Below are 230,686 nucleotides of genomic sequence, written 5' to 3'. Positions count from 1 at the left end.
CCAATGTGGGTGAGTTAATGTTGAAATACGGCGGTGGTGGTCATCAGGCTGCGGGGACTTGCCAGATCCCACAAAATGAAGCGCTCACTACTTTACAAGCGTTAATTAAACAAATTAATGCTGATGGCTAAACGGGTTACAAACTGAGCTGCAACAACGCTGGTTCTTCCTCTGGGTTGTGTCAGCGTTTAAGTGCTCATCAAGGGTGATACAAAAAACGTGGTTTTGTATCGCCCGTTTTACAAGCGATTGTCCCTTGCTTACCTGATCCCTGATTGGGATATCCTGCGCCTCTAAGGTGTCGCTTATTGTCATAACTCCCTATTTTTCAAGGTAATATATGACTGCTATTGTCGGATTAAAACAATTATTGGCCGGATTGAAACCTCAGCTCATGGCTGATGAATGGGTGTTTTGTACGGTGACGCAACCTTTAGCCCTTTTCTTGACGCTCGAACCCCTTGCGACCTTTTTGGAACCTGAAGGCTTAACCTTAGTGTTAAAAAAAACGACGGCAGATCAAGCCGGTTTAGCCTACAGCGGTAGTTTTAAACAAATTACTTTAACGGTGCATTCCAGTTTAGACGCGGTGGGGCTTACCGCTGCCGTTGCCGCCAAATTAACCGAAAAAGGCATTAGCGCTAATGTTATGGCGGCTTATTACCATGATCATATATTTGTGCCAACCAGCAAAGCGACAGCGGCTTTAGCGGCTTTAAACGAATTAACGGTTTAAGCTGGCGGTTTGCATAAAATGACTTATGCTTGAGATCCCTCAACACCGTTTTTGACTTCGGGCTGCTTGCTCAGGTTGAGGGGGTAACGCCCGATCACTGTCGTTAACAAGGAGCATCGGTATGACGTTATCCCAGCTTACAGAGTTGCTCGGGTGGGCAGCTTTGCTGAATTTGGCCTATTTAACCTTCGTTTCATTGATGCTGATGTTAGGTCGCAATTTTGCCATCGCCCTACATCAAAAGTTCTTTGATTTAGATGCCGCCGCTTTACAACTCAAATTTTATGCTTTTTTAAGCCACTATAAGGTGATAACACTGACGTTTTTCGTTGCACCTTATCTGGCGTTAAAAATTATGGGCTTTTAGGGGGCAACAAGCATTCGTTGCAGCTTAATAATGAATACATCGCAAGGTGTATCGGCTGATTGCAGCAACATAATGTGATGATCAGCCGCTGTGTCACTTTGCTAAAAGCGGCAGCCTTGGCATACTGCAGTCATAATCCTACTGAACGAATATCAGATCCTATGTCCTTTATCTGTGAACACAACGATGCCTTTGCTGAAATCGCAAAACAAAAAATTATTGAATTTAACGCGCTGCATTGGGATGCCAGTCAGCGGCAACCGCTGGGTTTAAAGCAGGTTGGCCGTAACGGCGAGTTATTAGCGGCGTTAGCCGGTCGTACTTTTGGCAATTGGTTTTATTTAGAGTCGTTTTGGTTAGATGCTTCGCTGCGACAACAAGGGATCGGGCGAGCGATGTTGGCTGAGGCCGAAGCGATTGCTAAAGCGCGAGGCTGTCGTTATGTGATTTTAGATACGCTAAACTTTCAGGCGCGCCCGTTTTATCAGCGCCAAGGTTATCGCGTAGAGTGGACCCAAGCAGATTATCCGTTTGCCGGTGGCGAGAAATACTTTATGACAAAAACCTTGTAGTTAAAGTGAGATGCCCGCCACGCCAGCATTAAGCCATCGCTAAGGGCATTAGAGCGCTTCAACATAACGATACAAGGATTTTAATAAGGCGATTTTTTTCTCATCGCCACTGTGTAACTCGACAAAATGTTCTAAGGCCAACGTAAACTGTTCAAAGGTTAAGTTGGGGTTATCTTCACCATGTAACAGCTTATCTGAGCAATATCGACGCCATTTTTGTTGCTCGGCTTCGGTTAAGGTCAACGGATAATTACGAGCACGATATAAAAATAATAAACGATTAAGGCGATCTTCAGAAAATATGGGCGGATTGGCTGCTAACGCCTCAGCTGACATCTGTTGTAATTGCTGCATTTTTTGTTTGTCAGCATCACTAATAAAGCCACTATACAATTGATAATCAGGGTTAGTCTCTGCAGCATACTCATGAGGTAATTGATACAAATCCACCACAGTTTGTTGCACTTGTTTATGCTGTCTGATCCAGTCTAAATTCGCTAAACAGGCGGCACGGTCGATGCCCAGCTCCGTGGCACGTTCTACCGTGAGTGTTTTGGCATTAGCTAACACAGGGCATTTGTTTAAATGCACTAATTTTAAGCCCAGCCGTTGTTCACCCTCAGCCAGATCAATGGTTTTTTTATACAGTTTTTCTTGCAGTGTGGCTAAATCGTCTGTTAGCAAAAGGCGAGGATCGTGCTGTAAGTTAAAACAAATAACCGCGTTTTTATTGGTAGGGTGAAAGGCAAGCGGCACAATCCAACTAACACAGCCTTGCGTGGCTGGAAATTTTGATGACACATGCACCAGGGGGGTTAAAGCTGCAACATCAATCAACTCTGCTACTTTTTGCTTTTTGCGCAATTCATAGAGGTACTGAAACAACTTGGGTTGTTGTTGTTTAATCAGTTTGGCTAAACCAATGGTGGCATATACGTCAGAGAGGGCATCATGCGCATTAGCATGGCTTAAGTTATTGGCTTTACTTAATTCTTCTAATTTAAAGCTGGGGCTACCGTCTGCTTTTTGTGGCCAAACAATGCCGTCTGGGCGTAAAGCATAACAGGCGCGCACCACATCAATTAAATCCCAACGGCTATTGCCTTGCTGCCATTCACGGCCATAAGGCTCAAAGAAATTACGATACAAACTGTAACGTGTTACTTCATCGTCAAAGCGCAGGCTGTTGTAGCCTAACACGCAGGTATTGGCTTGGCTAAAACGCGCTAAGATCTGCTGCATAAAGGCATTTTCGGGTAAGCCTTTTTGATTACACAGTTGTGGGGTCAGGCCTGTGATTAACGCGGCAGCCGGGTGCGGTAAATAATCAGGCGCCAACTGGCAATACCACATGTCCGGTTTAGCGATTTCATCTAAGGCTAAATCTGTACGAATACCAGCAAACTGCGAGGGGCGATCGCGCTTGGGATCGGCGCCCCAGGTTTCATAATCATAAAAGTAAAAACTTGGCGAATCAGTCATGCCAGACCTTTTTTATCAGAGCAGCGTAGCTGCAACTTAAGATGGTGTGATCATACCGTAAAATGTCTCGCTTCGCTAAAAGCTGCAGCAGTTAATTTCTTTAAAATCAGGTTGAATGTCGAAATCTCTGTTATGCTTATAATATCTAAATGCTTGATTTATGGTGGTAGGTTCCGGTTTTATTAACAACTGTTGTTATTGAAGATCGGTTCTGTAAGTTCAACTCGCGGTTATGATCTTTTACGGTATCTGACCCTTTGCAAAGGCTAACAATAGGTTATGAGAAAAAATTTACCAGTAACAAATCAACGGCAACGCTTTGCCCTTGAACAGCGGTTAATTTCAGTAACAGATACCCGTGGTGTCATTGTTGACTGCAATGATGCTTTTATGAAGATCAGTGGCTTTTCTCGTGAAGAGTTGATTGGCCAACCGCATAATTTAGTGCGCCATCCTGATATGCCTCCCGAAGCGTATGCCAATATGTGGTCATACTTAAAAAAAGGCCAACCTTGGATGGGGCTGGTTAAAAACCGTTGTAAAAACGGTGATTATTATTGGGTTGATGCTTATGTCATGCCGATCACGGAAAAAGGCAATGTGGTGGGTTATGAGTCGGTTCGATGCTGTCCAAGAGAAGAGGACGTGGTTCGTGCCGAGAAATTATACAAGCAGATCAGCCAAGGAAAAAAAACACTCAGTTTACCCAGTATTCCTTTGATGGTATTAGTCGCCACGTTGATCGTCAGCGCCGCTACATTGTGGTTAGCGGATTTAGCGCTTGCCCAATGGGTGTTAATAGCTGGCTTACTGGTTCTTGCCGCCACTTATCAGCAACAACGCGCTAAGTTATTAAGTGATTTAAAAACCTTATTAGCGGGTCGTTTTACCGATCCTTTAGCTGCGTCAAGTTATACCGATGATCGCTCAGAAATAGGGTTATTAAAAGTCAGTATTTTAAGCGATAGGGCGCATTTGGCCTCGATGATTACCCGTATTGAAAGTGCGGCAAAAGATGTATCACGTGATTCAAGCCGTGGTTTGGTCCTCACGCGTGAAGCAAATGTCGAAATTGATCGCCAGCAAGCAGAAACGCTGCAGGTGGCTTCGGCGATGAATGAGATGACCACCACGATAGCAGAAGTGGCGCATCATGTTACGGATACCGCTTTGCAGGCCGACAAAGCGAATAAACTTTCAAGCAAAGGTAATGAAATTGCTGATCGCACCCGTCAATCGATAGAGAAACTGCGGGAAACCGTCGCGACTATTGGCCATTCGGTTACCGAAGTGGCCGATCAAACCGGTAAGATTGTGCAAGCGGCGCAAATGATTGAACAAATTGCCGATCAAACGAATTTATTGGCTTTAAATGCGGCCATTGAAGCGGCCAGAGCCGGTGAGCAGGGTCGTGGTTTTGCGGTGGTAGCAGATGAAGTACGAAATTTAGCACGGCGCACTCAACAGTCTACGCAAGAGATCTATGGTATTGTGACGGAGTTGACCGCGCGTGCAGAGAATGCCGTGCAAGTGGCCAAGCAGGGCGCGATTGACGCCGATGCCGGTGTGCATAAAGTGCAAGAAAGTAGCGATATGCTTAATGGTATTAATGCAGCGGTCAGTGATATTGCTCAAATGTCGACTCAAATGGCCACCGCGGTAGAAGAGCAGGCGCATGTCGCTGACGATATTAATCGGCAGATCGTCAATATCTCGGTTTTAGCAGAGACAAGTACTAAAGCCGCCATTGAAGCCTCCGTAACGTTAGAGCAACTGAATACGGTGTCTGATGATTTAGCGGAAATGGTGCATCGCTTTAAACGTTAGTATTTTATTAACATAGGGCTTTAACACCTTGATAGGTTAAAGCCCGAAAAGTATTGAATTATTTACAACGTAATGATTGACGGTAATGCTTTTCCGGTGCATCTTAGTTCTTGTTATTAAAAATATATATCATGTTTTTAACTTTTCCTCTGAGTATTTAGAGGTGTTGATTTAGGCTGAAGGCTCGAGATGTTTAATTCTTTACGTAGTCAGTTAACCTTATTGCTGGTTGCTTTACTGGTATTGCTTGCAGTGGTCACCGGCTACGCTACCCTCAGCACGATGCGCCAAGATAGCGAAGAACAAGCCCGTCAAATTCTCAAGGTTTCTACTAATGTGTTTCGGCAAACACTGCAGGTTAGAAGCGATCAGTTAACGGATAGTGTCCGCATTTTAGCGGCTGATTTTGGTTTTCGCCAAGCCGTTGCTACGGCTGAGCAAGGCACCATTCAAAGTGTTTTAGAAAATCATGGCGGCAGAGTTAATGCCAATTTAGCGGTATTATTTGCCCTTGATGGTCGCATGCTAGCCTCAACGTTGCCGATCACCAATCTTGACCCCTTACAGCAAAGCTTTCAAGCCGCCCGCTCACAGCAGGGCGCCTTTGCCGATATCATCAGTTTGGACAACGAAGCCTATCAAATTGTATTAGTGCCGGTTCGAGCCCCGCAAGTGGTGGCTTGGGTTGGCATGGGGTTTACTGTCGATGAGCAACTTGCACAGCAAATTCAGAATATCACCGGCTTAGATGTTAGTTTCTCTCAGTTATCTGGCGCTAACCGTAACATGTTAACAACGACCTTAGTGCCGGGGGCACAGCAACAATTTTCAGCTATGCTGCAAAACGTGCTGCTGGGTGAGTCGCAAATTTTAATGGATGAGAGTGAAAACTACATTTCGCAAGCCTTTGCTTTAGATCAAGACAATCAGTTATGGGCTTGGCTGCATTTACCGAATGAGCGTTGGTTAAGCAATTATCAGCAGTTACGTAGTCAATTAGTGCAAATTTTTAGTCTGGGTTTGGCTTTAGCTTTAGTCGTGGCGTTCTTTTACACTCGTAGTGTTACACGCCCTTTAGAACAGTTGGTGCAGTTTGCTAGCGCGATAGGCAAGGGCTCTACAGTTGCAGCGCCGGAAGTAAAACTCGCTGAAATTGGCATGTTAGCCAATACGTTAACCAGAATGCGTACGGGTATTTATCAGCGAGAAACGCAATTAAAAGAACAAGCAGAGCGAGATAGCTTAACGGGTTTAGGTAATCGTTTGGCGGTGGAGAAACATTTGCCGCGCTTGTTTGCGATGGGGGATGGCCAGTTACTGCAAATTAATATCGCTAAATTTAAGCATGTGAATGATAGTTTTGGTTTTAGCAACGGCGATGTGTTGTTACAGCAATTGGCTTCTCGTTTGGTATTAAATAATGACATTACCTTCTCTGCACGCTTAGGCGCCGATGAGTTTTTAATTGTCTTACCCGAGAGCATCAGTGATATCGCGCGTGATGTACTGTTAAAACAATTAAGCCAACCCTTTGATATCGCCGGCTCGGCGATTTCTTTGCAATTGATAGCAGGTAGCTATTTATATCGTCAAGGCGAGGATGATGTGAACAAGGTGCTGCGCCGCTTAGATATTGCCTTAAACTCTGCCAAAAATAAGGGTTTGGCGCTGGCGCTGTATCAAAGTGGCCAAGATGAAAGTCATCAGCGTGAACTGACGATTATCCGTGATTTACCGATAGCCTTAACCAGTGGTCAGATGCATATCGTGTATCAACCCAAAGTGGATATTATGGCGCAGTATTGTAATAGTGCTGAAGCCCTGATCCGCTGGCAACATCCACAACTAGGTTTTATTTCGCCCGTCGAGTTTATTTTGTTGGCTGAACGCTCGGGTAATATTAATTTGATTTCAAATTGGATGCTGCAATCGGTGATCAAGCAGTTGGCAGCCTGGCAAGAAAGCCATCCGGATTTGACGGTTGCGGTTAACTTGTCGGCTAATGATTTATTAGATGAACATTTACCGCAGACGATTGTCGAGTGGCTAGAAGAGTGGCAAGTACCGGTTTCAGCATTAAGTTTAGAAGTGACCGAAAGCGCGGTTATGCAAGACACGGTAAAAGTCATTAATAATTTACAGCAACTGAAAACATCGGGTATTCGCTTAGCCATTGATGATTTTGGTACGGGCCAATCGTCATTAGCTTATTTAAAATCCTTACCGGTGCATGAGCTAAAAATAGACCGTGCTTTTATTAAAGATATTGAAAACAATTTCCAAGATGCGTTGATTGTCAAAGCCGCCACTCAGCTGGCAATAGGCTTAGGCTTGAAAGTCACAGCAGAGGGGCTAGAGAATCGTAGTGGTTTAGCCAGCGTGCTGCAAGCCGGTTGTCAGAATGTGCAGGGCTATTACTTTTCTAAACCCCTTTCTGCTGAAGATTTCAGTCTTTGGTTAATATCGTTTTCAAGTCAAGGTGGTACGTTTTTTAATGAGGCTTAACTGGCTATTGCTGTCGTTTAGCCTGGTTTAAACCCCAAGCGGATCGTGCCACTTCGCTAGGCTTTGTTCTATAAACTGTTGTAAACGCACCGCGGCTGGCGGTAAGCGTTTGTTGGCATGGCGTACTAAATACCAATGGCTACTCAATGGAAAGCCTTGTACCGGTAAAATAACTAACCGATCATGAGGCAGCTGCAATGTATGGGCGGACAATACGGCTAAGCCTAAACCGGCACTGACACTTAAGCGGATCGCCTCGTTGGTTTCTATCTGCATACTGTGCGCTAATTCAATCGCTTGGCTACTTAGCCAAGTATCAAAAATCATCCGTGTGGCAGAGCCCGGCTCTCGTAATAAGAAGCGTTCTGTTTTTAATTGTTGAAAACTCAGTTTGCTTTGTTTAGCTGCCCAATGTGTTAAAGGCGCGACTAAATACAGTGGGTTTCGCACAACCGGTTTAGCATGCACATGGTCGCCACTGGGTGGGTGGCTAAACAAATAGAGGTGATCTTGTTGTTGTTCAAACCGCTCTAAGATGCGTGCACGATTACCAATATGCAAGGTCACTTGAACTGCCGGATAATCTTGATAAAACGCCGCTAATAGCTCGGGTAATAAATATTGGGCGGTGTTCACTACCGCCAGTGAGATACTACCGATGCTACCACTTTGTTGTTGGCTTAATTGAAAACGGAGTTCTGATAGCCGTTCATCAATATCCTGAGCTGCTTGGTACAGTAATTCACCTGCGGCGGTGAGCTGTAACTTTTGTTGTTGATAATCGACCAGCGGCGTGCCGACCGCATCGCTGAGTTTTTTTAGTTGCAACGATACGGTGGGCTGTGTTAGATGCAGCGCTCGTGAAGCCGCGGTTATGCTGCCATGCTGCACTACTTGGCGAAAAACCTGTAATAAACGAAAGGTGAGTAAACGCTGATCCATAGATAATTATCTATATTTATTTGCTTTATTATTAATTAGCATAAAAAGCTAGGCTTAGGCAAGATAGCGCCCAAAATGAAAGGAGCTAAAAATGCCAGATATCGTCATCATGTTTTTTGCATTGGGTCTGATTGCAGGCTTGGTTAAGTCTGATTTAAAAGTACCCGTGCCGATTTATGAAACCTTATCGATTTTATTAATGCTGACCATTGGTTTAAAAGGTGGTATGGCATTACATGGCGAACCACTACTGCCATTACTGCCTGAATTAGGCAGCATTATTTTAGCCGGTGCCGTGTTGCCCTTGGTGCTCTATCCGGTGTTACGTAAGTTAGTAAAATTAGAAAGCGCGGATGCAGCCAGTATTGCGGCGCATTATGGCTCAGTCAGTGCTGGTACTTTTGCGGTGGTGCTCGCGGTGGTCAGCGCCAGTGGCTTAGCGATGTCTCCACAAACAACCTTGTATTTGGTGTTATTAGAGTTGCCAGCCATTGTGATGATGCTGTGGTTGTACCGTTATCTTAATGGTAGCAAAGCCAGCGGCTTAGCGATTTTACATGAAGCGTTAACCAGCCGTGGCGTACTTTTGCTCACCGGTGGCTTGGTGATTGGCGCCTTATATGGTCAGTCAGGTCTGGCGGATATTTCAGTCGTCTTGGTGGGCGGTTTTAAAACTTTACTTGCGTTATTCTTACTTGAAATGGGCTTATGTACCGCTAAAGTATTTCAACCTCTGCCATGGCGGCAATGGCGCTTAATGATTTTCGCAATCGTTACGCCCATGGTGTTAGCCAGCTTTGGTTTATTGTTAGCGGCCTTGCTCAGTTTACCCGCAGGCAGTGCGTTGGTGTTAGCGACCTTAATGGCCAGTGCGTCTTACATTGCCGCACCCGCGGCTATTCGTGCGGCGATTCCGCAAGCCGATATAGGCCTTGCGTTACTTGCCTCGTTGGGCATTACCTTTCCGTTTAATATCCTCGTCGGTATTCCGCTTTATCAAAGCTGGTTAGCTTAAAACTTTAACGTGCTGCGGGTGTAGTGCCGAGCTAAACCCGCGCTATTCGCGTTAGGTGCCACAAAAGGTTTGTTTAACACATTGCGCGGCGCTCGCCGGTTGTTGATAAGGCGCATTTTCTGGCGTAGCGCTAAAAGGATCTTGCCACAGCTTATGCAGGGTATTAAACAAGGTTAAATCACCGGTATCACTAATCTCATCAATCACCTGTTGAATAAGATGATTACGTGGGATCAGTACGGGGTTTGCTTTGGCCATAATGGCATGAGCAGCAACCTGCTGACTTGCTAAACGCTGTTGCCAGCGTGCTCGCCATTGTTGTAAGGGCGCTAAAGCGATCTTTTGCTGTAAGTAAGGTGTATCAGCGTTTAATAAATCCCGAAAAGACAAGGTAAAATCAGCCGCAGCATCTTGTAATAAGTTTAGAAAATCTTCAATTAACGAACGATCCTCCGCAACCGGGTGGGCAATACCCAGTTTGGCAGCAAAACGGCTGAGCCATTGTTGTTGGTAAATATCAGGAAATTGATTTAACTCGGCCATGGCTAACTCAATGGCCGCGGCTTGATCCGGCGCCAGTAAGCCAAGCAGTGCTTCGGCCAGACGAGCAAGGTTCCACTGCGCCACTGCAGGCTGATTTTTATAAGCATAGCGACCTTGTTGGTCAATATAACTAAACACTTGCTGCGCGTTGTAGGCTTCCATAAAAGCGCAAGGGCCGTAATCGATAGTTTCAGCTGACAACAGCATATTGTCAGTATTCATCACCCCATGAATAAAACCTAAGCTCATCCACTGCGCCACCAAGGCCGCTTGGCCAGCAATCACGGTGTGTAACAAACCACGATAAGGGTTTTCTGTGTGAGTTAATGTTGGGTAATGGCGTGCAATCACATAATCGGCCAAGGCTTTTACCACCGAGCTATCGCTTTGGCTTGCAGCAAACTGCAGGGTACCGATACGAATATGGCTACTGGCCACTCGAGTTAAAATAGCGCCCGCTAAACCTTCATCTCGAAAAACCACCTCACCGGTACTGACTGCAGCAAGGGCGCGTGTAGTCGGAACACCTAGTGCATGCATGGCTTCGCTGATCAGGTATTCGCGGATCACGGGGCCAATGGGGGAGCGACCATCACCGCGACGCGAGTAGGGGGTTTGCCCCGCGCCTTTTAATTGTAAATCAAGCCGTTTGCCTTGGCTGTCTCGTACTTCAGCCAATAAAATGGCACGGCCATCACCGAGTCGTGGCACATAATGAGCAAATTGATGACCAGCATAAGCTTGCGCTAAAGGCGCTGTCCATGCGGGCAGTTGGTTACCACTGAACAGATCCAAGCCCGCGGTGCTGTGCCAATACGCTTCAGGTAAGGCTAGCTCTGCAGCTAATGCTTGATTAAAGGCGATAAATTGTGGCGCTTTTACCGGTGTCGGCTGGCAATCTGCATAACAGATAGGCGGTAACTGGCGATAACTGTGTTCAGGCTGAAATGACGACATAAACGACTCACTGTTGAGCACGCCGCGAAGCAGCGTGTGCGACTAATGGTTGAGTAGTTTACTCGGGTATTACGCTAGACACAACGCTCGCCGGCAGCAGACGCTACCGCGAGTCGCGGCTGAGAAAGTGCTTAGACTTTATTACTGGCATTGGGATCGCGATAGCGACTGACCGCTGCATTGGATGCTGCGAGCATTTTTCGGCCTTTAGCAGAAGATTGCGTCAGTAAAATAAACAGCAAATCGATCACTAACTCTTGGGCGTTACGTGACAAGATTGACGACAGACGCACCGCGCTTTCGTTGGCCATGGTTTTCAGGTTAACGGCCGATAATTTGGCAATGGTGTTGGGCGCAAAGCCGGTTAAGCTGAGGAGCTTTAATTTATGACTGCGCGCATAGTGGGCAATCGCCACCATTTCTGGCGTTTCGCCCGATTCACTGAGCATAAACAGCACGTCCTTACTGCCAAAATGGGCTAACTCAGCTAACTGTATATGGTTATCACTCTCTGCCGTCGCGTTCATGCCGAGTTTACGCAGCTTAAGACAAAAATCTTGTGCCACTAAAAAGGATGCGCCTTTACCGGTCAGCATGATTCGCCGCGCTTGCAATAAGATACGGCATACCTGTTCCATCAGTGGTTGTTCATTTGCACTAAGTGTGTGGGTTAACACCGCAATTTTACCGGCTAATAACTTGCGGGCCATCTCTGAATAGGAGTCATCTAAAGCAATATCACCGTGTAATTTATCATCTTGCGGCTCAGGAAAGTTAAGCACGGTATCATTAACCGCAAACTTAAAATCGGGATAGCCTTTATAACCGAGTTTTTGGCTAAAACGTACTACGGTGGCCTGGCTGACCCCCACTTGTTGTGCTAATTCTTGCGAGGATAATTGACGAATAAGTTGCGGATTTGCCATCACAAAATCGGCAATTGCTTGTTCTGTTTTGCGTAAGCGTCCTTGCACTAGCGCAATACGTTGTAATACGGCCATAACGTCTCTGTGTTTACCAATATGGTGTGCAGTATAAGCTGACTCGCTGCTTGAAAACTAGCTTAGCTTAGCGGCGAATAATTTAAAGGATTGCTGATTTGCCACGCTACGCTTACAATTGCCGATCGCGTAAGTTGCTAATAAAGGAAGCGTTACACCGTGTTAAACAAAAACTTTTTAACCAATTTTTTAGCTTGTGTCTTGGTGTTGAGCGGTTGGCTACTCGAGCATGCCTTGTTACTCAATATGGGGTTATTTGCGTTGGCTGGCGCCATTACCAATACCTTGGCCATTCATATGCTGTTTGAACGCGTGCCGTTTTTATATGGATCGGGCGTGATCCCACTGCGTTTTAATGAGTTTAAAACGGGTATTCGCCAGTTAGTCATGACACAGTTTTTTAGCCGTGAACATATGCAGCGTTTTTTAACGGCCAAAGAGCAGCAGCAGGCTTTTGATTTTGCCCCCATTATTGAGCAAACTGATTTATCGGCTACCTTTACCGGTTTGTTAAAGGTGGTGGAGCAATCTTCATTAGGCGGCATGTTGGCAATGTTTGGTGGCAGTGCGGTGTTGCAACCATTACAAGAGCCATTTTTAACGAAGCTGAAGCAATCGTTAATTGATATCACGCAAACTGCAGAATTTCATCAGCAAGTGCAAGCCCAGTTATTACAGGCCGATCAGTTGCATCAACTGGCCGAACAAGTTGAGCACATCGTGCAACAGCGCTTAGATGAGTTAACCCCGGCATTAGTAAAAGACATTATCCAACAAATGATCCGCGAGCATCTCGGATGGTTAGTGGTGTGGGGCGGTGTTTTCGGTGGTTTGTTAGGTTTACTGGCAGGCGTGTTAGTGTAAATATTTTGCTTTTATTTACCAGAAGCGTTATCAATAAAGCCATGGTTGAAGTTCTCGGCTAGGTCGCACAAATTACCGTTAGCATGAGAGAGTTTATTTTCTATAACAGGATTGGCTTATGAAATTATCGTTATCAACAATCTGCTATACGACAGCGTTGGCAACATTGAGCTTCAGTGCTGCGTTATGCGCCCAGCAACATACTATGCCCATGTTAAAAGGCAATGAAATAGTATGGTTACTCACCGCACAACAACAATTAGTGCAGGTCAATGCTCAAGCGCCGCAAACGGTATTAAAGCAACAGCCGCTTAAAGGTATTAATGCTGGTGAGCAGATCGTCGGTATTGATTATCGTGTCGCTTATGGCGTGTTGTTTGCGCTATCTGATCAAGGGCAACTTTATACCGTTAATACCACATCGGGACAGGCGACCGCAGTCGGTAATAAGCTGCCTGCAGGCACGTTAAAATCGGCACAATTTGGTTTTGATTTTAACCCTGCAGCTGATCGGATCCGAGTGGTAAATGCGTTAGGCCAAAATTTACGTCTCCATCCTGAAACGGGGGCTTTAGCCGCTACAGATCCTGATCTTGCTTACGCTGCAGTGGATAGCCACGCAGGGAAGGTACCCAATATTGTTGCTGCAGCTTATACTTATGATCAGCAGGATGCGAAAGTTACCAGCAACTATGCCATTGATATTAGGGCCGGTAACTTGGTTACCCAGGGTACCTTAGCGGGTGTAACGCCCAGCATTTCACCTAATACCGGGCAATTATTTACCGTTGGAAAATTAGGTATTCCTGACTTACAACAGGTCTCTTTTGATATTTCTGATATCAACAATATTGGCTTAGTTGCGCTCACTACTAATAGTCAACCGAGTACCATGCTTTATCAAATTGATTTAGCTTCAGGTCAAATGCACTTGATAGGGCAACTCATTGATGGCAGTGCCATTGTAGGAATGGCCATTGAACCCTAAAAGGAGGCTCTACCTTGTTACTGCATTCATTCTTTTACAAAGTGCGCTCGTTCAGGCTGCGAGCTTAAACGTTAGCGTTAAAGATGCTCAAGGGCGAGTGGTAAACGATGCGGTGGTATTTCTAGAATCGACTGCAGCGGCGGCTTTAGTTAAAGCAGGGCCGCTGGCGCAAATTAAACAGCGCGATAAAGTATTTACGCCAGAGCTCACGGTGATTACTAAAGGTACGGCGGTGAGCTTCCCGAATGAAGATACTGTGCGTCACCATGTCTATTCATTTTCGCCAGTAAAACAATTTGAAATCAAACTTTATGTTGGCACCCCAGCAGAGCCCGTGGTGTTTGAACAGAGCGGGGTTGCTGTGCTGGGGTGTAATATTCATGATCATATGATTGCGTGGATCGTGGCGTTAGATACGCCCTATTATGCTATCACCGATGAGAATGGCCGGGCCACGTTAAAGGATGTTCCTACAGCTGAGTATCAATTGCGCATTTGGCATAAAGATCTTATAGATGAAACGCATATTGTAAAACTACCCTTGACACTGACAGAGAACATGGCGGAGCAGCAGATAACCTTAATGCAATTAGCGCCGATGTTTTAACCATTTTAACCTAAGGGTGCGTTAGCTCCACAAGTCGGCAATCGGTGTGTTTGGGGTGTAGCGGGTGGCGAGCTGTGCCTGAAATAATTCAGCGCAGGCTAAAGCATCTGTGACCGCATGATGCGGTAGATAGGGCGGTAAGCCGTAGCGTTGCCGACTGGCCGATAAGCGGATTGAAGTGCGGGGCGTTTTACGAAATTGCTGCCATAAGCTCAACGGTTTAGCGCGATGCACTTTCGCTTCTAAGGCCATCGTATCAATCACCGGGAACTGTAATGGCTCACCTAAGCGAACCTGCAAAGCGGCGGTTAAAAAGCGCCGCTCAATATCGGCACAATGTACTAATAAAATTTTACCGGCAATGGCCGCTAAAAACTCGGGTAATATCTCAATCAGATCGGGTGCCGTTTGTAGCGCACTGTCGGTAATGCGATGAACGCGCACTGAGCTATTAGTTAGCTCAAAACGCGGTTTTACCAGCCATTGCTGTGCCGCTGAATTTAAAATACGCTGCCCCTGCACCGGCACTAAGCCAATACTTACAATACCATGCTGGCTGGGATCTAAACCGGTGGTTTCCAGATCTAATGCCATGATGGGTGTTTCGCTCACCGGCGTATCGGGGCTGACTACACCTTGTTGATAATATTGGCGCAATAATAAATGCCGGCTACTTTGGGCCAATTCCTTAAAACGTTGCTGCCAATTTAGGCGAGTGGAGTTGGGCTGAGTTGATCCAAGATAGAACATGGTTAGGCCTGAAAATGAAATTTAAGAAACTTCTGCGCATTAGCCAGCACTTGAAAGGCCGCTTTTAAATGCTTACGCTCAAATTCAGACAGTTGTTCTGGCAGGACATTATTATCGGGGTTTTGCTGTTGTTGTAACATGGCTGCCTGATGGCGAATGCGCGTCATCGCAATCACTTCATAGGCATCCCGTAAATCGTCAGCCCGACCTTTGGGTAAGATATTCAATTTACTTAATCGTGCTAAACGTTGGTAACTACTCGGGTTATCAAAGCCAAGCGATAAGGCATACACTCGTAATAAATCGGCTAACGGCGCGGTACCGCGGCGTTTAATATTCAACGATTTATTATGCTTACCATCTTCATCCATCACAAAATCTTGAAAAAAGCCCAGTGGCGGCGTGCGCAGCAGCGCATTGCGCGCCATTGAGGCCAAAAAGGTTTTATGCAAAGGCGCTTGTTGGGCAATTTGTTGATTTAATTGCGTGGCCCATTGGTTTTCCCCCCAAACGCCGTCTAAATCAAAGAAGATATTACTGTGTAGCAGTTTTTCGGGTGCGGGTTTTAAGATCCAGTCACTAAAATACTGTTGCCACACCTTTAAAGGCTGCCGCCAACGAGGATTAGTGGCCATAATATTGCCACTACATAAAGGATAACCACACTGATCCAACCCCTGACAAACAAAGTTGGCCAAAGCTGCAAAATAAGCATCATGTTGCTCGGCAACATAGCGGTCATCTAAGATAAGTGCGTTATCTTGATCGGTGACGATCAGTTGTTCATCCCGCGCCATTGAGCCTAAAGCGACAAAGCAATAGGGTATAGGTGGTGGGCCAAGTTGTTGTTCGGCTAATTCTAGCAGTCGCTGTTTAAAACTACGGCCAATGGTGGCCATGGCGCTGCCAATCATTTGCGAATTCGCATCTTCATTGACCATTCGCACAAAGCAGGCTTGAACCGCAGGGCGCAACTGCGCTAATTCTGCAACAGTTTGCTGCTGATAAATACTGCTGACGATATACAAGCTGTTGTTTGATTCGTGTCGAATAATATCGGCAATTGCGATCACACCCAGCGCTTTATGTTGTTGCAACACCGGTAAATGATGCAGATTATGCCGCAGCATAATCATCATCGCCTCAAATACAAACTGCTCGGCTTGAACAGTGACCAGTTCTCGCGTCATGATTTGCTGAACGTTAATATCACTTTGCAAACCCGCGGCAACTAAACGATTACGAATATCGCGATCGGTAATTAAACCGCAAATATGTTCAGGCTTTGCAGGATCGGTTAATAATAAACACGATACGCTCGCCTCGCGCATTAAGGCCGCCGCTTCATACACTGTGGCATCCGCTGACAACATGACCGGCTCACGATTAACTAACTCGCAGACCTGGGCACTCATTAGCTGATGATCCGCTGCTTTGGCCAAGCGAGGCGTTGCGCGGCGCATTGCATCACCGACTTCGACATAATCAGCGAAAAATTCGTTATTATCGAACAATTGCTCAAAGGCCACTGCGGGCACTAAATAAATTAATGTATCTTCCAGCGCACGGGCAGGGAAGCGCACTTTTTTACCACGCAACAAGCCCTGTTCACCAAACAAACCGCCTTCAGCCAGGCGATTATATAAATCGCCATTACGCCGAAAGGTTTCAACCACACCTGAGCGGATCACATACAAGGCATCTAACGGAGCATTGTAGGTAAGGATCTCGCTACCGGCGCGATAATAGGCCACATCAATCTGTTGTGCCAAAGTGGTTTGCTCTGGCAACGACAGCTCTTGAAATGGCGAGTGTCGTTGCAAGAAACTTAATACCTCGAGTTGTTCAATTTCTAATTGATCGCTGCTCATAGGGTCGCTTAATCCGGTCTGGGTTCAGACATCAAACCTTTGATAATAGCGATAGACGCTGCCAAAAGCACCAAGGTAAACGGCAAGCCGGTTGAGACCGCCATGGCCTGCAAGGCTGTTAAGCCACCTCCCAGTAATAGCACTACAGCAACTAACCCTTCAAAAGTACACCAGAACACACGTTGTACCGTTGGCGCATTTACTTTGCCGCCGGCGGCAATGGTATCGATAACCAGTGAGCCTGAATCTGAAGAGGTTACAAAAAACACCACAACCAAAATAATGGCGATAAACGAGCTGATTTGCGCTAGCGGTAACGCATCAAGCATGGCGAATAATTGCAGTGGTAAAGCCGCTTCTACCGCCGCCTGATAACCTTCTTGCACCACTTGGCTAATGGCGGTACTACCAAATACGGTCATCCAGAATACACAGGCTAATGACGGGATTAACAGTACTGAAATTAAAAATTCGCGTACGCTACGACCACGAGAAACCCGTGCGATAAACATACCAACAAACGGTGACCAGCTGATCCACCATGCCCAGTAAAAGGTCGTCCAGCCTTGTGAATAATTGGTATCTTCGCGACCAATCGGATTAGACAGTGCGGGTAAATGTTCTAGGTAGCTAATCAGGTTGGTGGTAAAACCGGAGAAGATCGCTAACGTCGGGCCAACAATAATGACGAAGAGCAGCAGTAATGCGGCTAATACCATATTAATTTCCGACAGTCGTTTAACACCGGCTTCTAAGCCAGCAACCACTGAGAATAAGGCGATCGCGGTAATACCAATAATCAACAGTACTTGGGTAGTAGTACCACCTGGAATATCAAATAAATAGGTTAAACCGGCACTGGCTTGTGATGCACCAAAACCCAGCGAGGTGGCTAAACCAAATAGGGTAGCAAACACCGCGAGGATATCGATAATATGCCCAGGCCAGCCCCAAACGCGTTCCCCTAAGATAGGGTAAAACACTGAGCGAATGGTCAGAGGTAAGCCTTTATTAAAACTAAATAAAGCTAAACCTAAGGCTAAAATGGCATAAATTGCCCATGGATGCAGCGCCCAGTGAAAAATCGTTGCTGCCATCGCAAGTTCTGCTGCAGCGGCGCTGTCACCCGCGGCACCGCCTAACGGCGCCCAGTCGGTGCGTACACCGTCGGTAAATTGTGTGCCCTGCATTGCTGTACCAAAATGCGTTAGTGGCTCAGAAACACCATAAAACATTAAGCCAATACCCATACCGGCGGCAAACAGCATGGAAAACCAACCCATATAGCTAAAATCAGGTGTGGCTTCAGTACCGCCTAAACGGACTTTGCCCAAGGGGCTAACAATAAGCGCCAAACAAATCAGCACAAAAATATTGGCTGCCGATAGGAAAAACCAGTCGAGGTTTGAGGTTAAGGTATTACGCAAAGTGGTAAAGGCTGGGCCAGCTTCTTCCCGAAAAACCAGGGTTAAAATGACAAAAGCAATAATCGCCAAAGCGGAAATTAAAAAAACGCGGTTGTGAATATCCAGACCAAAGGGACCAATTTTCACGACAACATTGTCTTGACCAATTTGGTAATCGGTATCAATCGGATTGACGGCCCCATCGGGGATCATCGGATCTTTTTGTTGTGTCATACATTAAATCCTTTGCTTAGAAATAATAACCAATATTGATGTTGAAACGGCGCTCGGTATCATCGCTGTTACCTGCAGCACTGCCGCCAACAAAGGGTTGGTTGCGGGCATGCACTAAATCGAAATAAGTGAAGAGACCGCCTGCAGCAACAGAGAAACCGGCGACATTCATCATGGTATCGGCGGTACCGTCCGATTTGTCGTATACCAAGCCGTAGTTGTTATAAAATTGCAGACCCGTTACTGGGCCCCATTGCACGGGCAGGCTGTAAGCAATATTGGCTGTTATTGATTTGGCTTCAGCGGCAATACTGTCGTAGAAGGCATAAGCGCCAACGGCGATCCGTGTGGTGTCATCTAAGTTGTAGTTGTACTCGGTGTGCTGTAGCTGTAAGTTCCAGCGACCATAATGGCTGTTTAGGTGTAAACCGAAGGCATTGTAGTCACCCGCACGTTGCCGACCGTCATGTAAGCCACCGGCTAAAGCCGAGATCCCCAGTTCGGTTTTTACACCGGCAAATTCGGTGTGATAAGCAAAGCGACCACTTAAGGTGTTGTATTCGCCAATCGCATAACTGGGATCGGCATAAATCCCTTCGTTGCCCACACGGCCACCCACGATGTCATAAGAATAACGATCTGCACGGTCTTCGACATAACCATCTACGCCGCCGAGCTCATCATTTTTGAAGAAACCCACATCTAACTGCCAGTTGTCGGCAATTTGTCGCTTAAACAGGATCCCTAAGTCAAAATCATCTTCTAAACCTAGGTAGTAATTGGTGCTAAAGAAGTAGTTATGCGAGTTATAAGGCCAGTTGCCGAACGGTACTTGAATAATACCGGCTTGAGTTTGCCAATTTTCAGATAATTGATAGCCAACATAGGCGTATTTAATGGCTGTCATGTAATCAAAGAAACGGATTTCGGCATCCAGTGTGACATCGCCCACGCTGCCATGCAGGTTTAAGCGAAAAATATCAAAATCAAAATCACCGCCACGGTTCTTATTACCATCGCTATAAGAGGTATGACTAAAGTTGGTACGAATAGCACCCCCCACGCGAATACCGTCTGCTTTCTCTTCTGCCGGCTCAGTGGCCGCTATTTCAACTTCTTTAACAACGGTGACGGTTTTAGCGTCAGCTGTTGTCGCTTCTTGTTGCGCTAAACGGGCTTCAAGACGGGCGATTTGTGCTTTTAATAATTCGAGTTGGGCTTTGACATCTTGTTGCTCATCAGCAACAACGGTAGCAGGGGTTAAGGCGGCAGTAATAAAGAGTGCCAACAGTGATTTTTTGATCATAAGAAGTGCCTGTTTTAGATGGGTCTATTAAACAAGCGATGTAGTATAGCACAATTTAAAGACACCCCCAAACTGGCTTAAATTTAAGCTATTAATTTTAAATAACTATTTTGTAGTGAATGCAAGGCCTTTTATACGGCGGTCTCGCTGCAGTTTGCTGCAGCATGATCTTGCCAGACAAGAGAGTTATTTCAGCTCAGCAATATTCAGCTATATTTAATCAGATGATTGTTATTTGGCAGCGGTGGCGTTTATCACTTGGTGAAGAGATTGCGCTCGCTGTTGCCTAACCACGGCGTTTAGATTATGCAAAACCTTATTGACCAACGCAGTTTATTTAGATTGCTCTTTAGCATCTTCGTGCTGTTAATGTTCCCTTTTTTAGCCATGCAAGTTACTGCAGAAGTCTATTGGAGCCTCACTGACTTTATACTGGCGGCAGCGTTATTGTTTGTCTTCGGTTTTACTATTTTGGTTATTAGGCGCAAAGTAACTGGCAGAAGAACGCGGCTGAGCTTACTGCTACTTTGTGTCGCGTTATTTTGTTTGGTGTGGGCACAGCTGGCAGTTGGGCTGTTTTAAATAAGACTTACCCATATTAGGCCTTATTTAATACGTTAATTTAACGTTATAGGTGATGTATTTAATGCACTTTGCTGAATTTTTCTTGATTGTAGGTTATGCCATCGAAGCGGTGGGAGTGTTTGTGATTGTCGCCGGTATGGTGATTTCATCTGTCAGTTATCTGCGTAATTTTCGAAAGATGGCTGAGGGTGAAGCTTATTTGGCCTATCGTCGACAATTGGGGCGTTCAATTATTTTGGGCTTAGAGTTTTTGATTGCAGGCGATATTGTCAGAACGGTGGTGGCGGCCGAAACATTAGAAAACGTGGGTTTGTTGGGCTTGATTATTTTGATCCGGGCCTTTTTAACCATGAGCTTGCATGTTGAAGTGGAAGGGCGTTGGCCTTGGCAAAATCATACTGAAAAAACCGTTGCTAAAAAGCCTAGCAAAGACGAAAACCCTGGCTAGGGTAAAGTGTTATGCAGTAGCGGCAGGTGCGCGAACAAGATTTATTAACAATAATAATATGGCATACCCGGTGTGGTTGCCGTGGTGATGGAGAATTGACATGGTTGAGGTAAGTATATTTGCCGTATTAGTGGCAGCAATCAGTAGTTTTGTGCTGGGTGGCTTGTGGTATTCCCCCTTACTGTTTGGTAAGGCTTGGCTGAAAGAAAGTGGCGCACCGACAACACCGGGTCACCCCGCTAAGGTATTTGGTATCAGTTTTATCTGCAGTTTGCTGGCAGCTTATGCCTTTGCAGTGTTAATGGGGTCGTCTGCAGATCTGGCCACGGCCTTGCACATGGGGTTATTAGTTGGCGTGTGTTTTGTCGCCACCAGTTTTGGCATTAATTATCAGTTTGTGCAGCGTAGTGGTCGTTTGTGGTTAATTGATGGTGGCTATCATATCTGTCAGTTTCTGTTGTACGGTTTGGTGTTCGGTTTGTGGCCTTAATGTCTGAGTATTAGGGTCTACAAAAAGAACAGGCACCGCGTGGGTGCCTGTTTAGTTCTTTTAAAAGCGAATTATTTCAGATCAAACCGATCGGCATTCATCACTTTTACCCAGGCGTTAATAAAGTCTTTCACAAACTTTTCCTGGTTATCGTCTTGCGCATACACTTCGGCATAAGCACGTAAAATAGAGTTTGAACCGAAGACTAAATCGACTCGTGTCGCTGTCCATTTTACTGTGCCGGTATCACGGTCAACAATGTTGTAACTATTGCGGCCCGTTGGTTTCCAGCTGTATTGCATGTCGGTTAAGTTAACAAAGAAATCATTACTTAACACCCCCTCACGGTCAGTAAAGACACCATGTTTGCTGCCAGCATAGTTGGTGCCAAGTACCCGCATACCACCGATTAACGCGGTCATTTCTGGTGCTGTTAAGCCTAATAGCTGCGTTTTATCCAACATCATTTCTTCTGGCTGTACCGCATAATCTTTTTTCAGGTAGTTGCGGTAAGCATCATGTAAGGGTTCTAACACCTCAAACGCTTCGATGTCCGTTTGTTGTTGTGTCGCATCGCCACGACCTCCAGCAAAGGGCACGCTAACATTCACGCCTGCCGCTTTGGCGGCTTGTTCAATAGCGGCGGTACCCCCTAACACAACAAGATCAGCGATACTGACGTTTTTAGCAAAATCCGCTTTAATCTTGTCATACACCGCCAAAACTTTTTGTAAACGAGCAGGCTCGTTACCTTCCCAATCTTTTTGAGGCGCCAGACGAATACGCGCGCCATTAGCACCGCCACGGTAATCAGAGCCACGGAATGTACGGGCGCTATCCCAAGCGGTTGCTACTAACTCACCAATAGTTAAACCACTGGCTAAGATTTTTGCTTTTAATGCTGTCACATCAGCATCGGTAAGTTGATAATCGGCAGCGGGGATCGGATCTTGCCAGATTAACTCTTCTGCTGGCACATCTGGGCCAAGGTAACGGCTACGAGGGCCTAAATCACGGTGCGTTAATTTAAACCAGGCCCGAGCGAATACGTCATCAAAATAAGCTGGATCTTTATAAAAACGCTCAGAGATTTTGCGATATTCTGGATCCATTTTTAGTGCCATATCGGCATCGGTCATCATCGGGTTACAACGAATTGACGGATCTTCTACATCAACCGGCTTATCTTCTTCTTTAATGCTTACCGGCTCCCACTGACTGGCACCGGCTGGACTTTTGGTCAGTTGCCAATCGTGTTCTAGCAGTAAATAGAAGTAACCGTTATCCCATTGGGTAGGGTTGGTAGTCCACGCGCCTTCAATACCACTGGTCATGGTATCGCGACCTATGCCACGGGTTTTGTGGTTAACCCAGCCAAAGCCTTGCTCTTCAATCGGCGCGCCTTCTGGTGCCGGGCCTAGATTGCTCTCTTTGTTGTTACCATGCGCTTTACCCACGGTATGGCCACCTGCCGTTAAAGCAACGGTTTCTTCGTCATTCATGGCCATGCGTTGAAAAGTCACGCGCATATCATGCGCGGTTTTAAGCGGATCGGATTTGCCATCAACCCCTTCCGGATTGACATAAATGAGACCCATCATCACTGCAGCGAGTGGGTTTTCTAAATCGCGCTCACCAGAGTAACGAGTACCTGGGCTACCAGATGGGGCTAACCATTGTTTTTCTGAGCCCCAGTAGGTGTCTTTTTCTGGATGCCAAATATCTTCCCGGCCCCCAGCAAAGCCAAAGGTTTTTAAGCCCATTGATTCATAAGCCATGTTGCCGGCCAAGATCATTAAATCGGCCCAAGAGAGTTTATTGCCGTATTTCTTTTTAATGGGCCACAGTAAGCGACGGGCTTTATCTAAGTTGCCATTGTCTGGCCAGCTGTTTAGTGGCGCAAAACGTAAATTGCCGGTACCGGCACCGCCACGGCCATCGGCAATACGGTAGCTACCAGCACTGTGCCAAGCCATTCGAATAAATAAACCACCATAATGACCCCAGTCAGCCGGCCACCAAGATTGGCTGTCGGTCATTAAGGCTTTCAGATCGGTTTTAACTGCGTCTAAATCTAAAGTTTTAAAGGCTTCGGCGTAGTTAAAATCAGCACCCAGTGGATTGGTTTTCTGATCATGCTGGTGCAAGATGTCTAAATTAAGGGAGTTTGGCCACCAGGCCATAGTGCTGTTGGCATTGGCCGTGTTCGCGCCGTGCGCGATAGGGCATTTGCCAGAGGAATTGTTCGTACTCATTGATCACTCCTTATTGAGGTCGTTGCAAAAACGTTTACGGCTAAGCCGTTTGTAACTGCATTGACTATAGACCCCTAACAAATTTTTTTAAAGTGACTTATTCCGAACAGTCTAATAGCTTTTTTGAATTAGGAAATGAATTAGTGGTTAAAATAAATGGCTAAAAGTGGCAGCTTAATGCGGTTGCCACTCTACACCGTAATGCGTAAATATCTCGGCATCGCGGTTATACCAGCGCCGAAACGGTTCAATATCAAAACCGTGTAATTGCGCCAGCCACGCATAACGTATAGCGGTTTTTAATAAATCAGGGTATTGCCAGATCCGGCCATAGGCAACCACTGCTAGCTCAGGTTGCTCGCCCAAAATATCAATGGCTTGCATCACTTTGTGTAAATAACGCAATTCTTCGGTAAACTCGGGAGTAATGCTGCTGTTATCGTGTTTGCTGCTCATTATGCCAGATCCTTTTTCCTACAATAATCCTATATCGGCCAGCCAGGAGTAAGGTTTAGCGGGATCCGTTACTATGACAACACTTATCACGCTAAGTGAATAAATTATTTGAATTTTATTATTGGTAAGTGGGTACAAGGCCATACCACAGTCAGCAGCGTTAAAGTTTAATCAGCGCTTGTATTCAGTGTCTGTTGTCACCATTAACAAGCTAGCCTACTTGCTGACTTACCCGAGGAATGTATGACTGTTGCCAGCAAAGGCGTTGCCACACGTGCTGTATTACCGTGGATCGGCCGCTTTTTATTACCTTATCGCGGCCGTGTGGTCGCAGCCATTGTGTTTCTGTTGATTGGTTCTTTAGCCTGGCTGGGTTTAGGGCAGGGCGTGCGACTGATGGTCGACGAAGGCTTTGTTACCGGAGATTTAGCGCGTTTAAATCAACTCACTGCCCTAGTGCTTGGCATCACCTTACTCGCCTCGGTTGCGGTATTTTTACGCTTCTATTTTATGAGCTGGCTGGGTGAGCGCGTCAGTGCCGATATTCGCAATGCGGTGTATCACAATATGCTAAGGCTCTCACCGGCGTTTTACAGTGAAACGCGCACCGGCGAAGTCATTTCCCGTTTTACCGCCGATACCACCTTGTTACAAAGCGTGGTCGGTTCCAGCCTTTCGATGGCACTGCGCTCTGCGGTGACGGCCATCGGCGGTTTAATTATGATGGCTTTTACCAGCTTTAAATTAACCGCCTTAGTATTTATCGCGGTGCCCTTAGTACTGTTACCTATTTTAGTGTTAGGCAAAAAGGTACGGCAACTGGCGCGAGACAGCCAAGACAAATTAGCCGTTATTGGTGCTCATGTGGATCAAAGTCTGCACGAAATTCATACCGTACAAGCCTATGGTCACGAAGCACGCGATGAAACCGTGTTTAAAGCAAAAATCGAGCAGGTGCTCGCTGCCGCGCGCGGCCGTATTTTTTATCGCGCGTTGTTAATTGGTACGGTGATGCTGCTGAGCATTGGCGCTATCACCATTGTCGGTTATGTCGGCGCTTTAGATGTGGTGAGCGGTAAGGTCAGCCCTGGGCAATTAACCGCCTTCTTGTTTTATGCCGTAATGGTGGCCGGCGGCATGGCGACGATTAGCGAAGTGATTGGTGAGGTACAGCGCGCCGCAGGTGCGGCTGAACGTTTAATTGAATTAGCGGAAATGCCAGTGACGATTGGTGCGCCAGTGCAACCGCTAACGCTTACCGCTCCGGTGCGCGGTGAGCTGCAATTTAAGCAGGTTGCTTTTGCTTATCCGCAAGTCCCTGAACAAACCGTGTTGTCACAACTGGATCTGCACATTCAACCCGGTGAGCGTTTAGCCCTTGTTGGCCCCAGTGGCGCCGGTAAAAGTACTTTATTTCAATTGTTACAACGCTTTTATGATGTCACCGAAGGCAGCATAGCGTTAGATGGCCAAGCCATTACACAGCTTGACCCTCAGCAGTTACGCGCACAATTTGCACTGGTACCGCAAGATGCCGTAATATTTGCCGATTCTGTTGTCGAAAACGTGCGCTATGGTCGGCCAGAGGCCAGCTTGGCTGACGTTAAAGCGGCCTGCCAAGCCGCGCGTGCCGATGAATTTATTCAGCAGTTTAGTGCCGGTTACGAAACACAACTGGGTGAGCGCGGTGTGCGCTTATCGGGTGGTCAAAAACAACGTATTGCCATTGCCCGCGCCATTTTAGCGGATCGGCCGATTTTGCTATTAGACGAAGCCACCAGCGCTTTAGATGCCAGCAGCGAACACGCTGTTAAGCAAGCGTTAGAGCAAGCGATGCAAGGTCGCACCACCTTGATCATTGCCCATCGACTGAGCACGGTACTGACTGCCGATCGCATTTTAGTGTTAGATAAAGGTCGCGTAATTGCCAGCGGTAAGCATGACGAGCTTTTACAAAGTTGTGCGCTGTATCAAGAATTGGCGCAACTGCAATTTTTAACGGAATAAGCTTTCACCAAAGCTGATTAGTTTGCCAGAGCGCTGGCAAGGTGCGGTGAGCTTCACAAACCCCAATAACAAGCAAAGAGTGCGCAATGTTACTACCTATTCTCGCCATCAGTGTTGGCGCTTCCTTTGGCGCGGTGTTGCGCTGGTTACTTGGCTCAGCGCTGAATCAACATTGGCATGTGTTACCACTGGGTACCTTGACCGCCAATTTACTGGGCGGCTTTTTAGTCGGGGTGGCGGTGCCATGGTTGGCGCAACACTCTAGCTTAGCGCCAGAGTGGCGTTTATTGATTATCACCGGCTTTTTAGGTGGCTTAACGACGTTTTCCACCTTTTCTGCGGAAGTGATTGAAATGCTGCTAGAGCAAAAAATGGCACACGCTGCTGCCACTGCAGGCCTCCATCTTTTCGGTTCTTTACTATTAACCGGGGTGGGTTTTGCCATTGCTCGTGTTTTGTTACAGCCTAGCGCGACAATTTAAGCTATTTGGGTTAACGCTTCGCCAGCGCGACAGGCTTCTGATCACCGCAGTTTGCTTATAATGATACTGATATGTACGCCAACGCTACACTGTGCAAATTTACAGTGTGGCGTTATACTGCCTGCTCGTTATGATATCGCAACCATCGTTATTGCCTTTGCAAACAGTTAACTGACTGTTTTAGCAAATGCAGTCAAGTTTTCAGGAACGAAACAATGACCCTCACCCCCGGCTTTATTGCTGCCCATAGCCATCGCTTAGAAGCCTTAACTGATCTTGTGGTGCAGTTAGTGGCGCAATATCCGATAGCCCCTTTAGAAGAAGAAGTGGTATTGGTGCAATCTAATGGTATTGCCCAGTGGTTAAAACAAGCACTGGCCAGTCATACCGGTATTGCCACTATGCTGGAGGTGACTTTGCCTGCCCGTTTAGTGTGGCGTGCCTATAGGGCCGTGCTTGGCCAAGCGATCCCCAGGCAATCACCGTTTGATAAAAGCCGTTTACGCTGGCGCTTATTGCGTTTACTACCTGCGTTGATGCAGCAACATGCCGAGTTTGCCGCGCTGCAAAGTTATGTGGCAGAAGATGCCGATCAACGTAAGCTATTTCAGTTAAGTGACAAGCTCGCTGATTTGTTCGATCAGTATCAAGTGTATCGGGCTGATTGGCTGGACGCTTGGGCTAACGGTCAGGCAACAATTTGGCATCGTGGTAAAGCCGAGCCTTTAGCCGCCGATCAGCAATGGCAGGCTCTGTTGTGGCGAGCCTTGGTGCAAGATATTGGCGCCGAGCAAATTTGTAGTAACCGCGCTACTTTGCATCAGCGCTTTTTGACAGAAGCCGCTATCCTCACCGCCGCGGATCGCAAACCGGCCGCCTTACCGCCGCGCATTGTGGTGTTTGGTATTTCTTCCTTACCGCGGCAAACCTTAGAAGTGCTACACGCCCTTAAAGGGCTGTGTCAGGTGGTGCTGTGCGTTCATAACCCGTGTAAATACCACTGGGCCGATATTGTGGATGGCCGTGAGTTGTTAAATCAAGCAGCGAAGCCTCGCTTTAAAGAAAAACAACCCTTAACGGCAGTCGCGCAAGCCGAGTTACATCAATTTGCTCAACCCTTGCTGGCGTCTTGGGGCAAACAGGGGCGTGATTATATTCGTTTACTGGATGAGTTTGATGAAACGCGGGCTAAGGCTGAGCGTTTTGCCGATCTGCATTTTGATTTATTTGATGAAGATGAAAACGACACGCTATTAGCACATTTACAAAGTGATATTTTGAATTTACGGCCTTTAGCAGAAAGTCAGCAAGGGCGGCAGCGCCAAGCAACTGATCAGTCATTACTTTTTCAATCTTGTCATAGCCCACAGCGCGAAGTGGAAGTGTTGCATGATCAATTACTTGCCGCCTTTGCCGCCGACCCAAGCTTGCAACCGCGCGATATTATGGTGATGGTACCGGATATCAACCATTATGCGCCCTATATTGATGCCGTGTTCGGTCAACTAGCGCGCGAGGATAAACGTTTTATTCCTTATACCATTGCCGATCAAGGGTTACGGCAGCGTAACCCGATGTTGCAAGCCCTTGAATTGGTGCTCAGTGCGCCACAACAGCGTTTTACCCAAAGCGATGTATTCGATTTACTTTATGTGCCGGCAATTCAACAGCGTTTTGCGATCAACCAAGCGCAGGTAGTGCAACTGCAGCAATGGAGCCAAGCAGCCGGTGCTCGCTGGGGCTTAGATGCGAAGCAGCGCCAAGCCTTGGGTTTAGACTATTCCTTTAATGCCAATAGTTGGCAATTTGCGTTAGATCGTATGTTGTATGGCTATGCCGCTGGCAACCAAGTTGAGCAACCGTGGCAGCAGATTGAACCCTATGCTGAAGTCGCCGGTATTGCTGCGCAAGCGGTGGGGGCACTTGCCAATGTACTGCAGCTATTACAGCATTATTGGCAAGCCTTGGCACAAAGCCAAACACCGGCACAGTGGCATCAATTATTACAAAACTTGCTGGATGAACTGTTTTTAGCCAAGTCAGATGAGGAGTATTTACTGCTTGGTCGGTTACGCGATACTCTTGATGAGTGGTTAAGCAGTACTGATGAAGCCGAGTTTCACGGCGAGCTGCGTTATAACATCGTGTTGGATGTTTGGTTAAGTGCGGTGGATGAGCCTAATTTACAACAGCGCTTTATGGCCGGCAGTGTCAACTTTGCCACCTTAATGCCGATGCGGGCTATTCCGTTTAAACGTATTTGTTTGCTGGGAATGAATGATCAAGATTACCCACGAACCAGCAGTAAAACCGATTTTGATTTAATGAGTTATTACACGCGGCCCGGTGATCGCTCGCGCCGTGAAGATGACCGTTATTTATTTTTAGAGGCCATGCTCTCGGCGCGTGAGCAATTTTATATCAGCTGGGTTGGGCAAAGTGCGCAAGATAATAGCCATTTGCCGCCATCGGTATTAGTGGGGCAATTACAAGAACACCTGAATGCGGTATGGGGTGCAGACTGCGCTGCGGCCTTAACGCTTAACCATCGCTTACAACCTTTTGCCAGTAGCTATTTTCAAGCTGAGGCGGATGCCCGCTATTTTAGTTATGCCAAAGAGTGGTTGCCGTTACATCAGCATAATACAACTGCGGCTGCCGCTACGCTGACACCTTTACCGGCGTATCAAGCTGAAGCGGCGTTTAGTTTAGCTGACTTACGCATATTACTGCGTGAACCGGCACAAATGTTAGCCCGCAGACGGCTTGGGGTTTATCTTGAGCGTGTTGAGCAAGCCGCCACCGATGTTGAGCAATTTACTGCCGATAATTTAGTGGCTTGGCAACAACGCGATCTGTTGTTACAGCAACTATTGCAAGCCGAAACCAATAGCATGAGCATCGCGCCGACACTGTTGTTGCAGCAGAGTATTACTCGGCTAAGGCAGCGCGGTCATCTGCCTTATGGCCATGCGGCTGATCCGGTTTTAGCCGACAGCGAGGCGGCAGTACTGACGATATATGAATACTTTTGCAAGTTACGCGATACCAAAAAGCCGTTTAGTGCAGAGCGATTTAGCTTATCTTTCGAAGGTTACCAGTTAGAAGATGAGCTAAACAGCCTGTATCACGTTGCCGATGGGCAGTTGCTGCAAATCGAATTAAACGTGAGCAAAGTGGCTAATTTTAAAGCGCGCAGTCACGAACTGGTTTGGCGTAACGTTATCGTGGCTTATTTAAAGCATCTTTTTGCCAGTGCCGCGTTACCAAATCAGTTACTCAGTACGGTTATTATTGGTGAAGGCAGCATGTTAACCCTGTCGCCCATGGCGGCAGATGAGGCGACAAGTCAGCTGGCTAATTTATTTAAACTCTTAACCGAGGCGTTGTCTCAGCCATTACCGGTTGCGTTAAGTTTGGCCGAAGCCTGGTGGAAAAAATCAGATAAAGACCAAGAATTGACTGAACAAGACTTAAGCAAATTATACCTAGGTGATGACTTTATTGCCGGTGAACAAAGCAAGTTAGGGTATTTAGCGCGTTTTTACACCGATGCCCAGAGCCTGCTTGCCGCGAACTTCGTCAGTTATTGTCAGCAATTTTACCAGCCGATGTTTGCCTTATTACAACAAGGCAGCGCCACAAAACTGGATACGGCTCAGGATGCAGGAGATGAGGCATGAGCGTCACGTTAAGCAGTCCTTTGCAATTGCCTTTAGCGGGCAGTGCTTTAATTGAAGCCAGTGCCGGTACGGGCAAAACCTTTACCATTGCGGCCTTGTATGTGCGCTTTATTTTGGCGCATATTCCCACAATTTTGGCACCCGCTCGTCGCGCTTTACCTTTATTACCAGCAGATATTTTGGTGGTGACGTTTACTAAAGCGGCCACAGCTGAGCTGAAAGATCGTATTCGCCAGCGTTTAGTCGAAGCCGCGGTGTTGTTTCGAGACACTGAAACACCGGCTGGCGCCGATCCTTTTTTGGCGGCGCTAAAAGCCGAGTTTGCCGTTGAGCACTGGCCACAATGTGCTTATGCGTTGCAAATGGCCAGCGAAGCGATGGATGAAGCCAGTGTTAAAACGATCCACAGCTGGTGTCAAAATGTGCTGCGTGAGCATGCTTTTAGCAGTGGCAGTTTATTTAGCCAGCAATTAGTCACTGATCTCAGTCAATTTAAGCTAGAAGCCGTACGTGATTATTGGCGTAACTTTTGTTACCCCTTAAATGCGCAGCAATTGCAGGCGGTGCGTGCTGTTTGTCAAAGCCCAGAAGACTTGTTAGAGCGGATTAACGGTTTATGGGAGCATGCCAAGCCAAGCCTAACGCCCCTTGATTTGGCCGAGATGATCAACGCGCAACAGCAGCAGTATCAGCAGCAGATCTTAGCGGCGCAGCAAGATTGGCAAACGCGCTTACCACGTTATATCGATTGGGTTGATTTGGCCTGCAACAACAAATGGCTGGATAAACCACGCACTTATAATAGTAATAAGGTACGCAAAGACTTTTCGGCATTAAATCAATGGTTAGCCACTGCCGATGAGCAGGTACTGCAAGATTTTCCTGATTTAAAAGACGCGCTACTAAAAAACTACGGTAGCGATTTTCAGAGTAATTACACTGGCCCAGCTTTAGAGGAAGATTTTCCGGCGCAGTTATTGGCTCTGAATAGCTTGTTTAACCAAGGCCCGGATTTAACCCTGAGTTTATTAAGCCATGCCGTCAGTTGGTGTAAAGCGCGGTTTCAACAGCAGTTAGCGCGGGATGCGTTAATGGGTTTTGACGATATTATTGAACAAACGGCGCGCGCGGTCACGTCGGCGAGCGGTGCACAATTAACCGAGGTACTTCGACAGCAATATCCGGTAGCGCTGATTGATGAATTTCAAGATACCGATCCGGCGCAGTACAGCATCTTTAATGCGGTGTATCAGTTAGCCAACGATCGGCAAGATCTTGCGGTATTTTTAATTGGCGATCCAAAACAAGCCATATACGCCTTTCGTGGCGCCGATATTTTTACCTATCTGCAAGCCCGACGCGACACCGCAGGGCGTCATTACACCTTAGCAACGAATTTTCGCTCTAGCCAAGCATTAGTCAGTGCCACCAATGCCATCTTTATGCCAGCAGAGCAGGCCGCTGGCGAAAAAGCTTTTTTGTTTAATAGCGCGCAAGGTAATCAAGTGCCCTTTGTTGAGGTTGCGGCCAAAGGCGTTAAAGCGCAATTACTGATTGATGGCAAGGTACCAAGCCAAGCGTTAACACTTTGGCAGTGCAGTGCCTCGATGCTAGACAGCAGTATGGATGACAGTAAACCACTGAGCATTGAACGCTATCGGCAAAGTCAGGCTGAGCACTTTAGTGATTATATCGTGCAGCTGTTATTGCAAGCGGCGGCGGGCAAAACCGGTTTTCAGCAGGGCGACGAGCCGTTGGTGCCGCTGCAAAGTAATGATATTGCTATTTTAGTCAGTACCCACAAGGAAGGGCATTTAATGCAACAAGCACTGCGCCAACGTGGGCTGGCCAGTGTCTATTTATCTGATCGGCAATCGGTGTTTGATACCGAAGTGGCGCGCGATCTGCTAACGGTACTGCACGCCTGTGCTGAGCCTGGCGATCGCCGTGCGCTGTTAGCAGCTCTTTATACCGCGTTGTTGCAATTGCCGTTAACTGAGCTCGACCGCTTACAGCATGATGACCAGTATTGGGATCAGCGGGTCGGGCAATTTTACCAATTTGCCGCTACCTGGCAGCAGCAAGGTGTGCTGGCGATGATCCGTCAGTTATTACAGCAATTTGCTATTGCCGAGCGCTTATTAGCTGACAGTGCCCGCAACAGCGGTATCGCTGGCGAGCGTTATCTAACCGATTTGCTGCACTTGGCTGAAGTGTTACAACAAGCTGCGGCGAAATTGGATGGGCCCTTGGCATTGATCCGCTTTTTACACGAGCACATTTATCAGCGTGACAGTTTGCAACAAGCGGCCGATGAGCAAATTGTTAGGTTAGAGAGCGATGCTGAGCTGATTCAAATTGTCACGATCCATAAATCAAAAGGCTTAGAATATCCGCTGGTGTTTTTACCTTTTATCAGCAGTTGTAGACCCATTAAAGCCGATGACAAGGTGTTTAATTTTCATGATGAACACGGTCAGTTACAGCAAGTATTGCAAGCAGACGAGTTGATGCTGGCTCGCGCCGATAAAGAGCGTTTAGGCGAAGATATCCGTAAGCTTTATGTGGCACTCACCCGTGCCAAGCATGCCTGCTGGGTGAGTTTAGCGCCAGTGGGAAGCAGTAACAATCGGGTTTGGCAAAAAACCGCCTGGGCACATTTAGCCGGCTTGGCTAACAACGCCTTACCTGATGAGTGGCTTAAGCAAGCACAGCAGGTGTGGCAACACCCGGCGATTGCTATTACGCCTTTGCCGCAAGCTAGTAGCAACGTGTTCTATCAGGTAGCGCCAAGCTCCGAGCCCGCCGCCGCTGCGCAAGCACGGCATATGCCAGCCGATCATCGGTTTGATTTATGGTGGGTGGCCAGTTATTCCGCGTTAAAATACGGTGCAATGCGCCAGCCGGACAGTCCGAGTGAGCATAATCTGTTGGATGAGCAAGACGATGCACGGGATGAATTGGCTTATGCCTTAGCGCAAGATACTGCAAGTCGTGCACCGAACCATGACACTGCCGTAAGCAAGCAAGCTATGGCGCTGAGCCTACACGATTTACCCCGCGGCGCAGGGCCCGGCACCTTTTTACATAACCTATTGCAAGATGCAGCCGATGAAGGCTTTGCTAGCGTGGCGCATGACGCTGCTGTTCGCGCCGTTATTTTGGCTCGGCGCTGTCGTCATGGCAGTTGGCTGGCACGGCGGGAGCAGCTCGATAGCTGGCTGATGGCCTATTTGCAATCACGTTTTACGCTCGCCGATGGCACTCAGCTGTGTTTAGCCGATCTTAAGCACTATAAGGCTGAACCCGAGTTCTGGTTTGCGGTTAATGGTATCAGTACGCTGCAGCTCGATCAGTTGGTCTGTCAGCATGTGCTGCCAGGTTATGCCCGGCCGGGTTTACAAGCGAATTATTTGAATGGCATGCTCAAAGGCTTCATCGATTTAGTGTTTGAGCATAATGGACGTTATTATGTTATTGATTACAAGTCGAATTATTTAGGGCCAGATAACAGTGCTTACACGCCAAGTGCGATGCGCGATAAAATATTAAGTAGTCGTTACGACTTACAATATGTGTTGTACACGCTGGCATTGCATAAGCTGCTAAAAGTGCGGTTAAAAGAGCAGTATTGTTATGAGCAGCATATGGGCGGCGTAGCCTATTTATTTTTGCGCGGCCAAACATCTAACGGCTGTGCCGCCTTTACCGATCTGCCACCGGCCTCGCTAATTACAGCGCTGGAGCACTATTTACACCAAGGTTCACCGCAGGGTGACTCGGCTAAAACCGTCAGTAAGGAGCCGCAAGATGTCGAATAACCTGGTGAGCAATGCCGCCGAGAGCGCCTTACTTAAACAGATCAACAGCCCGCAATTATTGCAGTTATTGGTGGATTGGCAGCGAGTGGGTTGGTTAACTGCGCTCGATTTAGCCTTTGCTCGTTTTATTCAGCAGCATACGGCGGTTGCAAGCCCAGCTGAGTGTGACACAGCTAACCGCACTGCCACGGACCTGTCTAACAATATCAGTATGCTACTTGCCGCTTTGCTTTCGCATCAAGTGGGGCGTGGTCATGTCTGTTTATCGCTTAGGGCGTTATTAGCCGAGCCAGAGCGGTTGTTGAATATCTCTGTGGAGAGTGCTTTATTAGCGCCAACTAGCGCTTCGTTTACGCCGCTATCAGCGGTGTCCTCTGCATTACTCGCGCCAAACCTTGGCAACGAGCAGGAAGCTTCATTAGTGACGCCTACAGCGTTATTAGCAGGTTTAACACTTACCGAGCTGCAGCAGGCCTTAGCGCACAGTGCCGCGGTGCAAGGTTCGAGTGAACAGCAGGAAGCACATCCTTTAGTGCTAGTGGGTGAGACACTCTATCTTTACCGTTATTGGCAATATGAGCGGCAGTTAGCGGCTGATTTACAGCGTTTAATGCAGCCGGTTGCCAAAGCATTACCGCCGGTGGCGCAGCTTAATAGCTGGTTAAGTGAATTATTTGATACCCCACAAACCACCGCTGCCATTAACTGGCAGAAACTGGCCTGTGTGAACACGCTGCGCAGTCATTTTAGTGTGATCACGGGCGGGCCTGGTACCGGAAAAACCTATACGGTGGTGCGCTTATTAGCCTTATTGCAACGGCTGCATTTGGCAGACTCGGCCGATGCTCAGGTTCGGCCGTTGGTGATTAAATTGGCAGCGCCTACCGGTAAAGCGGCGGCACGTTTAAAAGAGTCGATCCAAGCGGCTACCGAGCAATTACGGCAGTTACCGGCCAGTTGGCACAGTGCGCTTCAGCAGATTAGCGCTGACAGTTCGACTTTACATAAATTACTTGGGGTGCAAGCAGGTACACGGCAATTTCGTCACCACCGCGCCAAACCTTTAGCCTTAGATGTATTGATTATTGATGAAGCCTCGATGGTGGATATTGAATTGATGCATGCCACCTTAGCGGCTTTACCGCCCGGTGCGAAATTAGTATTGCTGGGCGATAAGGATCAGCTGGCCTCGGTGGAAGCGGGCGCCATTTTAGGGCAGTTATGTGCTGGCGCTGAGCAGGGCGGTTATAGCCGTGAAACCTTAGCCTTCTTGCAAAGTTTTACTCAAAGTCTCTTACCGGAATTTATGCATGATGCTGAAGCACCGCGGCATTTACAACATGTGATCATGTTGCGCGTCAGTCGACGTTTTGATGATAGCAGTGGTATTGGCGCACTGGCTCGTGTTGTTAATCACGGTCGCAGTAACGAGGTATCGGCATTATTTAATCCGGACAGTGGTTTTACCGATCTGCATTTATTACAGCCAACACAGCCAGATCCAGAAGGTCAGCAAGCGCTGTTAGCGTCTCTGCAGCAACTTTGTCAGCAAGGTTTTGCCGGTTATTTGCAGCAAATTTCAGCTCGGCCTGCGCCTGGCGCGAGTGCTGAGCAGTTTGAGCGGTGGGCACGCTCGGTGCTCAAGGCTTATCAAGGCTTTCAACTGTTAACGCCCGTACGCGATGGCCCTTTTGGTGTCAGCGGTTTAAATGCGTTAGTGCAGCAAAGCCTTAGCTTTGTATCACGTAGCGCCTCGGCACAAGGGCGGCAAGATAGCTGGTATGAAGGGCGGCCGGTGATGATCACGGCGAATGACTACAACTTGAATTTGCGTAATGGCGATATTGGTATCGTGCTGCGATCCGCCGATACAGAGCAGAAACGGGTGGTGTTTGTGGACAGTGATAATCAACTTCGTTGGATCTTACCCAGCCGTTTAGCCGAGGTGACGACTGTTTTTGCCATGACGGTGCATAAGTCACAAGGCTCAGAGTTTACGCATACGGTGTTAGTACTGCCGGATCGTGATAACCCGGTGTTAAGCCGTGAACTGTTATATACCGGCTTAACCCGCGCTGCTCAGCAACTGACCTTAGTGGTGCCGTCATGGTCCGTGCTAACACAAGCGGTGGATCGGCCAACGATCCGGGCAGGGCAATTGCACTTATCTTTTAGCCCATAGCCCATGCCGTTAATATTACGGTCAATCTCCCCCTGATAACGCGGCATAAGCTGCGCTATTCAGGGGGGAATGGTACTTGCCATCCTCGCGATATTTATGCATCATAAGTTATTGAATGCTATGGATTGGCTCTTATGTTGACTTTAACGGATTTATCCTACGCTAAACTCAAAACCTATCAGCGATTACATCGTGATCATTTCCCTGAAAATTTAGCGTTGCGGGTGCATCGGGCGCTGAGTTGGCTAGCCCGCGCCGAAGCCGCCAGAGCGGCGCAAGATAGCGACAGTGCCTTTATCTTTTATTGGATCAGCTTTAATGCCGCCTATGCCAATGATTTTGGTCAAGCCGACCGGTTACCGGAGCAAGAACATTTTCAGCAGTTTTTAGCTAAGATCTGCGCTTATGATACCGGTGAACACTTGTATGAGCTGATTTGGCAGCAATTTTCATCCAGTATTCGGCTGTTAATCAGTAATCATTTTGTCTATGCACCGTATTGGGAGTTTCAGCGCGGTCGTATCAGTGAGGCTGAGTGGTTAAAACGTTTTGCGCAGTCTAAAGAGCAAACCCACAACGCCTTAGCCAACAAGAATGTGCCGCTGGCGCTATCGCATATTTTTAATCGTTTATACACCTTACGTAATCAACTTATGCATGGCGGCTCGACGTGGAATAGCCAGGTAAATCGTCAACAAGTGAACGATGCCAGTAATTTACTGAGTAAACTGGTACCGCTGATTATTGGTTTGATGATGAATGCGCCCGATCAATTATGGGGTGAGGCGATTTACCCGGTGATTAACCCGTCTTAGCTTACCACCGGCAACTGTAACCAGTTGGTGGTGTACGCCGGAGACAAATGTTGCCGTTTCATCGCCCAGCTTTGCTTCACGCCTTGGCTGGCAAACCAGATCTTACCTTTACCCGACTGATTATACCGATCGAGCGTTTGCATTAAGCTGGGATCGGCATGATAACTGGCGGTGGGTTCAAATAAGCTGGGTTGATATACGCCCTCATCATAAAAGTCACTTAACATTACGCCGGCTTTGGCATAGCGATAGCCATCGCGCCAGATCTGCTGTAATAAGCGGTTAGCTAAGGGCAGAAAATCACGGGTATCAGCACTAGGCGCGCCCAACGTGGCATTGGCGCTGTTGGCATAATAAGGCTCTTGTGGTTTGCTAAATGGGCTGGTGCGTAAAAATACCGTCAGTTGTCGAGCATGTTGCCGCTCTTTGCGCAGTTTTTGACAGGCCCGTGCCACATACTCGGCAATGGCTTCTTGCAATAATGGCTGCGCGGTAATGCGCTCACCAAAAGAGCGCGAACTAACAATCTCTTTTTTAGTGGGGGGCTGTTCTTCTAACGGGATACACGACTCACCATTCAGCTCGCGTACGGTGCGTTCGACCACCACCGAAAATTGCTGGCGAATAAAGCTGGGATTGGCATCGGCTAACTGTAAAGCGGTGTGGATCCCCAGTGCTTGTAAACGGATCGATAACTGGCGCCCAATGCCCCAGACTTCACCAACAGGTAATAAGGCCAGCAGCTTACGTTGGCGCGTGACGGCGGTGAGGTCAACCACACCCTGGGTTTTTGGCCAAGTTTTTGCGGCATGATTGGCTAATTTGGCTAACGTTTTACTCGGCGCAATACCGACACATACGGAAATGCCTTGCCACTGGGCAATACGCTGCCGAATGATTTGGCCATACTGCGTTAACTCGGTATGCGGTAAGAGGCTCAGATCTAAAAAGGCTTCATCGATACTGTACACCTCAACGGCGGGGGCCATTAATTCTAAGGTGGTCATCACCCGGGCAGACAAGTCGGCATACAATGCATAATTCGATGAAAAGGTGACAATACGGTGCTGTTTAATTAACTCGTTAATTTGAAACAACGGCACGCCCATTTTTATGCCCAGCGCTTTCGCTTCTTTAGAGCGCGCCACGACACAGCCGTCGTTATTCGATAACACCACCACCGGGCGGTGTGCTAAGTCAGGCCGAAACAGTTTTTCACAACTGGCATAAAAGTTATTGCAATCGACCAGCGCAAAACAAGATGCTTTCATTTACGATTAAACCGACGAATGGCATTGGTTACCACGCCAAAGATCTGTAACTCATCGGCGTTTTTAATGTGCACTGGCTGGTAGCGTGGATTCTCTGGCAGCAGCATCAAATTCATTTTGCAGCTTAAACGCTTCACGGTAAATTCGCCGTTGATTGAGGCCACCACTATGTCTCCGTGTTCGGCGGTCAGCGCGCGATCAACCACCAAAACATCATCTTCAAAAATGCCCGCTTCAATCATCGAATCACCCGATACGCGCACAAAAAATGTGGCGGTGGGGTGATGAATACACAACTGGTTTAAATCGATACTTTGCTCGATATAATCTTGCGCGGGTGAAGGGAAGCCCGCAGGCACCTTGCTGCTAAAGAAAGGCAACCGAATGGGTGCGCCGGCTTGCGCCTGACCGAGAAACTGAACAGACATGGCATTACCTCGAATACTGTTTATCTATACAGTGTAGTATGCCTTGCTTCAGGTTGCACAACAAGTGCTAACTTATGCCCGAGAAGCAACCAAAAAGCGCTTGGCTGCGTATAGCCTACTATACAGATTGCAAGAGTAAGGTACTTATGTCGGCAGGTAGTTCAAAGGTGCCCGCGCACCGCATATCCCGTTTTGGTAGTTTAGCCTCACTGGCCGGTCGCGTGGCCGGTGGCATGCTGGCTGAAGGGGCACGACAATTAGCCAAAGGCCAAGTGCCGTCTAAAAAAGACTTGTTACTTACCCCAGGCAATGCCAAACGCGTCGCCGATCAATTGGCGCATTTGCGCGGTGCGGCGATGAAAGTCGGTCAGTTATTGTCGATGGACAGCGGTGATATGCTGCCACCGGCCTTAGCTGAGATCTTAGCGCGCTTGCGTGCCAGCGGTAACCCCATGCCCGTTAAGCAGTTAGCACAGGTGTTACGCAACGAATGGGGTGAGCAATGGCAGCGTCATTTCAGTGATTTTACCTTTACGCCTTTAGCCGCCGCCTCGATAGGTCAGGTGCATCAGGCTTATCATGACAATGGCCAGCGCCTTGCGGTAAAAATTCAATATCCGGGGATTAAAGCCAGTATCGACAGCGATGTTGATAACGTGGCGACCTTATTACGCATTAGCGGGCTGGTGCCCAAAAGTGTCGATTATCGTGGGCTCTTAACCGAAGCAAAAGCACAATTACACAGCGAAGCCGATTACTTGCAAGAAGCCACCTACTTGCGTCAGTATCGCCAAGCCTTGGGGCACAGCCCACACTTTGTGGTACCCGAAGTGTTCTCAGAATTAACCACCGAAAACATTTTGGTAATGAGTTTTGTGGAAGGCAGTGCGTTAGAGGCATTAAGCAGCCATGATCAAGCCGAGCGCGATCGGGTGATGGGCTTGTTGTTTGAACTGCTGTTTCGTGAATTATTTGAATTTAAATTGGTGCAAACCGATCCGAACTTTGCCAATTATTTATACAACACGAAAACCCAACAGCTGGTGTTGTTAGATTTTGGCGCTTGTAGGCATTACAGCAGCCGCTTTAGTAACGGTTATCGTCAATTATTTGCTGCGGCCTTAACAGAAGATCACGCGGCGATGGCCGCTGCGTTAACGCAGATTGGCTTTTTTAGCCAACAAATTTTACCCGCACAAAAACAAGCGGTACTTGCTTTAGTGAATTTAGCGGCCGAGCCTTTAAAGCACGATAGCGCCTTTGATTTTGGGCAAACGGATTTAGCGCTGAGAATCCGTGAAGCGGGCACCGCCTTAAGTATGCAGCAAGATTACTGGCATACACCGCCGGCAGATGCGATATTTTTACATCGTAAAATAGGCGGTTTGTATTTGTTGGCGGCGCGGCTAAAAGCGCGCGTTAATGTACGGGCTTTATTAGCCCCGTATTTAAGCAACGAGGCTTAAAAACAACGCGCTTAACGTACTAGATGCCATTGTGTTTGCCGACCGGCTAAATAGATCACGCGCCGACCATCGAAATAGGCGCTTTGTTCTAGCTTGACCTGCAACAGTTGGTTTTGCCACTCGGGTACCGCTTTTTTGATGTTACCTTCAATGGCATAAGCGGTATTACTGTAAAGTGGCCAATCGCCATGGATCTCGGTAGGGCCTTGATTATCCCACATACCAATAGTCGGGCCTGGGGCATGGCCGGTAAAGCCAATCGGGTGGGTGTAAGTGCTGCTGATGATACCTGCTGCTTGGCTTTTTTGTTGTACGGCGGCTAACACCTGATTACCGGTACGACCCACCACAAATTGCTCAGTTAACAGATCTTGCCAACGATTACCGGTGGCCAAAGCGGCACGAATACCGGCTGGCGCTTGCTCCTCATCGGCTTTAAGCACATAAGCCATCTCTTGGGTATCAGTACATAGGGTTAGATAACAAATGCCAACATCGGTATGCAAAATATCACCGCGTTGGATCACGCCACTTTGACCACAATTTGCAGCATCAGCCGCACAAGCAGTGCCGGCACGTTGTAAGCTGACATAGGGCATAAACCACACCGGCAGTTGCAACTGAGCAAAACGTTCACGGATATACCATGCCACATCATCGGTATGGGTTACACCGGGGGTAATTACCTTACTGCTAAAGGCTTCGGCAATCACACCGCGAGCAAGGCTAACACTGTGTGGATAGACGCTCAGCTCGGCTGCTGTGCGCTGTTCAAACCAACGTACCACCAGCTTTTCAGCGGAGATTAAACGCGATTGATACGCTGGCGGCAGCACGGCTTGTAAACGGCTATGTAAAGCTGACGATAAACCATCGGCGACCGGCCAATCTTTAGACACATTAATGCCGATACGCTTCGGGTTTTTACTGACAATTAACTCTCCCAAGGCCTGCCATTGTTCATCTAAACTGCCGCCTTGCCAGGCTGAGTTGTAAGGTGCACCTAACGGGTAACGATTCACCGTGAGTTTTTCGATAGTACCGTCGGCTAAACGATGAAACACCAGCATAGTGGTGCGTCGAGCAGCAAAAGTGGGTTGTGGCACTAAGGTGAAATACACCGGATCTTCAGCGTTTTCTCGGTTAATCACTAACCACATATCCAAATCTTGCTCGGCCATTAAGGCGGGTAAAAGCTTATCTATACGCTCACTGAGTAGCGCATTTTCAGGTGCAATACGCTGGCGTGGGCTAAGTACCGCAAAGTCAGCAGCGCTATTCAGCACCCGGCCTTGGCTGGCCGGCGTGGCGGCTGTTAGCGTAGTGCTTAAAACAACACTGCCAAGCAAGGCAGTGACTAACGCAGAACGAACCAAATAAGAAGAGACAGACATCATAAGATGATCCTTTTTTCAGCTGAGTGTTGGCACAAAGCAGGTTAAAGCACGTAAGGTATGCGCTTATCCTAACTGAAAACGTCAACAAGCCCTAGAATGAGTTATCTCAGAAATAGCGGGGCTCATCGCGAAATAAACAAAAGGAGTATTTATGCAAACAACGCCAACAGAGCATAGCACAACCTATGTGGGCATTGATGGCTGCAAAAGCGGTTGGTTTGTAGCGATATTGCAGGGCGAGCAGCTTCGTTTTCAGCTGTGTCAGACCTTAGCTGAAGTGGATGCCCGTTTGCCTCGGCACAGTATTGTGTTTATTGATATGCCCATTGGCTTTATTGAACCCGGTGAAGCGCAGCGCCAATGCGATCGCTTAGCCCGACAGGCTTTACCCGGACGGCGCGGTAGCGTTTTTCCGGTGCCTTGTCGTCAGGCGGTGTATGCGGATGATTATTCTACCGCCTGTGGCATTAATGCGGCTGAGATCGGTAAACGTTTTCCCATTCAAACCTGGCACATAGTGCCGAAAATGCGTGAAGTTCATCAATTATTGCAAATGCAACCAGGCTGTCATGGCCGCTATTACGAATCGCATCCGGAATTGGTGTTTGCCGGCTTTGCTCAAGCGCCGATGGCAGAATTGAAAAGCACTGTCGCTGGGCAACAAGCACGCTTAGCGGTGATCGCGGCACAAGTACCGCACTGGCTGCCCGTTATTGAGCAGGCATTAAGCGAAACCTTAAAAAAACACGCGAAACCTGATGATATTATCGATGCGTTTGTCTTGTTACTGGCGGCGAGTCAGCCTAAACACTGGCAATTTCTGCCGGCAGTGGCCGATCCTGACAGTGAAGGGCTGAATCGACAAATTGTTTATGCACCTTGGCTAAATTAATTCATAGATTTAACGATGTGGTAAAAAGAAAGCGGAAAAACTATGCTATCGTTAGAAGAGAATAAATAACGCTTTGCCAAATGAGCAGAATGCGTGCAAGCAGGGGTTGCAGTAATGAGTAATGTTTTAAATTCAGTTAATCAGCGTACTAACTTAGCTGGGCAAAACCGCTTTGAGTTACTGCTATTTCGGTTAAACGGTAAGCAGTTATTTGGTATAAACGTATTTAAAGTACGCGAAGTGATCCAAGCTCCCGAATTATCAGAAATGCCCGGCTCACATGCTTGTGTTAAAGGCATTGCTCAGCTGCGGGGGGATTCCGTTATTGTGGTGGATTTATCCCAAGCCACAACCGGTGTGCCGATTGCCGATATGTCTAAAGCCTTTGTTATCGTGACTGAGTACAACCGCCATGTACAAGGGTTTCTCGTGTCGGGTGTGGATCGGATCGTTAATCTAAACTGGGATCAAATTAAACCGCCACCACAAGGTGCAGGCCGGGGTCATTACCTGACGGCGGTGACTGAAATAGAAAAGCAGTTAATTCAAATTATTGATGTTGAAAAAGTCTTTTCTGAAATCATTCCAATGGAAGAAGAGGTCAGCGAGCAAGTTAAAGCGCAGTCACATAAACTAGACCTGAGCAAAATCGTGGTACTGGTAGCCGACGATTCGGCGGTAGCGCGTAACCAAGTAAAACGGGCGTTAAATAGCGTGAATATTCATGCAGAATTAGTTAAAGATGGCCAAGAAGCGCTCGATTGGTTACATAAGCGAGCGGAAAGTGCTGGGGCGAATTTGATTCACGAAGTACCGTTATTGATTTCGGATATCGAAATGCCTCGGATGGACGGTTATACCTTAGCCGCCGAAATTAAAGCCGATGCCAAGCTAAAAGACATCCACATTATTCTTCACTCGTCACTGAGCGGTGTGTTCAACGAAGCTATGGTAAAAAAAGTTGGGGCAGAGCAATTTATTGCTAAATTCCACCCCGATGAATTGCTCTCTGCCGTCAATTATTGGTTAGAGCAATCATCTTAAGCTTTGTTGCACTACAGCACGTTAAAAGTAGAGTACCCGTGTGATACCCAGCAGTTTAGCGTTGCCGCTAAGAGGCTTAGCGTTTTGGTATTAAGGATCACTGGCCAGTTAACGTGCTTCATTTGTCTCCAGCATACTGGCCTGTTGTTGTAATAAAGCAAACAACGCTTTTGCTGTCATCGGTTTATAAAACAAAAAACCTTGAATGAAATCACACTCTAAGCTTTTACAAAACTGCAGCATCTCATCGGTTTCAACGCCTTCTGCCGTAATTTGCATATCTAAAGTTTTAGCGATTTGGGCAATGGCCTGTGTTACCGAGCGATCACGTTTTGAGGTTAAAACGTTTTGAATAAAAGACTTATCAATTTTAAGCTTATGAAATTCAAATTGGCTTAAGGTTTTTAATGACGAAAAACCGGTACCAAAATCATCAATAGCAAAACGACATTGAGCCGCAATTAATTGTTGCAAGGTTTCAGCGTGACGCTCGTCATTATCTAGCATCAAGCTTTCGGTCACTTCCAGCTCTAAGTCAGCGCTGGTGAGATCATAACGTTCAAGTAACGCCATAAAAGTTGCGTAGAACTGATAATGTTCAATCAGTTGTACTGCAGACACATTAACACAAGCATATAACGGCAAGGCTAATTGGCGCCATTGAGCGACCTGTTGGCACACTTGCTCTAGCACCCAGTTACCGAGTTTAACGATCTGGCCACTTTGTTCGGCAATTGGAATAAACTCTGCTGGAGAGATCCAACCTAAGGCGGGGTTGTGCCAGCGCAATAAGGCTTCAGCGCAGACGATCTGGCCACTATGACTATCGACAATCGGTTGAAAATACACCGCCAGTTCATTATTGCTAATGGCACTACGCATCGCGACTTCGATTTGTGACGAGCGCAGCACACCATGTTTCAACTGTTCATTAAAAACCACATAGCTGTTTTTCCCAGAAGCCTTGGCGTGGTGTACCGCGCTATCCGCATCGCGTAACAATTGAATGGCATCGCTAGCACCGGCGCTTAAAGACACCCCGATACAAACCGAGGTTAAAATGGATTTATCAGTAAAATCAAATTCATGACTGAACAACTGTTGAATACTTTCAATGTAATCGTCCACAATATACCGCTCAGTAATACCCTTGAACAGCACAATAAATTTGTCGCCAGACAAGCGGCCGATTAAGTGGGCGTGGGGTAATCCAGTGGTTAAACGCGCGGCAATGTCTTTTAATAATTGATCGCCAATATTGTAGCCGTGAGCATCGTTAATAGCATGAAAGTTATCAATATCAAGTACTAATACCGCGATATGAGACGCGGTTGCAGTTTGTGTTGTAAGCTGTGTTTCTAATTGTGTAAGCACATACTCTTTATTCACTAAACCGGTTAAGCGGTCATGACTATTGTTGTACGATAACTGTTCAAGAGAGTTGCGTTCTGCAGTGATATCATGCCGATAAATCACGATATAACACAAATTATCTTGCTCATCACAAATGGCAGACATGGATACTTGCTCCCATGTTGTTGCATAACCATGTTGTTGCGTTTTGTAATCAAACTGCCACTGCTTTTGCTTTTTTAAAGCTGATAAAATAGTGGTTTTATTGTGTTCGCCTATTTGTTGTTCGTCTAACAGAGGATCATAGTGATTGAGCTTAAGAGATTGCGCAGCATTAACGTTGTTTTTAGCATGATGATTAGCATAACAAACCCGCCCATGCTGATCGGTGATCACCACAGATAACGCAATATCATCGACAATTTTGGCAATCAAGCCCACGGGCATAGCCTGGGTAACCCCAACGCCATCATACTCAAGGCAATGGCTTTGTTTGCTACAAATTAAGGGGTGATCGCTAAGTTGGAATAACATGGCCTACCTCTTAACAACGTTAATTGTTTTAAGACAATTAACAATAATTTGTTGGCTTCAAAAGGTTTTCTAAGTACTTCGCTGACACCGAGTTGCCTGGCTTGTTGTTCAACCTGCTTATCAACACTGCCACTGAGCAAAATAACCGGCAATGTGTTATCCGAGTACTCTTTTCGGATCGTACTGAGTAATTCTAACCCGGTCATATTCGGCATCAGTAAATCGGTTATCACCAAATCAATATGTTGCAGCTGCAGCACGTTAAGCGCTTCAATGCCGTCGTTGGCTGTTACCGTTTGGCAATTGAGCGTACTAATTAACGTGCTTAACGAATCACGCATCGTTTTAGAATCATCAACAATTAACACACACTCATTGTTAATCATGCCGTTAGGTAACATTGCCATGTCGATTATCCTTTTCGAGGGAGTACGTTTAAATGGTAGTTGGCTAATACCTCAGTTTGTTTTCATTAATATTTCAGTGTTGCGTCAAAAAACAGAAAATAAACCACAAAAGTTTATTTCTTAATTATTTCAATAATATTTCATTTTATGTCTTCTGCATGTGTTGCCAGTGATTTTAACAAGGCAAGAGAACTCGCGCCTGATAGCATGCTCGGCACAAAGTCACCATGACCCGAAAAACGTAACATGCGTTCCCGATTGAATTTACTTTGGCCAACATAGGCCATATCCCAACCCGAAAAATCACGCTCAGCGATCTCGCGATGAGACGTAATATAAATGGCATTGTGTCGGGGATCTTTAGCGATCACTGATAGGGTTTCACACACCTCAGAACGCAGGCCCTCTAGGGCTTGTAGGAAATATTGACCATTAAAAGCTAAGATGCCAGACAATTGTTTATTAGCGTTATTTTTGCGTGATGACAGCAGAATTTGCTCAATATCTTTTGCAGTTAATGACGCATTAACCTCACTGTAATAAATGGTTTGAACGAGAAACATATAAACTCCTATTGCGCATTGAAAGAGCGGTTTGCTCTTCACTAACGCTAGCTTATGAATGATGTTTCATCGAATTTTCATGTTAGAAATTATTTCAATATTTCAGAAATAAACCAGTTAACCTACCAATTGTAGACTACAGTTAATAAGAGTTTGTTAAAGAACTTCCCATTATCCAAGAAGGAAGCTGCGTGAATATTTCAAACTGGTTCAAAAGTGTAGAGGGAAAAATTTCACTGGTCAGCGTGCTGATAAGTGCAGGATTATTATTGGCTCATTTCAACATTAGTGCCGCGATAGTGGCGATGTTAGGGTGTTTAGGGAGTAGTTTCTATTCTGCGCGTTCGCTAAGTTCAGACAATAATAGCGAATTACAGCAAGCCAAACAAAATCTTGCCAGCGAGCAACAAAAGCAGCAGCAAATGCTGGCGCAATTATCCAGCGAACTCACCCCGCCATTACAAGAAAGTGCATTAAGTTTGCAGCAAGTGTTATCCACTCAACAAGATGCGGTTGAAACATTAACCACCGCATTTTCGCAATTCTCTTCATTATCAGAGCAACAGCAACAGGTCATCGAAGATTTAGTCACCTTTGGCGCTAATCACGAAAAATCTTATATAGAAAAGATCCATGATTTTGCCCTTGATATTGGCAGTACTTTTGATGTGTTTGCTGAAGTGGCTGATTTTACGGCTAGTTCAACCGCAGCACTGACCGAAAAAGTCAGCGATATTTCCGCACATATGCCGCAAGTGCTGCGCGCCTTGCAAGACATCGACCAAATTGCATCACAAACCAATTTGCTGGCGCTGAATGCCGCGATTGAAGCGGCAAGAGCGGGAGATGCTGGGCGCGGCTTTGCGGTGGTTGCCGATGAAGTTCGGGCGTTATCAAGCCGTTCTGCTGCTTTTAGCGAGTCAATTCAAGGGCAGCTGAAATCGATCACCAAACAAATTCAAGTGATCAATGAATCGGTACAAACCATGGCTAATCAAGATTTGTCTTTTGTACCGAAAGCGAAAAAAGATGTGCGTAAGGTACTGGATGAAATCCTAGAAAAATCCAGTAAAGACGAAAAGAATGTGGCCCAGCTAGCGACACTGGCCGCAGAGTTACAACTGGCGATTAACGAAGCCATTCGCGGTTTGCAATTTGGTGATATTAACGGCCAACACATTACCTATATTATTGAAATATTAGGTTTTATATCAGAGCACTTTAAATTCAACGACAGTGAGCATCTTCAAAGTGTCTTGACAGAATGCCAGCATTACTTTGCCGACGTCCGTGAGAAACGCAAGAGTATTTACAATCCCGTTTCTGCCACGTCAATGGACAGTGGCTCGATTGACTTGTTTTAACCTATGGCGCAACGCCAGTATAAATAGCATGAGGTTTGCTGCAGATGAGTAAAGCGATTTTAATTGTGGACGATTCAGCGTCAATCAGACAAATGGTTGAAACGACGCTTAAATCAAAAGGCTATAACACGACACTGGCTAAAGACGGTCAAGATGCGTTAGAGCAATGCCAGGTCAAACGTTTTGATTTTGTATTAACCGATCAAAACATGCCGCGTATGGATGGCCTGACGTTAATTTCGTCGTTACGTAAATTAGCGGCCTACCGCACGGTGCCATTGATCATGTTAACCACCGAGGCCAGTGATGAAATGAAAGCAAAAGGGCGTGCTGCCGGAGCGACCGGTTGGATGGTTAAACCCTTCGATCCGGCTAAATTGCTAGAAGTGGTTGCCAAAGTATTGGCTTAACACAGGAGTTGTCATGAGTGTGGATATGAGTCAATTTCATCAAGTGTTTTTTGACGAGAGTCAGGAACATTTAGATGAAATGGAACAATTATTAATGGCAATCGATATCACGGCAGTGGATGACGAGCAATTAAACTCGATTTTCCGTGCAGCACACTCTATTAAAGGCGGCAGTGGTATTTTCGGTTTTGATCATCTGGCGCAAGTCACCCACATTATGGAGAGCTTACTTGATTTAGCGCGTAAACATTTATTACAACTAGACCGCGAGTTAGTGGATGAATTCTTAATTACCAGTGATGTGTTAAAAGCCATCTTGGCGGCATACCGCTCTGATGCGCCGCAAGATACCGCATTAATTTCACAAACCAAATTGAAGTTACAAAGCTTATTAGATAAACATGATAGCGTTATTGCGAAACAAGAAGCGGAACAGGGCTTTGGTTTATTTGAGCAAGCTGCCAACAACAAAGCAGATGAGGATTTTGGTTTTTTCACCGATGTTCCAAGCAAACCTGCGGATGAAGAGGACAGTTTCGGCTTTTTCGATAGCCCTGCACCACTGAACGTTTCGCAGGATGACGGCTTTGGTTTATTTGAGCCCGTCACTGACAATAGCCCCGTACCAACCACCGATGTTAATCCAAAAACGCCCGATATTGAACCGATGAACAAAGCTCGGCCTCCTACTGCTGCAGCAAAATCCGTGGAAAGTGCCACCATTCGGGTTGATACCGGCAAGGTGGATAACTTGGTGAATATGGTCGGTGAGTTGGTGATTACCCAATCAATGTTGTCTTTGGTTGGGGCGCAGCTAGAAGGGCCGCTGGCAGAAAAGTTGCAATCGGCATTATTAGAATTAGATCGAAATACCCGCGAGATCCAAGATGCGGTGATGTCGATCCGGATGTTGCCGATCTCCTTTGTATTTAACCGATTTCCTCGCTTAGTGCGTGATTTATCCACCAAGTTAGGTAAAGAAATTGATTTATTGATTGAGGGTGGTAATACGGAAATTGATAAAAGCCTGATTGAAAAACTGGCCGATCCGCTTACCCACTTAGTGCGCAACAGCATCGATCACGGTGTTGAACTGCCTTCAAAACGGCTGGCGGCGGGCAAAAATCCAAGCGGTCGTGTGATTTTAAAAGCGCAGCATCGTGGCGGTAATATTCAAATCAGTATTATTGATGATGGCGCAGGCTTAAATCGCGAACGAATTTTACAAAAAGCGGCAGATAACCACATTGAGATCCCTGCAAATCCGACGGATCAAGATATCTGGCAGTTGGTGTTTGCCCCAGGTTTTTCCACTGCCGAAGCCGTAACGGATGTCTCTGGACGTGGTGTCGGTATGGATGTGGTGAAACGTAATATTACCGATCTAGGCGGCAGTGTCGAAATTGACTCGCGCGATGGCCTTGGTGCCAGTTTTCATATCTATTTACCGCTGACCCTAGCGATCCTAGATGGTATGGGGGTGTCGGTCGGGGGGAGTGTCTTTATTATTCCGCTAGTGAATATTATCGAATCGATTCAACCCAAACCCGAGCAAATTAAAACGGTGCAAGGCAGTGCGTTATTAAAAGTACGCGGGGAGTATTGGCCGCTGTTAAATTTATATGAAGTGATGGGGGTGCAACCACATTTCACGACTCCAGCAGAAGGCATCATTGTGTTGGTTGAAAGTAATCAACATCGGTTTGGTCTATTTGTCGATGCACTAGAAGGGCAGCAACAAGCCGTTATTAAAAGCTTAGAAAAACACTACAAAAAGGTCAATGGCTTAGCCGGAGCCACGATCATGGGCGACGGCAGTGTCGCGCTTATCTTAGATATCGAGTCATTGGCTCGGTTAGTTAGCCACACCAGTGCTAAGGAAATGGTATGAATCACGCGACAAAAGACAATGCCAAAGGCGTGAACTCAGATTCAGAAATGTTTGAGTTTCTTAGCTTTGTGCTCGGTAACGAACACTATGCGCTCGATATTATGAAGGTGAAAGAAATTCGTGGTTACGAGGCCGTGACCAAAATTGCCAATGCCCCCCCTTATATTAAAGGGGTGTTGAATTTACGTGGCGATGTGGTGCCGATCGTCGATTTGCGCATCAAATTTGCCATCGGTGAAGCGAAATACGATGAGTTTACCATTGTCATTATGCTGAATGTATTAGGGCGTATTGTCGGCATCGTGGTGGATGCCGTGTCTGACGTCGTGCGTTTAGCCGCTACCGAAATCATGCCACCACCGGAGTTTGGTGTCGCCTTCGACAGTAAGTACCTGCAAGGTCTGGCGACTGTTGAAGAGCGGATGCTTATTTTAGTCAATATTGAAGCGTTAATCGGCAGTGATGAGCTTGGCCTGGTTGATGCTAACTCTACAACGTCACAGGGGTAACTGCATGAAATATTTAAATTGGTTTAACAATAATACTGAGTTAACCGCTGAACGTGATCGTTATTATCAAACGCTGGAAAATAGCGCTAATGCTTTTATGATTGCCGATAACGATCTGAATATTATTTACGTTAATAAATCGGTGGTGTCATTATTAACCGATGCTGAGGCCGATATTCGCAAAGAGCTACCGCAGTTTTCTGTGAAAAATTTAGTGGGTACCAATATTGATAACTTTCATAAAAACCCCGCGCATCAGCGTAATATGTTATCGCGTTTATCACAAACCCATACTTCGCAAATTAAAATTGGTCGCCGCACCTTTAAATTGTTTTTAAGCCCGATCATCGATAATCAAAATCGTCACTTAGGTACCTCAGTAGAATGGATTGATTTTACCCAAACGCTGATTAATGAGGTAAATGCTAAGCGTATGATGACTGCGCTGCATGGCACCACCACCAATATTATGATTGCCGATGCCGAACGTAAAATTATTTATATGAACACCTCGGTTGAAGCGATGTTGCGCCGGCAAGAAAGTGAATTACGTAAAGCCTTACCGCATTTTGCTGTAGATAAAGTGATCGGCAGCTCTATTGATATCTTTCATAAAAACCCCGCTCACCAAATGAATTTACTGGATAAATTAACCGGTACGCATGAAGCACAAATTAAAGTTGGGCGTTTGCATTTTAAATTAGTTGCTAATCCTATTTTTGATGGCGAAACGCGTTTAGGAACCAGCGTCGAATGGTTAGATCGTACAGCCGAAGTTGAAGCGGAAATTGAAGTTTCGTCCTTAGTGGAAGCTGCAGGTAAAGGTAATTTTACTAAACGTATTGTTGTTGAAGGTAAAGAGGGCTTTATTTTAAGTTTAGCCGAGCGCTTAAATGCTTTGATGGAGGTGTCGGGTACCAGCTTACAAGAACTGGCGGACATGTTAAATGCATTAGCCGATGGTGATTTAACCAATCGTATCGAAACCGATTACAGTGGTACTTTCGGTGAGTTAAAAGACTTCTCTAACAGTACGGCTGAAAAGCTTTCGCAGATGATCAGTGAGATTGCTGAAGCTGCCGATACGATTAAAACAGCCAGTGAAGAAATAGCTACCGGCAATGCTGACTTGTCGAGCCGTACCGAAGAGCAGGCTGCCAGTTTAGAACAAACCGCATCCAGTATTGAACAGTTAAATAGCACGGTACGGTTAAACTCAGAAAACGCCAATCAAGCCAGTACCTTGGCTTCGAGTGCAACCAAGGTAGCCTCTGAGGGTGGCGATCTGATTGATCAAGTCACTAAAACCATGGCGCAAATCAAAGAATCGTCAGAGAAAATAGCCGATATTATCGGCGTGATTGATGGCATTGCTTTTCAAACTAATATTTTGGCATTGAACGCGGCGGTAGAAGCCGCAAGAGCCGGCGAGCAAGGCCGAGGTTTTGCCGTGGTGGCCTCTGAGGTGAGAACCTTAGCGCAGCGTTCGGCCAATGCGGCCAAAGACATTAAAGGTTTAATATCCGACTCTGTCAGTAAAATTGCTAATGGTAATGCGCTGGTCGATAAATCCGGTGCCACCATGAAAGAAATTGTGGTGTCGATCAAGCGGGTGAACGACATTATGTCAGAAATTGCTGCCGCATCAGCAGAGCAAGCGGCCGGAATTGATGAAGTCAGTAAGGCCGTTTCGCAAATGGATGAAGTAACACAGCAAAATGCCGCTTTAGTAGAAGAAGCTGCGGCAGCTGCTGAGAGCATGAGCTCACAAGCCTCGCAATTAAGCTTAAATGTGGCGTCATTTAAAATTTTAGGCGCGCCTGAGCCCAGAGCCATTGGTTTAACAGCAAAGGCGGCACCGAAAAAACAGCTGGCAGCACCTTTAAAAAAAGCGACTAAGTCGCCGGTAAAAGTGGCAAAATCGGAGCCGAAAGCGTTAAAAGCTAAGCCGTCGGATGAAGATGAATGGAATGAATTTTAACTATGGTTAATGAGGCAAGGGAATTTAGTTTTGACGCGGCAGATTTTGAAGCTATTCGTCGCACCTTGTATCAGCTGGCTGGCATTAAGTTAAGCGACTCAAAACAACCCATGGTGTATAGCCGTTTGAGTCGCCGCTTACGGGCCTTAAAAATGGCCTCATTTCGCAGTTACTTGCGTTATTTAGCCGAGCACAAGGCCGAAACTGAAAACTTTATTAATGCCTTAACGACCAATTTAACGGCGTTTTTTCGTGAGCCGCATCATTTTGATATGTTAGAGCAGTACCTAAGACGGCACCCTGAAGTGAAAAACATTTGGTGTGCCGCCAGCAGTACCGGTGAAGAACCTTATTCTATTGCTATGACAGTGGCAAAAGTGAAGCAACGATTTAATACGGGGATAAGCATTATCGCCTCCGACATCGATAGTAAAGTGCTAGCTCAGGCCAAAACGGCTATTTACACCGAGGATAAAGTTGAGCGCGTGCCATTAGAGTACAAAAAGCAATTTTTTCAACGGGGCAGTGGCAGTAATGCGGGCTTAGTCAGGGTAGTACCCGAGCTAGCGAAAACGGTACTGTTTCGGCAAATTAATTTATTAGACAAACAATGGCCAGTACGAGGACCTCTCGACATTATTTTTTGCCGTAATGTAATGATTTATTTTGATAAACCTACCCAAGAGCAGTTATTGGCTCGGATGATTTCGTTATTGTCACCCACTGGATTGTACTTTGCTGGGCATTCAGAAAATTTTAGTCATTTAAAGGATTTGGTGCATCCTGTGGGCAAAACCACCTATCGTGCTGCACAGGAAACCATGGCATGACGTCGCAACGCGAAGAATTAGTTGATGGCATTAACAGTTATTTTGACACGCAGTTTAAGCGCGAGGCGGTAAAAATACTGCCAGGTGAGTACTTTGCTACACGCAAAGATCCCGTGATTGTGACGGTATTAGGTTCTTGCGTGGCGGCATGCTTACGCGATCCGGTGGCAAGAGTGTCGGGGATGAATCATTTTTTATTACCAACCGATACTAATATTAGCGCACAAGGTATCGCTGATTCAGCGCGTTATGGCAATTTTGCGATGGAGAAGTTAATTAACGAAATGTTGAAGCTAGGTGCGCAGCGTGAAAGGTTACAAGCCAAGGTGTTTGGTGGGGGCAATGTGCTAAAAGGTTTGACCATCAATAATGTGGGGGAACGTAACGCCGAGTTTATTTTAGATTATCTGGCGATTGAAAATATCACGCTGTTAAATGCGGATTTACTCGATTGTTATCCACGCAAAGTTTATTTTTTCCCAGAAAGTGGCAAGGTTTCAGTTAGAAAGATTAAATCATTAAACAACACCACTATTTTGGATCGGGAAAGTTTATATCGCTCGAAGTTACGTGAAATTGTTAGAGCAGGTGATGTTGAGTTATTTGAGGAGTGAGCATGGCGATAAAAGTACTGATTGTCGATGATTCTGCGCTGATCAGGCAGTTACTTTCCGCTATTGTGCAAACCCAACCCGATATGGTGGTAGTGGGCGCGGCAGCCGATGCTTATGCGGCCAGAGATATGGTGAATCAATTTGCCCCGGATGTGATCACGCTAGATATTGAAATGCCGAAAATGGACGGCTTAACCTTTTTAGATAAATTAATGCGCGCCAGGCCAACACCGGTGCTCATGGTGTCAACGCTCACGCGAGAAGGCGCCGATGCCACCTTGCGGGCTATTGAGTTAGGTGCAATTGATTACATCGCTAAGCCTTCCGTCGGCATTGCCGAAGGCATGCAGCAATACAGTGGCATGATTTTAGAAAAAATCAGAATGGTTGCTGCGGCTAAGGTGAAACAAACAAAAACACGCAGCGGCACAAGTAAACCGCAACATCTGAGCTACAGCAGTACTGAAAAAATTATTGCCATAGGCGCCTCAACGGGCGGCACCGAAGCCATTAAAGAGGTGTTAATTGATTTACCCTCAAACTCGCCGGGTATTGTGATCACCCAACATATGCCGCCGGGATTTACCCGAACCTTTGCCGAACGTTTAAATAAACTGTGTCAAATCAATGTGAAAGAAGCTGTGAATGGCGAACGTGTTTTGCCAGGGCATGCTTATATTGCTCCAGGCGATTTGCATATGTTAATTGAACGCAGCGGTGCTGATTACCGCATTAAACTTGATGATGGTGAGCGGGTTACTGGTCATAAGCCTTCGGTTGATGTCATGTTTGGCTCGTTAGCGCGCAGCGCGGGGGCAAACGTGTTGGCGGTGATTTTGACCGGCATGGGTAAAGATGGCGCCAAAGGGATGCTGTCATTATTTCAGCAAGGTGCCTTTACTGTAGCACAAGATGAAGCGAGTTGCGTGGTATTTGGCATGCCAGGTGAAGCAATAAAGGTTGGGGGTGTCAAAGTGATCAGCCCTTTAGCTGATGTCGCCGAGGTGGTGGTTAGCCAAATTAAACGTATGGGCAGTGGCAACCGTTTATAGCGCCACAGACACGCGCTGTTACCGTGTAACAATGTACAGCAAAAGGATTACACCATGAAAGCAAAGCATTTGTTATTAACTGATGATGATTATCAGTTTGGTATTGCCTTGCAGGCCTATTTAGACGCTTTGGGTTACCGTGTAACGTATTGTCAAAACGCGGCGGATACCTTAAGCATGCTCGATAATATTAAACCTGATCTTTTAGTGTTAGATCTGAGCTTACCCGATGAAGATGGCTTATGTTTATTACGAAAATTGCGTTACAGCCAACAATTACCGGTGATTATCATCAGTGGTCGAACTGATATAGACGATAGGGTGGCCAGTTTAGAGTTAGGTGCAGACGATTATTTAGTTAAGCCGTTCTCGCCTCGTGAATTAAGTTTGCGTATTGAGCGGCGTTTAGCACTGACTGCACAACATCAAAACCCGGTAAAAGCGACAGTTTTACAATTTGGTGATTGGCGTTTAGATATTGAAGCGCACGATTTACAGGATCAAGAAGGTAAAGTGCAACCGCTAACGCCGAGTGAGTTTCAGATCCTGAAGTTACTCGCCAGCAATCCGAACAAGGTGTATTCCAGGCAGCAATTACTCGACAGTTGTTTAAAACTTGAAACGGCAGAGTCGGAGCGGGCGGTGGATATTAGTATCAGCCGGCTTCGTAAAAAAATTGAACAAGACAGTCGCACGCCGAAGCTATTAATTACGGTGCGTAATTTTGGCTACAAGTTAGTGGTTTAACTGGCAACACTACGCTGGAAGCGTACCCATTTTAAAGGGTTTATTATGTTTAAACGCATTAGTTTGAAAGCCTATCTCTCTATTTTGTGGCTCAGTATCAGTGGCATAACCTTTTGTTTTATTGCGCTGACCATGATTTCAGTGAACAACAGTTCATTACAACAAGTACAACAGAACTTACATGAAAATATGGCCAGTCAAATTCAACAAAAAATTGGCTTGATGCTACGCAATTCTGAATCGGTACTCGAGTTTAACCAACAAGAAATTAAAGTGATCTTAGCCCAAGCCACTCGTTCTGACTTAACCGCATTAACTGAGCTTTTTTTCAATCAAATACAGTCTTTTGAATATATCGATGGCATTTTTTTTGGTACGCCAGACGGCCTGTTTACCGGTTACAGCAGAATAGGTATTGATGATATTCAATTAATGCAAGTTACACCGGATAGCAAGGGCGCTATAGAGTTTTACGATACGCACAACAGCGGCAAAATAAACAATCTGATGACGCGACGTAACGAGTTTATGACAACAAAGCGGCCTTGGTATTTAGATGCTTTAAACAGTGATAGCCCGGTGTGGGGCAAGATGTTTGTCTACCATGCTTACGATCGTTATGCTTTACCGTTAAGTACGAAGATTTATGATAAAGAGCAGCAATTAGTGGGGGTGTTTGGTCTTAATTTGTTCGTCGATTTTATTGATGACATGTTAAAGCAATTATTATTGCATGCTAGTGATCGCGCCGTCATTATTGATTCTGCTGGGCATATTATTAGTCATTCTTCATTAACGGCGCTGCGCACCACTGAATTATCTTTTACTCAGGATAAATTTTTAAGTCGCGTTAATGAGGCTTACCAACAACACCGCCAACAAGCGTTAAATCTGGCTAACCAGACTGATTATTTTACGATAGAGTACGATCAACAAGCCTATTCGATTAGCATTAATACCATTAATATAAACGACGATTATCGCTGGATTGTTATTAATGCCTTTGATAACAGCGAGTATTTAGTGCCATTAAAAGCACAGCATCGTAAAGCGCTATTCGGTTTGGTTATCTTGTTTTTACTCTCCTCTGCACTTATTTTATTAACGATCCAACGTTTAGCTAAAGCCTTTGCTCGAGTGAATAACTATATTAGTCAGGTGGCCGTGCGCAATGAACAGGGATTGCTGGCGCTGTCTATACCCAAAGTGATACCTCATTCTAGTTTGATTGAAATTAAAGTGATCGAACTTGCCTTTGCCAAGCTAACGCAACGTTTGGCGCAATCTTTACAGCAACAAAATACGGATATTGATGAAATTAATCGTTTGGCCAAAGTAGTCCAAAGCACCTCGGATATGGTGGTGCTGTGCAATAAAAATGGACAAATTGAATGGGTAAATGCCAGTTTTGAACGTTGTACCGGATATTCGTTATCCGCTTGTAAAGGCCAACATCCTGGTTTGTTGTTGCAGGGTGTTGATACGGATAAACAGGTCATTAAACAAATCTCCGCTGCGTTACATGCCAAGGAGGTGTTTAGAGGCCGTTTAGTCAATTATACCGCCGATAACAAACCTTATTGGGTAGAATTAACCATTCATCCGCTGCTGGATGCGCAAGGGAATATTAAAGAATACTTTTCATTACAACGTGATATTACCCAGCAAGTTAATTTTGAAAACGAATTAAGTATCTGGAAGCAAATCTTTCATAGCGCGCGTTGGGGCATTGCCATTTCGCGTGGTGAAACCGGCATTATTGGCGAGCATAATCCGCATTTTGCTTATATGTTGGGCTATAAAATTGGCGAGCTGAAAGGCCATGTGCTTAAAAATATTTATAGCGAGGAAGAGCATGAGAAAATACCACGTTTTATTAAACGTGTGGCACTAGAGGGCTTTGTATCCTTTGAATCCGTTATGGTTAAAAAAGACGGCACGCATATCCCGGTTATCGTCAACGTCTCCCAAGTTAATAACAAAGAGGGTAGCGAATGTTTTCGTGTAGCCAATATTCAAGATTTGACCGAGATCCGCGCTTTAGAAAAACAGTTACGTGAATCGAATAAACTTGAAGCGCTAGGTGCGTTAACCCGTGGCGTAGTGCATGATTTTAATAATATTTTGGCAGCATCCATTGTTAATGCAGATATGTGCCAACTATTACTGGAGAAGTCGGGCATTAAAACGGATCCCAAAGTACATGACGCTTTAGATAATATTGTGGCGGCCTCTGAACGTGCTGCAGAATTAATCAACCAGATCTTGTTATTCTCACGTAATGAGCAGGAAGAAAAAAGTACGGTATCACTGATCAAGGTACTTAAAGGCGTAGAAACACTCATTTCAGCTAATCTTGCCAGTAATATCGAGTTATCCATCAGTAATCATACCGGTGATGGTATGTTGAATTTGCGCGGTAATCGCTCGCAGTTACATCAGCTGTTTATCAATTTACTCAGTAATAGCATTGATGCGATTAAACATGGCGGTAAAGCGAAAGGTCATTTAAATATCAAACTGTACATTGTTGATCACACCGATTTCTTTGCCCTGTCGAGCTTCGACTTTTGGGTGAAAATAAGGGTTACCGATGATGGCTGTGGCATCAGTAAAGCTGTTATGGATAATATGTTTGAACCGCTATTTACGACTAAGGCCGAAGGCAAGGGTACGGGGCTTGGGCTGTCATTAGTACAAAATATTGTAAGTAATCATCAAGGTTTTGTGCGCTGTGAATCTGAAGTCGGTGTGGGTTCAGAGTTTACTGTTTATTTACCCTACGAGCGTTTTAATCAGTTAAATAATGACGCGCTTGCGACTACCGATCGAGAAAACCATCAAAGCCGGACGGGGTTAACGGTGTTAGTGGACGATAATGCGGATTTTCTGATCACGCTTGGTCAGTTATTAGAGCGCCAGCAAATTGATAATAAAGGCTTTACCTCGCCTTCGATTGCTTTGGCCTTTTTTAAACGACATGCCGCTGATATTTCATTAGCCTTTATTGATTACAGCATGCCCGAAATGAATGGTATCGATTTAGCCAATGAGTTGCGTTTACACAATGCAAATAGTTTTATTGTGCTGGTTTCTGGTAGTTATCCTGATCAGCTATCTGAAGCGATGGATCAAGGCATTATAAATAGCTTTATTATGAAACCATTATCCTTTAATCGGGTATTAAATGCGGTAGAAGAAAGCCTGAGTTGGAAGCAAAAGCAGGCCGACATGCCGCAACAACCGAAAACATAGCGCTGGTACTTTTCGTTAAATTTAAGGGGGCTTAGCGAAAGTGTAGGCTGATCACACCGACTTACCCTAAGCCTGACCGACAAGGGGAGCGGCGCTTTTATTGGTTTAACGCTGCTGTTGTTGCGCGGTATTTTCTTTAAATTTAACGCGCAAACTGCCTTTGCTTCATCCTGTAACTTCAGTCTCTCTTAAGTAAGCTGCTCTAAGCTGCGCGGTATTCGGTGCTCAGCAGCTGCCCGATGCTGTGTTTTACCATAACGGCTAGGTGTTAGCTGAGCCATCAGCTTAGCTCGGTGTTTCAGCGCCGAAAAACATGGCAAGGTTTTAAGAGGGGTCAATATGGCTGAAGCGGCATTAACGATAAATCATACAACTTTTAGTTTACGGGCACTACAACATGCTTGGCATCCGTTATGGTTTGCCGTATTAATGGCCATGGGCATGACCTTACTGTTAAACGCGCCTTTTTTATCCGCATTACAAGCCAAGGTGCCAGGCCAATATCTGTTACAAGCATTTTTACTTAGTATGTTGCTGTTACTTAATTTGTTGTTATTGGTTTTGTTGAGTGTTAATCGATTACAAAAGCCTATTTCAATCGCTCTGTTTGCTTTAGGGGCCATCAGTCTTTACTTTATCGATAATTTTGGCATCGTTATCGATAAAGCCATGTTACAAAATGCTATCGAAACCGATGCAGCCGAAGCACAAGGGATCTTGTCATTAAACCTGTACTGGCAGGTGATCACTATTATGTTGTTTCCGCTTCTGGCCAGCGCCTTAATTAAAATACGGCGATTGCCCCGTATGCAATGGCTTAAGCATTGGCTGCTGTGTTTAGTGTTAATGATGTTGGCTTTAAGCAGTATCGTGGTGGTGGAATATGCACAGCTCGCGCCTTTTTTTCGCAATAACCGTGAAGTTAAACATATGGCATTACCGTTAAGTACGGTGTCTGCTGCGGTATCCATGGGTAATACTTTGCTGCAACAACAATTTCCAACAGAGTTTACTTTACTTGGGCAAGATGCGGTGCGCGTGCCTTATGCTGGGCCAAGCAAACCGCGGTTAATTATTATGGTGTTAGGCGAAACCGCCCGAGCTGATCATTTTCAATTAAACGGTTATCAGCGCGCCACTAACCCTAAATTAAGCCAATTACCGGTATTTAGTTTTCTGCAAGTGAGTTCTTGCGGCACAGCAACGGCACATTCGGTACCTTGTATGTTTTCGAATATGGGCAGACAACACTATGACGAACGCATAGCTAAAAACAGCAGTAATGTGTTGGATATTTTGCAGCGCAGTGGCGTAGCGGTAACGTGGTTGGATAATAATTCAGGCTGTAAAGGGGTATGTGATCGCGTGGCCACTGAATGGTTATTTCAACAGCAGCAGGCACAATGGTGTCACGATGGTCAATGCCTCGACCGCATTTTAGTACCTGCCGTGGAAGCACAACTGGCGCAGCATATCACCGCTGATCGGCTGATTGTCTTACATCAACTCGGTAGCCATGGCCCAGAGTATTTTAAGCGAAGTGCTGAGCAAGATAAGCATTTTTTACCCGAATGTGGCGATAAGCAATTACAACTGTGCGATCCCAGCAGCATAATCAATGCTTACGATAACAGCATTGTTGCCACAGACCAGTTATTAGCCGATTTGATTGACCGCTTACAACAACAAACCGCTTATCAAACGGCGCTGTTTTATGTGTCAGATCATGGTGAGTCTTTAGGTGAGAGCGGCGTCTATTTACATGGGTTACCCTATTTTATGGCGCCCGACGCACAAACACATGTGCCACTGATTTGGTGGATGTCGCCCGATTATGCAACTGCGCATACACTTACCGCAAATTGTTTGCGGGATAAAGAAACTGAGCCTTACAGTCACGATAATGTATTTCATAGCTTGCTGGGTATGTTTAATGTGCAAACTGCGGTGTATCAGCGCGATAAAGATATGTTTCAAGGCTGTGTGTAAATCAACGCTAAAAGGCGTGTAAACGCACCTCTGCCAGGTTAGCGACCATAATTTGTTGCGCTTCGGGCCTGGCATCTAATTTATGTAAATCCAGATTTAGCGCTTGGACAACATAAGGCACTAAAGCTGAGCGAGCAGTGATGATGCGTTTACCGGCGGTCATATGGTAATCTTCAGCGATAATACTTTGCTGATAAGCGCTTAAACGCGAGTCAGGGACCAGCACGATATCGACGGTATTTTGCCAGCGCTGATCTTGCTCACGGCGCATATTGGCATCACCTTCAACACCATTAATGCCCCGAAAACGACTGAGTACAAAGTCACGATAATCCCGGTTTTTCTCACAATAAGCACGCACATGCCAGCGCAGTGGTGTGCATACCAAGGTGTGCGGCGCAATGATGCGGCTTTCTTCATCGGGTGATGATAGCGACACATAACCCATATCAATTTTTTTACCCTCGCGTGCCGCTTGCACCAAAGTACGTAAGATCTCGGGTTTCACCTGGCGCAGCGGTGGCGTGAGTATTTCGGTATGGGTAAAGCCTAGATCAAGTTGGGTAAAGGTATGCGAAAAATCTTGTGAACTGGCCAGTGCATGTAAATACTCGTCGGCGAGGCCACGTGTAACTTTCGGGCTAAATTCGGCAGTAGGTTTATAGCCTTTTAACTTACTGTCATACACCAGATTGTTTGGCGCGATTTCACGTAAATAAGTATTAATGTCTTTTGACGCTTGTTGGCGAGCGATACCAAAACTGTTACACAAATGATTGGTCGTGAGCCGACCTTCCCATTGCGCCACAATTTCAATCAGCCGATAACGCATCAGTAATTCCCAACGTAGCGGCCAATTTTCGGTGGGCGCTGATACAGCAGTAGCGTTAGATAGCATAAAAGTCCTTTTCAAATGCAACTGATCTGTCTGCAAAGCAGACACCACTATATGGGCCAGGCTAAACGATGCTCGTTTAAAATGGCATGTTCTTGCGCTAACCCGGTGACAACACTGTCGGTATTTAAATCGAAGCGTTTTAACAAAAATAATACTGGTAAACAAGATACACTAAATCAGCAAAACCCCCTATGCTGCTTGCATAAATCACTTTATCCTTACAAGCCCTTCCAAATGTTCAATTTGGCTGTTGGTTTCACGCAGGTTGGCGAAACGAATAAGCGATAAAAGCTAAGCATGGTTTGGTAGTTTACTCAACCGTTTATCGGCTCATCAAACAGTAGAACATACCCAGGTTAAGGCCTAATATTTTTTTGCAGGGTAAACGAGATCTGCCTGAAAAAGCGACACTGCATACTTACACAGTATGGCGGCTTTTTTACGTTGCGTTATGCTGTTTGTCGCAAGGATGTATGCCGCTGTTGACTCAGTAGTTAACGCGGCGCGACTGCCAAAAGCAGGTCAGGATGAGCAAGGGATAACGAGGCAGGGATGCCATTTTAGGGAGATAAGTATGTGGTTTGCAGCGTTAACCGGTTTTAAAGAGCAGGGCGCCGCCCAGATCAGACAATTACTGCAGCTAGAGGGTGATTATCTACGCAGTAAGGTGAATGGTATAAGCTACAAAGTGGGCTCGTTAATCACGCCAAGTTTAGCTGAGTTACATACCCGTGCAGCGGCTGTGTTAGAGCAGCCACAGCAACCGTTATCACACCTGCATCTGCGCGAGGTGGTGGCAGATGCACAAGCCTTACATTCCGATCCGAAAAATGCAGGGGCGCTATTTCAAGTTGCATCACAATTTAACTTGTTAGAAATGGTGTCACCGACCATTACCCCAGATAGCGGTATTACCAATTATCAATTTGATAAAACCCAAGGCCCAGCCTGCGCTATGGCCTGTGGTGCTGGGCTGATTTATCGCAACTACTTTGTGCCGGTGCAGGGTAAACTAGGCCAAACGGCTGAGCGCCAGTTAGATATGTTGGATGACTTTGCTGACGCTTTACTTAGCCATATTAAAACAAGCACAGGGCGCAGTGATCAGCCACTTTGGTTGATGAAAAATGGTTACGCATTACCAACTCAGCAACAACTATTACTGATTAATCAGGCGTTAACAACCTGCTCTAGCGCTGAATTGGCGCAATTACGCGGCCGGATAAAAATTGGCTTGCAACTCGATACCCAAGTTACGCTTAAAGGCTGTTTTCATGCCGTGTCACAAGCGTATTGCTCGGCTATGCCAGTGGCATATAGCCAACACAGCACAGCGTTATGGCAGCCGTTAGCCACCTTAGTATTGCAAGCCGCCTACGAGGCAACACTGGCTGCAGCAGTAGTAAACGCCGCAGCAACAGGCAATAAAACGCTGTATTTAACACTACTCGGTGGTGGCGCCTTTGGTAACCCGACAAAGTGGATTATCCAGGCGATCAGCGCTGCACTAGAGCAATATAAACACAGTGGTTTAACCGTTAATATTGTTAGTTATGGCGCGAGTAAACCTGAGGTGCAAGCGCTGCTGAACAACTATAATGCAGTGCCAACCAACAAAATGTCAGCGCCAGCCTAAAGCATGAGCGATAGCATCACCAAAAAGACTTCAGCCTGTTAGCAACGAAAAATGGCCAATCTTTTTTACATACACGGTATATGCCTGCAACAGGCGGGTGATAAAAATGTTGTCTGCAGAGCGGCGCGTTACGTCACGGCACGGCGATAAGACCGTGTCTTTAGGATCCTCACTTGCCAAAACAGCGTGTTAGCAGTTAACGTATACGGCATCATTGCTTTGTAATGCATGAGTTACAAGGCGTAATCAGTATATCGAGACGATAATGAATAACAATAAATGGCCACTTTTGCTGCTGAGCATTATCATTTCTGGCTGTTCTGGCATGAACAAATCGCAATGTATTACGGCAGATTGGCGCACCATCGGTTTTGAAGATGGCGTTAATGGTAAAGCAGAAAACGCCATTGCCACTTACCGGCAAGAGTGTGCAGAGCACGGTGTCACACCGCAACTGAAAGCGTATCGGCTGGGTCATCGTGAAGGTTCAGAACGTTATTGCACTACGCGTAACGGTTTTATTGTAGGCAAACGCGGCAGTCATTATCAAAATAGCTGTATGCCCGACTTAGAAAAGGGCTTTTTGCTCGGTTATCGGGATGGCAAAACCTTGTATGAATTGCAGCGAGCGTTAAATTCAGCGCGTTCGAGCATTGATAAGCAACGTCGTGTTATTGCGAATTTAGAGCAGGAAATCGTTGATAAAACTGAATTACTGGTAGCAGATGGCTTAACGCGTGATGACCGAGTACAGTTATTAAATGAAATTGAGCTGCATAAATATGAAATTAATGAAGCGCTTAATGCGTTGCCGGGGTTAGAAGAACAAGCCTATAGCGCAGAGCAAGCCTATATCCAAGCTGAGCAGCGTTTTAAAAACTATTTATAACCTAGCACGTGAAAAGCTTGGGTTTTTCATTATCCCGCCATGCTTCTCTGCTAAACAAACCGTTTAGCGCTATTGCCTCAGGCAACTGGCGTAAAGCGGTTTGGCTTTGTTCACTAAAGCCTGCTGATTTAATTAACATAAAACGTAATTATTGGCACGTTGAACGGTTTTCACTTGTAGATTTTTAGCGGTTACGTTTCAATCAAGATTGTCGTCATTAAGCTAAAGGTCGATCTTATGTTGCTACGTTATGTTCTCTACTTCATCTTGTGTTGTTGTTTTGGTGCCTTTGCCGCTACCCGAGGCATGCAGCCAGAAGACTACTATCGTTTTGTGTTTGTGGCAGAGCCGCAATTAGCGCCCAATGGCAAGCAGGTAGCCTTTGTACACACCACCATTGCGGCCGATAAACGTGAGCGGTTAAGTAACCTATGGTTAGTGGCGACTGATGGCAAAAGCCCGCCACGGCAACTGAGTTTTAGTAACGCCGATAGCAGCCCGGTGTGGTCTCCTGATGGCAGCATGTTGGCTTTTATCTCTGGTCGTGAAGCGGGGCAACAGCTGTATATCTTGCCGATGGCGGGCGGCGAAGCCCGAGCGGTAACCGCATTAAAACAAGCCGGTATTCGGGATGTTAAATGGTCACCCGATGGTAAGCAGCTGTTATTGACGTTATCTGTGGATCCGACTGTCACGGATCCCAGCACAGAAAAAAGCAAAAGTGAGCAAGCTCAAGCCGATGTGGTGGTGATTACGGATGCGCTGTATAAACGCAATGGCGGTGGCTATTTAAATGAACGCCGCTCTGGCTTATGGTTATTGGATCTGCACAGCGAAAAACTGAAAAAACTCACCGGTGACACACGTTGGCATGATCATTCAGCAGCATTTTCACCTGATGGCAAACAGATTGTATTTGCTTCAGATCGCAGTGCGGATGCGCTGGAAGGCAGCATGCAGCAAGGGTTATATCTTTATCAATTAAGCGATGGCTCTACCAAGCAACTGCCTACCTTGCCTGGTAATGCCAGCGCGCCTAAGTGGTCACCCGATGGCCGTCGACTGCTCTATCAATATCAAGCCGATTACTTTACGCCAGAGCAGTTAGTGTTGCTGACTTTACGCGATGGCACTAACAAGCAGGTGGCAGTTGATTGGGATCGTAATGCCAGTAGCATGCAATGGCTTAATAATGATCGTATTTTACTCAGTGCGGATCACTTAGGCGCTCGGCCTCTTTTTGAACTCAACTTACGGCGTGATAAAACGCAAATTCGCTTAAGCGAACAAGGTAGTGCTTCAAATGTGAGCCTTTCTGCTAATGGCAAACAGCTAAGCTACCTGTGGCAAGATGCGCTAAACCTGCCCGAAATTTGGTTTCAAACAGAGAGCAATGCGCCGCGCCAATTAACCCAGTTTAATCAAGCGTTATTGGCTGAGTTAACACTACAGCCATTAGAGTCGTTTTGGTTTGAACATGAGCAGGGCAAAAGTCAGGGCTTTTTCATTAAACCCCTTGGTTGGCAAGCTGGGCAGTCGTACCCACTGGTATTGAATATCAAAGGTGGCCCCGGTGGCATGTGGGGTGACGAATGGTTTCATGAATTTCAGATGATGGCTGCCAAAGGTTATGCCGTGGTCTTTACCAATTATCGCGGCAGTACCGGCTATGGTTTTGCCCATCAACATGCTGTGCATGCCGATTATGGCGGTGTAGATTATCGCGATAATATTTCGGTGCTGGATACGGTATTACAGCAACACGACTGGCTTGATGCAACACGCTTGTTTATCACCGGCGGCAGCCATGGCGGTTTTTTAACCAACTGGATCACTACGCAAACCAGCCGTTTTAAAGCGGCGGTTACCCAGCGCAGTGTCAGTAACTGGATCTCGGAGGCGGGTACGCAGCAATTTCCGCCCAATTCGATGCGCCGTGAATTTGCGGGTAGCATTTGGGAAAACTATGACTTGTATTGGGATCGCTCGCCGTTAAAGCATGCCGATAAAGTCACGACACCCACCTTGATTATTCACAGCACCGCCGATCACATAACGCCCATTGGCCAAGGCGAAGAGTGGTTTTATGCGTTAAAAGCCAATCAAGTACCGGTTGAAATGGTGGTGTTTAAAGATGAGAGCCACAGTTTGTCTCGAAGCGGGACACCGGTAAATTTGGTTGAGCGCTTAAAGCGCATTCTAGACTGGTTTGAACGTTATCATCAGCCAACCAAAGCCTAAAACAAAGCGATGATCTGATGCAGGTTGCGCTGTTCTAAACGCAGCAACCTGCCGTTATTGCTCAAGGCACCATCACTGACAAGCCCGTTGTTATTAAGCATAACAGCAAACAGCGGTTTTCATCAGCTAAATCATCGAAATAGCCAGATGCTACAAAGGCGCTATCGCCGTTAACTATCGGTTAAATACTCAGTTTTATCGCTAAAAAGTACGCAAGCCATGACGGGTATGATAATTAATTATTCATAACCCCGTTTAGCCAGTGCTGACGTTGGTGACATGTTTATTGAAAACTTGAGGAGTAATATGAAAAAGTCTCTACTTTACTGCGCAGTCGCGTTCTTTAGTTTTAGTGCCGCGGCAGTCACACCACAGCCGTTTTTAAACACGCAGGTGCAATTTAATCAAAGCCAGCAACAGGCCGACATCTTAGTGCTTTTGGTACCTGAAAATACCACTGATTTGGCGATAACTAAGTGGAGCAGCGCCAGCCGCGCGCACATCAACCGCGCCATGCAAGTCGCCGAGTTTACCGGTAAAAGTGGCAGCAAACTGGAAGTCGTTGCACCCGTTGGGTTAGATGTTGGCCGAGTAGTGCTACTCGGTGTCGGCAACCCCGCAGAGTTAAACCGAGCAAAAGCCGAAGAGTTGGGTGCGACGCTAGGCGTGCATGTTAACAGCACCTCGGCTAAACGCGTGCAAGTCAATAGCCAGCTGATCAGCGACACCGCCCTGAATACCCACATCAGTACTGCTTTAGCGCATGGTATGGAGCTGCGTAATTACCGCTTTGATCGCTTCAAATCGAAACCGGATGCACGGCCTGAGCAACAATACACATTGCAAGTTACCGATGTCAAAGCGAGCCAAGCACAATACCAGCAACTGCATGCGCTAGCCCAAGGCGTATTTACCGCGCGGGAACTGACCAATTTACCGGGTAGTAGCGGTTATCCTGAAGCCTTTGCTAATTATGCCAAACAGGTATTAGAGCCGCTCGGTGTTAAGGTGACTATCTTAGGGCCAGAACAAATCAAGGCATTAGGCATGGGCTCGCTGTATGGCGTTAGCCAAGGTAGCGATAAAAAATCACATTTATTAATTGCGCATTGGCAAGGCGCCGACGGGCAACCCGTTGCCTTAGTGGGTAAAGGCAATACCTTTGACTCTGGCGGTTATAACTTAAAAACCTCATCCTCTTCTATTATTCGCATGCATACCGACAAAGCCGGTGCGGCCGCCGTTGTTGGCGCGGTGCAAGCGCTCGCTGGGCAAAAAGCGGCGGTGAACGTGGTGGCGGTAGCACCACTGTCTACTAACATTATTTCGCGTGATGCGCAGCTGCCGGGTGATGTGGTGACCGCCGGTGATGGCAGCACCATTGAGATTGGTAGCACCGATGCCGAAGGCCGTTTAATTTTAGCCGATGGCATTTGGTATGCGCGTGAGCATTTAAAAGCGCGGGCAATTGTTGATGTGGCCACCTTAACCGGGGCCAAAGTGGGCGCTTTAGGCACGGCTTATTCGGCCGTGTTTACTGAAAACGTTACCCTTGAACAAACGCTACGCGAAGCCGGCGAAAAAGTGCAAGAGCGAGTATGGCCATTGCCACTTAACGGCTATGAAGGTATTACCAAAAGCCGTATTGCCGATAGGATCAATACCGGCTCACCCGGTGCCCAAGCCGGTGCCATCTTCCTACAACACTTCGCCGCAGATACGCCATGGGCACATGTTGATATGGCCGGCGATGCTTTTAATAGCAGCGCCAAAGGCATTCACCCAGAAGGCAGTAATGGCTATGGTGTACGTTTATTAACAGAGTGGGTTAAGTTGTATCAGCAAAGCAGTAACTAAGGTTTTCGTTTTCAGTGTGCACACATGCAAAAAGCTAGGGGGACCCTAGCTTTTTCGTATCAGCAAACAAGGCTTTACCTTACTTTAGTAAGCTAAGCGGGCGTTAGGTGGTAACGGCATTTTTAATCGGTTTGGGTTTGTCCGAGGTTAGGACAAACATAGATACAATAACAAAGAACGCTACTACCAAGCCTATAATTTTATAGGATTGAGCAAAACCAATCTGATCGTAAAGCATGCCCACCAAAATGGATAAGCCACTGGCCGCCACTTGGCCCATAAACTGAAAGCCCACAATGTAAATAGTGGCAGATAAGCGGGCATCAAAGGTTGCCGTAATATATTTAAAAATGGCGATTAACATAATAGGTAGCTCAGCCGCATGCAGTAATTTCATGGCTGAAATAGAAATAGGATCTGCGGCATAACCTGAGCCAATAATGCGCAGAGCCATAATTGCGCCGCTGAGCAGTAACCCGTTTTTGGCGCCAATTTTATTGACAATAAAGGGCGCAAGAAACATACCGCCGGCTTCAAGAAACACTTGAAATGAGTTCAAATAGCCGTACATGGCGTTACCTTCGGCTTGGCTGGCAAATTGCGCGGCAAAATACACTGCAAACTGCTGATCATACACGCCATACACACAAGACACGCCGATAACCCAAATGGCAAAGGCCCAAAACTTGCGTTGTTGAAATAACAACAGCGCATCGCGTAAGCTCAGTGCATTGGCTTTTTGATTAATTTCAATTTGTTTGGCGCTGTCTTCGCTAATTTTGACAAACAACAGGCTGCTTAAAAAAATCAGCGCACAACAGCTGGCTAAAATAAAATTCAGCGAAACAGAGACATTAAAAATTTGGCCGGTGAAAAAGGTGGCTATAGCCCAGCCAACAGAGCCCCACATCCGGGCTTTACCAAACTCAAAGCCTGTTGTTCTGCCGACACGCTCGATATAGGTTTCAACGGCACCGACACCGGCAAAAAACGTGGCAGAACAATAGAAACCGCCAACTAAAGCACCTAGATAAATAGAATGCATTAACAAAGGTGTGTAAACAAAAATAAAAAAAGGCCCACTTAACAACAACATTAAACCGACAAACCATAAGAGGTTTTTGCGTAGGCCAAGTTTGTCTTGTAAAAAGCCGTAGCAAGGCATAACAAAGAGAGCGGTGATAGCGTTAATACTAAAAACCAAGCCGGTTTCAGAGCCATTTAAACCAATAGCTTGGTTAAGCCAAATAGGGTATATGGAAAAACAAAATGACCAAGTTAAGAAAAAGCTTAAAATGCAGGCACTGAGCAGCCAGTAGTTACGTTTTGCAATAATATCGGTCATGTTGTTTTATCCTTGTCATTTTCTGGCAGAGCCATGCGAGTCTCTTAGTAACAATCGACCGCTGATCTCTAATGTTTTTATATTTGATTGAAGTTCTTTGTTTATGGCTATATTGGCGGCCGTTTGTCCCATATCGAAGTAGGGCAGGCTCACCGTGGTCAGTTTTGGTAATAAATTTTCAGCAATAAGTTTGTAGTTGTCGTAACCGACAATAGAAATGGTCTCGGGGATCTTGTAACCCATTTGACGGATCAGCATAAACACCCGCATGGCCATTTTGTCGTTACCACAGCAAATGGCTGTGGGACGCTCTAATCGGGACATAATGTCTTTTAGTACACCGGGTAACTCTGCAAACTCGTCGTCTTTATTAATACACACGCCTTCTCGGATCAGCGCGTCATCTACCGTTAAGCCCGCGTTTCGGTGCGCATCTTTAAAGCCTTTTACCCGCAAGGGGGTGGCAGACATATCATTAAACAGGGTTAAGTAGGCAATATTCTTGTGGCCGTTTTTAATCAGTTGCTCTGTGAGTTTAAACGCACCTAAATAGTCATCAGGCAAAATGGTGGGATGTCGTAAGACTTTTTCATAACAGTTCACTAAAATAAGCGGACATTTATTAAAAGACTCTTTAATTTTGACCTCTTTGTGTGAAACCGTGGCAAAAATGATGGCTTCGGCCCGTTGCCGTCGAAAGTCATCGACTAACCGTGAAAAGCTTTTGGCACTGCCGCCTGTCTCACCAATCATCAATAGCTTTCCATGTTTTTCGCATTCATGTTGAATACCAGCGATAATGTCGAAGGAGTCCGGGGTGGTGGTGAGGTTTTCGGTAATCAGACACACCACGCCTTTTTCAAGCCCACGTAAAGCCTGTGCCGCCGCCGAAGGGTAAAACTCTAACTCTTCCATGGCTTTAGTAACTTTTAAACGTGTTTTTTCACTCACCCCTTCAAAGCCACCGAGCACTCTGGAAACGGTTTTTACTGACACGTTGGCTTTTTCTGCAACATCTTTAATTGAAGACATAATTATCCGGTTTCTCTGTTAAACACTGGCCTTTATTATCACACACCTCAGACATTTTTGTTGACAATTAGGTATAGCTTGAGCTCATAATGACTAACGATAGACATTTTATCAAGTAAAACTTTCTGTTTTATTAAGAGGCACAGATGCAGCAGACTTCAGAGCAAACCGGTAATCAGCGCACAACTTGGCATCCAAAATTTCATTTCTTTAAAGATGGGCACTGGGTCAATGATCCTAACGGCTTGTTTTATTTTGATAATACCTACCATCTTTTCTTTCAATTAAACCCTGATAACACTGTGTGGGGCAATATTCATTGGGGGCATGCAGTCTCAACGGATTTAATGCATTGGGAACATAAACCCACAGCCCTTTTTGCAGAGCCGGATGGTCTGGGTTATATTTTTTCTGGTGGCGCGGTAGTTGATCATCACAACGCTTCGGGTTTTGCTAAGCAAGGTGAAATACCGATTATTGCTACTTTTACACAGCATTCTAAAGCCGAAGTACAAGTACAAAGCATGGCATATTCTCTGGATGGGGGAGCCACTTTTACCATGTACGAACACAACCCAGTGTTACCTAATCCAGGACTAAAAGATTTTAGAGATCCGAAAGTGGTGTGGTTTGCACAAGACCAGGTATGGATTAAAGCGGTTGTCGCAGGGCAATGTGTGCATTTTTACCGCTCGTCTGACTTACGAAGCTGGCAAAAAGTGTCTGAGTTTGGCCAAGGCTATGGTGCTCATGGTGGTGTGTGGGAATGCCCAGATTTATTTCCATTAACTTGCAGTAACACCGGCAGGGAGCTTTGGGTGTTACTGATCAGTATCAATCCTGGCGGCCCCAATGGTGGCTCGGCCACGCAATACTTTATTGGCCATTTCGACGGTCAGCATTTCAAACCACTTGACAACGAAACGCGCTGGCTAGATTACGGTACCGACTGTTATGCAGGTATTACGTGGGATAACACCCCGCAAATTAACACGCAACGCACCTATATTGCCTGGATGAGTAATTGGTTGTACGCCAACAAAACGCCAGATAATAGTTGGCGCGGCGCCATGACATTGCCACGCACCCTTAAACTGGCGCAAAAGGGACAAGGCTATGTGCTAGACACAACACCGGCGGTTTCTTTTGCCAGTTCTAACTGGCCTGTTGCTGATGTTGTAAATGAGCACAAGGCCATTGCTTTACCCGACGTGTATTCAATGCATTTTGCTTTAGAAAACAACGGTGCGGTTACAACGCTTAGTTTTAGCAATGATCTGAATGAACAATTTATTGTGACCATCGATCTTCAGAATAAGCAGATTGTTGCCGATCGCACCCAAGCGGGTTATCAAGACAATGGCTTTGCAATAAAAGCCAGCATGCCGCTGAGCCTAACCGAGGGCGAGCCAGTGCAAATTGCACTTTATATGGATACCTGTTCGTTTGAGCTGTTTGTAGCTGATGTAGGCTGTTTTACCATGCTGTTATTCCCCAATGCCAGTTTGAATCAATTAGCCATTAACACAAATTCAAAATCCGCTAACATTAATAATTTACAAATTAAAAAAATTGACGATTTAGCTTTATAAAATATTGAAAATTAATACAAATATTAAGAAGTACTAAACAAGGTCTTACAATACGTAATAAAAATTTATTGACAGGCATTACGTCAAAACTGTAATGTCTATCGATAGACATAGATTGAGTAAAAACTCAACATCTAACAGACAGTGATTGAGCTTAACACTCAATAAAAACTTAGCCGACGAAAGGAACATCAACATGTATAAAAAAACGTTAGTCGCTGTAGCTATCTCAACAGCTTTGGCCATGCAGGCTTCTGCATTGTCCGCGCAAGAGGCCGATAAAGCCGAAGAAAGCGAAGCTGCTGAGATTGAAACCATCATTGTTACCGGTGTAACCAGAAACACGCAAAAAATGGAAGCGACATTTTCCATTAACACTATCTCTGAAGAAGAGATGAAAAGGCTTGCTCCTCATGGTGCTGCAGAATTACTGGGTAATATTCCAGGTTTCTTCCCAGAAGGCGGTACAGCAGGTGAAACACATAACAACGTGTTAGTGCGAGGCTTACCACAAGCAGGCGGCTATCGTTATGTACCCAATCTTATTGATGGCTTACCGACATACGAAGAGCCAGAAGCGCCTTTTATGAACAATGATGTGTTCATTAAACCTGATCTGATGACCACCAATGTTGAAGCGGTAAAAGGTGGCCCGGGTGGGGTGTTATATTCTAACGCCTTAGGCGCAGCGGTGAATTATATTACCCGAACAGGTACCCAAGATTTTGAAGGCGCATATAAAATTGAAGTAGGTGATTGGGGCCATGTTAGAAATGACTTTTTTGCTGCTGGCCCAATCAATGACAATTTAACCTATGCTATTGGTGGTTATTATCGGGTAGCGGATGGTATTCGCGATCCAGGCTATACCGGCAACAGCGGTGGTCAACTGCGAGGCAACCTGCTTTATATCAGTGATGACAACTCTACAGAAGTAAAGTTACAAGCACATGTCATTAACGATAAAACCAATTTTTATCAAAACATCCCATACTCTATTACCAATAATCGGGGGGTGGGAACACCGGATAACCCGTTTAAAATTGATCCGTCAAGTGTCAACAATTTAGGCGTAGATTTTGGTAAAGGCAATACGGTTTCACCACAAACCAGTTACTACACACTGTACAACCCGGATGGTAGTCGTCTTACTTTAGACATTAGTGATGGCGTAGCACCAAAATTTAATTTGTATACCTTTAATATCACTAAAGATTTTGAAAATGATTGGCGCTTAACTGCCTCGATGCGTTCTACCACCGGCACTAACGGTTTTAATGCGTTATTTAATGATCCCTTATTTGAACGTTCTAGCTTAGAAGCTGAGCAATTTGCCCGTATTCAAAGTTTTGATGGAGCCATTGGTGCTTCTTATGCCAATGCGGTAGGCGTAAAAGCCTTTTACACTGATACGGTAAATGGCACAGATTTAAGCAATGCCACAAGAGCCCCAGCTGTTATTGCCAATAACACCCCTGTTTACGGTAAAGTAGATGCGACCAGCTTTGTCAGTGATATTCGATTAAGTCGCTTTTTTGACTTTAGCAACCAGTCACATGAACTGACATTTGGTGTTTATACCAGCCATTACACTTATAATGTGCAATCTGTTTTTGCTACAGCCTTAAGTGATGTGGGCGGCAACTCAAGATTAGTTGACCTTTATGCGGTAGATGCTAATGATAACCAAGTGGGGCCTTCGATTACCGATAACGGTGTGCTGCAACCAGCCATTTTGGGTTTAGGTGCAGATGCCACCATGCGCACCAATGCCTTATATCTGCTGGATCACATCACCTTGCTGGATGGTGATTTGCAGTTAGACATTGGCGGTCGTTACCAAGATTTAGAAGTGGATCGTGTTACTACTAACTCTTTTAATCCAGGCAATAGTTCTAACGATTTTACACCTAGCGACGTTGTGGTAGGTTCAACTAACGATACCCTGGCTGATAATTTTGTGAATGTGCCAGACGGCAAACCTAATTTTGCGTCGGAAGAATATGATTCATTTGGTTGGACCGTAGGTGCTAACTACCGTTTAACAGATAAGATCACTACTTATGCAAGCTATGCGGATTCGTTCAGATTACCTGGCTTTGAAGATTATATCTTCGGCGGCCCGGCTACCAACCCTTCAACCGGTGAGGTTGCTCGTGGTGATCTTGTGGAAGATATCAAGCAGTATGAGGGTGGGGTGCGTTTTACGGGCCAAGGCTATGAATTAAACTTTAGCGGGTTTTATATTGATTTTGCAGCTAAAGAATCATTGGGTGCCACTTTGGATGACCTTTCTGCAACAGGTACAGGGGGCTTAGCCTGTAACACCGTTCCTGCCCCCGCTAACTGTCCGAAAATTCGTGATAGTTTCCGCACCAGCTTAAAAACGAAAGGATTAGAGTTTGAAGGTAGTTACCGCCCAGAGTGGTTTACCGGTATGACCCTGCAAGGCAGTATTGTGTGGCAAGATCCGAAGCAAGGCCAAGATAACGCTATTCGTGCTGCTATTTTAGAAACCGACACTAATGGTGATGGTGTAAATGACTTACGTCAGTATGACATCTCTAGCGGTGCCGACAGACGTCCTCGTCGTCAATCGCAGTGGTTAATTAACCTACGTCCATCATATGACTTTGCGGATATCCCGCTAACCGTATATGGCCAAGTGTTGCATTACAGCGAGCGTTTTGCTGCTGATGGCGATACCAATGTGACTATTTACCCAGGTTACACCCAGATAAACGCGGGCTTACTGTATGCAATCACGAATGATATGGAATTCCAATTTCATATTAGTAACTTAAATGATGCAGACTCTTTCACTGAAGGAAGTTCTGTGACAGAAGGTTTACGTTTTGCAAATGGTGATTACACCGGCGTAGCGCGTCCATTACTTGGCCGCACCATCAAAGCGTCACTGCGCATTGATTTTTAAGCTAAGCGCTAAAACGGTGTAAACACGACTTTTACCGTTAAAGTAAGAAAGAGAGGGAGCGCAGGCTCCCTTCTTTTTTTAAACTGCATGACCATCGATAGTCAGTGCAGGTTGCCAAATGTAAGTCGCTTAAGCGTTTGGCCAAAACAGGTTAGCGCGGGTAGCCTAAGGATACAAAGTGCTGTTATTCAAGTGCCATGCTCTACACCTAAGATCAAGGGTATTTAACAAGGATTAACGCAAATGAAGCCATTGTTGTTCGTTTTTAGTCTGCTATTACTTAACGCTTGTAGCTTACAAAGCAGCACCTATGTCGAGCCGTTCAGGCCACAATTTCATTTTTCGCCGCAACAAAACTGGCTAAATGATCCCAATGGCATGTTTTATTATCAAGGCGAGTATCACCTGTTTTATCAATATCATCCTTATGGCAATAATTGGGGCCCAATGTATTGGGGGCATGCAGTCAGTCAAGATTTAGTGCATTGGCAAGAGCTACCTATTGCCTTAGCACCAGATGAAAAGGGCATGATATTTTCTGGAAGCGCCGTGGTAGATTGGCACAACACCTCCGGTTTTGGTAGCGCTGAAAACCCACCTATTGTGGCGATGTTTACTTATCATGATCAAGCTTTAGCCAGTAACTATGTGATAGCCCATCAATCGCAGGCGATTGCTTACAGTTTAGACAAAGGGCGAACCTGGACCAAATACACTGGCAACCCAGTAATAGCAAACCCGGGTATGTTGGATTTTCGTGATCCGAAAGTGGTGTGGGATGATGAACACCAGCAGTGGGTAATGGTGCTGGCACAAAAAGATCATATTGGGTTTTATACTTCGCCAAATTTAAAAGACTGGCAACATGTTAGTGATTTTGGCCAAGAGCATGGTGTGCATGGTGGTGTTTGGGAATGCCCTGATCTTATTAAACTTAAGATAGATGGCAGCGATAATTATCGCTATGCCTTACTGGTTAGCATTAATCCTGGCGGGCCAAACGGCGGCTCAGCAACGCAATACTTTGTGGGGGACTGGAATGGACAGGCGTTTATTTTAGATGCAGAGCAAGCCACCACCTTAGCCGTTAAACCTGCGGTTTTTCCTGCCGGTGAGCTGATAGAAGGCTTCGAACAGGGTTTTACACAATGGACGGTAAGCGGTGAGGCATTTTTAGATACGCCAACAAAAGGGAACCATAAAGGGCAATGGCCTGTTAGCGGTTTTGTTGGCGACTATTTGGCAAATAGCTTTAGCGCCGGCGATCTGCCACAAGGCCAATTGTTATCTGCCCCGTTTAACATAGCGAATAACTATATTAATTTTTATGTCGCGGGTGGTTATGAGCCCGACAAGGTTGCCGTGCAATTGCTAATAGACGGTGAAGTAATGCGACAAGCTGGTGGGTTGCACACAAACAATTTTATTGTGCACAGCTGGTCGGTGACGGATCTGCTTGGTAAAACAGCACAACTGCGTATTCTTGATCTTAGCTCAGGCCCTTGGGGCTTTATTATGGTAGATGAGATTACCCAGTCTGAAAAACCAGCCGAGAATGCACAAGAGCAGGCATTGTGGTTAGATTGGGGCACGGATAATTATGCCGGCGTAACCTTTGCAAATACTGCTGAAGTGTCCAGCAACCCTATTTTTATGGGTTGGATGAGTAATTGGGATTATGCCCGAGATCTGCCAACTCAGCCTTGGCGTGGTGCCATGACACTGCCGCGCAAACTGGGGTTATTAGAAACCAATCAAGGTTTAAGAGTGACCTCAAAGCCAGTTGCTCAGTTAGAACAACTTGTTTCAGAGGCGCGGCCATTTTCAATTGCAGCGGCAAAGGATACCACTGTGTCACTGCCAACAGCGCAGGGGGCGAAAATAACGCTAGGTTTTACTCACCCTAACGAAGCCGCATTTACCTTGATTTTTAAAAATAACACTGAGCAACTCATCCTTGAGTATAACGCTTTAGAGCAGAGCGTGACGCTGGATCGCAGCGCGGCAGGGCTGGCAATTGCTAATGAAAAGTTTAACCCTATCATTAAGATGCCACTGACGACTAAGCTTAGCTCGGGGGCTGCTGAAATATGGTTAGATACGTCAGCGATAGAGGTGTTTATAGGTGAGGGCGAGTATGTTTTAACCTCACAGGTGTTTCCAACATCAGCCTATAGCGAATTAGTGGTGATTAATTCCTCGTTGCAATCATCACTGTCTTTAAGTGTGCAAACAGTGGATAGCATATGGCAAAAGCACACTCATTAAGCGTGAGTATCACGCGAAGGGCGTGGGATGGCGTTGTTGATTGCGCGACTTATCTTGTCGAGGTCATACTTTACACTATGTTTAGACTATGACTGGCTAGGGATAAACGGCAAATGCAAAACAAGCAACAAAAAATTGTGGTGATCAGCGGCGCGGGCATCAGCGCCGAAAGTGGCCTGGCAACCTTTCGTGATCCCGAAGGGTTGTGGCAGCAATATTCGCTGGAAGAGCTGGCAACGCCGCAAGCTTTTGCGCGCAACCCCGAATTGGTACACCACTTTTACAATGCCAGGCGCAGGCAAGCAGCACAGGCAGAGCCGAATGCCGCGCATTTGGCTATTGCTAAATTGGAGCAGGCTTATCAAGTGGTGGTGATCACACAAAATGTGGATGATTTACACGAGCGGGCAGGTTCAAGCCAGGTGCTGCACTTACATGGCAAATTATCAGAAGCCCGCAGCAGCCGCGATCCACAACTAATACAAGAGATTGGCAGCCAAGCGCTTAACGTAGGCGATCTCGCCGCCGATGGCTCAGCGCTAAGACCTAACATTGTTTGGTTTGGTGAAGAAGTTACCGCTATGGCAGCGGCCATGACAGAAGTGGCCAGTGCCGATAAAATTTTAGTAGTTGGCACCTCACTGCAAGTTTACCCCGCCGCCTCTTTGTTGTTTTACGCCAAAGATCATGCCGAAAAAGTGCTGATTAACCTTGATGCCGCAGATATTGATACAGGCTATCAATTTATTCAAGGCAAGGCAGCAACTCAGGTGCCCGCGTTGGTGGCGGCATGGGGCTGTCATTAAGCGCTCTGTTTTGGCGGCAAGACAGCTAAGCAAAAGTTGCACCTTACGCTAAGAGACTTGCTTTTGCGTCGCTAAAAGCAATTCTCCAAAACAAATTTTTTTGCACATTGCCTTGAAAGCCCAAATGATCATGTGCTTTTGAAGGTGTAAACCTCACGGGTGCGGCGCAGCAGCGCCGCACTCAACCTCTCGTTTTCTTAAAATCTAAGCGGACGATGTTCAGTCGGTTCGCTGCTCAGGGTATTATTCGTAGCGGCATGCACTTTTAGCGACGCTCCGCGATTGTGCCAAATCAGCCACTGGCGGATTCAACGAGTCATATTTCCACCTTATTTACTGACGCCACGACGTCATGTTTAACTTGACTAATGTCATACTTGTCCTCATATTCGTTTATCGTCGAATAACGATATTGGTGTTTATGAGTACTCTTAATTCGGTCTCCAATGAACAACTGGCCGCTATTGCAAAGGCGTTTGCGCATCCTGCCCGCATACACATTATCCAGCTTTTGCTGAGCAAACCGTCCTGTATTGGTGGTGAAATCACCAGCGAAGTGGGTCTTGCTCAATCAACGGTATCGGAGCACTTACGCATATTAAAGGCGGCAGAAATTGTTACCGGTGAAATAGAACACCCGCGAGTGTGTTATAGCCTTAACCGTGAAAAGTTATTGCCGTTACTGGATTTGTTACAACAAATTGCCAGCAGTCAGGTGTCTAATGATGGTGCGTGCTGTGCTGGTACTTAAAGGTATTGAGTAAAATATGGGTATATTTGAGCGATATTTATCAGTTTGGGTAGCGTTATGCATCGTTGCTGGTGTTGTGCTTGGCAACCTAATGCCGGGTGTGTTTCAAGCGATAGCGGCGATTGAGTATAGCCAGATAAATTTAGTGGTGGCCCTGCTGATTTGGTTAATGATTTATCCCATGATGGTGCAGATAGACTTTGGCGCAATTAAAGATGTTGGCAAAAAGCCCAAAGGCATCATGCTTACGCTGGTGATGAACTGGTTGGTTAAACCTTTTACTATGGCGGCACTGGGCTGGTTGTTTTTTAAGGTGTTATTCGCCGGATGGGTTGACCCCCAAAGTGCTAATGAATATATCGCCGGTATGATTTTGCTCGGCGTTGCGCCCTGCACGGCAATGGTGTTTGTTTGGAGCCAACTGACTAAAGGCGATGCCAATTACACCTTGGTACAAGTGTCTGTGAACGACATTATTATGATTTTTGCCTTTGCTCCTATCGCCGCATTGCTGTTGGGCGTTAACGATATCGTTATTCCGTGGCAAACACTGTTTTTGTCAGTGCTGCTGTATGTGCTACTGCCGTTGATTGCGGGTGTCATTACCCGCAAACAGCTTAATAAAGGCGGTACAGAGCAGCGTGTCAGCGCATTTTTGGCTAAAGCCAAACCGTGGTCGGTCATTGGATTATTGGCGACAGTTGTTTTGTTGTTTGGTTTTCAGGCACAAACCATCGTTGCCAAACCGCTGATTATTTTGCTTATTGCTATTCCGCTACTGCTACAAACTTACGGCATTTTCGCCATTACCTATGCCATTGCCAAAAAGATGCACTTGCCACACAACGTTGCGGCACCGGCCGGCTTGATTAGCACCTCTAACTTTTTTGAACTGGCTGTCGCAGTTGCCATAGCGCTGTTTGGTTTAAACAGCGGTGCAGCACTGGCAACCGTGGTCGGAGTGCTGGTTGAAGTGCCGGTGATGTTATCACTGGTGTGGTTTGCCAATCGAACCCGGCACTGGTTTAGCTGACACTTTTTACTGATAAGGGAACTACTATGCAGCACCCATTTGATTATTTGGAATTGAGTACCGGCACACTGATGTTTACGCCGTGTCCGGGCACTAAAGGCGTAAGTCTGTCTGACAGCATTGGTCAGCTTAAAGCGGCTGGCGCGGCAGCCGTTATTACACTGATGCCAACACATGAGCTAGAGCAAAACGACGCAGCGCGCATTGGCGCTATTTGTAAAGAGCTTGGCTTATCATGGTATCAGTTACCGATAGAAGATGACTGTGCGCCAGAGCAGGCATTTGAGGCTGCATTTTCTGACTATACAGCGGCCATCTTGGTTTTGCTGCAAGCGGGTAAAAAAGTGGCCATTCACTGCAAGGGCGGCTCTGGTCGAACCGGACTTATGGCAGCAATATTAATGGCTCAGCTTGGTTACAGCAAAACCGAAGCGCAAGCGTTAGTTCAGCAGCTTAGACCCAAAGCCTTGTGCCATCCGGTCCATCAACGCTATTTCGAAAATTTAGCGGTTGAAAGTTTATAAGACACAAGCTGTCGCACCTCTTGCATAAACTGGCTCGTCATTAGCGATCTGCTATTTATGCCTAAGGGGTGCTTATGTCTTCTGCTCGCCAAGTTTCTATTACAGCCAATGAGCTGACCCAATTTTTAGCGCTACAGCTGAAACTGCTTGCCCAAACCGACCAACCGCGTTTAGTTGCTCCCGTGATGTTGTGGGGGCCGCCGGGTGTAGGGAAAAGTACTATAGTGCGTGAGCTATGCCAAAAAGAAGGCATTGGCTTTATTGATATTCGGCTAGCGCAACGTGAGCCGGTTGATATTCGTGGTTTACCGGTGGTGCGGGATGATCATGTTGATTGGTTACTAAGCGGCGAGTGGCCACGCGATCCAGATAGCCGCGGCATTATTCTGTTTGATGAGTTAACCGCTGCAGATCGCAGTTTGCAAGTGGCGGCTTATGAAATCATTTTAGATCGCCGCTTGGGTGATTTGTATCAATTACCTGCCGGTTGGTTGGTGATGGCAGCGGGAAATCGCAGTAATGATCGCGCCGTGGCTTATACCATGTCGAGTGCTTTAGCCAACCGTTTTTGTCATTTAGAGCTTACCGCCGATTTGCAAAGCTGGACCTTATGGGCGCGGCAGCAGGGAATAGATGAAGCGCTAATTGCTTTTCTGCGTTACCAACCGCAATGCTTTATGGATATGGAAAACGATCTTGAGCGCGGTTGGCCCAGCCCGCGCAGTTGGGAGCGGGTGTCATTTTATCTACAGCAACATACCGCGCTAAACGAAACGTTACTGCAAAAAATTATTTGTGGTTTAGTTGGCCCAGGCGCGGCTTATCAACTAATAGCCTTTTTAAATGCGCGTGCCGAATTGCCTGATGTGCAGCTAATGCTAAACGGTAAAATTCCAATCCAGATCCCAGAGCGGCCAGATATGTTGTTTGCCTTTTGTTCATCGTTAAGCCAGCAATTGTGGCAATCACCAACCATGATGGAAACACGCATTGGTCGATTTTTAGACATTGGGGTAGCGATGACGTCTGACTTTGCCACGCTCACCTTAATTGACAGTATTCAACACACAAACAATGACGAAGTGCAGCGTCGCTCTGAGTTGCTTTTAGGGCATAAAAAATTTGTGCAGTGGTCTGACAAACATGGCCAGCATTTTGATGCGTTACAAGGCGCCACACTGTTAACGGACGCACCAGTATGACGGCGCAGGCAACCGTTGCGGTTATTGTGCCTGATGCGGCTGTGCAACGTGAAAAGCAACGCGTTGTTACGGAATTACAGCAATTACGCTCTGATCTCTTGTTAAGCCAGCCTTTTGTTGCGGTACTGGCGATGCGGCTGCATTTAGTGGTGGTCGATGATGATCGTTTAACAACAGCTTGTACTGACAGTCAGCGCGTTTTCTTTAATCTTGACTTTATAAAACGTTGCAGCACATCGCAAAAGAAATTTGTATTGGCGCATGAGGTTTGGCACTGCGTGATGGGCCATTTTATACGCCGGCAAGATCGAGAACCGCTGCGCTGGAATTACGCCTGTGATTTTGAAGTAAATGGCATCTTGCATCATTATTTTAAGGGCGATGATATGCCTGAAAATGTGCTGTTTAGCCACAGTTATAGTGGTAAATCGGCTGAACAAATTTATCAAACCTTGGGCCGATCAGCCGCTGATCAGTGGCATGAGACCTACATTATTGGTGGTAAATCGCTACCGGCTGACAACGCGCAATTTGATCAACACCAACCGGAGTTATCCTCTGCTCAGCACCCGGCTATTAAGCTAGATCCCGATTATCAGCCACAGCCAGTCACCGAACGAGACCTGCATCGTTGGCGCGAATATACCGCTGCGGCAGCCCAAGTTACGGGTGTGATGGCTGGTAACCAAAGTAGTGTCATGCAGCGCGTTATTAAAAACGTGTTAAGCCCGCAATTGTCATGGCCAAGTATCTTGCAGCGCTTTATTCAACGCACCATTAGCGGCAGTTACAGCTGGCATAGACCCGCACGGCGTTATATAGGGCAAGGGCTGTATTTGCCGGGCAGGCAGGGCAAAAAACTGCACATTAGTTTAGCAATCGATACCAGCGGCAGTACCCTGGCAGATTTGCCGCAGTTTCTCGCCGAAATGAGCAGTATGTTACGGCAGTTTGAGCAAGTTAGGTTGCAGGTAATAAGTTGTGACGCCACGGTCACTGATGTCAGTTATTACGAAAATAACGACTTACCCGCACTTGTAAATTGGCAAGCCAAAGGAGGCGGCGGTACTGATTTTCGGCCAGTATTTGCCTATCTGCAGCACGAGCAGTCAGACCACTGCCCGCCACAAGCGTTAATTTTCTTTACCGATGGCTTCGGAAGCGCACCCGCACAAGCCCCTCAATACCCGGTGATTTGGGTATTAACACGGCAGGGAAGCCAACCCGCAAATTGGGGCGAAGTGTTAGCGTTAAGCTGAGGTTATTGGCTAGGTTAGCCATTTAAATGATAGATATTGATAGTTATTTAAGCCAGTAAGCTTATTGTTACTGGCCGTTTATTGATACATGTATAAAATTTTTTTGTCAGTTATGAGCGAAGAACAGCAATTCCTGATGCACCAAAATGTTTATGTGCATGTTCGCAATAACTTGTTAAATAAACAGCGGTTTCGCCGTTGGCGAGTGACTTTCTTTTGGTAACGCAAAAGAAAGTATCTCACCGCAGGTGAAATGCTGACTAGCATAACAAGCTAAGTTTCTGAAATTGCATAGCTTTCTGAGATTCTATTTGTGCAAGAGGAAGCTGGTGGCTGTGCTAACTAAGTGACAAATGTGCTAGTAAAAAATAAAAACTACTCTATTATCGGTTTGTGAAGCTGTTTAAGTTAACAATATTATTTAAAGTTATTTTTTAAGAACGTCTTTCAAAGCAAAAAATATCACTCAATACGGAGTGATAAAAAATAAAGGTTAGGTATGGATACCACATTAATAAAACTGCAGCAGTTGCTGGCTGATTTTAAACAACTGCCGCCGCTTAATGTTGCCGAGCAAAGTATTTTCAGTATCGGCAGCAAAGGCTATTACGAAAATCCCACCACAGATATTTTGGCATTTTTTTGTAACGACAACGGCCAGCATAAGCTTGGTAATACGGCGCTTAAAGCGCTATTTAACTGCCTCAATGATGTTACATCTGAACTTGACTGTTCGTTAATAAGCCCTCCTGAACGTGAAGTCGTTACCAAAGACCGTAAGCGTATTGACCTGCTTTTGGAAAGCGCTAATTGGGTGATGGTTGTAGAAAATAAGATTTTCCATCAGCAAAATAACCCGTTTGATGACTATGAAAATTTTATTCTGGTTGAACAAGCAAATCGCTTTGCCAACAAAAAGAAGCTTTTTGTTGTGCTCGCTCCGACGAAAGAGGTAACACTAAAGGGTTGGCATTTTATAAGCTATTCAGAGCTGATTGCTGCTTTAAAAGCTCAGTTAGCTGAACTGTTTATATCTCAACCTATTCATAAATGGCTATTACTGCTTCGCGAATTTATCTTACATCTGGAGAGCCTCATGTCACAGCCATCCTTAAATCAGGAAACACTCGACTTTGTCTTGAAAAATCTAACAGAAATCAAAGATATTCAGCAAATTAAACAAGATGCTATCAACGAGTACTTGGCGCAGTTACAAACGGCGCTACAAAGAAAGTTAGACAAAGTGGTTAATGCCCGCATACAAAACTGGGGCGGCTATCCTGCTTTACGCTTTTCTTTGGCCGACTGGAACGAGCCTGATTGGGATGTTGTGCTTTTCTTATCTGGCAAAGCAGATACTACAGAGTTCTGTGTTTATGCCATCTTAAGTGACGGTTTAACTGAACAAAAAGCAGATGCTATCGTAATGCCAGGTTTAAACCCTAAGCGTGATTTCGAGAAATATGGGCGCTTAAAAGTGCGTAAATACAGCCTCCAATTAGCGGTGCGCACCCAAGAGCAAATTATTGAGTTTATTTATGACCGCCTTTTGGAATTGGATACGCTGATTATCGAGCTTAAGAATCAACCGGCTATTCCTGCATTGTGATTAGCTAAAAGCCTTTTAAGGTATAAATGCTTCTTTGTTAAAAAGCACTTCACCGGGCTTTCGAGCGGAAGTAGAGTCGCATTTTCTTTAGATACTGTCTTTTGGCGACGTAAAAGACAGTATCTCACCGCAAATGAAGCCTTAATTATTTCTTTAACATCAACGGTAAAAACTACCCCCTTGCCAGTGCCGCCTTGGCATACCAAACTTTAACGCTTTCAAACGACACATTGGCCATTTTGGCGACATGCGGCAATTCGCTGTGATTGGCCATGGCGAGTAGTTTAGGCCGGGCATACTCTGGCATGGCTTGCATGGCTGAAGGTAAGATTTCGGCTAAAAATTTCGGTGATAAGCTGATGCTCAGAAAATCAAACAAAGCGAAGCGCCAAGTTTGCTGCTCTTCTGAAAGTTGGCTGTTAGGCTGGCAAAGTTTAATAAACAACTGGCTTAGACGCATTAGGCCCGGTAGCAGTGTGTTATTGAGCGTTAACCAGGTATGGGTATGCGTGATTTTTTGTTGGATAAGCTGCTCGATAAACGCCAGCTTTTCGCTTATATGCAAAGGGCTATCGTCTTTGCTTAACATGTTACAAAGCGTATGAAAAGCCGCCGGCTCATGCAGTAGTGCAGAATGAACGGCAGTGCGCATAAAATCTGCGGTATCGCTAAGTGCTTGCCGATACGCCGCGAGCCACAGTAAAAAGTCGGCCTCGTAAGATTCAAAGATCCGATCTTTTTTGATCTTCCAGCGCCAAGAGTGAGGTGTTATTTTGCTTGGCGCTTGCTTGAAGTGGCACGGGCGCTGTTGATTTTGTAAGTAAAGGGCGCAGCGGATATCCCAAAGCCGATCAACAGCAAAGCCAAGATCGGCAAAAGCTTGTAACAGCATAATGGCATGATAGACATTATGCGGTTTCGATTGCCTCGCGGCTTGGGTTAACAGTGCTTCAATGAGCTCAGTATCGAGCTGTTCGGTGAGCTTGTTTAAGGCATCACGAATCGTTGCCTCATTGATCGAGAAGCTTGCTTGATCCAGTAATTCTGGTGCAAAAATACCGCTACTAAACACCAATGGCGAGCCAGCGCGTAAGCGAACTAAGTTAGGGCAGTCGGAAACATGTAATTGCGCTATATTGCCTGAATTTAGCTCAGTGAGTGCGCTGCGCCGCAGTTTAACGCTTTGCCAGCTGCCGGCAAACTCGACAATACTGTGTGCGGCATCGGTTAGCTGTGCTTGTGCTGCACTAAAATCAGCGGGGGCGGTTAAGCGGCTAAATTGTGGGCAGTGTTGTAGTTGTACGTCACGTAATTCGTTATCTAACAAAGCAATACTGCGCAGGCCAATGGCTCGCTGCACCGCTAAATACTGACAACCCGACAGGGTTAAGCAAGCAATGCCGGCAATATCGGTAAACACTAACTGGCGTAGGTTAGCAAAAGCAGGGGCCATGGCTTGCTGATAACCGCCGCTAAAAATCAGTAAGCTGTCTTTGGGTAAGCTTTGCAGCGCCGTGAAATCGTCTAGCCACATTTGGTTTAAGTCATAAAAATAGATTTGCTGCCACAGCTGCTGCGGCGGTTTTTGCGCCAGTGTCAGTAGCTCGCCTTCTTTAAGCCAGCACATATCCAGTTGGCTTACCGGCGCAATAATGTGCAAGCCATGAGGAAAATCAGCAAGATCAAGATGCAGCACCCAACGGTTTTCGGTATGCCCTTGAAGTAATACTTGTTGTAACGCCGAAGCGCCCTGAATGCGTAGATGCCGCTCGGCCGCTACTGTGCTGCAAATATGCAGCTGTTGCAGCGCTTTAACCTGCATTAAGTCAAGGTGTCGCAACGCTGTTTGCGTGATACTTAACGTGGTTAAGGTTGCATCATGAATACTGCTGCTGTGATCCGCATTCAGTACCAGCGGGGCTTTATCAGAAATATGTTGAACTGCAGTCATAACACGCCATAACCTATGAGTTAAAACCACAGTATTGATATTCGGTGCGACAATTTGCGTCTTAGCTTCGGCTGTTTTTAAAACCAGCAACCAGTTCAGGGAGTGACAGTAGGGTTAATTGCTCGGTGTAGTAAGCGCCAGTATCAATATAAGTGCGATTGGCCACAAACAGCGGCTGTTGCACAACGGTATGGCCAGACACCACATAATCAATGTTGGCCACGTGCAAAGACGCTAAGGCGTTCAGCTGTTTAGCTTTAAGCATACTGCGCCCAGAAACCAGCGTGCGCTGTAAGCGGGGCGCTTGCTCGGCATCGGCCGTGTTAGAAAGTGTTAACCAATCGTTTTCAGGGACATCGCCGTGCACAATACCGATAAGGCCTTGTTCGGTATGCAATTCCAAGGCTAACGGTTGCTCTGCAATGGCCACAAGCTGCTGCATAACGGTTGCGGCTTTGTCAGGTTGCTGCTTTTTGAGGTGTTCAAACCAGTCACCGTCATTGGCCATCCATATCGCGTAATCACCAACCGGGTACAAATCGTGATTGCCAGCGACCATCACAATGCAGCCTTGTTTTAGCCCTGCCAGCACAAAGCTAACCGTTTCAGGGCAAAAGCGGCCTCTGTCGATTAAATCACCAACCAACACCAATAAATCTTGCTCAGCAACAAAACCTTTACGAGCTAAAGCGGTCTGCAGTAAATCAAAACGCCCATGGATATCGCCACAAAACAATAGCGTTCTGTAGTGACGCGCATCAATCTTTTTTAAATACCGTGCCAATTCATTACTCCTTATATTGCTGCCATTATCCTCGCAGCAAAGACGATGAGCATAGCAAGTTATTGCGACGACATACGTCTTAGAAAAAAGTTTTTTCTGCGTCTTATCTTGTCGTTGGCAAAGACCAAACTTCTGATTGGGTAATGCGAGAGGGAAGTAACACTATGACAACGCCAATTCGTAAGAAAGCGCTTGCAACCAAAACAAACCAAACTGACTTATTTATTGAAACTGATACCCCCGCGATCTGTCGGTTATGGGCTCTTCGGTTATTGACCAGCCAAAAACTGCTCAGAAAACTGTATATGGATGATGAATTAGATCCGGAGTTTGCGAACACTTTAGGCTTAACGCCTCAAGCGCATTTACTCAGTGCCACTCAATTGCAGCGTGCCTTGGTAAATAAACAACTGCAATTAGAATTGCAGGCCGAGTTATGTTTGCCCGAGCCCTTAGCACGAAATATCCAAAGCTTGGCACAGATGATGGGTTTAACTGCGCTAGAGCAGCAACTATTGGGTTTTGTGGCGTTGGTTAAAACCGATCGCATGTTAAACAGCACGGCAGTGTTGTTGCGTGATATTAAAAAGCAGCAACTGCCAAAAATTTTAGCGCAAATACTTGGTTGTAATGAGGTTGAATTGCAGCCCTTGTTGCGTCAAAACAGTACCTTGATCAATTCGGGTTTACTGGCTTTAGAGTCGATGCCTGTTTTTTCGTTAGACGATGTTTTTGAGTTTATTTCAGTGTCGTTTGCTTATAACTTATTTGATGAAAGCAACGATGTGAAACGCCTGCTTAAAGAAATTGTGCAGCAAGCCAGCCCAGCAACGCTGACCCTAAAACAATTTCAGCATATTGAGACTGATCTGCAGATTTTACTGCCATATCTAAAAAACGCCGTTGAGCAGCAGTTACCCGGTGTGAATGTGTTAATTTATGGCCCACCGGGAACCGGTAAAAGTGAGTTGGTGCGTGCCTTGGCAAAAAAATTAACATTGCCGTTATTTGAAGTCAGCAGTGAAGACAGCGAAGGGGATGGGATCAGTGGCAATAATCGGTTAAGAGCATATCGTATGGTGCAGTGTTTGCTGTCTAGCTCAAAAAATATCGTGCTGTTTGATGAGATTGAAGATGTGTTTGCTCAAAACCCTTTTTCACGCCAAGCAGAGCTTCGTAAAGGCTGGATGAACCGTATGCTAGAACAAAATACCTTGCCCTGTTTTTGGGTAACCAATGATCATACCGTAATGGATAATGCGTTTATTCGGCGCTTTGATCAGGTAATAGCGCTAGCGTCTCCGCCACAAGCCCAGCGTGCTGCGTTGCTGCAAGATGCTGCCGCAAAGCTTGTTAACGCCGAAGAGGCGATGCAACTTGCCGCGTTGCCCCAGTTAACGCCAGCCATTATTACCCGCGCCAGTAAAGTGGTGGCGCAGTTAAACCCGAAGTTAACACGCCCGGTAAAAGTGGCAGCGCTTAAACATCTTATGCAGCAAACATTGCGAGCGCAGGGCCATCAAGTTGATGTGGCTTTAACAAGAGATGCACTTGGCCCCGTGTATGATGCCAGCTTGGTTAATGCAGACATTGATTTGTTAGAGCTGACCAAAGGGTTGATAAACGCTGGCAGTGGCCGCTTATGTTTATACGGCCCACCGGGTACGGGTAAAACGGCGTTTTGTCACTTTTTAGCCAAGCAATTAGGTAAGCCCCTGCTGCAAAAAACAGCGGGCCAGTTGTTTGGTATGTATGTTGGGCAAACCGAAAAGCAAATTGCCGCGGCATTTGCGGAAGCTAAGCAACAGGATGCGGTGTTGTTGTTAGATGAAGTAGACAGCTTTTTACAAGATAGACGCGGGGCGCGGCAGCAGTGGCAAGTGTCTGCAGTAAACGAAATGCTGATGCAAATGGAAGCCTTTGCTGGTGTTTTTGTGGCCAGCACCAATTTACTGGATAACTTGGATCAGGCCTCACTGCGCCGGTTTGATTTAAAAGCCGGTTTTAGCTACTTAAAACCAGAGCAAACTAAGCAATTATTTGATGCGCATTGTCAGCAGCTACAGCTTTCTCCCTGTCGCCACAGCGCACAGCGATTAGCCGCCTCAAGCCAACTTACGCCTGGAGATTTTGCTGCTGTGGCCAGGCAAAGCCGGTTTCGGTCCTTTGCCACAGCAGCGCAGTTTGCTGCAGCATTACTTAACGACGTTAAGCTTAAAAGTCTTGATACGGCAAAACCGATTGGTTTTTTACAATAAGGAGCAAAGTAAGCTCAGTTAAGGTGTTTCAGCTTGCTGATACTGTGCTAAAGCGTCTTGCAAGCTGTTAATTACTGCAAGGCGCAGCGCGGTGGGTGCTAAAACCTGAATGCTGTTGCCATGAGACAGTAGCCACCATTTTAATTGCCACCCATCATGTACGGTGGCAGTTAAGTGATGCCAGCCATCGACTTCGGGGCTAAGCTGCATATCTTTAGCAAGCGGGGCTTCTTGTAATAATTGGCTTAAATACGGGTTTACTCTTGCTTGCAGCACAATTTGCTGGCCATTGGCAAATTGTAAGGCACCACTTTGCAAATAACCCTCTAAGGTAAAACCCTCAGGGCTTTGCAGGGGGTGTTCTGTAAGCGCTAATAAGGTAAAACGGTGTAATGCAAATAAGCGCACATCTTGATAGCTACCTACTGTGGCAATTAAATAGGTAATGTGGCCGCGCTGCACTAAGCCAAGTGGGTTTAACAGGTATTGTTTTTGCTGTTGATCATAAAGGGCGGTGTATGTTGCGCTTAGCTGTTTATTGTCACTTAACGCTTGTTGCACAGCCTCATATAAAACAGGGGATGTTGCGGGCGGTAGCATCGGTAACGCTGGAGATACAACGGCAATTTTATCGGCTAAGCGGCTATTGCTGTTACTGTCTTCCAGTGCTTGTAGCTTGTTTTTCGCCTGGCTAAAGCGGCTGTTCAGGCTTTGCAACATCACTTGTGGCAAGATGCTTTTTAATGTGCCTTCAACCAGTTGCAACATCATCGCTTCAGCCACACTGATACCGGGCAGCTGAATATCTTTATTATCCATCCAGCGCCATAAATGCGCTGTTTTACTTTCATCACTGACAATGGGAAACACCATGGATAAATCATTCAGATCGCGTTCCACCGTGCGTTTGCTAACTTTAAAGCCCTGATCATCCAACAGCGACTTTAGCTCGGCAGCTGTTTTACCCAAACCACGATTAGGCAGTAAATTAAGCAACTCCCATTGCCGACTGAGCGTGACGTGCGATTTAGCAGCAGACATACAACCATCCTTGAGTGTAATTTAAAGCAAAAAATAATGGCTTATATGCATGCCATTAAAGGAATAATAGAGACAATACAGGTAAATAGGAAGCGACAAAGCGATAAGAAAGCGAGATCTACGACCTGCGGGTTATGAACCAGACGAGTTACCAGGCTGCTCTATACCGCGTCCGATACTATCCCCAAGCAGGAGAGTCCACAACGCAGACCAAGAATTATTTGAGTTCTCGCCGATAATCGCGACTGCATATAAGTACTGTATCTTCTTCAAAAAATCAGTAAGCCGGTATTTTACATCCTCATTAAAGGCTCTGTGATGGCTATGAATTATTCATCCGTGGCATTTATGAGTTCCATTTACGTCTTTTAAATACTCATCCTAAAAGTGCGATATAAAACAAAGGAAGTGTGCTGGAACTGTTAACTTGAGTTGCTTCACGCACTAACCATGTACCTATCACTTGTGAAGCTTGTTGACTGGTAAGAACAGTTGCAAACATCGAATTAATTAAACAACCCTGAGCATGACCCTTTTTACGAATGCCATGCTAGATTGTAATTGTTTTCAACAGGAATATGAGAATGCAGGCTTACGGTATTGTGGCTTTTATTGTCTGTTTTACCGCAATGGGTTTCAGCCTCTATTTAGCTTTACGCGTTGCTAAAAAACGAGACCTTCGCGAGTAACAATTTGCGAGACTAATAAAAAAGCTGCCAACAGTTAATCCGCTTCAAGTTGCAGTCATCAGCTTTGATCGTTATCAGATCCCTGAAGATATGCAAAGCGGGTGACAACGTATAGGTTTACGCCAGCCATAAGGTTTGAGTCTGTGGAATGCTGTTCCAAACTGTTATTACGCCATTGTAGTTTTGCGATGTCTAATCTAACTATTACTTAACTTAAGCGTCACTCTTAGCGTGATGCTTAAGGTATCAATCATTGAAACATCGGTGGTATACACTTGGCATATAACCAACCAAGGAGTGTATCTATGACAAGCCAAATCCTTCGCGACGCTGCAGGCCATCCCTATGCTTTTATCGATCACCATCCAGGTGGTGATCAATCCATTCGAACAGTGGATGGAGTGATTGGACGTTATTACGCTGGCATGAACTATACCATGGATTTACGCCGCGGCACTGTTATAGCGAAAGGGAATGCTTTGCAAAGTTTAGTAGCGCCTAAGATTTATTAAGGAGAGTGCCAATGCAAAAACTCCCGATATTTTATCGCGATGAAATTCTCAGTGATGTTAAAAGCTTTTCTCCGAGTGCTGCTAAGCCTGCGCTTGTTGTAGAGCGCTGGCTTAGCCTTTCACAGCCAATTGAGATTTGTTCCTTTGTGCCTGTCACACCAGACAGCCTCAAATTAGCTCACGATACTGATTACGTTGATGGCGTAATGAACGGAATTCTTAAAAATGGGTTCGGTAATAAAGATATTGCAGTTGCTAACAGTTGTCTTTATACCGTTGGATCCATGCTTGCCGCTGCGAGAAGTGCACTTGTTTCCAAACAGGTTGCTGTTGCACCCGTATCAGGCTTTCATCATGCAGGTTATGCGGATGCGTTTGGGTTTTGCACTTTTAATGGCTTAATCATTACTGCCTTAATGTTAAAGCATGAGGGGGCCGTCAGCAAAATAGCGATCCTAGATTTAGACGTGCACGAGGGCGATGGCACTCGAGAGATTATAGACAAACTGCAGTTAAACGATTGGATAATGCATCATAGCTTAGCCTACGCAATTGAACCAATACCCGAAAATGCAGAGGCTTATCTTGATTCGCTGCCGAAGGTTTTAACTGAAATGGCAAGCTGTGATCTTATTTTGTTTCAAGCCAGTGCTGATCCGCATATTGATGATCCACTGGGAGGTTTTCTTACAACAGAGCAGCTTCGAGAGCGTGATAAAATCGTATTCACTTTTTGTCAGCAGCACAATGTCCCCGTGGCCTGGAATACGGCGGGGGGATATCAGCGCGATGAGCAAGGTAACATTTGGCCGGTGCTTGATTTGCATGACAATACACTGAAAGAATGTGTCAGTGCTTACCTTGGAACAGTTCTAGATTAATAAATGAAAAGTATTGATTAATCTTGTGCTTAGGATTAGTTTGTTATTTTTGAGCAAGGAGGCTTAAATTGCCTAAAGTAAGCCGTATAGACTTAACAAAGCATCAAGTATTCCTAGCGTTACCCGAAAAGCCAGCTAACCCAATATCATTGAAAGAAATTATTCGCAGGTTAAGTACTCAACATAAAATAGATGACAAAAGCCTTAATCCCCGCATTTTGGAGCAATTCGTTCGACGCAAACTGGATAAATTACTCAATTTTAATGAGTATCCAATCTATGCCGAAGAGTCGGCTCGCCCAGTCTTATATGGACGTGAGAAAGAGCCAGTAAAACAAGCCTTAGGCGTGTTGACGCAACTTAGTTACTTGAATGACAAGGTAACTCGTTTCTTACCTATTGATCAGCAGGCGATATTTCAAAACTCGATAAAGCAGAACGGTGTGGATCGCTGGCAGCAATATATTTATGTTGCGCCATCTGCCGTTTGGCGTTCACCTGACTATAACGCCGAAGCATTAAGAGTACTTTATTCGGCCATTGAAAATCAGCACCCCATTGCTTTTGATTACCGCAATATGAAAGGGCAAGCCAAAAGAAAACAGCTTATGCCTTGGGGGTTGATGTTTAAAGCAGAAAAGATCTATTTGTTGGGGGTTGAGGGGCAATTAGATATTGATAAACCCGCCTCTTATGCGGTGCATCGTATGGAGAACCTAACTCCATTGCCCATGGAGCTGAAGTATCGCGGCAAACCTGATACAAAAACATTAACTCAGATATGTGAGGAACATGAAATCGGTTTGTTCAGCTCACACCGAGATAAAAAAATTGCCCTTGAACTTAAGTTTTATGGTGATGCAGCCCGTTATATCGATGAAACACCGCTAAGTGATGATCAAAAGGTTATTTCGCTTGCCGATGATTGCCGAATATTAAAAGCAACGGTGCGTGATTGCTACGAACTAAGGAAGTTTATCCGCGGCTTTGGTGTCAATGTCGAAGTGCTTGCTCCAGCTGAACTTAGGGCGGAAATAACTGCAGAATTACAAGCGCTGCTTAAGCGTTATGCAGATATATAAGAAAGCGCCTTAGCTTGCTGGGCCCAGCAAGCTAAGTACATAATTTAAAAGGATTAAGATTATGGCCTTGCAAGACGATATTTTGCTTGATATTCAGAATAATAAAATACCCGTTGTATTTTCCTATCGGCAGTTGTGCCACACCCCACACAAAGATGGCTCATTTTTGGTAGGTAAAAATAGTTATAAACTATCTACTTTGCGCACTCATACAGCAAACTATTGCGAATGGCCATCAGGTGCGCCCAAGGGACATCACGTCACTAAGGGGGCTAACGCATTATTTATCTACGAGAGCAAAGGGCGTTATCGTTTAAAGATTCATCGTGATTTGCCGTTTGAAGCAGAGCAGAACGATAGTGATGATGTTTATCAGGATGAAGAGGCTGTATTGGTTGAGCTTCCTGCTCGTAAAGCACTTAACGCTCAATCGCTATTAGGGTTTATTGCAGATTATCTAGCTTTTGTGCCCTATCAAAGATATTTCAAACGAGAGCGAAACTATTTTCCTGTGGAACCAGTGGTGGGTATTGAACAGCGTTTGCAAAGTTATTTTTGGCCGCGCATATCGGATACTTGGCATAAAAACACCGAGCTTTTGAATCAATTTGAGCAACGGTTTAAAGCGTTAAAACCAGACTTAACCCAAGCTGGTTCGGCCTCTGCGCTACGTCAGCTTTTTTGGGAGATTTGTGATTGGGGCGGAGTTAGAAGGCCGCAGCTATCTGAAGCGGAGTTGCAGCAGCAGGTAGTATCGGTATGTGACAGCATAATAAAGCGAAAGCCGGTTCATCGCAGTAATATCATTAATAGCGCTTATACCAAGCTATATGCTATCGCTATGCCTGATGACTTTGTTATTTATGATTCCAGGGTTGCAACAGCCTTAACCAGTATTCTGGATAAACAGATGCCCGTTTTCAGTCATTTACCTGACTGGTCTGACTATAGCGCCCTTGGCTTTGTCGATGGTAGAGGGGGTTCCAGACCAAGGGAGTATGAATGGCGCTGGCCTAATGGTTATGGTAGCTGGAAAGCACAACTCGCAGCGAATCGTCTTTGTTGTGATCTTCGAGATTACATTAATCAGAACAAGCAGCGATATAGCTTAAGCAAAGTCATCACCCTTCGAGAGCTTGAAGCCATACTGTTTATGGAAGGGTATTAACATTACTCAGCTATGGCATGTTTTAACTAAACCTGGCTGTTATTTAATGATGTAAAGGAAGACCAAGCTATTTCTTATCAGTGGAAATAGCCATCAAAAGGAGTATATATGACCAAGGCCCGCTACCTTACTAAATCCCGCTTTAAGCTTGCTTTGGAGTGCCCAACAAAGCTGTTTTATACCGCAAAGCCAGAGTATGCCAATCAATCTCTCGATGATCCGTTTCTACAAGCCTTGGCCGATGGCGGCTTTCAGGTTGGCGAACTGGCTAAACAATACTTCTCTGGTGGCATTGATATCGAAACACTGGATGTTGAACAAGCCTTAGCCGAAACGCGTCAATTAATGACGCGCGATCAAGTCGTTATTTTTGAAGCGGCTATTCGTTATCAGCAGTTATTCATTCGCGTAGATGTGTTGGTTAAATCGCCGGGCGCAATTCAGCTCATCGAAGTGAAAGCTAAATCTTATAACCCAGAAAAAGATGGCGATTTTTTAAATAAATCTGGGAAAATTGACAGTAAGTGGAAGCCTTATCTTTATGATGTTGCCTTTCAGAAATACGTGATTGCGGCAGCCTTCCCCGAGCATAAGATTTCATCCTATCTTATGTTGGCAGATAAGCAGCAAGCTTGCCAAAGCGCAGGATTAAATCAGAAGTTTCTATTAACCCGTGATGAGCGTTCGCGGCGAGGCGTAAAGGTCATTCAATCACTAACTCAACAAGATCTTGCCGTGCCATTGCTTAGAAAAGTGAACGTAGACCATGTGGTTAACAAAATTCTCAGTGGTAATAATTTAGATGACTTACCGCTATCTTCCTTTAGTGAAAATATAGCGTACTTTTCAAAAGCCTATGCTGACGATGTTCGCCTTTCTGCAGAGCTCGGTGCCAAGTGTAAAACCTGTGAATTCAAAACAATGCCCAATGAAACCGAGCTGGGTTTAAAAAGTGGCTTTATAGAGTGTTGGCAACAAAGGCTTGGCTGGCAAGATAGTGATTTTAACGACGCTAACGTATTATCTCTTTGGAATTTCCGAAAAGCAGATCGTTTTGTCAAAAGCGGCCTTATTAAGCTTAAACAGCTTACCGAAGAGGACATTGATTTTGATGGAAGTCTCAGCACGCCGCTGAGCACAACGGCCCGTCAATGGTTACAAATTTCTAAAGCCAAAAATCAGGACGATACTGTATTTATGGATAAAGCTCAGTTACGTCGGGTCATGGCAAGTTTTACCTATCCATTGCATTTTATTGATTTTGAAACAAGCACTGCGGCATTGCCCTATTTCAAGGGGATGGTGCCATACGAGACGGTAGCATTTCAGTTTTCACATCATGTGTTACATCTCGATGGCAAAGTAGAACATAAAACGCAGTTTCTTGAGGCCACGCCTGGTCAGTTTCCAAACTTTGATTTCGTCCGTAAATTAAAAGCGGCGTTATCAAGTGATCAGGGCACTATATTCCGCTACTCAAATCATGAGAATACCGTTTTAAATTACATTGCCAATCAGCTAGCCGCCTCTGAAGAGACAGATAAAGAGCAGCTAATCAATTTTATTAAAAGTATTACGCATTCCGGTCAGGATAAAACGGAAAAATGGCAAGGTAGCAGAGATATGGTCGATCTGCTGGAGTTAGTGAAAGCCTACTATTTTGACCCCACAACCAAGGGTTCTAATTCACTAAAAGCGGTGTTACCTGCGATACTGAATCGTTCTGATGCGCTGAAAAATTATTATAGTTCTCCAATATATGGCACGGCTCATATGCCTAGCCTGAATTTTCAACACCATACCTGGATTGAACTCAATGGTGAAGGAGAAGTTATTGATCCCTATAAAACACTTCCCAAACTGTTTCAGGATGCCAGTGAGCACGATATCGCATTACTCAGTGAAGCCGATGAGCTTAATCATGGTGGTTTAGCGCTGAGTGCATATGGCAAGCTACAGTTTACTGCCATGTCGGATTATGAGCGGGCAGAACTTGAATCTGCACTTTTAAAATACTGTGAATTGGATACCCTGGCTATGGTTATGCTTTATCAAGGTTGGCAGTTTTCGCTAGCTGAGTGAGCATAATTGCAATTTAATTATAGGCTTAGCACTTACTTGGGTTGTATCAATCAATGAGACAACCCTCTGCTACAATCTGCGCCCAGTCAACGATGGAGGGGATATGGAGCAGATTTTTTTAAATGGTGACAAGGCAAACACCTTAGTCGTCAACCCGATAATTTCAACAGATCTAGCCATTGCCGTTCGTTGGTTGATTAATATCCAACAACATTTTTGCCGGTATCGCTGCGAAAAAGTGCTTACGGGACTTGGCGTGCCTGATGAGCTGGCTTTTGCCATTTTTACTGAAGAAGCTGACCTAAATTACAACGCTATTATCAACCTGCTTGATACCTTTATTGCTAACCGTCCGCCTTTAGCGTTGGATAAAAATATTCAAGTGTTTGGCACCATGATTGGTTTAACGCCTATTGAGATTGCAGTATTCCGGTTTGTCCTTATTGCGCGTACCTGGGTAGGAATTTTTAATGATGTGCAAAACGCTAGATACTATTCATCTAGCAACGATACGTACGAGATCCTGGCAAATTGTATTGGTGCTAATTTGTACGATGTTGAATTAGCCCTACACGACAAATCGCCCCTTGCTTTATGTGGCTTGGTTAAGCAGGAGAGGGGGCATACCTTTATTGATCATTTTAGAACAATGAATGTATTCGGAAAGCTCTTCTCAGACCAATTTAATCCGCAAAGCTTACTAGAGCAATTTTGCACACGCATCAGTAAGCCTGAGCTGAACCTAACCGATTTTGATTATTTAGCGGAGCAAATGACGCTTGCGTCAAAACTAATTTCAGCAGCCATAAATCTCAAACAGCGTGGTTGCAATATATTGATTTATGGCCTGCCTGGTACAGGTAAAACAGAAATCGCTAAGCTGCTTGCATATCAAAACTCGCAGCAGGTAACAGGCGTTAGCGCTGGATTTGAGCAAGAGGTTTATGTTGCTAAATCCAGACTAAATGCACTTTTAATGTGCCAAAAAATCTACGGCGTGAATGCAGATCATGTTGTGATACTGGATGAGGCTGACGATGTGCTGCCCAGTCAGGTTGGTATTTTACTAGGTAATACCGATGCGCAAAAACTGGCTATAAACACCATTTTAGAAACGAACCATTGCCCCTGTATTTGGATTTGTAACAGTATCAAGCAATTTGATCCGGCACAGCTGAGACGCTTTAGCCAGATTATCCCTGTAAACGTACCACCAAAGAACACCCGCTTGAAAATTGCCCAGCGTTATTTACAAAACACAGGTGTGTCGGCAGCCTACATAGATGAGCTTGCGGCAGATGACAATGTAACTCCGGCATTACTAGCAAGGCTCTGGGCTAATAACAATGTTCTTGGCGAGATGCCGTCTTCACAAAAAGAGCGCTATTTTGATTTAGTGTTAAACCCTATGCTTGAAGCGCAAACTGGGCGTACCCGCATTAAACCTGCAAAGAAACGTATTCGCCCTGAGTTATACAACAGCGATTACTCGGTTGCTGAACTTATCAACTATTTAACGCAAGCCACTGATTTAAAGCTCTGTATCTATGGGCCACCCGGAACCGGTAAAACTAGCTTTGCCAAGTATCTTGCTGATCAATTAGGGCGGCCTTTGCTGCAGAAGAAAGCGAGTGAATTGCTGGGTAGTTATGTGGGAGAAACCGAGCGTGCTATTGCAATGGCATTTTGCCAAGCACAAAACGAGGAGGCAATCTTACTACTTGATGAGGTTGATACGTTAATTAGCCATCGAAATCAAACAGAACGGCATTGGCAAAAAACCATGACCAATGAGCTATTGATGCAACTCGATCACTATCAAGGCATCTTGGTATGCACTACCAATTTTATTGAACAAATCGACGCTGCAGCGTTACGCCGTTTTGATGTAAAGGTGCAACTTAGCTTCTTAAAACCTGAACAGGCAAAGCACCTATTTCACGAATGTGTTACTGGGCTCGGTTTGTCAGAACCGTCATCTCAATCTCTCGCAAGCCTTGAAAGAATGCAACTTACGCCAGCTGACTTTGAGCTTGTCAAAAAGCAAATGCGATTCAAAAGCTTTGAAGAGGTTAATGCGGATATCATATTGACCCATTTAAAGGCTGAAACCGTGTTACGCGGGCAAGTTCAACCTAGAATAGGGTTCGTTCATTGATTTAACCAAATAATAAAACGTATCCATCAGGCCGCTGAAAGATTTTATAACTTACATAGTGTAAAAGTGAAAATACTCAGCAGTCTGCAGATATCATCAGGTTCAGTGGTTATCGGTTAGTCGCAAATCACAACATATTTAGTGAGCAACGTTAGAAGGGAGAGATTAATGCGTTACATTGAAACGTTAATAGATAACTGTGAGAAAGCCAAAGCAGCAGTGCCTGTAAAAGAGTTTGTTGTATCTGAAATGTCAGAGCTCGATAATATTGGAACAGCGATTTATATAATCGAAGAGATCGATGGAGATCCTGAGAAGACATTTATGTCTCTGTCTAATTACAAGAAAACCAAGGAGCGTGCTTGTCCGAAACTTAATGCAGCCTCACCTGTGATGTATGTAGGTTCATCGACCACTGGAGTTAGAAAACGGATTGAGCAGCACTTAGGCGATGGACCAGCGGGTACCTATGCCTTACATTTAAAGCATTGGTTTAAGGGTAAACACAAAATCACGATAAAAATCTTTGATCAGCCGATTGAAGTGATTCAAATCGTCGAAGATGCGCTATCAGATGCCTTGTCCCCAGCTTTTGGCAAAAGTGGTGGTAATAATAAGTGAATGTTTTGGTAAGGCAATTGAGCTAGCGGCTTAGATGTATCATTTTGATATAACCAGGCATATAAAATATTGTTTATTATCAATATTTTTATTTCATTAGCTCGATAAATCTGATCTGGTATAGTTAATTCACAAATGGAGCCATGTGGCCGATGAGTAATATTCAAACTAATTTAATTGCCGAATTTCAAATAATTGGATTTTCTTCGCCCGTGTTTACGTTGGCTGAGCTGCAAAGCCTATTCGAACAAAATGGTATCTGGGTTATTAATGGTCAAGAATATGATTCAAAGCATGTAAGAACTATTTTTGCGAATTGCTCTGTAGGGCCAGGTAACCGAGTGGGGGAATCTGTTAAAAGAGGGCATTTACCGATGTTTATTAAGTGCCCTGGTAAAGCTGTGTATTCGTTCTATGAAAAATCTGCATCTTCTGATGATAGACACACTTCGGTACTTGTGCAGCAATTTAAACTTCTCGTAACACCTCAAAAAGCCAAGATGTTGAGCAGTGACTGCATTGAAAAGCCAATAGAACTAACTTTTTTGACAAGCTCTCATGCTGAATTCTTTGCCAAAAATATGTTAAACCTAAGCAATGAGACATGGGCTGGTGGCAATGTTCTTGCCTTTGCTAAATATTTATCAGAAAAAGGGTTTCCTCTAAACTTGTCTGACTATCTGAATCAAAAACTTTATCGAAAAAATCTTTTTGAGTTCGTCCGCAAAAATGCTAATAGCACATTAGATTGCTGTATTTCTATTCTTGCTTGGGGTGGAATGAACCGTGAGCATGCTTTACAAGCTTTTGCTTGTTGGAGTGAGTGGGAACCCATCGCGATCAAAATCCGATCTGGCGAACTCACTCGGAGTGAAGCTTATAATGCGTTCAGTGAGCTCAGGAAGAGTAAAAAGTTAAAAGGACTTGGTGCTGCCTATTTTACGAAGATTATTTATTTTTTGTCTAAATCCGAATATCGCGGTTACATCATGGATCAATGGACTGCCAGATCGTCTAATTTATTGCTCAATACAAAACTAATTGAACTGACTAAAACCACCTTAAAATACGGAAAATTATCTTACTTTGTTTCAGATAAAAATAGCGCTGAGACCTATGAAAAGTTTTGTCTATTCGTAGAACATCTTGCGCAAGTTTACCAAACAACTCCTGACTTGATTGAGATGAGCTTATTCTCGCAAGGCTATGGTATGGGTAAATGGCGCAATTATGTTATAGCACAAGATAGTTATTTGTATTCTTGAGCATTTTCTTGCTGCAATGGACTCTTTTTTCAAAGCTGCGTATTTCGAGGGCTTCTGGACACCCATTTAGGTATTGTTCGGCCATCCCTTCTCTCCCTGCTGCTATTCAAATAAGTTGCTTAGGACGAACGATATGAACGTATGCATGTTTCGGATTCATCCGAAACATGCAGTGACTAAGGATTTTAAGGCAAAGGTCAAAAATAAGTGATTTTAGGTACTGGCAGGGGGTAAAAATTTGAACTGTATGAAAAATTTTGTCACAGATCCGTCACAGCAGGGTGTAAAAATGAAATTTCCTTGTTCCCTATAAAGGGAGGCGCATGTTTATCAATGAGTTATTAAGAAGTGTAAAGTGGTTGCGGGAGCCCTGCTGTTTATGAATAGCGAACCGACGACCTTCGGGTTACCGAAATTTAGACACAAAAAAATCAGCACAAGGCTGATTAATATGTTGGTTGCGGGAGTCCTGATCTTAGTGAAGAGCGAACCGACGTCCGTCGGGTTACCAAAATTTAGACACAAAAAAATCAGCACAAGGCTGATTAAGATGTTGGTTGCGGGAGCCGGATTTGAACCGACGACCTTCGGGTTATGAGCCCGACGAGCTACCAGGCTGCTCCATCCCGCGTCCGATATTATCCCCGAGCAGTAGAGATAATGGGTTGATTTGCAAGACGTTAATTGATGACCTTTATACAAAACAAGTCACAATTGGTTGCGGGAGCCGGATATAGACCTTCGCCCCGTGGTTATAAAGAGGAGCCCGAGGGCGACTTTATATAATCACTTATCACAATCAATTTGGTTGCGGGAGCCGGATTTGAACCGACGACCTTCGGGTTATGAGCCCGACGAGCTACCAGGCTGCTCCATCCCGCGTCCGTCATTGCGGGGCGCATCTTAGTGTTTTTAGATAAGCGATGCAAGCGGTTAATTGCAATATTTTTGCGAATGCCATTCAACTGCTGCTTTAAGCAGCGGCTTGTTGTTTTTAACATCAATATCGTTGCTAACGATAATTCTTCAAACGTCTTTAAAGCACATTCTGTTATACTACCGGCCATTTTATTTGAAGGTTGGGTGTTATGCTGGAATTCTGGGCTTTAACGTCAAAAGGCGTCGAAGAGCTGTTAGCCGATGAGATACGTTCACATCAAGGCGAAGTATTAAAAGTTTCTATGGGTGTGGTGCGCTTTAAAGCCGAACTGAGCAGTGCGTATCAACTGTGCTTATGGTCGCGCTTGGCTACCCGTATTATGCGGCTGATCCAGTCAGAGCCGGTAACAGCAGAAACCGATCTTTATCAAGTGGCGCGTAAAATCGATTGGCCACAGCTCATGACCATTCGTCAAACGCTTGCCGTGGATTGCGTGGGTAAACATGCCACTATCGATAACAGCCAGTTTGGCGGTATGCGTTTAAAAGATGCCATCGTCGATCAATTTCGCGAAGAAACCGGTCAGCGCCCAGATGTCGACCGGTTAAACCCCGATATGCGCTTCCAAGTACGTTTAGAGAAAAACTTCTTTCATTTCTTGCAAGATTTCTCTGGCCCATCATTACATCAGCGTGGTTATCGCGCCGGGCAGGGTGAAGCGCCATTAAAAGAACATCTGGCGGCCGCCTTATTAAAGCGTTCGGGCTGGACACCCGAGCAACCGTTATTTGATCCGTTTTGCGGTAGCGGCACCATCATTATTGAAGCGGCGTTAATTGCGCTGAACAAAGCCCCCGGCTTACAGCGCGAGCGTTTTGCTTTTGAAGGCTGGCCTGGCCATCGTGCTGCCATATGGCAGCAACTTAAAGCCGCCGCTAAGGCGCAAGAGCGCAGTTTACCCGATCAGATACTCTGTTATGGCAGTGACACCGACGAGCGCGCTTTAGGTAAAGCGCGGCAGAATATTGCGCGTGCTGGTGTCGCACATTTAGTCAGTGTCGATTATGGTGATGCCACGGCATTACAAAAAGCGGTTAGCGAGCAACCGGGTGTGATTGTCACTAACCCGCCTTATGGTGAGCGGTTAGGTGATTTACCCAGTTTAATTCCGTTATACAGCAAATTTGCCTTAGCGTTAAAACAGCATTATCAAGGTTGGCGTTTAGCCATTATTACCTCAAATGCCGATTTACTGCGTTCATTGCGTTTATCAAAAAGCAAAACGTACAAATTTACCAATGGCCCACTGGATTGTGAATTCACCTTATTTGAATTAACTGAAAAACAAGTAGCGGTCAGCTCAAGTGCACCGTCGCTGTTTTATAGCGAAAGCAGCTCTTTTGGTAATCGCTTGGCGAAGAATTTAAAACAATTACAAAAATGGGCCAAACGCGAAAACCTAAATTGTTATCGTTTATATGATGCCGATATTCCAGAATATAACGTCGCGGTAGATTGGTACGACGGCGAAGTGGTGGTGCATGAGTATGCGGCACCGGCTACAGTGGATGAAGATATTGCACAAAAACGGTTGTTTGATGTGGTTAATCAAGTGCCTACGGTACTGGGTATTACATCTGATAAAATGATTTTAAAAGTGCGGGAAAAGCAAAAAGGCACCAATCAGTATCAAGCCATGGCCAAAGCGGGGCAATATAAAGAAGTGTCAGAATATGGCGCGCGCTTTTTGGTTAACTTGCGTGATTACCTGGATACCGGTTTATTTTTAGATCACCGCTTAACGCGTCGGCTTATTCAGCAGCAGGCTAAAGGCAAAACGGTTCTTAACCTCTTTGCTTACACCGGCACCGCGTCTGTTCACGCTGGTATAGGTGGTGCGGCGAGTGTTACGACCGTCGATATGTCGAATACTTATTTAGATTGGGCAAAACGCAACTTTATGCTAAATGGCCTACAAGGTAATCAGTATCAGTTTGAGCAAGCTGACTGTTTACAGTGGCTGTCACGTAATCGCAATTTATATGATTTGATCTTTGTGGATCCGCCCACCTTTTCTAATTCAAAGCGGATGGAAGACAATTGGGATGTGCAGCGCGATCATGTGAAATTAATCAATATGTTGATAGGGCGGTTAGCACCCGGTGGCAAGGTAATTTTCTCGAACAATAAGCGGCGTTTCAAAATTGATCAAGCCGCCTTAGTTGAGTCTGGTTGGCAGGTAAAAGAGATTTCTGCCGCTACCTTACCAGAGGATTTTAAACGCAATCCGCACATTCACGTGTGTTTTGAGTTAACGCGTTAATGGCCGTTTATACCCTTTACAGTACTTGGGGTTGCCATCTGTGCGAAGAGGCAGAAAGCCTGTTAGCGACAGTCGGCATTGCCGAGCATACTCAGGTTCTGGATATTATCGACGATGAACAATTGCTAGCGCGTTTTCGGGTGCATATCCCGGTGCTAGCTGGCATCGATCAGCAAGGTAATGAAAACCTATTATATTGGCCTTTTACAGCGGCACAGTTACAGCATTGGCTTAAGGATACAAAGTAGTGGAGTTATTACGTTTTCAACAGGCGAGCTTGGCTTTTGGTACCAACCCGGTATTAGACCAAGTCGATTTTAGTTTATTCAGCGGCGAACGCGTCTGTTTAGTCGGCCGAAATGGTGCAGGCAAATCAACCTTTTTAAAATTGCTGACCGGTCAACAAAATTTAGATGATGGCCAAATCGTTATGACCAACGGTGTTATTTTAAGCCGTTTAGAGCAAGATCCCCCGGCGAAAATGGACGTGAAAATTGCCGATTTTATTCGGGAAGGTGCCGGCGATTTAGCGGATAAGGTACAGCAATTTTATACCTTATCTGAAAACTTAGACGGTGCCGGCGATGCTGAATACCGTTTATTTGAAAGCCTGCAAGCTGATTTAGATGCCCGCGATGGTTGGGGTTTAGAAGCGCGAGTTGAAATGCTCTGCCAACAGTTTGAAATGGACGGTAATAACAGTTTAGCGACCTTATCAGGAGGTTGGTTACGTAAAGCGGCTTTAGCCCGCGCGTTAATTGCCAAGCCCGATATTTTGTTACTTGACGAGCCAACCAACCACTTAGATGTGGCAGCCATTAACTGGCTTGAGCAATTTTTACTAAGCTTTGGCGGCGCCATTATTTTTATTTCGCACGATAGGGCGTTTATTCGCGCCTTAGCCACCCGCATTATCGATTTAGATCGTGGTCAGCTCACTTCGCACCCCGGTAATTATCAAGAATACCTCGATCGTAAGCAAAAAATGCTAGAAGACGAGCAACAACACAATTCACTCTTCGATAAACGTTTAGCTGAAGAAGAAGTGTGGATCCGCCAAGGTATTAAAGCGCGCCGCACCCGCAATGAAGGCCGCGTCCGCGCCCTTAAAGCATTACGGCAAGAACGTGCTGCCCGCGTTGAGCAATTAGGCAAGGTCGATTTTAATATCGAACAAGCGGCGCGTTCAGGCAAGTTAGTATTTGAAACCAAAGCGTTAAGCCATGCCTTTAGTGGTAAAGCGGTGTTGAACGACTTAGATTTGTTGGTGATGCGAGGTGATCGGATTGCCTTATTAGGGCCAAATGGTGTAGGTAAGTCCACACTGATCAAATTACTGTTAGGTGATTACCAGCAAGATAGTGGCGAGATTAAACGCGGTACCAATTTAGAAGTGGCTTATTTTGACCAACACCGGATGGCGCTGGATTTAAATGCCACGGTGCAAGATAACGTGGCTGATGGTAAACAAGAAATTACCCAAAACGGTCAAACACGGCATGTATTAAGTTACTTACAAGACTTTTTATTCCCGCCATTGCGCGCTCGTACACCGGTGCGTGCTTTATCGGGTGGTGAGAAAAACCGTTTGTTATTGGCGAAATTGTTTGCACGGCCAAGTAACTTATTGATCCTCGATGAACCGACTAACGATTTAGATGTGGAAACCTTAGAGCTGTTAGAAGATATTTTACAGCAGTATCAAGGTACCGTGTTGTTAGTTAGCCATGACCGTGAATTCGTTAATAATACCGTAACCAGCTCATTATTATTTGCCGGCGAAGGCAAAATTATTGAATTAGCCGGTGGTTATGACGAAGTCATTGCTTGGCAAAAACGTCAACAAACGGCGCAAAGCAGCAAAGCGCCAGTAAAAAATAATGATAAAAACAACAGCCAAGTTGAGGAAAAGCCGATACAGGCTTCTGTTAATAATGGTAAAAAGCTATCATACAAAGAAAAGCGCGAGCTAGAGCTGTTACCTGCCTTAATTGAAGAGCTTGATCAACAAGTCAAAGCCTTACAGTTGGAAGTGAACGACGCCGAGTTTTTCAAAGGTTCTGCTGAGCACACACAGCAAAGATTGAACCTATTACAAGATACCGAGTCGAAGCTGGCGCAAGCGTATACGCGCTGGGAAGAATTAGAAGCTGCAATTTCGTAAATTTTTAGGGGCCATGCATGAAATTATCACCGATCAGCTTAGCATTATTGCCGTTGCTGACAGTATTTACGGCGCAAGCCGCGGTGTATCAGATCGTTGAATTAGATACTACCACTAAAGTTCGTTCTACCTCGGGCGTTGCGGCAACGCCTCAGGGTGAGGTAATTTTTAATGGCAGCACCTTATTAGACTTTGAAATTGATCTTGATGAAATCGATTTTGAAAGTGAAGTCATCTTAGCGCTATTTACTGATGAGCAGATCGAAGAAATTAATAATGGGATCTTCAGTTCTACGGTTAAAGCCACGTTAATCAGCTATCTTAGTTCACAAGCTTTTGTCACTATTCAGCCTGTTGGTTCGACACGTGTTATACGTCAAACGCAAAATTCAGGGCAATCACAAGTGGTGTTGCGTGATACGCAGCAAACCAAAAATAACAGTGAATTTGCTTATGCCGTAAACAACAGTGGTTATATTGCAGGTATTGCCACCGCGCCATCCTTTAAAAGCACTTTTACGCCCACGGCTGCGCCAGTAGCTGAAGGTGAAGAGCCGGTTGAGCCAGCCAATCCTTATACTGCCTGGATCCCAGAAGCCGGCTACTTGTTCGGCTATGTTGTTAATGGTCAGCAAAGCACCGCTTTACCGCCGCAGTTTTCTAGTTATGGTGGTGGCATGTCAGCGGCCCTTGATATTAATAACAATAATCTGGTGGCGGGTTTCACCTCTACCGGTATTACTACAACCACTCAAGAAACCATTGATTCAATTTGTACCGGCTTTAGTCAGCCAATACAGTATTGTTTAAATCAAGTGCTGACTGCCAGAAGCGTCAATGTGCTGTCATTGCTCAGCAAAGTACGTTTATATGGAACGGTAGACTCTTATACCGAGGGCTATGAAGAGCGTGCTGCTCTTTGGCAATATGCACCAGAGGGTTCAGCGGTTTTAAATCGCACTTGGGGCTTTTTAGGTGAGAAAGGTACAGGTTTAGCGGCAACGACTTCTGAAGATTATACCGTGCCGGTATATTACAGCCGGGCTAATTCTGTTAATGACAGCGGTATTGCTGTCGGTAGTTCGTTGTATTCAGACACCAGCCGTGTTACGACCTTTTTAGATGGTTTTGGTGGTGAATTCCGGATTATATACAGTGCACCACATGCCACTATCTTTAATGGTGACAGCGTGACCGGCTTTATTGATACTGAAGAGTGGCTGGGCAGTGTCGCTACAGATATTAATAATCAGAATTTAATAGCGGGCTATGCGCTGAAAAACATCAATAGCAGTGTTCGCTCACGTTTTTTTACTTACGATATGAATACGCAAACCTTGCGTTTTCCTGAGGGTTTTTTCAGTAGTTCAGGTACTGAACCGCTGGATATGAATAACCAAGGTCAGGTAGTTGGCCGGGCTGAAGTGATTGTTGGCGGTACTACCTCACGTCGTATTAATGCTTTTCTGTATGATAACGCCAGTAACACCTTTACTAATTTAAACAGTTTAGTAGGCTGTGATGCGCCTTACACTTTAGTTGAAGCAACTTCAATTAATGATGATGGTGTGATCACCGCTACCGCGCTGATTAAGCGAGTGGTGTATGGTTATAATGGCGAGCCAGTGCTTGATGAAAACGGTGATGTGTTTGAATCTGAGCAAGCGACCACCGTACGTTTACAGCCTATTGCTAACGGCCAAGTTGAAGACTGTAATACTGAACAAAATACCTATGAACGTAACGCCGGTTCACTTTCAGCGTTATGGTTAATGTTGCTAGGTACTTTACCTTTATTACGTCGTCGCTACCGCACGCGATTAAGCCGATAAGCGATTAGGTTTACGGCATAAAAAAAAGCTGCTTCGGCAGCTTTTTTGTTGGCATAACCTCATCGCCTACGCTTTATGCTTTTATGTTTGAAATTCACCTTGCCTTATAGCACTTCCATCTAAAAATAAACAACCTCAAAAACCGACTAGTTCTCATGCCGTTAGTTAAAGTCAAGTTGTTTATTATAGTAATTTCGCTTGAACCTTTTGCCGTCTTTGACTATCTATTAACTGTAACATTCAGCGATTAACGGTGTTGAGTGTTATTTCTAAATAAAAATTGTGAGGAAGATTGCCGTATGAAAAGACAAAAACGTGATCGTCTGGAACGTGCTCATGCTCAAGGTTATCGTGCTGGTGTTACCGGCCGTTCAAAAGAACTTTGTCCTTATCAAAATTTAGACGCTCGTTCTGAGTGGTTAGGTGGCTGGCGGGAGGCCATAGAAGATCGTAACGTAGGTTTATTTAACAAAGGCGCCTAGAATTCATTTACACTTAAACCAAAGCCCCGTACTTAGACGGGGCTTTTTGGTATTAAGCGCTCAGTGCTAAAACGCACTAAAGCTTACAGGCAATACGCATTAGAAGCTGGAAGTATCCTGAAATAAACCCACTTTAAGATCGGTCGCTGCATAGATATCGCGTCCGTCGACACTCACTACACCGTCACCAATCCCCATAAACAGTTTGCGTTTAATCACACGTTTCATATTGATGGTGTAAGTCACTTTCTTCGCCGTTGGCAATACTTGACCGGTAAACTTCACTTCACCGACACCTAAAGCACGCCCTTTACCCGGGCCACCGGCCCAACCTAAGAAAAAACCAACCAGTTGCCACATGGCATCAAGGCCTAAACAACCTGGCATAACAGGATCGCCCTTAAAGTGGCAAGCAAAGAACCACAGCTCAGGGGTAATATCTAATTCGGCAATGATTTGGCCTTTGCCATATAAACCGCCTTCTTCAGAGATGTGTACAATGCGATCCATCATTAGCATGTTGTCAGAAGGGAGTTGGCTGTTGCCTGGGCCAAACAATTCACCGTTGCCGCAAGCGATTAAATCTTCTTTTGAAAAGCTATTCTTAGTCATGTATGTTTATCCAATAAAAATGCTGCATCAGCTTAGCGAACAGCTGTACGCTAAACAAGTCCGATTTGTTATAGTATTAACGATTTCTGCAGGTAAATCATTCTAAAACGGTTTGTTCAGCGCTGAAACTGAACCAGCCACACTCCGACACCAAGCAGGTGCGGGTAACGCGTTATGATGGAGTGCCCCATGAGTAATGAAAAAACGCCGGCGTTAAGTAACGCAGAAAAACAACGACGCTACCGTGATCGGCAAAAAGACTCCGGTAAAAAAGAATTACGCGGCTATTTAACACCAGAAGCCTTAAAGTGCTACGAAGATATTGTGCAAAAAACGCAGTGGAACGACAGCACTATTTTGAGCAATGCGCTGCGTTTAATGTATGCCGCACATAAACTTGGCCAAGTGGGGATTTTAAATAGCTGGTTAAATGAACATAAACGCTAAAAGTGACGCCACCGTGTGGTAAAGGTATAATAGGCTTCATTTTTTGCTTGATGCTTATTTCAGGAAGGCGCCATGATTTTATTTGTGCAGGATCTTACCGTAATTGATTTTTCTTATCTGCATCGGCAGCGTGGCATGTTAGGTGAAAGCTTTATTGTCGATGTCGAGCTACACGGTGCTTTAGATGACACCGCTATGGTGTTCGATTTTGCTAAAGTGAAAAAAGTGATTAAACAAGCGATTGACCAATTAGTTGATCACAAGCTAGCCGTTGCTGCGGCATGTCCTGCGCTTCGTCACAGTGAAGCAGAGCAAATGATTGTGCTGCAGTATCAAAGTGAACGCGGCACCTTACAACTCGCTTGTCCGCCTTCTGCTTTTGCTTTTATTCCCGGTACAGAGATTAACGAGCAAACGGTAGCCCATTTTCTTGAGCAACAAATCAAACCCTTGTTACCTGATAATGTCGCTAAACTCGTTTTAAAATTGCGCAGCGAAGCGATGCGCGGTTTTTATTATCATTACAGTCATGGTTTGAAAAAGCATGATGGTAATTGTCAGCGCATTGCCCATGGTCATCGCTCTACTATTCAAATCTTTGAAGATGGCATGTTAGTGCCACGCTTAAATAAAATGTGGTGCGAGCGCTGGGAAGATATTTATTTAGGCAGTAAAGACGATCTCGTTTCGGCCGAAGCCTTGTCGTTTTTAACGCCGGGCAGCGATGATTACAGCTTCCGTTATCAGGCTACCCAAGGTTGGTTCGAGTTATGTATTCCTGCCAGTCATTGTGAACTTGTGCCTTGTGATACTACGGTAGAATGTCTGGCCGATTTTATTGCCGATCAGTTAAAAGCGGCCAATGGCAGTAAACAATATAAGGTTGTAGCTTATGAAGGTGTGGGTAAAGGCGCTATTGCTTTGCGCGATTAGTGTTGCGGCTAACGCCGCGGAAGTGGTGTTACATGGCCCATTAACCCAAGGCAGTTTGATCCGCGGTCAGGCGCCGATGGGTGCTCAGGTTTGGTTTAACGAGCAACCGGTTGTTGTGAGTGCGCAAGGCCAATTTGTTTTTGGTATTGGCCGTGATGCGGCACTGCAACATCAACTTAAAGTGGTACATCAAGGTAAGCAACAGCAATTTCCGCTGCGCTTTACCGCCAGAGAATACGATATTCAGCGGATTACCGGCGTGGAGCAAAAGTATGTAGCACCGCCAAAAGAAGTTAGCGCGCGCATTGCCAATGATAATGCTAAGGTGCGGCAAGTTCGCACCACCTTAAGCGAGCTTGATGCCATTTTTAGCACACCGGTGCGCCCAGCCGCAGGGCGTATTAGTGGTGTTTATGGCAGTCAACGTGTGTTTAACGGCCAACCGCGCAATCCGCATTTTGGTTTAGATATTGCCGCTCCGGTTGGTGCACCGGTATTGGCGCCATGGCCAGGTAAGGTGTTACTGGCTGAAGATCTGTATTTTTCAGGGTTAACGGTAATTGTTGATCATGGCTTTGGGGTGAGCTCAACCTTTATGCATTTAAATGCCATTAAAGTAAAGGTTGGGGATACCGTAGCACAAAGCCAACATATTGCCGATATTGGGGCGACAGGCCGCGTTACCGGCCCGCATTTAGATTGGCGTATCAATTGGTTTCAAGAGCGGCTTGACCCGCAACTGTTGTTACCCGAATTTACGCCAAACCAAACGCAGCGTTTAGCGCTTACCCCTTAAAGCTAAAAAAGGGTTGTTGAGTTTTAACTCGACAACCAGTGTTTTACTGTTACTTCGTTAGCTACGTTTAACATGGCAACTGCTGGCGCAGCCTGTTGTATCGGTAGTGCCAACTCAAGTAATCGATCTTTTCTAAAAATGAATAACGGCTGCACCGAACCCAGCGGTAAACGCAGCATTAGCTCCGTTAAACTAGTTTCGCTGATCTTATAACCGCCCAAGGCCACTAATTGGTCGCCGCTCATTAATCCTGCTTGATGGGCAGCAGAGCCCCAATATAATTGCTGAATAAACACGCCTTGCGCTGTCGTTTTAAGGCTGCAGCCTAAACTGGCTGGCACGACCTTACTGCTTTCACCGGCCAGATCGCTAAAACTGCTAGGCGCGCGCTGTGTTAAGGTTAGGCCTAGTTTACCCAAGGTTGCTGCCAGCGGTAAGGGTTTGGCTTCATTGATCCAGCCCGTCAATTGCGCAGCGAGTTCGGGTAATTGCCATGCGATGAGCTGCTCGAATATAGCGTTATCCGAGGTGCCTGTTGCAACATGCTGCTGATACAGTTGTCGGCAAAAAGCAGCCAAATTTAATCCTTTAGATTGCAATTCAGCCTCTAGCAATAAGGCCACTAACGCTCCTTTCGCGTAATAACTGACCACACTGTTAACCGCATTCTCATCTTGTAAATAAAATTTAGTCCACGCGGTAAAGCTGCTATCCGTCAAACTTTGCTGACTATCTGAGGGGTTGCGACTGACCCGAGTAATTAATTTCTCTAACACCGTTAAATAACGGCTTTGCTCGATAATACCGCTTTTAACTAAAGCTAAATCATCAAAGTAAGAGGTAAAACCTTCATAAAGCCATAATTGCCGACTGTATTGCTCTTTGTCTAAGACATAGGGCGTAAAACATTGTGGTTTTAAGCGTTTTACCCACCAAGTATGAAAGTATTCATGGCTGAATAAGCCCAACAGATTCTGATAGGCTTCGGTTAATTCTGTTTGTTGTACTGCAGGTAAGTCATAGCGATTACACAGTAACAAGGTACTAAATTTATGCTCTAAGCCACCATAGCCTTGCTCGGTCACCCAAAGTAAAAACCAATATTGATCTAAATTTTGCGGCAATGCGCCAAATACATCGCGCTGTACCTGGCAAAGCTTGGCGACATCGGCAGTTAAGCGCGCTTCATCAAACAGGTTATGACCACTGACCACGACGTAATGCGGCACACCATCTAGATTAAATTGCTGCACATTAAAAATGCCCACCAGTAAGGGGCTATCTATCAGATGATCATAGTTATCAGCCTGATAACAACCAAAGTCGAGCGGGGCGGTATGAGTTGCTTTGGGCATGGCCGTAGCAACACGCCATGCCGCGCAGCGAAGATCAGTGGGTTTGTGCAGAGTAAGTGAATGGGGCTGTGCCGTCATTTCACTGACGTTTAAACACAGACAAGCCGGGTTGAGCACTGCCAGTTCATCATCAACATAGGCTGCGCGAACCGATAAATCATTAGCGTAAACTTGGTAAGTTACGGTGACCGGTTGTTGCCCACAACTGAGCTGCCAAGATTGTTTATCACGTTGCTCCAGATGAAGTTCACCGTCGGCATCATAAGCATTGATGTTGACAATATGCCGTGCAAAATTACGCACGAGGTAACTGCCAGGGATCCAAGCCGGCAGGGTTAACTGATGCACTGCGCTGCAAGGCTCAAAACGCAGCGATAGGGTGAGTAGATGCGCACTGATATCATCAAAGGTTATTTCATACTGCACGGCTGACATAACGGGATCTCCAAAGGCTTATGCTAACGGCTAATTGAACGCTATTATGCCGTTTCGTTATTAAATTACCAAATGCGCCACAAGTGTTCAGCACTCAGGGCCGACATCACGTATAATATGTTGATTTATCAGTTAAGGAATCTTATGTCTAACGAAGCCCTCATCATAAAGCGCATGGAATATGCTGTTACTCGAGTGACAAAAACGGTATTTCCTGGGCGTACCAATCATCATAATACGTTATTCGGTGGTGAAGCCTTAGCTTGGATGGATGAAGCTGCCTTTATTGCCGCGACGCGTTTTTGTCGTAAGCCGTTAGTTACCGTGTGTTCCGATCGCGTCGATTTTAAAGAATCCATTGCGGCGGGAGATATTGTCGAGTTAGTTGCCCGTGTTGCGCACGTCGGTCGCACCAGTATTAAAGTACAAGTCGATATTTTTGTTGAAAACATGTACAACGACAATCAGCACAAAGCGATTTCGGGTAGCTTCACTTTTGTCGCTTTAGATGAAGATCGCAAACCCACACCCGTGCTAGGCTAAGTTGCACTTGTATAACTGGCCTGACCTTGTTATGTTGCGTTAAAAATTAGCCCTGCCAGAGAGTTAGCCACATGAAGTCAGCAACAGAGTGGTTTAGTGAATACGCCGTTAGTCATCAAAACCCGGTTAATAAAGCCATCCATTGGGTAGCGGTGCCGCTTATTTATGCGTCGGTGTTGGGTTTGCTGTGGCAGATCCCTATGCCATTTTCAGGCTTGGCTGAGCAGGGCATTAATTGGGCTTTGTTACTGGTAATGCCCGCGTTACTTTTTTACTTTTTACTCGCTTTTAGTTTAGGCCTTGGCATGACCATCTTTACCGCTGCCGTGGTGACAGCGCTAAGAGCATTGGAGCAACAAAGCCTGTTTGCCATTTGGCAAATTGCCGCTGCGGTGTTTGTGTTGATGTGGATCTTACAATTTATTGGCCACAAAATTGAGGGTAAAAAACCGTCATTTTTTCAAGATCTGGCCTTTCTGTTGATTGGTCCTGCCTGGTTACTCGGTTTCATTTTGCAACGTTTTCGCATTCGCTATTAATTTAGTTTGTGATGTGTGCGCGGTTTTATGGCCAAAGTTGCGATTAATGTCTGGTTGTATACGGCAGGTAGCCGAGGCATTGTGCGCAGCTATCGTTATAATGCCTCTCTATTATGGTAGAAACCGGCGTCAACATTGAATAAACTTTTCGAAGATAGAAACCGACAATTCTGGATCCTGCATTCCCTCGGCTGGCTCGGTTTCGCTATAGTCAATTATCTCAGCTCTCTGATGTTAGACACCCGAGATGCTTTTCTGATCGTGATTAGCCTCGATGCCTATGTTGGTTGGTTATTAACCATACCGCTGCGCTATCTTTATCGTAAAGTCTGGTTCTGGGAACCGTGGAAAATGGTGCTGGTTATTTTGGCAGCGGCATTATTAACGGCGTTAGTTTGGACGGTGATCCGTAATTTTAACTATTGGGAGATCTATCGACATGGCTACCGCCCAGCCGACTGGTTTTTATACATCCGTGATACGCCCGTGGCCTTTTACGTTATGCTTAGTTGGAGTGGCTTGTATTTTGGTATTAAGTACTATCAAACTTTACAATTAGAAAAACAAAAACTGCTAACGGCAATGAATAAAGCGCATGAAGCGCAGTTAAAAATGCTACGGTATCAGCTAAACCCCCATTTTTTGTTTAATACACTGAATGCCATCTCAACCTTAGTATTAATTAACGATAACGATACTGCCAATAAGATGGTCAGCCGTTTAAGTGATTTCTTACGCTATTCGCTGTATAAAGACCCGATTAATAAGGTCATGCTTGAACAAGAGATCTATGCGGCGAGGTTGTACTTAGAAATTGAAAAGGTGCGATTCTCAGAACGACTAGCAATAGTGATCGATTTAGAGCCTGGCACCGAAAAAGCTTTAGTGCCCAGTTTAATTTTGCAGCCATTAATTGAAAACGCCATTAAGTATGCGGTGGCAAGTCAAGTTGATGGGGGCGAGATCACCATCAAAGCCAAACGCTTTGGGCATGATCTATTGCTTGAGGTGGCCGACAATGGCCCAGGTATGCCGTTAGTTGATGGCTTAGTTAAAGCTGCTGACAACACGGACAGTGGCGTTGGGCTAGTGAATACACGAGAAAGACTGGCTGCGTTGTACGACAATGATTTTGCTTTGGTATTAACTCATAATCAACCGCAAGGTGTAAAAGTGAATATCAGAATTCCATTACAACTAGAGAAGACGGATATTGAACATGCTTAATGTAATCGTAGTGGATGACGAACCCTTAGCGCGCAGAGGTATGTTAGTTCGATTAGCTGCATTTCCTGAATTGAAGGTGATTGCAGAATGTGCGAATGGGCCTGATGCTTTAAAAGCCATTATTGAGCTGTCACCCGATTTGGTGTTTTTAGATGTCGAAATGCCAGGCATGGACGGTTTTGCTGTGTTAAAGCAATTACAGGCGCAAGAAATTAAATTGCCCTATATCGTCTTTGTGACGGCTTATGATCAATATGCCTTTAATGCTTTTGAAGTGAATGCATTAGATTATGTGTTAAAGCCTGTAGAAGCGGATCGGCTGAAAGCGGCGGTAGATAAGGTGATTACTTATCATGGGGCGTCTGACAATCTTAAACATAAAGATCAGCTGGCGGCGGCGGTGGCACGTTTAACCGGTGATCAAGCCAATCACATCTTAGAGCGGTTAGATAAAGCCGAGCCTGTGGTGAACAGTCGTTTCCCAGAAGCGATCAGCATTAAAGACAGTGGTGAGATCACCCGGGTACCGGTAGCCGAAATCGATTGGGTGGATGCTGCGGGCGATTATATGTGTATTCATACTCGCGACGGCCAAACCCATATTTTACGCCGTACCATGAAAGAATTAGAGAGCGAATTAGATCCAAGGCAATTTGTGCGGGTGCATCGTTCGGCTATTGTCAATGTACAAACCATTGCTAAACTGCAAATGCTCAGCAATGGCGAACATCAATTACTGTTAACTAATGGCCAAGCGGTTAAGGTCAGCCGCAGTTACAAAGACCGTGTAAAACAAGTGTTTAGCCATTAACTGCCCCTTTAATAACTGCCCACTTGCTGTTGCCAGCGCACTAAGTAAGGATCAATCGCCTTAGTGCGATCGCCGGTTTTAGCCAGTGGGTACAGGGTTACTTCACCGTGTACTTCTCCGGCCATTTGTAAATGCGCCCCTTGTTGTAAGGCTTCCACCGCATAAGCACCCAGTTTAGTGGCTAGGATGCGATCTGCGCCAACTGGGCTGCCGCCACGTTGAATATGCCCCAAAATACAGGCCCGACATTCAATACCAATCGCTTTGGTGAGTGCTTCAGCTAGCGCGGTGGTGCCGCCAGGGTAACTGTTTTCAGCCACTACAATAATGTAACTGGCTTTGCCCATTAACAGTTGGGCATGCTGTATTGGCGTGGTGATTTGACGTAAATCTGTGGGCGTGATCTGACTAAACTCCGGGCAAATAATTTGCTCGGCACCGCCGGCAATCCCTGCGGCTAAACTGATATAACCGCTGTGACGCCCCATCAGTTCCACCAGAAAAATACGTTCAAAGGCATCGGCTGTATCGCGAATTTTATCAATAGCATCCAGTGCTGTATCAATGGCTGTGGCATAACCAATGGTGTTGGTGGTGCCATCAACATCATTATCAATGGTGCCGGGCACGCCAATAATTTGCCCATCATAATACCGAGCAATTTCCAAGGCACCTCGAAAACTACCATCGCCACCAATCACAATTAAGGCATCGATATTCAATTGCTGTAGGTTATCGGCGGCCAGTTTGGGGCCTTCTGGCGTTTGCAGAGCAGGGCAACGTGCACTTTTTAATATGGTGCCGCCACGTTGAATAATATTATGCACATGCTGCGGTAGTAAGGTGCGGTATTCTTGCTCTAATAAACCGATGTAGCCGTGCTCAAAGCCGATCACTTCGATACGACATGCCGCCGCCGTTAGCACCACGGCTCGAATGGCGGCGTTCATTCCCGGCGCATCTCCGCCTGAGGTCAGTAATGCGATCCGCTTAATGGTAGCCATATAATTATTCTCCTTTGCCATAAGCCTTGATTATAACGACAGATCTCTAATTTACTTTGATTTATCGCAATTTGATAGAAACACCGCGACAGTAGGCCGAGTTTTAAGCGACAATATAACCCCTTCTTGTTGATTCGTTATTTTGTTTAGGAAAACCTGCGGCATGCATCAAATTACCGGTAAAACCTTGATCGGTTTCTTACTCGCCTTAACCACCGCCGTGCTGTGGGGGGTATTACCCATCGCATTAAAAGTGCTATTGGAGGTATTTACCACCAATACCATTACTGCTATTCGTTTTTTGTTTGCTGCTTTGATGGTAGGGGTTTGGCTTGGTCTAAGAGGTAAGTTGCCGTCTTTGGTGTTAATGAAACAGCGCAAAATCTTTATCTTAATGGCCATTGCTGTGGTTGGCTTGCTGCTTAACTACATTTTATATTTATCGGGTTTGAATAACTTAACCGCAGAAACCGCGCAAACCTTAATACAATTAGCGCCATTTTTAATGATGCTTGGCGGTATTATTATTTTTAAAGAGCGTTTGTTGCTCTGGCAACGCGTTGGTGCCATGTTGTTGGTCAGTGGCTTGTTGTTATTTTTTAACGAGCGTCTGCTAAGTTTAATTGTGCAGGCCAGCAATGAAACGCTTGGTGTGATCCTGGTCATTTTTGCGGCCATTACCTGGGCCGCCTATGCGTTGGCGCAAAAACAATTGTTAGTCAGTTACAGCTCTAAGCAAATTATGTATCTAATTTACTTTGCCGGTAGTATTGCGTTTATTCCGGTGTCAGACTTCACGCCACTGGGGCAATTAAGTGTACTGCAATGGTCCTTGCTGCTGTTTTGTTGTTTAAACACGGTGGTAGCTTATGGTGCTTTTGCCGAAGCCTTACACCATTGGGAAGCCTCGAAGGTCAGCGCGGTATTGGCGATTACGCCGTTAATTACCATTTTAAGTGCCAATGTGGTCGCGGCAATTTGGCCGACCTTGTTGGTGCCACAGCAACTGAATATTTGGTCTTGGTTAGGCGCTATCTTAGTGGTAATGGGCTCTGCGTTAACGGCTTTAGCACCGCAGTTCGTGCAATATCGCGAAGCACGCCGAGTGCGAAAACTACAACGCGATGTGCTTTAACACAAGACAACTACCCTAATATTCAAACACGCTAAACAAAAAGGCCCTGCATTGCAGGGCCTTTGCTTATCATATAAAAGCTTATTTAACGGTAACGATGCGGCAGGTATTAGACGCGCCAACCTGTAACATCACATCGCCGTGCGTCATAATGACTAAGTCACCTGATTTTAAACCGGCTTTCTCTCTGATCACCTTGATGGCTTCATCCGCTAAAGACAAGGCTTCCACTTCGGTGCTGTCAAAATGCACGGGATAAACACCACGATACATAGCCATTTTGTTCAGGGTTTTGGTATGGCGCGATAGCGCATAAATTGGCTGTGGTGAGGTGATACGAGACATCAACTTCGCAGTATAGCCTGATTCAGTTAAGGCAATAATGGCTTTAATACCTGGTAAATGGTTTGCCGCATACATGGCAGACAAGGCAATAGTTTCACTGACTTCTGTGAAGTTCAAGTTCATTCGATGCTTAGAGCTTTGCACTGATGGGTGTTTTTCAGCACCAATACAAACACGCGCCATGGCTTTTACGGTTTCAATGGGATATTTACCTGCGGCAGTTTCAGCAGACAACATGACACCATCAGTACCATCTAACACGGCATTGGCCACGTCCATGACTTCTGCACGCGTTGGCATCGGGCTTTCGATCATGCTTTCCATCATTTGCGTTGCGGTGATCACAATGCGATTTAATTGGCGTGAACGCGCGATAATGCGTTTTTGTTGGCCAACCAGTTCAGCATCGCCAATCTCAACACCCAGATCGCCACGAGCTACCATCACGGCGTCAGAAGCACGAATAATATCGTCGAGGGTTTCATCATCGGCAACGGCTTCAGCACGTTCTACTTTCGCCATAATGCGGGCTTCAGAGCCTGCAGCCACGGCAAGTTCACGGGCATAACGTAAATCATCACCAGAACGCGGGAAAGAGACGGCTAGGTAATCAACATCAATTTCAGCGGCAGTAATAATGTCGCGTTTGTCTTTTTCGGTCAGGGCAGGGGCGGTTAAACCACCACCTTGGCGGTTGATCCCTTTATTGTTACTTAATTTACCACCGATAGTGACTTCAGTAATCACGCGCTCGCCTTGCACGTCATTTACTTTTAATACAATACGGCCATCATCTAACAGCAGTAAGTCGCCGGCAACGACATCTTGTGGCAGTTGCTTGTAATCGATACCCACTTGCGTGTTATCGCCTTCACCTTTACCTAAAGTGGCATCTAGCACGAAGGTTTGACCTTCTTCTAGCATAATGGCGCCATCTTTAAAGGTTGAAACCCGAATTTTAGGGCCTTGTAGATCGCCTAAGATGGCGACATTGGCGCCTAACTTAGCCGCGGCAGCTCGGACCATCTCAGCACGTTGCTTGTGATCTTCTGCCGTTCCGTGAGAAAAGTTTAAACGAAAAACGCTGGCACCAGCGCTGATCAATTTCTCTAGGATAGCTTGCGTATTAGTTGCGGGGCCGAGGGTGGCGACGATTTTAGTTCTTCTGAGCATCGATAACTCCTGCTGTTGAAGCTGTGAATAGCTTACTACTTAGTCTAATGTAATTTTATTACATAACCTAGCAGAAAACTGAATTAAAATTACAAAAACGATCATATTTCCACGCTTAGCTGATTTGATCTTTTTTATCAAAGCGTGAACCACGCAAACTATCTTTGACTTTCTTTAAGTTTTCTCGAAACTTACTGCCACGTCTTAAGGTAAAGCCGGTCGCTAAAATATCAATTAATACCAGTTGCGCGACCCGCGAAGCCATTGGCATATACATGTCCGTATCTTCGGGTACATCGAGAGAAAGCACCAAGGTACATTCCTTAGCTAACGGGCTGTCATAAGCCGTAATACCAATAACCGTTGCATCGTTTTCACGCGCTATCGCTGCGATATCACACAGGTTTTTCGTTCTACCCGTGTGGCTAATACACACGACCACTTCACCATCACAGCTGTTAATTGCCGACATACGTTGCATAACGATGTCATCAAAGCACACCACCGGGACGTTAAAGCGAAAAAATTTGTTTTGTGCATCATGGGCTACCGAGGCAGAAGCCCCCAGGCCAAAAAATGAAATTTTCTTGGCTTGGGTTAAGACATCGACCGCGCGGTTAATGGCGCTAATATCGACACGTTGCCGTGCAGTATCCAGTGCAGCCATGGTCGATTCAAAAATTTTGGCGGTGTAAGCTTCTGGGCCATCTTCTTCTTCGACATGCCGGTTCACATAAGGCGTACCATTAGCAAGACTTTGCGCCAGGTGTAGTTTAAAATCAGGAAAACCTTTGGTATCGAGTCGACGGCAAAAGCGATTAACGGTGGGCTCACTAACATCCGCTAACTTTGCTAAAGAAGCAATGCTACTATGAATAGTGGTTTGAGGATTCGCCAGAATAACGTCTGCAACTTTGCGTTCAGATTTACTGAAGTTATTGACACTATTAATAATTTTTTCAAGTACGTTCATTCGCTGCTACCTGCACTTATCATTCCTCGTAAGGTCGAGGTGAGTTTTTTAAGTTTAATGATCTGTCGGTTATACTGTTTTATTTCATTTGTGCCGACAAAACAGTATTAAATTTACCACAAAACCTGAGGAATAGGATAAAACCTGCACTATAATACTACTTTAGTTAAATTTTGAACAGTTCTGTAATTAAATTACATTATATGGCGTTTACAAGCGACATTCTCTCCGTTAGTATGGGGTAAGTGTTGTAAAATTACATCTTTTAAGGCTGAGTTATGACAACCTCCAAGCAAAACCAGGCATGTGATCTTATTTTATTTGGCACCAAGGGCGATCTTGCTCGCAGAAAATTGTTGCCCGCATTATATCAACTTGAGAAAGCCGGTTTATTAGCCGCAGACTCCCGTATTATTGGGGTAGCGCGTGATGATTTAGATAACGCTGCCTATATTGAACTGGTTAAAAGCAACCTAACGCGCTTCTTAAAAAAAGAAACCCTAGATGAAACCGTTTGGGAGACCTTATCTAAAAAGCTGCATTATGTTTCTATCGATTTAAAAGAAACGGCTGATTATAAAAAGTTGGCTGAGGTGGTGGATATCACCAAACGCGTACCCGTGAGTTATTTCGCTACACCGCCTTCATTATTTGGCGATTTGTGTCGTGGTTTAGCAGAAGCAGGTTTAGCCGCAGAGCCATCGCGAGTGGTGCTTGAAAAACCGATTGGTCACGATTTGCAATCGTCTTACGTGATTAACGATCAAGTGGCTGAGCATTTTAAAGAGTGCCAAATTTATCGTATCGATCATTACTTAGGTAAAGAAACGGTACTTAACTTATTAGCCCTGCGTTTTGCTAATGCCATTTTTGCGTCTAACTGGGATCACAATGCCATTGACCATGTGCAGATCACCGTGGCTGAAGAAGTCGGCGTTGAAGGTCGCTGGAGCTACTACGATGATGCGGGTCAAATGCGCGATATGGTGCAAAACCACTTATTACAAGTGTTGTCACTGATTGCCATGGAACCGCCTGCACGCCTAGATGCAGATAGCATTCGAGATGAAAAATTAAAAGTATTAAAAGCCTTACGTCGTATCGATGACAGTAACGTACAAGAAAAAACCGTACGTGGTCAGTATTCGGCAGGTTTTGCGGCGGGCCAAGCCGCACCCGGTTATTTAGAAGAAGAGGGCGCTAGGCCGAACAGTAAAACCGAAACTTTTGTGGCGATCCGGGTGGATATTGATAACTGGCGTTGGGCAGGTGTGCCGTTTTATTTAAGAACGGGCAAGCGCATGCCGAAGAAACACAGCGAAGTGGTGATTTGTTTCAAGCCACAACCGCACAATATTTTCAAAGCCACTTACCGCGATTTACCGGCCAACAAATTAATTATTCGTTTACAGCCAGATGAAGGTGTCGAAATTCAGGTAATGAATAAGATCCCAGGTCTTGGTGAGAGCATGCGTTTACAACAAAGTAAGCTAGATTTAAGTTTCGATGAAACTTTTAAATCACAGCGTATTGCGGATGCTTACGAGCGTTTGTTACTTGAAGCGATGCTGGGTAACCAGTACTTGTTCGTTCGTCGTGATGAGGTTGAGCAAGCTTGGCAATGGGTTGACGGTATTATCAACGCTTGGAAAAACACCAATGAGCCACCGAAGGCCTATCAGGCAGGTACTTGGGGCCCCGTTTCGTCTATCTCGATGATGGCACGTGACGATCGCAATTGGGACGAATAAGCATGAATTTACAAACGTTTACAGATAGCAACGCTTTAAACCAAGCCTTTGCCCAGCAATTACTGACTATTCTCAGCACGACGATTGCCGAACGTGGCCAAGCGACACTGGTTGTTTCGGGTGGCCGTACGCCATTAGCGTTATTTAGCACTTTGGCCAATACTGAGCTAGCTTGGGATAAAGTGACCATTTTATTGGCCGATGATCGTTATTTACCCACCAGTGCTGAGCACAGCAACGAGCGGCTGGTTAAGGCCAATTTATTACAACAGCATGCGGCTAAAGCACACTTTATTAGTTTATATGCCGAAGCCGCGGATGCGTTTGCTGCCGTACCGCAGATTTTGCCCCGTGTTGCGGCTTTGCCGACGTTTGATGCCGTTATTTTAGGCATGGGTGAAGATGGTCATACGGCATCTTTGTTTCCGTGCAGCCAACAGCTGGCGGCAGGTTTAGCTGATGATGCACCGGCGGTTCTGGCCACAGAGCCCACCAGTGCCCCTTATCAACGGATCAGTTTAAGCAAAGCACGTTTGTTAGACAGTCGGCATATTTTTCTGCATTTAGTGGGTGAAAACAAATATCCGGTTTTACAACAAGCATTAGCCGACACCGATCCAATGGAAATGCCCATTCGAGCATTCTTACAGCATCCATCCATCAGCATTGATGTGATGTACGCACCGCAATAGAGGTTTTAGTTATGAATCCAGTGATTCAGAAAGTTACCGATCGTATTATCGCCCGCAGCAGTAAAAGTCGTGCTATTTATTTAGAACGGTTAGAGCAAGCCCGTCAACAGGGCCCACACCGTGGTGTCTTGAGTTGCGGTAACTTAGCACACGGTTTTGCCGCCTGTAGTGCCAGCGATAAAGCGGATTTACGCAGTCTAACTAAAGCTAATATTGGCATTATCTCGTCTTATAACGATATGTTGTCGGCGCATCAACCTTATCAAACGTATCCAGACATCATTAAAAAAGCCGTTAATGAGATCGGCAGTGTTGCCCAGTTTGCTGGCGGTGTTCCTGCGATGTGTGACGGTGTCACCCAAGGCCAACCTGGCATGGAATTAAGTTTACTTAGCCGCGACATTATTGCAATGTCTGCCGCGGTAGGTTTATCACACAATATGTTTGATGGCGGCTTAATGCTCGGGATCTGCGATAAAATCGTACCGGGTTTATTAATGGCGGCGTTGAGTTTTGGTCATTTACCTTTTGTGTTTGTTCCTGCCGGCCCGATGCCATCAGGGATCCCCAATAAAGAAAAAGCGCGCGTACGTCAGCTTTATGCTGAAGGTAAAGTAGGTAAAGAAGAGTTATTAGAAGCAGAAGCCGCGTCTTATCACTCTGCGGGTACCTGTACTTTCTACGGTACGGCTAACTCGAACCAATTAGTGGTGGAAATGATGGGCCTACATTTACCCGGCTCGTCTTTTGTTAACCCCAATACCCCGTTACGTGATGAATTAACCAAGGCGGCAGCACGTCAAGTAACGCGTTTAACAGAGCTAGGTAATGACTATTTACCCATCGGTAAATTGGTTGATGCAAAAGCCATTGTTAACGGTATCGTGGGTTTGTTGGCCACGGGTGGTTCAACTAACCACACTATGCACCTGATTGCGGTTGCGCGTTCAGCCGGTTTTATTGTGAATTGGGATGATTTTGCTGAGCTTTCAGATGCGACGCCGTTGTTAACGCGCATTTACCCGAACGGCCAAGCAGATATTAACCATTTCCAATATGCCGGTGGTATGGCGTACTTGATGCGCACTTTATTAGATGCCGGCTTATTACACGAAGATGTGCAAACGATTGCGGGCCCAGGGCTACGTCGTTATACCCAAGTTCCGGTTTTACAAGACGGCAAATTAGTATGGGTGGATGGTCCAGAGCAATCATCTGATGATGATGTTTTAACCTCAGTCGATAAACCCTTTAAAGCTCATGGTGGTTTACAAGTGTTATCCGGTAATGTCGGTCGCAGCGTGATGAAAACCTCTTCACTGCGTCCAGGCACCGAAATTGTTAAAGCGCCAGCAGTCGTTTTCCACAGCCAACATGAATTAGACGCGGCGTTTAAAGCCGGTGAATTAGATAAAGACTGTGTTGTTGTGGTGCGTTTCCAAGGTCCAAAAGCCTGTGGTATGCCAGAGCTGCACAAGTTAACGCCACCGTTAGGGGTGTTACAAGATAAAGGTTTTAAAGTGGCTTTGGTGACGGATGGTCGAATGTCAGGCGCGTCAGGAAAAGTGCCGGCAGCCATTCACGTCACACCAGAAGCCTTAGATGGCGGTAATATTGCTCGTATTAATAATGGCGATATGCTGTTAGTGGATGGCGAAAGTGGCAAGTTAGAAGTGTTGGTCGATGCCAAAGAATTCGCCGCAAGACCGGTTGCAGTAGCAGACATGGCCCCGAATTTATACGGCATGGGCCGTGAAATGTTTGGTGCCATGCGTCAGCAACTTACTGGCGCTGAGCAGGGTGCATGCAGCTTATTTATTACGGAGGAACACCTGCATGGCTGACACTCGTAAATTTGCCATCGTCGCCGATATTGGTGGCACAAATGCCCGCTTTAGCCGGGTTGCATTAGATACCTTAGCGCTGGATAAAGTCGCAGTTTATCCTTGTGCAGATTTTGCAACCTTGGCCGATGCATTATCGCACTATCAACAGCAGCAAGGATTAACTGCGTTAAAAGATGTTGCCATTGGTATTGCTTGCCCCATTAACGGTGATGAAGTTCGGATGACGAACTTTCATTGGCAGTTTTCGATTAAGGCCATGCAAGCCGGCTTGGGGTTAGATACGCTGCTGTTAATGAATGACTTTACCGCTGTTGCCATGTCATTACCGGCGTTAGCTGACGATCAAAAAATTCAGATTGGTGGTGAAGCCGCTAAGCCAGCACAGCCTATGGCCGTGCTGGGTGCCGGAACGGGCTTAGGCGTGGCGCATTTAGTGCCTTTTGACCAAAAGTATATACCGTTACCGGGTGAGGGCGGCCATGTTGATTGGGCGCCACAAACTGAACAAGAGTGGTTTATTTATCAACAATTAGCTGCTGAACATGGTCATGTTTCACCAGAGCGCCTGTTATCTGGCCCTGGTTTAGAAGCCATTTATCGTGCGCTAGCGGCTTATCAAAAAATCGACACGCCCGCTTTAACTGCCGGTGAAATTGGCCAGCAAGCGCTCAGCGCCAGCTCAGCGTTAGCCGTGGCAACAGTTGAACAGTTTTATGCCAGTCTTGGCAGCATTGCAGGTAATTTGGCATTAACGCTCAGTACTTTTGGTGGCGTATACGTAGCCGGAGGCATTGTACCGAAACTTCTACCCTTGTTAGGTCGCAGCGAATTTCGTCAACGATTTGATGCAAAAGGGCGCTTTAGTGGCTTCAACCGGCAAATACCGGTTTTCATTGTTACAGCCGAGCAACCCGGTTTATTGGGTGCCGCGGTTTATCTAAAACAAACATTGGCGGGTTAATATATGGCATTTTCTAATTGGCAACTACAACCATCGGAGTTGTTTGCTATGGGTCCTGTAGTTCCAGTAATCGTTATTAAAGATATTAATGACGCTGTTCCGTTAGCCAAAGCATTAATTGCCGGTGGTATTAAGGTGTTAGAAGTGACATTGCGCACTCCTCAAGCCTTAGCGGCCATTAAACGTTTAGCTGAAGAAGTGCCAGAGGCCGTTGTCGGTGCCGGTACGGTGACCACTGCGGAACAATTAGCCCAAGTCATTGCAGCAGGTGCAAAATTTGCAATTAGCCCAGGGTTAACCGAAAACTTGTTAATTGCCGCCAAAGAATCCAGTATTCCGCTGATCCCCGGCATTGCCACCATTTCAGAGTTAATGCAAGGCACCGTATTAGGCTATACCCACTTTAAATTTTTCCCTGCAGAAGCTGCCGGGGGCGTGAAGAACTTAAAATCAATTTATGGTCCTTTCGCCGATATTCGTTTTTGTCCTACTGGTGGCATTAACGAGAAAAACTATAATGATTACCTGGCACTACCGAATGTCAGTTGTGTTGGCGGTTCATGGATAGTACCTGATAGCGCAGTCGATGCTAAAGACTGGGCGACCATTACCGCGCTAACGGCCAAAGCCGTCGCCGAGGCAAAATAAGGTAACAACAAACCGGCTTAGGCCGGTTTGTTGTTTTAAGCACATTTAAAAGCACAGTGCTTTTGAGTTTTAGCGACAAAACGCGTATAGTACCGCACCATTTTTAGCTGTTTTAACCCTGTAACGGACCCTTTTCTGTGATTTCAACCAATAACATTACCATGCAGTTCGGCGCTAAGCCGTTGTTTGAAAATATTTCGATTAAATTTGGCGATGGCAATCGTTATGGTTTGATCGGCGCGAACGGCTGCGGCAAGTCGACATTCATGAAGATTTTAAGTCGCGAGCTTGAACCTAGCGCGGGTAATGTTTTTGTAGAGCCTAACTTTCGCGTAGCGAAACTGCATCAAGATCAATTCGCCTTTGAAAAGTACACCGTTATTGATACGGTGATCATGGGGCATGCAGAGCTATGGTCGGTGAAGTCAGAACGCGATCGTATTTATGCCGAGCCTGAAATGACTGAAGAAGATGGCATGAAAGTCGCCGATCTGGAAGTCGCTTTTGGTGAGATGGATGGCTACTCTGCTGAATCGCGGGCCAGTGAATTATTATTAGGCGTGGGGATCCCGATTGAACAGCATTATGGTTTGATGTCGTCAGTCGCGCCAGGCTTCAAATTACGCGTGTTATTGGCCCAAGTGTTGTTTGCTGATCCTGATATCATGTTACTAGACGAACCTACCAACAACTTGGATATTAATACGATCCGTTGGTTAGAGAACGTGTTGGCTGAACGTAATTCCACCATGGTCATCATCTCGCACGATAGACACTTCTTAAACAGCGTCTGTACGCATATGGCTGATTTAGACTACGGCGAGTTACGCGTATTCCCGGGCAACTATGATGAATACATGACGGCCGCCACGCAAACACGTGAGCGTTTGTTATCGGATAATGCCAAGAAAAAAGCGCAAATTGCCGAACTCCAAACGTTCGTCAGCCGCTTTTCTGCCAATGCGTCAAAAGCACGACAAGCCACCAGTCGCGCTAAACAAATTGATAAAATTCAGTTAGAAGAAGTAAAAGCCTCTAGCCGTGTTAATCCGTTTATTCGTTTTGAACAGCAAAAACAACTGTATCGTTTAGCGTTAGAAGTGGAGGACTTAAGCAAAAGCTTTGGTGAATTACAACTATTACGCAAATTAAAAATGACCATCGAAGTCGGTGAAAAGGTCGCTATCCTCGGCCCGAATGGTATCGGTAAATCAACCCTGTTAAAGTGTTTAGTGGGTGATCTCAAACTGGATAGCGGTACGGTTAAATGGTCTGAAAACGTCTGTATTGGTTACTACGCGCAAGATCATGCGCATGAATTTGCAACTGACATGACGTTGTTCGATTGGATGAGCCAGTGGAAACAACCCTCTGATGATGAACAAGCGATCCGTGGTGTATTAGGCCGCTTATTATTCTCACAAGATGACATCAAAAAATCCGTTAAAGTGTTATCCGGTGGTGAGCAAGGCCGTATGTTGTTCGGTAAATTAATGCTACTAAGACCGAACATTCTGGTGATGGATGAACCGACTAACCACTTAGATATGGAGTCGATTGAATCACTTAACTTAGCCTTAGAGCATTACAAAGGGACCTTGTTGTTTGTCAGTCATGACCGTGAGTTTGTTTCTTCGTTAGCCAGCCGTATTATCGAAATCACCGACAAAGGGATGAGTAACTTTGCCGGTAGTTACGAAGAGTATCTGGCGCAACAACTCGCCTTACAATAACGTTTTAACGGCTGGCATAAGCTGATTTTGTTATGCCAGCCCTTGATCTCATTTATTTTGCCTCCATGTCACTGTTAATAGGCTAAAATTTTTTGTACATTAACAGTTAAACCCAGGAGAGAAAATGAAGATCAATATAGGTATTGAAGAAGAACAGCGTAAAGCCATTGCTCATGGTTTATCGGTATTACTGGCAGATACTTATACGCTGTATCTGAAAACACATAATTATCATTGGAATGTTACGGGTCCCATGTTTCAAACCCTGCATACATTATTTGAAACCCAGTACACCGAGTTAGCGATTGCCGTAGATGATATCGCCGAGCGGATCCGGGCTTTAGGTGAATTTGCGCCAGGCTCTTATAAAGCTTATGCCGGTTTAACCAGTTTAAAAGAGGCAGACGGTATTCCAACAGCGGAAGAGATGATCAAAGACTTAGTCAAAGGCCAAGAAGCCATTGCCAAGACTGCTCGCTCTATTGTGCCTGTGGCAGACGGCGCTTCAGATGAAGTGACGCTGGATCTGCTGACGCAGCGTATGACAGTACATGAAAAAAATGCTTGGATGTTACGTAGCTTAGTGGCTTAATCTGCCCATCTTCACCTGTAATTAAAGGAGCCTGCGGCTCCTTTTTTTATGTCTAAAAAGTAAACTTTGGTCTAATTTTGCAATTTGTCGTGGAAATCCGCTAATTCATCTGGCATTCTGGCCATCCAGAAGTGCAATAGTTTATTAACTGAAATTGGCTGATCCAACATGGATCTGTTTGAAAACTCAACCCGAATAGGTTTATGCATGCAAAAGATCCTTTCTGTTTTCTGCTGTACCCTGCTGTTATTACTGACCCCCTCAGCCTTTGCGGCAGCAGCTGGGCACCTAGAACTGACACAATCGATGGTTGGCTATGTGTGTATCGGTATTTTCGTTATCGCTTATGCACTGGTGATGGGCGAAGAAAAACTGCATATGCGCAAATCCAAGCCCGTATTAGTCGCGGCCGGTTTGATTTGGATGTTAATTGGTTGGGTTTATATTCAGCAAGGGCAACCCGAAGTCACGCAGGTGGCATTTCGGCATAATTTGCTCGAGTTTGCTGAGTTAATGCTATTTTTATTAGTGGCGATGACCTACATCAATGCGATGGAAGAGCGGCGTTTATTTGATGCGTTACGTTCTTGGATGATAAAAAAGGGCTTCAGTTATCAAAACCTGTTCTGGATCACCGGCTTTTTATCCTTCTTTATCTCACCGGTAGCCGATAACCTGACCACTGCTTTACTGATGTGTGCTGTGGTGATGAAAGTGGCCGAAGGCGATAAAAAGTTTATCAATTTATGCTGCGTCAATATTGTGGTCGCCGCTAACGCTGGCGGCGCTTTTAGTCCGTTTGGTGACATCACTACGTTGATGGTGTGGCAAGCTGGTTTATTACATTTTCAAGAATTCTTTGCTCTCTTTATCCCATCTTTAGTTAATTTCTTAGTCCCGGCCTTAGTGATGAGTTTCTTTGTCGAAAAACGTCAACCCAGCGCGTTATCAGAAGAAGTAGAATTAAAGCGCGGTGCACTACGTATCGTGAGTTTATTTCTCATCACCATTGCCACCGCAGTGAGTTGTCACACCTTCCTGCATTTGCCTCCGGTACTGGGCATGATGATGGGCTTGGGTTATTTACAATTTTTTGGCTATTTTTTGCGACAAACATTACCGGGTTCATTGGCACGCAAAAGAGCAATGGCCGAACGTGCCGGCGATGTGGAACGCTTAAAACGTTTAGGCGGCGTAGTGCCGTTTGATGTGTTCAGTCGGGTACAACGCGCTGAGTGGGATACCTTATTGTTTTTTTACGGTGTCGTGATGTGTGTGGGTGGCTTGGGCTTTTTAGGTTATCTCGGCTTGATGTCTGATATTCTGTATACCCAATGGGGCGCGACAAATGCCAATATTGCCTTGGGCGTGATCTCGGCCGTGATCGATAACATTCCGGTGATGTTTGCGGTACTGACCATGCAACCTGATATGTCACACGGTCAATGGCTATTAATTACCTTAACCGCAGGGGTCGGCGGTAGTTTACTCTCGGTGGGCTCTGCGGCAGGTGTCGCCTTAATGGGCCAAGCCCGAGGTTACTATACCTTTTCTGGGCACTTAAAGTGGGCGCCGGTTATTGCTCTTGGTTATGCCGCGTCCATTGTCACGCATCAATGGATTAATGCCGGTTTATTTGAGATTTATGGTTAAGCTTTTCGCCGCTAACTGTGGGTAAAACATACACAGTTGGCGGTTTTTATCACTCTTTTTGCCTTTCTGCGCTAAAATTCCTAAGTATTTTAGCTAAAACCTTGTAAAATCAAAACTTGGAGTAACACTTAAACTTACCTTAGTGTAGGGTATGCAGTGTCTAGGTGTAGGGTAAAACGGAGAAGGTCGAATGAATGCGTTACAGTATGCGCAAAATGTGCAAGAGCTGTTTTCTTTACCGGATAGTTATTTCCGGGTTAAGGAGCTTATGGATTCAGACACCGCAAATCTTGATGATATTGCCGATGTCATTCTGCTTGATCCGGTATTAACTTCAAAAATTCTAAAACTGGCCAATAGTGCGGTTTATCGTCTGCCTTACCAAGTTGAAACCATCAACAAAGCCTTATTGGTATTGGGTAAAACCCAAGTTTATAACTTGATCCTCAGTATTGGTATCAGTACCGCCTGTAGCAAATTGAACACGCAAGCGATTGACACCGAACGTTTTTGGGAACAAAGCGTTAATGCGGCATTAATTGCTAAATATTTAGCACAGCGTATTGGCTTAAAACATCCCGATCGCTCTTATGTTTCTGGTTTATTACATAATATTGGTGAGTTAGTTGTCGTGCAGCAAAACGCTGAAGTGGCTGCAGCTTGTCAAGAATACACCGATGAAATGAAGCCCTGGCAACTACAACAAAAACTGCTTGGCTTTAGCTACGCCGCTTGCGGTGCAGAATTACTGAATATGTGGCAGCTGCCCGATTCAATCGTAGAGCCCCTTGCTCTGCAAAATAATACCCATTATGAAGCGCGATCACTCGATGTGCTTGTGGTGCATCTTGCTGTACGTTTAGCCTTAGCTAATCAGCACCCTGAGCTTTATAATATGCAAACGCTGGTCGATCCCTACTTATTGGAAGTTCTGCAACTGGCGCAGGCGGATTTGATTAAAGCGATCGATTTTTGTAATACCGAAGGCTTGTTCGTGTTGTCCATTTTAAACCCTAGGATCAGCACCATTTATTAAATCAATTTACTGCCATCGACAGGTGGCAGTGGTCATTTTCGGATTAAATCATGTCTGTAACACCATCAAACAAGCGTCCTCTTTACACAGGCTACGCAGGCTCAGCATTACTTGAAACGCCATTATTAAACAAAGGCAGTGCTTTTACTCGAGAAGAGCGCTCAACCTTTAATTTAACCGGTTTACTGCCACCACGTTATGAAACGATTGAAGAGCAGGTCAGTCGTTGTTATTTGCAGTATCGCAGTTTTGATGATGCCATCAACAAACACATTTATTTGCGGGCGATCCAAGATAACAATGAAACCTTGTTTTATCGTTTAGTGCAGCAGCATTTAGAAGAAATGTTGCCCATTATCTATACCCCCACAGTCGGTGATGCCTGTGAGCAATTCTCTGATATTTATCGCAGTTCGCGCGGCTTATTTATCAGTTATGACGATCGCTATAACCTGGACGATGTGCTACGCAATGCCACTAAAGCGAAAGTTAAAGTTATTGTCGTAACGGATGGTGAGCGGGTGCTAGGTTTAGGTGACCAAGGTATCGGCGGCATGGGTATTTCCATCGGTAAGCTCTCGCTGTATACCGCTTGTGGTGGGATTAGCCCTGCTTATACGTTGCCGGTGATGCTGGATGTCGGGACCAATAACGAAAAGCTGCTAAATGATCCAATGTACATGGGCCTGCGGCAAAAACGGGTTGCGCAAGAACAGTATAACGAATTTATTGATTTATTTATTACTGCCGTTAATCGGCGTTGGCCTGATGCGATTATTCAATTTGAAGATTTTGCTCAGCCTAATGCCATGCCAATTTTACAGCGCTACCGTGAACAGGTATGTTGTTTTAATGATGATATTCAAGGTACAGCAGCCGTTACCGTGGGTACCTTACTTGCCGCTTGCCGCTCTAAAGGCGTGGCCTTACATCAGCAAAAGGTTGTGTTTGTCGGTGCCGGCTCTGCGGGTTGTGGTATTGCAGAACAAATTATCAGCCAAATGGTCGCAGAAGGTGCAACGGAGCAACAAGCGCGTAGCCAGATTTACATGGTCGACCGTTTTGGTTTATTAACCGAATCGATGCCCGATTTACGTGATTTTCAACAAGCCTTAGTACAACGCAGCGAGGCAATCAGTGATTGGAGCTTCAGTGGCGATTACCCAAGCTTATTGGATGTGATGCACTGTGCACAGCCCACTATCCTGATTGGGGTGTCTGGCCAAGCGGGCTTATTTACCGAGCAAGTGATCCGCGCCATGAAAAAAAGCTGTGACACACCGATTATTTTCCCATTGAGTAATCCGTCACGTCAGGTCGAAGCCACGCCAGAGCAAGTGATTAATTGGACTGACGGTGACGTTATTATTGCTACGGGGAGTCCTTTTGCCCCCGTGACTTATCAGGGTAAGCAACATCTGATCACCCAATGTAATAACAGCTATATTTTCCCTGGTATCGGTTTAGGCGTGCTGGCTGTAAAAGCCCGTTTGATCAGTGATGACATGCTACGAGCGGCCAGCGAAACCTTAGCGGCGAACTCACCGCTGGCGAATACCGGGCAGGGTGGGTTATTACCAAATTTCACTGCACTGGCAGAATTAAGTAAAAAGATTGCTTTTGCGGTTGCCAAAGTGGCGATCCAGCAAGGTTTAGCGCTAGAGATAGACGATAACGTGCTACAGCAAAAAATTGAACAAAATTTTTGGCACCCACAGTATCGCTCCTACCGTCGTGTAAGTAACTAATAAACTTTCCATCACACCGTTTAGCTTAACGTTAGCGGTGTGATGGTTAGCTAAAGCCGGTGTTAATTGGCTACTAAAGCGCGTTTTGCAAGTTCACTTGGTTAAAGTCACGTGTTATCAGAACTTATCGCACAATGCAGCACGTGAATTTTAAGTTAAATTAGTCGGTATAGTGGCGATCACCGCCTGGTTGCGACCATTATTTTTGCCGATATATAATGCCTCATCAGCATACTTTACCCATTGCTGCAGCGAGTTTACAGATAAGGGCAAGCTGGCAATACCCATAGTGGCACTGATGGTGAGTTGTGTGCCCTGATACTTACAACCGTCATTCTGTAAGAGCTGTAAAAACTGCTGGCAAAAAACCTTAGCATCCATAGCATTACAATTCGCTAAGGCGAGGACAAACTCTTCGCCACCCCAGCGTCCAACAATATCAGTACCACGAATTCGCTGGCTTAATAACTTGGCAAAATGCTGCAGCATCACATCGCCCGCATTATGACCGTATTGGTCATTGAGCATTTTGAAGTAATCAATATCTATTAATACCAAGCTGACGGCTTGCTTTGCACGGGCAGCATGGGCTAACAGGCGAGAGAAATTCTCAGCAAAGCCATCTCGATTTAAGAGATTAGTTAATGGATCGTGATCGGCCCGATTTTTCAATTGTGCTGCCAGTGATTCTAACTCTTGCGTGCGGTGTTTAACTAAGTCGTGTAAGCGAACATTTTGTCGGCGTAAACTGGCTTCGCGTAACCAAACAATCAGCACAAACAAGGCCAGTAAAGACACAATCAACAACAGCCAGATCCACACAGAATAGTACCAAGGTGCCGCAACACTAAATGTTAAGCGTAAAGGCGCTATGGTGTTAAAACCACGGCTGTTTTGGCCTTCAATTTCTAATTGAAATTTGCCAGGCTTTAAATTGACATAGCGAATTTCACGACTGTTATTCAGTGCTGACCACTGATCAGATAAGCCAATGAGTCGACTACGCGCGCTATTCAGCTCAGGCTCCCAGTAATCCAATACCGCAAAACGGATAATCAGCTCGTTAAACGCGTAGGGTAATTCTAAATTTTCATTCAGGACATCAAATTCACGCGTTAAATCCACACCATCAACAATCAACTCGGTAAGCACCAGGCGCGGCGGTTGAAACACCTCTTGTTCTAAATCGTTATTCAGCACCACGGCACCATTGGCGGTTCCAAGCACCATTTCGCCATCAGCAGAAATAGAATAGGCATTACGCTGCATGGTTAAATCGGGTAAGCCATCGGCTACACCATAACTGATAAAACGCTGAAGTTGAGTATCAAAGCGAGCGGGGCCATTGTTAGTGAGTGCCCAAAGCTGGCCGTGGGCATCAAAAAAGGCACTGTTAATGTAGGGGCTAGGTAATCCCTGTTCCGGCATGTAATGCAGCAAATTGTTATTGGTTTTATCAAATTGCCACAAGCCGTATTCAGAGCATAACCACAAGATGCCGTTATCTTCGGGTAAGGCACAGCCAAAACCATCAATATCATCTTGGATCGGCAGAGCAAGCCGAGACCAACGCTCCTGCGCAGCATTGTTAACAAATAAGCCTGAGTAGCGACTGGCAGCATACAAAGGTAAACCGTTTTGCACACTTATTTGATGAATTAAATCTCCGTTGATACCGTGAATATCGCTGATAGCCATTTTTACGTCTTGTTTATCGGGTTGCCAAGTTAACAGCCCTTGTTGCCACAAGCTTAAATAAAAGGTGCCCGAGTGACTGATAAAGAGGTCGGTTACGGCAGTACTATTTATCTTGGCTAAATCAAAGGGACGTGTTTCTTGGGTAAATTGTTCATCTTTAAAATGGAACAAGCCAACATCGGTAGCGAGCCAAAGCACTTCGTTAGCATCGCTGTAAATCCTAAAGACTTTATGGATCCCCGTTTGCCAGCCAAAATCAAACACTTGCCACTGCTGCTGCGTATCACGACGTAATAACTGATTGGGCGTTGCAAGCCAAAGATTACCCGCTTTGTCATGGTAAACTGCGTTTATGCGTTTTAACGCCGCTTCTTGCAGGGCAGTTGGCATAGTCAGTGCTAATGGTTTAAACACCGAGTGTAGTGCCAAGCCAGCAAAGATACCGCGATCACGTGTGCCCACCCATAATTGCTTACTGCTGTTCTGATGTAAGCTGCGCACATCGGCATTAGGTAAGAAGTTGTAGTTGTCTCTGTTTTTTAGCCAAGTCAGTGATGGGATATCAAATAAATATAAGCCATCTGAAGCACCCAGCCACAGTCTTCCAGGGCTATGTTCGGTTAAAACATTACCGCGAGGGGTCGGCAAATCTTCGGGCGTTTCCATTTCAGTAAAACACTGGCAAGCCGTTTGGTAAAGAAATAAGCCTTGAGAGGAAAGTGCCCAAAGCTGATTATTGATATTCGCAATATTTCGCACTTCTCTAGCGCGATCGGCAACCAACTTATTCAATTCAGGCAAATCGAGTTGCGTATAAGTTGATAGATCCGACTGAACTTTAACGATACCGTTGGAGGTGGCAAACCAAATCGCATTATCAAACTCGGTGATACCCCAAATGCGCAGGCCATTTAACGGATGGTTGGGCTGGTTTAACGCAAAACGCATGAGGCGATAAGGTTGCTCAGGGTAAATGATATTGACACCACCTACGGAGCCAATCCAAATACGACCTTGGCTGTCAGAAAATATTTCTTGAACACGATCAGAGGCTAACGCATTGTCATCAGAGCTATCCGCTTTAAAATTAATGCGCTCTTTAGATTGCTGTTTGAGTAAGAGTAAACCTTCACCCCAGCCACCTAGCCACATGTCTCCACGTTCAGTAAACACCATGCGGTTGATATTTAGGCGATTATATTCGTTTGAATTGGGTACTAACCAGTTGATACTTCTATAACCATCAAAGCGAATTAAGCCATCTGTATCGCTGGAAAACCACAGAAAACCTTGTTTATCCGCTTTAATGTCGTAAACAGAAGCTTGACGTGCTAACAGAGGATCATCAATTGGGCTAAAGTGATAATCAAGGGCAAAAACAGTAGGCGAGCAGAGCAGCATCAGGCATAGATACCCTCTTTTTAAAAATTGCTGCATGCAGGGGAATACATCCATTTAATCCGACCCGATAGGTATACTATACCTATACCATTCAAACAATGTAAGAATCATCGCTGATCTCTAATGTAGCAAAAAGCTAAAACTGTAAAAAAACAAAAATCATCACTATTAGCAAGTGTTTAAGCATCATTTTTCATCAGCATATCGTGTTTTAAGGGGCAAGCCAAACGCTAATTTCCAATATTGCGCACGCAGCTTAACGCGCTTCGTTTTAAACTACAAAACTGTTAACATTCTTCCCTAAAGTTGTCTTCGCTCTCTGCTGAGTTCTCTAAGTACAACGTATCGCTGTTTTGTGCAGGCCGTCACAAAATAGGTAGTCAGCTTTGCGCGTTCGGCCAGCGCAGTAGAGTCCTTGTCAGTATGAGAACAAGATGGTTATTCGCAAGTGGCTTGTTAGCAAGTTGGCTGTTCAGTGTGATGGCCTTTGCCGCAGAGCCGGCTAATTTTGAACAAGCGAAAGTATTATTAAAGCAGGTGTATCAAGATCAACCACAAACATTTTATTGCGATTGCCCTATCAGCTGGGTAGGACGCAGTGGCGGCAGAGTGGATCATGCTGCCTGCGGTTTTGCAGTTTACTCACCAAAAGGCTTACCCAGTGCCGCCACCTTAGCTCGCGCGGCGCGCACTGAAGTAGAACATATCATCCCAATCTCATGGGTGGGTAAACAATTACAGTGTTGGCAAAAGGGGGGGAGAAAAAACTGCCAACAAAACGATCCACTGTTTAATCGTATCGAAGCAGATTTATTTAATTTAACTTATGCGGTTGGCCAAATTAATGGTCTGCGCTCTGATCTGCCATTTGGTATGGTTAGCCCAACAATAACGGGGCAATTTGGCCAATGCGACATTAAAATCGATACCCAAAACCGTAAAGTACAGCCGAAAACGACTATTCGTGGCGATATTGCCAGAGTGGCATTTTATATGGCAGACCGTTATAACCTGACACTCAGTCGCCAAGATCAACAATTGTATATGGCGTGGCATTTACAAGATCCGGTATCAGCGATTGAACAACAGCGTCATGATCGTACCGCTGCGCTAACCGGCAGAAGCAATCCCTTTATTTCGGGGGCAGAACAATGGTCACTGGGTTATAAAACAAAAGGGGATGGCCTTGTGGTCAAAGAGCAACTCGCTGCTGCAGCGCCTATCGCCAGCAGGGCAGTTACGCCGATTTATGGTAATCGACGCTCAAAAATCTACCATCGACCTGATTGTCCTAATTATTTAAGTATGGCGGTAAGCAATCGCGTGAGCTTTGATACGGCCTCAGAAGCTGAAGCGCAAGGTTATCGACAAGCAAACAATTGCCCCAAGTAACCCGCCTGAACTTTTAACCGTTAAACACTCTAATAAGTGTCTTAGAGAGGGGGAATGTTGCAATGATTAATAAACATTTTTTAGAAAAGCTGCTGCAATCCGGGCTTGGTAATAACAGCCGTTCTGCAACTAGTGGTGGTGTAAGTGACATGCTAAAAGGAAAAGGCGGTGCCGCCTTGGCCGGTGGTGCTTTAGGGTTGCTATTAGGCAGTAAAAAAGGCCGAAAGCTTGGCGGTAAAGTGTTAACTTACGGTGGCTTAGCCGCGGTTGGCGTACTCGCTTACAAAGCTTATACAAATTGGCAGCAATCTGAGCAGATGCAAACAGCACCTGCGGCACAACCGTTGGAAAATCTCAGTGCTGCAGAGGCCGATGAGCACAGCAAAGCTATTTTAATTGCGTTAATTGCCGCGGCCAAAGCAGATGGTCATATTGATGATCGTGAACGACATATCATTGATAACGAAGTGGCTAAACTGACCGCCGATCAGGCGTTACTGTCTTTTATTGATCAGCAATTACAACAACCTTTAGATCCAGCCAATGTGGCGAAATATGCGACCAGCAGAGACATCGCCGTAGAAATGTTTCTCGCCAGCGTATTGGTAATTGACGAAGAAAGCTTTATGGAGCGCAGTTACCTAAATGAACTTGCCAAGCAATTAGCTTTACCCGAAAGTTTACAAAATGAATTGCAGTACCAAGCAAGACAAGCGCAGCAGCTTACTGCTGCACAAGCTTAATCGTTATCCAGAAACCTAAAAATAAGGCGCTAAACGCTAAACCGAGCAGTATTACGCTTAACTCGCCTTATTGTTACAAACCAAAAGCTTTAAAGTCTTCTTGGCTGTGTCGTTCAGCCAAATGCGGCTCGGACCCAAAAGTCCTATTAACAATATAACCACGCTTTACCGCAGGTCGCGCATCAATCTGCTCGGCCCAGCGTCGTACATGAGTGTAGCTATCAACACTTAAAAACTCTGCCGCATCATACAAACGGCCTAACACTAAAGCACCGTACCATGGCCAAATGGCCATATCCGCAATCGTGTATTCTTCACCGGCAATAAACTGATAGTTGGCCAACTGCTTATCTAATACGTCTAATTGCCGTTTTGTCTCCATAGCATAGCGATCTATGGCATATTCAATTTTCTCGGGAGCATAAACATAAAAATGCCCAAAGCCACCGCCTAAGAAGGGCGTACTGCCCATTTGCCAAAATAACCAATTAAACATTTGCGCACGGGCTGAGGTGTCTTTTGGTATAAATGCCTGAAATTTCTCTGCCAAATACAGCATGATGGATGCAGATTCAAACAACCGTGTTGGCGGAGTGGTTGAATGATCCATCAGAGCGGGGATTTTAGAATTGGGATTAACGTCAACAAAGCCACTACTAAATTGATCGCCTTCGCGAATATTCACTAACCAAGCATCATAATCGGCTTGCTCAAAACCTGCGGCCAACAGCTCTTCTAATAAAATACTGACCTTCACTCCATTCGGCGTGGCAAGTGAATACAGCTGTAAAGCATGTTCACCCTTGGGCAAGGCTTTATTATGCGTCGCCCCCGCGATAGGGCGATTGACATTAGCAAAGGCGCCACCATTAGCTTGCTGCCATTGCCAAACTTTGGGGGGTTGATAAGTGGATTGACTCATAAAGCTTTCCTTATTAGGTAATAACGTTTTTGCCTTGCTACATGAAATAAAAACAGGGCATCGCGATGAAACAACTTATGATTGGTTTTTATATAACAGTCTATCTGAGGGTGCGGCTAAAAAATTTAAAGAGCGGGTTTAACGAAATCAGCTAAATGGGCTTGATATCGACAAAGTTAAACACCAACACCCTATAACTGGCCAAAGTAACTAAACATCTTAGCAAAGTAAAAAATAGCAATTTACGCTGCTGAATAACCAAGGAATAAGCCAGTGACAAATAGCGCTTCGCTATGTTAATCAGCTAATTAGATAACATGAGCTAACAAATTTGTCATGTTCAGCGTTTTGTCATGTTAAGCTATTAATATAAGTAGATTGACGCTAAAGGAAATAGGCCGTGCTCACACCATTAACCGGAATTTTATTATTAAGCTCAAGTGCAGCCTCAGCAGATATTTCGCCAATGGAACAATGTCTTGGTCAAGATGATTTACAAAGGTTGGCTTGTTACGACCGCTTAGTGGAAGCGCAACAAAAAGCTCGCTTAGTTGCTGAGGCTAAAATTGAAACCACGCCTTCGATAAAGGTGACTCAAGTTGAAGCAGCGGCGCCCATTCCGGTAGCGACTATTTTGCAAAGCCTTTGGGAGCTGGGTGATAATGAAAAGCGCGGGCCTTTTGTGGTGCGTACTTATCAGCCAAACTTCCTATTACCCGCACATTACACGTCGTCGATTAATCGGCAACCGCAAAGCCCAACTTTAGGTTTGGCTGATTTACAAGAGAATTACAAACCAATTGAAGCAAAATTGCAGGTGTCTTTACGCGCGAAGATGTTAGAAGATGTATTATTGCCTAATGCAGATTTATGGTTTGCTTACACTCAAACGTCGATGTGGCAACTTTGGAACTCGCAAGACTCCGCCCCCTTTCGTAGCACCGATTATCAGCCTGAAGTCATTTACGTGATTCCTACTGCAAAATATTTAGGTAAACTCCCGCTAGGTTGGAGTATGCAAATGCTCCAACTTGGCTTTGTACACCAATCTAACGGACAAAGCGAACCCATGTCGCGCAGTTGGAATCGTATTTATGCCGCAGCGGCTTTCGAACGTGACCAAGTGGGTTTTAGCGTTAAAGTGAATCGGCGTATTCCAGAGCAAGCCGATGATGATGACAACCCTGATCTGACCTCTTTTTTGGGGACTACTGAATTACAACTCAGCTGGTTACCGGGCAGCGCGACCGCTTCTTTAACGCGCAAAATGAGTTGGAATGACTTTTCGAATGGCTCATGGCAATTAGACTTAACTTACCCAATTGATAAATCAAAAGCCGATGGTTTACGGGTACACTTGCAGTTGTTTTCAGGTTATGCCGAAACCTTACTGGATTATAATCATCGGCAAAATAGCATCGGTTTAGGCTTTATGCTGTTTAACTTTTAACGAAGCCCTCAGCCATTATGCAGTTTCGTTGGCTAACATCACTTAACAGTATCCCGGCGGGTGCTTGGGATGCTTTATTTGAGCCAACCGAGTTGTTTGCTAAACATGCCTTTTTGCTTGCTTTAGAGCAGGGGGGCAGTGTGGATGGCAACAGCGGCTGGTTTAGCCGTCATGCTAGTTTATGGCAAGACGATCAGCTGATAGCGGTGATCCCTGGTTATCTAAAAACGCATTCTTACGGTGAGTATCTTTTTGATTGGCCCATGGTGCGCGCCTATGAGCATTATCAATTGCCTTATTATCCTAAATGGATATCAGCTATTCCCTTTACGCCCGTTACTGGCTCGCGGCTGGCGGTATTACCCTGTTTAGATTGGCAAAGTATTGCCAGCCTATTAATACAAACCGTTTTAGCTGACATTGCACAGCAAGGCTGGCATAGCGCGCATTGGTTTTATTGCCACTTGCCACTGCAACAGCTTTTACTCGACCAACAATGCTTACCTCGACACGAAGTGCAATTTTTATGGCAGAACCAGCAATATACTGACTTTTCTGATTTTTTAGCAGCATTGTCTTCACGTAAGCGGAAACAGATTCGACAAGAACGACAAAAAACGCAGCAATTACCGCTGCAGTTTAAAACGTTGCAAGGCATCGATATTACCCCAGCGCAATGGCAAAGCGTGATCGCCTGTTATCAGCAAACCTACCAAGAGCGTTCGGGACATAATGGCTACATTAGCGCCGAGAGTTGGTGGCAATTACTCAGCAGTATGCGAGCGCAGATAGTGGTATTTGCGGCTTTTACGCAGGATGATCCTGCGCAATTGGTGGCAGCAGCTTTGTGTTTTCAGCTTGGCGATACCTTGTATGGCCGTTATTGGGGCGCGTTAGCGGATTATGCATTACTGCACTTTGAATGCTGTTATTATCAAGGTATCCAGTATTGTATTGAACACGGTTTACGCTACTTTGACGGTGGGGCGCAAGGGGAGCAAAAACTCAGAAGGGGGTTTAGCCCGGTTTTACGTTACGGTGCATGTTGGTATCGACCCAATATGTTAAGTTCGGCTATTGAGCAATATTGCCAAAAAGAACAACAACATTGCCAACATATGTTAGCTGCCGCCAGTGAGTTGTTGCCTTATAGTCAGGCCAATAGCCTCGCGGCTTTTTCAGGAAAATAAGACCTTATGTTTTTGATTGATCAGCTGATCCTTTTGGCCGCCGTATTAATTTTATTGGGTATTTTCTCCAGTAAAATCTCTGCCCGCTTAGGTTTACCTATGCTGGTACTGTTTTTACTGGTTGGCATGTTGGCTGGAGAAGACGGCATTGGTCGTATTGCGTTTGACAACCCGCAGGCCGCGCATGCCTTAGGCACCTTAGCCTTGGCATTGATCTTATTTGACGGCGGCTTACAAACCCCCCTGAAGTCGATTAAGCAAGTCTGGAAACCGGCGTCCATGTTAGCCACCTTTGGCGTATTGGGCACGGCCGTGATCACCGGCGCAGCCGCCAGTTATATCTTAGATATCAGTTTACTTACCGGTATGTTATTGGGGGCTATTGTGGGCTCTACCGATGCCGCGGCCGTTTTTTCTTTATTGCGTAATGCCGGTATTCATTTAAATCCACGTTTAAAATCTACACTGGAAATTGAAAGCGCCTCGAACGATCCGATGGCGATATTTTTAACCGTAGGGTTGCTGGAAATTTTAGTAAATGATATGCAGCCGGGTTGGCCTTTACTGCAACTGTTTGTCATGCAAATGGGTGTAGGTGCGCTTGTCGGCATAGCAGTAGGTTATGCGGTATTAAAGGTCATTAATCGTATTCACTTACAAGCCAGCGGTTTGTATCCGGTGCTGGTTACCGCAGCGGGTTTATTATCTTTTGGCGTTGCAGCAAACACCGGCGGCAGTGGGTTTTTAGCCATCTTTATTTGTGGTGTGTTAATTGGTAATACGCAATTTGCTTTTCAACGAACGACCTTTTTATTCCATGACGGTTTAGCCTGGCTTAGTCAAATTACCATGTTCGTCGTACTGGGTTTGTTAATTAACCCTAGCTCGTTATTAGATGTATGGTGGCAAGGTATTTTAATTGCTGCGGTATTAGTGTTCTTGGCAAGGCCCATTACCATAGTGCCGATTTTAACCTTATTTGGCTTTAATCGGCGTGAAATGACCTTAGTCTCTTGGGTAGGTTTACGCGGTTCAGTACCGATTATTTTGGCTATTTTTCCGTTGATGTTTGGTTTAGCCGATGCAGAATTGATCTTTAACGTGGTGTTTTTCGTGGTATTAATCTCTGCCACCTTACAAGGTTCAACCTTAGCTTGGGTGGCACGGCGCTTAAAACTGATTGAGCAACCCACCGCACAAGCGCCCGTTACGCTAGAAATAACTGCTTTAGGTGATGTTGATGCCGAGATTGTAGAGTACAGTTTGTCTGAAAACTCGCGAGCCGCTTATCGACGTTTATCTCGCATGGCATTACCTGAAAGCGTGGTCGTCGCGATGATTAGCCGTGGTGATAAAGTGATACCCCCACGGGGCTCCACGATCTTACACCCAGGAGATCATTTGTTTGTTGTGCTGCATGTTGATTACAAACATTTTGTTGAGCAAGCCTTTGCCGACAAAGGCTTTCAGTTAGCTCGACCTATAGGTGAGCTGCGCATGAAAGGGGCGACTAAGCTGAGTGATATTGATTGGTGTTATGGCTATGGCGTTGCTTTAAATCAAGGCCGTGACGATCTGACCTTAGAAGCCTTGTGTATTGCTCAGCTTGGCGACAATGTTGCCGATCAAGCCGAATTTGAGTTTGCCGAGCGCCATTTTCAGATCGTTGAAATGGTCGGCGATCGTATTGTCACGGTGCGGATTAAACCTTTACCTAGTGTTAGCAGCGCTGAATAATCGTATTTTGCCTTTGCGTCGCATTTAAGGTGCAGCGCTTTAATTTGTTATAGGAACAACCGTCATGGCTAAAAAGTTTAACGCCGAATCGCGGCACTATATTTTAATTGCCGCGCTGTTATTGGCGCTTTATGGCAGTTATTTGCTGATTGCGCCCTATGTGGGTGCTTTAGTGTTAGCTTTTGTTTTATCGTTACTGTGTTTCCCGCTGCATCAATGGATTGAACAAAAATGTCCCGGTAAACCCAATTTGGCTGCAAGCTTGTCCTGCTTATTGTTAGTGGTGGTGATCATCGTGCCTATTTCGATTGTGTTTATGGCAATAGTGCAACAGGGCGTCATGTTTACCAAGCAAAGCTACACTTGGTTAAATGGCGGCGGGGCAGAGCAATTGTTGCAACATCCGTATTTATTACAAGCACAAACCCTGGCGGCTGAATACTTACCAGGCGATGGCTTTACTGCCAAATCGATAGTTGAAAAAATGACCGAATTTGCTTCCGGTTTTAGTCGTGAATTGTTAGATCTCAGCACAAAATTGGTAGGCGATATCACCGGTTTCTTATTTGGTTTTGTGTTGATGCTTTTTATTCTGTTTTTCTTGCTACGTGATCACGACAAAATTGTCGATACCTTGCATTGGGTGATCCCGCTATCACGCTCACAAGAAGAAGCGTTATTAACTGAAGCAAAAACCGTGGCTCGCTCAGCTGTTTTAGGATCGGTCTTAACCGCCATTGCTCAAGGTATTGCAGGGGGCATTGCCATGGCCATTGTCGGCTTTCCCGGCTTATTTTGGGGAACCATGATGGCTTTTGCGTCGTTTATTCCAGCCATTGGTACGGCGCTGATCTGGTTGCCAGCAACCCTTTATTTGCTACTCACCGGTGACTGGCCTTGGGCTATCTTTTTAGCCGCTTGGGGGATTATCGTGGTGGGCTCTATTGATAATGTGCTGCGACCGATCTTGATGCAAGGCAGCTCAAACATGAGCACCTTATTGATTTTCTTATCATTGATTGGTGGGATCCAATTGTTTGGCTTAATAGGCGTCATTTATGGGCCGATTATTTTTGCGTTAACCCTGGTGTTGTTGCGGCTTTATACCATTGAGTTTAAATCCTTTTTAGAAAAACAGGACAATAGTTAATAGCGCTGGCTGGCGTGGTTTGCACCTAGGCTTAAACTACACTCATTTTGGCGAGTTAAGGCCTTACATCTGCCTGACTTTATGTTATAACTGCGGCAATTATTCTTTAATATTTGTTTAAATGCGCCTACTTATTCCTATTAGTTTAACATTGCTACTCACTGCTTGTGCTCAGCAAGCTGAGCTAGAACCTGACCTAGCCACTGCTGTCGATGTCAGGTCGGTAACTCAGCCTGCGCTTTTATCACAAGTGTCTTATAGCAGCTTATTACCCCTAGCCGCGGCTGTTCCAGAATCGGCCAGCCAACGTATTAATTACGGTACAGGCGCGTTGCAATATGGCCAGTTGTTTTTACCGGCTAATGGCTCGAACACGCCGGCACCGCTGCTAGTCTTTGTGCATGGTGGTTGTTGGTTAAATGCCTATGATATTACACACAGCCAGGCCTTTAGCTATGCCTTAGCCCAACGAGGATATGCGGTTTGGTCTATTGAGTATCGGCGAACCGGAGATGACGGCGGCGGTTGGCCGGGCAGTTATCAAGATATTCTGCAAGCTTTACGTTACATCCCTTACTTGCCTCGCAAGCAACTGGATCTTAGTCGTGTTGTGCTAGCCGGGCATTCCGCTGGCGGGCATTTGGCGCTCTTGGCCGCCAGTGAAGTCACTATGACACCTGCATTAAAAGGCGTCATTGGGTTGGCTGCGATTACCGATGTAAAACGCTACAGCCAGGGTGATAATAGCTGTCAAAAAGCGACGCAAGGCTTCTTTGCCGGTGATCTACAAAGCCAAGCAGAAGCTTACCAGCAAGCCAACCCGGTAGAACAACCACTACCTAAAACAACCTTACTGTTACACGGCAGTGCAGACAGTATCGTTCCGATTGAGCAGGCCAGTGACAGCGGTTTACCGATGTTGTTGGTACCCGACGCGGGGCATTTTGATTGGATCCATCCACAAAGCGCTGCGTATAACCAATTTTTACTTTCTTTAAATGAGCTGATTTCGCCGTGAATTATCAAGAACTGCTGCAATTAGATCAAAAAGACCCGTTACACAAACTGCGTGAAGCCTTTGTGTTACCGGACGACACCATTTATCTCGATGGTAATTCTCTTGGTCCAATGCCGAAAGTGTGTGCTGAACGTGCGCAAGAGGTGTTACATCAGCAATGGTCACAAGACTTAATTAAAAGCTGGAACACGCATCAGTGGATTGAACTGCCCAGCAAAGTGGGTAGCAAAATTGCCGCCTTAATTGGTGCGGCACCAGAGCAAGTGATTTGTTGCGATTCTACCTCTATTAATTTATTTAAGGTATTAAGCAGTGCCTTACTGTTGCAACCCAAACGCCGCATTGTGTTGTCATTTAATGGCAACTTTCCAACCGATCTTTATATGGTGCAAGGCTTAAGTAGCTTAATTGGTGAAGATCGCTGTGAAATGCAATTAGTGGAAGAAGCGGAACTTGAGCAGGCATTAACTGAGCAGATTGCGGTGTTATTACTGTCGCATGTCGATTTTCGTTCTGGCAAATTGCTTGATATGGCGCGCATTACAAAACTTGCGCAGCAACAAGGCATTTTAGTGATTTGGGATTTAGCCCACAGTGCCGGAGCTTTACCCGTTGCCTTAGATGTCTGCCAGGTCGATTTCGCAGTGGGATGCGGTTATAAATATCTGAACGGCGGGCCTGGCGCACCGGCTTTTTTATACGTGGCGAAGCGGCATTTATCTAAAGTATCGCAACCTTTAAGTGGCTGGATGGGGCATAAAGCGCCTTTTGCTTTCACTATTCAATATGAAAAACCCGCCGGCATCGAGCATTTTTTAACAGGTACACCGCCCGTTATTTCCATGAGTGTACTTGATGCCGCACTTGATGTGTTTGCTGACGTTAATATGCAGACTGTGCGTGCTAAATCCTTAGCATTGGCTAATACCTTTCATCAATTATTGACAAGTCATGCTGAACTTCACGATTTAACCCTGTTAACGCCATTAGCAGAAGCCGAGCGGGGCAGTCAGTTAGCTTATCGTCATCCTCAGGCATATGCTTTGTGTCAGGCGTTAATTAAGCGCGGCGTGATCGCTGACTTTCGCGCTCCCGATATTTTAAGATTAGGTTTTACCCCGTTATATTTACGTTATATCGATATGTGGATCGCCATAGAAATATTTAGTGACGTGGTAAAAACAGCCGAATATTTAAAAGCAGAATATGCTGTAAAGCAAAAAGTTACTTAGCTTTCCTAAAGCATAATAAACGATTATTTGCTGGCATGGCGTGATCATGCGTTAGATGAAAACCTTGTTGTTGTGCCAGTACTAAAACCTGCTCGTGGTCACGAATACCCATTGCTGGATCCCGACTTTTTAAACTTAGATCAAAGGCCTGATTGCTTGTGCTGGTAAAGTGCCCTTGGTAATTAAAAGGGCCATAGATACACAAGATGGCTTCTGGCTGGGTTAATTCATTAAGACGACTAAAAAAATGCTGCACCACAGGCCAAGGCATAATATGTAAAGTATTTGCGGTAAAGAGCGCATCGGCCCGCGTGACCGGCGCAGCATCTGCACAGATATCTAATGCCAAAGGCAAGGGTAAATTAGCCAAGTTAGCACGACGAATACGCTCAGTTAATGTGGGTAAATACTGCGATTGATCGGATGCTTGCCAAACTAAATGGGGTAAATGTTCGGCAAAGTAAAGCGCATGTTGGCCCGTACCACTACCAATTTCCAAAACTCGCTGATGTTTTGCAAACAATTGCTGTAAATGACTGAGAATAGGGGCTTTATTGTTTTCACAGGCCTGTGAAAAAGGTAAATCGGCGTATTTATCATCTTTGCTCATAACTTAAAGTCATACTTTGTGTGTAATAAAACACAGCATATCATTAAAACTCTAGCGGTTTTAAAGCAACAGACGTTTTTATGTTAGGCCATACTACGGCGAATGAGCATAAATACCGCGTAAATGCCAAGCATTCCATATAGCCCAAATGGGTTATATGGAGTACTGAGATCGTTATAAAAACCCCCTCAAAACAGACTATATATTAAATAAAATCAGCAATTTAAAAAAATTTCATTTTTTTAAGCAAAAACAGTGGCAGGTTGATAAATTATTAGCTGCTATTATTAGTTTGTAGCAAGTCGTTAAAGAGGGTCGCCATTATGAAATTATCAAAATTGTTAGTACCATTGTTGTTCATGATACCTATGACTCAAGCTGTGGAAGTTGGCTCAGCACACACCGCGAGCTCATCTTTTCATCAAGCAAGAGCAACACTAGCCACTTTTTTGAATCATATGACCTTTTCTGCTGAAGAAAAGCACTGGTTTAAACAGTCAGCGGAATCGTTAGAGAAGGTTATTTACTTTAACGGCACTGACCGTGAGGCCGCTTTAGCTCTTTTAGTAGAGTTAGAAATGAATACCACCTGTTTTTTACAAGTGACCGACCAAAATCAATTCAACAGACATATGGGTACACTGTACTTATTAGTGGCGGATAACGATATTAAAAAACAGAAGTTAAAACAGTTTCATGAATTTCTACAGATCCCTGGCATCAGACCAGCAGATAACAAGCATTGTAACTAATAGTGTAATACCTATTTAACAGATACAGGGATGTATTGCTTGTTGTTTGAAAATGCTCTCTCAAACTGACATTATAAATACTGTTAATGACCATCTTGTTTAATCACTCATTTGCCATACCTTTTTGCTGCCGCAGCATAGAAAACCCACGCTTAATCTTCATTGTTATTGCCAACGATTCTTCAGTAACGACCCTTAAATAAGCATCTCTAGTTGAACGCTAGTTAAACGGAGAAGAATTTCATATTTACTTGGCGATAATAAATAACTCGGCGTACCTAATTTCAGCGCTTTGAGCCTATTGATGTAGCAATATGATGAATAAATTGCGTATTTAGGTTGCATTATTGACTAATATGAATTGTTTTTGAGCAAAAAACAGTGTAGTTTTAAAAACAATATATTTACAATAAATGCAACATTAAGATTCATCCTCAGCTATTATTGTAAGTGGTTTTGGCAATTGGAGCGTTCTAAAAATGATCAAATTATCTGCTGCTATCATATTTTCTATGTTGATTATGGGCTGTGCAAAATCGTCTCATAATATTACTGGCCAAGTTAAACCTGTTATTGCATCCTCAAATGTTGTTATTTATGACGAGGCGCCAAAGGTCTACACCGAAATAGCCACGGTCAGTGCCAGTAGTCGAGAATACACCGTACCTTATGATCCTTCAGGCAAAGAGGAAGTAGTGAATCTGTTAAAATCTGAAGCTGCAGCCTTAGGTGCAAACGGCGTTATCATAACGTACCTTGATAATGAAGGTTCCACTAAAAGAGTCGCTACAACAAGCGCAACGAATAACGGAATTGTCGGGTTGACCACTGAAGATAGATTCATCACTAAAGCTAATGGTATCGCAATTTTCGTTAAATAAAACTCACTGGTTTAGTCTGTGTAATACACCATTGAGAAAATAAAAATTATAAAGGCCTTATTGAAGTAACACTCTTCAGTAAAGCATAACCTGCTTGCTCTAAATTAACCGTTAATGGCTATGGCTAGCCAAACAAATTAACAGCGAACGAATTGAACTGTTTCTCTGGCCCGCAAGGGATGACTTATAAAAAGGAATTATAAATGCCTTATAGAATGATCTTAGCAATAGTGTTTTTTTCCTATACGCAAACAGCGATGGCGGCGCTGGATTGTAAGTCTGATGGTAGCAGAGAGCAGGTTGTTTATGCTTCAGCTGCGACTGAGCAAATTACATCTTGGAAACCCGGTGCCGGTATTCACAAAATCACGCTAAATAATCATTTGGCTATTGGAGTTAAAGTAGAAGAGGCATCTGCAGAATATTATGCAAAAAGGTTTGGGCAAGATGAGTATATACCTGAACTCGTTAAAATCACTTTTTATGAGATGAATGCGGATCGTCCGAAAGAGCTTACTCATACTTGGGCAGGTGCGAATTCGGTTCAAGTTTTCAATGCTATCGGTAATGCGGATCAAGTTCTTGAGCTCGCAGAACCCGGCTTAACACTTAATTTGATTAAACAAGTGTGTGTCAAAGTCGGTGCGTAAAGCTGGCCACTTAGCGTCTAACTGAATGCCGATAGCTATCGGCATTCAGCCATGTTTCGATGTAAATCACGAAATACTCAAAACAAGACTGATTATTGCCGTTGTTTCAGTGCCTTGCGGGATGATGATGCGCCGATGAGTAAGGCAAAATTTCAGGGAGGATAGGTGAAGTATTTCTTTTTAGTTTTTTGTTTTATGGTTGTTGGCTGTACTAGCTCAAAAAATACTGGTGAAAATAGCCAAAATGCTGAAATGGATGTTGATATCAAAAATGGCAATCTTATTTATCAGGGCGAGATAACTGAAACTTCAAATAACGCTATTTTCTCACTTTTTAACAATGCTGAATTCAAACCCAATCGTCTTGTTATATCCAGCAATGGCGGTGAGATAGGTGCAGGAATGGATCTAGGTCGTTGGATCAAGGATAACAAATTGGATGTTGAAGTTAAGGGCGTGTGTGCATCATCTTGCGCAAACTACGTATTTCCAGCTGCCCATACCAAGTACTTAAGAAAAGACTCGGTCTTGTTATGGCATGGCAGCGCTTGGCAAGCGGATTGGAATATTGAAAAGGAATTTGTCGATACCTTCAAGACTCATATAACTTTAATGCGTAAGCAGGAAACTACATTTTATTCAGATATCGGTGTCGATAATCTATTGGCCATCTATGGTCAAACCCAATTTAATTTCATGGATTATGTTCTAAACTTTTTTGGCAAGGGTGCGGTTGGATACGACTACTCGTTGGCTGATTTACAGAAGTTTGGACTTGCTAATATCATACTGTTAGATAATGAATGGGATTGGCGAAAATATCGTCCTCAAAGAGTAAGTTTAGTCAGGCGTATTAAGGTTGGACATGATTACGAGTTTAAGCTTAAGAGATTTGACATAAAGCATTAAAAATTGATCGCCGGCAAAGAACGCTGGCTATTATAATAATTATCAATTTAACATAATATACATTATGAGCTATGCTGATTGTGTTAGGTAAAAGCACCTGCTGACAGTCTTTTGAGGCAATATTGCACCATTTACCTGATAAAACCGTATCACTAAGCATCTTACCTTTGGGTGTTTTATTATGCGGCATACTGGTATTAAATATTCTTTAGCGATATGTGCTTTCGTCTTTAGTCAGGCTTTTGCGCAAACAACTTTAAACAGTAAATCTGCGAGTGCTGCTATGTCAGAGCCAGTAACATTACAATTTTATAATCCACAACACTTCAATCAAGCCATGTTGATCCATGATACGGTTATGGGTGGCCGCTCTAAAGGAAATGCGCGCTTAATGTCCGAAAATAACGGTGTGTTATTTGTCGGTGATTTATCTTTAGAAAACAATGGCGGCTTTGCCTCGATAGAATTTAATTTGGCGCAAGCCTTACCCAAGCAACGTTTTCAGCAAGTGGTATTAGCCACGGTTGCCGATGGCAGAACTTATCAGCTACGTTTAAAAACACCTTTTATTCCTCGCGGTGTGGCCTATGTCGCAGAGTTTAAAACAACGGCTGATGTACAGCGTTATGCTTTTAATCTTGCTGATTTTCAAGGGCGTTATCGCGGCCGAGCTTTAACCAATATGCCAGAACTTCACTTTAAAGATGTGCAGCAAGTCTCTTTAATGCTCGCAGATAAGAACCCTGGACCATTTCGAATTGAGCTATATGATCTGCAATTTAACCAATAAATTAAAAATTATAAAATCAATCTGTTACTGTTAACGCTTACTGAAAATTAATTGTAAGGGTATTGATATTAAAGGCTTATTTTTGTTTTGCTGCCCACTGTAAATGACGCTGTATAGCGTCGTCTGCAAGTAATAAATCTAAGGTATTAAAACGCTGCGCTAAAGTGATTTCATCATATTGTTTATGAATGGCTTTGTGACACAATCGGCACAAATAAACACCTTGCTGCAATTCTGCTTTGCTGTACTTTTTGTTAAAACGGCTACGCCGATGCATCTTACGTGGAATAAGATGATGAAAGGTCAGTAATGTCTGTCGCTGACAAAGCTGACAATGTTTCACCGCCAAAAACATAGTTAACTCCTCTCGCTTTAAACGTTAGCCACACCCTACTCGACACTTTTTGCCCATTTCTTAATGGCTAAGATACACATATTACGTTGAGTGCTTAGGATGTTTTACGCGAGAGGCAGTGTTTTAGCTCTGTGAAATTGCAGCTGCATTTTCACAGAGCTCACCAAATATCGAAGAAATCAGACTGTACTTACGCCAGTTCTGCAATGATAGCCTGTAATGCAGCTAACGGCTCTGTCGCTTTGGTGATGGGTCGACCAATCACCATGAAATCCACACCAACCGCTTTGGCTGCAGACGGTGTCATGACTCGGCGTTGATCATCAGCTGCGGCATCGGCTAAACGAATACCGGGTGTCACTAACTGAAATGCACTACCAAATTGTTGTTTTAACATACTGGCTTCTTGTGCCGAGCACACTACTCCATCTAACCCCGACTGTGCGGCTAAACCGGCCAATTTCATCACTTGCTCAGCCGGCGTTAAAGTAATGCCCAGTTCAGTTAAATCTTGTTGTTCCATGCTGGTTAACACCGTAACCGCAATTAATTTGGGTCTGTTGTCTCCAAAGCGTTGCAATGCTTCTTGCGCTGCTTTCATCATACGACTGCCACCACTGGCATGCACATTAACCATCCAGACGCCAAGATCCGCGGCTGCACTCACCGCTTTGGCTACGGTGTTTGGAATATCATGAAATTTCAAATCAAGAAAAACGTCAAAGTGACGTTGTTGTAAGGCTTTGACAAATTGCGGCCCAAAATGAGTAAACATCTCTTTGCCGACTTTTAAACGACATAATGACGGATCAAGTTGGCTGACCAGCGCCAGAGCATCGGCTTGCTTTTCATAATCTAAAGCAACAATGACAGGAGACTTGCACGACATGAATTATCCTTTGAAAAAATTAACGGCCATCTACGCCGGCAATAGGCTCTACAGTTTCCCATTGCTGACATGAAGGACATAACCAATACGGTTGACGAGTTTTAAAGCCACAGCTGCGACAGCTATAGAGGATCTTACTGGCAAGATAAGCATTCACCAGCTCTTCTACTGAGCTGAGTACCTCTGCCGCCTGAGCCGATTGCTGCTGCCGAATTTGTAGCAATTTTTGAAACAAACGAATGTTCGGCTGTTGCCGTAATTTATCAAGCACATAATGCTCTGCAGCAGTAATAGAGCCATGTTCAGTTAACCAATCGCACAGTAATAAACGCGCGCTGGTATTGTGATGCTTATCTGCAAGCAAGGTAAGCAACTGATACCACTCATCTTCATCTAAATGGCATTGGCTTAATTGCGGTAAAATATCCGCACTCCATTGTGGCTTTTGTTTCAAAATGCTCAGCAAAGCCCCTTTAGCCGTAGCCGCATCATGTTGAGCTAAGGCTAACTTTGCCAATTCAAAACGTGGACGAATAGCCTGAGGATAACGCTCGGCCAATTCCGCTAAGATAGTCAGATCCAGCGCAGCCCCTTTTAAACTTTCCGTATGCAAATTAGCCAGCGCAATGCGTAACGACTTAGATTGGGTATTGGCCACTTCAGTGGTTAATGCAACTGCTTTGCTTAACTCATGCGTCGCCATAAAAATACTGAATAGTTGCTTTAGCGAGGCTTCGCGTAATGCTTCGCTGTTAACTAACTGCAGTAATAAATGCTCTGCCCGATCATACAAACCCGCAGAGTAATAATCTTTAGCCAACTCAAATTGAATGTGTTGCGCTTGTACTTTAGGCAGTTTTAATTGGTGCAGTTTTTCGTGAATACGAATGGCTTTATCCCAATCACCTTTGCGACGGAATAAATTAGCTAATGCAAGGTAGGTGTCGATGGTTGCCGCTTCAATATCAAGCAGTTCAAGTAACTGCTCGATCGCTTTATCTTCTTGATCAGTGAGGAGGAAATTTAAACCCGAAGACAGGTTTCGGGTAATATTTGCCCTACCCTTAAGCTCTTTGTGTTTGAGGCTATTTTGTCCCATAAACCAACCGTAAGCAACGGCGACGGGAAGCAAAAGAAATAGCAGCTCAGGCATAAGAATTAGGTGTTATCAGTTGATTTATTTAGCCAACGTTTTGTTTTTCGTTGCAGCGCAAATAACAGACTTAACAGCAGTCCGATGATTAGGCCTAAAACTAGAAAGATCACTGCGATATCAATTACCCGCAATGTTAGCTTAACAACCAACAAATTCAGTTCGGCAGTTTGCTGATTAGTTGAGCCTAGTAGAAAACCAAAAAGTACTACGGCTACAATAAATAAAATAAATAGTATTTTGCGCAACACTCAGCTCCGCTTAATCAATAAAAAGCGCTTACGTGTTGTCTTTTACGCGGTCACGTAACTCTTTACCGGGTTTGAAATGAGGAACGTATTTGCCATCAAGTTCTACTTTGTCGCCTGTTTTTGGATTACGGCCTAAACGAGCGGCACGATAATGCAAAGAGAAACTACCAAAGCCACGTATTTCAATACGCTCACTTGATGCTAAAGATTGTGCCATCTGTTCCAAAATTTCTTTCACAGACGCTTCTACATCTTTGACTTGAATATGGGGAAAATCAGTAGCTAACTTTTCAATCAATTCAGACTTGGTCATAGCCCCTCCGGCAAACCTACGAGTAGAATAAGCAAGGGGCGAGTGCCCCCTGCTTTATCAGCAATTAATCCTGCTTTTGGGCAGCTTTAAATGCTTCAGCCATAGCGTTACCACCGAAATCAGCTTCTTGTTGTTGCTTGCTGTTTACAGTGTCCATAGCTTCTTTTTCTTCAGCTTCGAATTTCGCTTTGATAGACAGGCTAATTACGCGGTTCTTACGATCCACACCCATCAAACGCGCTTCAATTTCTTCGCCAACTTTCAATACAGTTGATGCATCTTCAACACGGTCACGTGAAATATCAGATACACGAACATAACCTTCAACAGCGCCTTCTAACATAACAGTCGCGCCTTTCGCGTCAACGGCAGTGACTTCACCTTTAACGATAGCACCTTTTTTGTTATCAGCAAGGTAACCATTGAACGGATCTTCATCCAGTTGTTTGATACCTAAAGAAATACGCTCGCGCTCTGGGTCAACTTGTAACACAACGGCGTGTACTTCGTCGCCTTTCTTGAATTCACGAACCGCTTCTTCGCCAGTGGCGTTCCAGCTGATGTCTGATAAGTGAACCAGACCATCGATACCGCCGTCTAAGCCGATGAAGATACCGAAGTCAGTAATTGACTTGATCTTACCGCTTACACGATCACCCTTGTTGAAGCCCTTAGCGAACTCTTCCCATGGGTTAGCTTTACACTGTTTCAAGCCTAAAGAAATACGACGACGTTCTTCGTCAATTTCTAGAACCATCACTTCCACTGAGTCACCTAAGTTAACCACTTTAGATGGGTGGATGTTTTTGTTGGTCCAATCCATTTCTGAAACGTGTACTAAGCCTTCTACGCCTTCTTCGATTTCTACGAAACAGCCGTAATCAGTCAGGTTAGTTACACGACCCGTGATGCGAGCACCTTCTGGGTAACGTGAAGCGATAGCTGCCCACGGATCTTCGCCCATTTGCTTCAGGCCTAAAGAAACGCGTTGCTTTTCGCGGTCGAATTTCAGTACTTTTACTGGAATTTCGTCGCCAACGTTAACGATTTCGCTTGGGTGCTTAACGCGCTTCCATGCCATATCAGTGATATGCAGTAAGCCGTCTACGCCACCTAAGTCAACGAATGCACCGTAGTCAGTCAGGTTCTTAACGATACCTTTAACTTCCATGCCTTCTTCTAAATTCTCTAACAGCTGATCACGTTCTTGGCTGCTTTCAGATTCGATAACGGCACGACGTGAAACCACGACGTTGTTACGCTTCTGATCAAGCTTGATAACTTTGAATTCCAGCTCTTTGTTTTCTAAGTGCAGCGTGTCGCGTACTGGACGTACGTCAACTAATGAACCAGGCAGGAACGCACGGATACCATCAACTTCAACTGTGAAGCCACCTTTAACTTTACCAGTGATAACACCGATAACCGTTTCTTTATCATCGCAAGCTTTTTCCAGGCGAACCCAGGCCTCATGGCGCTTAGCTTTTTCACGTGATAATAAGGTTTCACCGAAACCATCTTCAATAGCGTCTAATGCTACGTCGATGATGTCACCTACACTCACCTCGATCTCACCGCTCAAAGATTTGAACTGTTCAACCGGAATAGCTGCTTCTGATTTAAGACCGGCGTCAACCATAACAACGTCTTTCAGAACCGCTACAACAGTACCTTTAACGATGGCACCAGGACGAGTTTCGATAGTTTTGAGGCTTTCCTCAAACATTAGTGCAAAATTTTCAGTCATATTCACTTTTTCAGTTAAGTTCACCACGTCGCATCTTGCGTTGTGGGGTTGCTAAGTTTACCAATAACATCCGTATTACTGGCTGTCCAAAATGCGCCCTTGGCCTGGTTCAAACGCTTGTTAACGACAACTTAATGTTAACAAACTGCAGTACCTCTTGCAGCACCTGTTCAATGGGTTTATTGGTCGAATCCAGCATGTAGGCATCAGCTGCCGGTTTTAAAGGCGCTGTAGCACGATTCATATCGCGCTCATCCCGAGCTTGGATTTCGTTCAAAAGGTCGCCGATGTTAACATCAAAGCCCTTTTCTTTCAACTCTAAATAACGACGCTGCGCCCGTTCTTCGGCGTCTGCAGTTAAAAATATTTTAACTTCTGCTTGTGGAAAAACGACGGTTCCCATGTCGCGACCATCCGCCACTAAGCCCGGCTCTTCAGCAAAAGCCCGTTGCCGGCGTAACAAGGCTTCACGCACAGTAGGCAGTGAGGCAATTTTTGAAGCCATGTCAGCAACGTCTTGAGTTCGAATGGTTTGGCTAACATTTTCGCCTTCTAACGTCACGCGCGTGTTACCGTGTTCATCGCCACTAAATTGCACATCGAGATGCGCGGCTAAAGGTTGCAGTGCCGCCTCGTCGCTTGGATCAATTTGATGGTGCATAGCAGCTAACGCTAAGACGCGGTATATAGCGCCGCTGTCGAGTAATTGCCATCCCAGGTGTTGCGCCAATAAACGGCTAATGGTTCCTTTACCTGAACCGCCTGGTCCGTCGATGGTTACGACTGGTGCTAATTGTGGCATCCTACCCCCTAAGTTAAAACGTCTATTCGGTGTTTCAAAACGCGGCTTATTATACAGCTTTTTGTGACGATTGCTGGTTTAACTGCAATTTATAAAGCAAAAACGCGCAACCATTTTGGTTACGCGTTTTTAGGTTAGATGAAGGGTATTAGTGGCTTAGCTTCGTGAATTCCGTAAAGTAACTCGGAAAGGTTTTTGCAGTGCAATCCGGGTCTTCTATTGTGACGGCCGTATCACTAAGCGCAACTAACGAAAAACACATTGCCACACGGTGATCATTATAGGTCGCAATACTGGCATGTTGCAGTTGTGCTGGCGGTATAATTTTTAAATAGTCTTCGCCTTCTTCCACCTCAGCGCCTACTTTTCGCAATTCTGTGGCCATCGCGGTTAAGCGATCGGTTTCTTTAACCCGCCAATTATAAACATTACGGATTACGGTTGGGCCTTTGGCAAACAAGGCGGTGGTGGCAATCGTCATTGCTGCATCGGGAATAGCGTTGTAATCACGGTCAATGCCACGTAACTCGTTACGCGTAACTGATATATAATCATCACCCCAATCGACTATCGCGCCCATCTCGGCCAACGCATCGGCAAAGTGAATATCACCTTGCACAGCATGTTTGCCAATTCCGGTGACCTTAACGGTGCCTCCTTTGATAGCCGCTGCGGCCAAAAAGTAAGATGCCGATGAAGCATCACCTTCAACTAACCACTGGCCTGGTGACTGATAACACTGGTTACCCGTAACCAAAAAGCGCTTATAATCTTGGTTTTCTACTTCAATGCCAAAGCGAGACATTAACGCTAAGGTAATATCAATGTAGGGTTTAGAGACTAATTCACCTTGGATCTCAATAACACTGTCACCGGCTAATAAAGGCGCGACCATCAGTACTGCCGTTAAAAACTGACTTGAGACACTGCCATCGATCAGGCAATGCCCCCCTTGCAACGGCTTACCACGAATACGCAGTGGTGGATAATTAACCTCGCCCAAATAGTCGATATCCGCTTGCCACTGCGCCAGTGCATCCACTAAGTGGCCAATGGGCCGCTCGTACATTCTTGGCTCGCCGGTTAAGGTAACATCTACTTGGCAAGCAGCCAGTACCGCCGTGAGCGGACGCATTGCGGTGCCAGCGTTACCTAAAAATAGAGACAAAGGCTCAGCTTGGTTAAAAACGCCACCATTGCCTACTACGGTACAACGGGTGCGACAAGCAGATAATTGATACGAGATACCCAGAGCAGTTAACGCGCTAAGCATGTGCCGAACATCATCACTGTCGAGTAAGTTACTGATTTCGGTTGTACCTTTCGCTAAGGCTGCTAACAGCAGCACTCGGTTAGAAATACTTTTTGAACCGGGTAAATGCACTTCACCGGCGATATGAGCAATGGGGTTTAAGGTTAGCGTCTTCATCCGTTTACCTTTGCAAAATCTTTCATAAAATTCACTAAAGCCTCAACACCTTCTTGTGGCATAGCGTTGTATAAACTGGCGCGCATCCCACCCACCATACGATGGCCTTTTAAGGCCAATAAACCTTGTTGCTCAGCTTGCTTTACAAAGCTGTCGTTTAATTGTTCATCACCGAGGAAAAACGGTACATTCATCCAAGAGCGATAGGCCGGATCAACATCATTGCGGTAAAAATCACTTTCATCGATGTAGCGATACAGTGTTTCGGCTTTACGTTGATTACGTTGAGCCATGGCCGCTAAACCACCTTGTTGTTTTAACCATTTGAACACTAAACCCGCTAAATACCAGGCGTAGGTGGGTGGTGTGTTAAACATGCTGTCATTTTCAGCAGCGAGGCGATAATCCAAGATCGCTGGAATGGCGGCATCTTTTGCTGGTAACAAATCTTCACGCACAATCACTAAGGTTAAACCTGATGGGCCGATATTTTTCTGAGCGCCGGCATAAATAACGCCATAGCGCGCAATATCAATGGGCCGTGATAAAATGGTCGACGACATATCTGCAACAATCGGCACCTGGGTTTGCGGTAAATCGGTAAATTCTAAACCATCCACCGTTTCATTGGGGCAGCAATGAACGTAAGCCGCATCTTCGTGGATCTGCCAGTCACTACTGGCGACCATACTGCGTAATTGTGCAGCGGTTTTTTGCCGAATATCGTGCTCACGAACCGAGCCAAACTTTTTCGCTTCTTCTACTGCGGCTAGTGACCAAGCACCTGACACGATATATTCAGCCGTTTTGCCGCTGTGCAATAAATTCAGTGGCACTGCTGAAAACTGACCACGGCCGCCACCGTGCATAAATAAGACTTTGTAATTGTCGGGAATGGCTAACAGATCTCTGAGATCTTGCTCAGCTTGTGCGGCCAGTTGCATAAATACTTTACTGCGATGGCTCAATTCCATCACCGAACAACCCTGTCCTTGCCAGTTAATAAATTCCTGCTGTGCCTGTTGCATCACCGCTGTAGGTAACATGGCTGGGCCAGCACAAAAATTATAGGTGGTCATTGTCATATCTCGCTTCTTTGTTGGTTAATTTCAAACTGGCCTTGGTTATTTTTTATTCTAAAAACAAAACGAGCGCCAAAGCGCTCGTTTTTAGGGGTTACTCTTCTTCGCCACTGGCATCTTGTGCTAATTGGCTGTCTTGTACTTCTGGCGTACGGCTTGCGCCTTCTTCGGTTACCGCTAAGATTTCATCCTCTTGGATCTCATCAATGCGTTCCACGCCAACCACTTTTTCACCTTCTTGAGTACGGATCAAGATAACACCTTGAGTGTTACGGCCGACTTCAGAAACTTCTTTCACACGAGTACGTACCAAGGTGCCTTTGTTTGAAATCATCATGATTTCATCGCTTTCTGACACTTGCACAGCACCCACCACCAAGCCATTACGCTCAGACACTTTAATCGATACCACACCTTGTGTGGCGCGGCTCTTCGCTGGGTATTCGCTTAATGCCGTTCGCTTACCGTAGCCGTTCTCGGTAACCGTTAAGATGGGGTTATCGCCGTTCGGGATAATCAGTGAAACAACACTGCCCCCTTCACGTAAACGAATACCGCGCACACCGGTAGCCGTTCGGCCCATGCCGCGTACTTGATCTTCAGTAAAGCGTACCACTTTACCGTCATCAGAGAACAACATGATTTCGTTGCTACCGTCAGTGATCGCGACATCAATCAGGTGATCGCCTTCGTTTAGGTTAACCGCAATAATACCGTTGGCACGTGGACGCGAATAATCCGTTAAGGCCGTTTTCTTCACGGTACCGTTGGCCGTGGCCATAAAGACATATTTGCCTTCTTCGTACTCACGTACCGGCAGAATGGCGTTAATACGCTCGCCTTCTTCCAGCGGTAATAAGTTGATAATCGGTTTACCACGCGCGGTACGGCTGGCCAGCGGTAATTGATAGACTTTCATCCAATACATCCGGCCACGATTCGAGAAACATAAAATCGTATCATGAGTACTGGCGACCAACAGCTTATCAACAAAATCTTCGTCTTTAACCGTTGTTGCCGCTTTACCACGACCACCACGACGCTGCGCTTCATAATCGCTTAACGGTTGGTACTTGGCATAGCCAAGGTGCGATAAGGTCACCACAACATCTTCTTCGGTGATCAAATCTTCGATATTGATATCCAGCATATTATCCTGGATCTCAGTGCGTCGAGCATCGCCATACTGCGCTTTAATGGCTTCTAATTCTTCGCAAATCACTTCCATTAAACGTTCAGGGCTTGCCAAAATATGTAATAACTCGGCAATCAGTTCTAACAGATCTTTATATTCAGCTAAGATCTTTTCATGTTCTAGGCCGGTCAGCTTTTGTAAGCGTAAATCTAGAATGGCTTGAGCTTGCTGTTCAGTTAAGAAGTAAAAACCATCACGAATACCAAAATGTGCTTCTAACCACTCTGGGCGTGCGGCATCTTCACCGGCGCGCTCTAACATCGCCGTTACGCCACCGAGTTTCCAACCGCGCTCAACTAAACCGGCTTTCGCTTCGGCTGGGCTGGCAGAGGTTTTAATCAGTTCAATAATTTCATCGATGTTGGCCAGCGCAATGGCTAAACCTTCTAAGATATGGGCACGATCACGCGCTTTACGTAAGTCATAAACAGTACGACGGGTAACCACTTCGCGGCGATGCAGAATAAAGTATTCCAGCATCGGGATCAGCCCCAGTAACTTCGGCTGATTGTTGGCCAAGGCTACCATATTGATACCAAACACGGTTTGCATTTGGGTGTTGGCATACAGCTGGTTTAACATGACGTCGCTTGATTCGCCACGTTTCAATTCAATAACGATACGCATACCGTCTTTGTCTGATTCGTCACGTAAAGCCGATATGCCTTCTATACGTTTTTCTTTAACTAATTCCGCAATTTTTTCAATTAAGCGGGCTTTGTTCACTTGGTAAGGAATTTCGTGCACGATAATCGCTTCACGACCGGTTTTTTCATCGGTTTCGATAAAGGTTTTCGCACGGATATACACCTTACCACGACCCGTACGGTAAGCTTCTTCAATACCTTTACGGCCATTGATGATCGCAGACGTTGGGAAATCGGGACCGGGGATATATTGCATTAATTCATGCAATTCGATATCTGGGTTCGCAATTAACGCTAAACAGCCATCGATCACTTCGGTTAAGTTGTGTGGCGGGATATTGGTTGCCATACCCACAGCAATACCCGAAGAGCCGTTGATCAATAGATTAGGCACTTTGGTTGGCATAACCGCAGGGATCATTTCGGTGCCGTCATAGTTTGGCACGAAGTCTACGGTTTCTTTATCAAGGTCAGCCAGCAATTCGTGTGCAATACGCGCCATGCGAACTTCGGTGTAACGCATCGCCGCTGCAGAATCGCCGTCGATGGAACCAAAGTTACCCTGACCATCTACTAACATATAACGTAACGAGAATGGCTGAGCCATCCGGACGATCGTGTCGTATACCGCACTATCACCGTGTGGGTGATATTTACCGATAACATCGCCGACAACACGCGCCGATTTCTTGTAGGCTTTGTTCCAATCGTTGCCCAATTCCTTCATTGCGAATAACACACGACGGTGTACTGGCTTCAAACCGTCCCGCACATCGGGTAAGGCGCGGCCTACAATGACGCTCATCGCGTAATCGAGGTAAGAATTTTTTAATTCTTCTTCGATATTAATCGGGACTATTTCTTTGGCCAGATCTGTCATAAAACGTTATTTTCCCTTAAATCAAATAGATAACTCGCTTTTTTTGATCTTCTACAGCGCGAGACAACGCGGGATTCTACCACAGAATCAGCGCCTTGCCATGCCTGTTTATGCCTTGTGTAAAGATTGCTGTCTTTGCCATAACAGATCAAGGCCTTATAATGACAAAAAACAACAAGGTTAGCATTATGACAACGCATACTAATGTCGATCCCGCAGAGATCGCGAAATTCAATGATATCGCTGCCCGCTGGTGGGATCCAGAAGGTGAATTTAAGCCTTTACATCTGTTAAACCCGACGCGTTTAGGCTTTATTTGCGATCAAGTCGGTGGCATTTTTGAAACGACAACACTTGATGTGGGCTGTGGCGGCGGTATTTTAGCGGAAAGCATGGCACGGGCCGGTGCTAACGTCACCGCAATTGATATGGCCAGCGAAAGTTTAAATGTGGCGCGTTTGCATGCTTTAGACAGCGCTCTGACGATTGATTATCAACAAAGCACGGCCGAAGCGTTTGCCGCAATGCACCCCGCTAAGTTTGATTTAGTCACTTGTATGGAAATGTTAGAGCATGTGCCTGAGCCCGCTTCAGTGGTTCAAGCCTGTGCCGATTTAGCTGCGCCTGGCGCCACTTTAATTTTTTCGACAATTAATAAAACGCCAAAAGCCTATTTAATGGCTATTTTAGGTGCAGAGCATATACTGCGCATCGTGCCTAAAGGGACGCACCAGTTTGATAAATTTATTCGCCCCTCTACACTAATGCGCTTTATCGAAGCAGCCGGCCTAGAGGTCGTGGATGCGACCGGTTTACACTTTAATCCGGTTTATAACAGCTTTAAAATTGGCCCAGGGTTAGACGTTAATTATTTTGTGGTAGCACGCAAACCCGCATAAGACAGCTAGCCGCCTAAACCAGGCGGCTTAATAACCAGATAAACTTAAAACGCTGCTTATTAGAACAAATGATTTTTTTACGCATTTTTAGCATAAAACACTTGCCTAAAATGCGTGATACCCGGCACACTGACTGTCAGGTTAGCAGCTACTTACTAGATTAAACATTCCGAAATTTTGCCGCATTTCCTCTCTTGCAAAAATCATTAATCCACTCTATCTTGTGATCGAATTTAGAAATACACCCATATGTTGTGTAATACAGCAGCAACACGGGTTTATTTTATCGCCGTGTTTTGCACACGCATCCCTTTATGATTAAAAAGAAACGGAATACTTCAGCAATGACTCAAACTCTTTTTGTGACCAAGCGCGATGGCCGCCGTGAACCCCTCGATTTAGATAAAATCCACCGAGTGATCACTTGGGCAGCCGAAGGTTTAGCTAACGTGTCGGTATCACAGGTAGAATTGAAATCGCATATCCAGTTTTATGATGGCATTAAATCTTCAGACATTCATGAAACCATTATTAAAGCAGCAGCTGACTTAATTTCGAAAGACACCCCTGATTATCAATATATGGCGGCGCGTTTAGCCGTGTTTCATCTGCGTAAAAAAGCTTACGGTCAATTTGAGCCACCACACCTTTATAAGCATGTGGTTAAGATGGTGGAAGCTAAACGTTATGATGCGCATATCCTGGCCGATTACAGCGAAGCAGAATTAGATCAACTGAATAGCTTTATTGATCACGGTCGTGATTTGAACTTCAGTTATGCTGCGGTGAAACAATTAGAAGGTAAATATCTGGTGCAAAACCGGGTTACCGGTGAAATTTATGAAAGCGCGCAGTTTTTATATATTTTAGTCGCGGCCTGCTTGTTTGCGAATTATCCGAAGAGCCAACGCCTGGATTTTATTCGCCGTTTCTATGACGCCACCTCATTATTTAAAATTTCCTTGCCCACACCCATCATGTCTGGTGTGCGTACCCCAACCCGTCAATTTAGCTCATGCGTGTTAATTGAATGTGGCGATAGCTTAGACTCGATTAATGCGACTTCAAGCGCTATCGTCAAATACGTGAGTCAGCGCGCGGGTATCGGTATCAACGCCGGACGCATTCGCGCCTTAGGCAGTGCTATTCGAAATGGTGAAGCCTTTCATACTGGCTGTATCCCTTTTTATAAGCATTTTCAAACCGCGGTTAAAAGCTGTTCACAAGGGGGAGTGCGTGGTGGCGCGGCAACTTTATTCTACCCACTTTGGCATTTAGAAGTAGAATCATTGCTTGTTCTGAAAAACAACCGTGGTGTTGAAGAAAACCGCGTGCGTCATTTAGATTACGGTGTGCAGTTCAACCGCTTAATGTATACCCGTTTAATCAAAGACGACTACATCACCCTGTTTAGCCCATCTGATGTGCCAGGCTTGTATGACGCTTTCTTTGAAGATCAAGAGCAGTTTGATGCTTTATATGTGAAATACGAAGCCGACAGCAAAATTCGCAAAAAACGGATTAAAGCCATTGAACTGTTCACCTTGTTCATGCAAGAGCGTGCCAGTACCGGGCGTATCTACTTACAGAACGTCGATCACTGTAATACTCATAGCCCGTTTAATCCTAAGCTTGCGCCTGTGCGTCAAAGTAATCTCTGTTTAGAAATTGCCTTACCTACTAAGCCACTTGAGCATGTGAACGATCCTAATGGTGAAATTGCCCTGTGCACCTTATCTGCGTTTAACCTAGGGGCCATTACTGATTTATCTGAACTAGAAGAGTTGGCTGACTTAGCCGTACGTTCATTAGATAGTTTGTTAGATTATCAAGACTACCCTATCCCAGCGGCTTACTCGGCATCGATTGCCCGTCGTACTCTGGGTGTAGGTGTGATCAACTATGCCTATTATCTGGCAAAAAATGGTGTGAAATACTCTGACGGTTCTGCTAACGGTTTAACGCACCGCACCTTTGAAGCGATTCAATTTTACTTATTAAAAGCGTCAATGAAACTAGCGCAAGAGCGTGGTCCTTGTCCGAAGTTTAACGAGACCACTTATGCGCAAGGTATTTTACCAATTGATACCTATAAAAAAGATTTAGATAAAGTTTGCCAAGAACCCTTACATCTAGATTGGGAAACGCTGCGTAAAGATATTCAACAATATGGTTTACGTAACTCTACTTTATCGGCCTTAATGCCGTCAGAGACCTCTTCGCAGATCTCTAACGCCACCAATGGTATCGAGCCGCCACGTGGCCATATCAGTGTGAAAGCCAGCAAAGACGGTATTTTAAAACAAGTTGTTCCAGAATATGAACGCTTAAAAGATCAGTACGAATTGCTTTGGGATATTCCGACTAACGATGGTTACTTAGCCTTAGTCGCGATCATGCAGAAGTTTATCGACCAAACCATTTCGGCGAACACCAACTATGATCCCGCTAAGTTTGTTGGCGGTAAAGTACCGATGAAAGTCTTACTGAAAGATCTGCTTAACGCCTACAAACTTGGGGTTAAAACCATGTACTACCACAATACTCGTGATGGTGCAGCAGACTTGCAAGATGATATTAAAGCGGCCGCAGCAGAAGAAGATGATGGTTGTGCCGGCGGTGCTTGTAAAATTTAGTCAGTGTGGTGCTAGCCTGCTTGGCTAGCACCATAAATACAATCGTTTAGGGTGCTGTTTAACCCAATGATGTTTATCACTTTGTTTCTCAGGATTAGTAACTAACATGGCGTATACGACTTTTAACCGCACCATGAACGACCAAATGAAAGAACCGATGTTCTTTGGTAATTCTGTCAATGTTTCACGGTATGACCAGCAAAAGTATCCCATTTTTGAAAAGCTGATTGAAAAACAACTGAGCTTCTTCTGGCGTCCTGAAGAAATCGATGTCAGCAAGGATCGTATCGATTTTCAGCAGTTACCTGAACATGAAAAACATATCTTTTTAAGCAACTTAAAGTACCAAACGCTACTCGATTCGGTACAAGGTCGCTCACCCAATATTGCGCTATTACCGATAGTGTCGATCCCTGAGCTTGAAACCTGGATTGAAACCTGGGCATTTAGTGAAACCATCCACAGTCGCAGCTATACGCATATCGTGCGGAATATCTCGTCTGAGCCGCACAAAGTGTTCGACGATATTATGTTGAACCAGAAAATCTTAGAGCGTGCTGAAGATGTCTCACGTTACTACGATGAATTGATTGATGGTATTAACCTGTATCAACGCCATGGCGCTGGTACCCATGTGCTCAATGGTGAAACGGTCAGTATCACCCTGCGTGAACTGAAAAAACGGCTGTATCTGTGTTTAATGTCGGTTAACGTACTAGAAGCCATTCGTTTTTACGTTAGCTTTGCATGTAGTTTTGCTTTTGCAGAACGCGAGCTGATGGAAGGCAACGCCAAAATTATCCGCTTAATTGCTCGTGATGAAGCACTGCATTTAACCGGAACACAGCATATGCTGAATATTATGGCCAGCGGCGACGATGACCCCGAAATGGCAGAGATCGCCAAAGAGTGCGAAGAAGAAGCTTACGCTATTTTTATGCGCGCTGCCGAGCAAGAAAAAGATTGGGCAGCCTACCTGTTTAAAGATGGCTCGATGATCGGCTTAAACAAAGACATCTTATGTCAGTATGTGGAGTTTATTACCAACAGCCGGATGCAAGCGGTTGGCTTAAAAGCGCGCTTTAGCACCACGCAAAATCCGATCCCGTGGATCAATACTTGGTTAGTGTCTGATAACGTACAAGTTGCACCACAAGAGTCAGAAATCAGCTCTTATTTGGTTGGCCAAATTGATAATGAAGTTGATAGTGGCTCATTTGGCGACTTTGATCTCTAAGCATAATGGCTGAAGTGATCGTTAATGCGCAAGCGCCGCTACAGTACGATAGCGGCCAGCGCAATTTGCTCGATTTTCTAGAAAAACAGCAACACACCCTTAATTTTCAGTGCCGTGAAGGATTTTGCGGTGCCTGTCGTTGTACACTGATAAGTGGCCAAGTTCGTTATTTACAAGAACCTTTAGCCTATGTCCGTCGTGGCGAATTCCTGCCTTGTTGTAGCGTTCCTGCCAGTAACATTGAAATAGAAATTCCGAAATAGGATAGCTATTTTTTGTAATTTCGCGCAAAATTAGCCCATTAGTTTCTCTAGGTGATCCGCTAATTCATGAAATCTGTTTTGCTCTCCCTGCTGTTAAGTTTGCCTACCACCAGCACTGTACCCACTGAGTTACAACAACTGTTTGAGCAAGCACGCTATCCGCAATTATTGCAACAACTGCAGCAAGTTGAACCTAATGCCGCCTTACAGTTGTTAAAAGCAAAAGCGCTGATCCAGCAGCAGCAACGTGAAGAAGCCAACACCCTGCTTAATCAATTAGTTATTGCATACCCAAATGATGTGGCCATTTTGACCCAAGCGGCGCTAAACAAAGTAGCCTTAGCCAATGCCGGTTCATTATTTCAAGCCAGAAAACGCGCAACTGACGCCCTGACTTTATTTCAACAAGCGGTTGAACTCGATGCGCATTACTACCCGGCACAACAAGCGTTAATCACTTTTTACCAAACCGCACCAGCAAATGTCGGCGGCAGTAAATCATTAGCGGCTGAGCAAGCGAACCGTTTACAGCAATTAAATGCGGTACAAGGGGTGTTGGCCAAGGTGATGATTGCGGTTAATGAGTCACGTTTAAATGAAGCCTTAGCTATGCTGGAACAGCAACTGCAGATCAGTATTAATCAACCCGATTTGTTACTACGCAAAGCAACCTTACTAGCCCAGCAAAATGCCTATTTAGCGGCGCAAGAAGCCTATTTAAAAGCCTTACCCTTTTTAACTGATCCGATACAACAATATAGCAGTCGCTTTCAAATTGGCCGACTGGCGGTATTTACCAATCAGTATCAGCAACAAGGTATTGAGGCACTTGAAAGCTATCTCGCTTATTACCAAGGCAGCCAACAAAGCCGTATCAGCCGTGCAAAACTGCGCTTAGCACAGTTGTATTTGCAGCAAGGTAACAAAGATAAAGCACGTAGCTTGTATCTGCAAATCGCAGAAGTGTTAACTGAAGAGCAAGACTTTTTAGATGCACGTTCTAAATTAGGAAGCTTATTACAGCAATAAGCTAATGCGTCAGTAGCGACTAAAAAATAAAGGCGACCTGGCATCTAGCAGCGTCGCCTTTTTTATCAGTACCTTACTGTTTTATGCCTTCTACGCTCAATTCCATAAAGACAGTGCTAGATGCTGGGCCTAAATCGTAATTAATCCCAAAGTCTTTTAAAGCAAAAGAAGTGGTGCCCGCGAAACCTGCGCGATAACCGCCCCACGGATCCTGGCCTTCACCGATTTTCTCAGCCGCAATGACCACCTCTTTTGTCACACCATTTAAAGTGAGTTTACCGTGTAAATCAAAGTTATCGCCAGCTTTGGCAACAACCTTAGTACTCACAAATGTTGCCTTGGGGTGTTTAGCGACATTTAAAAAATCGCTGCCACGCAAATGCTTGTCGCGCTCAGCATGGTTAGAGTCAATGCTGTTAGTATCGATAGATAACTGGATCTTGGAGGCGGTGAGATCCGCAGCATCGTAACTAAAGTCACCGGCAAAAGTATTAAAGCGCCCGTACAGCCAACTGTAGCCAAGATGACTTATCTTAAACTGCACAAAGGCATGGGCACCCTGCGTATCAATAACATAATCCGCGGCATGAACCGGTAAAGCCGACAGTGTAGCCAGCGTTGCAGCCAATAATAATTTCTTCATCATATTCTCCAAGATTAAGGTTTACGGCCGAGCATGCGACTCAACGTCTGATCTTTATCAATAACGTGATGTTTTAAAGCCGCTAAGCCATGAATTGAAGCAAAGGCAATTAGGCTGTAGGCGACATATTCATGAACTAAACCCGCAATATCGGCTTGATGGTTAAACAATGCCCCAAGTGACGGCACGTCAAACCAACCAAATACGGAGATAGCACGGCCATCTTCAGTAGAGATCAGATAACCGCTCAACACCATCAATGCCATCGCCAAATACAAATAAGCTTGTACTATGCCAGAGAGCAATCTCTGCCAAGCTCGGTGGCTAGCGATGCTTTTGGGTTGTTGGCTGAACAGGCGCCATAACAAACGAATACACCACAACACAGCCAATAACATCCCAACACTTTTATGCCAATCAGGGGCGATACGGTACCATTTGCTGTAGTACGTTAAATCGACCATCCAGACACCCAGACTAAATAAACCAATAACCATAAAAGCCATCAGCCAATGCAGCAAAACACTGATTAATCCATAATGGTGTTGACTGTTTTTAAGCATGTTGATCTCCTGTGCAATGCCATCATATATCAATTTAATTAAAGTTAAATTGCATTAATCCGTAGCATTAATTCGATTTAATAGGCGGGATTGGCAGCAGAACAGCTAAAACAAGCAAGCCAGCTAGGCGCTGGCTTGCTTGTTAGTATAATGAGGCTATGACCGTTTATTCAAATTTACCATCGCGGATGTGTTTTTCGCCGCGTAACTTAGCTAACTCAACTTGGCGTTGCCGCTCGGCAAAAGCGGCTTTTTGCTCGTCAGTGGTCTTTTGATAACAATGCGGGCAGCTAAGGCCTTTTGCATAATGCTCTGAAGCCATTTCAACGGCCGATAAAGGCATCCGACAAGCGTAACATTGATCATAACTGCCTTGAGCGAGGCCGTGTTTTACGGCGACACGCTGATCGAAAACAAAACATTCGCCTTGCCATTTGCTTTGTTGCTCGGGCATTTCTTCCAGATACTTTAAAATACCGCCATCCAGATGATAGACCTCAGCAAAGCCCTGCTCTTTTAAAAACGCCGTGGATTTTTCGCAGCGAATGCCACCAGTACAAAACATAGCCACTTTTTTGTGTTTAGTTTTATCCAAGTTCTCGGCAGCCCATTGTGGGAACTCACGAAAATTTGTAGTGTTGGGGTTAATGGCATTTTCAAAGGTACCAATGGCTACTTCATAATCATTGCGCGTATCAATAACGATAGTCTCAGGATCGCTGATTAGTTGGTTCCATTCTTCGCCTTTTACATAGGTACCCACAATATGCTTAGGATCAATACCAGGCACACCCATGGTGACGATTTCATTCTTTAATTTTACCTTGGTACGGTAAAACGCTTGTTCTTGCGCCAATGATTCTTTGTAACTCATGCCAACAAAGCGCTCGTCACTTTCTAACCAAGCTTTAACCGCATCAATCCCCTGCCGCGGTCCAGAAATCGTGCCATTAATGCCTTCAGCCGCCAGCAATAAGGTGCCTTTGACTTTATGCATAACCATTTGATTATATAAAGGTTCACGCAGCTCTTCGAAATCAGGTAAATCTACAAACTTATATAAAGCAGCAACAACAAACATTATCTATCCTCTTGCTCGGCTGGATCGTAAATCCAGTGCAATTAAAAACAGCGCGCATTATAGCGACAATACGCGCACTCACCAAGCAGGCCTTAGCTAAAACTGCTCATTAACAAATGACCTGCTAATAACAACAATAACACGCCCATCAGGCGGTCAAACCAAAATCCTTTAGACAGTAAAAAATGCCGAATACGCTGTTGGGTCAGTAAATAAGACAGCATGCAAAACCACACCGCGGTCATCGCGGCCATGTAAAGGCCATAAATTGCTTTAAATAACAGCGGCGTTTGTGCAGAAATCACCACGGCAAATAACGATAAGAAAAATAACGTGGCTTTAGGGTTAAGGCCATTAGTAATAAAACCGGTGCTAAAGGCTTTTTTAGCGCTAGGCAGCTGTTCATTACCCGCAGTAACATCCGCAGTGGCGCCTAATTTAGGAGCTTGCGCGCGAATAGCGCCCTGCCCTAAATAAATTAAATACAACGCGGCGGCAACCGACAATAATTGAAATAACCAGGGGGTGGTTTTGATTAATACCCCAATACCAATTAGAGAATAAGAAACGTGCAATAAAATGGCGGCCCCGATGCCTAAACTGGCATAAACAGCGGTTTTACGGCCATAACGCACGGCATAACGCAGCACAATCGCAAAATCAGGGCCGGGACTGGCAACCGCAAGCAAATGGGCAGCGGCAATCACTAAAAATTCAGGCCAAAAACTCATGAAGTTAACTCTGTATTTAATTTTCGGTAATTGTAAAGATTGTCAGCGCCAAAGGCTACTCACCATTTGTCTAAGCTTATGAAAACCAATGCAGTTAAAAGCCTAAATGCATAACTCAAACGAAGGCGCTACTTAAACACAATGACCATTTCAGCCGCACTACAGCAACAGATCCCTTCACAAACAGGACAGGCATACCCCTGATAGGACAACGCTTGCCAACGGTTTTCATGGATTTTAAGCAGTTGACCACCCGCTTTACTAAAGTAACGTACCGCACTGTTATGGGGTGATTCTCGCCATAAATGGGCCAAGCCAGCACGCGCTCCTTGTTGTTTTAACACTAAGCTTGATTGCTGCAGTAAGCGTTGGCCTATACCTTGACCTTGTAGCTTAGGACTGACCGCTACCGATTTAAAGTAAGCCATCGTCGAAACGGCAACCGGCCAACGTTCGCAGCTACACCATTCGTCAGGCTGCCATTGTCCGGCAGCAAAGCTGAGTCGGTAACCAAGCACCTGCTGTGCGGCCAGCGCGACAAAGCTGGCATTGAGGCCTTGGTAAACCCCTTGCTGCTGCATAACAGCGAGTTTTTCGTTATCCATATAACCGGCACCATGCACCTCGTTCGCCAATTGGGTCACTTGAGCAAAGTGTTTAATCGTTAAGGGCAGAATGTCAACCGCGGTTGCAGAAAAGTTAGCAGACGATAATTTGGACAAATTAAGCCCCTTTTGAGTCAATAACATGTTTAAAAAAGCATCAGTTGCGATAAATGCCACAATAAATAAGATAGACAACAGCAACAATATTCAATATGGTTAAGAAGACGCAAAAAACAAAATGCAGCGTTAGCAGACACAATTATTACTATCCAGGAAATTTATCATGAAAAAAAGTAATTACTATCACCCGGTGAGCCGGGCAGTAAAATACGCGCTAGCCTCAGGTTTAGCTTTGAGCGTTTATTCAACCAACACCTTAGCACAAGACACTGCTGCTGCCGAAGCAGAAACCAAAGTGGAAAAAATTGCGGTCGTCGGTTCACGGTCTGCCCCACGCTCGATTGCTGATTCTCCAGTACCTGTGGATATTATCGGTGGTGATGAATTAATGAAGAGCGGTAGCAGCGATATGCTTAATATGCTGACTTCCACCGTGCCGTCATTAAATGTGCAAACAACCCCCATTAGTGATGCAGCAACGCTGATCCGCCCAGTTAACCTGCGGGGTTTATCTTCTGACAGTACATTAATCCTGTTAAATGGTAAGCGCCGTCATCGTGCCTCTGTTATTACCTTTTTAGGCGGTGGCTTAAATGATGGTGCTCAAGGCCCAGATATCTCTGTTATCCCAGGTATCGCTTTAAAGCAAGTTGAAGTGCTACGTGATGGTGCTGCTGCGCAATACGGCTCTGACGCTATCGCAGGTGTGATCAACTTTGTGCTAAAAGATGCCGATCAAGGCGGCAGCATTGAAGTGAAACAAGGTGAATACTATGAAGGTGATGGTAATTCAACGGAAATTGCTGCCAACGTTGGTATGCCGTTAACCGATGCAGGTTTTGTTAACCTAAGCGTGCAATACAAAAACGTTGATGCCACGAGCCGCAGTGTGCAGCGCGCTGATGCGCAAGGTTTAATCGATGCCGGTAACCCTTTTGTTGCACCGATTGCCCAAGTTTGGGGTTCACCAGAGCTGAAAGATGATTTCACTTTCTTTGGTAATGCCGGTTTAGATTTAGGCAATGATCGTGAAGCCTACATTTTTGGTAACTACTCAGAACGTGATGTTACCGGTGGTTTCTACTATCGTAACCCACACACTCGCGGTGGTGTATTCTCTAATGACGGCGGTGAAACGCTGGAAGTGGTTGATACCACTGGCCAGGGTAACTGTAGCAATGTGTCTTTATTTGACGGTAGCAACAAACTCAACCACGATCAAATCACGGCCAGAGTTGCGGCTTTACCGAGCAACTGTTTCACCTTCTTCTCGATGTTCCCTGGCGGCTTTACCCCGAATTTCGGTGGTAATATCACCGATACCTCATTAACCGCAGGTACCAAGGGTGAATTTAAAGAAGGCGTATTAGCCAATGTATTTTACGATTTCTCTGCCTCTGTTGGTCGCAGTGAATCTAACTTTAAAATCATCAACACCGTTAACGCTTCGCTTGGCCCAGATACGCCAACCAGTTTTGATGCGGGTAAATATATCCAACTGGAAAAAAACTTTTCAGCTGACTTTGTAAAATATGTTGAAGCTGGTTTTTACAACGATGTAGTGGTTGCCAGCGGCTTACAATGGACAGAAGAAAGCTTTGAAATCGTCGCCGGTGAAGTGGCCTCTTGGGAAATTGGCCCTTATGTTAGCCAATTAACCAATGGCTCAAACGGCTTCCCGGGTTTCCAGCCTGATGATGCGGGATTAAATGATCGTCGCAACTATGCCGCTTATATTGATGTTGAAGCTGAAATTACTGAAAAGCTGTTAATGGCAACCGCATTACGTTTTGAAGATTACGATAGTTTTGGCAACACCACTAACTATAAAATTACCGGTCAATATCGTTTAACGGATGACTTGGCTGTTCGTGGTTCACACAGCACCGGTTTCCGTGCGCCAACGGTCGGACAATCTAACGTACGTAACGTGCGTACTGCGTTAATTGGTGGCGAGCTAGTGGATATCGCTTTATTACCCCCTACCAGCCCAGTATCGTTGTTAAAAGGTGGTAAAGAGTTAACGCCAGAAGAATCAAAAAGCTTTGCTGTGGGTTTAGTCTATAGTGGCGCAAGTTTCTTTTTCACTGCTGATTTATTCCGCATTGAAGTAGACGACCGTATTGGCCAATCGGCTGAGTTTGATGTTACCGCAGCTGACCGTATTGCCTTGCAAGCGGCAGGTGTACGTGGTGTTGAATCGCTGTCGCAAATCACTTTCTTGACCAACGACTTTGATACCGTTACCACCGGCTTAGATCTGGTTGCCAATTACAGCACCAGTTTACTTGACGGTCGTTCTACGTTCAGTTTGGCATATAACTGGACAGACACCGAAGTAAAACGCTTTACTGCCGTTACCGGTGCCTTCAAAGTATCACGCTTAGAAAATGATTTACCGAATCATCGTGCAACCTTAACCTGGAACCAACAATGGCAAGACATTGATATGTTCGTTCGTGGTAACTACTACGGTAGCTTCCAAGGCGTTCATGCTGATGATCCAGGTTTAGTCGGTCAAGGCTCTGAAAAGATGACCTTCGATGTTGAAGTGGCTTACCACCTTAACGACAAGTTTTCTGTCGCCGTAGGTGCACAAAACGTGTTCGATACCGATGCTGAACGCTTACCCAGCGACTTTAGCGAAATCCTCGGTGCTCAATTTTATGAGACCTCACCGATGGGTATCAATGGTGGTTATTACTACCTAAAAGGCATCTATCGTTTTTAACGATAAGCCCCGCGTTCTGTAAAGAACGCGGCTTAACCTAAAAACACCCGGCTAAAGCCGGGTGTTTTTTTATAAGTGTTGTAATAAAACCTGCAACGGATGGCGCGGTTTATCTCCCACTAACCGTTTTACCTGGCTGCGACAAGAAAACCCTGTTACCAATAACTGCTCTGGGCCTATGCGCGCGACTGGCTCACGCCAGCTAAGATCAAACAAGGCTTTGCTATTGGCTAACTGTGCCTGTTCATGGCCGTAGGTGCCTGCCATACCACAACAACCGACACTGACAATTTTTAAGGATAAGCCGCTTTTATCAAAGATCTGCTGCCAGGTTTTTTCTGTAGCAGGCAAAGCTGTTTTTTCAGTGCAATGCGCCAGCAATGAAAACTGAGCCGGTCGACTTGCCGCGGGTAACGCCAATGGGGCTAACCACTCGTGTAACAGTTGCACATTAAAATCGCCCCGCTCGTTGCCTAATGTTTTAGCGTATTCATCGCGGTACACCAACACCAAGGAGGCATCTAAACCGATTAACGGTAACTGTAGCGCGTGTAACTGATTTAAAAAATCAGCCGCGCGTTTCGCGGTTTTAGCAAACTCACGTAAAAAGCCCTTCACATGCTGCGGCTTGCCGTTGGGTAAAAAAGGCAATAGCACCGGTCGATAACCGAGTTTTTCGATTAAGGCTAATGCATCAGCAACCAACTCCGCTTCATAAAAGCTGGTAAAAGGATCTTGCACCAGCAGTACCGTCTTTTGCCGCTCTGCTACGGTTAACGCCTGTAAAGCCGTTAAATCAAAGCGATAACGGTTATTCAACCGCTCGGCTAAAGTGGGTACCGATAACAAAGGCGTATCGACGTAACCAATACCGTGCGCCAAGGTTTTTTGTACTAGCGTACGTTTTAAGAAAAAATTAACAAACTTAGGGGCTTTGGCAAGTATGGGTGCCATGCGCTCTATATTGCCCACGATATGATCTTTAGCGGGGCGCAGATAACGGCTATGGTAGAGCTGTAAAAACCGCGAACGAAACGTTGGCACATCCACGTTAATAGGACACTGCGAAGCACACGCCTTACAAGCTAAGCAGCCATCCATCGCTTCTTTTACTTCATGTGAAAAATCGGCTTCACCTTGGCGTTGGGCCCAACTATGTTTCATCTTCTGCCACAGCGCAGTCAGGCCTTGGCTTTGCGTTAATAAGCGTTGTTCATCGGCTAATACATCGACCCCTTGTTGCTGGTTTAAACGCAACCATTCACGCATCAAACCGGCACGCCCTTTGGGGCTGTGGCGACGATCTTTAGTGATCTTGCTAGACGGACACATCGGCGAGGTTTCGTCGTAATTAAAGCACAGGCCGTTACCGTTACAATTTAAGCTGCTATCAAAGCTCTGGCGCACTTCAATTGGAATTTGCCGATCGAACCACGCGCGTTTTTGACCATCTACCGAGACTAACTTATCGCCATTTTGGTAAGGCGTGCAAATTTTCCCGGGGTTAAGTCGATTGCGCGGATCAAAGGCCGCTTTAATTTTACGTAGTTCAGTAAACAGGGTTTCACCAAAGAAGGCTGGGCCATATTCGCTACGATAGCCTTTACCGTGCTCGCCCCACATTAAGCCGCCGTATTTAGCCGTAAGCGCCACCACCTGATCGGATATGGTGCGCAGCAAACGTTCTTGCTCGGGGTCAATAAGATCAAGCGCTGGCCTGACGTGAAGTACACCGGCATCCACATGACCAAACATACCATAATGCAAACCATGCTGATCCAGTAAGGCACGAAACTCTAAAATGAAATCGGCTAAGTTCTCCGGCGGCACGGCAGTATCTTCCGCAAAAGCCAGCGGCTTTTGACTGCCTGCGGTATTACCTAATAAACCCACGGCTTTTTTGCGCATGGTATAAATAGCATTAATCGCGCTAGCATCGTAGGTGAGCTGATAACCAATAATACCGCCTTCGCCAGCGGCCATAGCGGCATCCAGTTTTGAGGTCAGCGCAGCAATTTTCTCGGTAATTTCTGCTTCATCTTCGGTATTGTATTCAACAATATTTAAGCCTTGCATATCCTTGCCTGGCACATCGGTGATCAAATCTTTTACCTGATGCCAAATGATGTCGCCTCGGGCGAGATTCAGTACTTTACTATCAACGGTTTCAACTGATGTTGCTTGCGCTTCAACCAAGAAAGGTGAATTACGTAGCGCACTTTCAAAGCTATCGTATTTAATGTTGAGCAAGCATTTGTACTTAGCAATCGGCGTGATATTCAGCTTGGCTTCGGTGACAAAACCCAGGGAGCCTTCCGAGCCGGTAATAATGCGCGACAGATCAAACTCGGTCATTTCATCGTTAAACACATGCTCTAAATCATAACCGGTTAAAAAGCGATTAAGCCGTGGAAAAGTCGCTAAAATATCGCTACGTTTTTCCCGGCAAGAGCGTAATACCTGCTGATAAATACGACCAATACTGTTGGGTAATTCAGCCCGGTGTTCAGCTTCGAACAACGGCATTTTATGGGTTTTTAACACATTGCCGTCGATTAACACGGTTTTCAATGCCAACACATGATCACTGGTTTTACCATAAACTAACGAGCCTTGGCCTGAGGCATCAGTATTAATCATGCCGCCAATCGTGGCTCGGTTAGAGGTAGATAAATCGGGAGCGAAGAAAAAACCATAAGGCTTTAAAAAGGCATTTAACTGATCTTTAATAACACCCGCTTGCACTCGCACCCAACGTTGTTCAACGTTAATCTCCAGTACTTGGCGCATATGACGAGATAAGTCGACCACTACCTGCTCGGTTAACGCCTGGCCATTGGTGCCGGTGCCGCCGCCACGTGGGCAAAATTTGATGTGACTAAAACTAGACGTTTGGGCCAACGAGGTCATAATGACCAGATCGTCGGTGCTGCGCGGTAATAACACCGCCTGAGGTAAGGCTTGATAGACGCTATTATCTGTCGCTACGGCTAAGCGACTGGCATAACTGGTTTCGATGTCGCCAGTGAAGCCGGCGTGCAACAGCGCTTTAGTGAAGGCAACAATACTGGCATCCAACGCCAGCTCAGGATTAAGCTTGGGGATCATACATCTTGGCCACTTAGACTTGGTATAGCGGCAGTATAACACTAACCGCTAAGTGGCTTTAAGCGCTAAATAGTAAAAAACAGACGTCTTTACTGCTTGATAGTAAAGCAATCCTCACGCTGGCAACAAATCAGTCCATATGGCCCATTTTTGCCGCCTTGGTCGCTAAATACCGATGGCTATGCGCGGTGGTTTTTACACGGTGCTGTACCCGTTCTAATACATTGACCCCGACATCTTGCAGTGCTTTTAATTTACGCGGGTTGTTAGTTAGCAACCGAATTTGCGCCACCCCCAGTTGTTGAAACATCTCTGCCGCAATTCCATATTCACGCTGATCAGGCAAGAAACCAAGAATTTCATTCGCTTCTACCGTATCTAAACCTTTATCTTGCTCAGCATAAGCACGAATTTTATTAATTAAACCAATACCCCGGCCTTCTTGGCGTAAATATAAAATGACGCCTCGCCCTTGTTCAGCAATTTTTTTCATCGCCGCTTCTAATTGCGGGCCACAATCGCAACGTAAGCTAAATAAAGCATCACCGGTTAAGCATTCTGAATGAACGCGAGCTAACACGGGCTCAGCTGTGGTGATGTCACCCAGCGTTAACGCGACATGCTCTTTGCCATTTTCAGCTTCAAAACCGTGTAAACGAAATTCAGCAAAGGGCGTAGGTAAAAGGGTTGAGGTAACAAGTTTAATGCTCATGGATCATCTCAAAGTTATAACAACGGCAGGATGCTCTTTGTTGGGGCGCAGTAACCACAATTCAAGTTGCTTCTGGCCTGGCAGTATACTGCTTTGCAGCCTCAGCAGATAGTCACTTACCGCCAGTTTAGCTGCTGGGTGCTGACAATCGTCGGCCCTTAGCAGTTTAGCAGTACAAATTCGGTTACAATAGCGCAACCGACATCACTACCGATGTCTTATTATTGATGGATATGTTGTATGCTTGGTTTTTTTGAACGTCTCACACGCCCTTTCCCCGACAGTGAACCGACCCAACCCCCTACGGGTGTGTTGGCCTTTTGTCGCCACTATACCAAAGGCATGGAGTGGCCTTTAATTGTCATGTCATTAAGCTCTGCCTTATTAGCCATCTTAGAAGTGTCTTTATTCAGCTTTATGGGGCAATTGGTGGACTGGCTGGTGACGCAAAATCCAGAGCGTTTCTTTATCGATGAGCGCGCAACCCTAATTTGGATGACGTTAGTCACGGTGGTGTTGTTACCACTGTTAACGTTATTTCATTCGGCTTTAGTGCATCAAACACTGTTGGGTAATTACCCCATGGCCATTCGCTGGCAGGCACACCGCTATTTATTAAGGCAAAGCGTTAGTTTTTATCAAAATGATTTCGCCGGGCGTATTGCGACCAAGGTCATGCAAACCTCATTAGCCGTGCGCGAAACCGTGATGAAACTGTTAGATGTGCTGGTGTATGTCACCGTGTATTTCTCGGCGATGTTATTTTTTGTCGCCGATGCCGATCTGCGTTTAATCATCCCGATGTTGGTGTGGTTGGTGCTTTATATCGCATTGCAATTGTATTTTGTACCGCGCTTAAAGCGAGTATCGACGGCCCAAGCAGATGCCCGCTCTGAAATGACCGGCCGTTTAGTCGACAGCTATACCAACATTAATACCATTAAGTTGTTTTCTTACACCCAGCGCGAAGAGCGCTACGCAAAAGACAGTATGGAAGTGTTCTTAAAGCCGGTGTATCAACAAATGCGCTTAGCAACCGGCTTAAGTGTGTCGGTGCAATCATTAAACTATATTTTAGTGTTTTGTATCGCATCATTGGCGCTGTATCTATGGGCTGGCAGTGCCATTACCGTTGGCGCTATTGCCATTGCAGTCAGTTTAGCACTACGTCTTAATGGTATGGCGCAATGGATTATGTGGGAAGTCAGCAGTTTATTTGAAAATATTGGTACCGTGGCCGATGGTATTGCCACCTTGTCACAGCCGGCACAAATTCAAGATAAAGCCAATGCACCGAGCTTGCAGGTCAGCCAAGGTGCAATTCGTTTTGATGCAGTAAGTTTTAACTATGGCAAAGATGCCAGCCAAAGCCATAAAGCGCCGGTGCTATCCGCATTAAGCTTAGAGATTAAACCCGGTGAAAAAATCGGTCTAGTCGGTCGTTCAGGTGCGGGTAAATCAACCTTAGTCAATTTACTGCTGCGCTTTTACGATGTTGAGCAAGGTCGAATTTTAATTGATGGCCAAGATATTAGCCAAGTATCGCAAGAGAGCTTACGCCGACATATTGCGATGGTCACGCAGGATACGTCGTTATTACACCGCTCGGTACGTGATAATATCAGCTACGGTAAACCGGATGCCAGCGAGCAAGAATTGCTGACCGCCGCTGAGCAAGCGGAAGCCAGTTTGTTTATTCAAGATCTGACGGATCAAAAAGGCAATGTCGGTTTAGATGCTCAGGTGGGCGAACGCGGTGTTAAGTTATCCGGTGGCCAGCGCCAGCGCATTGCTATTGCGCGGGTATTACTGAAAAACGCACCGGTGTTGATTTTAGATGAAGCGACTTCGGCGCTCGATTCTGAAGTGGAAGCCGCCATTCAACAAAGCTTAAATAGTTTAATGCAAAATAAAACGGTTATAGCGATTGCCCATCGCTTATCGACTATCGCGCAAATGGATCGGCTTATCGTGTTAGATCAAGGGCAAATTGTTGAGCAAGGTACACATAGCGAATTAATTGCAGCCGGTGGCATCTACGCGCAGTTATGGGCGCATCAAACCGGTGGCTTTATTTAACGACGTAACACACGCTAGTCAGATAATAACAAACCCCGCTATTTAGCGGGGTTTGTTTATTTAACCACAGCTTAAAAGGGTATTTTATACCGTTTTAGATTGCTCAGTGTTGGCTGCGGCCTCTGCTTTTGCATTTGCTTTTGCCAATCTTGCTTCCCAGAAAGTGGCATTTTTAATGCCTAGTTTCACCGGGTCGAAAGTAATAGGGCCACCCGCTTTCATCTGATCTTCATAGTCTTTTAAGCACAAAATAGCCGGCTTGTGCACAAAGAAAATTAACAGAATACCCAGCACGTTAATCCACGCCATTAAACCCACACCGATATCACCAATCCCCCAGATATAACCCGCAGCATTAACGGTACCGTACGCCACCATCGCCATTAAAATGATTTTAAACACAATTAACGGCAGACGGTTATTGAATACGCGGTTAAGGTAAGCCACGTTGGTTTCAGTAATGTAGTAATACGCCAAAATAGTGGTAAAGGCGAAGAAGAATAACGCAATACCCACAAACAGCTGACCAAAATTACCAAAGACACTGTTTAAAGCCATTTGCGTAAAGGCAGCCGAGCCAACTTCGGTGTTTGCTGCCACGTTTTGTACGATAAATTGACCTGCTGGTAACTCACCGACCACGTTGTACTGTTGCGTAATTAAAATCATCAAGGCGGTGGCCGTACACACAAATAAGGTATCAACATAAACCGAGAAAGCTTGCACTAAACCTTGCTGCGCAGGGTGTGCCACTTCTGCAGCCGCTGCGGCATGTGGGCCCGTACCCTGACCGGCTTCGTTTGAATAAATACCGCGTTTAACACCCCAACCTATCGCCGCACCAAAACCGGCTTGCGCAGTGAAAGCATCAGAAATAATCAGGCCGAAAATGCCGCCAACTTTATCTAAGTTTAAAAACACCACGATAAGCGCCATCACGATGTAACCGAGTGCCATAAAAGGCACGACGATTTGCGTAAAGTTAGCAATGCGGCGAATACCACCAAAGATGATAAAAGCTAATACCATCAAGATCACCGCTAGCGCGGCTAACTTATGGGTACCCACTTCACCAAAACTGGTGACGACCATGGCGCCATCGCCAAACACTTGAGTGACGGCATTACCCACTGCATTGGCTTGCACGCCGGGTAAGAATATACCGCAACCAATGATGGCCGAGATCGCAAATAATACCCCAAGCCAACGCCAGCCTAAGCAGCGCTCAAAATAATAAGCTGGACCACCGCGATACTGGCCGTTTTCTTCTACCTTATACACCTGACCCAGCGTAGATTCGGCAAAGGCAGTGCTAGCACCTAAAAAGGCCACAACCCACATCCAAAATACGGCACCTGGCCCACCAAAACCAATGGCAGCGGCAACACCGGCGATATTACCGACACCCACCCGACCTGACAGCGAAACCGCTAAGGCTTGAAAAGACGAAATGCCTTTTTCTGATTCCGTGTTATTGAGTAATAAACTCCACATTTCCCGAAAATGTCGCACTTGTGCGAACCGGGTTAAGATTGAATAAAATAAGCCGGCGCCTAAACACAAATAGATCAGTGCTTCGCTCCAGACATAATTATTAATAGTATTGACCAACTCCTGCATGGAAATCCCCTGGTTGTATTGGTTATTATTTTTAGCACGCCACCGTAATTTGCCATAAGCTGCGGCATATAGCTACGGTACAGGCTTGTGGCAAACGGATAAAATTGGCTTTTTGCCGAGAAATGACGCCATGACAACAACAATGCCGCTGTAGCAAAGGCTGAACGCGCTAAAAATAACCAAATCACCATGCCAAGCGCTCAACATGAAAATCAGTATAAAAAAGGCACTGTTATTAAAAACACAGTGCCTTAGTCAAGCATTCAGCAAATTTGCCCGGGTATTAGGCAGGTTTAGCGACTTTATCAGCCAGATATAACCAAGTATCCACAACCGTATCAGGGTTTAATGACACGCTCTCAATACCTTGCTCAACCAGCCAAGCGGCAAAGTCTTCGTGATCAGATGGCCCCTGGCCACAGATCCCGATGTATTTCCCCTTGGCTTTACAGGTTTGAATGGCCATTTCTAACAGTTTTTTGATGGCCGGATTTCGCTCATCAAATAAGTGAGCGATTAAGCCACTGTCGCGATCTAAACCGAGCGTTAGCTGAGTTAAATCGTTTGAACCAATCGAGAAACCATCAAAGTATTCTAAGAAGTCTTCAGCCAGTAACGCATTAGACGGTAATTCACACATCATAATAATGCGCAAACCATTTTCACCGCGTTTCAGGCCATGTGCGGCCAGTAAATCAATTACGCCAGACGCTTCTTCTAAGGTTCTAACAAACGGGATCATCACTTCCACGTTGGTAAAGCCCATAACATTACGCACGCGTTTTAGCGCTTCTACTTCTAGTGCAAAGCAAGGCTGAAAATCTTCTGATAAATAGCGGGCGGCACCACGAAAGCCTATCATCGGGTTTTCTTCATGCGGTTCATATTGCTGACCGCCCACCAGATTAGCGTATTCATTCGATTTAAAATCAGACATGCGCACAATGACTTTTTGTGGCGCAAAGGCACAAGCCAAGGTGGCGATACCCTCTGTCAGTTTGGAGACATAAAACTCGACGGGATCGGCATAACCCGCAGTAAGCTCGTCGATGCGCGCTTTTAGCTCTGGCGTTTGCTCAGCATAATGTAATAAGGCTTTAGGATGCACGCCAATCATTTTATTGATAATAAACTCTAAGCGTGCCAAACCAATACCAGCATGGGGTAAACGTGAGAAAGCGAACGCCCGCTCTGGATTACCCACATTCATCATCACTTTCAGAGCCATTTTCGGCATTTGATCAACCTGGCTGGTGATCACGTTAAAATCCAGTTTATCTTGATAAACATAACCCGTATCACCTTCGGCACAAGACACGGTGACCGCTTGACCATGGGTAATTTTTGCCGTGGCATCACCACAGCCCACTACAGCAGGAATACCCAATTCACGGGCAATGATGGCTGCATGACAAGTTCGACCGCCGCGATTCGTCACAATCGCCGAGGCGCGTTTCATAATGGGTTCCCAATCTGGATCGGTCATATCGGTAACCAATACATCCCCGGGTAAGATTTGATCCATCTGCGAAATATCGGCTAGCACCTTAGCGGTTCCCGCACCAATACGATGACCAATCGCCCGACCTTCCACCAATACAGGGCTTTGCTCGACTAACTGATAACGTTCAATGCTATTGGTGTCTTCACGACTTTTCACCGTTTCTGGGCGCGCCTGTACGATATACAATTTGCCATCGATACCATCTTTAGCCCATTCAATATCCATCGGCCGGCCATAATGCTGTTCGATAATTACCGCTTGCTCAGCTAACTGTGCCACTTCGCTATCATTTAGCGAGAAGGTGCGTTGTTGGGCAAGCGGCACATCGGTAATGGTCACTTGTTTACCGTGTCCCTGTTCTGATGAATACACCATTTGCAATAATTTGCTGCCAAGTGTGCGTTTCACCACAGCCGGACGCTTAGCCACTAACGTAGGTTTGTGCACATAAAATTCATCGGGGTTCACGGCCCCCTGGACCACCATTTCACCTAAACCGTATGACGAGGTAATAAACACAACATCTTCAAAACCTGATTCGGTATCAATACTGAACATCACACCGGATGACGACAGATCAGAACGCACCATCCGCTGCACACCCGCCGATAACGCCACTCCGCGATGGTCATAACCTTGATGCACACGATAAGAGATAGCGCGATCATTAAATAGCGACGCAAACACATGCTTAATGGCCACAATAACGGCATCGTAACCGCGCACATTTAAAAAGGTTTCTTGTTGGCCAGCAAAAGAAGCATCTGGCATATCTTCAGCCGTGGCCGAAGAGCGAACGGCAAAAGACATATCCGCAGCGCTATCTGGGTGTAATTGTTGATAAGCAGCACGTATAGCCTGTTCTAACTCAGGCTGGAACGGCGTATCGATAACCCATTGCCGAATTTGTTTACCGGCTTGCGCTAAAGCCGCGACATCATCCACATCTAAACTGTCTAACAGTTGATAAATGCGCTCATTCACACCGCTTTGTTCTAAAAACTGGTTAAAGGCGTAAGCCGTTGTTGCGAATCCTCCTGGCACTTGTACCCCAGCCGAAGCCAAGTTACTGATCATTTCACCTAGAGAAGCATTTTTACCACCTACCCGATCGACATCATGCATGCCGAGGTCTTGATACCAAATGACAAATTCTTGCACCTTTATCTCCAATTTTTGTTGCTGAGCATGTAAGCTTACAGCAGTTGATACAACACAGTGATTTTACACCCGGCTACTGGTTAATTAAAACCTTAATTTTTATGTAAATTTATTACGAAACTTGGAGTTTTTTGTGCGCACAGCTTTTTACGTTTCAGATGGCACCGCCATCACTGCAGAAGTGTTTGGACATGCACTGTTAACGATGTTTCCGGCGGAGTTTGCTCACGTGACCATCCCTTTTGTCGAAAATCCGGAGCTCGCGTTGCAGGTTAAAAATCGTATAAATGACTGTTATAAAACAACAGGATTGAAGCCGCTGGTATTTCACACCTTTGTAGATGAAGGTTTAAGGCAGTTAATAAGCGACAGTGACGGGGTCTGTTATGACTTTCTAAATACACTCGTTGAGCCTGTGCAAAAAGAGTTGGGTATGGCACCGGTGCCGAAAACCCACCGTACGCATAGCATGCACGAAAAAACCTACGATTTTCGGATTGATGCTGTCAATTACGCATTGGCCAATGACGATGGTGCCAATATGAAAAACTTTAGCCATGCCGACATTATTTTGGTCGGGGTAAGTCGCTCGGGTAAAACCCCAACCAGCCTATATTTAGCCTTGCAATACGGCATTAAAGCGGCTAATTACCCCTTTGTCGAAGAAGACATGGCGAAATTGCGCTTACCTGCAGAGTTAGCGGCACATAAAGCCAAATTATTTGGCCTGACCATCACGGCCGAACGGCTTAGTCAAATTCGACAACAGCGCCGACCTAACTCACGTTATGCATCGGTACACCAATGTGCGTTGGAATTAAAAGAAGTAGAGCAGTTATACCAGCGAGAGCAGATCCCCTTTATCAATTCCACTCAGCTATCGATTGAAGAGATCTCAGCAAAGATCATTTCGCGTACCGGTTTAAAACGGCAGAAATATTAGTTTAGCGAAGCATTACAGACTAAGCCTAACCGCGTTTGGGCGCTTTTAACCACGCTAACACGTATCGCGTACCAATAAAAAAGCCTTAAATCGCTATGCAATTTAAGGCTTTTCGCCTGCTTTAACGTGCAACCTAGCTCAGGCGCTAGTGCAGTCTAGCAATCAAGGTTATTTACGCGCCGAGCTGAGCGTATCAGCAATCAAAAAGGCTAATTCCAATACTTGATCAGCATTTAAACGCGGATCACATTGCGTGAAATAACGCTTAGACAGATCGTTTTCACTTAAACCATAAGCGCCACCCGTACATTCCGTCACATGCTCACCGGTCATTTCTAGGTGAATACCCCCGGCATGTGTGCCTTCGGCTTTGTGCACAGCAAAGAAATTGCGAATTTCTTTTAAGATCGCTTCAAAGTCACGGGTTTTATAATCGTTGCTGGCTTTAACCGTATTGCCATGCATCGGATCGGAACTCCAGACCACCTTACGACCTTCTTGTTTCACGCGTCGCACCAAAGCGGGCAGTTTATCGGCTAACTTATCAGCACCCATCCGGGTAATTAACGTTAAACGACCGGCGTTATTTTCTGGGTTTAACGCATCAATCAGACGAATTAAATCGTCCTCTTGCATACCAGGACCAATTTTTACGCCAACCGGGTTATGAATACCTTTGAAAAAGGCTAAATGGGCATGATCGAGTTGCCGTGTCCGTTCACCAATCCACACCATATGCGCTGAGCAGTCATACCACTTACCCGTTAAGGTATCGCGGCGTGTTAAGGCTTCTTCGTAATTCAATAATAACGCTTCATGCGAAGTGTATAACTGAGTTTCCCGAATCGACGGTGAATTTTGCGCAGTAATGCCACAGGTTTCCATAAAACGCAGCGCTTCTTGGATGCGAGTAGCGACACTTTGGTAGCGCTCTTTTAGCGGATTAGATTCAACAAACCCCATATTCCAACGACTAACCTGATGCAGGTCCGCTAAGCCACCTTGGGCAAAAGCGCGCAGCAAATTAAGCGTTGCCGCAGAATGGTGATAAGCGGTGATTAAGCGGTTGGGATCAGGCTGGCGCGCTTGCTCGGTAAATTCAAAACTGTTGACGATATCACCGCGATAACTCGGTAAGGAAATGCCATTAATGGTTTCCAAGTCACTGGAACGAGGTTTGGCATACTGACCCGCCATCCGCGCAACCTTGACCACCGGCAAACCACCCGCAAAGGTTAATACCACTGCCATTTGCAGTAATACTTTAAACGTATCGCGAATTTTGGGCGCATTAAAGTCATTAAAACTTTCGGCGCAGTCGCCACCTTGCAGTAAAAAGCCATTACCCTCGGCCACTTGGCCGAGTTGGCTATACAAATCCCGCGTTTCTTGTGCAAACACTAACGGTGGGTACTTGTGTAATTGTTGCTCTACTTGCTGCAGTAGTTGCTGATCCTGATAAGTCGGTTGCTGTTGGATCGGCAGTTGTCGCCAGCTTTGTGGCGTCCAGGTGGTCACAATGATATTCCTGTAGATGGATTAAACACCCTGCAAAGTTATAGACTTCTTGACGTAAATTCAATCATAAAAACAGACTTTTTCTGCTGTCGACACGCTAGCTGCTGCATTTACGTACAAGCGGCTAGTTTTGGGTGTCTTGCAAACGTTGCAGTAAATGCTCACAACCGTCTTCAATTAATTGATAAACCAACTCAAAGCCTTTTTGACCGCCATAGTAAGGATCAGGTACTTCTGGCCATTTGTTAAAATCAGGATGGTAACTCATAAACAAGGCTAATTTATGTTGTAACTCTTCGGGGCAACGCTGTTTTAGCGAGTGCAGATTGTCGTTATCCATGGCCAGGATCAGATCGTAATCGCTAAAGTCAGTGCTTTTTACTGGCCGCGAACGGATCCCTTTGAAATTATAGCCCGATAAAGCCGCTACTTTCACCGAGCGCGGATCCGGCGGATTACCCGAATGGCTGGCGCTAGTGCCTGCAGATTCCACTTCAATCGCTAATCCCGCCGCATTAAGCTTGTGTCTGAAGATGGCATGAGCCGTTGGAGAGCGGCAAATGTTGCCTAAACATACAAATAACACTTTCTTTGTCATACTTTGCTTTTCAAAATAAGGTCTGTCGTTATATAGTTACCTTAATTGTGTAAAAGGTAAAGATTATGGAAAGGTTTTCACGTCTTGTGCTGCTAACAGACGAGACCACACCGCTGAGTACTTACCGTCATGCCAAAACAGTGGGCATTGACGTAGAGCAATGCTCGGTCAATGCCTTTAACCAATTACATCACTACAAGGGTATTTTAGCTGGCTACCAGTTCAGCTCGGATACGACCGCTAAAAAAGGTTTCTCTGCGCGTTTGCTGAGTATTAGCCGCCAAGTCCCGCTTTTTGTCTTTCATGCTGAACGGCAACTCGTCGACCCTAACCGAGCTATTTTTGCCGGCTTACGCGGTGTTATCTACAGCGATGAACAAGCCGAGATGATCAAACGCGCGCTGCAAAGCATGATGGCAGGCCAGCTTTATTATGCCCGCAACGTCATGTCTGATGCCTTAGATGCCCTGTTTCAACTGCGTGAACAATCTAATCGACGCATTAAATTACCTGCGCTGCTGACAGAGCAAGAGCAACGGGTCAGCCGTTTGATCGCCGAAGGTGCGCGTAATAAAGAAATCGCTGAACAGCTCCAAATCAGTGCTAACACCGTAAAGGTACATGTGTCGGCTATTTTTAAGAAGACACACAGTCGTAATCGCACAGAATTAGTGCGTTGGTTACAGGAGCCGCATGAGTAACCCCCTGCTGCACTGCTAGCCTTTCTTTGCATAAACCCATCTTGCCGGAGGTCACTTGCTCGCTGAACTACATCGGGTAGAACAAAACCTGAACCGGGTTATTCTAGGTAAAGCCACACAAATCAGATTAGCCTTATGTTGCCTGTTAGCCGAAGGGCATTTATTGCTCGAAGACTTACCCGGTATGGGCAAAACCACCCTAGCCCATGCCTTAGCGAATGCCGCCGGTTTAAGTTACAAGCGGGTGCAGTTTACCAATGACTTATTACCCGGCGATTTACTTGGTATCAATATTTATGATACCCGGTCAGCACAATTTTACTTTCAAGCGGGCCCGGTATTTAGCCAGGTGTTACTGGCCGACGAAATTAATCGCGCCAGCCCAAAAACCCAAAGTGCTTTACTCGAAGCCATGGAAGAGCGCCAAGTCTCGATAGACGGCGAAACGCGGCCTTTACCGAGTCCTTTTTTTGTTATCGCCACGCAAAACCCGCTGTTTCATGCCGGGACCAGTGCCTTACCCGAGTCGCAACTCGATCGGTTTTTGTTTCGGATCTCTTTAGGTTTTCCAGATAAAGCCGCTGAAAAACAGCTATTACAAGATGAATCGGCAGGCTCACGTTTGCAATTATTAACCGAACCATTAAGCCCCGAGCAGTTGCGGCACTTGCAATTACAGGTGCCCAAGGTTGCGATTAACGATGCGGTACTTGATTACATTTTAGCATTGGTGCATGCCAGTCGGCATAGTAAAGAGTTTTTACCCTTATCACCGCGTGCCGCTAAGGCGATTGTCCGGGCCGCTAAAGCAATGGCATTTGTGCAAGGCCGCAGTTTTGTTACTGCGGATGATGTCCAGCAGATCTTCCCTTATATTGCAGAGCATCGGCTCAATCCGCAAAGCCTTGCCGGCGAACACCCGTTAAGCCAGCTCTTAATACAGCGCACGCCCTGTCAGTTATGATGTTTAAAGCCAGTAAAGATTGGTTTAAACGTAAATTTGCAGCTTGGTTGGCCAAGCGCCAGCCTGCAGCAACACAGGTTGAACTGACACAAAGTGTCATTTACATTCTGCCCAGTCGTTTTGGTTGGTGGTTTGTGTTTTTGATCGCCTTACTGTATCTGATGGGGACTAATTATCAAAACAACCTGATCCTATTGCTCAGTTTTATGTTGCTTAGCCTATTAATGGTGACGATGTTACTGGCATTTTTAAATATGCATCAGCTAAAACTGAGCGTAAAGCAAGATGCGCGCTGTTTTGCGCCGGAGCGCGCCCAGTTACCGCTCGCGCTGAGCAGTAAAAGCTGCCAGATGTTGCATATTGGCTTGCGCGGTCAACGACAACGGCAATTAGTTGAATCCTTGAGCCAGCAACAGCGCTTTGCATTAGCATTACCCACACTGAGTCGGGGTTATTATCCACTCCCGCGTTTAGAGCTCAGTAGCACCTTTCCGCTGGGCTTATTTCGCTGCTGGAGCTATCCGGCGCTGACCAGTGCTATTTGGGTTTATCCAGAAGCCATCGAACAACTACACGCCAATACCGAGCGGCTCGCCGAGCAAGCGAGTAAGCAAACCACACCCCATGCCTTACTAGAGCCGGACGACGTCAAAAGCTATCAAGCAGGTGACAGCCCCAAACGCATTTTGTGGCGTAAGCTTGCCAGCGCGCCCGAGCAACCGGTGGTACGCAGTTACGGTGGTGAAGCCAGCCCATTACCGCATTGGATCAAGATCCCGGCATTGCAAGGTGCAGCGCTGGAATCGGTTTTAAGCCATGCCTGCTTTCAATTATTAGCGTTAGAACAACAAGGCCATAGTTATGGCTTGCAAACACAAAGTGTCACTTTAGCCCCAGCAAAAGGTGCACTGCACCTAGAGCGCTGCCTGCAGGAGTTGGCCTTATGCTGATGGCGAACCTGGCCTTACCCCGCTACTGGGCAGTTTATGGCCTGTTATTACAAGTGCTGTTATTTTTGCTCTATCAACCGGCTTTAAGTATTGCCAGTAGCCTGCTATTTGCTTTACTGCTGACCTTTCAGGCTTGGCGGCTTTATCAAAACAAACCGGCACTGAGTAATCGACAAATTAACGCGTTGTTAGCTCCGCTGTTATTATTGATGCTGCTACAGGTGCGGCAATTAGGCGTGCTTAATTTAATGCTGCATATTTTACTGCTCGCCGCAGTAGCCCGCAGTTTAACGGTGCAACAACGCGGCCAAGGCCTGCAATTGTTATGGGTGCATTACTTTGCTATTGCCTGCTGTTTTATTTTTTACCAGCAAATGAGCATGGCGATCCTGATTTTTGCGCTGGCGCTGTTAAACCTGTATTTACAGTATCGCTTATTTGCCCCGGCTGAATCGACGCTGCAGCCTAAACGCTTACTCAGTATTTTTGTGCTGAGCTTTCCGCTGTGGTTAGGCATGTTTTTATTATTTCCACGCCTGCCGCCCTTATGGCAATTACCCAATCAAAATATGGCAAGCACCGGTTTAGGCGATGAACTCGACCCCGGCAGTATTGAAAAGCTAGTGCAAAGCGACGCCTTGGCTTTTCGGGTAAGCTTTTTAAATGAACGGCCAGATAAAGCGGATTGGTATTGGCGCGCTAAAGTTTACGAAGATTTCGATGGTCGCCGTTGGCAGGTCAACGCACGCTTTAATTCACGGCAACGCCGTGCTATGGCAACCGAATTACCGGCCTTCGTTGCCAGCGCAAACCTGGTGCAATATCAGATCTTGGCTGAGAGTAGCTACCAAACCGATCTATTTAGTTTAGGTTTACCGGTGAGTTGGCCAGCTAACCTGGTGGCAAAACCGGCCGCCTTAATGGCCAGCCAAACGCCGCTGACGCAACGCATCAGCTACAGCTTACAAAGTCGTTTACAACCGATTCCCTTAGCCTCACCTGCGGAAAAACAGCTTAATTTGTTACAAGACACCGCGAATCCTCAAGCGCGGGCTTTTGGTGCAGCCTTAGCCACTCAATTTCCAGCACAACCGGATAAAGTGGTGCAAGCACTCAGTGCGTATTTTCAACAAGAGCCGTTTTTTTACACCTTAACGCCACCCCGTCTTGGTCAAAATGCCATCGATCAATTTTTATATGAAACGCGTAGCGGCTTTTGTAGCCATTATGCCTCTGCAACTGCCGTGATCTTACGTGCCGCCGGTATTCCTGCCCGCGTAGTAGGCGGTTATCTGGGGGGCAACTGGCAAGAAAATCAGCAATACCTGCAAGTGCGGCAGCGCGATGCTCATGCTTGGGTTGAATATTTAACCGCAAGCGGCTGGCAACGGTATGATCCCACTGCGGCTATCGCACCTGAACGCATCCTTGAAGGTATTGAACAAACACTAAGCGACAATGAACGCGCCTTACTCAGTGGCTGGCAGGATAATTGGCTGGGTCAACTGGCTTTGCAATGGTCACATCTGGATTACGTGTGGTCGGTATGGGTATTGGGTTTTAATCAACAAGATCAAGAACAGTTATGGCAACGTTTACGCCGCTGGGAATATTGGTCTGTGCTGCTGTATTCATTAGGCGCCTTATTGTTGTTAGGCGCCGCAGTTATGCTTCGGCAATGGGTCAGACAACGCGCTGATCACGCTCATCAAGCATGGCGCTGGCTAACGCAAGCACTGGGCACAGCCCCTGCTGCAGGCTGCACTTTATCTAGCTGGTTAACTACGCTAGCAGAGCAAAATCCGGCGCAACAACAAGGTTTAGAGAGATTAAGAAAATTATATGAGGCTGCGGTATTTAATGATGATGCCGCAGCACTGAGGTTACTGCGGCGAGAACTGCGGTTACAGCGCCGCTCGTTACGACGCTTAGCACGGCAACGTAAATCAGCTTGATTCAGAGGTGCCGAGAATACGTAATGCCGTTTGTAATTGTTCGGCACAATGTATCCCTAAGTCGGTGAGATAGCCGCCATCAGGTTGATTAATCAACCCCTTGCTATACAACCGGCTGATGGCGGCGAGCATTTCTGGCTCCGCCATCTTATGCGCTTTGATACCTGAATTGACACTGTCGAGATTAAACATCGCTAAAACACGGATTTCATCAATTAATTCAGCGCTAAACTGCATAGTTATATCCTTATTGTTGTTTTATACACCTTAGACTGTCAGCCAAAAAATGCAAGGTAACAATGCGCTAATCTCGACGTCGTCAGGTTTTAATGTAATAACTGCCGTAAGGCATGTAAGCACAATGCGATATTTTCTCGACGCGCCCCAAACCCCATTAAACCAATACGCCAGGCTTTACCCGCTAATTCGCCAAGACCGGCCCCTATTTCCAAGTTAAATTCGTTTAATAGCGTGGCGCGAACTTTGGCATCATCGATACCTTGCGGAATATAAATGGCATTCAGTTGCGGCAACCGATACGGTTCGTCTACCACAAATGCGATACCTAACTGCTCTAAACCCGCCCGCAGTTCTTGATACATGGCCTGATGGCGTGCCCAAGCATTTTCTAAACCTTCGGCCGCTAACAAGCGCAGTGATTCATGTAAGGCATACAACGCATTCACCGGAGCCGTATGATGGTAAGCGCGTTTAGCGCCGCCACTCCAATAAGCCATCACTAAGCTTTGATCTAAAAACCAGCTTTGTACCGGTGTTGTCCTTGCTTTAATTTTTGCTACTGCCGCCGCTGAAAATGAGATAGGTGAGAGTCCTGGCACACAAGATAAGCATTTTTGACTACCCGAATAAATGGCATCAATGCCCCACTCATCGACCCGTACTTCAACGCCACCTAAGGATGTCACCGCATCAACGATGGTTAAACAACCGTATTGCTTGGCCAAAGCACACAGTGTTTTGGCATCACTTAACGCCCCGGTGGAGGTTTCAGCATGCACGAAAGCTAAAAAGCGCGCATCCGGATGATCTTTTAGCAGCGCTTCCACCGCAGCCGGTTGCACCGGCTCGCCCCATTTAAAGTCAACCGTGACCGCAATACCACCACAACGCTCAACATTTTGGCGCATCCGCTCGCCAAAGACACCATTGCGACAAACGATAACCTTGTCACCTGCTTCCACCAAATTAACAAAGCAGGCTTCCATACCGGCTGAACCCGGAGCTGAAATGGCCAGCGTCATCTCATTGCGGGTTTGAAACGCATATTGCAATAACTGTTTTAACTCATCCATCATGTTGACAAACAACGGATCTAAATGGCCAATAATTGGTTTGGCCTGGGCGGCTAACACCTGAGGATGCACATCGGAAGGGCCTGGGCCCATTAAAATACGCCGTGGTGGATTAAAGGCAGGGATCATCGGTGCAGCAAACATAACAGCTCCTTAGCAATAAAATAGGCTTTAGCATAACAAGCTAAACAGAAAAAAAAAGCCCTACAATCGTAGGGCTTGTTAAGCTTAGAATTCGCGGCTGTTACGCAGCGCCGCAATCCGTTTCTCTAAAGGCGGATGGCTTAAAAACAATTCTGATTTTGCTTTCTTACCAGAGATCCCAAAGGCCATTAAACTGCCCTCAAGCTGACTTTCATGATTATTCTGTAAACGCTGCAGCGCTTTAATCATTTTGTTAGGACCCGAGATCCGAGCCGCTCCGGCATCCGCGCGGTATTCGCGTTGACGCGAGAACCACATCACGATAATGCTAGCCAAGATACCAAACACCATTTCTAAGACAATCACGATACCGTAATAAGCAAAGGTACCCATTTGCTGATTGTTATTGCGGATCACCCCAGCAATTAAGCGTGCTAAGAAAATAACAAAGGTATTCACCACACCTTGGATCAAGGTTAAGGTGACCATGTCACCGTTCGCAATATGCGACACTTCATGTGCCAGTACCGCTTCAACTTCATCTTCACTCATACTGCGCATCAGGCCGGTTGAAACCGCAACCAAGGCATTATTACGATTCGCCCCGGTAGCAAAGGCATTCATCTCTGGCGAGTCATAAATGGCCACTTCTGGCATACCAATGCCGGCCGCTTTCGCTTGTTTTGCTACCGTGTTAACTAACCAATGTTCAGTTGCATTGCGGGGTTGCGTAATCACTACCGCACCGGTAGATCGTTTCGCCATCCATTTCGACATTAATAGTGAGATAAAGGAGCCACCAAAACCAAAAATGGCTGCAAACACCAATAAACCACCAATACTGCTAGGATCAATACCCAACGCACTGAATACCACATTGAGCACAATACTTAGCACCAGAATAACGGCTAAGTTTGTTGCTAAGAACAACAAGACTCTTTTCATGCTTTTTTACCTCATAATGATCACTGCTTAGTAATATATGGGCAAAGACCACAAAATCAATTTAAGGTTTAACAAAGTCACAGAAATATTTCACTTTTTCAGGTAATATTTGCAAAAATGACCTTTCGGACTAGCTTATGAACTTGTTATTACTCAGTAGCTCACGTGCCAATAACAGCGATTATTTGACACCAAACTTAGCCTGGATCAAAACCCATTTGAGCAAAGTGTCGTCAGTACTGTTTATCCCGTATGCCGGCGTGACCATCAGTCACGAACAATATTATCTTAACGTGAAAGCCGCCTTAGCGAGCTTGAATATCCGCGTCGTTGCGCTCCATCATCAAGCCGATGTTAAAGCTGCGGTACTTAATGCCGAAGCCATTTTAATCGGCGGTGGTAATACCTTTCAGCTAGTTAACCTTTTGTATAAAAACGATCTTATTAACGCCATTCGGCAACGCGTAACCGAAGGTATGCCCTATATTGGCTGGAGTGCTGGTGCCAATATCGCAGGTGAAACTATCCGCACCACTAATGACATGCCGATTGTTGAACCCTCGTCTTTTGCCACTTTGCATTTTTTAAATGCGCAATTAAACCCGCATTATACCGATGTGGTACCCGCTGATTTTCATGGTGAAACGCGCGATATGCGACTCGCTGAATTTATGCAGTTAAACCCCAGTGTGCCAGTCATCGGCTTACCCGAGGGCACTGCACTTAAGATCACAGACAATCAAATTGTGCAATTAGGTCAAGCCGGAGGCTATTGGTTTTTGGCGGGTACAAAACAAGCGATTGCCGAGAACACTGAGTTAACGGCACAGTTTGCGGCCACGTTAAGTCGGCCCTTATTAAACCACGCAAGTTAAGTTTGCAGCAATTGCGTGGCCGTGGCGTGCGCCAGCGTGCGTGCCACGGCTTGTTGTTCGCTCAATGAGGGTTGAAATGGCACCGTAGCGAGTAAAGGCCAAGGTAATCGTGCCGTAAGATCGGCGAGGTTTTGTGCAAGAAATAACATCTCTGGCTGCAGTATATTGGCTACCCAACCTATAACCTGACAACCACTGCGGGTTAATTCACGTGCGGTCAGTACAGCATGATTTAAACAGCCCAGTTTTACGCCTACCACCAGCAATACCGGCAGTTTTTCTGCTTGCACCCAATCAGCCAGATAGCGATCAGCACTGATCGGTAATAACCAGCCACCCGCGCCTTCGATTAACACGATTGCGGCTCCGCTTTGCTCTAACTGTTGTCGCTGTGCGGTTAATACCGCTTCAGATAGCGGTTGTTGCAGCTCTGCCGCAGCAAAATGCGGTGCGCATGCTTTAGCAAAACACAATGGATTAAGCTGCGAATAAGGTAACGCGATACCGGAATGCTGCTGCAACAGTAACGCGTCACTGTTCACAAGTTGCCCGGTTTCATTGATTTCTGCGCCAGCCGCTATCGGTTTTGCGCCAACAGCACTTATACCAAGCGCTTGAAAACCTTGCAGTAATAACGTGCTGACAAAGGTTTTCCCCGCATCGGTATCGGTGCCTGTAACAAAAAAGCTGTTTGCACTCATAGCCTTTGTTCCTAAAACGAAAATAACCGGTGTTGAAAGCACTTAAAGCGGTTTAGTCCCGCTAATTTGCACCACATAATAACTGGCGATTAAGGGGATACCGACAGCAGACTGTGGATAAGCGGCACTGACCCGCTGCCAATAACCTTTACCGGTTAAACCGCGCTGTGCTCGATTAGCCAGATGATTAGCCCCCAAGGCTTTTAACTCTTTGGCCAGCGCAAAAATATCAGCGTAAGGCAACTGATAGCAGGTCGTTTGTATTGAGCAGGCTAACGCCACGCCTGAGATGGCGTGTTGTAAATCACCTAGGCTTAAAAAAGCATGGATATGCGGCTGCTCGTCAACGGCGGCAAAGGCTTGTGCCATTTCATTCAGGGTACCCTCGATCAAGGTGGTGATCACAAATTGCCCGCCAGGGCGAAGCACCCGAGCCATTTCAGCAAACACCTGTTGCGGTGCGGGGCACCATTGCAGCATCAGGCTCGAAAACACCTGATCAACACTGGCCGTTGGCAGTGGCAAGGCCGCGGCATCGGCTTGTAAATAATGGATCGGTAATTGCTGAGCTTGCGCCTGAGCTAACATACCGCGACTTAAATCTACCGCGGTAATTTTTTGAGCCAGTGATAATAGCTCTGGGTGTAACCAACCAGGACCACAACCGATATCCAGTAAATGCCCCAGCGGTTTGCCAAAAGACAATAATTGCGCCAATGCCGCCTGCGCAACTTGCCGTTGCAAACGCGCTGCACCGACATAACTACCAGCGGCTTTACTAAAACAACTGGCCACCTGTAGCGGCTGCGCTAACATGCTAACGCCTGCTTTAACATCTTGATTAAAAACTGAATATCTTCGGCTTGATGTGACGCGCTAAGCGTCACGCGTAACCGAGCGCTGCCGGCGGGCACCGTCGGTTGCCGTATGGCGGTGAGCCAAATACCTAATTGTTTCAATTGCTGACTTAGGGCAACAGCGCGCTCGCTGCTACCCAGCATAATGGCTTGGATTGCCCCCGTTGCGGGTAAACAGGGTAAATCGGCCTCTGCTGCTAAGCTGCGGAATAATTGAATATTGTCCTGTAATTTATCCCGGCGCCATTGTTCGGTTTGTACCAACTCAATGCTTTGGCTTACCGCTGCACATAAGGCTGGTGACAAGGCCGTGCTGTAAATATAATGTCGTGCAAATTGTTCAATGTAGTCGATAACCGTTTTGCTTCCCGCCAAAAAAGCCCCGCCCACGCCAAGCGCTTTTCCAAAGTTAGCCATGTAGCAATACAGCTGTTGCGAAGCTAAACCCTGTGCCTGCCAACTGCCGCGGCCTTGCTCACCAAGTACCCCTAAGCCATGTGCATCGTCTAGCAGCAGAGCCGCTTGCCGTTGTTGGCAGAGTGCGGATAACGCCGCAAGATCGGGGCTATCACCATCCATACTAAAGACGCCTTCCGTGACCACGAGACTGTGATTTTCAGCGTCTGACGTTTCTGGTAACAGGTGGGCTAAGGCGTTTAAATCATTATGGGCAAAGCGGCGAAAACGCCCTTTATGTGCCAGGGCCGCATCAATTAATGAGGCATGACTTAACTTATCTAACAGCAAGAGATCGTTACTGGCCACCAAGCTTTGTAACATGGCTTGATTGGCAGCAAAACCCGAGCTAAATAACAGCACACGCTCAAAACCGAGCCATGCGGCAAGTTGCGCTGAGAGCTGCTGATGAATATGATGATAGCCAGTGACTAACGGCGAGCCGGTACTGCCGGCACCATAGCGCTCAGCGCCGGCGGCATAACTGGCTTTTACTTTACTTGAATTCGCTAAGCCTAAATAATCATTGGCAGAAAAGTTTAAATAACATTGGCCACCGACTTCTAAATAGCGGCCTTTATAATCGGCTATTACTTGGCTTTGCCGCAGTAAACCTTCGCTGCGGCGTTGATGTAAAGCATGCTCTAACTGACTCAGGTGCATTCGCCACTCCTAGCCAGCGGCGTGATATAACGGTGGGTTCTGCTGCTCTTTAATCGCATCCGCTAAAGCGAGTTCATGCGCTTCATCTGAAACATCATGCTGCTGCGCTGAGTTGATACCTAACTTAGCAAATAGCTGCATGTCCGCATCCGCTTCTGGGTTTTCAGTGGTCAGTAATTTATCGCCATAAAAAATCGAGTTGGCACCTGCAAAGAAACATAATGCCTGCATCTGCTCATTCATCCGCGAGCGCCCCGCCGATAAACGTACATGACTTTGCGGTAACATAATACGTGCCACTGCAATGGTGCGAATAAAATCGAAAGCGTCTAAATCATCAACGTTTTCCAGCGGTGTACCTTTTACTTTTACCAACATATTAATTGGCACACTTTGCGGATGCTCAGGTAAGTTAGCCAGTTGCATTAATAGCGCTGAGCGATCATTGGCGGTTTCCCCCATACCCACAATGCCGCCACAACACACTTTCATCCCGGCATCACGCACATGCGTTAAGGTATCCAGCCGGTCTTGATAAGTGCGGGTCGTAATAATTTCACCGTAAAATTCTGGCGAGGTATCGAGGTTATGGTTGTAGTAATCTAAACCAGCGGACGCTAAGGTTTGAGCTTGCTCGGCTTCTAACATACCCAGTGTCATACAGGTTTCAAGCCCCATGGCTTTAACGCCACGCACCATTTCAATAATGTAAGGCATATCGCGTTGCTTAGGGTTACTCCAAGCCGCGCCCATGCAAAAACGGCTAGCGCCTTTTTGCTTAGCCGCTTGTGCTTGCTGTAACACTTTTTCTACTTCGATTAAGCGCTCGCGCTCTAAACCGGTATTGTAATGGCCGCTTTGTGGGCAATATTTACAATCTTCGGCGCAAGCTCCTGTTTTAATGGATAACAGCGTACTGATTTGCACTTCATTTGGTTTAAAATGAGCTCGATGCACGGTTTGTGCTTGAAACAATAAGTCATTAAAGGGTAATGCATACAGTGCATTGACCTCGGCCAGTGACCAATTATGCCGCACCGGCGCAGCGGCTTGAGCGGTAAAAGCGGTGGTATCTTGTGGTGATGGAGCTGCGGTATTCGCCTGCATAATAGGTCCCTGCGAGATTTGTGATCACGGTTTTTTTCGGCTAGTCTAGCGCTAGCGGCCAGCTTGTCAACGCTGACCACCCCAAAAACTTTACTAATGATTATTTTATGAGCACTGATTTAGCTTTTGATCGGCAACATATTTGGCATCCCTACACGTCTATGCTAAACCCTTTGCCTGTTTATCCTGTTGCAGCGGCTGAGGGCTGTACACTCATTTTAGAAGATGGCCGTCGCTTAATTGATGGCACCGCGTCTTGGTGGTCGGCGGTACATGGTTATAATCATCCCGTATTAAATGCCGCCGTTACCGAGCAACTCGCCAAGATGGCCCATGTGATGTTTGGCGGCATTACGCATGCCCCCGCCGTGCAGTTGTGTCAGCAATTGCTCAGCATGGTACCCGCGCCCTTAAGCAAGGTATTTTTAGCGGATAGTGGTTCAATTGCCGTTGAAGTGGCGATAAAAATGGCCCTGCAATACTGGCAAGCCAGTGACACGCCACAGAAAACCAAGTTAATTAGCCTACGTAAGGGCTATCATGGTGATACGTTTGCGGCGATGGCGGTATGCGATCCTACCGATAGCATGCACAGCATGTTCAGTGAGCTATTGCCACAACACTTCTTTTTGCCGGCACCCGCGTGCCCGTTTGATCAGCCATTTTCTGCAGAGTGCATGGCACCGCTCGAGGCGCTGCTTGACGCTGAACACCAACACATTGCCGCATTAATTCTTGAGCCGATTGTACAAGGCTATGGCGGTATGCGCTTTTATCATCCGGAGTACTTACGCCGGGCTCGCGCGCTGTGTAATCACTATAAGGTGTTATTCATTGCCGATGAGATTGCCACGGGCTTTGGCCGTACCGGCAAATTATTTGCTTGTGAGCATGCGGACATCGCACCCGATATTATGTGTGTAGGAAAAGCACTCAGCGGTGGTTATTTAACCTTGGCCGCGACACTGTGCACAGATGAAGTAGCACGGGGTATTAGCCAAAGTGCAGCGGGTGGCTTAATGCATGGCCCCACCTTTATGGCGAATCCGCTGGCCTGTGCGGTCGCACTCGCCAGCTTAAAACTGATTGCGCAAAACCACTGGCAGCAGCAAGTTGCGGCCATAGCGCAGCAATTAAGCACAGAGCTTGCAGCAGCTAAACACTTTGCTAAAGTAAAAGAGGTACGGGTGTTAGGCGCCATTGGCGTATTTGAAATGCATCAGCCGGTTGATGTTGCGCTGTTACAGGCACAGTTTGTCGAGCTAGGCGTCTGGATCCGGCCGTTTAACCATTTGATTTACGTGATGCCGCCTTTTACCATTACCACGCATGAACTGAGTAAATTAACGGCAGCGATGCTCACGGTAGCCGCTTAACGCGGCTGTACAAAAATAAATACGCTACATCGAACCAGATGCGTTAGTCTAGCGTAATCACAACTAACCTAAAGTTGTCTTCCCTATAGCAGGAGTGTTGTATGAAGTTGCGTACCCTAGTCACCGCGGTCAGTTTATTAGTCACCAGCCAATTCGCTTTCGCTGATCGTTTTGCTGATGTTCAAATTAATTCAGCAACCCTAGCAAAAGATATCTACATGTTAACCGGAGCCGGTGGCAATATGGCGGCAGTGACCACAGCCGATTCGGTGCTGTTAATTGACAGTCAGTATGTTGAGCTGGCAGATAAAATTCGTGCCAAGCTAAAAACCCTCAGCCCAGGTGAGCTCACAACCCTGATTAACACCCACATGCACGGCGATCATGTCGGTGGTAATGCAGCCTTAGCCGCTAATGCCGATATTATTGCGCATGTGAATGTACTCACACGACTACGCAATGACAGTAACTTCAACCCTGCGGGCTTACCTAAAACAACCTTTGATAAAGTGTTAAACATCAAACATGGTAACATTGAGTTGATGCTAGAACCCATGCCTGCCAGTCACACTGATGGCGATATCCTGGTCTGGTTCCCACAATTTAACATCGTGCATATGGGCGATTTAATGTTTCAAGGTCGTTTCCCGTACATCGATTTTGGTAATGGGGGCAATGTGCAGCAGTACATTGAAAACACCCGTTATGTGCTACAACGTATTGATGACAACACCCAAGTCATCCCTGGTCATGGTGATTTAACTAACAAAGCCGGTTTAGCTAAAGAACTGATGATGATGGAGCAAACTATGGCACAAGTTGTGGCTTGGCGTGCTGAAGGACTCACCGAGCAACAAATGATCGCCCGGGGGTTAGGCGAGCAGTTTAATGCGTGGCATTGGAATTTTATTACTGAAGCGCGCTGGATTAAAACGCTGTATCAGGCAACCCAACCTTGAGAACCGCAGCGCTGACTTGGCTTCTATTCGCTATCGGCTTAGCTGCCGGTAGCGCTTTAGCACAACAGCAGCAAAGCCCCTTACCCGGCGATCCGCTGAGCTATTTAGTCGCTGAGATCGCCAGTTATGATAACAATCAACTGACACTCTCTGATGGCACAGTTTGGCGCGTCACCGCCACACAATTTGGTTTGGCGGGTACGCCGGTACTGATTAGCGGCCGTAATTTAAAAACAGGCAGTAACGAGCTGTTTATTGCCGGCTTTACCTTTCAAGCGCGTTATCAAAGCGGCGAATTACAAGAGCGTAAAGGCACCAAACTGACCCTGATCAGCTCGCATGCCGACGGGAAACGTTTGCGTTTAACAGATACCTTGCAAGCTTTCGTGGTGGATAAAGATCGCCGTTACAGCCGTCATTGGGCTGTCGGACAAACAGTGATTTTAGACAGCAGCGGTCAACAGCTTTTAGCCTTACCTTCGTTGGAACAAGCGCAAGTACAATTAGCCGGCATTTATCAATAAACACGGTGGTTAAGCTGTTTCGCGCTGTTTTTCTGCAACCGCTACATAGCACTCAATAACCATTCAATCGCTGTGCCTTGATTAGCCGCAAAACGGCTGTGCGTATTGATCGCAAGACTTTTTGGTTACAGCGCCACTTTTTGCTTGTTTTCAGCCACTAGCAAAGTATCATTGCTGTTTTTATCATTAGAGGCTTAGCCCTCGCCCCATTGCACCTTCGGGAGTTGTTTGCATGACGCATGCCGTAATAAAAGACGTTTTGGCCGGTCACTATTCGATTGGCGATAAAGTAACTGTAAAAGGTTGGATCAGAACCCGCCGCGATTCGAAAGCCGGTATTTCCTTTTTAGCTGTGCACGATGGCAGTTGTTTCGATGCCGTTCAGGCGGTAGTGCCCGCAGAATTAACCAATTATGAAGCGGAAGTTAAACGCTTAACGACATCATGTTCAGTTATTGTGTCTGGCGTTATTGCTCGTTCAGAAGGTCAAGGCCAAGCGTTTGAAATTCAAGCAGATCACGTTGAAGTCGTCGGCTGGGTAGAGAATCCAGACACCTACCCAATGGCACCCAAACGCCACAGTATGGAATATCTGCGCGAGCATGCTCACTTGCGGGCTCGCACTAATATCATGGGCGCGGTAACTCGTGTTCGTCACTGTTTAGCACAAGCTATCCATCGGTTTTTCCATGAACAAGGCTATTTTTGGATCAGCACGCCATTGATCACCGGCTCTGACACCGAAGGCGCCGGCGAAATGTTTCGGGTCAGCACCTTAGATTTACAGAACTTGCCGCGTGATGACAAAGGCGCTATTGATTTTAGTAAAGATTTCTTTGGTAAAGAAACTTACCTGACCGTATCCGGCCAATTAAACGGCGAAACTTACGCCTGTGCTATGTCAAAAATCTACACCTTTGGCCCAACCTTCCGCGCTGAAAATTCTAACACCAGCCGGCATTTGGCTGAGTTTTGGATGATTGAACCCGAAGTGGCGTTTGCCGAATTAAAAGACATTGCCCAACTGGCTGAAGATTTACTGAAATATGTATTAAAAGCCGTATTAACGGAACGTGCTGATGATATGGCCTTCTTTGCTGAGCGCATCGATCCTAAAGCCATTGAGCGTTTAGAACAGGTGGTTAACTCTCATTTCGTGCGAATGGATTACACCGACGCCATTGAGATCTTAAAAACCTGTGGCAAGAAATTTGAATACCCTGTCGAATGGGGTGTCGATTTACAGTCAGAGCATGAGCGTTATCTTGCCGAAGAGCATATTGGTGCCCCCATCATTATGCAAAACTACCCGAAAGACATAAAAGCCTTCTATATGCGTTTAAATGCCGATGGTAAAACCGTCGCCGCGATGGACGTATTAGCCCCGGGTATTGGTGAGATTATCGGTGGTAGCCAACGTGAAGAGCGTTTAGAGCAGTTTGATGCACGCTTAGCTGAAATGGGTTTAAACAAAGAAGATTATGGCTGGTATCGCGATTTACGTCGTTATGGCACCGTGCCGCACTCAGGCTTTGGGTTAGGGTTTGAACGTTTAGTCTCTTACGTTACCGGTGTCGGTAACGTACGGGATGTGATTGCCTTCCCGCGCACGCCAGGTAACGCCGAGTTTTAATTAAAACGATTGAGCCGTAATGTGTTTAATACGCAACGCGGCAACGAGTGATACCTTTAAGTTCTACTTAAAAAAGGCCAGTCAGCTTAACCTGACTGGCCTTTTTTTTAAGTTGTTACCAAAGGTTTCAATTTTACTGTTTTATCACAAGCTTTTCTTCGGCGGTAAAGCCACATTGGCAAAGATAAGCCCACCGACCAACGCCATTAAAATCAGAAAGGTTTGTTGCCCCACCCGATCTGAAACAACGAAATCTTGCCCAGAAATCAAAGAGTTCAAGCCAATATAGGTTTTACTTCCTGGTACTAGCACAATCAGTCCATGCATGGCGACAATTACTGCCGGAGCCTTGGCTAAACGGGTAAACAGGTTGCTATAGATACCGACAGCGAAAGCGCCTAAAAAAGCCCCCATGGTGTAATCAAAAGCACTGGCCCCGGTAATACTAACCCCATAGGCAATGAAGCCCGCAGCCAAAGACCACAGCGTATACTTTCCGCGACTTTTAAATAGTACAATCAACGAGCTGACTAAGATCCCCACCGCCAACCAGGCAAAATACCGTGAAATCGGTTCAGGTTTAACAAAATCGACAATACCAAATAATTTAAAGCCAATGGCCATCCCTAAAAAAGCGCCAAAGTATAATTTAAACAACAGCATTAAGGCGTCCATGATCCGGGCATTACCCGATACCAGATGACGCGCAGCTAATTCGGCAAAACCTATGGTCAGCGCCAAGCCGGGAATAAAAGAAATAATAGCCGAAAGCACCGTAAGACGAATATTAATACCCGGATCGATATAGCTGCTAATTGCACAAGCACCGATCGCGGCAGCCATAGCAACCAAAGGCTCCAGCATATTGTTAATACGTGGCGAGTGCGCCGCCCATAACATAAACAAGTAAACCAATAGCGACAATAAAGACGACCACAGCACATCATTCCAACTGGTGGCCATCAACATCGCAAAGGCACCACCGGATCCCATCATGGCAATGGCGGTAGCCAGCTTACCGTAAGAGCTGGGACGCGCATCAATAATGTCGAGCAACGAATCGGCTTCAACTAAGCCAACTTGGCCACTGAGCACCTGATCAACCAGTTCATCGGTTCGAGATAAAGCGCCCAAATCTAAATCCCCTGGGTTGACACGAGAGGCATGGGTGTACTCTTGCTCATGACCATCGGTCCAAAGCACAAAAGTCATAGACGTTGGCGAGATAATAAACGAACCCTTTATACCCAGATGCGAGGTTAACTCCGTTAAATGGGCCTCTAACCGATATGCAGGTGTGCCGTACTTGTGCAGCATCTTACCTAATTTGACAATAAATTTACGTTTTTGGTTAAAATCAGCGCTATACAAATGAAGTCGTCCTGCGGTTGGCTATAGTTAAATGCTTTAAAGTACGTATTGTAACGTAACGCTGTAATGATGTCAGAGTTGTCACAGGGTAAAATTTAAGCGAAATAGCTTACGGGGTTTAACCCGCCTGGTTTTAAGTCACTGCGTGGGGGTGAAAAGCTCTTGATAGCGCCAACACATCATAGCGTCCAAGATAAGCGATATGCCCCAGCTTAATGGCCGTAACAAAAAAAACAGCCAGATGGCAAAAGCCACTGGCTGTTTTTTTTATCAAAGCATCACACTTAGCACTCAGGGTTTGGCCAGTGGCAGCGTTTAACTAAAAGGTTTATAGCTTAAAAATCGCTAAAAAACGCCTCTGGCTCTAAAGCACTCTTTTGTGGTGCATGACCACTAGGGGTGCCTAGATACAAAAAGCCCACAATTTCATCATCGGCATCTAGTTTAAAAGCTTGTTTCACGTAATCGTATTGTGCGTATGCACCCGTGCGCCAAATACCACCAAAACCTAGCGCAAACGCCATTTGTTGCATCGCCATGACACTGCAGGCAACCGATTGCACTTGCTCTGCAGACGGCACTTTTGCATGCTCAGTGATCTTAGCAATACAAATAATCACCATGGGTGCTCGCATAGGTAACTGTCGAGCACGCTCCTGCAGGTCAACTGAGATAGACGGATCTTCCTCAATTGCCGCTTCGGCAAATATATCCCCTAAGCGTGTTAGCGCGTCACGGCCTTCAGCCACAACAAAACGCCAAGGCCTTAAAGCACCGTGATCCGGTACTTGTATAGCGGCACGCTTAATTAAGTTTAGCGCCTCACCCTCTGGCGCAGGTTCGCGCAGCCGTGGCGAGGAATATCGGGTAGTTAGTAGCGTTAATGCATCCATAAACTTAACCTTTTCAAAAGCGTTAATGCAGGCTACCAAATATTGCTGATTTTCTCACGGCAATTTTTCAATAAAACCGTTAACTGCATAAATCCTCAGCAAGGTGCACATTTCTTGCCTTCAGATACAAGGCTTGATATTCGTTAACAGCAGCAGGCCAGCTAAAATTTTGCTGCATGCCGCGTTGTTGCACTTGCTGGTACTGTTTCGGTTGTTGATATAGCGTTTCTGCTTGTTCTAAGGCCGACTGCATGGCTTCAACACTGATTTCAGTAAAGCCAATGCCAGTTGCCGCAGCACCAGGCCAAGGTTGAACCGTATCGCGTAACCCACCCGTTAACCGCACTAAAGGCACGGTGCCATACTTTAAGCTGTAAAGTTGATTTAAACCACAAGGCTCAAATAACGACGGCATTAAAAAGAAGTCACCGCCCGCTTCCGTTTGATGGGCTAAGCGCTCATCAAAACCTTCGAAGAAACGAAATTGCGCGTTAAAGTCATGTTGTAACTGATAAAGCTGTCGACAATACTCAGCGTCACCACTGCCCACAAGAAATACCTGCGCCGTGGTGTTGGGTAACCACCGACGTAAGGCCGGAATTAAATAATCAAAGCCTTTTTGCCCGGTAATACGGCTAACCGCAACAAACAATGGCACATCGAGCTCGGCTAAATTAAAGCGTTGGCGTAAATGGGATTTACATTGCGCTTTACCGCTTAAATCATGAATACTGAAGTTCGCGCTCAGCGCATCATCCGTGGCGGGATCCCACTGTTGATAATCACAACCGTTTAAGATACCAACAAAATCAGCGGCACGGCGTTGATACAGTGCCGACAAGCCATTAGCCGCAGGCTCGGTCATTAATTCATCCCGATAACCTACACTAACGGTATTCAGCTTAGTAGCATGACGAATACCCTGCTCTAGCATATTTAAAAATTGATCATCATTAGCCTGCAAGCCTAAACGGCCAAACCAATAATGATCAGTTGTGAGCTGATACGCACCATTATGGATGGTATAGACAAAGGGTATTCCCCCTAATACCGGATCATGGGCGTAATGCTGTTTTAAATAAGCTGCGGCAACTCCAGTTTGCCAATCATGACCATGGATAATATCGACTTCAGGTAAATAATGTTTGGCCCACTCCAACGCCGCTTTGCAAAAAAAGCCAAAGCGTAGCGGATTATCAGCATAACCATGTTTACCGTCATCGTAGGGGCGTTCACGTTGAAAGAAATCATCGTGCTCTACTACGCGAATATCGACATCATGGGATAATAACTGACGCACCGCACAGCCATATTCCTGACCTCCTAACTCAAAAAACAGCGCGTCAGACTCACCCGTCGGACGGCTGTATAAAGGCGCATAGCGCGGGAGCATCACGGTCACTTCATGGCCTGCGGCTTTGAGGTTAATGGCCAAGCCATAACAGGCATCGGCCAAACCACCGGTTTTAATTAAGCCTTCGTATTCACTGCATAACAACAAAATCTGCACTGCTAATTCCTTAATCGGTTGTGCCGAGCTTACTCATCATCAAAGCCGATCCGGGCGCCTTTAGGGATCACCACAACTCCGCCTGCAGACACATGAAAACGCTTGCGATCGGCTTCTAAATCCTCACCAATCACCGTGTTGGGCGCGATACGCACATCTTTATCAATAATACAGCGACGGATCCGACAACCACGACCAATGTCGTTATTGCCCATTAACACACTCTTTTCGATATAACTGTGGCTATGCACGTTAACGTTATAACCGAGGATAGACTGATAAATAATCGCACCACTGATAATAGAACCCGCGGCAACCATTGAGCTTATCGCTTGGCCGGTTCGATTAGCTTGATCGTGCACAAATTTTGCTGGCGGTACTGGCGGCGTATAGCTGCGTAACGGCCAAAAACGGTTATAAACATCGAACGGGGGATCAATCGAGATTAAATCCATATTCGCTTCGTAATAAGAATCGATGGTGCCTACATCACGCCAGTAACCAGCGCTGCTCTGTGATTCGCCGCGAATATGGTTGGTAGAGAAGTCATAAACATACACTTCGCCCTGCGGATAAAGCCCTGGAATAATGTTGTGGCCAAAGTCATGCTTGGAATCGGGCTGTGCGGCATCTGCATTTAGCACATTCACTAAACAATTGGCTTCAAAAATATAGTTACCCATCGATGCCAATACCATGTCTGGTTGGCCTGGGATCGTTTTAGGATTACTTTTGGGTTTTTCTTCAAAACCGATCATCCGACCGTCGGCATCGACCTCGATAATACCAAACTCATGAGCTTGTTCTTTCGGTACAGGGATAGCAGCAACGGTTAGTTTCGCATTTTTATTACGATGAAAGTCTAACATCTGGCGAATATCCATTTTATAGATGTGATCGCCACCGAACACACAAACATGCTCTGGATCTAAACCTTCAATCAAATGCAAATTCTGATAAATAGCATCTGCCGTACCTAAGTACCAATGCTTACCTGTTTGCATTTGCGCGGGAATGGGATCGATAAATCGATTGGATACACCGCCTACTCGCCATGCGCGGCTTAAATGCTTCATCAATGAATGCGATTTAAACTGCGTAATAACGAAAATCTGCAGTAGATCAGCGTTTACAAAGTTATTTAAAACAAAATCGATAATACGATAATTGCCACCAAAAGGAACAGCCGGTTTCGCACGAACCGCTGTTAAAGGTGATAAGCGGGTGCCTTCGCCACCTGCCAATATCATAGTTAACACTCCAGACATATATATTCCTCTGTATTTTTTATTAGTATGTAACCGCTTACATTTTTTTTATAACCACAATTTATCAGTTAAGTTGTTGTTGATCGCGCGGGTGGAATTGATTCATTACGATTGTAGAGTCCTTCATTAATCGGTATTGATTTAACATAGCATCAAAAACTAGATTTATGTAGTACCAAAAAAGAAGAAAATAAAACGGCCACCTGAAAAGTGGCCGTAAGAAGAGCTTAACCCTGGTGTACCGCAATAAATTGCGGCTAAAAATAGCAAATATTAAATTGCCGCAGCGAGTTCTGCACCTTGGCGGATCGCCCTTTTTGCATCCAGTTCAGCAGCAACATCAGCACCGCCAATTAAATGTACGTGTTGGCCGGCCGCCTGTAACTCGGCTTGTAAGGCACGCAGGGGCACCTGTCCGGCACAAATCACCACATTATCCACAGCTAGACAGCGCTCTTGGTCATTTAAACTGATCCAAAGGCCAGCGTCATCCACACGCAGATAGTTCACCCCCGCCATCATCTCTACGCCTTTTTTCTGCAAAGAAGCGCGATGTGCCCAGCCAGAGGTTTTACCTAAACCACCGCCTACCTTACTGGCTTTGCGCTGTAATAAATAGACTTTACGTTCGGCTTTAGCTGGTGTCTGGCTACTTAATAAAGCGCCGCGGCTTTGATAGGTTTTATCAACGCCCCAATCGGCTAACCACGCATCAGGTTGTAAGGTCAGTGAATGTTTTTCTAATAAAAACTCAGCGACATCAAAACCAATACCGCCCGCCCCAATAATAGCGACGTTTTGGCCAACGGCTTTGTGATCGCGCAATACATCTAAATAGCTCAGCACTTTAGGATGATCTTGCCCTGCTAAACCTATATCACGCGGCAGTATACCGGTAGCTAAAATGACTTCATCAAATTGCCCAGCCAGAATACTTGCCGCAGTTTGTTGCTCATTAAGGTGTAATGTTACCGCGTGTACCTTCAACATTTTGGCAAAATAACGCAGTGTTTCATGAAACTCCTCTTTACCAGGAATTTGTTTGGCATAATTAAACTGGCCGCCAATCTCTGCGGCTTTATCAAACAAATGCACTTCATGGCCACGCTGCGCCGCGTAAACACTAAAGGCAAGCCCGGCCGGACCGGCACCAATAACGGCCAATTTTTTCCGTTTACTGGCGGGATTAAAATTTAACTCGGTTTCATAACACGCCCTTGGGTTAACCAAACAACTGGCACGTTTTTGTTGAAATACGTGATCTAAACAGGCTTGATTACAGGCAATACAGGTATTAATTTCGTCCGCTTGATCGGCAGCCGCTTTATTAACAAAGTCGGCATCGGCTAAAAAGGGGCGTGCCATACAAATCAGATCAGCTTGGCCTTTGACTAAAATGTCTTCTGCTACGCCAGGATCATTAATGCGGTTAGTGGCGATAACCGGCACATTGAGTTGTTGCCGAACCCGCTCTGTGATCCAAGTAAAAGCCGCTCGGGGCACCCGAGTCGTGATGGTTGGAATACGCGCTTCATGCCAGCCGATGCCGGTATTAATTAAAGTCGCGCCTGCCGCTGCCACACCCTGGCCAAGTGCAACAACCTCATCAAAGGTATTACCATCCTCAACTAAATCCAGCATAGATAGCCGATAGATAATAATAAAGTCAGCACCACACTTCTCGCGCACCGCTCGCACGGTTTCTAAAGCAAAACGACTGCGGTTTTCAAAACTACCGCCCCAATCATCAGTACGATGATTGGTACGCTGACAAATAAATTGGTTTATCAAGTAGCCTTCAGAGCCCATGATTTCCACACCGTCATAACCGGCTTTTTTAGCGAGGCTGGCCGCATGGGCAAAGTCTTTAATAGTCCCGCGGATCTGTCGATCGGATAACTCAGAAGGTTTAAAAGGCGTAATAGGCGATTTAATGTTACTTGGCGCGACATTAAAAGGATGATAACCATAACGGCCCGCATGCAATAATTGCAGGCAAATCTTTGCACCGTGCTTTTGCACCGCCGCAGTAACCGGTTTGTGTTTGGCAACTTGCCACCAAAAACTCAGTTGGCTACCAAAAGGCACCAAGTTGCCGCGAAAGTTTGGGCTAATGCCACCGGTAATAATTAAACCCACACCGCCTTTGGCTCGTTCTTCATAAAACGCGGCCAATTTTTCGAAACCGTTTTTTTCTTCTTCTAAGCCGGTATGCATTGAACCCATAATTACCCGATTTTTAAGTTGGGTAAAGCCTAAATCTAATGGCGCTAATAAGTGTTGATATGCCACATCACCCTCTCTGGTCGTACCTGTTTAATCGCTAAAATGTAGCTGCTTTGCTGCCGATACGCAAGTGATATACATTTTCTTACAAATTCCACATAGCCTTTGCTGAAAAATTCGTTAGCATTAACTGTGGATGCTTATGAATTTTAAACGAGAATTAACAGGACACATATTATGTCAGAGAAAAAGAAAGGATTATTTAGGCGCTTATTTGGCGCAATCTGGTCAGTCTATCGGGGCTTTCGCGCTACCGTTTTGAACATTATCTTTATTTGCTTAGTGTTGGTCATCGGCAGTGCCCTGTTTAGTGGTGGCGATAAAGTACAGATTGCCGATACCAGCGCATTATATCTGAACCTTCGTGGTGATCTTGTTGAACAAAAACGTTATGTTGACCCCATGGCTGCGGCAATTAATGAAGCGGCCGGTGGTCAAGAAGAAGCGCCAGAAATGCTGGTTACCGATGTGGTTAAAGTGATTAACCATGCGGCAAAAGACAACCGCATTCAAGTGATGGTGATGGATCTGTCGGCGCTAGGTGGCGGTTCTTTAGATAAATTAAAAAGCGTCGGTAAAGCTTTAGAAGCCTTTAAAGCCAGTGGCAAAAAGATTTTTGCCTACGGTGCTTACTACGGCCAAAATCAATACTTCTTAGCCAGCTACGCCGATCAAATCGCACTAGAGCCGATGGGCGCAGTGTTATTAGAAGGCTATGGTAGCTACCCTATGTACTACAAAAATGCCTTAGAAAAACTGAAAGTCAGTACGCATGTTTTCCGCGTTGGTACTTATAAATCCGCGGTAGAACCTTTTACCCGTAATGACATGTCAGATGCCGCAAAAGAAGCGAATTCAGCTTGGTTAAATGAATTATGGGCTGATTACAAGCAACAAGTTGCCGAGCGTCGTGGCTTCGGTATTGATAACTTCGATGAAACCTTCGCTGCGATGTACAGCAAACTGCAAGCCGCTGAAGGTGACTTAGGTCAATATGCGTTAACCAGCAAGTGGGTAGATGCCGTGCAAACCCGTGAACAGTTCCGTAATAGCATGATCGCCATTGTCGGCAAAAATGACAAAAACACCTATAACCATGTCACCTTTGGTGAATACAAAAAAATGGTGATCCCGGCTAAGCAATTTGATAACCCGATCACAGAAAAAATTGCCGTGGTGGTCGCTCGCGGTACCATTATTGATGGCACAGCTAAACCGGGCATGATCGGCGGTGATTCTACCGCTGCGCTGCTTCGTCGTGCGCGCCATGATGATAAAGTGAAAGCAGTCGTGCTGCGTATCGACAGCGGCGGCGGCAGCGCTTTTGCCTCTGAAGTCATTGGCCAAGAAATCACCCTATTACGTGAAGCAGGTAAGCCTGTTATCGCCTCAATGGGTGCAGTTGCAGCGTCAGGCGGTTACTGGATTGCAGCACCTGCCAACGAAATTTGGGCCTCACCGACTACCATTACGGGTTCAATCGGGATCTTTGGTTTATTACACACATTTGAAAATGCGATGTCGACCATTGGTTTAAATGTTGATGGTGTCGGTACAACAGAGCTGGCTGGTTTCTCTGCCGGTATGCCTTTATTTAAAGGCTTATCTGAGCCAGCGAAAGACATGATGCAATTGCTGATCGAACGTGGTTATACCGAGTTTTTAACCATGGTGGGTAAAAACCGCAATATGAGCAATGAAGACGTTGATAAAGTTGCACAAGGCCGTGTTTGGACGGGTTCTAAAGCACTTGAGTTAGGTTTAGTCGATAAACTGGGTACTTTTGATGATGCGATTGCTCGTGCTGCAGAAATGGCCGGTTTAAGCCAATACGACATCACGGTAGTGCAACCAGAACTTAGCCCCACTGAGCAAATCATTGCGGATTTATTTGGTGCAGCAAAAGCGAAAGGCTGGTTACCTAGTGCAACGATGCAACCAGAGCAACGTGCGCTTCGTCAGTTAACTCAGCAAGTTAAACAAGATTTTGTTTTAATGAATCAGTTTAACGATCCAAACGGTATCTACTCTTACTGCTTAAGCTGCCAGATAAACTGACAGCAAGCGTAATTCTGATTACAATGCCCGGTATTATCCGGGCATTTTTTTAGGTGTTTTATGCAAAGAAAACGTATTTATGTCGCTTACACTGGCGGTACCATTGGTATGCAACAATCCGATAAAGGCTTTGTGCCAGTACCGGGTTTTTTAACCGACACCGTAAAACGCATGCCCGAGTTTTATCGGCCAGAAATGCCAGAATTCGATATTCATGAATATCATCCGGTTATCGACTCGTCAGATATGACACCCGCGCATTGGCTTACTATTGCCAAAGATATTCAAGAAAACTATCAACATTATGATGGCTTTGTGGTGCTGCATGGTACTGACACCATGGCTTATACCGCTTCCGCTTTATCATTTATGTTAGAGAACTTATCAAAACCGGTGATTATTACCGGCTCACAGATCCCGTTAGCGCAACTGCGCTCAGACGGCCAAGTTAACTTACTTAATGCGCTGTATTTAGCGGCAAATTACCCCATCGCTGAAGTGGCATTGTTTTTTAATAATCAATTATTTCGTGGTAATCGTGCCACTAAAGCCGATGCCGATGGTTTTAATGCTTTCGCATCACCCAATATGCCGGCCTTACTTGAAGCCGGGATCCATATTAACCTGCATGCAGGCAAAATCACCCATACTGTAACAGCCCTGCCACTCGAGGTTGCCGAGATCACCCCCCAACCGATCAGTGTCGTCACGCTGTATCCAGGTATTACCACAGACGTGATCCGCAATATGCTGGCACCACCGGTACGCGCCTTAATTATTAAATCTTTTGGTGTGGGTAATGCCCCACAACGGCCAGAATTACTGCAGGTGTTACAGCAAGCCAGTGAACAAGGGCAAATTTTAGTCAATTGCACGCAATGTTTTAAAGGCAAAGTGAATATGGATGGTTATGCCACGGGCAAGGCGTTGCGTGATAGCGGCGTGATCAGTGGCTTTGATATGACCTTGGAAGCGACCTTAACTAAGTTACATTACCTGCTGAGTAAGCCATTAACCGCAGAAGAAATTCGCCAGCAGATGCAACAGGATCTGCGTGGCGAATTAACGCTTTAACCGTTAAAACAGCGCGGCAACGCGCTTTAACAACGGTTTTTCTTGTTGGGCAACCGGACCATGCGCAAGCCATTGCTGTAACAGCTGCTCTGGTGTTAATTGTTGCCCCGCATTATGTTTTAACGATAACAAGGCCAGTTGCACTTGTTGGCGCTCTGCCGCACTGCTTTGCTCAACATTTTGCTCTGACATCAGCTCTAACGCGATGGTCAGTTGTGAACGAGTTAAACTTGGCTGCGGCAAACTTAAAGCTTCACGATAGCTCTGTGGTAATTGCTCCGCTTTAATATCGCCCTGCTCTAATACGTCAAATAAGGTTTGTAACTCTTGACGTTGTGCCGACTTTTGCAACTGCTTTTGCCGTTGTTGCAATTGCTGACTGAGCTCTTGATATTGCTGTCGCACCCCAGCGCTGTCGGGTAAACTCAGTTGACGTAACTGTGCTTGTACCGCTTGCAACGCGCCAGCGCTGGTGGCTTGCGCTAAGGTCGTATTCAGCGTAGCTAATTGCTCTGATACCAACTGGGCAACTTGCTGCTCAGCTTGCTGCTGTAGTTTGTACTCTTCGTTGCGTTTTTCAAAAAAGCTATCACACAGTGCACGAAACTCTAACCACAACGCTTGATCTTGCTGACGACCGGCAAAACCAAAGGTCTTCCAGCGTTGCTGCAATTCTTTCAGCACCTGTGCTGTTTTGGCGCCGTCTTCTAAGGTCATGGCCAATTTCGCTTCCGCAATCAATGCCGCCTTACCCGCCGCTTGTTGCTGCTGCGCCGAAGCCACTTTGTCTTTTAAACGTTTGCTCAGTTCTTGAAATTGTTGTTGCAACGCTTGGTAATCACGCCGATTAACCGCGCCACTTTCACGCCAACGTTGGCTTAACTGCCGAAAAGCGGCATCTAAATCCCGTTCTGGTAATTCTGCTTCGACTAAATTGCCAAGCTCTTGTAATAATTGCTGACGTTGCTGTAAATGCAGTTCGCGCTCAGCATCTTGCTGAGCAAACACCTGGCGGCAAGGTTCAAAAGCCGCTTCACAGGCTGCATCAAAAGCCTGATTCAAGCTTTCTTCGGCAGCGGGATCTGCTTTACCTAAAGACTTCCAGTTTGCGCGGGCCAGTTTCACTTGCTCAGCACGCGCTTTGGCATCTTGCAAAGGGCTATTTGCCAGCTCAGTTATTTCGCTTAACAACGCGGTTTTACGTGGCGTGGCAATATACTGCTGCAAAGACTCTAATTCAGTTTGTAAACTGCTGATCTCGGCAAACTCTTTTTCAAATTGCTGCTGGGCTTCTGCAGATAAGTTTGCCACATCGGCCGTCATGCCTTTATACAAACCAAACAGCACTTTATAGCGCCCTGCCGCGTGTAAACGTTTGTATTCGGCACACTTGCTACGAAGCTGGCGCAGCTCTTTTTGTTGCTGTTGTTTAATATGGCTCAGCGCTTGTTGCCACTGTTGACGTAACTGCTTGAATTGTTCGTTTAACTCAGCAGGTAAACTTGCACTGAAACCTTTACTGGCACTGCGCCAAGCATCAGCAAAATCTTGCCATTGCTGCTCGGCTGCCGCTAACTGCTCAGCACGGTTAGGCAAAGGCTGTTCACTAAACGCATTGAGCAATTGCTGGATCGACGTGAGCGCTTTATTCAACTCGGGTAAACGTGCTAATTGCTGCTGCACCACCGTTAAACGTTGTTGCAAGGCGCTTTGCTCGGCATGGGCTAACTCGGCAGCATCCAGCTCTTCACATAACGCTGTGGCGGCGGCATCCAGTAAACCATTTTGCTCAGTACTGGCGACTTGTTGTAACTGCACCTGCAATTGTTGCTCTAGCTCACTGACCGCTTGCTGTAACTGCTGGGTTTTTAACACTTGGCGCGCTTTACGCTCAACTAAGGCTTGCTCGGCCTGTAGTTGGGCTAATTTTGGCGCTAACCATTCGGTTAAACGTTGGTCGAGCTGCTGAAACTTCTCTGAAAAACCCTGCGCTTCTTGTTCGGGTAATAACGATAACTCAGCGGCTAACACTTGCCATTGTTGTTGCAACTCTTGCTGTAACGCCGGCAGCTCGGCCAGCGTATGACGCTCGCGCAGCGCATTCAGCTTAGCCAGCAACAAGGTGATCTCTTTGCGTAAGCGAGGTGGCTTTTGCTTATCCGCCGCCATTTTCGCCAAGCGAGCCTGCAAGGTTTCAGCCAGCGAGGGTTCAAGTTGCTTACTGAGTTTCTCTAATTGTTTTTCATCTGTGATCTGTGCCAACAATTGCTGTTTTAAGGCGACAGGAAAGGCCGCATCTAACAAGGTTTGTTGAATTAACTCTGGGCGCTCTAACCGCTGTAGTAAGGCATAGCGCACATTCATATCGGCATCTTTTAGCGCCAGCGACTCTAAAATGCTGCTGCGATTACACTGCTCAATAAATTTCTGTTTTAACGGTGCGGCTACCCGATTCGCTAATAGTTGCTCAACAACTTGTTGCTCGGCATAGTGTTTTAAACGCTCTGCCGTGTCGTGTTTACTGGCTTGCCACCATAACGCAAAATCGTCTAACCGATGTAAAGCGGCTTTACGCACCGCTTCGGCGGCATCGTTAAAAGCGAGCTCGTGCAATACTTGCTTATGCTCAGCGCTGGTAGGTTGTAATGTTTCAAGTGCTTGCTGACGAATAGCGGCGTCTGGATGCTGCCATTTCGGTTTAAACCAGCGTTTAAAGATCATCGTGCGAAAACCTTGCAATAGCGGCAGGATCTGAAAACTGTTTTTTCAACTCTGCCTTGGATTTATGAACTATTTGTCCGTCTGGACCCACAGTGAAGATATCTTGAGACTTCAACACCTTAGACTGATACGCTAATACCAGTTGTAGTGTTTGCTCTTTTTGCTCTGCGCTTAACGGCGTGCCATCGGCCCAACGACCGGTGGCCACCGCCTCAGCTAGTTTGTTATAGGTGTCAGGTGCCATTGCACTGACCATCGCTGTAAAATCCATACTATTTTTTTCGCTTTAACCAAATAATTCGTGCGCGACACACCACATACCAACCAAAGCCTAAGGCTATCGCTACGGTTGAAACATATTGGTTATAACTGCCATTCTCAGGCTGCCACCAATACAAAATACCAAATCCGGCCAAAAATAACAGCAAGGCCAGCATTGACTGGTTCATCAGTGATTGCGCTTGGCGAGCCATTTGCTCTCGATGTTTCGAGGCCAGCTTTTCTGGGCTGGCTTCCCCTAAATTGGTTTTACACTTTGGACATTCTGCCGCTTTGTTTGAGATCCGATTTGCACACACCGGACAAGAAATAATTGCCATGTCTAATAGGTCCTATCGTAACTCATCAACTACGGCCAATACCGCGGTAAGGGTGTCATGGCCGAGTTTCATTGAACGTACATCTGACCAACCAAAAGCCTCGTCTGGCAGGTTGGCGTTATCTTTAAACGGCATTTCTAAGGTGTACGCTAAACAACCAAAGTGCTCAGCAACCCAGTTACTGCCCACCGTTAAATTCGCTTTACCCGGCTCGTCTTTGTCATAACCAAACTGGGTTTGAAACTCAGGTGTTACCAGTTGTAATGCCGTTTTAAATGCCTGCTCTAGCTGTTGCATTTTGGCATTGTAAGACGGAACACCTTCTGCGCCGGCCACAAAGTTATACGGCAGATTTTCGTCACCATGAATATCTAAGAACATGTCTAGGCCGATTTCTTGCATTTTTTCCCGAACTAAGTACACCTCTGGGCTTTCTGTCATGCTCGGGTTTTGCCATTCACGGTTTAAATTAACGCCTGCGGCGTTAGTCCGTAAATGCCCGCGCACACTGCCATCCGGGTTCATATTGGGCACAATGTAAAATACCGCTTTGGCTAACAGTAACCGAGCCACACCGTCATCTTCATCTAATAATCGATCCAGTAAGCCTTCAACAAACCATTCGGCCATCGTTTCGCCAGGGTGTTGCCGAGCAATGATCCAAATCTTCTTTTTATGCTCAGCTGGCTCGCCGACAACCAGCATGGTCATATCACGGCCATCCAGAGTTTCACCTAACTCGACTAACCGACAGTTGTAATCATTTTGGGCAAAGTGCAGCAAGTCTTGATGCCGTTCATAGCTATAAGGCGCAAAGTAAGCAAAATACACTGACTCCGCTTCTGGATAATGATGAATGGTTAATACGTTGTCTGCATAACTGGTATCTACGCGAAACCACGTTTGTCGATCATAAGAAGCCACCGCTTGATAACCTTCCCAGCCTTCTGGGTAAGCCGATTGGCCAGCATTCATAATTTTGATGGTGTGCGGTTCAGTGTGTGAGGTGTTTAAACGAAAGTGAAACCACTGAAAGAACTCTGATTGATGATCTTTTCGGATCGCCAATTGAATGTTTGCTGGATCCGTGGCGTGTAACACCTCGATATTACCACTGTCAAAATTGCAGGTGATTTTCATAACATTTTCTCTAATTTGGCATCATCAAATAACAGCGCGTACGGCAAATACCTTGGCCTGGCACGCCGGTCGCATATCGTGTTAGGGATTCTCTCGCACAAAGGCGATATCTGCAAATCCCATTTTACTGAATGATTGCGAGCGAAAGTTTTTTACTGCGGCTTTATCTTTAGCCGTATGGTGTAATTGCTGCTCCATGGCTAAAAACGCCGTAAGATCTATCCCTTCAGCTGCCGCAACGGCTTCATATAAATCAACAAAACGATCATAACTAAAGGCGATAACTTTCTTTTGGCCTTTAAAGGTGTAGCTAACTTGCCTAGCCATAAAACTTATTTCCTATACTGCGTGGCGACGACACAACCACAATGAAAGCAATAACAAAGCGATACCCAAGACTAACTTGGTTAAGTCTGTATCACGCTGCCAGATCAGAATATTGACCAGCAAACCTGCAGGGATCAAAGCATTATTCATCACCGCTAAGGTACCGCTAGAAACCTGTGAAGCGCCTTTGTTCCACCAAAAATAGCCTGCACCTGAAGCCACTAATCCTAGCCAAAGCAAAACTGCCCATTGTACTGACGTAGTGGGATATTGTGCTTGCCCCAGTAATAACCAAGCCGGTAGCGCAATCACTAAAGCACCGACATAAAACCAGCCAAATTGCTGATGGCCTGCGTTAAGGTGCGCTTTGCTGGCCATAAACTTTTTATAGCCCACCTGGCCTGCGGCAAAACAAAAGTTTGCCCCCTGCACCACTAAAAAGCCTAACCAATAATTCACTGCGGGTAGTGTATCGCGCATCACAGCTGCTGCCACTACGGCGAGTAAGGCAGCAAATAAAAAGCGGGGATTAAAATGGCCATCAAGCACATCATACAGCAATGTAATGTAGACCGGGGTAAAGATAGTAAACACCAGGATCTGTGGCACGCTCAGTAATAAAAAAGACTGATAATAAAAGATATACATTAAGCCTAATTGCACCGCGCCAAGTGCGGCCAATAAAAATGCATCGGCTAAGGCCACAGGTTTACGTAGCAGCCAAGGCAAAAACACCAGCACCGCGAGCGCAATACGCATTAACACCGCAAAATAAGCATCCACTTGGCCAGCCAAATAAACGCCAATTAAGCTAAACGAAAACGCCCACAGCAGTGTAACGGCAACTAAATAACTCACTCTAGTTCAGACTGCCTCATGATCGGAGCCGCATATAAGGCGCTCATTAATGAGATCGCGCCTTGCGGTACCGTTTGCAAACGCTGTTGCCATAACTCCACTAGTTTTTCATCAACCGAAGGATGTGTTAAACCTGCGGCCAGATAATTAACCGGATATAAACGGTAGTTTTGCCAAATTTGCTGGTCAATTAGCCGGGCAAGTGCATCGGGATCTGTAGGCACCTCGGTAAGTGGTTTTGCAAACGCCACATGAACCCGGCCTTTAAAGCCAACGATCCCTTTGATAATACTATCAATATCCTCAAATTCCGTTTTTTGGTAAGAACCAGAGGTTTGTTTTTGCCACAATTCGTTGATTTTATCGACATCGCAAGGATCATATTCGTAAGACAAACATACCGGCACAATATTTAGCCCTGCCATATATTCAGCAAAGCTTTCACCGCGTTTTTTGCCTTCCATATAAAACATTTTTAAAATCGCCGGATCCGTTTCATCCAAGCCATCTTTAGCACGACCTTCTTTTTGCGCGATCCACACAGAGTGTTTATGCTCTAACGAATGTTTAATGTAAGACGACAACAAGGTAAAGTTTTTCAGCATTTCACGTGGGCCTTTGGCACCGCGCTTAACAATAAAACTTTTATTTAATCGCATTAACTCCGAGGCGCAGGCCTTGCGTAATAAGTTGTCGCCAATGGCAATGCGCACGGTATCTAAACCATGGTGATATAAACACCAATTTACTAAAGCCGGATCCATCGCAATATCACGGTGATTAGAGACAAACAAGTAAGCTTTGCCTGGTGTTAAATGTTCTAAACCAGATACCGTGATTTTATTGGTACTACTTTCAATCATTCGCTCCATAAAGGTCGCGACCTGACGCTGTACCGCTTGTACGTTATCTAAACGTGACCAACGGCGTTTTAACGAGAATTTCACCAGCGGTGATAATAACCAGCCCAAAGGCCCAGCCAAATGCGGGAAACGATAATGGAGAATGGCATGAATAAATTCGTCATCTGCAATTAAACGGGCGATCGCTGGCGCGACTTCGTCATCATGATAAGGCCGGATATCGGCGTAAATATCTTGCTCTGCCACAGTACTCACTACTTTGTCTGGGTAAAAGAGCGCCTATTTTACTGTGTTATTCAGAATTAACCAGTATTTCGATTAAAAGGCAACGAGGTTAAATTAAAGGGTATAGCCATTCAGTTCAGTTGTGAATAACGGGTTATCACAAATTGTATCCCTATACCTCGCAATGATGCTGCTTTTTTCAACATACGATTCAATCAGCATTGCATTATCGCTGAGAATCATTATGATACGCGCTTGAGTCGGTACGTAGCGCAGCTTGGTAGCGCACTTCGCTGGGGGTGAAGGGGTCGGAGGTTCGAATCCTCTCGTACCGACCAAAATTCCTCTGTAAAAATCCTTAAAAAACCTTTACGAACCTCGCAAACCAGCTTAAACGCTGGGTTTTGCGCTTTCCGCTGTTTGCCTTGAATTCCGTTAAGGTATATATTTTATCGCATAGATACCCTAGCTAATAAGGGTACTTTTGCGGGGTATAAGCAGCTAGTAGTTAACTGATACCCCAAAGCCGATACCCTTTAGCAATCAAATGCTGAAAACTTTGAGGTGATAAAATGGCACTGACTGCATTACAGGTTGAAAAAGCTAAACAGCAGGAAAAGGATTACAAACTATCAGATGGAAGCGGCCTATACCTTTTAGTAAAAAAGAATGGCTCAAAATATTGGCGTTTGAAATATCGCTTTACCAATAAAGAACGACTTCTATCCATTGGTGTTTATCCTGATATAAGTTTAAAAGATGCGCGGTTAGCTCGGGATGAAGCTCGACGCCAGTTAGCACAAGGCATAGATCCAAGTGCAGAAAAACAAGCCAGAAAACTAGCCGGAAATATTGCAGCGGCAAACAGCTTTGAAGCAATTGGGCGCGAATGGCTAGATATTAAAATATCAGACAAAAGCAAAAGCTATCAGGTAAGAACAAAAGCAGCTTTAGTTAATGACTTATTCCCTTACATTGGTAAAAAACCAATAACTGAAATTAGTGCCCTAGATTTACTTGGAGCATTAAGGCGCATTGAAAACCGTGGCGCAATCGAGACGGCCCACAGAGCAAAACAAACAGCTGGTCAGGTTTTTAGATATGCTATTGCAACAGGCCGAGCCGATCGCGATATTAGTGCCGATCTAAAAGGCGCATTAAAAACGCCAGTATCAAAACATTTTCCATCGATAACAGATCCAACAGAAGTTGGACGCTTACTTATTGCTATAGATGGTTATACAGGCACCAAAACAGTAAAAGCAGCGTTACTGTTATCACCACTATTATTTTGCCGCCCAGGTGAAATCAGGCACCTTGAATGGTCTGAAATTGATTTTGAAAATGCGCGTATTGAGATCCCCGCCGAAAAAATGAAAATGCGGGAAGCTCATATTATCCCCTTGAGCAAACAGGCGCAGGCAATACTAGAAGAAATCCACTATGTAACAGGTCAATTTAAGTTCGTGTTCCCCTCCCAAAGAGGCCCTAGCCGCCCTTTATCCGATAACGGCGTACGTACGGCACTCAGAACACTAGGTTATGACAATGAAACTATGACACCCCATGGCTTTAGGGCAATGGCGCGGACGTTATTAGACGAGGTTTTAGGCTATCGCATTGAGTGGATCGAACAGCAGTTAGCACACGCAGTTAAGGACGCGAACGGCCGAGCATACAACAGAACGAAGCACCTACCCCAGCGAACAGAAATGATGCAACGGTGGGCTGATTATCTGGACACACTTCGCACTAGTGCAACCAACAACAATGTAATACCGGCAAAATTCGGCAATAGAGGTTAAGACCATGACACAATCAAACGTAGTTGATTTAAAGCAATCACATTTAGTTATAGACCTGATCGACAACGCCAGCAGGTTAGGAAAACAAGCAAAGGCCGTTTTAGATTTAGTTTTTGTTTATGATGAATCTTTTGAGTTATTCGAAACAGAAAAGCTAGATATGTTGCTTTGGGGTGTAAGTGATCGCCTGGATGACATTGCAGCCCTGTTTAATGGATGTTCCGTTTCTGAATTATTTACACAGAGAAATGAAGCCGCAAAATATGCAGATCAAGCAAACACTGTAATTTGCGGACTTCAAGAGTTACTCAAAATCGACGGCTTAAGCAAAGAAGTGGTAATGAATGCTCTATGGTTCGTTTCAGATAGGATTGACGACATTCTAAAACTAACTAGCGAAATTAAATTAAGTTAACTATTAACCAATTAACAAAAGCACATTTAGGAGGTCGCATGATCAACTATCAAGAAAAAAGCAATACAGTAACTGAATACGTTATAAGGAAATTAGTTAATTCATTTTTACCTGGTGAGCTCATATCCGGCCCATTTAAAAATGAGCAAGAAGCCAATAAAGCACTAAGCGGCCAAGCTGATATGGCTGTTTTTAAGGAAACTTGGATTATTTAGAATAATCCTTATCGATTAACACAAAGGGAGGCTACCTCCCTTTCTCTGTTCTCATTTAGGTTATATTTAGCGATGAAAATAAATGAACCGATAACAAGTGAGCAGCATCTTGCCGCTGATCATGCTCATGCTGAGACAGTAAAAAAACAGCGGGCTTACATACATTCAATTGCTGAAAAAATGGAAACAGGTAAAAAATTAAGCAGCCTTGAATCTAAATGGGCCGCTGCGGTGCTCAGGGCTGCGGCTACTCGAATGAGCGAAGTTAGACCTCGAAATATTGGAAAGCCGTCTATTTTACCGGGTGATTTAGCTATTCATTTTAATTTGAAAGTTGTATTCGATGGTTTAAGCAGAAATAAAGCCATAGAAAATTTAGCAGAGCAATTTAATGTAAGCGAAACCGCTATAAAAAAACATTTAGGGTTAATTGGAAAAGACAACGAATCAAAAAAACGAAAAATTGAAACCGATGAGATATACCAGTCAATGCTAAATTCTAGCGATCCGCCGGCTTAGTAACTTAATATTTGAATTTAGTTACTAAACACGGTTAAGCAGATCCCCGAATATCGTCTAAGGCCATAAAGGTATAAACGAAAGGGGAAACCATGAATTCAACCAACGATCTAAAATGCCGTTTGCTAAAACGGTCAGAAGTAAGTAAAGCAACAACCCTCTGCAAAACCAGTATTTATGAATTAATGAAAACTGGTGACTTTCCAAAGCCGATAAACATTGGCGGCCGACGCGTAGCGTGGCTTCAATCTGACATTGAAACCTGGATAACTGATCGACTGGCGTTAGCTGGTCGGGCTGCATAAGGGGAAGAGCCATGTTAGAAAAAAATAAGGCCACCCAGCAAGGCGGCCAAATCAAAATTAAAGCAGAGCAATTAAACCACAACAACAACCAGGCAGCAACACCGAAGCAAATTGAACGGGTATTGTTTGGCCTGTTATACAAAACAAGCCTTAACTGCCAAGAAGCTGAAAAACTACCTATCAAAGCGCGGCATTTGAACTCAGTGATCAGTGAACTGACGCACACCCACGGGCTTGAAATCAACCGCGAACGTGAAAAGGTCAAAGGCTACCAGGGCGAAAGCTGTTATTTAATGCGTTACAGCGTTTGCTCACACCACCATAGCAAAGCCCGTGAACTTATCGACCAATGGCGAGCCAAGCGCAACGCTAAGCCAATAGCCTGGCTAAAACTCAGAGTAATACCATTAGAAAGCCACTTAAGAACTGAATAAGGGGCCCCAATGAGCAGAAAAGCAACGGATTGGGCGTGGCGCTACCAGGCGACATGCTCAACGGTGAAACTTGTTCTATTGGCCCTGGCTGATCGTGCTGATGATGATTGTGAATGTTACCCGAGTGTAGAACGCGTGGGAGCGGATACCGGCTTAAACCGGAAAACTGTTATCAAAGCCACAAGAGAACTTGAGCAAGTTGGCGCGATCTTAGACACAGGAAAGCGCAAAGGCGCAACACAGAGAGTTAAGGTTTATCGGTTAAATCTGTCAGTTGAAACAGTACCAAAAACGGAACCATTCCAAAAACGGAATGATTCCAAAAACGGTACTTTGAACAGTACCAAAAACGGTACTTTGAACAGTACCAAAAACGGTACTCAGAACCAGTCAGTAGAACCAGTCATTGAACCATTAATAGATCAACCCGCGGTTGATCCTGTTAATTCGTCTAAAAAATGGTTTGACACATTATGGAAAGAATACGCGGCATTAACTGGTGGTGCTTTACAAATTGGCAGCAAAAAAGCAGCCCTTAAAACATGGCTACGGCTAACCAAAGGATATAACGAAGCCAAACTGAGGTATCAGGTCAATGTATGCCTTGCCTTTCACGAAATGCGCCGGGCTGACCCGACAATATACGGGACCAAGCAAGGTTTGGTTGCTTACCTTAATCAAGAGGTCTGGCTTTCTGATGATGAATGGCTAAACGACTTCAACCAGCAGTATCAGCAGCAATTAGAAAACGAACAACGCAGCGGAGCCGAAAATGGAAGCATTAATTAATTTTGACGCTGAACAAGCTGTTATTGGTGGTGTTTTACACGATAGCAGCAGCGAGAACGCACTCTATGCAATCGAAACCTGTAAAGCCACAGACTTTAGCAGCAGAGATAATCAAACAGCATGGCGAGCGATACAGGCGCTTTCTGGCCGTGGGCGTTATGCCGATATTGTTACAGTAACAGAGCTTATAAAAACAAAAGATCCACAATACCAGATCAGCTACCTTGGCGAGTGCTACAAGAACACCCCCAGCCAAGCCAACCTAAAGGCCTATGCTGACATAGTTCGGGAATACGGCCAGCTAAGACAAGCCGCAAGTGCCTTAAATAAAGGCCTAACTGTTTTACATGACCGCCATCATGAACCAACCGACCGGATCAACATGGTACTAAGCGAGCTGGCCAGCATTGGCGCTGACGAATCAGATCAGCAAATAATCAACCTAAAAGATCATCAATCGGCATTACTTCAACACCTGGAAGAAATATCACAGAAAGGCGGCAGCATAACAGGCTTAAGCACCGGCTTTGAAAATCTGGATTATATGACCGGCGGCCTAAGAAACGGGGATCTAGTTATTGTTGCGGCGCGGCCATCAATGGGTAAAACGACATTAGTCTTAAATATGCTCGAGCGTATAGCCATAACCAACAAGGCGCCACAATGGGCGCTGTTCTTTAGCTTGGAAATGCCAGCCCAGCAGATACTACAAAAGGTTTATGCCAGCATTAGCAGCACCCCACTAGCGCAAATACTAAACGCCAGCATCATGAGCGACAACACTGGTTACGCCAAAATAGGCACAGCTATGGAGGTTATGCAGCATTCAAAGCTGATGATCGATGATAAAGGCGGGCAGCATTTAACGCAGATACAAAGCCGGGCAAAGCGTATGGCTATAAAGCAAGGTAAAGGCCCAGCTGTGATAGTAGTCGATTATTTACAGCTAATTCGGGCAGAGGGTGAAAGCCAAACGATCAGGATAGGCAACGTAAGCGCGGGCCTTAAGAACCTAGCCAAGCAGATGAACTGCCCTGTAATAGCATTAAGCCAACTTAACAGGAGCCTAACAGGTAAACCAACCCTAATTAATCTGAGGGATAGCGGCAGTATTGAACAAGATGCCGACATAGTTTTGTTTCTGCATGACGAGGACTACGAGGGCCAGCGAGACGAATACAGCCTTACTGAAATCATTTTTGCTAAAAATCGAATGGGCAGAACGGGCAGCACCTTTTTACAGCCAGAGCTGCAGTTTAGCCGCTTTTCTGATACCAAACGCTTACCAACACCAAAGGATGATCAACCGGCTAAGCCATTAAAAAAACTCTATGGGCCAGCATCATGAATAAATGGGTTTTACTTCAACAAGGACAACAGCCCCCAGCGCTGGCGCCAGATGAATTTATTTTACTGGCAATGGCACAAGGGGGGATCTTGCGTGTTATGTATCGCTTTGTGAAAAACATACGGGGTAATATTGCCGGGTATTTAATCCATGACCACACCACCCTAGCGGCCCACGACTGGCATAGCAGCTCAACGCCAGCACTACCCTACTGGGTGAAACTTAGACAGCAACCAAGAATCAAGACAGCGCCACAACGGCCCGAGCTTAATTTGCATTAAAGGTTTTACCTGGTTGACTACCGGCAAACCGGTAATATAAAACCGCCAATATAGCCAGTCAGACCGCCAATAGACCTTGAGTGTTAAATAGGTACAACCAAGAAATAACAAGGGCTATAAATGATTTTGCGGTTTTCTAGTATGGAACACCCCAAACACAAAAAGTAATTTTTAGACAATCATTTTACAGGCCATATGCCTTAAAAAGCAGGCCGTGGCTTTTGGGTTTAAAAAAGGTACAAACCATAAGTCACAAGGGCTAGAGACTGTTTTGGCGTTTTCTCACGTGGAAAAAGCCAAATCAGAAAAAATAGCGCAAAACGAAACATAGTTAAGACACAGAGAATCAATAGAAAACCTATAAGCCAATAACCGCAAGCGCTTTAGAGATATTCGGCATATTCGAAGTTGGAACACGCCAAACAGAAAGCGAAGGCACTATGCAGGCTTTGAAAATACTATTGCAGCCACCTAAGCCAGATGAGCAAAGGCCTCGGCTAGAATGAGCAGGTTTACAATACGGAATACTGCAAAGCACACGCAACAGCACAGCCAATCAGTTAAGTGATAACTTATGTATGGCTTATTGATGAAGTATCGACACTGGCTAGGCTACTGTAGCAGAACCCACTACCCTACCAGCAGCCACACACACCACCATAAGCACAGCAGTAAGGCTGTAAGGCTGTAAGGGCGCTTATCATGCCCTGCTAACGCTAATCAATTAGTGATTGAACTGACCAAAACACAGCAGCAATCTAAGGCGGCTAGCGCTTACTCAAACAAATTTAATTAATGTGACACCACACTGCTTAGCATTAAAGTTTTTAACCGCTTCTGGTTGATTACAGGCTGAAATAACTGCCAAAAAGAGGACGCTGGCAACGGGAGGGGGGGATCAAATCTCTACTGGCTCAACCAGCTGTACCGCCCCTTAAGTCAGATTTTTACGGCCGCGAAATTAAAAGTTTGATCCCGCTTCTAACCAAAAAAGCCAGATAAGAACAAAGGGGTTCGCTAAGGTAAACCAATGGAAAATAAGCGGAAATTAACCGGTGAAATGCTTTGTTTTATTATTTTTTAGCAGTAGCATGACCTAAAAAGCGAGGTGTTCGATGTTACAACGAGGCAGAAAGCAAGCTAACCGCTTACCAGGCGAAACAGATCGCCGGTTATATCTCGACAGACTTCGGGCCGCCGCTGATCATGGCGATGTAAACGCTATGGGCTGGCTAATTCTTCTTTCAAAGAATAAAGCGACTAAGAACCATGACGCCAAGATCGCAAATTAAAAGCATTCGTGATTATGAACAATTTTTGAGATCCAGAGGCTTTAGCAAAAAAGAAGCTTTATTGCTTGCCTCCGCTTACAAGTTATTAATACAGCGTGAAAACCGGCCACGGGGAACTGGTAAGGTATCACAACAGACCTTAATTACTAAGTAGTGGCCGGCGCTCCAAAAGTTTACTTAGTATAGTTGTAAGGCAGGAACCAACGGCGAGACGCTGGGCCGGTTCCAATTTAATCACTATGCGCGATGTTTAGTGATTGCTTTTAGGAATGTGCGCGATGCAATAGGCCTGAAAGATTGAGGAAAAACAATCAAATTCAATTTTTTAGGAAAAAACTTCATGAACAAATCAATTCAAAAATTAGGCTTTATGCCAGCAACACTTCAAACTAAATCAGCTGAAGACGATCAAGTTAAGGCTATTGCTGAAAAGATTAACCTTAAAGTATCTGAAATGAAGGAAAAGCAATCAGAACTAGAAACGCGTCTTAATCAGTTTGAAAAAAAAGCTAACCGCCCAGGTGTACCCGGTACTAGTACCAAGGCTAGCAAATCATTAGCAAGCGACGCATTAAGTAAGTACATTCGTAAAGGCGATGCAAGCGCATTAGACGAGCTAGACACCAAAGCAATGGCAACAAGCTCAGATACAGACGGCGGTTATGCAGTTCCTGACATTATTGCT

At 45.6% G+C, this 230,686-nt stretch carries 190 protein-coding genes, 3 tRNA genes and 1 pseudogene (2 of these 194 only partly in view); 122 read left to right on the top strand and 72 right to left on the bottom strand.

Annotated features, from left to right (window positions below; genetic code table 11):
• From LMJ53_RS09045 to LMJ53_RS09030, 4 genes are all read left to right on the top strand, one after another.
• A protein-coding gene (locus tag LMJ53_RS09045) for an exopolyphosphatase (RefSeq protein ID WP_226752120.1) crosses the window boundary here: on the top strand, window positions 1-131 show its end. It extends 799 nt beyond the left edge of the window; 131 of the gene's 930 nt are visible here — the last part of the coding sequence; its start codon lies beyond the left edge, outside the window; it ends in the stop codon at window positions 129-131.
• Between the two features lie 209 nt (window positions 132-340).
• Window positions 341-736, top strand: coding sequence for an ACT domain-containing protein (locus LMJ53_RS09040; protein ID WP_229585755.1), 396 nt, complete (start codon window positions 341-343; stop codon window positions 734-736).
• A 121-nt stretch (window positions 737-857) separates the two neighbouring features.
• Window positions 858-1,103, top strand: a complete 246-nt coding sequence (locus tag LMJ53_RS09035) for a DUF6868 family protein (protein ID WP_229585754.1) — start codon at window positions 858-860, stop codon at window positions 1,101-1,103.
• 59 nt (window positions 1,104-1,162) lie between these two features.
• Window positions 1,163-1,675 (top strand): GNAT family N-acetyltransferase, encoded by a 513-nt coding sequence (locus tag LMJ53_RS09030; RefSeq protein WP_229585753.1) that lies wholly within the window; start codon window positions 1,163-1,165, stop codon window positions 1,673-1,675.
• Window positions 1,676-1,723: 48 nt separating this feature from the next.
• Here LMJ53_RS09030 and sbcB read toward each other — a convergent pair whose 3' ends face one another.
• Window positions 1,724-3,157, bottom strand: coding sequence for an exodeoxyribonuclease I (gene sbcB / locus LMJ53_RS09025; RefSeq protein WP_229585752.1), 1,434 nt, complete (start codon window positions 3,155-3,157; stop codon window positions 1,724-1,726).
• Between the two features lie 279 nt (window positions 3,158-3,436).
• Between sbcB and LMJ53_RS09020 the strand changes: the two genes are divergently transcribed.
• Together LMJ53_RS09020 and LMJ53_RS09015 are read left to right on the top strand one after the other, a co-directional pair.
• Window positions 3,437-4,984, top strand: coding sequence for a methyl-accepting chemotaxis protein (locus LMJ53_RS09020; RefSeq protein ID WP_229585751.1), 1,548 nt, complete (start codon window positions 3,437-3,439; stop codon window positions 4,982-4,984).
• Between the two features lie 189 nt (window positions 4,985-5,173).
• Complete coding sequence (locus tag LMJ53_RS09015) at window positions 5,174-7,489, top strand: putative bifunctional diguanylate cyclase/phosphodiesterase (RefSeq protein ID WP_229585750.1); 2,316 nt, start codon at window positions 5,174-5,176, stop codon at window positions 7,487-7,489.
• 27 nt (window positions 7,490-7,516) lie between these two features.
• On the opposite strand, the gene LMJ53_RS09010 is transcribed toward LMJ53_RS09015, so the two are convergent.
• Window positions 7,517-8,431 (bottom strand): LysR family transcriptional regulator, encoded by a 915-nt coding sequence (locus tag LMJ53_RS09010; RefSeq protein WP_229585749.1) that lies wholly within the window; start codon window positions 8,429-8,431, stop codon window positions 7,517-7,519.
• 91 nt (window positions 8,432-8,522) lie between these two features.
• On the opposite strand from LMJ53_RS09010, the gene LMJ53_RS09005 reads away from it, so the two are divergent.
• Complete coding sequence (locus LMJ53_RS09005) at window positions 8,523-9,446, top strand: sodium-dependent bicarbonate transport family permease (RefSeq protein WP_229585748.1); 924 nt, start codon at window positions 8,523-8,525, stop codon at window positions 9,444-9,446.
• Between the two features lie 51 nt (window positions 9,447-9,497).
• On the opposite strand, the gene LMJ53_RS09000 is transcribed toward LMJ53_RS09005, so the two are convergent.
• Both LMJ53_RS09000 and LMJ53_RS08995 read right to left on the bottom strand, forming a co-directional pair.
• Window positions 9,498-10,946, bottom strand: coding sequence for a protein adenylyltransferase SelO (locus LMJ53_RS09000; RefSeq protein WP_229585747.1), 1,449 nt, complete (start codon window positions 10,944-10,946; stop codon window positions 9,498-9,500).
• Window positions 10,947-11,077: 131 nt separating this feature from the next.
• Window positions 11,078-11,947 carry a MurR/RpiR family transcriptional regulator gene (locus tag LMJ53_RS08995; protein ID WP_229585746.1) on the bottom strand — a complete coding sequence of 290 codons (870 nt, stop codon included), beginning with the start codon at window positions 11,945-11,947 and terminating at the stop codon, window positions 11,078-11,080.
• Window positions 11,948-12,106: 159 nt separating this feature from the next.
• On the opposite strand from LMJ53_RS08995, the gene LMJ53_RS08990 reads away from it, so the two are divergent.
• From LMJ53_RS08990 to LMJ53_RS08980, 3 genes are all read left to right on the top strand, one after another.
• On the top strand, window positions 12,107-12,811 hold the full coding sequence (locus tag LMJ53_RS08990; RefSeq protein WP_229585745.1) for a DUF445 family protein: 705 nt from the start codon (window positions 12,107-12,109) through the stop codon (window positions 12,809-12,811).
• Between the two features lie 118 nt (window positions 12,812-12,929).
• Window positions 12,930-13,799: a DUF4394 domain-containing protein gene (locus LMJ53_RS08985; protein WP_229585744.1), complete on the top strand. Its 870-nt coding sequence runs from the start codon at window positions 12,930-12,932 to the stop codon at window positions 13,797-13,799.
• Window positions 13,789-14,406 carry a methylamine utilization protein gene (locus tag LMJ53_RS08980; RefSeq protein WP_229585743.1) on the top strand — a complete coding sequence of 206 codons (618 nt, stop codon included), beginning with the start codon at window positions 13,789-13,791 and terminating at the stop codon, window positions 14,404-14,406. Before LMJ53_RS08985 ends, LMJ53_RS08980 begins: the two co-directional genes overlap by 11 nt.
• A 21-nt stretch (window positions 14,407-14,427) precedes the next feature.
• On the opposite strand, the gene LMJ53_RS08975 is transcribed toward LMJ53_RS08980, so the two are convergent.
• The 4 genes from LMJ53_RS08975 to LMJ53_RS08960 are packed head-to-tail and all read right to left on the bottom strand — an operon-like array spanning window position 14,428 to window position 19,973.
• Window positions 14,428-15,156, bottom strand: coding sequence for a 3'-5' exonuclease (locus LMJ53_RS08975; RefSeq protein WP_229585742.1), 729 nt, complete (start codon window positions 15,154-15,156; stop codon window positions 14,428-14,430).
• A 2-nt stretch (window positions 15,157-15,158) separates the two neighbouring features.
• Entirely contained in the window at window positions 15,159-17,027 is a 1,869-nt protein-coding gene (locus LMJ53_RS08970; RefSeq protein WP_229585741.1) for a DUF294 nucleotidyltransferase-like domain-containing protein, read from the bottom strand.
• A gap of 8 nt (window positions 17,028-17,035) precedes the next feature.
• Complete coding sequence (locus tag LMJ53_RS08965) at window positions 17,036-18,667, bottom strand: BCCT family transporter (protein WP_229585740.1); 1,632 nt, start codon at window positions 18,665-18,667, stop codon at window positions 17,036-17,038.
• Window positions 18,668-18,683: 16 nt separating this feature from the next.
• Window positions 18,684-19,973, bottom strand: a complete 1,290-nt coding sequence (locus LMJ53_RS08960) for a carbohydrate porin (protein WP_229585739.1) — start codon at window positions 19,971-19,973, stop codon at window positions 18,684-18,686.
• A 306-nt stretch (window positions 19,974-20,279) separates the two neighbouring features.
• Between LMJ53_RS08960 and LMJ53_RS08955 the strand changes: the two genes are divergently transcribed.
• The 3 genes from LMJ53_RS08955 to LMJ53_RS08945 all read left to right on the top strand — a co-directional run bounded on the left by LMJ53_RS08955 (window position 20,280) and on the right by LMJ53_RS08945 (window position 21,496).
• The gene (locus LMJ53_RS08955) at window positions 20,280-20,555 is read left to right on the top strand and encodes a hypothetical protein (RefSeq protein ID WP_229585738.1); all 276 of its coding nucleotides are present in this window, start codon (window positions 20,280-20,282) and stop codon (window positions 20,553-20,555) included.
• 64 nt (window positions 20,556-20,619) lie between these two features.
• Window positions 20,620-21,006, top strand: coding sequence for a DUF1622 domain-containing protein (locus LMJ53_RS08950; RefSeq protein WP_229585737.1), 387 nt, complete (start codon window positions 20,620-20,622; stop codon window positions 21,004-21,006).
• A 100-nt stretch (window positions 21,007-21,106) separates the two neighbouring features.
• Window positions 21,107-21,496: a DUF1761 domain-containing protein gene (locus LMJ53_RS08945; protein ID WP_229585736.1), complete on the top strand. Its 390-nt coding sequence runs from the start codon at window positions 21,107-21,109 to the stop codon at window positions 21,494-21,496.
• 71 nt (window positions 21,497-21,567) lie between these two features.
• Here the strand turns inward: LMJ53_RS08945 and katG are convergent, their stop codons facing one another.
• Window positions 21,568-23,751: a catalase/peroxidase HPI gene (gene katG, locus LMJ53_RS08940; RefSeq protein WP_229585735.1), complete on the bottom strand. Its 2,184-nt coding sequence runs from the start codon at window positions 23,749-23,751 to the stop codon at window positions 21,568-21,570.
• Between the two features lie 174 nt (window positions 23,752-23,925).
• Window positions 23,926-24,207 carry a hypothetical protein gene (locus tag LMJ53_RS08935; protein ID WP_226752099.1) on the bottom strand — a complete coding sequence of 94 codons (282 nt, stop codon included), beginning with the start codon at window positions 24,205-24,207 and terminating at the stop codon, window positions 23,926-23,928.
• Window positions 24,208-24,450: 243 nt separating this feature from the next.
• Between LMJ53_RS08935 and LMJ53_RS08930 the strand changes: the two genes are divergently transcribed.
• From LMJ53_RS08930 to LMJ53_RS08905, 6 genes are all read left to right on the top strand, one after another.
• Window positions 24,451-26,214, top strand: a complete 1,764-nt coding sequence (locus LMJ53_RS08930) for an ABC transporter transmembrane domain-containing protein (protein WP_229585734.1) — start codon at window positions 24,451-24,453, stop codon at window positions 26,212-26,214.
• A gap of 86 nt (window positions 26,215-26,300) precedes the next feature.
• Complete coding sequence (gene crcB, locus LMJ53_RS08925) at window positions 26,301-26,696, top strand: fluoride efflux transporter CrcB (protein ID WP_229585733.1); 396 nt, start codon at window positions 26,301-26,303, stop codon at window positions 26,694-26,696.
• A 215-nt stretch (window positions 26,697-26,911) separates the two neighbouring features.
• Window positions 26,912-30,379, top strand: coding sequence for an exodeoxyribonuclease V subunit gamma (gene recC / locus LMJ53_RS08920; RefSeq protein ID WP_229585732.1), 3,468 nt, complete (start codon window positions 26,912-26,914; stop codon window positions 30,377-30,379).
• Window positions 30,376-34,200, top strand: a complete 3,825-nt coding sequence (recB, locus tag LMJ53_RS08915) for an exodeoxyribonuclease V subunit beta (RefSeq protein ID WP_229585731.1) — start codon at window positions 30,376-30,378, stop codon at window positions 34,198-34,200. The genes recC and recB overlap by 4 nt, the downstream gene beginning before the upstream one ends.
• Window positions 34,190-36,382 carry an exodeoxyribonuclease V subunit alpha gene (recD, locus tag LMJ53_RS08910; RefSeq protein ID WP_229585730.1) on the top strand — a complete coding sequence of 731 codons (2,193 nt, stop codon included), beginning with the start codon at window positions 34,190-34,192 and terminating at the stop codon, window positions 36,380-36,382. Before recB ends, recD begins: the two co-directional genes overlap by 11 nt.
• 134 nt (window positions 36,383-36,516) lie before the next feature.
• A complete protein-coding gene (locus LMJ53_RS08905; RefSeq protein WP_229585729.1) occupies window positions 36,517-37,197 on the top strand; it encodes a HEPN domain-containing protein in 681 nt (226 codons plus the stop codon).
• Here the strand turns inward: LMJ53_RS08905 and umuC are convergent.
• Together umuC and umuD are read right to left on the bottom strand one after the other, a co-directional pair.
• Window positions 37,194-38,468, bottom strand: a complete 1,275-nt coding sequence (gene umuC / locus LMJ53_RS08900) for a translesion error-prone DNA polymerase V subunit UmuC (RefSeq protein ID WP_229585728.1) — start codon at window positions 38,466-38,468, stop codon at window positions 37,194-37,196. The genes LMJ53_RS08905 and umuC overlap by 4 nt on opposite strands.
• A complete protein-coding gene (gene umuD / locus LMJ53_RS08895; RefSeq protein ID WP_229585727.1) occupies window positions 38,465-38,896 on the bottom strand; it encodes a translesion error-prone DNA polymerase V autoproteolytic subunit in 432 nt (143 codons plus the stop codon). Before umuD ends, umuC begins: the two co-directional genes overlap by 4 nt.
• Window positions 38,897-39,042: 146 nt before the next feature.
• Between umuD and LMJ53_RS08890 the strand changes: the two genes are divergently transcribed.
• A complete protein-coding gene (locus tag LMJ53_RS08890) occupies window positions 39,043-40,362 on the top strand; it encodes an ABC1 kinase family protein (RefSeq protein ID WP_229585726.1) in 1,320 nt (439 codons plus the stop codon).
• Window positions 40,363-40,373: 11 nt separating this feature from the next.
• Here the strand turns inward: LMJ53_RS08890 and LMJ53_RS08885 are convergent, their stop codons facing one another.
• Window positions 40,374-41,759 (bottom strand): M24 family metallopeptidase, encoded by a 1,386-nt coding sequence (locus LMJ53_RS08885; RefSeq protein WP_229585725.1) that lies wholly within the window; start codon window positions 41,757-41,759, stop codon window positions 40,374-40,376.
• 151 nt (window positions 41,760-41,910) lie between these two features.
• Between LMJ53_RS08885 and LMJ53_RS08880 the strand changes: the two genes are divergently transcribed.
• Window positions 41,911-42,651, top strand: coding sequence for a DUF429 domain-containing protein (locus tag LMJ53_RS08880; RefSeq protein ID WP_229585724.1), 741 nt, complete (start codon window positions 41,911-41,913; stop codon window positions 42,649-42,651).
• A 114-nt stretch (window positions 42,652-42,765) separates the two neighbouring features.
• Entirely contained in the window at window positions 42,766-43,695 is a 930-nt protein-coding gene (locus LMJ53_RS08875; RefSeq protein ID WP_229585723.1) for a chemotaxis protein, read from the top strand.
• Between the two features lie 108 nt (window positions 43,696-43,803).
• Here the strand turns inward: LMJ53_RS08875 and LMJ53_RS08870 are convergent, their stop codons facing one another.
• From LMJ53_RS08870 to LMJ53_RS08860, 3 genes are all read right to left on the bottom strand, one after another.
• Window positions 43,804-45,582, bottom strand: coding sequence for a putative bifunctional diguanylate cyclase/phosphodiesterase (locus LMJ53_RS08870; protein ID WP_229585722.1), 1,779 nt, complete (start codon window positions 45,580-45,582; stop codon window positions 43,804-43,806).
• On the bottom strand, window positions 45,552-45,989 hold the full coding sequence (locus tag LMJ53_RS08865; protein ID WP_229585721.1) for a response regulator: 438 nt from the start codon (window positions 45,987-45,989) through the stop codon (window positions 45,552-45,554). The genes LMJ53_RS08870 and LMJ53_RS08865 overlap by 31 nt, the downstream gene beginning before the upstream one ends.
• A gap of 140 nt (window positions 45,990-46,129) precedes the next feature.
• Window positions 46,130-46,552: a BLUF domain-containing protein gene (locus LMJ53_RS08860; protein WP_229585720.1), complete on the bottom strand. Its 423-nt coding sequence runs from the start codon at window positions 46,550-46,552 to the stop codon at window positions 46,130-46,132.
• 191 nt (window positions 46,553-46,743) lie between these two features.
• On the opposite strand from LMJ53_RS08860, the gene LMJ53_RS17080 reads away from it, so the two are divergent.
• The 11 genes from LMJ53_RS17080 to LMJ53_RS08800 all read left to right on the top strand — a co-directional run bounded on the left by LMJ53_RS17080 (window position 46,744) and on the right by LMJ53_RS08800 (window position 61,194).
• Window positions 46,744-47,916 carry a methyl-accepting chemotaxis protein gene (locus LMJ53_RS17080; RefSeq protein WP_324295598.1) on the top strand — a complete coding sequence of 391 codons (1,173 nt, stop codon included), beginning with the start codon at window positions 46,744-46,746 and terminating at the stop codon, window positions 47,914-47,916.
• Window positions 47,917-47,960: 44 nt separating this feature from the next.
• On the top strand, window positions 47,961-48,326 hold the full coding sequence (locus LMJ53_RS08850) for a response regulator (protein ID WP_229585719.1): 366 nt from the start codon (window positions 47,961-47,963) through the stop codon (window positions 48,324-48,326).
• A gap of 13 nt (window positions 48,327-48,339) precedes the next feature.
• Window positions 48,340-50,217 carry a chemotaxis protein CheA gene (locus LMJ53_RS08845; protein WP_229585718.1) on the top strand — a complete coding sequence of 626 codons (1,878 nt, stop codon included), beginning with the start codon at window positions 48,340-48,342 and terminating at the stop codon, window positions 50,215-50,217.
• Window positions 50,214-50,726, top strand: coding sequence for a chemotaxis protein CheW (locus LMJ53_RS08840; RefSeq protein ID WP_229585717.1), 513 nt, complete (start codon window positions 50,214-50,216; stop codon window positions 50,724-50,726). Before LMJ53_RS08845 ends, LMJ53_RS08840 begins: the two co-directional genes overlap by 4 nt.
• Window positions 50,727-50,730: 4 nt before the next feature.
• Complete coding sequence (locus tag LMJ53_RS17075) at window positions 50,731-52,707, top strand: methyl-accepting chemotaxis protein (RefSeq protein ID WP_324295597.1); 1,977 nt, start codon at window positions 50,731-50,733, stop codon at window positions 52,705-52,707.
• A 2-nt stretch (window positions 52,708-52,709) separates the two neighbouring features.
• On the top strand, window positions 52,710-53,537 hold the full coding sequence (locus tag LMJ53_RS08825) for a CheR family methyltransferase (RefSeq protein ID WP_229585716.1): 828 nt from the start codon (window positions 52,710-52,712) through the stop codon (window positions 53,535-53,537).
• Window positions 53,534-54,151, top strand: coding sequence for a chemoreceptor glutamine deamidase CheD (cheD, locus tag LMJ53_RS08820; protein WP_229585715.1), 618 nt, complete (start codon window positions 53,534-53,536; stop codon window positions 54,149-54,151). The genes LMJ53_RS08825 and cheD overlap by 4 nt, the downstream gene beginning before the upstream one ends.
• A 2-nt stretch (window positions 54,152-54,153) precedes the next feature.
• Window positions 54,154-55,203: a protein-glutamate methylesterase/protein-glutamine glutaminase gene (locus tag LMJ53_RS08815; protein ID WP_229585714.1), complete on the top strand. Its 1,050-nt coding sequence runs from the start codon at window positions 54,154-54,156 to the stop codon at window positions 55,201-55,203.
• A gap of 54 nt (window positions 55,204-55,257) precedes the next feature.
• Window positions 55,258-55,950, top strand: a complete 693-nt coding sequence (locus tag LMJ53_RS08810; RefSeq protein WP_229585713.1) for a response regulator transcription factor — start codon at window positions 55,258-55,260, stop codon at window positions 55,948-55,950.
• A gap of 45 nt (window positions 55,951-55,995) precedes the next feature.
• On the top strand, window positions 55,996-59,205 hold the full coding sequence (locus LMJ53_RS08805) for a PAS domain-containing protein (RefSeq protein ID WP_229585712.1): 3,210 nt from the start codon (window positions 55,996-55,998) through the stop codon (window positions 59,203-59,205).
• Window positions 59,206-59,544: 339 nt separating this feature from the next.
• Window positions 59,545-61,194 carry a phosphoethanolamine transferase gene (locus LMJ53_RS08800; protein ID WP_229585711.1) on the top strand — a complete coding sequence of 550 codons (1,650 nt, stop codon included), beginning with the start codon at window positions 59,545-59,547 and terminating at the stop codon, window positions 61,192-61,194.
• 7 nt (window positions 61,195-61,201) lie between these two features.
• Here the strand turns inward: LMJ53_RS08800 and LMJ53_RS08795 are convergent, their stop codons facing one another.
• A complete protein-coding gene (locus LMJ53_RS08795) occupies window positions 61,202-62,092 on the bottom strand; it encodes a WYL domain-containing protein (RefSeq protein WP_229585710.1) in 891 nt (296 codons plus the stop codon).
• A gap of 574 nt (window positions 62,093-62,666) precedes the next feature.
• Here LMJ53_RS08795 and LMJ53_RS08790 point away from each other — a divergent pair.
• From LMJ53_RS08790 to LMJ53_RS08775, 4 genes are all read left to right on the top strand, one after another.
• Window positions 62,667-63,728, top strand: a complete 1,062-nt coding sequence (locus tag LMJ53_RS08790) for a hypothetical protein (RefSeq protein ID WP_229585709.1) — start codon at window positions 62,667-62,669, stop codon at window positions 63,726-63,728.
• A gap of 265 nt (window positions 63,729-63,993) precedes the next feature.
• Window positions 63,994-64,617 carry a DUF2799 domain-containing protein gene (locus LMJ53_RS08785; protein WP_229585708.1) on the top strand — a complete coding sequence of 208 codons (624 nt, stop codon included), beginning with the start codon at window positions 63,994-63,996 and terminating at the stop codon, window positions 64,615-64,617.
• 237 nt (window positions 64,618-64,854) lie between these two features.
• Window positions 64,855-66,858, top strand: coding sequence for a prolyl oligopeptidase family serine peptidase (locus tag LMJ53_RS08780; protein WP_229585707.1), 2,004 nt, complete (start codon window positions 64,855-64,857; stop codon window positions 66,856-66,858).
• A 306-nt stretch (window positions 66,859-67,164) separates the two neighbouring features.
• On the top strand, window positions 67,165-68,715 hold the full coding sequence (locus tag LMJ53_RS08775) for a leucyl aminopeptidase family protein (RefSeq protein ID WP_229585706.1): 1,551 nt from the start codon (window positions 67,165-67,167) through the stop codon (window positions 68,713-68,715).
• A 103-nt stretch (window positions 68,716-68,818) separates the two neighbouring features.
• On the opposite strand, the gene LMJ53_RS08770 is transcribed toward LMJ53_RS08775, so the two are convergent.
• A complete protein-coding gene (locus tag LMJ53_RS08770; protein WP_229585705.1) occupies window positions 68,819-70,060 on the bottom strand; it encodes an MFS transporter in 1,242 nt (413 codons plus the stop codon).
• 15 nt (window positions 70,061-70,075) lie between these two features.
• Entirely contained in the window at window positions 70,076-71,092 is a 1,017-nt protein-coding gene (locus tag LMJ53_RS08765; RefSeq protein ID WP_229585704.1) for a LacI family DNA-binding transcriptional regulator, read from the bottom strand.
• A 146-nt stretch (window positions 71,093-71,238) separates the two neighbouring features.
• Here LMJ53_RS08765 and LMJ53_RS08760 point away from each other — a divergent pair, with 146 nt between their 5' ends.
• From LMJ53_RS08760 to LMJ53_RS08710, 10 genes are all read left to right on the top strand, one after another.
• The gene (locus LMJ53_RS08760; protein ID WP_229585703.1) at window positions 71,239-72,684 is read left to right on the top strand and encodes a glycoside hydrolase family 32 protein; all 1,446 of its coding nucleotides are present in this window, start codon (window positions 71,239-71,241) and stop codon (window positions 72,682-72,684) included.
• Between the two features lie 196 nt (window positions 72,685-72,880).
• The gene (locus LMJ53_RS08755; protein ID WP_229585702.1) at window positions 72,881-75,619 is read left to right on the top strand and encodes a TonB-dependent receptor domain-containing protein; all 2,739 of its coding nucleotides are present in this window, start codon (window positions 72,881-72,883) and stop codon (window positions 75,617-75,619) included.
• Window positions 75,620-75,862: 243 nt separating this feature from the next.
• Window positions 75,863-77,887: a glycoside hydrolase family 32 protein gene (locus LMJ53_RS17000; protein WP_267867480.1), complete on the top strand. Its 2,025-nt coding sequence runs from the start codon at window positions 75,863-75,865 to the stop codon at window positions 77,885-77,887.
• A 113-nt stretch (window positions 77,888-78,000) separates the two neighbouring features.
• Window positions 78,001-78,693: an SIR2 family NAD-dependent protein deacylase gene (locus LMJ53_RS08740; protein WP_229585701.1), complete on the top strand. Its 693-nt coding sequence runs from the start codon at window positions 78,001-78,003 to the stop codon at window positions 78,691-78,693.
• 421 nt (window positions 78,694-79,114) lie between these two features.
• Window positions 79,115-79,444: an ArsR/SmtB family transcription factor gene (locus tag LMJ53_RS08735; RefSeq protein ID WP_229585700.1), complete on the top strand. Its 330-nt coding sequence runs from the start codon at window positions 79,115-79,117 to the stop codon at window positions 79,442-79,444.
• 16 nt (window positions 79,445-79,460) lie between these two features.
• Complete coding sequence (arsB, locus tag LMJ53_RS08730; protein ID WP_229585699.1) at window positions 79,461-80,477, top strand: ACR3 family arsenite efflux transporter; 1,017 nt, start codon at window positions 79,461-79,463, stop codon at window positions 80,475-80,477.
• Window positions 80,478-80,503: 26 nt separating this feature from the next.
• Window positions 80,504-81,001 carry a dual specificity protein phosphatase family protein gene (locus LMJ53_RS08725; protein ID WP_229585698.1) on the top strand — a complete coding sequence of 166 codons (498 nt, stop codon included), beginning with the start codon at window positions 80,504-80,506 and terminating at the stop codon, window positions 80,999-81,001.
• 74 nt (window positions 81,002-81,075) lie between these two features.
• A complete protein-coding gene (locus tag LMJ53_RS08720) occupies window positions 81,076-82,203 on the top strand; it encodes an ATP-binding protein (RefSeq protein ID WP_229585697.1) in 1,128 nt (375 codons plus the stop codon).
• Window positions 82,200-83,462 carry a DUF2201 family putative metallopeptidase gene (locus LMJ53_RS08715; RefSeq protein WP_229585696.1) on the top strand — a complete coding sequence of 421 codons (1,263 nt, stop codon included), beginning with the start codon at window positions 82,200-82,202 and terminating at the stop codon, window positions 83,460-83,462. The genes LMJ53_RS08720 and LMJ53_RS08715 overlap by 4 nt, the downstream gene beginning before the upstream one ends.
• A gap of 499 nt (window positions 83,463-83,961) precedes the next feature.
• A complete protein-coding gene (locus LMJ53_RS08710) occupies window positions 83,962-85,071 on the top strand; it encodes a PD-(D/E)XK nuclease family protein (RefSeq protein ID WP_229585695.1) in 1,110 nt (369 codons plus the stop codon).
• Between the two features lie 172 nt (window positions 85,072-85,243).
• On the opposite strand, the gene LMJ53_RS08705 is transcribed toward LMJ53_RS08710, so the two are convergent.
• Window positions 85,244-87,022, bottom strand: a complete 1,779-nt coding sequence (locus LMJ53_RS08705) for a hypothetical protein (RefSeq protein WP_229585694.1) — start codon at window positions 87,020-87,022, stop codon at window positions 85,244-85,246.
• 61 nt (window positions 87,023-87,083) lie between these two features.
• Window positions 87,084-87,806 (bottom strand): metallophosphoesterase, encoded by a 723-nt coding sequence (locus LMJ53_RS08700; RefSeq protein WP_229585693.1) that lies wholly within the window; start codon window positions 87,804-87,806, stop codon window positions 87,084-87,086.
• Between the two features lie 164 nt (window positions 87,807-87,970).
• Here LMJ53_RS08700 and LMJ53_RS08695 point away from each other — a divergent pair, with 164 nt between their 5' ends.
• On the top strand, window positions 87,971-90,064 hold the full coding sequence (locus LMJ53_RS08695; RefSeq protein WP_229585692.1) for an AAA family ATPase: 2,094 nt from the start codon (window positions 87,971-87,973) through the stop codon (window positions 90,062-90,064).
• 18 nt (window positions 90,065-90,082) lie between these two features.
• On the opposite strand, the gene LMJ53_RS08690 is transcribed toward LMJ53_RS08695, so the two are convergent.
• Entirely contained in the window at window positions 90,083-91,105 is a 1,023-nt protein-coding gene (locus LMJ53_RS08690) for a helix-turn-helix transcriptional regulator (protein ID WP_229585691.1), read from the bottom strand.
• Between the two features lie 994 nt (window positions 91,106-92,099).
• Between LMJ53_RS08690 and LMJ53_RS08685 the strand changes: the two genes are divergently transcribed.
• The 8 genes from LMJ53_RS08685 to LMJ53_RS08650 all read left to right on the top strand — a co-directional run bounded on the left by LMJ53_RS08685 (window position 92,100) and on the right by LMJ53_RS08650 (window position 101,563).
• Window positions 92,100-92,306 carry a hypothetical protein gene (locus LMJ53_RS08685; protein WP_229585690.1) on the top strand — a complete coding sequence of 69 codons (207 nt, stop codon included), beginning with the start codon at window positions 92,100-92,102 and terminating at the stop codon, window positions 92,304-92,306.
• Between the two features lie 11 nt (window positions 92,307-92,317).
• Entirely contained in the window at window positions 92,318-93,187 is an 870-nt protein-coding gene (locus LMJ53_RS08680; protein WP_229585689.1) for a hypothetical protein, read from the top strand.
• A gap of 68 nt (window positions 93,188-93,255) precedes the next feature.
• Window positions 93,256-94,269 (top strand): helix-turn-helix transcriptional regulator, encoded by a 1,014-nt coding sequence (locus LMJ53_RS08675; RefSeq protein WP_229585688.1) that lies wholly within the window; start codon window positions 93,256-93,258, stop codon window positions 94,267-94,269.
• Window positions 94,270-94,330: 61 nt separating this feature from the next.
• Window positions 94,331-95,437, top strand: a complete 1,107-nt coding sequence (locus tag LMJ53_RS08670) for a hypothetical protein (RefSeq protein ID WP_229585687.1) — start codon at window positions 94,331-94,333, stop codon at window positions 95,435-95,437.
• Between the two features lie 108 nt (window positions 95,438-95,545).
• Entirely contained in the window at window positions 95,546-97,519 is a 1,974-nt protein-coding gene (locus LMJ53_RS08665; protein ID WP_229585686.1) for a DUF2779 domain-containing protein, read from the top strand.
• Between the two features lie 103 nt (window positions 97,520-97,622).
• Complete coding sequence (locus LMJ53_RS08660) at window positions 97,623-99,677, top strand: AAA family ATPase (RefSeq protein WP_229585685.1); 2,055 nt, start codon at window positions 97,623-97,625, stop codon at window positions 99,675-99,677.
• Window positions 99,678-99,845: 168 nt separating this feature from the next.
• The gene (locus tag LMJ53_RS08655; protein ID WP_229585684.1) at window positions 99,846-100,298 is read left to right on the top strand and encodes a hypothetical protein; all 453 of its coding nucleotides are present in this window, start codon (window positions 99,846-99,848) and stop codon (window positions 100,296-100,298) included.
• A 152-nt stretch (window positions 100,299-100,450) separates the two neighbouring features.
• Window positions 100,451-101,563, top strand: coding sequence for a hypothetical protein (locus tag LMJ53_RS08650; protein WP_229585683.1), 1,113 nt, complete (start codon window positions 100,451-100,453; stop codon window positions 101,561-101,563).
• Window positions 101,564-102,117: 554 nt separating this feature from the next.
• Here the strand turns inward: LMJ53_RS08650 and LMJ53_RS08645 are convergent.
• Both LMJ53_RS08645 and LMJ53_RS08640 read right to left on the bottom strand, forming a co-directional pair.
• Window positions 102,118-102,194 (bottom strand) — tRNA-Met (locus LMJ53_RS08645).
• A gap of 174 nt (window positions 102,195-102,368) precedes the next feature.
• Window positions 102,369-102,445: transfer RNA gene (locus tag LMJ53_RS08640), tRNA-Met, on the bottom strand.
• Window positions 102,446-102,651: 206 nt separating this feature from the next.
• Between LMJ53_RS08640 and rlmKL the strand changes: the two genes are divergently transcribed.
• From rlmKL to rmf, 5 genes are all read left to right on the top strand, one after another.
• On the top strand, window positions 102,652-104,766 hold the full coding sequence (gene rlmKL / locus LMJ53_RS08635) for a bifunctional 23S rRNA (guanine(2069)-N(7))-methyltransferase RlmK/23S rRNA (guanine(2445)-N(2))-methyltransferase RlmL (protein ID WP_229585682.1): 2,115 nt from the start codon (window positions 102,652-102,654) through the stop codon (window positions 104,764-104,766).
• Window positions 104,766-105,014, top strand: a complete 249-nt coding sequence (locus tag LMJ53_RS08630; RefSeq protein ID WP_229585681.1) for a glutaredoxin family protein — start codon at window positions 104,766-104,768, stop codon at window positions 105,012-105,014. Before rlmKL ends, LMJ53_RS08630 begins: the two co-directional genes overlap by 1 nt.
• Window positions 105,014-106,930, top strand: a complete 1,917-nt coding sequence (locus LMJ53_RS08625) for an ATP-binding cassette domain-containing protein (protein ID WP_229585680.1) — start codon at window positions 105,014-105,016, stop codon at window positions 106,928-106,930. The genes LMJ53_RS08630 and LMJ53_RS08625 overlap by 1 nt, the downstream gene beginning before the upstream one ends.
• 17 nt (window positions 106,931-106,947) lie before the next feature.
• On the top strand, window positions 106,948-108,762 hold the full coding sequence (locus LMJ53_RS08620; protein WP_229585679.1) for a DUF3466 family protein: 1,815 nt from the start codon (window positions 106,948-106,950) through the stop codon (window positions 108,760-108,762).
• Window positions 108,763-109,061: 299 nt separating this feature from the next.
• Entirely contained in the window at window positions 109,062-109,244 is a 183-nt protein-coding gene (gene rmf / locus LMJ53_RS08615) for a ribosome modulation factor (protein ID WP_229585678.1), read from the top strand.
• Between the two features lie 99 nt (window positions 109,245-109,343).
• Here the strand turns inward: rmf and fabA are convergent, their stop codons facing one another.
• Window positions 109,344-109,856 carry a bifunctional 3-hydroxydecanoyl-ACP dehydratase/trans-2-decenoyl-ACP isomerase gene (gene fabA, locus LMJ53_RS08610; protein WP_226752196.1) on the bottom strand — a complete coding sequence of 171 codons (513 nt, stop codon included), beginning with the start codon at window positions 109,854-109,856 and terminating at the stop codon, window positions 109,344-109,346.
• Window positions 109,857-110,045: 189 nt separating this feature from the next.
• Between fabA and LMJ53_RS08605 the strand changes: the two genes are divergently transcribed.
• From LMJ53_RS08605 to LMJ53_RS08595, 3 genes are all read left to right on the top strand, one after another.
• On the top strand, window positions 110,046-110,303 hold the full coding sequence (locus LMJ53_RS08605; protein ID WP_229585677.1) for a hypothetical protein: 258 nt from the start codon (window positions 110,046-110,048) through the stop codon (window positions 110,301-110,303).
• Window positions 110,304-110,375: 72 nt separating this feature from the next.
• The gene (locus LMJ53_RS08600; RefSeq protein WP_229585676.1) at window positions 110,376-111,236 is read left to right on the top strand and encodes a 6-pyruvoyl trahydropterin synthase family protein; all 861 of its coding nucleotides are present in this window, start codon (window positions 110,376-110,378) and stop codon (window positions 111,234-111,236) included.
• Complete coding sequence (locus LMJ53_RS08595) at window positions 111,196-112,032, top strand: M23 family metallopeptidase (protein ID WP_229585675.1); 837 nt, start codon at window positions 111,196-111,198, stop codon at window positions 112,030-112,032. Before LMJ53_RS08600 ends, LMJ53_RS08595 begins: the two co-directional genes overlap by 41 nt.
• Before the next feature lie 23 nt (window positions 112,033-112,055).
• Here LMJ53_RS08595 and LMJ53_RS08590 read toward each other — a convergent pair whose 3' ends face one another.
• Entirely contained in the window at window positions 112,056-113,822 is a 1,767-nt protein-coding gene (locus LMJ53_RS08590) for a M61 family metallopeptidase (RefSeq protein WP_229585674.1), read from the bottom strand.
• A 144-nt stretch (window positions 113,823-113,966) separates the two neighbouring features.
• On the opposite strand from LMJ53_RS08590, the gene LMJ53_RS08585 reads away from it, so the two are divergent.
• From LMJ53_RS08585 to LMJ53_RS08570, 4 genes are all read left to right on the top strand, one after another.
• Window positions 113,967-114,365 (top strand): acyl-CoA thioesterase, encoded by a 399-nt coding sequence (locus tag LMJ53_RS08585; protein WP_226752201.1) that lies wholly within the window; start codon window positions 113,967-113,969, stop codon window positions 114,363-114,365.
• Window positions 114,366-114,436: 71 nt separating this feature from the next.
• On the top strand, window positions 114,437-114,904 hold the full coding sequence (locus LMJ53_RS08580) for a DUF962 domain-containing protein (protein WP_229585673.1): 468 nt from the start codon (window positions 114,437-114,439) through the stop codon (window positions 114,902-114,904).
• A gap of 231 nt (window positions 114,905-115,135) precedes the next feature.
• Window positions 115,136-116,131, top strand: coding sequence for a sensor histidine kinase (locus tag LMJ53_RS08575; RefSeq protein ID WP_229585672.1), 996 nt, complete (start codon window positions 115,136-115,138; stop codon window positions 116,129-116,131).
• Window positions 116,124-116,942: a LytR/AlgR family response regulator transcription factor gene (locus tag LMJ53_RS08570; RefSeq protein WP_229585671.1), complete on the top strand. Its 819-nt coding sequence runs from the start codon at window positions 116,124-116,126 to the stop codon at window positions 116,940-116,942. Before LMJ53_RS08575 ends, LMJ53_RS08570 begins: the two co-directional genes overlap by 8 nt.
• An 8-nt stretch (window positions 116,943-116,950) precedes the next feature.
• On the opposite strand, the gene LMJ53_RS08565 is transcribed toward LMJ53_RS08570, so the two are convergent.
• On the bottom strand, window positions 116,951-117,946 hold the full coding sequence (locus tag LMJ53_RS08565) for a 6-phosphofructokinase (RefSeq protein WP_229585670.1): 996 nt from the start codon (window positions 117,944-117,946) through the stop codon (window positions 116,951-116,953).
• A 163-nt stretch (window positions 117,947-118,109) separates the two neighbouring features.
• Here LMJ53_RS08565 and LMJ53_RS08560 point away from each other — a divergent pair, with 163 nt between their 5' ends.
• Entirely contained in the window at window positions 118,110-119,081 is a 972-nt protein-coding gene (locus tag LMJ53_RS08560; RefSeq protein WP_229585669.1) for a DMT family transporter, read from the top strand.
• An 81-nt stretch (window positions 119,082-119,162) separates the two neighbouring features.
• On the opposite strand, the gene pyk is transcribed toward LMJ53_RS08560, so the two are convergent.
• Window positions 119,163-120,599 carry a pyruvate kinase gene (gene pyk, locus LMJ53_RS08555; protein WP_229585668.1) on the bottom strand — a complete coding sequence of 479 codons (1,437 nt, stop codon included), beginning with the start codon at window positions 120,597-120,599 and terminating at the stop codon, window positions 119,163-119,165.
• Window positions 120,600-120,714: 115 nt separating this feature from the next.
• Window positions 120,715-121,572 (bottom strand): MurR/RpiR family transcriptional regulator, encoded by an 858-nt coding sequence (locus LMJ53_RS08550; protein ID WP_226752208.1) that lies wholly within the window; start codon window positions 121,570-121,572, stop codon window positions 120,715-120,717.
• 278 nt (window positions 121,573-121,850) lie between these two features.
• Here LMJ53_RS08550 and zwf point away from each other — a divergent pair, with 278 nt between their 5' ends.
• From zwf to LMJ53_RS08515, 7 genes are all read left to right on the top strand, one after another.
• The gene (zwf, locus tag LMJ53_RS08545) at window positions 121,851-123,323 is read left to right on the top strand and encodes a glucose-6-phosphate dehydrogenase (protein WP_226752209.1); all 1,473 of its coding nucleotides are present in this window, start codon (window positions 121,851-121,853) and stop codon (window positions 123,321-123,323) included.
• Between the two features lie 2 nt (window positions 123,324-123,325).
• Window positions 123,326-124,015: a 6-phosphogluconolactonase gene (gene pgl / locus LMJ53_RS08540; protein ID WP_229585667.1), complete on the top strand. Its 690-nt coding sequence runs from the start codon at window positions 123,326-123,328 to the stop codon at window positions 124,013-124,015.
• Between the two features lie 11 nt (window positions 124,016-124,026).
• Window positions 124,027-125,859, top strand: coding sequence for a phosphogluconate dehydratase (edd, locus tag LMJ53_RS08535; RefSeq protein ID WP_229585666.1), 1,833 nt, complete (start codon window positions 124,027-124,029; stop codon window positions 125,857-125,859).
• Complete coding sequence (locus LMJ53_RS08530) at window positions 125,852-126,823, top strand: glucokinase (RefSeq protein ID WP_229585665.1); 972 nt, start codon at window positions 125,852-125,854, stop codon at window positions 126,821-126,823. Before edd ends, LMJ53_RS08530 begins: the two co-directional genes overlap by 8 nt.
• A 3-nt stretch (window positions 126,824-126,826) precedes the next feature.
• Window positions 126,827-127,471, top strand: a complete 645-nt coding sequence (locus LMJ53_RS08525) for a bifunctional 4-hydroxy-2-oxoglutarate aldolase/2-dehydro-3-deoxy-phosphogluconate aldolase (RefSeq protein ID WP_229585664.1) — start codon at window positions 126,827-126,829, stop codon at window positions 127,469-127,471.
• A 137-nt stretch (window positions 127,472-127,608) separates the two neighbouring features.
• Window positions 127,609-129,204, top strand: coding sequence for an ABC-F family ATPase (locus LMJ53_RS08520; RefSeq protein ID WP_226752214.1), 1,596 nt, complete (start codon window positions 127,609-127,611; stop codon window positions 129,202-129,204).
• A 124-nt stretch (window positions 129,205-129,328) separates the two neighbouring features.
• On the top strand, window positions 129,329-129,796 hold the full coding sequence (locus LMJ53_RS08515) for a Dps family protein (RefSeq protein ID WP_226752215.1): 468 nt from the start codon (window positions 129,329-129,331) through the stop codon (window positions 129,794-129,796).
• A gap of 71 nt (window positions 129,797-129,867) precedes the next feature.
• Here the strand turns inward: LMJ53_RS08515 and LMJ53_RS08510 are convergent, their stop codons facing one another.
• Window positions 129,868-130,005: a hypothetical protein gene (locus tag LMJ53_RS08510; protein WP_229585663.1), complete on the bottom strand. Its 138-nt coding sequence runs from the start codon at window positions 130,003-130,005 to the stop codon at window positions 129,868-129,870.
• Between LMJ53_RS08510 and nhaD the strand changes: the two genes are divergently transcribed.
• From nhaD to LMJ53_RS08495, 3 genes are all read left to right on the top strand, one after another.
• Entirely contained in the window at window positions 130,004-131,449 is a 1,446-nt protein-coding gene (gene nhaD / locus LMJ53_RS08505; RefSeq protein ID WP_229585662.1) for a sodium:proton antiporter NhaD, read from the top strand. The genes LMJ53_RS08510 and nhaD overlap by 2 nt on opposite strands.
• 190 nt (window positions 131,450-131,639) lie before the next feature.
• Complete coding sequence (locus LMJ53_RS08500; RefSeq protein ID WP_229585661.1) at window positions 131,640-132,485, top strand: HDOD domain-containing protein; 846 nt, start codon at window positions 131,640-131,642, stop codon at window positions 132,483-132,485.
• A gap of 50 nt (window positions 132,486-132,535) precedes the next feature.
• Window positions 132,536-134,233 carry an NAD-dependent malic enzyme gene (locus tag LMJ53_RS08495; protein WP_229585660.1) on the top strand — a complete coding sequence of 566 codons (1,698 nt, stop codon included), beginning with the start codon at window positions 132,536-132,538 and terminating at the stop codon, window positions 134,231-134,233.
• A 150-nt stretch (window positions 134,234-134,383) separates the two neighbouring features.
• Here the strand turns inward: LMJ53_RS08495 and LMJ53_RS08490 are convergent, their stop codons facing one another.
• Window positions 134,384-137,368: a ligand-binding sensor domain-containing diguanylate cyclase gene (locus LMJ53_RS08490; RefSeq protein WP_229585659.1), complete on the bottom strand. Its 2,985-nt coding sequence runs from the start codon at window positions 137,366-137,368 to the stop codon at window positions 134,384-134,386.
• Window positions 137,369-137,755: 387 nt separating this feature from the next.
• Here LMJ53_RS08490 and LMJ53_RS08485 point away from each other — a divergent pair, with 387 nt between their 5' ends.
• Complete coding sequence (locus LMJ53_RS08485; RefSeq protein WP_229585658.1) at window positions 137,756-138,724, top strand: endonuclease; 969 nt, start codon at window positions 137,756-137,758, stop codon at window positions 138,722-138,724.
• A gap of 62 nt (window positions 138,725-138,786) precedes the next feature.
• Window positions 138,787-139,467: a tellurite resistance TerB family protein gene (locus LMJ53_RS08480; protein WP_229585657.1), complete on the top strand. Its 681-nt coding sequence runs from the start codon at window positions 138,787-138,789 to the stop codon at window positions 139,465-139,467.
• 73 nt (window positions 139,468-139,540) lie between these two features.
• On the opposite strand, the gene yghU is transcribed toward LMJ53_RS08480, so the two are convergent.
• Complete coding sequence (yghU, locus tag LMJ53_RS08475) at window positions 139,541-140,389, bottom strand: glutathione-dependent disulfide-bond oxidoreductase (RefSeq protein WP_229585656.1); 849 nt, start codon at window positions 140,387-140,389, stop codon at window positions 139,541-139,543.
• A 400-nt stretch (window positions 140,390-140,789) separates the two neighbouring features.
• Between yghU and LMJ53_RS08470 the strand changes: the two genes are divergently transcribed.
• The 6 genes from LMJ53_RS08470 (at window position 140,790) to kynU (ending at window position 148,166) form a co-directional block, all read left to right on the top strand.
• Window positions 140,790-141,839, top strand: coding sequence for a phospholipase A (locus LMJ53_RS08470; RefSeq protein WP_229585655.1), 1,050 nt, complete (start codon window positions 140,790-140,792; stop codon window positions 141,837-141,839).
• A gap of 17 nt (window positions 141,840-141,856) precedes the next feature.
• Window positions 141,857-143,029, top strand: a complete 1,173-nt coding sequence (locus LMJ53_RS08465) for a GNAT family N-acetyltransferase (RefSeq protein ID WP_229585654.1) — start codon at window positions 141,857-141,859, stop codon at window positions 143,027-143,029.
• Between the two features lie 6 nt (window positions 143,030-143,035).
• On the top strand, window positions 143,036-144,766 hold the full coding sequence (locus LMJ53_RS08460; protein WP_226752224.1) for a potassium/proton antiporter: 1,731 nt from the start codon (window positions 143,036-143,038) through the stop codon (window positions 144,764-144,766).
• Between the two features lie 64 nt (window positions 144,767-144,830).
• Window positions 144,831-145,916, top strand: coding sequence for an AI-2E family transporter (locus LMJ53_RS08455; RefSeq protein WP_229585653.1), 1,086 nt, complete (start codon window positions 144,831-144,833; stop codon window positions 145,914-145,916).
• Between the two features lie 121 nt (window positions 145,917-146,037).
• Entirely contained in the window at window positions 146,038-146,934 is an 897-nt protein-coding gene (locus LMJ53_RS08450; RefSeq protein ID WP_229585652.1) for an alpha/beta hydrolase family protein, read from the top strand.
• Window positions 146,931-148,166, top strand: coding sequence for a kynureninase (kynU, locus tag LMJ53_RS08445; protein ID WP_229585651.1), 1,236 nt, complete (start codon window positions 146,931-146,933; stop codon window positions 148,164-148,166). Before LMJ53_RS08450 ends, kynU begins: the two co-directional genes overlap by 4 nt.
• Here the strand turns inward: kynU and LMJ53_RS08440 are convergent.
• Window positions 148,159-148,776: a DUF938 domain-containing protein gene (locus LMJ53_RS08440; protein WP_229585650.1), complete on the bottom strand. Its 618-nt coding sequence runs from the start codon at window positions 148,774-148,776 to the stop codon at window positions 148,159-148,161. The genes kynU and LMJ53_RS08440 overlap by 8 nt on opposite strands.
• Before the next feature lie 323 nt (window positions 148,777-149,099).
• Here LMJ53_RS08440 and LMJ53_RS08435 point away from each other — a divergent pair, with 323 nt between their 5' ends.
• The 5 genes from LMJ53_RS08435 (at window position 149,100) to LMJ53_RS08415 (ending at window position 152,758) form a co-directional block, all read left to right on the top strand.
• The gene (locus tag LMJ53_RS08435) at window positions 149,100-149,528 is read left to right on the top strand and encodes a hypothetical protein (protein ID WP_229585649.1); all 429 of its coding nucleotides are present in this window, start codon (window positions 149,100-149,102) and stop codon (window positions 149,526-149,528) included.
• Window positions 149,529-150,007: 479 nt separating this feature from the next.
• Window positions 150,008-150,409 carry a hypothetical protein gene (locus tag LMJ53_RS08430; protein ID WP_229585648.1) on the top strand — a complete coding sequence of 134 codons (402 nt, stop codon included), beginning with the start codon at window positions 150,008-150,010 and terminating at the stop codon, window positions 150,407-150,409.
• A gap of 203 nt (window positions 150,410-150,612) precedes the next feature.
• Window positions 150,613-151,059, top strand: a complete 447-nt coding sequence (locus LMJ53_RS08425) for a hypothetical protein (protein WP_229585647.1) — start codon at window positions 150,613-150,615, stop codon at window positions 151,057-151,059.
• Between the two features lie 165 nt (window positions 151,060-151,224).
• The gene (locus tag LMJ53_RS08420) at window positions 151,225-151,968 is read left to right on the top strand and encodes a hypothetical protein (protein ID WP_229585646.1); all 744 of its coding nucleotides are present in this window, start codon (window positions 151,225-151,227) and stop codon (window positions 151,966-151,968) included.
• 283 nt (window positions 151,969-152,251) lie between these two features.
• Window positions 152,252-152,758 carry a CIA30 family protein gene (locus LMJ53_RS08415; RefSeq protein WP_229585645.1) on the top strand — a complete coding sequence of 169 codons (507 nt, stop codon included), beginning with the start codon at window positions 152,252-152,254 and terminating at the stop codon, window positions 152,756-152,758.
• Window positions 152,759-152,834: 76 nt separating this feature from the next.
• Here LMJ53_RS08415 and LMJ53_RS08410 read toward each other — a convergent pair whose 3' ends face one another.
• The 9 genes and pseudogenes from LMJ53_RS08410 to gyrA all read right to left on the bottom strand — a co-directional run bounded on the left by LMJ53_RS08410 (window position 152,835) and on the right by gyrA (window position 163,501).
• Window positions 152,835-153,113 carry an HNH endonuclease gene (locus LMJ53_RS08410; RefSeq protein WP_229585644.1) on the bottom strand — a complete coding sequence of 93 codons (279 nt, stop codon included), beginning with the start codon at window positions 153,111-153,113 and terminating at the stop codon, window positions 152,835-152,837.
• Between the two features lie 190 nt (window positions 153,114-153,303).
• A complete protein-coding gene (gene pyrF / locus LMJ53_RS08405; RefSeq protein ID WP_229585643.1) occupies window positions 153,304-154,002 on the bottom strand; it encodes an orotidine-5'-phosphate decarboxylase in 699 nt (232 codons plus the stop codon).
• A gap of 19 nt (window positions 154,003-154,021) precedes the next feature.
• Window positions 154,022-155,101, bottom strand: a complete 1,080-nt coding sequence (locus LMJ53_RS08400; protein WP_226751594.1) for an N-acetylglucosaminyl transferase — start codon at window positions 155,099-155,101, stop codon at window positions 154,022-154,024.
• Window positions 155,102-155,434: 333 nt separating this feature from the next.
• Window positions 155,435-155,728 (bottom strand): annotated as a pseudogene (ihfB, locus tag LMJ53_RS08395) (integration host factor subunit beta); the annotation flags it as partial.
• Between the two features lie 55 nt (window positions 155,729-155,783).
• Complete coding sequence (rpsA, locus tag LMJ53_RS08390) at window positions 155,784-157,466, bottom strand: 30S ribosomal protein S1 (RefSeq protein ID WP_226751685.1); 1,683 nt, start codon at window positions 157,464-157,466, stop codon at window positions 155,784-155,786.
• A gap of 109 nt (window positions 157,467-157,575) precedes the next feature.
• Complete coding sequence (gene cmk / locus LMJ53_RS08385) at window positions 157,576-158,268, bottom strand: (d)CMP kinase (RefSeq protein WP_229585642.1); 693 nt, start codon at window positions 158,266-158,268, stop codon at window positions 157,576-157,578.
• 148 nt (window positions 158,269-158,416) lie between these two features.
• Window positions 158,417-159,697, bottom strand: coding sequence for a 3-phosphoshikimate 1-carboxyvinyltransferase (gene aroA, locus LMJ53_RS08380; RefSeq protein ID WP_229585641.1), 1,281 nt, complete (start codon window positions 159,695-159,697; stop codon window positions 158,417-158,419).
• Window positions 159,694-160,776, bottom strand: coding sequence for a 3-phosphoserine/phosphohydroxythreonine transaminase (serC, locus tag LMJ53_RS08375; protein ID WP_229585802.1), 1,083 nt, complete (start codon window positions 160,774-160,776; stop codon window positions 159,694-159,696). Before serC ends, aroA begins: the two co-directional genes overlap by 4 nt.
• 97 nt (window positions 160,777-160,873) lie before the next feature.
• Window positions 160,874-163,501 carry a DNA gyrase subunit A gene (gene gyrA, locus LMJ53_RS08370; RefSeq protein WP_229585640.1) on the bottom strand — a complete coding sequence of 876 codons (2,628 nt, stop codon included), beginning with the start codon at window positions 163,499-163,501 and terminating at the stop codon, window positions 160,874-160,876.
• Window positions 163,502-163,689: 188 nt separating this feature from the next.
• On the opposite strand from gyrA, the gene ubiG reads away from it, so the two are divergent.
• The 5 genes from ubiG (at window position 163,690) to LMJ53_RS08345 (ending at window position 169,565) form a co-directional block, all read left to right on the top strand.
• Window positions 163,690-164,400, top strand: a complete 711-nt coding sequence (gene ubiG, locus LMJ53_RS08365) for a bifunctional 2-polyprenyl-6-hydroxyphenol methylase/3-demethylubiquinol 3-O-methyltransferase UbiG (protein ID WP_229585639.1) — start codon at window positions 163,690-163,692, stop codon at window positions 164,398-164,400.
• 344 nt (window positions 164,401-164,744) lie between these two features.
• Complete coding sequence (gene nrdA, locus LMJ53_RS08360) at window positions 164,745-167,036, top strand: class 1a ribonucleoside-diphosphate reductase subunit alpha (protein WP_226751600.1); 2,292 nt, start codon at window positions 164,745-164,747, stop codon at window positions 167,034-167,036.
• Between the two features lie 106 nt (window positions 167,037-167,142).
• The gene (nrdB, locus tag LMJ53_RS08355; protein WP_229585638.1) at window positions 167,143-168,273 is read left to right on the top strand and encodes a class Ia ribonucleoside-diphosphate reductase subunit beta; all 1,131 of its coding nucleotides are present in this window, start codon (window positions 167,143-167,145) and stop codon (window positions 168,271-168,273) included.
• A gap of 5 nt (window positions 168,274-168,278) precedes the next feature.
• On the top strand, window positions 168,279-168,536 hold the full coding sequence (gene yfaE, locus LMJ53_RS08350; RefSeq protein ID WP_229585637.1) for a class I ribonucleotide reductase maintenance protein YfaE: 258 nt from the start codon (window positions 168,279-168,281) through the stop codon (window positions 168,534-168,536).
• A gap of 66 nt (window positions 168,537-168,602) precedes the next feature.
• Window positions 168,603-169,565 (top strand): tetratricopeptide repeat protein, encoded by a 963-nt coding sequence (locus tag LMJ53_RS08345; RefSeq protein ID WP_229585636.1) that lies wholly within the window; start codon window positions 168,603-168,605, stop codon window positions 169,563-169,565.
• 73 nt (window positions 169,566-169,638) lie between these two features.
• Here LMJ53_RS08345 and LMJ53_RS08340 read toward each other — a convergent pair whose 3' ends face one another.
• From LMJ53_RS08340 to LMJ53_RS08320, 5 genes are all read right to left on the bottom strand, one after another.
• Complete coding sequence (locus LMJ53_RS08340; RefSeq protein ID WP_229585635.1) at window positions 169,639-170,211, bottom strand: YceI family protein; 573 nt, start codon at window positions 170,209-170,211, stop codon at window positions 169,639-169,641.
• 11 nt (window positions 170,212-170,222) lie between these two features.
• Complete coding sequence (locus LMJ53_RS08335; RefSeq protein ID WP_229585634.1) at window positions 170,223-170,771, bottom strand: cytochrome b; 549 nt, start codon at window positions 170,769-170,771, stop codon at window positions 170,223-170,225.
• A 166-nt stretch (window positions 170,772-170,937) separates the two neighbouring features.
• Window positions 170,938-171,852, bottom strand: a complete 915-nt coding sequence (locus LMJ53_RS08330) for a rhodanese-related sulfurtransferase (protein ID WP_229585633.1) — start codon at window positions 171,850-171,852, stop codon at window positions 170,938-170,940.
• A 92-nt stretch (window positions 171,853-171,944) separates the two neighbouring features.
• A complete protein-coding gene (locus LMJ53_RS08325; RefSeq protein WP_229585632.1) occupies window positions 171,945-172,583 on the bottom strand; it encodes a LysE family translocator in 639 nt (212 codons plus the stop codon).
• A gap of 128 nt (window positions 172,584-172,711) precedes the next feature.
• Window positions 172,712-173,305: a GNAT family N-acetyltransferase gene (locus LMJ53_RS08320; RefSeq protein WP_229585631.1), complete on the bottom strand. Its 594-nt coding sequence runs from the start codon at window positions 173,303-173,305 to the stop codon at window positions 172,712-172,714.
• A 166-nt stretch (window positions 173,306-173,471) separates the two neighbouring features.
• Here LMJ53_RS08320 and LMJ53_RS08315 point away from each other — a divergent pair, with 166 nt between their 5' ends.
• On the top strand, window positions 173,472-176,039 hold the full coding sequence (locus tag LMJ53_RS08315; protein WP_229585630.1) for a TonB-dependent receptor plug domain-containing protein: 2,568 nt from the start codon (window positions 173,472-173,474) through the stop codon (window positions 176,037-176,039).
• Window positions 176,040-176,108: 69 nt separating this feature from the next.
• On the opposite strand, the gene LMJ53_RS08310 is transcribed toward LMJ53_RS08315, so the two are convergent.
• Together LMJ53_RS08310 and ribA are read right to left on the bottom strand one after the other, a co-directional pair.
• Window positions 176,109-179,147, bottom strand: a complete 3,039-nt coding sequence (locus LMJ53_RS08310) for an FAD-binding and (Fe-S)-binding domain-containing protein (RefSeq protein ID WP_229585629.1) — start codon at window positions 179,145-179,147, stop codon at window positions 176,109-176,111.
• 130 nt (window positions 179,148-179,277) lie between these two features.
• Window positions 179,278-179,859 carry a GTP cyclohydrolase II gene (ribA, locus tag LMJ53_RS08305; protein WP_226751611.1) on the bottom strand — a complete coding sequence of 194 codons (582 nt, stop codon included), beginning with the start codon at window positions 179,857-179,859 and terminating at the stop codon, window positions 179,278-179,280.
• A 240-nt stretch (window positions 179,860-180,099) separates the two neighbouring features.
• Between ribA and LMJ53_RS08300 the strand changes: the two genes are divergently transcribed.
• Window positions 180,100-181,938, top strand: coding sequence for an ABC transporter ATP-binding protein (locus LMJ53_RS08300; protein WP_229585628.1), 1,839 nt, complete (start codon window positions 180,100-180,102; stop codon window positions 181,936-181,938).
• Between the two features lie 84 nt (window positions 181,939-182,022).
• On the opposite strand, the gene LMJ53_RS08295 is transcribed toward LMJ53_RS08300, so the two are convergent.
• The gene (locus LMJ53_RS08295) at window positions 182,023-183,558 is read right to left on the bottom strand and encodes an alanine/glycine:cation symporter family protein (RefSeq protein WP_229585627.1); all 1,536 of its coding nucleotides are present in this window, start codon (window positions 183,556-183,558) and stop codon (window positions 182,023-182,025) included.
• Window positions 183,559-183,841: 283 nt separating this feature from the next.
• Complete coding sequence (gene ppsA, locus LMJ53_RS08290; protein WP_229585626.1) at window positions 183,842-186,223, bottom strand: phosphoenolpyruvate synthase; 2,382 nt, start codon at window positions 186,221-186,223, stop codon at window positions 183,842-183,844.
• Between the two features lie 133 nt (window positions 186,224-186,356).
• Here ppsA and ppsR point away from each other — a divergent pair, with 133 nt between their 5' ends.
• Window positions 186,357-187,166, top strand: a complete 810-nt coding sequence (gene ppsR / locus LMJ53_RS08285) for a pyruvate, water dikinase regulatory protein (protein WP_229585625.1) — start codon at window positions 186,357-186,359, stop codon at window positions 187,164-187,166.
• A 168-nt stretch (window positions 187,167-187,334) separates the two neighbouring features.
• Here the strand turns inward: ppsR and LMJ53_RS08280 are convergent, their stop codons facing one another.
• Together LMJ53_RS08280 and LMJ53_RS08275 are read right to left on the bottom strand one after the other, a co-directional pair.
• Window positions 187,335-188,687 (bottom strand): class II 3-deoxy-7-phosphoheptulonate synthase, encoded by a 1,353-nt coding sequence (locus LMJ53_RS08280; RefSeq protein WP_324295600.1) that lies wholly within the window; start codon window positions 188,685-188,687, stop codon window positions 187,335-187,337.
• 121 nt (window positions 188,688-188,808) lie between these two features.
• On the bottom strand, window positions 188,809-189,282 hold the full coding sequence (locus tag LMJ53_RS08275) for a low molecular weight protein-tyrosine-phosphatase (protein ID WP_229585623.1): 474 nt from the start codon (window positions 189,280-189,282) through the stop codon (window positions 188,809-188,811).
• Between the two features lie 65 nt (window positions 189,283-189,347).
• On the opposite strand from LMJ53_RS08275, the gene LMJ53_RS08270 reads away from it, so the two are divergent.
• From LMJ53_RS08270 to LMJ53_RS08255, 4 genes are read left to right on the top strand one after another with little or no spacing between them, the layout of a single operon-like run.
• Window positions 189,348-189,983 (top strand): response regulator transcription factor, encoded by a 636-nt coding sequence (locus tag LMJ53_RS08270; protein ID WP_229585622.1) that lies wholly within the window; start codon window positions 189,348-189,350, stop codon window positions 189,981-189,983.
• 55 nt (window positions 189,984-190,038) lie between these two features.
• Entirely contained in the window at window positions 190,039-190,947 is a 909-nt protein-coding gene (locus LMJ53_RS08265; protein WP_229585621.1) for an AAA family ATPase, read from the top strand.
• Window positions 190,944-191,897, top strand: coding sequence for a DUF58 domain-containing protein (locus tag LMJ53_RS08260; RefSeq protein ID WP_229585620.1), 954 nt, complete (start codon window positions 190,944-190,946; stop codon window positions 191,895-191,897). Before LMJ53_RS08265 ends, LMJ53_RS08260 begins: the two co-directional genes overlap by 4 nt.
• Entirely contained in the window at window positions 191,891-193,852 is a 1,962-nt protein-coding gene (locus tag LMJ53_RS08255) for a transglutaminaseTgpA domain-containing protein (RefSeq protein WP_229585619.1), read from the top strand. Before LMJ53_RS08260 ends, LMJ53_RS08255 begins: the two co-directional genes overlap by 7 nt.
• Here the strand turns inward: LMJ53_RS08255 and LMJ53_RS08250 are convergent.
• The 3 genes from LMJ53_RS08250 to htpX all read right to left on the bottom strand — a co-directional run bounded on the left by LMJ53_RS08250 (window position 193,844) and on the right by htpX (window position 196,254).
• Window positions 193,844-194,089, bottom strand: coding sequence for a TIGR02647 family protein (locus LMJ53_RS08250; RefSeq protein WP_229585618.1), 246 nt, complete (start codon window positions 194,087-194,089; stop codon window positions 193,844-193,846). The two genes, LMJ53_RS08255 and LMJ53_RS08250, sit on opposite strands and share 9 nt — an antisense overlap.
• A gap of 89 nt (window positions 194,090-194,178) precedes the next feature.
• On the bottom strand, window positions 194,179-195,258 hold the full coding sequence (locus tag LMJ53_RS08245; protein WP_229585801.1) for a pyridoxal-phosphate-dependent aminotransferase family protein: 1,080 nt from the start codon (window positions 195,256-195,258) through the stop codon (window positions 194,179-194,181).
• Window positions 195,259-195,393: 135 nt separating this feature from the next.
• A complete protein-coding gene (gene htpX, locus LMJ53_RS08240; protein ID WP_226751624.1) occupies window positions 195,394-196,254 on the bottom strand; it encodes a protease HtpX in 861 nt (286 codons plus the stop codon).
• A gap of 137 nt (window positions 196,255-196,391) precedes the next feature.
• Here htpX and pepE point away from each other — a divergent pair, with 137 nt between their 5' ends.
• Complete coding sequence (gene pepE / locus LMJ53_RS08235) at window positions 196,392-197,129, top strand: dipeptidase PepE (RefSeq protein ID WP_229585617.1); 738 nt, start codon at window positions 196,392-196,394, stop codon at window positions 197,127-197,129.
• Here the strand turns inward: pepE and bioD are convergent.
• Genes bioD through bioB form a run of 4 tightly spaced genes read right to left on the bottom strand, consistent with a single transcriptional unit; the run spans window position 197,126 to window position 200,913 of the window.
• The gene (gene bioD / locus LMJ53_RS08230) at window positions 197,126-197,830 is read right to left on the bottom strand and encodes a dethiobiotin synthase (protein WP_229585616.1); all 705 of its coding nucleotides are present in this window, start codon (window positions 197,828-197,830) and stop codon (window positions 197,126-197,128) included. The genes pepE and bioD overlap by 4 nt on opposite strands.
• Before the next feature lie 42 nt (window positions 197,831-197,872).
• On the bottom strand, window positions 197,873-198,646 hold the full coding sequence (locus LMJ53_RS08225; protein ID WP_229585615.1) for a methyltransferase domain-containing protein: 774 nt from the start codon (window positions 198,644-198,646) through the stop codon (window positions 197,873-197,875).
• Window positions 198,640-199,806, bottom strand: a complete 1,167-nt coding sequence (locus LMJ53_RS08220) for an aminotransferase class I/II-fold pyridoxal phosphate-dependent enzyme (protein WP_229585614.1) — start codon at window positions 199,804-199,806, stop codon at window positions 198,640-198,642. The genes LMJ53_RS08225 and LMJ53_RS08220 overlap by 7 nt, the downstream gene beginning before the upstream one ends.
• 9 nt (window positions 199,807-199,815) lie before the next feature.
• Window positions 199,816-200,913 carry a biotin synthase BioB gene (gene bioB, locus LMJ53_RS08215; RefSeq protein ID WP_229585613.1) on the bottom strand — a complete coding sequence of 366 codons (1,098 nt, stop codon included), beginning with the start codon at window positions 200,911-200,913 and terminating at the stop codon, window positions 199,816-199,818.
• Window positions 200,914-201,020: 107 nt separating this feature from the next.
• Between bioB and bioA the strand changes: the two genes are divergently transcribed.
• The 4 genes from bioA (at window position 201,021) to asnS (ending at window position 205,405) form a co-directional block, all read left to right on the top strand.
• Window positions 201,021-202,289, top strand: a complete 1,269-nt coding sequence (gene bioA, locus LMJ53_RS08210; RefSeq protein ID WP_229585612.1) for an adenosylmethionine--8-amino-7-oxononanoate transaminase — start codon at window positions 201,021-201,023, stop codon at window positions 202,287-202,289.
• Window positions 202,290-202,390: 101 nt separating this feature from the next.
• Window positions 202,391-203,248, top strand: a complete 858-nt coding sequence (locus tag LMJ53_RS08205; RefSeq protein WP_229585611.1) for an MBL fold metallo-hydrolase — start codon at window positions 202,391-202,393, stop codon at window positions 203,246-203,248.
• Window positions 203,245-203,772, top strand: coding sequence for a hypothetical protein (locus LMJ53_RS08200; protein WP_229585610.1), 528 nt, complete (start codon window positions 203,245-203,247; stop codon window positions 203,770-203,772). The genes LMJ53_RS08205 and LMJ53_RS08200 overlap by 4 nt, the downstream gene beginning before the upstream one ends.
• Window positions 203,773-204,004: 232 nt before the next feature.
• On the top strand, window positions 204,005-205,405 hold the full coding sequence (gene asnS / locus LMJ53_RS08195; protein WP_229585609.1) for an asparagine--tRNA ligase: 1,401 nt from the start codon (window positions 204,005-204,007) through the stop codon (window positions 205,403-205,405).
• A gap of 144 nt (window positions 205,406-205,549) precedes the next feature.
• Here asnS and LMJ53_RS08190 read toward each other — a convergent pair whose 3' ends face one another.
• The 5 genes from LMJ53_RS08190 to LMJ53_RS08170 all read right to left on the bottom strand — a co-directional run bounded on the left by LMJ53_RS08190 (window position 205,550) and on the right by LMJ53_RS08170 (window position 212,739).
• Window positions 205,550-206,776, bottom strand: coding sequence for a threonine/serine ThrE exporter family protein (locus tag LMJ53_RS08190; RefSeq protein ID WP_229585608.1), 1,227 nt, complete (start codon window positions 206,774-206,776; stop codon window positions 205,550-205,552).
• Window positions 206,777-207,111: 335 nt separating this feature from the next.
• Window positions 207,112-207,669, bottom strand: coding sequence for an NAD(P)H nitroreductase (locus LMJ53_RS08185; protein ID WP_229585607.1), 558 nt, complete (start codon window positions 207,667-207,669; stop codon window positions 207,112-207,114).
• A 79-nt stretch (window positions 207,670-207,748) separates the two neighbouring features.
• A complete protein-coding gene (locus LMJ53_RS08180) occupies window positions 207,749-209,179 on the bottom strand; it encodes a glycogen synthase (protein ID WP_229585606.1) in 1,431 nt (476 codons plus the stop codon).
• A gap of 29 nt (window positions 209,180-209,208) precedes the next feature.
• Window positions 209,209-210,447: a glucose-1-phosphate adenylyltransferase gene (gene glgC / locus LMJ53_RS08175; RefSeq protein WP_226751637.1), complete on the bottom strand. Its 1,239-nt coding sequence runs from the start codon at window positions 210,445-210,447 to the stop codon at window positions 209,209-209,211.
• A gap of 273 nt (window positions 210,448-210,720) precedes the next feature.
• Complete coding sequence (locus LMJ53_RS08170; RefSeq protein WP_229585605.1) at window positions 210,721-212,739, bottom strand: FAD-dependent oxidoreductase; 2,019 nt, start codon at window positions 212,737-212,739, stop codon at window positions 210,721-210,723.
• Between the two features lie 171 nt (window positions 212,740-212,910).
• Here LMJ53_RS08170 and sppA point away from each other — a divergent pair, with 171 nt between their 5' ends.
• Together sppA and ansA are read left to right on the top strand one after the other, a co-directional pair.
• Window positions 212,911-214,791, top strand: a complete 1,881-nt coding sequence (gene sppA / locus LMJ53_RS08165) for a signal peptide peptidase SppA (protein ID WP_229585604.1) — start codon at window positions 212,911-212,913, stop codon at window positions 214,789-214,791.
• 60 nt (window positions 214,792-214,851) lie between these two features.
• Window positions 214,852-215,865, top strand: coding sequence for an asparaginase (ansA, locus tag LMJ53_RS08160; protein WP_229585603.1), 1,014 nt, complete (start codon window positions 214,852-214,854; stop codon window positions 215,863-215,865).
• A gap of 3 nt (window positions 215,866-215,868) precedes the next feature.
• Here the strand turns inward: ansA and LMJ53_RS08155 are convergent, their stop codons facing one another.
• From LMJ53_RS08155 to LMJ53_RS08125, 7 genes are all read right to left on the bottom strand, one after another.
• Complete coding sequence (locus tag LMJ53_RS08155) at window positions 215,869-218,586, bottom strand: DUF349 domain-containing protein (RefSeq protein ID WP_229585602.1); 2,718 nt, start codon at window positions 218,584-218,586, stop codon at window positions 215,869-215,871.
• Window positions 218,576-218,857, bottom strand: a complete 282-nt coding sequence (locus tag LMJ53_RS08150; RefSeq protein ID WP_229585601.1) for a YeaC family protein — start codon at window positions 218,855-218,857, stop codon at window positions 218,576-218,578. The genes LMJ53_RS08155 and LMJ53_RS08150 overlap by 11 nt, the downstream gene beginning before the upstream one ends.
• 1 nt (window position 218,858) lies before the next feature.
• Window positions 218,859-219,185, bottom strand: coding sequence for a zinc ribbon domain-containing protein (locus LMJ53_RS08145; RefSeq protein ID WP_226751643.1), 327 nt, complete (start codon window positions 219,183-219,185; stop codon window positions 218,859-218,861).
• Window positions 219,186-219,197: 12 nt separating this feature from the next.
• Window positions 219,198-220,325 (bottom strand): M14 family metallopeptidase, encoded by a 1,128-nt coding sequence (locus tag LMJ53_RS08140; protein WP_229585600.1) that lies wholly within the window; start codon window positions 220,323-220,325, stop codon window positions 219,198-219,200.
• An 81-nt stretch (window positions 220,326-220,406) separates the two neighbouring features.
• The gene (locus tag LMJ53_RS08135; RefSeq protein ID WP_226751645.1) at window positions 220,407-220,652 is read right to left on the bottom strand and encodes a DUF2960 domain-containing protein; all 246 of its coding nucleotides are present in this window, start codon (window positions 220,650-220,652) and stop codon (window positions 220,407-220,409) included.
• Window positions 220,653-220,664: 12 nt separating this feature from the next.
• Window positions 220,665-221,510, bottom strand: a complete 846-nt coding sequence (locus LMJ53_RS08130; RefSeq protein WP_229585599.1) for an EamA family transporter — start codon at window positions 221,508-221,510, stop codon at window positions 220,665-220,667.
• Window positions 221,507-222,628, bottom strand: a complete 1,122-nt coding sequence (locus LMJ53_RS08125) for a 1-acyl-sn-glycerol-3-phosphate acyltransferase (protein ID WP_229585598.1) — start codon at window positions 222,626-222,628, stop codon at window positions 221,507-221,509. The genes LMJ53_RS08130 and LMJ53_RS08125 overlap by 4 nt, the downstream gene beginning before the upstream one ends.
• 231 nt (window positions 222,629-222,859) lie before the next feature.
• On the opposite strand from LMJ53_RS08125, the gene LMJ53_RS08120 reads away from it, so the two are divergent.
• From LMJ53_RS08120 to LMJ53_RS08070, 11 genes are all read left to right on the top strand, one after another.
• Window positions 222,860-222,936 (top strand) — tRNA-Pro (locus LMJ53_RS08120).
• Window positions 222,937-223,170: 234 nt separating this feature from the next.
• Window positions 223,171-224,403 (top strand): tyrosine-type recombinase/integrase, encoded by a 1,233-nt coding sequence (locus LMJ53_RS08115; RefSeq protein ID WP_229585597.1) that lies wholly within the window; start codon window positions 223,171-223,173, stop codon window positions 224,401-224,403.
• 4 nt (window positions 224,404-224,407) lie between these two features.
• The gene (locus LMJ53_RS08110; RefSeq protein ID WP_229585596.1) at window positions 224,408-224,818 is read left to right on the top strand and encodes a hypothetical protein; all 411 of its coding nucleotides are present in this window, start codon (window positions 224,408-224,410) and stop codon (window positions 224,816-224,818) included.
• A 38-nt stretch (window positions 224,819-224,856) separates the two neighbouring features.
• Complete coding sequence (locus LMJ53_RS08105) at window positions 224,857-225,033, top strand: hypothetical protein (protein ID WP_229585595.1); 177 nt, start codon at window positions 224,857-224,859, stop codon at window positions 225,031-225,033.
• A 72-nt stretch (window positions 225,034-225,105) separates the two neighbouring features.
• Window positions 225,106-225,552, top strand: a complete 447-nt coding sequence (locus LMJ53_RS08100; RefSeq protein WP_229585594.1) for a hypothetical protein — start codon at window positions 225,106-225,108, stop codon at window positions 225,550-225,552.
• 92 nt (window positions 225,553-225,644) lie between these two features.
• A complete protein-coding gene (locus LMJ53_RS08095) occupies window positions 225,645-225,857 on the top strand; it encodes a helix-turn-helix transcriptional regulator (RefSeq protein ID WP_229585593.1) in 213 nt (70 codons plus the stop codon).
• A gap of 11 nt (window positions 225,858-225,868) precedes the next feature.
• Window positions 225,869-226,291: a hypothetical protein gene (locus LMJ53_RS08090; protein WP_229585592.1), complete on the top strand. Its 423-nt coding sequence runs from the start codon at window positions 225,869-225,871 to the stop codon at window positions 226,289-226,291.
• A gap of 9 nt (window positions 226,292-226,300) precedes the next feature.
• On the top strand, window positions 226,301-227,080 hold the full coding sequence (locus tag LMJ53_RS08085; protein WP_229585591.1) for a helix-turn-helix domain-containing protein: 780 nt from the start codon (window positions 226,301-226,303) through the stop codon (window positions 227,078-227,080).
• A complete protein-coding gene (locus LMJ53_RS08080; protein WP_229585590.1) occupies window positions 227,064-228,428 on the top strand; it encodes a replicative DNA helicase in 1,365 nt (454 codons plus the stop codon). Before LMJ53_RS08085 ends, LMJ53_RS08080 begins: the two co-directional genes overlap by 17 nt.
• Window positions 228,425-228,709 (top strand): hypothetical protein, encoded by a 285-nt coding sequence (locus LMJ53_RS08075; protein WP_229585589.1) that lies wholly within the window; start codon window positions 228,425-228,427, stop codon window positions 228,707-228,709. Before LMJ53_RS08080 ends, LMJ53_RS08075 begins: the two co-directional genes overlap by 4 nt.
• 1,632 nt (window positions 228,710-230,341) lie before the next feature.
• A protein-coding gene (locus LMJ53_RS08070; protein WP_229585588.1) for a phage major capsid protein crosses the window boundary here: on the top strand, window positions 230,342-230,686 show its start. It continues 834 nt past the right edge of the window; the window shows 345 of its 1,179 coding nt (coding positions 1-345); the start codon lies at window positions 230,342-230,344; its stop codon lies off the right edge, out of view.

The organism is Rheinheimera sp. UJ51 (genome assembly GCF_020819615.1).
Lineage (GTDB): Bacteria > Pseudomonadota > Gammaproteobacteria > Enterobacterales > Alteromonadaceae > Alishewanella > Alishewanella maricola.
Note: the sequence above shows the minus strand (reverse complement) of the source record. Positions and strands in the feature narration are given on the sequence as shown.

Excerpts from the sequence above, each read along its gene's own strand:
- LMJ53_RS08245 (WP_229585801.1), bottom strand. The coding sequence starts at position 195,258 with ATGGGCCCAGGCCCTTCCGATGTGCATCCTCAGGTGTTAGCCGCCCAG.
- LMJ53_RS08890 (WP_229585726.1), top strand. The coding sequence starts at position 39,043 with ATGTCGGCAGGTAGTTCAAAGGTGCCCGCGCACCGCATATCCCGTTTT.
- yghU (WP_229585656.1), bottom strand. The coding sequence starts at position 140,389 with ATGAGTCAATCCACTTATCAACCCCCCAAAGTTTGGCAATGGCAGCAA.
- sppA (WP_229585604.1), top strand. The coding sequence starts at position 212,911 with ATGTCAGAGAAAAAGAAAGGATTATTTAGGCGCTTATTTGGCGCAATC.
- LMJ53_RS08300 (WP_229585628.1), top strand. The coding sequence starts at position 180,100 with ATGCTTGGTTTTTTTGAACGTCTCACACGCCCTTTCCCCGACAGTGAA.
- LMJ53_RS08815 (WP_229585714.1), top strand. The coding sequence starts at position 54,154 with ATGGCGATAAAAGTACTGATTGTCGATGATTCTGCGCTGATCAGGCAG.
- LMJ53_RS08620 (WP_229585679.1), top strand. The coding sequence starts at position 106,948 with ATGAAATTATCACCGATCAGCTTAGCATTATTGCCGTTGCTGACAGTA.
- LMJ53_RS08795 (WP_229585710.1), bottom strand. The coding sequence starts at position 62,092 with ATGCTATCTAACGCTACTGCTGTATCAGCGCCCACCGAAAATTGGCCG.
- LMJ53_RS08720 (WP_229585697.1), top strand. The coding sequence starts at position 81,076 with ATGTCTTCTGCTCGCCAAGTTTCTATTACAGCCAATGAGCTGACCCAA.
- LMJ53_RS08455 (WP_229585653.1), top strand. The coding sequence starts at position 144,831 with ATGGCTAAAAAGTTTAACGCCGAATCGCGGCACTATATTTTAATTGCC.
- LMJ53_RS08550 (WP_226752208.1), bottom strand. The coding sequence starts at position 121,572 with ATGAACGTACTTGAAAAAATTATTAATAGTGTCAATAACTTCAGTAAA.
- LMJ53_RS08885 (WP_229585725.1), bottom strand. The coding sequence starts at position 41,759 with ATGATGTCTGTCTCTTCTTATTTGGTTCGTTCTGCGTTAGTCACTGCC.
- LMJ53_RS08985 (WP_229585744.1), top strand. The coding sequence starts at position 12,930 with ATGAAATTATCGTTATCAACAATCTGCTATACGACAGCGTTGGCAACA.
- LMJ53_RS08945 (WP_229585736.1), top strand. The coding sequence starts at position 21,107 with ATGGTTGAGGTAAGTATATTTGCCGTATTAGTGGCAGCAATCAGTAGT.
- LMJ53_RS08400 (WP_226751594.1), bottom strand. The coding sequence starts at position 155,101 with ATGGGACAAAATAGCCTCAAACACAAAGAGCTTAAGGGTAGGGCAAAT.
- nrdB (WP_229585638.1), top strand. The coding sequence starts at position 167,143 with ATGGCGTATACGACTTTTAACCGCACCATGAACGACCAAATGAAAGAA.
- recC (WP_229585732.1), top strand. The coding sequence starts at position 26,912 with ATGACCCTCACCCCCGGCTTTATTGCTGCCCATAGCCATCGCTTAGAA.
- LMJ53_RS08560 (WP_229585669.1), top strand. The coding sequence starts at position 118,110 with ATGCATCAAATTACCGGTAAAACCTTGATCGGTTTCTTACTCGCCTTA.
- LMJ53_RS08590 (WP_229585674.1), bottom strand. The coding sequence starts at position 113,822 with ATGTCAGCCGTGCAGTATGAAATAACCTTTGATGATATCAGTGCGCAT.
- nhaD (WP_229585662.1), top strand. The coding sequence starts at position 130,004 with ATGCAAAAGATCCTTTCTGTTTTCTGCTGTACCCTGCTGTTATTACTG.
- recD (WP_229585730.1), top strand. The coding sequence starts at position 34,190 with ATGTCGAATAACCTGGTGAGCAATGCCGCCGAGAGCGCCTTACTTAAA.
- LMJ53_RS08085 (WP_229585591.1), top strand. The coding sequence starts at position 226,301 with ATGAGCAGAAAAGCAACGGATTGGGCGTGGCGCTACCAGGCGACATGC.
- LMJ53_RS08760 (WP_229585703.1), top strand. The coding sequence starts at position 71,239 with ATGCAGCAGACTTCAGAGCAAACCGGTAATCAGCGCACAACTTGGCAT.
- LMJ53_RS08805 (WP_229585712.1), top strand. The coding sequence starts at position 55,996 with ATGTTTAAACGCATTAGTTTGAAAGCCTATCTCTCTATTTTGTGGCTC.
- cmk (WP_229585642.1), bottom strand. The coding sequence starts at position 158,268 with ATGCCACAATTAGCACCAGTCGTAACCATCGACGGACCAGGCGGTTCA.
- LMJ53_RS08695 (WP_229585692.1), top strand. The coding sequence starts at position 87,971 with ATGACAACGCCAATTCGTAAGAAAGCGCTTGCAACCAAAACAAACCAA.
- LMJ53_RS08485 (WP_229585658.1), top strand. The coding sequence starts at position 137,756 with ATGAGAACAAGATGGTTATTCGCAAGTGGCTTGTTAGCAAGTTGGCTG.
- LMJ53_RS08690 (WP_229585691.1), bottom strand. The coding sequence starts at position 91,105 with ATGTCTGCTGCTAAATCGCACGTCACGCTCAGTCGGCAATGGGAGTTG.
- LMJ53_RS08935 (WP_226752099.1), bottom strand. The coding sequence starts at position 24,207 with ATGAGCAGCAAACACGATAACAGCAGCATTACTCCCGAGTTTACCGAA.
- LMJ53_RS08325 (WP_229585632.1), bottom strand. The coding sequence starts at position 172,583 with ATGAGTTTTTGGCCTGAATTTTTAGTGATTGCCGCTGCCCATTTGCTT.
- LMJ53_RS08490 (WP_229585659.1), bottom strand. The coding sequence starts at position 137,368 with ATGCAGCAATTTTTAAAAAGAGGGTATCTATGCCTGATGCTGCTCTGC.
- LMJ53_RS09005 (WP_229585748.1), top strand. The coding sequence starts at position 8,523 with ATGCCAGATATCGTCATCATGTTTTTTGCATTGGGTCTGATTGCAGGC.
- ubiG (WP_229585639.1), top strand. The coding sequence starts at position 163,690 with ATGACAACGCATACTAATGTCGATCCCGCAGAGATCGCGAAATTCAAT.
- LMJ53_RS08705 (WP_229585694.1), bottom strand. The coding sequence starts at position 87,022 with ATGACTGCAGTTCAACATATTTCTGATAAAGCCCCGCTGGTACTGAAT.
- LMJ53_RS08330 (WP_229585633.1), bottom strand. The coding sequence starts at position 171,852 with ATGTTTGTTGTTGCTGCTTTATATAAGTTTGTAGATTTACCTGATTTC.
- nrdA (WP_226751600.1), top strand. The coding sequence starts at position 164,745 with ATGACTCAAACTCTTTTTGTGACCAAGCGCGATGGCCGCCGTGAACCC.
- LMJ53_RS08860 (WP_229585720.1), bottom strand. The coding sequence starts at position 46,552 with ATGTTTCTCGTTCAAACCATTTATTACAGTGAGGTTAATGCGTCATTA.
- LMJ53_RS08670 (WP_229585687.1), top strand. The coding sequence starts at position 94,331 with ATGGCCTTGCAAGACGATATTTTGCTTGATATTCAGAATAATAAAATA.
- LMJ53_RS09035 (WP_229585754.1), top strand. The coding sequence starts at position 858 with ATGACGTTATCCCAGCTTACAGAGTTGCTCGGGTGGGCAGCTTTGCTG.
- sbcB (WP_229585752.1), bottom strand. The coding sequence starts at position 3,157 with ATGACTGATTCGCCAAGTTTTTACTTTTATGATTATGAAACCTGGGGC.
- LMJ53_RS08100 (WP_229585594.1), top strand. The coding sequence starts at position 225,106 with ATGAAAATAAATGAACCGATAACAAGTGAGCAGCATCTTGCCGCTGAT.
- bioD (WP_229585616.1), bottom strand. The coding sequence starts at position 197,830 with ATGAGTGCAAACAGCTTTTTTGTTACAGGCACCGATACCGATGCGGGG.
- LMJ53_RS08810 (WP_229585713.1), top strand. The coding sequence starts at position 55,258 with ATGAAAGCAAAGCATTTGTTATTAACTGATGATGATTATCAGTTTGGT.
- LMJ53_RS08715 (WP_229585696.1), top strand. The coding sequence starts at position 82,200 with ATGACGGCGCAGGCAACCGTTGCGGTTATTGTGCCTGATGCGGCTGTG.
- LMJ53_RS08870 (WP_229585722.1), bottom strand. The coding sequence starts at position 45,582 with ATGTTATTCCAACTTAGCGATCACCCCTTAATTTGTAGCAAACAAAGC.
- LMJ53_RS09015 (WP_229585750.1), top strand. The coding sequence starts at position 5,174 with ATGTTTAATTCTTTACGTAGTCAGTTAACCTTATTGCTGGTTGCTTTA.
- cheD (WP_229585715.1), top strand. The coding sequence starts at position 53,534 with ATGACGTCGCAACGCGAAGAATTAGTTGATGGCATTAACAGTTATTTT.
- LMJ53_RS08500 (WP_229585661.1), top strand. The coding sequence starts at position 131,640 with ATGAATGCGTTACAGTATGCGCAAAATGTGCAAGAGCTGTTTTCTTTA.
- LMJ53_RS08110 (WP_229585596.1), top strand. The coding sequence starts at position 224,408 with ATGACACAATCAAACGTAGTTGATTTAAAGCAATCACATTTAGTTATA.
- LMJ53_RS08650 (WP_229585683.1), top strand. The coding sequence starts at position 100,451 with ATGAGTAATATTCAAACTAATTTAATTGCCGAATTTCAAATAATTGGA.
- LMJ53_RS08465 (WP_229585654.1), top strand. The coding sequence starts at position 141,857 with ATGCAGTTTCGTTGGCTAACATCACTTAACAGTATCCCGGCGGGTGCT.
- LMJ53_RS09020 (WP_229585751.1), top strand. The coding sequence starts at position 3,437 with ATGAGAAAAAATTTACCAGTAACAAATCAACGGCAACGCTTTGCCCTT.
- arsB (WP_229585699.1), top strand. The coding sequence starts at position 79,461 with ATGGGTATATTTGAGCGATATTTATCAGTTTGGGTAGCGTTATGCATC.
- LMJ53_RS08600 (WP_229585676.1), top strand. The coding sequence starts at position 110,376 with ATGATTTTATTTGTGCAGGATCTTACCGTAATTGATTTTTCTTATCTG.
- LMJ53_RS08725 (WP_229585698.1), top strand. The coding sequence starts at position 80,504 with ATGCAGCACCCATTTGATTATTTGGAATTGAGTACCGGCACACTGATG.
- LMJ53_RS08575 (WP_229585672.1), top strand. The coding sequence starts at position 115,136 with ATGTTAGACACCCGAGATGCTTTTCTGATCGTGATTAGCCTCGATGCC.
- LMJ53_RS08150 (WP_229585601.1), bottom strand. The coding sequence starts at position 218,857 with ATGGATTTTACAGCGATGGTCAGTGCAATGGCACCTGACACCTATAAC.
- edd (WP_229585666.1), top strand. The coding sequence starts at position 124,027 with ATGAATCCAGTGATTCAGAAAGTTACCGATCGTATTATCGCCCGCAGC.
- crcB (WP_229585733.1), top strand. The coding sequence starts at position 26,301 with ATGTTACTACCTATTCTCGCCATCAGTGTTGGCGCTTCCTTTGGCGCG.
- LMJ53_RS08185 (WP_229585607.1), bottom strand. The coding sequence starts at position 207,669 with ATGGATGCATTAACGCTACTAACTACCCGATATTCCTCGCCACGGCTG.
- gyrA (WP_229585640.1), bottom strand. The coding sequence starts at position 163,501 with ATGACAGATCTGGCCAAAGAAATAGTCCCGATTAATATCGAAGAAGAA.
- LMJ53_RS08850 (WP_229585719.1), top strand. The coding sequence starts at position 47,961 with ATGAGTAAAGCGATTTTAATTGTGGACGATTCAGCGTCAATCAGACAA.
- LMJ53_RS08905 (WP_229585729.1), top strand. The coding sequence starts at position 36,517 with ATGTTGACTTTAACGGATTTATCCTACGCTAAACTCAAAACCTATCAG.
- pyrF (WP_229585643.1), bottom strand. The coding sequence starts at position 154,002 with ATGTCGTGCAAGTCTCCTGTCATTGTTGCTTTAGATTATGAAAAGCAA.
- LMJ53_RS08630 (WP_229585681.1), top strand. The coding sequence starts at position 104,766 with ATGGCCGTTTATACCCTTTACAGTACTTGGGGTTGCCATCTGTGCGAA.
- LMJ53_RS08495 (WP_229585660.1), top strand. The coding sequence starts at position 132,536 with ATGTCTGTAACACCATCAAACAAGCGTCCTCTTTACACAGGCTACGCA.
- LMJ53_RS08105 (WP_229585595.1), top strand. The coding sequence starts at position 224,857 with ATGATCAACTATCAAGAAAAAAGCAATACAGTAACTGAATACGTTATA.
- LMJ53_RS08410 (WP_229585644.1), bottom strand. The coding sequence starts at position 153,113 with ATGTTTTTGGCGGTGAAACATTGTCAGCTTTGTCAGCGACAGACATTA.
- LMJ53_RS08095 (WP_229585593.1), top strand. The coding sequence starts at position 225,645 with ATGAATTCAACCAACGATCTAAAATGCCGTTTGCTAAAACGGTCAGAA.
- LMJ53_RS08845 (WP_229585718.1), top strand. The coding sequence starts at position 48,340 with ATGAGTGTGGATATGAGTCAATTTCATCAAGTGTTTTTTGACGAGAGT.
- asnS (WP_229585609.1), top strand. The coding sequence starts at position 204,005 with ATGACGCATGCCGTAATAAAAGACGTTTTGGCCGGTCACTATTCGATT.
- LMJ53_RS08250 (WP_229585618.1), bottom strand. The coding sequence starts at position 194,089 with ATGCAGTTTAGCGCTGAATTAATTGATGAAATCCGTGTTTTAGCGATG.
- fabA (WP_226752196.1), bottom strand. The coding sequence starts at position 109,856 with ATGACTAAGAATAGCTTTTCAAAAGAAGATTTAATCGCTTGCGGCAAC.
- LMJ53_RS08340 (WP_229585635.1), bottom strand. The coding sequence starts at position 170,211 with ATGATGAAGAAATTATTATTGGCTGCAACGCTGGCTACACTGTCGGCT.
- pyk (WP_229585668.1), bottom strand. The coding sequence starts at position 120,599 with ATGCTCAGAAGAACTAAAATCGTCGCCACCCTCGGCCCCGCAACTAAT.
- rpsA (WP_226751685.1), bottom strand. The coding sequence starts at position 157,466 with ATGACTGAAAATTTTGCACTAATGTTTGAGGAAAGCCTCAAAACTATC.
- LMJ53_RS08080 (WP_229585590.1), top strand. The coding sequence starts at position 227,064 with ATGGAAGCATTAATTAATTTTGACGCTGAACAAGCTGTTATTGGTGGT.
- LMJ53_RS08155 (WP_229585602.1), bottom strand. The coding sequence starts at position 218,586 with ATGATCTTTAAACGCTGGTTTAAACCGAAATGGCAGCATCCAGACGCC.
- LMJ53_RS08965 (WP_229585740.1), bottom strand. The coding sequence starts at position 18,667 with ATGACACAACAAAAAGATCCGATGATCCCCGATGGGGCCGTCAATCCG.
- LMJ53_RS08770 (WP_229585705.1), bottom strand. The coding sequence starts at position 70,060 with ATGACCGATATTATTGCAAAACGTAACTACTGGCTGCTCAGTGCCTGC.
- LMJ53_RS08450 (WP_229585652.1), top strand. The coding sequence starts at position 146,038 with ATGCGCCTACTTATTCCTATTAGTTTAACATTGCTACTCACTGCTTGT.
- rlmKL (WP_229585682.1), top strand. The coding sequence starts at position 102,652 with ATGCTGGAATTCTGGGCTTTAACGTCAAAAGGCGTCGAAGAGCTGTTA.
- LMJ53_RS08135 (WP_226751645.1), bottom strand. The coding sequence starts at position 220,652 with ATGGCTAGGCAAGTTAGCTACACCTTTAAAGGCCAAAAGAAAGTTATC.
- LMJ53_RS08425 (WP_229585647.1), top strand. The coding sequence starts at position 150,613 with ATGCCTTATAGAATGATCTTAGCAATAGTGTTTTTTTCCTATACGCAA.
- LMJ53_RS08335 (WP_229585634.1), bottom strand. The coding sequence starts at position 170,771 with ATGCTTAAAAACAGTCAACACCATTATGGATTAATCAGTGTTTTGCTG.
- LMJ53_RS08310 (WP_229585629.1), bottom strand. The coding sequence starts at position 179,147 with ATGATCCCCAAGCTTAATCCTGAGCTGGCGTTGGATGCCAGTATTGTT.
- LMJ53_RS08315 (WP_229585630.1), top strand. The coding sequence starts at position 173,472 with ATGAAAAAAAGTAATTACTATCACCCGGTGAGCCGGGCAGTAAAATAC.
- LMJ53_RS08140 (WP_229585600.1), bottom strand. The coding sequence starts at position 220,325 with ATGAAAATCACCTGCAATTTTGACAGTGGTAATATCGAGGTGTTACAC.
- umuD (WP_229585727.1), bottom strand. The coding sequence starts at position 38,896 with ATGTCTGTTCAGTTTCTCGGTCAGGCGCAAGCCGGCGCACCCATTCGG.
- LMJ53_RS08075 (WP_229585589.1), top strand. The coding sequence starts at position 228,425 with ATGAATAAATGGGTTTTACTTCAACAAGGACAACAGCCCCCAGCGCTG.
- LMJ53_RS08605 (WP_229585677.1), top strand. The coding sequence starts at position 110,046 with ATGAGTAATGAAAAAACGCCGGCGTTAAGTAACGCAGAAAAACAACGA.
- LMJ53_RS09010 (WP_229585749.1), bottom strand. The coding sequence starts at position 8,431 with ATGGATCAGCGTTTACTCACCTTTCGTTTATTACAGGTTTTTCGCCAA.
- LMJ53_RS08740 (WP_229585701.1), top strand. The coding sequence starts at position 78,001 with ATGCAAAACAAGCAACAAAAAATTGTGGTGATCAGCGGCGCGGGCATC.
- LMJ53_RS08460 (WP_226752224.1), top strand. The coding sequence starts at position 143,036 with ATGTTTTTGATTGATCAGCTGATCCTTTTGGCCGCCGTATTAATTTTA.
- LMJ53_RS08275 (WP_229585623.1), bottom strand. The coding sequence starts at position 189,282 with ATGACAAAGAAAGTGTTATTTGTATGTTTAGGCAACATTTGCCGCTCT.
- LMJ53_RS08775 (WP_229585706.1), top strand. The coding sequence starts at position 67,165 with ATGAAAAAGTCTCTACTTTACTGCGCAGTCGCGTTCTTTAGTTTTAGT.
- LMJ53_RS08090 (WP_229585592.1), top strand. The coding sequence starts at position 225,869 with ATGTTAGAAAAAAATAAGGCCACCCAGCAAGGCGGCCAAATCAAAATT.
- LMJ53_RS08930 (WP_229585734.1), top strand. The coding sequence starts at position 24,451 with ATGACTGTTGCCAGCAAAGGCGTTGCCACACGTGCTGTATTACCGTGG.
- LMJ53_RS08660 (WP_229585685.1), top strand. The coding sequence starts at position 97,623 with ATGGAGCAGATTTTTTTAAATGGTGACAAGGCAAACACCTTAGTCGTC.
- LMJ53_RS08530 (WP_229585665.1), top strand. The coding sequence starts at position 125,852 with ATGGCTGACACTCGTAAATTTGCCATCGTCGCCGATATTGGTGGCACA.
- LMJ53_RS08430 (WP_229585648.1), top strand. The coding sequence starts at position 150,008 with ATGATCAAATTATCTGCTGCTATCATATTTTCTATGTTGATTATGGGC.
- LMJ53_RS08995 (WP_229585746.1), bottom strand. The coding sequence starts at position 11,947 with ATGGCCGTATTACAACGTATTGCGCTAGTGCAAGGACGCTTACGCAAA.
- LMJ53_RS08225 (WP_229585615.1), bottom strand. The coding sequence starts at position 198,646 with ATGTTAGCGCAGCCGCTACAGGTGGCCAGTTGTTTTAGTAAAGCCGCT.
- recB (WP_229585731.1), top strand. The coding sequence starts at position 30,376 with ATGAGCGTCACGTTAAGCAGTCCTTTGCAATTGCCTTTAGCGGGCAGT.
- LMJ53_RS08510 (WP_229585663.1), bottom strand. The coding sequence starts at position 130,005 with ATGCATAAACCTATTCGGGTTGAGTTTTCAAACAGATCCATGTTGGAT.
- LMJ53_RS08115 (WP_229585597.1), top strand. The coding sequence starts at position 223,171 with ATGGCACTGACTGCATTACAGGTTGAAAAAGCTAAACAGCAGGAAAAG.
- LMJ53_RS17000 (WP_267867480.1), top strand. The coding sequence starts at position 75,863 with ATGAAGCCATTGTTGTTCGTTTTTAGTCTGCTATTACTTAACGCTTGT.
- LMJ53_RS08840 (WP_229585717.1), top strand. The coding sequence starts at position 50,214 with ATGAATCACGCGACAAAAGACAATGCCAAAGGCGTGAACTCAGATTCA.
- ribA (WP_226751611.1), bottom strand. The coding sequence starts at position 179,859 with ATGAGCATTAAACTTGTTACCTCAACCCTTTTACCTACGCCCTTTGCT.
- LMJ53_RS08865 (WP_229585721.1), bottom strand. The coding sequence starts at position 45,989 with ATGGCAATGTTACCTAACGGCATGATTAACAATGAGTGTGTGTTAATT.
- LMJ53_RS08735 (WP_229585700.1), top strand. The coding sequence starts at position 79,115 with ATGAGTACTCTTAATTCGGTCTCCAATGAACAACTGGCCGCTATTGCA.
- pepE (WP_229585617.1), top strand. The coding sequence starts at position 196,392 with ATGAACTTGTTATTACTCAGTAGCTCACGTGCCAATAACAGCGATTAT.
- rmf (WP_229585678.1), top strand. The coding sequence starts at position 109,062 with ATGAAAAGACAAAAACGTGATCGTCTGGAACGTGCTCATGCTCAAGGT.
- LMJ53_RS08570 (WP_229585671.1), top strand. The coding sequence starts at position 116,124 with ATGCTTAATGTAATCGTAGTGGATGACGAACCCTTAGCGCGCAGAGGT.
- ansA (WP_229585603.1), top strand. The coding sequence starts at position 214,852 with ATGCAAAGAAAACGTATTTATGTCGCTTACACTGGCGGTACCATTGGT.
- LMJ53_RS08800 (WP_229585711.1), top strand. The coding sequence starts at position 59,545 with ATGGCTGAAGCGGCATTAACGATAAATCATACAACTTTTAGTTTACGG.
- LMJ53_RS08295 (WP_229585627.1), bottom strand. The coding sequence starts at position 183,558 with ATGCAGGAGTTGGTCAATACTATTAATAATTATGTCTGGAGCGAAGCA.
- LMJ53_RS08665 (WP_229585686.1), top strand. The coding sequence starts at position 95,546 with ATGACCAAGGCCCGCTACCTTACTAAATCCCGCTTTAAGCTTGCTTTG.
- LMJ53_RS08255 (WP_229585619.1), top strand. The coding sequence starts at position 191,891 with ATGCTGATGGCGAACCTGGCCTTACCCCGCTACTGGGCAGTTTATGGC.
- bioA (WP_229585612.1), top strand. The coding sequence starts at position 201,021 with ATGAGCACTGATTTAGCTTTTGATCGGCAACATATTTGGCATCCCTAC.
- katG (WP_229585735.1), bottom strand. The coding sequence starts at position 23,751 with ATGAGTACGAACAATTCCTCTGGCAAATGCCCTATCGCGCACGGCGCG.
- LMJ53_RS08785 (WP_229585708.1), top strand. The coding sequence starts at position 63,994 with ATGAATAACAATAAATGGCCACTTTTGCTGCTGAGCATTATCATTTCT.
- LMJ53_RS08440 (WP_229585650.1), bottom strand. The coding sequence starts at position 148,776 with ATGAGCAAAGATGATAAATACGCCGATTTACCTTTTTCACAGGCCTGT.
- LMJ53_RS08685 (WP_229585690.1), top strand. The coding sequence starts at position 92,100 with ATGACAAGCCAAATCCTTCGCGACGCTGCAGGCCATCCCTATGCTTTT.
- serC (WP_229585802.1), bottom strand. The coding sequence starts at position 160,776 with ATGACCACCTATAATTTTTGTGCTGGCCCAGCCATGTTACCTACAGCG.
- LMJ53_RS08975 (WP_229585742.1), bottom strand. The coding sequence starts at position 15,156 with ATGTTCTATCTTGGATCAACTCAGCCCAACTCCACTCGCCTAAATTGG.
- LMJ53_RS08595 (WP_229585675.1), top strand. The coding sequence starts at position 111,196 with ATGAAGGTGTGGGTAAAGGCGCTATTGCTTTGCGCGATTAGTGTTGCG.
- LMJ53_RS08415 (WP_229585645.1), top strand. The coding sequence starts at position 152,252 with ATGTCAGAGCCAGTAACATTACAATTTTATAATCCACAACACTTCAAT.
- yfaE (WP_229585637.1), top strand. The coding sequence starts at position 168,279 with ATGGCTGAAGTGATCGTTAATGCGCAAGCGCCGCTACAGTACGATAGC.
- glgC (WP_226751637.1), bottom strand. The coding sequence starts at position 210,447 with ATGTCTGGAGTGTTAACTATGATATTGGCAGGTGGCGAAGGCACCCGC.
- LMJ53_RS08585 (WP_226752201.1), top strand. The coding sequence starts at position 113,967 with ATGTCTAACGAAGCCCTCATCATAAAGCGCATGGAATATGCTGTTACT.
- LMJ53_RS08790 (WP_229585709.1), top strand. The coding sequence starts at position 62,667 with ATGTGGTTTGCAGCGTTAACCGGTTTTAAAGAGCAGGGCGCCGCCCAG.
- LMJ53_RS08655 (WP_229585684.1), top strand. The coding sequence starts at position 99,846 with ATGCGTTACATTGAAACGTTAATAGATAACTGTGAGAAAGCCAAAGCA.
- bioB (WP_229585613.1), bottom strand. The coding sequence starts at position 200,913 with ATGCAGGCGAATACCGCAGCTCCATCACCACAAGATACCACCGCTTTT.
- LMJ53_RS08525 (WP_229585664.1), top strand. The coding sequence starts at position 126,827 with ATGGCATTTTCTAATTGGCAACTACAACCATCGGAGTTGTTTGCTATG.
- LMJ53_RS08145 (WP_226751643.1), bottom strand. The coding sequence starts at position 219,185 with ATGGCAATTATTTCTTGTCCGGTGTGTGCAAATCGGATCTCAAACAAA.
- LMJ53_RS08960 (WP_229585739.1), bottom strand. The coding sequence starts at position 19,973 with ATGATCAAAAAATCACTGTTGGCACTCTTTATTACTGCCGCCTTAACC.
- LMJ53_RS08515 (WP_226752215.1), top strand. The coding sequence starts at position 129,329 with ATGAAGATCAATATAGGTATTGAAGAAGAACAGCGTAAAGCCATTGCT.
- LMJ53_RS08270 (WP_229585622.1), top strand. The coding sequence starts at position 189,348 with ATGGAAAGGTTTTCACGTCTTGTGCTGCTAACAGACGAGACCACACCG.
- LMJ53_RS08765 (WP_229585704.1), bottom strand. The coding sequence starts at position 71,092 with ATGTCTTCAATTAAAGATGTTGCAGAAAAAGCCAACGTGTCAGTAAAA.
- LMJ53_RS08205 (WP_229585611.1), top strand. The coding sequence starts at position 202,391 with ATGAAGTTGCGTACCCTAGTCACCGCGGTCAGTTTATTAGTCACCAGC.
- LMJ53_RS08565 (WP_229585670.1), bottom strand. The coding sequence starts at position 117,946 with ATGGCTACCATTAAGCGGATCGCATTACTGACCTCAGGCGGAGATGCG.
- LMJ53_RS08875 (WP_229585723.1), top strand. The coding sequence starts at position 42,766 with ATGAGTAATGTTTTAAATTCAGTTAATCAGCGTACTAACTTAGCTGGG.
- LMJ53_RS08970 (WP_229585741.1), bottom strand. The coding sequence starts at position 17,027 with ATGAGCAGCGATCAATTAGAAATTGAACAACTCGAGGTATTAAGTTTC.
- LMJ53_RS08480 (WP_229585657.1), top strand. The coding sequence starts at position 138,787 with ATGATTAATAAACATTTTTTAGAAAAGCTGCTGCAATCCGGGCTTGGT.
- LMJ53_RS08755 (WP_229585702.1), top strand. The coding sequence starts at position 72,881 with ATGTATAAAAAAACGTTAGTCGCTGTAGCTATCTCAACAGCTTTGGCC.
- aroA (WP_229585641.1), bottom strand. The coding sequence starts at position 159,697 with ATGAAGACGCTAACCTTAAACCCCATTGCTCATATCGCCGGTGAAGTG.
- umuC (WP_229585728.1), bottom strand. The coding sequence starts at position 38,468 with ATGAAAGCATCTTGTTTTGCGCTGGTCGATTGCAATAACTTTTATGCC.
- pgl (WP_229585667.1), top strand. The coding sequence starts at position 123,326 with ATGAATTTACAAACGTTTACAGATAGCAACGCTTTAAACCAAGCCTTT.
- zwf (WP_226752209.1), top strand. The coding sequence starts at position 121,851 with ATGACAACCTCCAAGCAAAACCAGGCATGTGATCTTATTTTATTTGGC.
- LMJ53_RS08880 (WP_229585724.1), top strand. The coding sequence starts at position 41,911 with ATGCAAACAACGCCAACAGAGCATAGCACAACCTATGTGGGCATTGAT.
- LMJ53_RS08345 (WP_229585636.1), top strand. The coding sequence starts at position 168,603 with ATGAAATCTGTTTTGCTCTCCCTGCTGTTAAGTTTGCCTACCACCAGC.
- LMJ53_RS08435 (WP_229585649.1), top strand. The coding sequence starts at position 149,100 with ATGAAATTATCAAAATTGTTAGTACCATTGTTGTTCATGATACCTATG.
- LMJ53_RS17075 (WP_324295597.1), top strand. The coding sequence starts at position 50,731 with ATGAAATATTTAAATTGGTTTAACAATAATACTGAGTTAACCGCTGAA.
- LMJ53_RS08710 (WP_229585695.1), top strand. The coding sequence starts at position 83,962 with ATGGATACCACATTAATAAAACTGCAGCAGTTGCTGGCTGATTTTAAA.
- LMJ53_RS08950 (WP_229585737.1), top strand. The coding sequence starts at position 20,620 with ATGCACTTTGCTGAATTTTTCTTGATTGTAGGTTATGCCATCGAAGCG.
- LMJ53_RS09040 (WP_229585755.1), top strand. The coding sequence starts at position 341 with ATGACTGCTATTGTCGGATTAAAACAATTATTGGCCGGATTGAAACCT.
- LMJ53_RS09000 (WP_229585747.1), bottom strand. The coding sequence starts at position 10,946 with ATGTCGTCATTTCAGCCTGAACACAGTTATCGCCAGTTACCGCCTATC.
- LMJ53_RS08825 (WP_229585716.1), top strand. The coding sequence starts at position 52,710 with ATGGTTAATGAGGCAAGGGAATTTAGTTTTGACGCGGCAGATTTTGAA.
- htpX (WP_226751624.1), bottom strand. The coding sequence starts at position 196,254 with ATGAAAAGAGTCTTGTTGTTCTTAGCAACAAACTTAGCCGTTATTCTG.
- LMJ53_RS08220 (WP_229585614.1), bottom strand. The coding sequence starts at position 199,806 with ATGCACCTGAGTCAGTTAGAGCATGCTTTACATCAACGCCGCAGCGAA.
- LMJ53_RS08580 (WP_229585673.1), top strand. The coding sequence starts at position 114,437 with ATGAAGTCAGCAACAGAGTGGTTTAGTGAATACGCCGTTAGTCATCAA.
- LMJ53_RS08780 (WP_229585707.1), top strand. The coding sequence starts at position 64,855 with ATGTTGCTACGTTATGTTCTCTACTTCATCTTGTGTTGTTGTTTTGGT.
- LMJ53_RS08955 (WP_229585738.1), top strand. The coding sequence starts at position 20,280 with ATGCAAAACCTTATTGACCAACGCAGTTTATTTAGATTGCTCTTTAGC.
- LMJ53_RS08260 (WP_229585620.1), top strand. The coding sequence starts at position 190,944 with ATGATGTTTAAAGCCAGTAAAGATTGGTTTAAACGTAAATTTGCAGCT.
- LMJ53_RS08680 (WP_229585689.1), top strand. The coding sequence starts at position 92,318 with ATGCAAAAACTCCCGATATTTTATCGCGATGAAATTCTCAGTGATGTT.